Source organism: Zunongwangia profunda SM-A87 (assembly GCF_000023465.1).
Classification (GTDB): domain Bacteria; phylum Bacteroidota; class Bacteroidia; order Flavobacteriales; family Flavobacteriaceae; genus Zunongwangia; species Zunongwangia profunda.
The window spans coordinates 173,015-403,700 of record NC_014041.1; the positions used below are offsets into that span (position 1 = coordinate 173,015).

General features: G+C 36.6%; 195 protein-coding genes, 2 tRNA genes and 2 pseudogenes (2 of these 199 cut by a window edge). 97 read left to right on the forward strand and 102 right to left on the reverse strand.

The annotated features are described in order from the left end of the window. Both ZPR_RS00870 and ZPR_RS00875 read left to right on the forward strand, forming a co-directional pair. A protein-coding gene (locus ZPR_RS00870) for a DUF4097 family beta strand repeat-containing protein (RefSeq protein ID WP_013069691.1) crosses the window boundary here: on the forward strand, nt 1-14 show its 3' portion. The gene continues 619 nt to the left of window position 1, outside the view; 14 of the gene's 633 nt are visible here — the last part of the coding sequence; its start codon lies beyond the left edge, outside the window; the stop codon is at nt 12-14. 37 nt (nt 15-51) lie between these two features. Continuing rightward, nucleotides 52-660, forward strand: coding sequence for a lipoprotein signal peptidase (locus ZPR_RS00875; protein ID WP_013069692.1), 609 nt, complete (start codon nt 52-54; stop codon nt 658-660). Between the two features lie 1,432 nt (nt 661-2,092). On the opposite strand, the gene ZPR_RS00880 is transcribed toward ZPR_RS00875, so the two are convergent. Genes ZPR_RS00880 through ZPR_RS00895 form a run of 4 tightly spaced genes read right to left on the reverse strand, consistent with a single transcriptional unit; the run spans nt 2,093 to nt 4,952 of the window. Beyond that, complete coding sequence (locus ZPR_RS00880) at nt 2,093-2,656, reverse strand: 5-formyltetrahydrofolate cyclo-ligase (RefSeq protein ID WP_013069694.1); 564 nt, start codon at nt 2,654-2,656, stop codon at nt 2,093-2,095. Beyond that, complete coding sequence (locus ZPR_RS00885) at nt 2,649-3,635, reverse strand: succinylglutamate desuccinylase/aspartoacylase family protein (protein ID WP_013069695.1); 987 nt, start codon at nt 3,633-3,635, stop codon at nt 2,649-2,651. Before ZPR_RS00885 ends, ZPR_RS00880 begins: the two co-directional genes overlap by 8 nt. A gap of 8 nt (nt 3,636-3,643) precedes the next feature. Next, the gene (rimK, locus tag ZPR_RS00890) at nt 3,644-4,516 is read right to left on the reverse strand and encodes a 30S ribosomal protein S6--L-glutamate ligase (RefSeq protein WP_013069696.1); all 873 of its coding nucleotides are present in this window, start codon (nt 4,514-4,516) and stop codon (nt 3,644-3,646) included. Next, nucleotides 4,506-4,952, reverse strand: coding sequence for an ATP-dependent zinc protease family protein (locus ZPR_RS00895; protein WP_013069697.1), 447 nt, complete (start codon nt 4,950-4,952; stop codon nt 4,506-4,508). Before ZPR_RS00895 ends, rimK begins: the two co-directional genes overlap by 11 nt. Nucleotides 4,953-5,138: 186 nt before the next feature. On the opposite strand from ZPR_RS00895, the gene uvrC reads away from it, so the two are divergent. From uvrC to ZPR_RS00910, 3 genes are all read left to right on the forward strand, one after another. Continuing rightward, nucleotides 5,139-6,941 (forward strand): excinuclease ABC subunit UvrC, encoded by a 1,803-nt coding sequence (gene uvrC, locus ZPR_RS00900; protein WP_013069698.1) that lies wholly within the window; start codon nt 5,139-5,141, stop codon nt 6,939-6,941. Next, nucleotides 6,942-9,164, forward strand: a complete 2,223-nt coding sequence (locus tag ZPR_RS00905) for a patatin-like phospholipase family protein (protein ID WP_013069699.1) — start codon at nt 6,942-6,944, stop codon at nt 9,162-9,164. 75 nt (nt 9,165-9,239) lie between these two features. Then, nucleotides 9,240-9,527: a ribosomal maturation YjgA family protein gene (locus ZPR_RS00910; protein WP_049771401.1), complete on the forward strand. Its 288-nt coding sequence runs from the start codon at nt 9,240-9,242 to the stop codon at nt 9,525-9,527. Nucleotides 9,528-9,867: 340 nt separating this feature from the next. On the opposite strand, the gene ZPR_RS00915 is transcribed toward ZPR_RS00910, so the two are convergent. Continuing rightward, nucleotides 9,868-10,878, reverse strand: a complete 1,011-nt coding sequence (locus ZPR_RS00915; RefSeq protein WP_013069702.1) for an LLM class flavin-dependent oxidoreductase — start codon at nt 10,876-10,878, stop codon at nt 9,868-9,870. A 201-nt stretch (nt 10,879-11,079) separates the two neighbouring features. On the opposite strand from ZPR_RS00915, the gene ZPR_RS00920 reads away from it, so the two are divergent. From ZPR_RS00920 to ZPR_RS00965, 10 genes are all read left to right on the forward strand, one after another. After that, the gene (locus ZPR_RS00920; protein WP_013069703.1) at nt 11,080-12,249 is read left to right on the forward strand and encodes a homogentisate 1,2-dioxygenase; all 1,170 of its coding nucleotides are present in this window, start codon (nt 11,080-11,082) and stop codon (nt 12,247-12,249) included. A 29-nt stretch (nt 12,250-12,278) separates the two neighbouring features. Beyond that, a complete protein-coding gene (gene hppD / locus ZPR_RS00925) occupies nt 12,279-13,421 on the forward strand; it encodes a 4-hydroxyphenylpyruvate dioxygenase (RefSeq protein ID WP_013069704.1) in 1,143 nt (380 codons plus the stop codon). A 296-nt stretch (nt 13,422-13,717) separates the two neighbouring features. Next, nucleotides 13,718-14,494, forward strand: a complete 777-nt coding sequence (locus ZPR_RS00930; protein WP_013069705.1) for a DUF3108 domain-containing protein — start codon at nt 13,718-13,720, stop codon at nt 14,492-14,494. Between the two features lies 1 nt (nt 14,495). Then, a complete protein-coding gene (locus ZPR_RS00935; RefSeq protein WP_013069706.1) occupies nt 14,496-15,461 on the forward strand; it encodes a tryptophan 2,3-dioxygenase family protein in 966 nt (321 codons plus the stop codon). Nucleotides 15,462-15,464: 3 nt separating this feature from the next. Continuing rightward, nucleotides 15,465-16,697, forward strand: coding sequence for a M23 family metallopeptidase (locus ZPR_RS00940; RefSeq protein ID WP_013069707.1), 1,233 nt, complete (start codon nt 15,465-15,467; stop codon nt 16,695-16,697). Between the two features lie 71 nt (nt 16,698-16,768). Further along, complete coding sequence (gene pgi / locus ZPR_RS00945) at nt 16,769-18,400, forward strand: glucose-6-phosphate isomerase (protein WP_013069708.1); 1,632 nt, start codon at nt 16,769-16,771, stop codon at nt 18,398-18,400. Nucleotides 18,401-18,770: 370 nt separating this feature from the next. Continuing rightward, nucleotides 18,771-21,323 (forward strand): TonB-dependent receptor, encoded by a 2,553-nt coding sequence (locus ZPR_RS00950; RefSeq protein ID WP_013069709.1) that lies wholly within the window; start codon nt 18,771-18,773, stop codon nt 21,321-21,323. Nucleotides 21,324-21,333: 10 nt separating this feature from the next. Further along, entirely contained in the window at nt 21,334-23,049 is a 1,716-nt protein-coding gene (locus ZPR_RS00955) for a hypothetical protein (RefSeq protein ID WP_148211639.1), read from the forward strand. A gap of 121 nt (nt 23,050-23,170) precedes the next feature. Continuing rightward, complete coding sequence (locus tag ZPR_RS00960; RefSeq protein ID WP_013069711.1) at nt 23,171-24,823, forward strand: Ig-like domain-containing protein; 1,653 nt, start codon at nt 23,171-23,173, stop codon at nt 24,821-24,823. Between the two features lie 24 nt (nt 24,824-24,847). Then, on the forward strand, nt 24,848-25,285 hold the full coding sequence (locus ZPR_RS00965) for a hypothetical protein (RefSeq protein ID WP_041578476.1): 438 nt from the start codon (nt 24,848-24,850) through the stop codon (nt 25,283-25,285). A 35-nt stretch (nt 25,286-25,320) separates the two neighbouring features. On the opposite strand, the gene ZPR_RS00970 is transcribed toward ZPR_RS00965, so the two are convergent. Then, nucleotides 25,321-26,361 carry an endonuclease/exonuclease/phosphatase family protein gene (locus ZPR_RS00970; RefSeq protein ID WP_013069713.1) on the reverse strand — a complete coding sequence of 347 codons (1,041 nt, stop codon included), beginning with the start codon at nt 26,359-26,361 and terminating at the stop codon, nt 25,321-25,323. A gap of 141 nt (nt 26,362-26,502) precedes the next feature. Between ZPR_RS00970 and ZPR_RS00975 the strand changes: the two genes are divergently transcribed. The 3 genes from ZPR_RS00975 to ZPR_RS00985 are packed head-to-tail and all read left to right on the forward strand — an operon-like array spanning nt 26,503 to nt 31,092. Further along, nucleotides 26,503-29,289, forward strand: coding sequence for a TonB-dependent receptor (locus ZPR_RS00975; RefSeq protein WP_233421335.1), 2,787 nt, complete (start codon nt 26,503-26,505; stop codon nt 29,287-29,289). Nucleotide 29,290: 1 nt separating this feature from the next. Then, nucleotides 29,291-30,658, forward strand: coding sequence for a DUF5689 domain-containing protein (locus ZPR_RS00980; RefSeq protein WP_086026159.1), 1,368 nt, complete (start codon nt 29,291-29,293; stop codon nt 30,656-30,658). A 38-nt stretch (nt 30,659-30,696) separates the two neighbouring features. Then, nucleotides 30,697-31,092, forward strand: a complete 396-nt coding sequence (locus ZPR_RS00985; RefSeq protein WP_013069716.1) for a hypothetical protein — start codon at nt 30,697-30,699, stop codon at nt 31,090-31,092. Here the strand turns inward: ZPR_RS00985 and ZPR_RS00990 are convergent, their stop codons facing one another. Further along, nucleotides 31,093-31,818, reverse strand: a complete 726-nt coding sequence (locus tag ZPR_RS00990; RefSeq protein ID WP_013069717.1) for a hypothetical protein — start codon at nt 31,816-31,818, stop codon at nt 31,093-31,095. Between the two features lie 73 nt (nt 31,819-31,891). Here ZPR_RS00990 and ZPR_RS00995 point away from each other — a divergent pair, with 73 nt between their 5' ends. Further along, complete coding sequence (locus ZPR_RS00995) at nt 31,892-32,092, forward strand: ClbS/DfsB family four-helix bundle protein (RefSeq protein ID WP_013069718.1); 201 nt, start codon at nt 31,892-31,894, stop codon at nt 32,090-32,092. Nucleotides 32,093-32,217: 125 nt separating this feature from the next. Here ZPR_RS00995 and hflX read toward each other — a convergent pair whose 3' ends face one another. The 13 genes from hflX to ZPR_RS01060 all read right to left on the reverse strand — a co-directional run bounded on the left by hflX (nt 32,218) and on the right by ZPR_RS01060 (nt 42,320). Next, nucleotides 32,218-33,438, reverse strand: coding sequence for a GTPase HflX (gene hflX / locus ZPR_RS01000; RefSeq protein ID WP_013069719.1), 1,221 nt, complete (start codon nt 33,436-33,438; stop codon nt 32,218-32,220). A 120-nt stretch (nt 33,439-33,558) separates the two neighbouring features. Next, the gene (locus tag ZPR_RS01005; protein ID WP_013069720.1) at nt 33,559-34,455 is read right to left on the reverse strand and encodes a DUF3078 domain-containing protein; all 897 of its coding nucleotides are present in this window, start codon (nt 34,453-34,455) and stop codon (nt 33,559-33,561) included. Nucleotides 34,456-34,475: 20 nt separating this feature from the next. Continuing rightward, nucleotides 34,476-34,991 (reverse strand): DUF2480 family protein, encoded by a 516-nt coding sequence (locus tag ZPR_RS01010; protein ID WP_013069721.1) that lies wholly within the window; start codon nt 34,989-34,991, stop codon nt 34,476-34,478. Nucleotides 34,992-35,000: 9 nt separating this feature from the next. Next, complete coding sequence (locus ZPR_RS01015) at nt 35,001-35,324, reverse strand: DUF59 domain-containing protein (RefSeq protein ID WP_013069722.1); 324 nt, start codon at nt 35,322-35,324, stop codon at nt 35,001-35,003. A 1-nt stretch (nt 35,325) separates the two neighbouring features. After that, nucleotides 35,326-35,703 carry a SufE family protein gene (locus ZPR_RS01020; RefSeq protein ID WP_049771508.1) on the reverse strand — a complete coding sequence of 126 codons (378 nt, stop codon included), beginning with the start codon at nt 35,701-35,703 and terminating at the stop codon, nt 35,326-35,328. Nucleotides 35,704-35,746: 43 nt separating this feature from the next. Then, nucleotides 35,747-36,247 (reverse strand): META domain-containing protein, encoded by a 501-nt coding sequence (locus ZPR_RS01025; protein WP_083759708.1) that lies wholly within the window; start codon nt 36,245-36,247, stop codon nt 35,747-35,749. Beyond that, entirely contained in the window at nt 36,201-37,439 is a 1,239-nt protein-coding gene (locus ZPR_RS01030; RefSeq protein ID WP_013069725.1) for an aminotransferase class V-fold PLP-dependent enzyme, read from the reverse strand. The genes ZPR_RS01025 and ZPR_RS01030 overlap by 47 nt, the downstream gene beginning before the upstream one ends. Nucleotides 37,440-37,487: 48 nt before the next feature. Next, a complete protein-coding gene (gene sufD / locus ZPR_RS01035; RefSeq protein ID WP_013069726.1) occupies nt 37,488-38,801 on the reverse strand; it encodes a Fe-S cluster assembly protein SufD in 1,314 nt (437 codons plus the stop codon). Between the two features lie 76 nt (nt 38,802-38,877). Next, complete coding sequence (gene sufC, locus ZPR_RS01040) at nt 38,878-39,630, reverse strand: Fe-S cluster assembly ATPase SufC (protein ID WP_013069727.1); 753 nt, start codon at nt 39,628-39,630, stop codon at nt 38,878-38,880. A gap of 42 nt (nt 39,631-39,672) precedes the next feature. Then, nucleotides 39,673-40,062 carry a hypothetical protein gene (locus tag ZPR_RS01045; RefSeq protein WP_013069728.1) on the reverse strand — a complete coding sequence of 130 codons (390 nt, stop codon included), beginning with the start codon at nt 40,060-40,062 and terminating at the stop codon, nt 39,673-39,675. 19 nt (nt 40,063-40,081) lie between these two features. After that, nucleotides 40,082-41,527: a Fe-S cluster assembly protein SufB gene (sufB, locus tag ZPR_RS01050; protein WP_013069729.1), complete on the reverse strand. Its 1,446-nt coding sequence runs from the start codon at nt 41,525-41,527 to the stop codon at nt 40,082-40,084. A gap of 36 nt (nt 41,528-41,563) precedes the next feature. Next, nucleotides 41,564-41,953, reverse strand: a complete 390-nt coding sequence (locus tag ZPR_RS01055; protein WP_013069730.1) for a four helix bundle protein — start codon at nt 41,951-41,953, stop codon at nt 41,564-41,566. A gap of 37 nt (nt 41,954-41,990) precedes the next feature. After that, nucleotides 41,991-42,320, reverse strand: a complete 330-nt coding sequence (locus ZPR_RS01060) for a HesB/IscA family protein (protein WP_013069731.1) — start codon at nt 42,318-42,320, stop codon at nt 41,991-41,993. Between the two features lie 305 nt (nt 42,321-42,625). On the opposite strand from ZPR_RS01060, the gene thiL reads away from it, so the two are divergent. After that, nucleotides 42,626-43,678 carry a thiamine-phosphate kinase gene (gene thiL, locus ZPR_RS01065; RefSeq protein ID WP_013069732.1) on the forward strand — a complete coding sequence of 351 codons (1,053 nt, stop codon included), beginning with the start codon at nt 42,626-42,628 and terminating at the stop codon, nt 43,676-43,678. 4 nt (nt 43,679-43,682) lie between these two features. Here thiL and ZPR_RS01070 read toward each other — a convergent pair whose 3' ends face one another. From ZPR_RS01070 to ZPR_RS01095, 6 genes are all read right to left on the reverse strand, one after another. Then, the gene (locus ZPR_RS01070; protein ID WP_041578479.1) at nt 43,683-43,940 is read right to left on the reverse strand and encodes a hypothetical protein; all 258 of its coding nucleotides are present in this window, start codon (nt 43,938-43,940) and stop codon (nt 43,683-43,685) included. Nucleotides 43,941-44,443: 503 nt separating this feature from the next. Further along, nucleotides 44,444-45,886: an IPT/TIG domain-containing protein gene (locus ZPR_RS01075; protein WP_049771402.1), complete on the reverse strand. Its 1,443-nt coding sequence runs from the start codon at nt 45,884-45,886 to the stop codon at nt 44,444-44,446. A 107-nt stretch (nt 45,887-45,993) separates the two neighbouring features. After that, a complete protein-coding gene (locus tag ZPR_RS01080) occupies nt 45,994-46,968 on the reverse strand; it encodes a DUF4973 domain-containing protein (protein WP_013069735.1) in 975 nt (324 codons plus the stop codon). An 11-nt stretch (nt 46,969-46,979) separates the two neighbouring features. Beyond that, complete coding sequence (locus ZPR_RS01085) at nt 46,980-49,037, reverse strand: RagB/SusD family nutrient uptake outer membrane protein (protein ID WP_013069736.1); 2,058 nt, start codon at nt 49,035-49,037, stop codon at nt 46,980-46,982. A 12-nt stretch (nt 49,038-49,049) separates the two neighbouring features. Next, the gene (locus tag ZPR_RS01090) at nt 49,050-52,427 is read right to left on the reverse strand and encodes a SusC/RagA family TonB-linked outer membrane protein (protein ID WP_013069737.1); all 3,378 of its coding nucleotides are present in this window, start codon (nt 52,425-52,427) and stop codon (nt 49,050-49,052) included. A 160-nt stretch (nt 52,428-52,587) separates the two neighbouring features. After that, nucleotides 52,588-53,751 (reverse strand): FecR family protein, encoded by a 1,164-nt coding sequence (locus ZPR_RS01095; RefSeq protein ID WP_013069738.1) that lies wholly within the window; start codon nt 53,749-53,751, stop codon nt 52,588-52,590. Between the two features lie 96 nt (nt 53,752-53,847). On the opposite strand from ZPR_RS01095, the gene ZPR_RS01100 reads away from it, so the two are divergent. Next, nucleotides 53,848-54,432 carry an RNA polymerase sigma factor gene (locus tag ZPR_RS01100; RefSeq protein WP_148211640.1) on the forward strand — a complete coding sequence of 195 codons (585 nt, stop codon included), beginning with the start codon at nt 53,848-53,850 and terminating at the stop codon, nt 54,430-54,432. A 52-nt stretch (nt 54,433-54,484) separates the two neighbouring features. Here ZPR_RS01100 and ZPR_RS01105 read toward each other — a convergent pair whose 3' ends face one another. From ZPR_RS01105 to ZPR_RS01115, 3 genes are all read right to left on the reverse strand, one after another. After that, nucleotides 54,485-55,255: an alpha/beta fold hydrolase gene (locus ZPR_RS01105; protein WP_041578483.1), complete on the reverse strand. Its 771-nt coding sequence runs from the start codon at nt 55,253-55,255 to the stop codon at nt 54,485-54,487. A 67-nt stretch (nt 55,256-55,322) separates the two neighbouring features. Further along, a complete protein-coding gene (locus ZPR_RS01110; RefSeq protein WP_041579433.1) occupies nt 55,323-56,621 on the reverse strand; it encodes an aminopeptidase P family protein in 1,299 nt (432 codons plus the stop codon). A 238-nt stretch (nt 56,622-56,859) separates the two neighbouring features. Next, the gene (locus ZPR_RS01115; RefSeq protein ID WP_013069742.1) at nt 56,860-57,624 is read right to left on the reverse strand and encodes an SDR family NAD(P)-dependent oxidoreductase; all 765 of its coding nucleotides are present in this window, start codon (nt 57,622-57,624) and stop codon (nt 56,860-56,862) included. A gap of 288 nt (nt 57,625-57,912) precedes the next feature. Between ZPR_RS01115 and asnB the strand changes: the two genes are divergently transcribed. From asnB to ZPR_RS01165, 9 genes are all read left to right on the forward strand, one after another. Next, nucleotides 57,913-59,571: an asparagine synthase B gene (gene asnB / locus ZPR_RS01120; protein WP_013069743.1), complete on the forward strand. Its 1,659-nt coding sequence runs from the start codon at nt 57,913-57,915 to the stop codon at nt 59,569-59,571. 354 nt (nt 59,572-59,925) lie between these two features. Further along, nucleotides 59,926-60,588: a succinate dehydrogenase cytochrome b subunit gene (locus tag ZPR_RS01125; RefSeq protein ID WP_013069744.1), complete on the forward strand. Its 663-nt coding sequence runs from the start codon at nt 59,926-59,928 to the stop codon at nt 60,586-60,588. A gap of 12 nt (nt 60,589-60,600) precedes the next feature. Further along, nucleotides 60,601-62,604 (forward strand): fumarate reductase/succinate dehydrogenase flavoprotein subunit, encoded by a 2,004-nt coding sequence (locus tag ZPR_RS01130; RefSeq protein ID WP_013069745.1) that lies wholly within the window; start codon nt 60,601-60,603, stop codon nt 62,602-62,604. 75 nt (nt 62,605-62,679) lie between these two features. Further along, a complete protein-coding gene (locus tag ZPR_RS01135; RefSeq protein ID WP_041578485.1) occupies nt 62,680-63,426 on the forward strand; it encodes a succinate dehydrogenase/fumarate reductase iron-sulfur subunit in 747 nt (248 codons plus the stop codon). A 190-nt stretch (nt 63,427-63,616) separates the two neighbouring features. After that, nucleotides 63,617-64,072, forward strand: coding sequence for a protease complex subunit PrcB family protein (locus ZPR_RS01140; RefSeq protein WP_083759709.1), 456 nt, complete (start codon nt 63,617-63,619; stop codon nt 64,070-64,072). 4 nt (nt 64,073-64,076) lie between these two features. Further along, a complete protein-coding gene (gene pdeM, locus ZPR_RS01145) occupies nt 64,077-64,706 on the forward strand; it encodes a ligase-associated DNA damage response endonuclease PdeM (RefSeq protein ID WP_013069748.1) in 630 nt (209 codons plus the stop codon). 230 nt (nt 64,707-64,936) lie between these two features. After that, nucleotides 64,937-65,284 (forward strand): HopJ type III effector protein, encoded by a 348-nt coding sequence (locus ZPR_RS01150; protein ID WP_013069749.1) that lies wholly within the window; start codon nt 64,937-64,939, stop codon nt 65,282-65,284. A gap of 166 nt (nt 65,285-65,450) precedes the next feature. Then, nucleotides 65,451-67,154 carry a single-stranded-DNA-specific exonuclease RecJ gene (gene recJ, locus ZPR_RS01155; protein ID WP_013069750.1) on the forward strand — a complete coding sequence of 568 codons (1,704 nt, stop codon included), beginning with the start codon at nt 65,451-65,453 and terminating at the stop codon, nt 67,152-67,154. A 497-nt stretch (nt 67,155-67,651) separates the two neighbouring features. Further along, nucleotides 67,652-68,014, forward strand: coding sequence for a hypothetical protein (locus ZPR_RS01165; protein WP_013069752.1), 363 nt, complete (start codon nt 67,652-67,654; stop codon nt 68,012-68,014). 114 nt (nt 68,015-68,128) lie between these two features. On the opposite strand, the gene ZPR_RS01170 is transcribed toward ZPR_RS01165, so the two are convergent. Further along, the gene (locus tag ZPR_RS01170; protein ID WP_013069753.1) at nt 68,129-68,587 is read right to left on the reverse strand and encodes a hypothetical protein; all 459 of its coding nucleotides are present in this window, start codon (nt 68,585-68,587) and stop codon (nt 68,129-68,131) included. Between the two features lie 460 nt (nt 68,588-69,047). Between ZPR_RS01170 and ZPR_RS01175 the strand changes: the two genes are divergently transcribed. From ZPR_RS01175 to ZPR_RS01190, 4 genes are read left to right on the forward strand one after another with little or no spacing between them, the layout of a single operon-like run. After that, nucleotides 69,048-69,710 (forward strand): metal-dependent transcriptional regulator, encoded by a 663-nt coding sequence (locus ZPR_RS01175; protein ID WP_013069754.1) that lies wholly within the window; start codon nt 69,048-69,050, stop codon nt 69,708-69,710. Continuing rightward, nucleotides 69,703-71,595, forward strand: coding sequence for an Nramp family divalent metal transporter (locus tag ZPR_RS01180; RefSeq protein WP_041578488.1), 1,893 nt, complete (start codon nt 69,703-69,705; stop codon nt 71,593-71,595). Before ZPR_RS01175 ends, ZPR_RS01180 begins: the two co-directional genes overlap by 8 nt. A gap of 14 nt (nt 71,596-71,609) precedes the next feature. Beyond that, nucleotides 71,610-72,431, forward strand: a complete 822-nt coding sequence (locus ZPR_RS01185) for a ZIP family metal transporter (protein WP_041578490.1) — start codon at nt 71,610-71,612, stop codon at nt 72,429-72,431. Between the two features lie 51 nt (nt 72,432-72,482). Then, nucleotides 72,483-72,890 (forward strand): hypothetical protein, encoded by a 408-nt coding sequence (locus tag ZPR_RS01190; protein ID WP_041578493.1) that lies wholly within the window; start codon nt 72,483-72,485, stop codon nt 72,888-72,890. Here the strand turns inward: ZPR_RS01190 and ZPR_RS23315 are convergent. From ZPR_RS23315 to ZPR_RS01205, 4 genes are all read right to left on the reverse strand, one after another. Beyond that, nucleotides 72,887-73,039, reverse strand: coding sequence for a hypothetical protein (locus ZPR_RS23315; protein ID WP_013069758.1), 153 nt, complete (start codon nt 73,037-73,039; stop codon nt 72,887-72,889). The genes ZPR_RS01190 and ZPR_RS23315 overlap by 4 nt on opposite strands. Nucleotides 73,040-73,075: 36 nt before the next feature. Continuing rightward, nucleotides 73,076-75,178: a ferrous iron transport protein B gene (feoB, locus tag ZPR_RS01195; protein ID WP_013069759.1), complete on the reverse strand. Its 2,103-nt coding sequence runs from the start codon at nt 75,176-75,178 to the stop codon at nt 73,076-73,078. Continuing rightward, nucleotides 75,175-75,405 carry a FeoA family protein gene (locus tag ZPR_RS01200; RefSeq protein WP_013069760.1) on the reverse strand — a complete coding sequence of 77 codons (231 nt, stop codon included), beginning with the start codon at nt 75,403-75,405 and terminating at the stop codon, nt 75,175-75,177. Before ZPR_RS01200 ends, feoB begins: the two co-directional genes overlap by 4 nt. Before the next feature lie 181 nt (nt 75,406-75,586). Next, nucleotides 75,587-76,261 (reverse strand): SCO family protein, encoded by a 675-nt coding sequence (locus ZPR_RS01205; protein WP_041578495.1) that lies wholly within the window; start codon nt 76,259-76,261, stop codon nt 75,587-75,589. Nucleotides 76,262-76,413: 152 nt separating this feature from the next. Here ZPR_RS01205 and rseP point away from each other — a divergent pair, with 152 nt between their 5' ends. Next, nucleotides 76,414-77,733, forward strand: a complete 1,320-nt coding sequence (gene rseP / locus ZPR_RS01210; protein ID WP_013069763.1) for an RIP metalloprotease RseP — start codon at nt 76,414-76,416, stop codon at nt 77,731-77,733. 110 nt (nt 77,734-77,843) lie between these two features. Here rseP and ZPR_RS01215 read toward each other — a convergent pair whose 3' ends face one another. The 6 genes from ZPR_RS01215 to ZPR_RS01240 form a co-directional block, all read right to left on the reverse strand. After that, on the reverse strand, nt 77,844-78,761 hold the full coding sequence (locus tag ZPR_RS01215) for a glycerophosphodiester phosphodiesterase family protein (RefSeq protein WP_013069764.1): 918 nt from the start codon (nt 78,759-78,761) through the stop codon (nt 77,844-77,846). Nucleotides 78,762-79,005: 244 nt separating this feature from the next. Further along, complete coding sequence (locus tag ZPR_RS01220) at nt 79,006-80,580, reverse strand: calcineurin-like phosphoesterase C-terminal domain-containing protein (RefSeq protein WP_013069765.1); 1,575 nt, start codon at nt 80,578-80,580, stop codon at nt 79,006-79,008. Between the two features lie 27 nt (nt 80,581-80,607). Beyond that, nucleotides 80,608-82,056 carry a SusD/RagB family nutrient-binding outer membrane lipoprotein gene (locus ZPR_RS01225; protein WP_041578497.1) on the reverse strand — a complete coding sequence of 483 codons (1,449 nt, stop codon included), beginning with the start codon at nt 82,054-82,056 and terminating at the stop codon, nt 80,608-80,610. A 13-nt stretch (nt 82,057-82,069) separates the two neighbouring features. Next, on the reverse strand, nt 82,070-85,513 hold the full coding sequence (locus ZPR_RS01230) for a SusC/RagA family TonB-linked outer membrane protein (protein ID WP_013069767.1): 3,444 nt from the start codon (nt 85,511-85,513) through the stop codon (nt 82,070-82,072). A gap of 84 nt (nt 85,514-85,597) precedes the next feature. Beyond that, the gene (locus ZPR_RS01235) at nt 85,598-86,530 is read right to left on the reverse strand and encodes a FecR family protein (RefSeq protein ID WP_013069768.1); all 933 of its coding nucleotides are present in this window, start codon (nt 86,528-86,530) and stop codon (nt 85,598-85,600) included. A 166-nt stretch (nt 86,531-86,696) separates the two neighbouring features. Continuing rightward, nucleotides 86,697-87,281 carry an RNA polymerase sigma-70 factor gene (locus ZPR_RS01240; protein WP_013069769.1) on the reverse strand — a complete coding sequence of 195 codons (585 nt, stop codon included), beginning with the start codon at nt 87,279-87,281 and terminating at the stop codon, nt 86,697-86,699. A gap of 304 nt (nt 87,282-87,585) precedes the next feature. Here ZPR_RS01240 and ZPR_RS01245 point away from each other — a divergent pair, with 304 nt between their 5' ends. Beyond that, the gene (locus ZPR_RS01245) at nt 87,586-88,224 is read left to right on the forward strand and encodes a 2OG-Fe(II) oxygenase (protein WP_013069770.1); all 639 of its coding nucleotides are present in this window, start codon (nt 87,586-87,588) and stop codon (nt 88,222-88,224) included. Between the two features lie 182 nt (nt 88,225-88,406). Here ZPR_RS01245 and ZPR_RS23825 read toward each other — a convergent pair whose 3' ends face one another. The 4 genes from ZPR_RS23825 to ZPR_RS01255 all read right to left on the reverse strand — a co-directional run bounded on the left by ZPR_RS23825 (nt 88,407) and on the right by ZPR_RS01255 (nt 90,365). Next, entirely contained in the window at nt 88,407-88,535 is a 129-nt protein-coding gene (locus ZPR_RS23825) for a hypothetical protein (protein WP_013069771.1), read from the reverse strand. A gap of 331 nt (nt 88,536-88,866) precedes the next feature. Further along, nucleotides 88,867-89,316: a GNAT family N-acetyltransferase gene (locus ZPR_RS01250; RefSeq protein ID WP_041579450.1), complete on the reverse strand. Its 450-nt coding sequence runs from the start codon at nt 89,314-89,316 to the stop codon at nt 88,867-88,869. Between the two features lie 113 nt (nt 89,317-89,429). After that, nucleotides 89,430-89,594: a FeoB-associated Cys-rich membrane protein gene (locus ZPR_RS23320; protein ID WP_013069774.1), complete on the reverse strand. Its 165-nt coding sequence runs from the start codon at nt 89,592-89,594 to the stop codon at nt 89,430-89,432. Between the two features lie 3 nt (nt 89,595-89,597). Then, a complete protein-coding gene (locus ZPR_RS01255) occupies nt 89,598-90,365 on the reverse strand; it encodes an enoyl-CoA hydratase/isomerase family protein (protein ID WP_013069775.1) in 768 nt (255 codons plus the stop codon). 123 nt (nt 90,366-90,488) lie between these two features. Here ZPR_RS01255 and ZPR_RS01260 point away from each other — a divergent pair, with 123 nt between their 5' ends. Then, nucleotides 90,489-91,712 carry a GAF domain-containing sensor histidine kinase gene (locus ZPR_RS01260; RefSeq protein WP_013069776.1) on the forward strand — a complete coding sequence of 408 codons (1,224 nt, stop codon included), beginning with the start codon at nt 90,489-90,491 and terminating at the stop codon, nt 91,710-91,712. Here ZPR_RS01260 and ZPR_RS01265 read toward each other — a convergent pair. Continuing rightward, nucleotides 91,709-93,049 carry an MATE family efflux transporter gene (locus tag ZPR_RS01265; protein ID WP_013069777.1) on the reverse strand — a complete coding sequence of 447 codons (1,341 nt, stop codon included), beginning with the start codon at nt 93,047-93,049 and terminating at the stop codon, nt 91,709-91,711. The two genes, ZPR_RS01260 and ZPR_RS01265, sit on opposite strands and share 4 nt — an antisense overlap. A 24-nt stretch (nt 93,050-93,073) precedes the next feature. Next, nucleotides 93,074-93,577: a GNAT family N-acetyltransferase gene (locus tag ZPR_RS01270; RefSeq protein ID WP_041578502.1), complete on the reverse strand. Its 504-nt coding sequence runs from the start codon at nt 93,575-93,577 to the stop codon at nt 93,074-93,076. 57 nt (nt 93,578-93,634) lie between these two features. On the opposite strand from ZPR_RS01270, the gene ZPR_RS01275 reads away from it, so the two are divergent. After that, nucleotides 93,635-93,708, forward strand: a tRNA-Ala gene (locus ZPR_RS01275). 28 nt (nt 93,709-93,736) lie between these two features. Here ZPR_RS01275 and ZPR_RS01280 read toward each other — a convergent pair. The 6 genes from ZPR_RS01280 to ZPR_RS01305 form a co-directional block, all read right to left on the reverse strand. Next, nucleotides 93,737-94,312 (reverse strand): DUF4468 domain-containing protein, encoded by a 576-nt coding sequence (locus ZPR_RS01280; RefSeq protein WP_013069780.1) that lies wholly within the window; start codon nt 94,310-94,312, stop codon nt 93,737-93,739. A 166-nt stretch (nt 94,313-94,478) separates the two neighbouring features. Then, the gene (locus ZPR_RS01285) at nt 94,479-95,378 is read right to left on the reverse strand and encodes an alpha/beta hydrolase family protein (RefSeq protein ID WP_013069781.1); all 900 of its coding nucleotides are present in this window, start codon (nt 95,376-95,378) and stop codon (nt 94,479-94,481) included. A 6-nt stretch (nt 95,379-95,384) separates the two neighbouring features. Continuing rightward, on the reverse strand, nt 95,385-98,126 hold the full coding sequence (locus ZPR_RS01290) for a PD-(D/E)XK nuclease family protein (RefSeq protein ID WP_013069782.1): 2,742 nt from the start codon (nt 98,124-98,126) through the stop codon (nt 95,385-95,387). 65 nt (nt 98,127-98,191) lie between these two features. Continuing rightward, nucleotides 98,192-99,604, reverse strand: coding sequence for an OmpA family protein (locus tag ZPR_RS01295; protein ID WP_013069783.1), 1,413 nt, complete (start codon nt 99,602-99,604; stop codon nt 98,192-98,194). Nucleotides 99,605-99,782: 178 nt separating this feature from the next. Then, on the reverse strand, nt 99,783-100,979 hold the full coding sequence (kbl, locus tag ZPR_RS01300; protein ID WP_013069784.1) for a glycine C-acetyltransferase: 1,197 nt from the start codon (nt 100,977-100,979) through the stop codon (nt 99,783-99,785). 43 nt (nt 100,980-101,022) lie between these two features. Continuing rightward, nucleotides 101,023-104,145, reverse strand: a complete 3,123-nt coding sequence (locus ZPR_RS01305; protein WP_013069785.1) for a UvrD-helicase domain-containing protein — start codon at nt 104,143-104,145, stop codon at nt 101,023-101,025. Nucleotides 104,146-104,397: 252 nt separating this feature from the next. Between ZPR_RS01305 and ZPR_RS01310 the strand changes: the two genes are divergently transcribed. Next, entirely contained in the window at nt 104,398-105,006 is a 609-nt protein-coding gene (locus ZPR_RS01310; protein WP_013069786.1) for a superoxide dismutase, read from the forward strand. 263 nt (nt 105,007-105,269) lie between these two features. On the opposite strand, the gene ZPR_RS01315 is transcribed toward ZPR_RS01310, so the two are convergent. From ZPR_RS01315 to purN, 4 genes are all read right to left on the reverse strand, one after another. After that, complete coding sequence (locus ZPR_RS01315) at nt 105,270-107,168, reverse strand: amidophosphoribosyltransferase (RefSeq protein WP_013069787.1); 1,899 nt, start codon at nt 107,166-107,168, stop codon at nt 105,270-105,272. A gap of 129 nt (nt 107,169-107,297) precedes the next feature. Next, nucleotides 107,298-108,221: a PfkB family carbohydrate kinase gene (locus tag ZPR_RS01320; RefSeq protein ID WP_041578504.1), complete on the reverse strand. Its 924-nt coding sequence runs from the start codon at nt 108,219-108,221 to the stop codon at nt 107,298-107,300. Nucleotides 108,222-108,304: 83 nt separating this feature from the next. Then, entirely contained in the window at nt 108,305-108,766 is a 462-nt protein-coding gene (rnhA, locus tag ZPR_RS01325; protein ID WP_013069789.1) for a ribonuclease HI, read from the reverse strand. A gap of 3 nt (nt 108,767-108,769) precedes the next feature. Beyond that, entirely contained in the window at nt 108,770-109,369 is a 600-nt protein-coding gene (purN, locus tag ZPR_RS01330) for a phosphoribosylglycinamide formyltransferase (protein ID WP_013069790.1), read from the reverse strand. A gap of 147 nt (nt 109,370-109,516) precedes the next feature. Here purN and ZPR_RS01335 point away from each other — a divergent pair, with 147 nt between their 5' ends. The 5 genes from ZPR_RS01335 (at nt 109,517) to pyk (ending at nt 113,797) form a co-directional block, all read left to right on the forward strand. Beyond that, complete coding sequence (locus ZPR_RS01335) at nt 109,517-109,753, forward strand: acyl carrier protein (protein ID WP_013069791.1); 237 nt, start codon at nt 109,517-109,519, stop codon at nt 109,751-109,753. Between the two features lie 16 nt (nt 109,754-109,769). Next, on the forward strand, nt 109,770-111,023 hold the full coding sequence (fabF, locus tag ZPR_RS01340; protein ID WP_041578505.1) for a beta-ketoacyl-ACP synthase II: 1,254 nt from the start codon (nt 109,770-109,772) through the stop codon (nt 111,021-111,023). 6 nt (nt 111,024-111,029) lie between these two features. Continuing rightward, entirely contained in the window at nt 111,030-111,761 is a 732-nt protein-coding gene (gene rnc / locus ZPR_RS01345) for a ribonuclease III (RefSeq protein WP_041578507.1), read from the forward strand. Nucleotides 111,762-111,878: 117 nt separating this feature from the next. Further along, complete coding sequence (locus ZPR_RS01350; protein WP_013069794.1) at nt 111,879-112,367, forward strand: IPExxxVDY family protein; 489 nt, start codon at nt 111,879-111,881, stop codon at nt 112,365-112,367. Beyond that, complete coding sequence (gene pyk / locus ZPR_RS01355) at nt 112,367-113,797, forward strand: pyruvate kinase (RefSeq protein WP_013069795.1); 1,431 nt, start codon at nt 112,367-112,369, stop codon at nt 113,795-113,797. Before ZPR_RS01350 ends, pyk begins: the two co-directional genes overlap by 1 nt. A gap of 95 nt (nt 113,798-113,892) precedes the next feature. Here pyk and dinB read toward each other — a convergent pair whose 3' ends face one another. Beyond that, nucleotides 113,893-114,981, reverse strand: coding sequence for a DNA polymerase IV (gene dinB / locus ZPR_RS01360; RefSeq protein WP_041578508.1), 1,089 nt, complete (start codon nt 114,979-114,981; stop codon nt 113,893-113,895). A gap of 96 nt (nt 114,982-115,077) precedes the next feature. Between dinB and ZPR_RS01365 the strand changes: the two genes are divergently transcribed. From ZPR_RS01365 to ZPR_RS01375, 3 genes are read left to right on the forward strand one after another with little or no spacing between them, the layout of a single operon-like run. Then, nucleotides 115,078-115,752 (forward strand): NAD(P)H-binding protein, encoded by a 675-nt coding sequence (locus ZPR_RS01365; protein ID WP_013069797.1) that lies wholly within the window; start codon nt 115,078-115,080, stop codon nt 115,750-115,752. Further along, entirely contained in the window at nt 115,739-116,206 is a 468-nt protein-coding gene (locus ZPR_RS01370; protein WP_013069798.1) for a CYTH domain-containing protein, read from the forward strand. The genes ZPR_RS01365 and ZPR_RS01370 overlap by 14 nt, the downstream gene beginning before the upstream one ends. 17 nt (nt 116,207-116,223) lie before the next feature. Further along, nucleotides 116,224-116,691, forward strand: coding sequence for a YciI family protein (locus ZPR_RS01375; RefSeq protein WP_013069799.1), 468 nt, complete (start codon nt 116,224-116,226; stop codon nt 116,689-116,691). Here ZPR_RS01375 and trxA read toward each other — a convergent pair. Both trxA and ZPR_RS01385 read right to left on the reverse strand, forming a co-directional pair. Then, nucleotides 116,688-116,984 carry a thioredoxin gene (gene trxA, locus ZPR_RS01380; protein ID WP_013069800.1) on the reverse strand — a complete coding sequence of 99 codons (297 nt, stop codon included), beginning with the start codon at nt 116,982-116,984 and terminating at the stop codon, nt 116,688-116,690. The two genes, ZPR_RS01375 and trxA, sit on opposite strands and share 4 nt — an antisense overlap. Nucleotides 116,985-117,127: 143 nt before the next feature. Continuing rightward, on the reverse strand, nt 117,128-118,240 hold the full coding sequence (locus ZPR_RS01385) for an adenylate/guanylate cyclase domain-containing protein (protein WP_013069802.1): 1,113 nt from the start codon (nt 118,238-118,240) through the stop codon (nt 117,128-117,130). Between the two features lie 196 nt (nt 118,241-118,436). Between ZPR_RS01385 and ZPR_RS01390 the strand changes: the two genes are divergently transcribed. Next, on the forward strand, nt 118,437-119,633 hold the full coding sequence (locus ZPR_RS01390) for an IS256 family transposase (RefSeq protein ID WP_013069803.1): 1,197 nt from the start codon (nt 118,437-118,439) through the stop codon (nt 119,631-119,633). A 129-nt stretch (nt 119,634-119,762) separates the two neighbouring features. On the opposite strand, the gene ZPR_RS01395 is transcribed toward ZPR_RS01390, so the two are convergent. From ZPR_RS01395 to ZPR_RS01420, 6 genes are all read right to left on the reverse strand, one after another. Beyond that, nucleotides 119,763-121,160 (reverse strand): efflux transporter outer membrane subunit, encoded by a 1,398-nt coding sequence (locus ZPR_RS01395; protein WP_013069804.1) that lies wholly within the window; start codon nt 121,158-121,160, stop codon nt 119,763-119,765. A gap of 7 nt (nt 121,161-121,167) precedes the next feature. Continuing rightward, nucleotides 121,168-124,308, reverse strand: a complete 3,141-nt coding sequence (locus ZPR_RS01400; RefSeq protein ID WP_013069805.1) for an efflux RND transporter permease subunit — start codon at nt 124,306-124,308, stop codon at nt 121,168-121,170. Nucleotides 124,309-124,327: 19 nt separating this feature from the next. Next, nucleotides 124,328-125,464, reverse strand: a complete 1,137-nt coding sequence (locus ZPR_RS01405; RefSeq protein ID WP_013069806.1) for an efflux RND transporter periplasmic adaptor subunit — start codon at nt 125,462-125,464, stop codon at nt 124,328-124,330. Between the two features lie 19 nt (nt 125,465-125,483). Continuing rightward, nucleotides 125,484-125,966 carry a GbsR/MarR family transcriptional regulator gene (locus ZPR_RS01410; RefSeq protein ID WP_013069807.1) on the reverse strand — a complete coding sequence of 161 codons (483 nt, stop codon included), beginning with the start codon at nt 125,964-125,966 and terminating at the stop codon, nt 125,484-125,486. 81 nt (nt 125,967-126,047) lie between these two features. Next, on the reverse strand, nt 126,048-126,875 hold the full coding sequence (locus ZPR_RS01415) for a phospholipase A (protein ID WP_013069808.1): 828 nt from the start codon (nt 126,873-126,875) through the stop codon (nt 126,048-126,050). A 174-nt stretch (nt 126,876-127,049) separates the two neighbouring features. Continuing rightward, nucleotides 127,050-128,114 (reverse strand): isoaspartyl peptidase/L-asparaginase family protein, encoded by a 1,065-nt coding sequence (locus tag ZPR_RS01420; RefSeq protein WP_013069809.1) that lies wholly within the window; start codon nt 128,112-128,114, stop codon nt 127,050-127,052. Between the two features lie 249 nt (nt 128,115-128,363). Here ZPR_RS01420 and ZPR_RS01425 point away from each other — a divergent pair, with 249 nt between their 5' ends. Both ZPR_RS01425 and amaB read left to right on the forward strand, forming a co-directional pair. Next, nucleotides 128,364-128,906, forward strand: coding sequence for a 3-hydroxyanthranilate 3,4-dioxygenase (locus ZPR_RS01425; RefSeq protein WP_041578510.1), 543 nt, complete (start codon nt 128,364-128,366; stop codon nt 128,904-128,906). A 33-nt stretch (nt 128,907-128,939) separates the two neighbouring features. After that, nucleotides 128,940-130,493, forward strand: coding sequence for an L-piperidine-6-carboxylate dehydrogenase (gene amaB / locus ZPR_RS01430; protein ID WP_013069811.1), 1,554 nt, complete (start codon nt 128,940-128,942; stop codon nt 130,491-130,493). A 119-nt stretch (nt 130,494-130,612) separates the two neighbouring features. Here amaB and ZPR_RS23910 read toward each other — a convergent pair whose 3' ends face one another. Next, nucleotides 130,613-132,301, reverse strand: coding sequence for a DUF1186 domain-containing protein (locus tag ZPR_RS23910; protein WP_013069812.1), 1,689 nt, complete (start codon nt 132,299-132,301; stop codon nt 130,613-130,615). 126 nt (nt 132,302-132,427) lie between these two features. On the opposite strand from ZPR_RS23910, the gene ZPR_RS01440 reads away from it, so the two are divergent. Together ZPR_RS01440 and ZPR_RS01445 are read left to right on the forward strand one after the other, a co-directional pair. After that, nucleotides 132,428-133,282, forward strand: coding sequence for a helix-turn-helix domain-containing protein (locus ZPR_RS01440; protein WP_013069813.1), 855 nt, complete (start codon nt 132,428-132,430; stop codon nt 133,280-133,282). 333 nt (nt 133,283-133,615) lie between these two features. After that, on the forward strand, nt 133,616-134,491 hold the full coding sequence (locus ZPR_RS01445; RefSeq protein ID WP_013069814.1) for a tetratricopeptide repeat protein: 876 nt from the start codon (nt 133,616-133,618) through the stop codon (nt 134,489-134,491). 11 nt (nt 134,492-134,502) lie between these two features. On the opposite strand, the gene ZPR_RS01450 is transcribed toward ZPR_RS01445, so the two are convergent. Together ZPR_RS01450 and ZPR_RS01455 are read right to left on the reverse strand one after the other, a co-directional pair. Then, a complete protein-coding gene (locus ZPR_RS01450; protein WP_013069815.1) occupies nt 134,503-135,228 on the reverse strand; it encodes a LytR/AlgR family response regulator transcription factor in 726 nt (241 codons plus the stop codon). A gap of 8 nt (nt 135,229-135,236) precedes the next feature. Then, nucleotides 135,237-136,268, reverse strand: a complete 1,032-nt coding sequence (locus ZPR_RS01455) for a sensor histidine kinase (protein ID WP_013069816.1) — start codon at nt 136,266-136,268, stop codon at nt 135,237-135,239. Between the two features lie 273 nt (nt 136,269-136,541). Between ZPR_RS01455 and ZPR_RS01460 the strand changes: the two genes are divergently transcribed. Then, on the forward strand, nt 136,542-138,932 hold the full coding sequence (locus ZPR_RS01460) for a TonB-dependent receptor (RefSeq protein WP_041578512.1): 2,391 nt from the start codon (nt 136,542-136,544) through the stop codon (nt 138,930-138,932). Nucleotides 138,933-139,046: 114 nt separating this feature from the next. Here ZPR_RS01460 and ZPR_RS01465 read toward each other — a convergent pair whose 3' ends face one another. Both ZPR_RS01465 and ZPR_RS01470 read right to left on the reverse strand, forming a co-directional pair. Beyond that, on the reverse strand, nt 139,047-139,631 hold the full coding sequence (locus ZPR_RS01465) for a PhnA domain-containing protein (protein WP_013069819.1): 585 nt from the start codon (nt 139,629-139,631) through the stop codon (nt 139,047-139,049). 127 nt (nt 139,632-139,758) lie between these two features. Next, nucleotides 139,759-140,982 (reverse strand): S41 family peptidase, encoded by a 1,224-nt coding sequence (locus tag ZPR_RS01470; protein WP_013069820.1) that lies wholly within the window; start codon nt 140,980-140,982, stop codon nt 139,759-139,761. Between the two features lie 331 nt (nt 140,983-141,313). On the opposite strand from ZPR_RS01470, the gene ZPR_RS23980 reads away from it, so the two are divergent. Beyond that, entirely contained in the window at nt 141,314-141,706 is a 393-nt protein-coding gene (locus ZPR_RS23980) for a YkvA family protein (RefSeq protein ID WP_013069821.1), read from the forward strand. Nucleotides 141,707-141,780: 74 nt separating this feature from the next. On the opposite strand, the gene ZPR_RS01480 is transcribed toward ZPR_RS23980, so the two are convergent. The 4 genes from ZPR_RS01480 to ZPR_RS01495 form a co-directional block, all read right to left on the reverse strand. Beyond that, complete coding sequence (locus tag ZPR_RS01480) at nt 141,781-142,785, reverse strand: acyl-ACP desaturase (RefSeq protein WP_013069822.1); 1,005 nt, start codon at nt 142,783-142,785, stop codon at nt 141,781-141,783. Between the two features lie 165 nt (nt 142,786-142,950). After that, a complete protein-coding gene (locus tag ZPR_RS01485) occupies nt 142,951-143,682 on the reverse strand; it encodes a metallophosphoesterase (RefSeq protein WP_013069823.1) in 732 nt (243 codons plus the stop codon). Between the two features lies 1 nt (nt 143,683). Further along, the gene (locus ZPR_RS01490; RefSeq protein WP_013069824.1) at nt 143,684-144,820 is read right to left on the reverse strand and encodes an ATP-binding protein; all 1,137 of its coding nucleotides are present in this window, start codon (nt 144,818-144,820) and stop codon (nt 143,684-143,686) included. Next, nucleotides 144,817-145,572: an SDR family NAD(P)-dependent oxidoreductase gene (locus ZPR_RS01495; protein ID WP_013069825.1), complete on the reverse strand. Its 756-nt coding sequence runs from the start codon at nt 145,570-145,572 to the stop codon at nt 144,817-144,819. Before ZPR_RS01495 ends, ZPR_RS01490 begins: the two co-directional genes overlap by 4 nt. A gap of 165 nt (nt 145,573-145,737) precedes the next feature. Between ZPR_RS01495 and ZPR_RS01500 the strand changes: the two genes are divergently transcribed. From ZPR_RS01500 to can, 10 genes are all read left to right on the forward strand, one after another. Further along, nucleotides 145,738-146,544 (forward strand): DUF4382 domain-containing protein, encoded by an 807-nt coding sequence (locus ZPR_RS01500; protein WP_013069826.1) that lies wholly within the window; start codon nt 145,738-145,740, stop codon nt 146,542-146,544. 447 nt (nt 146,545-146,991) lie between these two features. After that, nucleotides 146,992-147,996, forward strand: a complete 1,005-nt coding sequence (locus ZPR_RS01505) for an AAA family ATPase (RefSeq protein ID WP_013069828.1) — start codon at nt 146,992-146,994, stop codon at nt 147,994-147,996. A gap of 75 nt (nt 147,997-148,071) precedes the next feature. Then, nucleotides 148,072-148,938 (forward strand): DUF58 domain-containing protein, encoded by an 867-nt coding sequence (locus ZPR_RS01510; protein ID WP_013069829.1) that lies wholly within the window; start codon nt 148,072-148,074, stop codon nt 148,936-148,938. 10 nt (nt 148,939-148,948) lie between these two features. Beyond that, on the forward strand, nt 148,949-150,607 hold the full coding sequence (locus tag ZPR_RS01515) for a DUF4381 family protein (RefSeq protein ID WP_013069830.1): 1,659 nt from the start codon (nt 148,949-148,951) through the stop codon (nt 150,605-150,607). Further along, a complete protein-coding gene (locus tag ZPR_RS01520; RefSeq protein ID WP_013069831.1) occupies nt 150,607-151,611 on the forward strand; it encodes a vWA domain-containing protein in 1,005 nt (334 codons plus the stop codon). The genes ZPR_RS01515 and ZPR_RS01520 overlap by 1 nt, the downstream gene beginning before the upstream one ends. An 8-nt stretch (nt 151,612-151,619) precedes the next feature. Continuing rightward, nucleotides 151,620-152,663 (forward strand): vWA domain-containing protein, encoded by a 1,044-nt coding sequence (locus ZPR_RS01525; RefSeq protein WP_013069832.1) that lies wholly within the window; start codon nt 151,620-151,622, stop codon nt 152,661-152,663. A 1-nt stretch (nt 152,664) separates the two neighbouring features. Further along, the gene (locus ZPR_RS01530; RefSeq protein ID WP_013069833.1) at nt 152,665-153,579 is read left to right on the forward strand and encodes a tetratricopeptide repeat protein; all 915 of its coding nucleotides are present in this window, start codon (nt 152,665-152,667) and stop codon (nt 153,577-153,579) included. A 168-nt stretch (nt 153,580-153,747) separates the two neighbouring features. Beyond that, on the forward strand, nt 153,748-155,523 hold the full coding sequence (locus tag ZPR_RS01535) for a BatD family protein (protein ID WP_013069834.1): 1,776 nt from the start codon (nt 153,748-153,750) through the stop codon (nt 155,521-155,523). Between the two features lie 2 nt (nt 155,524-155,525). Continuing rightward, nucleotides 155,526-156,275, forward strand: coding sequence for an SH3 domain-containing protein (locus ZPR_RS01540; protein ID WP_013069835.1), 750 nt, complete (start codon nt 155,526-155,528; stop codon nt 156,273-156,275). A gap of 271 nt (nt 156,276-156,546) precedes the next feature. Beyond that, on the forward strand, nt 156,547-157,179 hold the full coding sequence (gene can / locus ZPR_RS01545; protein WP_013069836.1) for a carbonate dehydratase: 633 nt from the start codon (nt 156,547-156,549) through the stop codon (nt 157,177-157,179). Nucleotides 157,180-157,237: 58 nt separating this feature from the next. On the opposite strand, the gene ZPR_RS01550 is transcribed toward can, so the two are convergent. After that, entirely contained in the window at nt 157,238-157,786 is a 549-nt protein-coding gene (locus ZPR_RS01550) for a CvpA family protein (protein WP_013069837.1), read from the reverse strand. Nucleotides 157,787-157,817: 31 nt separating this feature from the next. Then, nucleotides 157,818-158,255: an RDD family protein gene (locus ZPR_RS01555; protein ID WP_013069838.1), complete on the reverse strand. Its 438-nt coding sequence runs from the start codon at nt 158,253-158,255 to the stop codon at nt 157,818-157,820. Nucleotides 158,256-158,311: 56 nt separating this feature from the next. Between ZPR_RS01555 and ZPR_RS01560 the strand changes: the two genes are divergently transcribed. The 5 genes from ZPR_RS01560 to ZPR_RS01580 all read left to right on the forward strand — a co-directional run bounded on the left by ZPR_RS01560 (nt 158,312) and on the right by ZPR_RS01580 (nt 161,140). After that, nucleotides 158,312-158,668, forward strand: coding sequence for a hypothetical protein (locus ZPR_RS01560; RefSeq protein ID WP_013069839.1), 357 nt, complete (start codon nt 158,312-158,314; stop codon nt 158,666-158,668). Beyond that, nucleotides 158,669-159,358, forward strand: a complete 690-nt coding sequence (locus tag ZPR_RS01565; protein WP_013069840.1) for a membrane protein — start codon at nt 158,669-158,671, stop codon at nt 159,356-159,358. It begins immediately after the preceding gene. A 92-nt stretch (nt 159,359-159,450) separates the two neighbouring features. Next, the gene (gene pheS, locus ZPR_RS01570) at nt 159,451-160,470 is read left to right on the forward strand and encodes a phenylalanine--tRNA ligase subunit alpha (protein ID WP_013069841.1); all 1,020 of its coding nucleotides are present in this window, start codon (nt 159,451-159,453) and stop codon (nt 160,468-160,470) included. A 19-nt stretch (nt 160,471-160,489) separates the two neighbouring features. Then, a complete protein-coding gene (locus ZPR_RS01575) occupies nt 160,490-160,732 on the forward strand; it encodes a hypothetical protein (RefSeq protein WP_013069842.1) in 243 nt (80 codons plus the stop codon). A 12-nt stretch (nt 160,733-160,744) separates the two neighbouring features. Next, nucleotides 160,745-161,140, forward strand: coding sequence for a hypothetical protein (locus ZPR_RS01580; RefSeq protein WP_013069843.1), 396 nt, complete (start codon nt 160,745-160,747; stop codon nt 161,138-161,140). Nucleotides 161,141-161,199: 59 nt separating this feature from the next. On the opposite strand, the gene ZPR_RS01585 is transcribed toward ZPR_RS01580, so the two are convergent. The 6 genes from ZPR_RS01585 to ZPR_RS01610 all read right to left on the reverse strand — a co-directional run bounded on the left by ZPR_RS01585 (nt 161,200) and on the right by ZPR_RS01610 (nt 167,448). Continuing rightward, a complete protein-coding gene (locus ZPR_RS01585) occupies nt 161,200-162,864 on the reverse strand; it encodes an LVIVD repeat-containing protein (RefSeq protein ID WP_013069844.1) in 1,665 nt (554 codons plus the stop codon). Nucleotides 162,865-162,985: 121 nt separating this feature from the next. Then, nucleotides 162,986-163,981, reverse strand: coding sequence for an NAD(P)H-dependent glycerol-3-phosphate dehydrogenase (locus ZPR_RS01590; protein WP_013069845.1), 996 nt, complete (start codon nt 163,979-163,981; stop codon nt 162,986-162,988). Between the two features lie 349 nt (nt 163,982-164,330). After that, the gene (gene nadD, locus ZPR_RS01595; protein WP_013069846.1) at nt 164,331-164,915 is read right to left on the reverse strand and encodes a nicotinate (nicotinamide) nucleotide adenylyltransferase; all 585 of its coding nucleotides are present in this window, start codon (nt 164,913-164,915) and stop codon (nt 164,331-164,333) included. A 1-nt stretch (nt 164,916) separates the two neighbouring features. After that, nucleotides 164,917-165,489 carry a guanylate kinase gene (gene gmk, locus ZPR_RS01600; protein WP_013069847.1) on the reverse strand — a complete coding sequence of 191 codons (573 nt, stop codon included), beginning with the start codon at nt 165,487-165,489 and terminating at the stop codon, nt 164,917-164,919. Nucleotides 165,490-165,520: 31 nt separating this feature from the next. Continuing rightward, complete coding sequence (locus tag ZPR_RS01605; protein ID WP_041578514.1) at nt 165,521-166,393, reverse strand: YicC/YloC family endoribonuclease; 873 nt, start codon at nt 166,391-166,393, stop codon at nt 165,521-165,523. Between the two features lie 92 nt (nt 166,394-166,485). After that, on the reverse strand, nt 166,486-167,448 hold the full coding sequence (locus ZPR_RS01610) for a YheT family hydrolase (protein ID WP_013069849.1): 963 nt from the start codon (nt 167,446-167,448) through the stop codon (nt 166,486-166,488). Between the two features lie 108 nt (nt 167,449-167,556). On the opposite strand from ZPR_RS01610, the gene ZPR_RS01615 reads away from it, so the two are divergent. Beyond that, a complete protein-coding gene (locus tag ZPR_RS01615; protein WP_013069850.1) occupies nt 167,557-168,048 on the forward strand; it encodes an acyl-CoA thioesterase in 492 nt (163 codons plus the stop codon). A 46-nt stretch (nt 168,049-168,094) separates the two neighbouring features. On the opposite strand, the gene ZPR_RS01620 is transcribed toward ZPR_RS01615, so the two are convergent. From ZPR_RS01620 to ZPR_RS01630, 3 genes are all read right to left on the reverse strand, one after another. Continuing rightward, nucleotides 168,095-168,991 carry a DMT family transporter gene (locus ZPR_RS01620; protein WP_013069851.1) on the reverse strand — a complete coding sequence of 299 codons (897 nt, stop codon included), beginning with the start codon at nt 168,989-168,991 and terminating at the stop codon, nt 168,095-168,097. Further along, nucleotides 168,984-169,337, reverse strand: a complete 354-nt coding sequence (locus ZPR_RS01625) for an arsenate reductase family protein (RefSeq protein WP_013069852.1) — start codon at nt 169,335-169,337, stop codon at nt 168,984-168,986. Before ZPR_RS01625 ends, ZPR_RS01620 begins: the two co-directional genes overlap by 8 nt. 159 nt (nt 169,338-169,496) lie before the next feature. Continuing rightward, the gene (locus tag ZPR_RS01630; protein ID WP_013069853.1) at nt 169,497-170,267 is read right to left on the reverse strand and encodes a DUF3298 and DUF4163 domain-containing protein; all 771 of its coding nucleotides are present in this window, start codon (nt 170,265-170,267) and stop codon (nt 169,497-169,499) included. A gap of 156 nt (nt 170,268-170,423) precedes the next feature. On the opposite strand from ZPR_RS01630, the gene ZPR_RS01635 reads away from it, so the two are divergent. Beyond that, entirely contained in the window at nt 170,424-171,566 is a 1,143-nt protein-coding gene (locus ZPR_RS01635) for a cystathionine gamma-synthase (RefSeq protein ID WP_013069854.1), read from the forward strand. 111 nt (nt 171,567-171,677) lie between these two features. Here ZPR_RS01635 and ZPR_RS01640 read toward each other — a convergent pair. From ZPR_RS01640 to ZPR_RS01655, 4 genes and pseudogenes are all read right to left on the reverse strand, one after another. After that, nucleotides 171,678-172,163 (reverse strand): annotated as a pseudogene (locus ZPR_RS01640) (RES family NAD+ phosphorylase). Then, the gene (gene parS, locus ZPR_RS01645) at nt 172,163-172,669 is read right to left on the reverse strand and encodes a type II RES/Xre toxin-antitoxin system antitoxin (RefSeq protein WP_041578515.1); all 507 of its coding nucleotides are present in this window, start codon (nt 172,667-172,669) and stop codon (nt 172,163-172,165) included. Before parS ends, ZPR_RS01640 begins: the two are co-directional and overlap by 1 nt. Before the next feature lie 185 nt (nt 172,670-172,854). Beyond that, nucleotides 172,855-174,078 (reverse strand): cysteine desulfurase-like protein, encoded by a 1,224-nt coding sequence (locus ZPR_RS01650; RefSeq protein WP_013069857.1) that lies wholly within the window; start codon nt 174,076-174,078, stop codon nt 172,855-172,857. A 5-nt stretch (nt 174,079-174,083) separates the two neighbouring features. Then, nucleotides 174,084-176,465, reverse strand: a complete 2,382-nt coding sequence (locus tag ZPR_RS01655) for a S9 family peptidase (RefSeq protein WP_013069858.1) — start codon at nt 176,463-176,465, stop codon at nt 174,084-174,086. A gap of 240 nt (nt 176,466-176,705) precedes the next feature. On the opposite strand from ZPR_RS01655, the gene ZPR_RS01660 reads away from it, so the two are divergent. Next, nucleotides 176,706-178,259, forward strand: coding sequence for a M20/M25/M40 family metallo-hydrolase (locus ZPR_RS01660; protein ID WP_013069859.1), 1,554 nt, complete (start codon nt 176,706-176,708; stop codon nt 178,257-178,259). A 126-nt stretch (nt 178,260-178,385) separates the two neighbouring features. On the opposite strand, the gene ZPR_RS01665 is transcribed toward ZPR_RS01660, so the two are convergent. Both ZPR_RS01665 and ZPR_RS01670 read right to left on the reverse strand, forming a co-directional pair. Next, entirely contained in the window at nt 178,386-179,534 is a 1,149-nt protein-coding gene (locus ZPR_RS01665) for a DUF3095 family protein (protein WP_013069860.1), read from the reverse strand. Between the two features lie 14 nt (nt 179,535-179,548). Then, a complete protein-coding gene (locus tag ZPR_RS01670) occupies nt 179,549-180,499 on the reverse strand; it encodes a DUF1028 domain-containing protein (protein WP_233421337.1) in 951 nt (316 codons plus the stop codon). 315 nt (nt 180,500-180,814) lie between these two features. On the opposite strand from ZPR_RS01670, the gene ZPR_RS01675 reads away from it, so the two are divergent. The 3 genes from ZPR_RS01675 to ZPR_RS23990 all read left to right on the forward strand — a co-directional run bounded on the left by ZPR_RS01675 (nt 180,815) and on the right by ZPR_RS23990 (nt 181,710). Continuing rightward, nucleotides 180,815-180,886: transfer RNA gene (locus ZPR_RS01675), tRNA-Arg, on the forward strand. A gap of 242 nt (nt 180,887-181,128) precedes the next feature. Continuing rightward, nucleotides 181,129-181,347, forward strand: coding sequence for an Arm DNA-binding domain-containing protein (locus tag ZPR_RS23985; RefSeq protein WP_083759710.1), 219 nt, complete (start codon nt 181,129-181,131; stop codon nt 181,345-181,347). Between the two features lie 90 nt (nt 181,348-181,437). Further along, a complete protein-coding gene (locus ZPR_RS23990) occupies nt 181,438-181,710 on the forward strand; it encodes a phage integrase SAM-like domain-containing protein (RefSeq protein ID WP_394329741.1) in 273 nt (90 codons plus the stop codon). Between the two features lie 111 nt (nt 181,711-181,821). Here the strand turns inward: ZPR_RS23990 and ZPR_RS01685 are convergent, their stop codons facing one another. After that, nucleotides 181,822-182,691: an AraC family transcriptional regulator gene (locus ZPR_RS01685; RefSeq protein WP_013069862.1), complete on the reverse strand. Its 870-nt coding sequence runs from the start codon at nt 182,689-182,691 to the stop codon at nt 181,822-181,824. A gap of 246 nt (nt 182,692-182,937) precedes the next feature. Here ZPR_RS01685 and ZPR_RS01690 point away from each other — a divergent pair, with 246 nt between their 5' ends. The 11 genes from ZPR_RS01690 to ZPR_RS01740 all read left to right on the forward strand — a co-directional run bounded on the left by ZPR_RS01690 (nt 182,938) and on the right by ZPR_RS01740 (nt 200,098). Beyond that, the gene (locus tag ZPR_RS01690; protein ID WP_013069863.1) at nt 182,938-186,096 is read left to right on the forward strand and encodes a SusC/RagA family TonB-linked outer membrane protein; all 3,159 of its coding nucleotides are present in this window, start codon (nt 182,938-182,940) and stop codon (nt 186,094-186,096) included. 9 nt (nt 186,097-186,105) lie between these two features. Next, nucleotides 186,106-187,599: a RagB/SusD family nutrient uptake outer membrane protein gene (locus ZPR_RS01695; RefSeq protein WP_013069864.1), complete on the forward strand. Its 1,494-nt coding sequence runs from the start codon at nt 186,106-186,108 to the stop codon at nt 187,597-187,599. 32 nt (nt 187,600-187,631) lie between these two features. After that, the gene (locus tag ZPR_RS01700; protein ID WP_013069865.1) at nt 187,632-188,570 is read left to right on the forward strand and encodes a hypothetical protein; all 939 of its coding nucleotides are present in this window, start codon (nt 187,632-187,634) and stop codon (nt 188,568-188,570) included. 107 nt (nt 188,571-188,677) lie between these two features. Next, nucleotides 188,678-189,874, forward strand: a complete 1,197-nt coding sequence (locus tag ZPR_RS01705; protein ID WP_041578519.1) for a glycoside hydrolase family 26 protein — start codon at nt 188,678-188,680, stop codon at nt 189,872-189,874. 149 nt (nt 189,875-190,023) lie between these two features. Next, entirely contained in the window at nt 190,024-190,992 is a 969-nt protein-coding gene (locus tag ZPR_RS01710; protein WP_083759711.1) for a glycosyl hydrolase, read from the forward strand. Nucleotides 190,993-191,132: 140 nt separating this feature from the next. Beyond that, nucleotides 191,133-192,968, forward strand: a complete 1,836-nt coding sequence (locus ZPR_RS01715) for a sodium:solute symporter family protein (RefSeq protein ID WP_013069868.1) — start codon at nt 191,133-191,135, stop codon at nt 192,966-192,968. A 17-nt stretch (nt 192,969-192,985) separates the two neighbouring features. After that, entirely contained in the window at nt 192,986-194,176 is a 1,191-nt protein-coding gene (locus ZPR_RS01720; protein WP_049771404.1) for a glycoside hydrolase family 130 protein, read from the forward strand. 2 nt (nt 194,177-194,178) lie between these two features. Beyond that, a complete protein-coding gene (locus ZPR_RS01725) occupies nt 194,179-195,372 on the forward strand; it encodes an AGE family epimerase/isomerase (RefSeq protein ID WP_013069870.1) in 1,194 nt (397 codons plus the stop codon). 403 nt (nt 195,373-195,775) lie between these two features. After that, a complete protein-coding gene (locus tag ZPR_RS01730; RefSeq protein ID WP_013069871.1) occupies nt 195,776-197,434 on the forward strand; it encodes a carboxylesterase/lipase family protein in 1,659 nt (552 codons plus the stop codon). Between the two features lie 11 nt (nt 197,435-197,445). Next, nucleotides 197,446-198,930, forward strand: a complete 1,485-nt coding sequence (locus tag ZPR_RS01735; RefSeq protein WP_013069872.1) for a glycoside hydrolase family 30 protein — start codon at nt 197,446-197,448, stop codon at nt 198,928-198,930. A gap of 10 nt (nt 198,931-198,940) precedes the next feature. Next, nucleotides 198,941-200,098 carry an esterase gene (locus ZPR_RS01740; protein ID WP_013069873.1) on the forward strand — a complete coding sequence of 386 codons (1,158 nt, stop codon included), beginning with the start codon at nt 198,941-198,943 and terminating at the stop codon, nt 200,096-200,098. Nucleotides 200,099-200,913: 815 nt separating this feature from the next. On the opposite strand, the gene pckA is transcribed toward ZPR_RS01740, so the two are convergent. Beyond that, nucleotides 200,914-202,494, reverse strand: coding sequence for a phosphoenolpyruvate carboxykinase (ATP) (gene pckA / locus ZPR_RS01750; RefSeq protein ID WP_013069874.1), 1,581 nt, complete (start codon nt 202,492-202,494; stop codon nt 200,914-200,916). 276 nt (nt 202,495-202,770) lie between these two features. After that, nucleotides 202,771-203,910, reverse strand: a complete 1,140-nt coding sequence (locus ZPR_RS01755) for a hypothetical protein (protein WP_013069875.1) — start codon at nt 203,908-203,910, stop codon at nt 202,771-202,773. A gap of 609 nt (nt 203,911-204,519) precedes the next feature. Between ZPR_RS01755 and ZPR_RS01760 the strand changes: the two genes are divergently transcribed. The 3 genes and pseudogenes from ZPR_RS01760 (at nt 204,520) to ZPR_RS01775 (ending at nt 208,688) form a co-directional block, all read left to right on the forward strand. After that, complete coding sequence (locus tag ZPR_RS01760) at nt 204,520-206,055, forward strand: SLC13 family permease (protein WP_013069876.1); 1,536 nt, start codon at nt 204,520-204,522, stop codon at nt 206,053-206,055. A gap of 34 nt (nt 206,056-206,089) precedes the next feature. Further along, nucleotides 206,090-207,382: a porin gene (locus tag ZPR_RS01765; RefSeq protein WP_013069877.1), complete on the forward strand. Its 1,293-nt coding sequence runs from the start codon at nt 206,090-206,092 to the stop codon at nt 207,380-207,382. 61 nt (nt 207,383-207,443) lie between these two features. Further along, nucleotides 207,444-208,688: pseudogene (locus ZPR_RS01775) on the forward strand (IS3 family transposase). Between the two features lie 69 nt (nt 208,689-208,757). Here the strand turns inward: ZPR_RS01775 and ZPR_RS01780 are convergent. The 4 genes from ZPR_RS01780 to ZPR_RS22370 form a co-directional block, all read right to left on the reverse strand. Next, on the reverse strand, nt 208,758-209,339 hold the full coding sequence (locus tag ZPR_RS01780) for an O-methyltransferase (RefSeq protein ID WP_041579481.1): 582 nt from the start codon (nt 209,337-209,339) through the stop codon (nt 208,758-208,760). 132 nt (nt 209,340-209,471) lie between these two features. Next, nucleotides 209,472-210,020, reverse strand: coding sequence for a GNAT family N-acetyltransferase (locus tag ZPR_RS01785; protein ID WP_013069881.1), 549 nt, complete (start codon nt 210,018-210,020; stop codon nt 209,472-209,474). A 327-nt stretch (nt 210,021-210,347) separates the two neighbouring features. Further along, nucleotides 210,348-211,070: a YqjF family protein gene (locus tag ZPR_RS01790; protein WP_041578524.1), complete on the reverse strand. Its 723-nt coding sequence runs from the start codon at nt 211,068-211,070 to the stop codon at nt 210,348-210,350. A 143-nt stretch (nt 211,071-211,213) separates the two neighbouring features. After that, on the reverse strand, nt 211,214-212,233 hold the full coding sequence (locus tag ZPR_RS22370; RefSeq protein ID WP_148211643.1) for a hypothetical protein: 1,020 nt from the start codon (nt 212,231-212,233) through the stop codon (nt 211,214-211,216). 632 nt (nt 212,234-212,865) lie between these two features. Between ZPR_RS22370 and ZPR_RS01800 the strand changes: the two genes are divergently transcribed. Both ZPR_RS01800 and ZPR_RS01805 read left to right on the forward strand, forming a co-directional pair. After that, a complete protein-coding gene (locus tag ZPR_RS01800; protein WP_013069885.1) occupies nt 212,866-214,299 on the forward strand; it encodes a phytoene desaturase family protein in 1,434 nt (477 codons plus the stop codon). Nucleotides 214,300-214,466: 167 nt separating this feature from the next. After that, nucleotides 214,467-216,593 carry a catalase gene (locus ZPR_RS01805; RefSeq protein WP_013069886.1) on the forward strand — a complete coding sequence of 709 codons (2,127 nt, stop codon included), beginning with the start codon at nt 214,467-214,469 and terminating at the stop codon, nt 216,591-216,593. A gap of 180 nt (nt 216,594-216,773) precedes the next feature. Here the strand turns inward: ZPR_RS01805 and ZPR_RS01810 are convergent, their stop codons facing one another. From ZPR_RS01810 to gntA, 3 genes are all read right to left on the reverse strand, one after another. Further along, nucleotides 216,774-217,490, reverse strand: a complete 717-nt coding sequence (locus ZPR_RS01810; RefSeq protein ID WP_013069887.1) for a hypothetical protein — start codon at nt 217,488-217,490, stop codon at nt 216,774-216,776. Between the two features lie 477 nt (nt 217,491-217,967). After that, nucleotides 217,968-218,558: a DUF1989 domain-containing protein gene (locus tag ZPR_RS01815; protein ID WP_013069889.1), complete on the reverse strand. Its 591-nt coding sequence runs from the start codon at nt 218,556-218,558 to the stop codon at nt 217,968-217,970. Nucleotides 218,559-218,647: 89 nt separating this feature from the next. Next, nucleotides 218,648-219,361 carry a guanitoxin biosynthesis heme-dependent pre-guanitoxin N-hydroxylase GntA gene (gene gntA / locus ZPR_RS01820; protein WP_233421338.1) on the reverse strand — a complete coding sequence of 238 codons (714 nt, stop codon included), beginning with the start codon at nt 219,359-219,361 and terminating at the stop codon, nt 218,648-218,650. Between the two features lie 290 nt (nt 219,362-219,651). Here gntA and ZPR_RS01825 point away from each other — a divergent pair, with 290 nt between their 5' ends. After that, nucleotides 219,652-220,521: a glucose 1-dehydrogenase gene (locus ZPR_RS01825; RefSeq protein ID WP_013069891.1), complete on the forward strand. Its 870-nt coding sequence runs from the start codon at nt 219,652-219,654 to the stop codon at nt 220,519-220,521. 157 nt (nt 220,522-220,678) lie between these two features. Here the strand turns inward: ZPR_RS01825 and ZPR_RS01830 are convergent, their stop codons facing one another. Continuing rightward, a complete protein-coding gene (locus ZPR_RS01830; protein ID WP_013069892.1) occupies nt 220,679-221,257 on the reverse strand; it encodes an RNA polymerase sigma factor in 579 nt (192 codons plus the stop codon). A 99-nt stretch (nt 221,258-221,356) separates the two neighbouring features. Here ZPR_RS01830 and ZPR_RS22375 point away from each other — a divergent pair, with 99 nt between their 5' ends. The 5 genes from ZPR_RS22375 to ZPR_RS01855 all read left to right on the forward strand — a co-directional run. Continuing rightward, nucleotides 221,357-222,478 carry a FecR family protein gene (locus tag ZPR_RS22375; protein WP_049771405.1) on the forward strand — a complete coding sequence of 374 codons (1,122 nt, stop codon included), beginning with the start codon at nt 221,357-221,359 and terminating at the stop codon, nt 222,476-222,478. A gap of 106 nt (nt 222,479-222,584) precedes the next feature. Further along, nucleotides 222,585-226,145: a SusC/RagA family TonB-linked outer membrane protein gene (locus tag ZPR_RS01840; RefSeq protein ID WP_049771406.1), complete on the forward strand. Its 3,561-nt coding sequence runs from the start codon at nt 222,585-222,587 to the stop codon at nt 226,143-226,145. Between the two features lie 4 nt (nt 226,146-226,149). Continuing rightward, nucleotides 226,150-227,571, forward strand: a complete 1,422-nt coding sequence (locus ZPR_RS01845) for a RagB/SusD family nutrient uptake outer membrane protein (RefSeq protein WP_013069895.1) — start codon at nt 226,150-226,152, stop codon at nt 227,569-227,571. 9 nt (nt 227,572-227,580) lie between these two features. Then, nucleotides 227,581-229,590, forward strand: a complete 2,010-nt coding sequence (locus tag ZPR_RS01850; RefSeq protein ID WP_013069896.1) for a TlpA family protein disulfide reductase — start codon at nt 227,581-227,583, stop codon at nt 229,588-229,590. Beyond that, nucleotides 229,590-230,686: the 5' portion of an alpha/beta hydrolase family protein gene (locus ZPR_RS01855; RefSeq protein WP_041578530.1), read on the forward strand. It continues 307 nt past the right edge of the window; only the first 1,097 of its 1,404 coding nucleotides appear in the window; its start codon is at nt 229,590-229,592; the stop codon falls past the right edge of the window. Before ZPR_RS01850 ends, ZPR_RS01855 begins: the two co-directional genes overlap by 1 nt.

Sequence of the window (230,686 nt, forward strand, 5' to 3'; positions counted from 1 at the left end):
GAAAAACTAAATAATATTAGTATTTTTGGTGCGTTTTTAACAAAAAAAGAAATGTCTTTAAAGAAAGCAGGCCTAATAATATTTATTGTTCTTTTAATCGATCAGGTATCTAAAATTTATATCAAAACACATTTTGAACTTGGCGACGAGTATAAGGTTCTTGATTGGTTTAGAATTCTTTTTGTTGAAAATGAAGGGATGGCCTGGGGTACTAAAATTCCGGGACAGTATGGGAAACTAGCACTTACGCTTTTCCGTTTAGTAGCGATTTTTGGAATAGGTTACTGGCTGGTAGATTCTGTAAAGAAAAATGGAAGTCGAATTTTGATTACCTCAATCTCGTTGATCTTTGCCGGTGCTTTTGGAAATATAATTGATTCGGTTTTCTACGGAATCACGTTTAACGACAGTTATAATAAAGTAGCGACTTTTTTACCTGAAGGTGGAGGCTACGGAACACTTTTCCATGGAAAGGTGGTAGATATGCTTTATTTTCCTTTATATGAGGGATATCTACCGGAGTGGATTCCGTTTTGGGGAGGTAAGTTCTTTACCTTTTTTGAACCTGTATTTAATATTGCCGATTCTTCGATAAGTATTGGCGTGGTTTTATTGCTGTTATTCAACAAAAGAGCTTTCCCAAAAGAAGAGAAAGAGTAGTAAAGTTTATAGCCGTTAGCCTATAGCTTTCAGCTCTTAGCTTTAAAATAGTCGTCTAATGTTTTTTAATGGGCAGATTTCAATAGAAGAAGGGAAAGCAAAAAAACGTGCTTCGTCATCTCGACCGAAGCGGAGGGATCTTTTTCTGATAGAAGTTAGAATATATAGAAGAGACGCAAGAATCAGGAAGCAGGCCTATTAATTTTGAATAACTTTATTATTTAGTCTAATAGAGAAAATTTGTAAATGATTCTGCAAAAACTTCTCGATACCACAACTTTTGAACCTTGAATTTTTGAACTTTGAACGTCTATCTTGATTAAGATTTCTTCATTCCGCTGCGCTGCACCTGCCTGCCAGCGAGGCAGGGTCGAAATGACAACGAAGTTCATTCAAAGCTTAGCATCAAGAATTCAATATAAAATAGTCGTCTTATGTTTTTAATGGGCAGATTTCAATAGAAGAAGGAAAAGCAAAAAAACGTGCTTCGTCATCTCGACCGAAGCGTAGAGATCTTTTTCTGATAAGTTAGTATATAGAGAAGAGACGCAAGAATCAGGAAGCAGGCCTATTAATTTTGAATAAGTTTATAATTTAGTCTAATAGAGAAAATTTGTAAATGATTACTGTAAAGGCTTCTCGATACCACAACTTTTGAACCTTGAATTTTTGAACTTTGAACGTCTATCTTGATTGAGATTTCTTCATTTCGCTACGCTGCACCTGCCTGCCAGCGAGGCAGGGTCGAAATGACAACGAAGTTCATTCAAAGCTTAGCATCAAGAATTCAATATTAAATACTCATCCTATGTTTTTAATGGGCAGGTTTCAATAGAAGAAGGGAAAAAAAACGTGCTTTGTCATCTCGACCGGAGCGGAGAGATCTTTTTCTGATAGAAGTTAGAATATAGAGAAGAGACGCAAGAATCAGGAAGCAGGCCTATTAATTTTGAATAACTTTATTATTTAGTCTAATAGAGAAAATTTGTAAATGATTCTGCAAAGACTTCTCGATACCACAACTTTTGAACCTTGAATTTTTGAACTTTGAACGTCTATCTTTATTGAGATTTCTCCATTTCGCTACGCTACAGTCGAAATGACAACGAATTTTGTTCAAAATTTAAAATTCAGAATAATAAACCTCTATTTTATAAACACGATGTTCTTTTTTCTAAAAGAAATTGCTTCTATACTATACCAAAAATTAGCAAATCAACACATCATCACATTTTCAAATCGAAAAGTATGGTCTTTCTCTTGCTTCTTGTCTCCTGGTTCCCGATTTTCATTTCAGCATTCAGCACTCCAAATTCAGCATAAAAAAGGTAGCGTCTATATTCTAATTTTCTCATCTCTAAACTGGAAATAGTATTTCAATTACCAAATTAGCACGTCATCAAATTTTCAAATTAAAAAAGCGATCTAAATTCTAAAATCTATAAACTTTCTTCGGAGTCACACAATAATCAAGCGGAATATCACTGGGGTATACATCTTGAAAAGCTTCTTCAGCTTCGTAAAAAGAAAGTCCTATTTTAATAATGTTGGGTTTACAGTTGCTTAAAAATTTATCGTAGTAGCCTTTACCATAACCAATGCGGTGACCGTTTTTATCGAAAGCAAGTAAAGGCACAAAGACCACATCTATTTTTGCTGAGGGAATTTCTATCCCATCTACGGGCTCTGGAATATTCCACCTGTTTTTTTTGATCTTGGTGGTTTCTGTAAGTAAATAATTGATCAGATTGTTATGCTCGATATCGGTTCTGGGAATGACCACATTTTTATCTTTACCCTGAAGAATGTGTAAAATAAATTCGGTATCCACCTCTTTCTGCTCTGCAATACTAAGGAACAGGTGATAAAAATCACCTTCCCAGACATCAAGTTGAAGTAAGTTATTGGCAATCTTTAAACTATATTCTTCAATAACTTCAGGAGAAAGATCGATACGTAAAGCTTTGTATTTTTTACGGAGGTCGGTCTTATTCATCGATCACTTTTGAGGCGGTTGATATATGAAAAATAGCATCACCCTGATATACGATAGGTGATTCATTCACATTTATGATATATCCCTGATTTCTTGATTTTATCTTATGCCTAAATTTCCCGTAAGGATCGGTAATCGTGCCAATATATTCCCCTTTTTCAACAAACTTTCCGCAAGGAATTTTAAGATGTAAAAGTCCGCTGTATTTCGCACGCATCCAGGTGGTATTTTCAATCAAAATAGGTTCGGCATGGGCATCAGGTAATTCAAATTTAGATTTAAGCATATTTAGATGATCCAGGATACGCATGGTGCCTTCAACTCCTTGTTTTGCAATTTCTTTATTGCTATCCTGGGATTTTCCACCTTCAAAAAGTAAAATTGGGATCCCCATTTTAGAGCAGGTTTCACGATACGATTTGGTAATTGTCGTAGAAACGATAGTAAACGGAGCTTTAAAAATATTCGCTAATTCTATACTATGCTTATCGCCTTTTTTAACGCGTATTTGCGCTACGTTAAATCTACTTGCGCCACCGGTATGAAAATCCAGGCAGAAATCGGCAATTGGTAAAATTTCCTGCACAAACTGAAAAGCAAACCTGCTGGCCAGCGAGCCGTTTTTAGTACCCGGGAACATTCGGTTTAAATCACGGCCATCGGGAAATTCACGAGCCATATTTAAAAAACCAAACACATTAACTACCGGTATACAAATAGTAGTGCCGCATTTAGGTTTGTTAATTTCTTTACTGATGAGTTGTCTTACGATTTCTACCCCATTCAATTCATCACCATGGATACCGGCGGTAATTAATACTACCGGTCCTGGGTTCTTAGAACGCTCTATAATCACTGGCACTTCAACAGAAGTTGTGGTGTAAAGTTTCGCCATGTTAAGATTAATAGTGGCGCTTTTACCGGGTAAAATCTTTTTGCCCAGAATTTCCAGAACGTTTTCTTTGGTGATTTGAGGCATAAATTAAATTAGGCGTGTTTTTCGATATATCGAATAATGGTTTTGGCAATATCTTTTCCGGTAGCTTTTTCGATACCTTCTAATCCCGGTGAAGAATTTACTTCAAGAATTAATGGTCCGCGTGAACTTTGGATCATATCCACACCCGCAACGCCAAGCCCCATGGCTTTGGTCGCTTTTACCGCTGCAATTTCTTCTTCATCACTAAGTTCAATGGCCTCAGCACTACCACCGCGATGCAGGTTAGAACGGAACTCGCCTTCTTTTCCCTGTCTTTTCATAGCACCAACTACGTGACCATCTACGACAAAAGCTCTAATATCTGCACCTTTGGCTTCTTTTATAAATTCCTGCACGATCACTCGGGCCTGTAAACCGTTAAACGCTTCAATTACAGACTCGGCTGCATTTTTGGTTTCAGCAAGAACAACACCAACACCCTGTGTTCCTTCTAAAAGCTTAATGACCAATGGTGGTCCGCCAACCTGACTAATAACTCCAGAAACATCTCTGGAATAATTAGTGAATACTGTTTTTGGAAGTCCGATTTTAGCGCGAGAAAGCACCTGAAGACTTCTTAATTTATCGCGGCTTCTTACCAAAGCTTCACTTTCTGTCGTGGTAAAGGCCCCCATCATCTCGAACTGGCGAACAACTGCGGTACCATAAAAGGTTACCGAAGAACCAATTCTAGGGATAATGGCATCTACATCTTTTATATAGTCTCCCTTAAAATAAATGTTAGGGTTTCTCCTTTCTATGACAATATCACATTTTAAGGGGTCTACAACCTCTACGGTGTGTTTGCGTTTCATTGCCGCTTCAACAAGGCGTTTTGTTGAATATAGTTGCGTATTTCTGGAAAGGATTTTAATGTTCATTCGTTTGGTGTTGATTGTTAAATGATAAATCAATTAGTTGTGGATCCACAATAAATTTGTTGCTTAAAAATTTTCGTCCTAAAAGAACAGGGAAACGCATTTCCTGGCGTGAAGACAAAGAAAGCGAAATTTTATAAATTTTATTAAAAAGCTTTATTTTTGATTCGATCTGATAACGCTTTTGTATCATTCCATTACTACTACGAACGTAAATAATATCATAGTCTTTAAAAATGAATTCTTTACCGTTGTATAGCGCATGCTCTTCATCAAGAAATTTGCAGTATAATACATCGTCTTTTTCAATAATTTCGTCACAGTGAATGGAAGAGGTGTAAGCTCCGGTATCTATTTTTACCGAAATTCCTTCAAGATCCAGCACCGGGAAATCTGCCTTGTCAAAACGTCCAATAATTCTTTTTTTGCTTTCGCTCATATATCCAAGATAGCCAAAATAAATGTTTTATGGTTTTAAGGAATTATAAAATACCTTTAAAACTGCTAATTTCAGCAATACATTCGAGATTCAGAAATAAAAAATGAAAGAAGAATTGGTGAAAAATTGCTTCAAATTTCCCTGAATTTCTTCAAAATGGCCTAAAGATATTTTAAATTTGAAGTGATGGAAATACCTGCTTTGGATGTACAGTTAAAGACCTTACCCGATAGTCCCGGTGTTTATCAATATTTTGATAAAAATGGGAAGATTCTCTATGTGGGTAAAGCTAAAAATCTTAAAAAACGTGTAACCTCTTATTTTACCAAACGCCACGATAGTCATCGTATAGGGGTAATGGTGAAAAAAATTCACGAGATAAGACATATCGTGGTTTCTTCGGAAACCGATGCGCTGCTGCTGGAAAATAATCTAATCAAAAAATTACAGCCGCGTTTTAACGTAATGCTTAAGGATGATAAAACTTATCCCTGGATTTGTATAAAAAACGAACGTTTCCCAAGAGTCTTCCCAACCCGAAGATTGATTAAAGACGGGAGTGAGTATTATGGGCCGTTTACTAGTTTTAAAACGGTAAATACCTTACTTGATTTAATTAAGGGACTATATAAACTGCGTACTTGTAATTATGACCTTGTTGAAGATAAAATTAGGGATAATAAGTATAAAGTGTGCCTGGAATATCATTTAGGGAATTGTAAGGGGCCCTGTGAAGGCTACCAGGGAGAAGCAGAGTATAACAGAAATATCGAACATATTCGCCAAATCGTAAAAGGAAATTTTAAAGACTCGCTTAGTCAGTTTAGAGAGCAAATGCAGGAGCATGCTGAAAATATGGAGTTTGAAGATGCACAGCGAATAAAAAATAAGATCGAAGTTTTAGAAAATTACCAATCCCGGTCTACAGTTGTTAATCCTAAAATCAATAATGTAGATGTATTTTCTGTAATTAGCGACGAGGGGTATGGATACGTGAATTTTCTTCAGTTAATGCATGGTTCCATTATCAGGTCTCATACCATAGAAATGAAGAAAAAACTGGATGAAACCGACGAAGAATTACTGGAACTGGGGATTACTGAAATTAGGCAGCGATTTAATTCAAAATCACCAGAGATTTATGTGCCTTTTAAGGTAGATGCCGGTGATGATATAAAAGTAACAGTGCCTAAATTGGGGGATAAGCGTAAAATTGTAGAATTGTCTGAGCGGAATGCAAAATATTACCGACAGGAACGATTTAAGCAAATGAAAATTGTAGATCCAGATCGGCATGTAAATCGGGTAATGGCACAAATGAAAGAAGATTTGCGTTTAAGCGTTGAGCCGCGGCATATTGAATGTTTCGATAATTCTAATATTCAGGGAACAAATCCAGTGGCGGCCTGTGTGGTTTTTAAAAATGGCAAACCAAGTAAAAAAGATTATCGTAAATTTAATATCAAAACTGTTGAAGGACCTAACGATTTTGCTTCGATGGAAGAAGTGGTGTACAGAAGGTACAAGCGTCTTTTAAACGAAGGTGAAGAATTACCGCAGCTTATTATTGTAGACGGTGGTAAAGGTCAGTTAAGAAGTGGTTTAAAAGCTTTGGAGACTTTAGGCTTAAGAGGGGAGGTAGCCATAATTGGGATAGCTAAAAGATTAGAAGAGTTGTTTTATCCGGGTGATCCGGTACCCTTGTATTTAGATAAGAAGTCTGAAACCTTAAAGATTATTCAGCAGTTAAGAAATGAAGCACATAGGTTTGGTATCACTTTCCATCGAAATAAACGTAGTAAATCTGCGTTAAATACAGAGCTGGACTCGATTAAAGGAATTGGAGAGAAAACAGTGGTAGAATTACTAAAAAGCTTTAGATCTCTTAAACGGGTAAAAGAAGCTTCAGAGAAATCACTGGCAGATGTTGTGGGAAGTGCTAAAGCTAGAATTGTTTACGATTATTATCATCCGGAATCTTCAGAATAAATGAAAAAAGTCATTTGCATCCTATTCTTCTGTAGTTCACTTTTAAGTTTTTCCCAGGAAGAAAAATTAAAAGTAGGGCTTGTTTTAAGTGGAGGTGGAGCAAAGGGACTGGCACATATTGGTGCTTTAAAGGCAATTGAGGAAGCGGGTGTACACATCGATTATATTGGTGGAACCAGTATGGGTGCAATTATTGGAGGTTTGTATGCTTCGGGATATTCGGCATCCGAATTAGATTCTATCGTAAAAAACACCAATTTCAATATTCTTATTCAGGATGAAATTCCACGAAAATCGATGACATTTTATGAAAAGAGAAATACAGAGCGTTATGCTCTTACACTTCCTTTTGATCATTTTAAACTAGGCTTTCCTTCGGGCTTAAGTAAAGGGCAAAATATTTACAATTTAATGTCGGGTTTAACGGTGCATCTGGACGATGAAACTGATTTTTCAAAATTACCAATTCCGTTTTTTTGTGTCGCAGCAGATGTAGAAACCGGTGCCGAAATTATTTTGGATAAAGGTTCTCTTGCCAAATCTGTAGCGGCTAGCGGAGCTATTCCTTCCCTTTTTTCTCCTGTAAAAATTGATGGTAGGCTGCTCATTGACGGTGGTGTGGTTAATAATTATCCGGTAGAAGAATTACGACGTCGCGGTGCCGATATTATTATTGGGGTAGATGTCCAGGATTCGTTACTTAACCGAAAAGACTTAAAAGGGGTATTCGATATTTTTACTCAGGTGAGTAATTTCAGGACGATTAATGATATGAAGCATAAAATTCCGCTTACAGATATTTATATTCGACCCGATATTGCTCGTTTTTCGATTATGTCTTTTGAAGAAGGTTCAGCCATTATCGATTCCGGAAAGGTAGCGGGAGACAAGCGAATTTCGGCATTAAAACAATTGGCACAAAAGCAAAAATCCCATCCGGAACCTTATCACAGAAAAATTGTAGATACACTTCATTTAAGCCAAATTGAACTCGCAGGAAATACAAATTATCCACGATCTTTTATTATGGGGAGGCTTAGACTGCAAACTCCTGGTAAGTTTAGTCTTTCTCAGATAAACGAAAGCATAGATTTTTTATCGGCCACTGGAAATTTTGATAAGATTAACTACTTTCTAACTCAGGATAATGGCGAAGATACTTATACGTTAAACCTTAATTTGGATGAAAGTGAGAATAAAACTTTTCTAAAATTAGCCTTGCATTACGACGAGTTGTATCGCAGTGCGGCGCTGGTAAATTTAACACGAAAAAGTTCAATTTTTACGAACGATGTTACTTCTTTAGATTTAATCGTGGGAGAAAATGTTCGGTATAACTTTCAGTATTATATCGATAAAGGATATTATTGGAGTATAGGTATGAAATCACGTTTTAATTCTTTTGATACTCCGGTAGATTATGCGCTTATACAGGACGCAATTAACGGAGGTGATTTGAATGTTAATAAGATTGATGTCGATTTTAAAGATTTTACCAATCAATTTTATGTAGAGACTTTGTTTAAGCAGGTGGCTTCGCTGGGGATGGGGGCAGAGCATAAATATTTAAAGATCTCTTCAGAAACTATTAATAGCGAGGGAGAGGATGTAGACGTTCCCGGAACTGAATTTGAGAATAATCATTATTACAGTGCTTTTGGATATTTAAAATATGATTCTTTTGATAATAAATATTATCCAAAAAAGGGATTCTATTTTCATGGTGATTTTCATATTTATCCTTTTTCTTCTATTGACGATTTTAACGAATTTTCTATCGCTAAAGGAAAAATTGGCTATGTTTTTACTCCGATAAAGAATCTTAGTGTCCGCATCTTTTCTGAAACAGGATTTAAAATTGGCGATAGCGAACAGCAAAGTTTAGACTTTTTTTTAGGCGGCTACGGGAATAACCTAATAAATAATATGGTGCCATTTTATGGGTATGATTTTCTTAGCTTAGGAGCCGATAGTTACATAAAAAGTCTGGCTGAAGTGGATGTTGAAATATTCAAAAATAATCACATCACCTTAAGTGGTAATTTTGCTAATGTAGAGAACAAATTGTATTCCTCTGGAAACTGGTTGTCCATGCCAGATTATTCTGGCTACGCCTTAGGTTATGGGGTGGAAACCTTTTTAGGCCCAATGGAAGTAAAATACTCTTATTCGCCAGAAGTAAAGGAAAGTCAGTGGTTTTTTAGTTTAGGATTCTGGTTTTAATGCGTTTCAAATTAAAATACTTTTTAATTTCCTTATCGATTTTTATTATCGAATTTTTAATAGCTCGATTTATAAATGGTGGTTTTATACGTAATGTGCTTGGAGATTATCTGGTGGTATTATTTTCTGCTTACATTTTTTAAGTGGCAACAATTTAAAGTGGCCATTTTTGTGTTGCTTTTGGCTTATTTTATCGAGTTTTTACAATACCTAAAGATTCTAAAAATACTGGGGATCCCAAGATCTACATTTACAACTATGGTTTTGGGTTCTTCTTTCGACTGGGGTGATATAGTTGCTTATACTTTGGCATTTTTAAGCATTATTGGCATCGCCAAAGTATTTAATAACAAAGCTTGCTAATGATCCAGAGGATTCACTTTTGAATTCAATATTTAAAAAGAAGTTGATGGTTTAGGGTGATTAGTGAATAGAAAAGGCCATCAGCTTAAAAAGATTTAAATTTCAGTATTTCAAATTTTAGATTCCTGGTTCTTGACTCTCTCGTCTATTTTCTATTCTCTCTTTTCTATATTCTAAGTGCTCATAGCGAAGCGATCTAAGTTCTAGCATAAAACAGATTTCTGTATAATTCCGGAAAGATAGGCCTAAAAGGACTCGAAATTATAAAGAGTCTTTTCGGTTCATATCTCGCGGTTAGTATGTATTTCCCGACTTTTATAAATTTACGCTAAAAATCACCTCAGGAGGTGCTACTTATTGAAAATGCTTCAGCAACCAACTCAAAACTTTTTAAACGCAGTTCTTTATTAAAACTCATGGTAGAAATAATCACTTCATCTACCTCAAAATCCTTTGCCAAATTGGTGATTTTCTCTTTTACACGATCTGGTGTGCCAGAGATTATTCGGCCTGCATTATAGTGCAATCGCTGTTTTTCAAAAGAAGTGAACTGATGATTTCTAATGTCTTCAAATTCCGGTAGGCTTTGGTAGTTTCCTTTGTCGAATTGCAATAAAATATAATCGATATACTTACGCATTTGGTTAGCTTCCTCTTCGGTTTCCCCACACATAACAAAAGATGCGATTAAAGCTTTAGGTTCCTGTTGATCTTCGGTAGGTTTAAAATGTTTACGATAACGATCCACCACGCTGGGGGGTACACTGCCATTAATAAATTTGGCCACAGCAAGGTTTAATCCAAGATCGGCGGCAATCCTCGCACTGCCACCGCTACTACTTAAAATCCATTGCTGCGGAATTGTTTTTATCTGCGGAATAGCATATACGGGAGAATTGTTTACAAGTGCATGATCCCTAAAAAAATGATTTAGCTGCTGAAGCTGCTGAATATAATCGTCTTCCTGAAATGTGCTTGAAGGGTTTAAAAGTTTTGCGCTAACCCCATCCCCGCCGGGAGCACGGCCAATGCCAAGATCGATACGACCGGGATATAAAGCTTCCAGCATTCGAAAATTTTCAGCTACTTTAAAAGCACTGTGATTGGGTAGCATAACTCCGCCGCTACCTAATCTAATTTGTGAAGTTTCAGCTCCTAATCTTGCCATTAATACTTCTGGAGCAGAGCCGGCAATAAATGTAGAATTATGATGTTCGGAAATCCAAAAACGATGATAGCCTAAATTTTCGGCGAGGATAGCAGTTTCTATAGTTTCCTTAACCGCTTCCCCGGCTGTAGAACTGGTGCGAACGATAGATTGGTCTAAAATTCCTAGTTTAATATCACTCATTCAATGTGCTTTTATAAGTTATTCGATATTGGGGGTAATTGCTTACAAACTAATTTAGCGTATTAAAACCTAGTTTTACATTTCATTTAAGAAAGAATATAATTATTTTCTATAAATTTATTATTAGTTAATTTTATATGCTTTTTGTTGATAATTTTATAATTTTAGCTATCGGAAAGTAGTCTAATTAAATATTTAATTATGCCTTTTTATCATAAATTAGGTAAGATTCCACATAAACGACATACGATTTTTAAAAAACCGGATGGGAGTCTTTATTACGAACAGGTTTTTGGAACCATTGGTTTTGACGGGATGTCCTCGATCTCTTACCACGAGCAGCGGCCTACACAGGTTAAAGAAGTTAGAAAAAGTTATAGTGTAAAACCTGTAATTTCAAAAGTAAATAATTTAAAGTCTTACCGTTTAAAAGGTTTTCAGGTACAACCAACACGTGATTATTTAGGAAGTAGGAAGGTTATTTTAACCAATAGTGATGTCGATATTATTCTGGCAGCACCACAGAAATCAACTGATAATTATTTCTATAAAAATGCCGATAGTGACGAGCTTTTATTTATTCATAGGGGTAGCGGGAAATTAAGGACGCATTTAGGAAATCTCGATTTTAAATACGGTGATTATCTCCTGATTCCTCGAGGGACCATTTACAAAATCGATTTTGATACAGAAGATAACCGACTCTTTATTGTAGAATCCAGACGACCAATATATACACCGAAACGATATCGAAACTGGTTTGGGCAATTATTAGAGCATTCGCCTTTTTGTGAACGTGATCTAAGACAACCTTATGAATTGGAAACGAATAATGAAAAAGGTGATTTTTTAATCAAAATAAAAAAACAAGGAGAAATTTTTGATACGGTCTATGCCACGCATCCATTTGATGTTGTGGGCTACGACGGTTATAACTATCCCTATGCTTTTTCTATCCACGATTTTGAACCTATTACAGGTAGAATTCACCAACCCCCACCGGTACACCAAACTTTTGAAACCGATGCTTTTGTAGTTTGTAGTTTTTGTCCGCGTAAATACGATTATCATCCAGAAAGTATTCCAGCACCCTATAGTCACAGTAATATAGATAGTGATGAGGTATTGTATTATGTAGACGGTGATTTTATGAGCAGGAATGATATTGAATCCGGGCATATTTCGCTGCACCCGGCTGGAATTCCGCACGGGCCGCACCCGGGAGCCGTAGAACGAAGTATTGGTAAAACCGAAACTGAAGAATTAGCAGTAATGGTAGATACCTTTAAGCCTTTACAGCTTACCGAAGATGCTATGGCCATTGCTGATGAAACCTATTACAGATCCTGGTTGGAAGACGAGGATAAATAAAAAGATTAAAAAAAACGAATATTTAAGTTATGTCTAAAGATAATTCATCCTTACAATTAGAAAAAGTAATTCCTGAAGCAGAAGACTTTCTTCCCATCTTGGGGACAGACTTTGTAGAGCTTTATGTAGGGAATGCAAAGCAGGCAGCATATTATTATCAGCATGCCTGGGGATTTCAGCCGGTGGCTTATTCTGGTTTAGAAACCGGAAGAAAGGATAGCGTATCCTATGTGTTGCAGCAGGGAAAAATCAGGATCGTACTTACTTCTCCATTAGAGCCTTCCGGAGAAATAAACGCGCATATCGATAAACATGGCGACGGTGTGAAATTTGTTGCACTTTGGGTAGATGATGCTAAAAAAAGTTATGAAGAAACCACCAAAAGAGGTGCTAAAAGTTATGTAGAGCCTTACGAATTAGAAGATGAATATGGTAAAGTAGTGATCTCTGGAATTCATACTTACGGAGAAACGGTTCATCTTTTTATAGAAAGAGGTGATTATAAAGGTCCTTTTATTCCTGGTTATAGAACCTATGCTCCGCTTGCTAAATCTGAAGAGACTGGATTGAAGTATATCGACCATATGGTCGGAAATGTGGGGTGGAACGAGATGAATAAGTGGTGCGAGTTTTATGCAAAAGTGATGGGGTTTGCGCAAATGGTTTCCTTCGATGATAATGATATTTCGACAGATTATACCGCATTAATGAGTAAAGTAATGAGTAACGGAAATGGGCGAATTAAATTCCCTATTAATGAACCTGCGGAAGGAAAAAAGAAATCACAAATTGAAGAATATATTGATTTTTATAATGGTGCCGGAGTTCAGCATATCGCTTTAGCTACCGATAATATTATTGAAACCGTGACCGCATTGCGTAATCGTGGAGTAGAATTTTTATATGTTCCTGAAACGTATTATGATGATTTATTAGATCGGGTAGGAGATATCGATGAGGAATTAGCGCCACTAAAAGAGCTGGGAGTACTGGTCGATAGAGACGATGAAGGCTATTTATTACAGATTTTTACCAAGCCGGTTTTAGATAGGCCAACCATGTTTTTTGAAATCATCCAGAGAAAAGGGGCGCAATCTTTTGGAAAAGGAAACTTTAAAGCCCTTTTTGAAGCTATCGAAAGAGAGCAGGATTTGCGAGGAACGCTAAAATAATCGAAAATTGTTGATTTAAAGTAAGTTAAAACATTTTTTCGTTGTCTAAAAATCAATGTTTTAGTTAAAGTTTGTTTTTGGCTTTTTTTAACAGGATAAAATACGGAATTTTGCGCTCGCATTTTTGGAGTGGTTACCAAATTTGTTTTTTCATAATTTAAGTTTTAGTTGGTTAATAAGACAAAAAACCTCGTCATTAATTTGATGGGGTTTTTTGTTTTGATACATTTGGAATAGTAATTGTAAATCTGCTTAAGGATAGATGTTTAAAATATAAATATTTCAAATTTAAACCCATGACCCACAGACTTACGATTACGATACTGCTTGTATTCTTCGCACTTACCTCTCATCAAGCTCAAAATGCCTATGATACTGGGGAGTGGTTTAAATTCAGGATACATTATGGACCTTTTAATGCGAGTTATGCTACCCTCGAGGTTACCGATGATTATTTAAATGGCACACCGGTTTATCATATAGTAGGAGAAGGTAAATCTACTGGCATGCTTCACTGGTTTTTTAAAGTTAATGATAATTACGAAACTTTCATAGATCGTAAAAACGGGAAACCTTATAAATTCATACGGCAAATTGACGAAGGAGGGCATACCAAAGATTTAGAGATCGATTTCGATCATAGGTCCAATACCGCTTATGTTCATGATAAAAAGCATGATAAGAAAAAGACCTATTCTACAAAGGAAAATATCCATGATATGTTGTCTGCATTTTACTATCTTCGCAGCAATATAAACGAAGATGCGCTGCAACCCGGCCACGAGATATACCTTAATCTTTTTATCGATGATGAAAATATGGATTTTAAGGTAAAGTTTTTGGGAAGGGAAGTTATAAAAACCAAGTTTGGAAAAGTAAATGCGCTAAAGTTTAGGCCTTATGTAATGGCAGGCAGAGTTTTTAAAGAGCAGGAGAGTCTTACCTTTTGGGTAAGCGACGATAAAAATAAAGTGCCTTTAAAAATTGAAGCAGATCTTGCGGTAGGATCCCTAGATGCAGATCTTGATGCTTATAAAGGTCTAAAATATCCCTTCAGGATTATTATAGATTAGCATGGAAATTAAACCCGAAATAGCCGAAAGAATAGAATTGCTGGAAGAGAAATTCAGAAATTCGGGTCAGGATATGGGGTCTTACCTTGATGGTCTCTTATACGACCGCTATTTAACCTACTGGGATTATATAAGTTTAGATACGTTGTTAAGTCTGCAAAAGCCGGAAACTCATTTCCCAGACGAAGAGATTTTCCTAACCTATCATCAGATAACCGAGTTATACTTTAAGCTGATTATCCACGAGCAAAAGCAGGTGATCGAAAATCCTAATTTAACCGCACCTTATTTTATTGAAAAGCTGAATAGGATCATCCGTTATTTTAGGGTGCTTATCAATTCTTTTGATATAATGATTAAAGGAATGGAGCGAGAGCAGTTTTTAAAGTTCCGAATGGCTTTATTACCGGCAAGCGGTTTCCAGTCGGCGCAGTTTAGAATGATCGAGTTTTATTCTACTCCGGTTGAAAATCTTGTAGACCATAAGATCAGAAAGAACTTCAGTTTAAATAACTCAATCGAAGAATTATTCGAAAATATTTACTGGAAGAAAGGTGGTATAGACCTTAAAACCGGTGAGAAAACCTTAACCCTTAAACAGTTCGAAAAAAGATATACGCCCCGCTTTTTAAGGATTGCGAACGAGGTTAAGGGTAAAACCCTGTATGGCCGTTATCAGGCCCTGGCAGCTTCAGAAAAAAACAATCCAAAATTAATCGAAGCACTACGTACTTTTGATAGTAGTGTAAACGTTAACTGGTTGTTGATGCATATAGGTGCCGCATATAGACATCTGGATCATGGAAAGAAAACGGTAAAAGCCACTGGTGGCACAAACTGGAAAGAATTTTTACCACCGGGATTTCAAAAAATATCTTTTTTTCCTGAATTGTGGAATGAAGAAGAACACGAAGAATGGGGCAAAGAATGGGTAAACCACATGTTTAATATTGAAAATAAGAATTAGAAATTGAAGAAATTTAGTTTTTTATTCCTGCTGTTATTAGTTTTTGCGGGATGCAAGGAAGAAACAAAAGATAAAGCCGTAGCAGAAACTAAAAAGCCAGCACCCAAACCTATTGTAAAGGAATTTGGGTTTGTTCTGGACGATTTTGATGTAGTAATAGATACCATAGAGCGAGGGGATAATTTTGGATATATTCTGGATAATCACGGTGTAGATCGTGGTAAAGTTTTCGAAATTTCAGAAAAAGTAAAAGATACCTTTAACCCGGCAAGGATTACGGCGGGGAAAAAATATATAATTTTAAAAGCCAAAGATTCGGCTCATACACCGCTTCATTTTATTTATCAGAATAATAAAATCGATTACACGGTTTTAAACATAGGCGATAGTGTTTCTGCCTATACCTCAAAAAAGCCGGTTTCTGTAAAAAGAAGGGAAGTTTCTGGAGTGATTACATCCTCTCTTTCTGAAGCCATGCAGGCACAGGGCTTAAGCAATCTGCTTGTTTATCAATTATCGGATATTTACCAGTGGAGTATCGACTTTTTTAAACTTCAAAAAGGAGATCAGTTTAAAATGATCTATCATGAAAAGTATATCGATGATACGATTTTTGCGGGAATAGAAAGTGTGGAAGCAGCAGTTTTTAAACATTCAGATCGCCCTTTTTATGCTTTCAACTATGAAACAGATTCAGTGACAGGGCAGGCTAGTTTTTATGATGAAGAAGCAAAAGCCTTGCAAAGTTTTTTCTTAAAAGCCCCGCTTAATTATAGTAGGATTTCGTCTAGATATCAAAGAAGAAGATTTCACCCGGTGCAAAAAAGATGGAAAGCACATTTGGGAACAGATTATGCCGCACCAACGGGAACACCCATAAAAACTACGGCAGACGGAGTGGTAATCGCTTCCAGCTATACCTCTGGTAACGGTAATTATGTAAAAGTAAGACATAATCAAAAATATACCACGCAATATCTTCACATGAGTAAAAGAAATGTAAGGAACGGGCAGGCGGTAAAGCAGGGAGATGTGATAGGTTTTGTTGGCAGTACCGGGCTGGCTACGGGGCCACATGTGTGTTATAGATTTTGGGTAAATGGTAAACAGGTAGATCCTTATCGCCAAAATTTACCTACAGCCAAGCAAATTGAAGATGGTAAAAAAGACGAATATTTTGCGTTTATCGAGCCGTTAAAGACAGCGCTGGATAAAATACCTTACAAGAATATCTAAAAACAAGATTTTTGTGTAAAATTAGGTGGGTTTCTCTACTAAATTTTCGCAACGCAATAAAAAATTGAAAAATGAAGAATATAAATCCAACCAAAACCGAAGCCTGGAAAAAATTAGAAGCTCATTATAATGAGACGAAAGACCAGTCTTTAAAATCGTTATTTGAAAACGATAGTGAGCGCGCTGCAAAATTCACCACCAAGTGGGAAGATTTTTATGTAGACTTCAGTAAAAATAAAATTACCGAAGAAACAAAATCACTTCTTATCGATCTTGCTAATGAATGTGGGTTAAAAGAAGCTATGGATGCTTATTTTGGAGGCGAGGCTATTAATAAGACTGAAGGCCGACCTGTTTTACATACTGCTTTACGCGCTTCTAAAAATGCCGATATTAAAGTAGACGGTGAAAATGTAATGAATGAGGTTGAAGAGGTTAAGGCAAAAATAAAAGCTTTTTCTTCTGAAGTTATTCAGGGTATTACAAAAGGATATACCGGAAGAAATTTTACTGATATTGTAAATATTGGTATTGGAGGTTCAGATCTTGGGCCGGTAATGGTAACTGAAGCTTTGGAGTTTTACAAAAACCATCTAAATGTTCATTTTGTTTCGAATGTTGATGGTGATCACGTACATGAAACTATAAAGGATCTTAATCCAGAAACTACGTTGTTTGTTATTGTTTCTAAATCATTTACCACTCAGGAAACCTTAACCAATGCAACTACGATTAGAAACTGGTTTATGAAAACAGCTCCAGAAGATGAGGTTTCTAAACATTTTATTGCGGTTTCCAGTAACGTGGCCAAAGTAAAAGAATTTGGAATCGACGAGAATAATATTTTCCCAATGTGGGATTGGGTTGGTGGTCGCTTCTCACTTTGGAGTGCGGTAGGACTTTCTATAAGTTTAGCGATTGGTTATCCAAATTTTGACGCTTTATTAAGTGGAGCGCAAAAAATGGATGAGCATTTTAAAGAAACAGCATTCGAAAATAATATTCCTGTATTAGCCGGGTTGTTAAGCGTATGGTATAATAATTTTTATAAGGCAGAAAGCGAAGCAGTAATTCCTTATTCTCAATACCTGCATAGATTGCCGGCTTATTTGCAGCAGGCAGTTATGGAGAGTAACGGTAAAAGTACCGACCGTAATGGAGATAAAGTAGATTATCAAACCGGGGCGATTATTTGGGGAGAACCAGGAACAAATTCGCAACATGCATTTTTCCAGTTAATACATCAGGGCACCAAATTGATTCCGGCAGATTTTATAGGATATAAAGTGTCTTTATTTGACGATAAAGATCATCATTATAAACTAATGGCCAATTTCTTTGCACAAACAGAAGCTTTGCTTCAGGGAAAAACCGAAGATGAGGTTCGAGAAGAATTATCTTCTAAAGGAATGAGTGAAGATGAAATAAAAGAATTGCTACCTTTTAAATTATTTGATGGAGATAAGCCAACGACATCTTTTCTTATCGATAAACTAACACCTGAAAGTTTAGGGAAGTTAGTAGCGATGTACGAACATAAGATTTTTGTGCAGGGTGTTATCTGGAATATCTTTAGTTACGACCAATGGGGAGTTGAATTAGGAAAGCAATTAGCAAGTACTATTTTAAATGATATGGATAGTAAAGCGATAGAAAACCATGATTCTTCAACAAGTAGTTTACTAAAGGTTTTCTTAGGATAGTAATTTAACATTTTTTAAGATAATTTAAAAAGCACCTCGTTTTGAGGTGCTTTTTTGTTTTAATATTGGATTGCTGAGTAGGTCATTATTATAAATCACAGAAGTCTTATGAATACCTTAAAAACATCATTGTTTAATCACTAAATTCTCATTAAAGTTTAGTTAAAATTTATATTAAAATAAAAATAAGATAAAACTAAATATGAGTTAAAAACTTTTAGTCTCTCAATTTCAGAGGTTTGAAAAAAGTTTTAGTTTTGGCGAGCAAATTGGTGTTAAATATTGAATCCTTAACATTACGTTAAAGTTGGATTTTGGAATAATAACTTCATTTGCGTCGAACTAAAATCAAATCAAACAAATTTTACACATGAGGAAATTATTAGCTTTAGCGTTGTTTTTTGCAACGGCTACAATTTTTGCTCAGGGGACTATTACCGGTACGGTAATAGATTCTGAAATGGATGGCCCGCTACCGGGGGCAAACGTAATGGTAGTAGGTTCTAAGACTGGTACTACAACCGACTTTGATGGAAATTTTTCATTAGAGGTAAAAAGCTCTACAGGAACTTTAGAAGTGAGTTTTGTTGGGTTTAAAACTAAACAAGTGCAGTTTAGCCTTTCAGGAGGATCCCAGGATTTAGGCGAAATTGTTTTAGAGGCAGATGACAATGCTTTAGATGAAATTGTGATTACCAGCTTCTCTTTAGCAATTGACAGAAAAACACCTGTTGCAGTTTCTACAGTAAAAGCTGAAACAATCGAAACTAAATTAGGAAACCAGGAATTTCCTGAAATTCTGAAAACTACACCAGGTGTATATGTGACTAAACAAGGTGGTGGCTTTGGAGATGCCGACATAAGAATGCGTGGGTTTAATTCAGAAAACATTGCAGTAATGATTAACGGTGTACCGGTAAATGACATGGAAAATGGTCGTGTTTACTGGAGTAACTGGGCAGGACTTTCTGATGTTACCAGAACAATGCAAACTCAGAGAGGTTTGGGAGCAGCTAAAGTTGCAGTGCCTTCTATTGGAGGAACTATCAATATTGTAACCAAGTCTACAGATGCGAAAAAGGGAGGGAGTGTTATAGCTTCTACTGGTAATGATGGTTTACAAAAATTTGGTGCTACTGTGTCTACAGGTAAAACTGAAAATGGATGGGCAGCTACTATTTCCGCTTCAAAAATTAGTGGTAGAAGATTTGCAGATGGTCTTGAATTCGAAGGGTATAATTACTTTGTGAATATTGCAAAAGAGATTAATGAAAATCATGAACTTTCATTGACTGCTTTTGGAGCGCCTCAGCGTCACGGGCAAAGAGAAACTTTACATCCTATAGAGGATTATCAAAGAAGTAGTAGAGGTATAAAATTTAATAGTGACTGGGGCTATAGAAATGGTCAGGTAGTTAATGTACAGGATAATTTTTATCACAAGCCACAAATTTCTTTAAATCACTATTGGACGATAAGTGATAAAACAGAATTATCTACAGCTGCTTATGTTTCCTTTGGAACTGGTGGTGGCGGTGGTTATACTGGTAATGCTGATCTTCGTAGTGTAGATTCAGATTATAGACCAGCTCCATATCTGCCCTTAAATTTAGATCGTGTAGTAAGTGAAAATGCTGCTAATGGAGCAGACGGGTCAGAAACTATTTTATATGATTCAAGAAACGATCATTTTTGGACAGGCTTGCTTTCTACAGTTTCCACTGAAGTTGGAGAAGGATGGGATTTAGTAGGAGGTATAGATTTAAGATATTATAAAGGAAGACACTTCCAGGAAGTAAAGGATCTTTTAGGAGGCCAATACTGGGCTGATGACTCTAATGTAAATGATCCTAATAGGTCTACAAAAGAAGGAGATAAAATTAATTATTATAATGATGGTCTAGTACTTTGGGAAGGTGGATTTGCACAAGCAGAGTATTCTAACGATCTTGTTTCTGCTTTTGTGTCATTAAATGCTTCTAATACTTCTTATAAAAGAATAGATTATTTTAGATATGCAGATGATGGTCCTGATAAGGAAACAGATTGGATAAATTTTTTCTCTTACGGAGCTAAAGGAGGTGCGAATTTTAATTTAGACGACAACCACAAAGTTTTTGGGAATGTAGGTTATTTTGAAAGAGCACCATTTTTTAATACGGTTTTCTTAAATAATAGGAATATTGCAAATGACGATGCAGAAAACCAAAAGATTTTCAGTGCTGAATTAGGTTATGGGTTTAGAAATCAGAATCTTCGAGTTGACTTTAACCTTTATAGAACAGCTTGGAAAGATAAAACTTTAGCGAGATCTTTTGTTCAGGGCAATCAACAAATTTTTGCTAATATTTTAGGAGTTGATGCGTTGCATCAGGGTATTGAGCTAGAGTTTGAATATAAGGCCACAGATAGGCTTAACATAACAGGTATGATGTCTTTAGGTGACTGGAAATGGGACAATAATATTGACAATGTTGATATTTTAGCTGAAGATGGAACTACGGTCTTAGGAACAATTAATGTTGCTATAGATGGGGTAGAAGTTGGTAATTCGGCTCAAACTACAGCAGCATTAGGTCTTAATTATGAGGTGTTTCCTAGTACATTTTTAAGAGGTGATTTCACTTATTATGATCGTTATTTTGCAGATTTCGACCCTACTGTTAGAGATTCTGTTGATTTGCAAGGACCATTTGAATTGCCTGATGTAGGATTGTTAGATTTAGGTTTAACACATAAATTCGAGTTTGGATCTTTTGATGCTACTATCAATGCGAATGTATTTAACGTATTAGATACTGAATATATTTCTGATGCAAGAGAAGGAAATGTAAAAGACCCTGATTATAGAGGGCTTGTTGATTCTAATGTATGGTATGGTTTTGGACGTACCTATAGTGTAGGTGCTAAAATTAACTTCTAAAAATTTGACAATGAAAAAAATATATATATTACTACTACTTTTTATTGGAGCAACTTTAATTGGTTGTGATCCAATGGATGATATACATGAGCAGGTCAACGACCAAATTGATTCTGAAGGTGCTTTGGCAGATAAATCAATTGTATTAACTGAAGATGATTATGGTTTTTTAGGTCTTAGTTTTCCAAATTTTAACAGTGAGGATGATGCCAGATTACTCATTCCAGACTTACTTTCTGAGCGATATCCTTACTATGGTAAAAATTCATCTATAAATGTCATTTACGATATTTATGATCCTATTCGGGTGAAGCTTTATGAAGTTACCTCTCAGGATTATAGTGCAATAGGTTTAGAAGAAGGTTATTTTACTAGCTCTTCGCAGGTTTATGAAGCTTTAGGTGAGATTTTTCCTCAAGCTGAAAGTGGCGATTATGTAGATTTACAATATAGAACTGTGGCCGAGGAAATTCCTTATGAAATTAATGCTGAAGATTTTGATTTAATAGGAGAGAAGTTAGGAAGTGATTATCCAGATGCGGCACCAAGTGCTGCTCAGTACAGTAATTTCGATAGGCGTGAAGGGCGCGATGCCTACTGGGATAATGATATGATTCTTGAAGCAATAAATGTGGTACTAGAAGACAATTTTGAAGATGTTACTAATCAAATTTATAACGTTTCATATGCGATTTATGATGGAAGTGCTGGAACAGAAAGTATGACCGTGCAATTTAATGGAAATGAGTATGTAGCTTTTGGAGGAACTTCATACCAAATTAGTGCTTCTGATTTTGATGAGATAGGAAGCGAATTTGCTGAAAAGTTTCCAGATCCCGCTTCTAATGCCGCTGATTACAGTAATTTCGATAGGAGAGATGGCAGGGATACTCAATGGACAGATGCAATGATCCTTGAAGCGGTTGATTTTCTTTTAAATCAACAGTTTCCTAATGCTACAGATGGCTCTAAGTTTGCTGTAACTTACGCTGTTTATACTGGTTCAGCTGGTACAGAAGTTATAAATGTTGTAAAAACAGATGGTGCTTACGTTATAGATTCAAATGCCTCTACTGCTACAATTACTACTAGAAATGTATATGCTTACACTAACGGTTCATGGGGTAGACCATTTACTTTAGATATGGAAGATTATGAAGCAATGGGACAAAGTTACCCTAACTTCTCTAACGAAGATCAAGCCTTATATAGAATAGGTATTTATCTGGGAATGCAATATCCGTATGCAGAAGAAGGAGATGTAACTGCCGTTGCTTATGATTTATATAGTTCAGGTGAAACTTCAACAGAGTATGTAAATTATATTTTCGAAGATGGAGAATTTAACGTGGTACCTTCCACAAGGACAGCTTCTTTACAATTTGGATTAAATGATGAAGGAGTATGGGTTCCAGATAATACCATACGTTATACGCTTACCGGAAACGATTTTGCAACTATAGCTAGTGCTTTACAGGATAAATATCCTGATCCTGTGAGCAGCATGTTGCGTTATAACAACTTCGACACTAGATCTGACAATGGGGCGTATTGGAGTCCAGATATGATTTTAGAAGCTACACGTATTGTACTTAATAACATGGCTCCTAATGCTGAGGTTGGTCAGAAGTACGTTGTAACTTATGCCGTTTATGATGGTTCAAATACTACAAATAGTATTAGCTTGATTAAAAATGAAGCTGGAGAATGGGTTATTAATGAATAATCTGAATTCTTAGAATTTTTTAAAACCTTCTGTATTAATACAGAAGGTTTTATTTTTTAAAGCTCTTTTATTTAAGATATTTGTAATACTAGAATCAAATTAGAATATAAATCAAGAATTAATGAAAAAGAATTTCTTTTTTGCATTCCTTTTAGGAAGTTTCTTCCTTGGATGTAGCAGTAGTGATGAGGGAACGCCAAATGAACCTGGTAATCCTCAGGAAGAAAATCCAGTAGCGGTAGATGATAATTTTAGCACAATAGAAAATGTTGAAGTTACTTTTAGCGGAAATGATATCCTTCAGAATGATGAAATTGTAGACAAGGCACGTCTTTTTTCTATTGATATTGAAAGTAGTGAAGGGGGGACAATTTCAGATAATCGAGATGGAACCTATACTTATGTACCACCTGCAGATTTTCATGGAGAAGACACTTTTATGTATTCGCTTTGCGTTCCTGGGGATTCAGATAGATGTTCAGAAGCCACAGTAACTATTCAGGTAGATAAGCCTGGACCACCAACGGCTAATGACGATACTTATGAAGTGGCTGAGGATGGAACGCTAACAATTCGTAATTATGGTGATAATGATGACCTGGTTGGAGATGCAATGATAACAGAGGTTGAATCCTCTAGTGGAAATGCAACAGTTTCTATCGACGGTGAAAACAATATTATATATGAACCTAATGAAGGCTTTGCAGGATCAGATACCTTTACCTATACCATCTGTAATGATGATGAGAATACTTCTTGTGATACTGCTACGGTTACTATTGAAGTAATAGATGAAGGTAATCCGTATGCCGAAGATGATACGGTAATTGTAAATACTAATGATGCTGAGACGATTTTTGCAGAGCTGTTAGCTAACGATAATTTAATCGATGGAGCTACGCTTACTAGTATAGATGGTTCTTCAAGTGAGGGAACAGTAACCTTAAATAATGATGGTAGCGTAACTTATGTGCCCTCAGCTGGTTTTACCGGTGAAGATACTTTCGAATATTCTATTTGTGATGATGATCAGCCAGAAGCTTCCTGTAGTACCGCTACGGTAACTGTTCAAGTAGTAGCCCCTATAGCATTTAATATTCCGGCAGATCTACAGGATTATTATGATGATGTAACCTTTACAGAAAATTCAGATTTTTTAAAGCTTGCTCTTTCTAATTTTACTGTTGCTGCACACGAAACGATTTTAGCATACACAGATCGCCATGATTATTTATATAGTGCGGATGCCGATCCTGATACCCCTGGAAATGTAATTTTGATGTACTCTGGAGAAAGCCGCTCAGATGATGAATATCAAACTCAGGAGCCACCGGGTGATGATGAAACCTTCAATACAGAGCATATTTATCCTCAATCAAGATTATCTGCAGCAGATGCGGTAACAGATTTGCACCATTTAAGATCTATCGATATTGATGTTAATAGTGAAAGATCTAACTATCCATTTGCCGATGGCAATGGGGAATACGGTCTTGTAGGGAATAACGAACAATGGTATCCCGGTGACGATTGGAAGGGTGATGTGGCTCGAATGGTTTTTTATCTAAATATTCGTTATGGTGAAAATATTGAAACTGTAGGAAACTTAGATCTTTTCCTCAAATGGAATAGAGAAGATCCTGTTTCAGAATTCGAAATGCAAAGAAATAACGTAATCGAAGCTGCACAAGGTAATAGAAATCCGTTTATCGATAATCCATATTTAGTGACCCTTATTTGGGGCGGAAGTGATGCTGAAAATCGATGGGAATAACCTATTTTTGTAAAAAAGAAAATTATGTACCAAACTGTTCAATTTATACATTCCTACTGGGCTTATTTAGTAGTTATAATGCTTACCATCGCTTCGATAAGTGCAATAATTGGTTGGGTTTCCGGTAAAGAATATAGTGCCGGTAATTTTAGGATATCCCTTTTTACGCTTATCGTTTCTCATATTCAATTACTTATTGGTATTGTTCTTTACTTTGTAGCACCTTATTTTAAAATGTGGGGCGAAGTTGGAATGGGCGGAGTTATGGGGGACAGTACCCTAAGATTGTATAATGTAGAGCACCCCCTGATGATGATTATCGCTATTGCTTTAATTACCATAGGATATTCAAAACACAAAAAGAAATTAACTTCTACGCCAAAATTTAAAACACTGGCGATATTTTATACTATTGCTTTGGTAGTGCTTCTTTCAAGAATTCCTTGGAACGCATGGTTATAAAAAATTAACCTTCAAAATATCGAAAATCCCTGTTTTTAACGGGGATTTTTCTTTTTTATAAGATAAAGATATACTGGGAAATGGTCGCTATAGCCACCCAGGTAGCCATTATATCCATAACTTCTGAAGGGGTATCCTTTATACTGCCCCGTAGAGGTCACCAAATAATCTTTTTTGAAAACTCCTGCTTTGTAATACTGAAAATGCTCATAATTTTTAGTCATCATTGCTCCAGAGATTAAGATCTGATCAAATAAATTCCAATTGTCGCGATACGCTAAACTGCCAACACCTTTTTTATATAACTTTAGCATCGGATTATAAAACTGAAATTGATTTGGACTTTCTGAAGTCTTCAGCACATTTTTTACATTCTTGTTTTTAGGATCGTCATTAAAATCCCCCATATTGATAATTTTTAAAGAAGGATCGATAGCCCAAAGTGAATCGCATATTTTTCGGTTGACCAGTGCAGCTGATTTTCGATAATTTCGGCTTGCCTTTTCACCACCACTTCTGGAGGGCCAGTGGTTGACTAAAAATGCGAAGTTTTCATTTTGAATCCGTCCCGTAGCAACCAAAATATCTCTAGTGTAGATTCTCTTACCTTCTTCATTTCGAATTAAAACTTCAATATTTCTAGATTGTGTAGGAGTAAATACTTTGGTGTTATAAAGGAGCGCGTTATCTATTCCGCGGCGATCTGGTGAATCAAAATGAATGATTTTGTAGTTCTTATTTTGTAATTTTTCAGTGTTTAATAAGTCTTCAAGTACCCTGATATTTTCTACTTCACATAATCCAATAATTTCAGGGCTATGGCCAGATAATTCTGTCCCAATTTCAGATACTACTTGCCCAATATGGTTTAATTTCAGTTCATACTTTTCTTTAGTCCAGGCATCTTTACCTTCAGGTGTACGGTCATCATCAAAAGTAAAATCATCATTCTGGGTATCAAAAAGATTCTCTGTATTATAAAAAGCAATGGTCAAAACATCGTAGGTATCCTGATCTTGGGAAAACCCAATTCCGCAGTATAAAAGAAAAAGGACTGGTAATAATTTAGTAGTCAAAATCTTACTATTTTGAGGGATTGCGTTAAAAATCTTAATTTTTATTGATAAAGTTATACGGTTTCGAATACTATTTGTTAACTTGAATATCTAATGTATTGATTTTCAGTGAAAGGATTGGTCTTTTTTTGGATGATTTCAATGTCTTTCGGCTTTTTACAGGCCCAGGAAAGGTTAATTTCTGGAAAAATACTTAACGCCAATTCTCAGGAGGTGATTGCTGGCGTTTCGGTGAGTATAGAAAATCATTTTCTAAAAGAAACCACAGATGGCAACGGGGGATTTACTTTAAAATTCGACGATTTAGAAATGGGAAATTATATATTGAACATTTCTAAACCTGGTTTTGAGTCGTTGCGCTTACCTGTACTTCTGGATCAGGCAAGTTTAAATTTAGGGGTTATTAGGCTAATTCCAGATGTCATCGAAGAGCAGTCACAATTGGGAACTATAAATTTAAGCGAAAATCAGCTGGACGATGATCAGATAGATGCTGGATTTTCATCGATTTTAACCGCTGGCAAGGACGCTTTTTTAAATGCAGCAGCTTACGATTTTAGTCAGACCTATTTTAAACCACGGGGTTACGATAGCCAGTACGGAAAAGTTATGATTAATAGTATTCCGCTTAATAAAATCCAAAATGGCAGGCCGCAATGGAGTAATTGGGGCGGATTAAACGATGTGCAGCGTAATCAGGATTTTAATTTCGGACTTACCGCAGTGGATAATAGCTTTGGAAGCCTTGCCGGTACTACCAATTTTGTAATGCGGGCATCAAAGTACTCAAAAGGAGGTCGTCTTACCTTATCCGCAGCCAATAGGAGCTATCGTTCCAGGATTATGGCCACCTATAGTTCTGGAGAATTAAAAAATAATTGGTTTTATACGCTATCCCTTTCGGGGCGATTTGCTGAAGAAGGTTATATTGAAGGAACTTCGTATAAGGCGAAGTCAGCTTTTCTTTCCGTAGAAAAAAAGATAAACAAAAATCACAGCCTGAATGTTGCGGCAATTTATACGCCTAATATTCGGGGAAAATCAGCGGCGATCACCAATGAAGTTTTTAATTTAAAAGGAAGAAAATATAATAGCTATTGGGGATTTCAGGGAGACGAAATCAGAAATTCCCGGCAACGCCGGGTAGAGGAGCCTATTTTGATGCTGAATCACTTTTGGGATCTTTCAGAAAATACGAAGATAAATACCAATGTTGCTTATCAGTTTGGACATATCGGGAATACCAGGATCGATTATGGAGGTACTAATTTAGTGCGATTTAACGATGAGGTTTCTTATGAGGGCGGAGGGCAAAATCCAGATCCCGCCTATTATCAAAATTTACCGAGTTATTTTTTAAGATCTGAAGGTAGAGAGAACTATGAAGCAGCATACAAAAGCGCGGCGGCATTTAGGGAAAATGGACAATTAAACTGGCAGGCGATTTATGACGCGAACATGGCTGAAACCAATAACGGGAATAATGCGGTGTATGCTTTAACTGCAGATCGCTATGATGATCATTCCATGTATCTGAATGCTATTGTTGATCATACCATAAATGCAATGTTTAAACTGAATGGCGGAATTAATTTTCGGCATTTGCAAAGTCATAATTATGCGAAAATCGACGATCTTTTTGGTGCAAATCATTTTCTGGATATCGATTTCTTTGCTGAACCCATAAATGATTATTCGTTAGAGCAGGTTGCTCAAAGCGATGTACAAAACCCCAATCGTTTAGTGTCCCAGGGTGATATTTATAAATATAATTATGATCTAAACGCCACGAGTCTTCAAGCATTTTCACAACTTCAATTCGCTACGAAGAATATTGAAACTTACTTTTCTGCAAATGTGAGTTCAACAAGTTATGAGCGTTTTGGTAATTACCAAAACGGATTATTCCCGGATAATTCACTTGGGAGAAGTAAGGAACTGAATTTTATCGATTTCGGATTAAAATCTGGGATAACGTATCATTTTACAGGTCGGCATTCCGTTTCTTCTAATCTGTTTTTTGCCAGTAATCCACCAACACTACAAAATAGTTTTGCGAATCCGCGGCAAAATAATACGGTGGTTCAGGATCTGGATAGCGAACAAATGTATAGTGTAGATGCCACATACCGTTATCGTTCGCCAAATTTCAATTTTAAAGTCAGCGGCTATTTTACACAATTTCGAAATGTGACCGATGTTTCTTTTTATTATGTTGATGGTCTTTCAGGTTTGGGGAGAAATACAACAACTGCTTTTGTCCAGGAGATTCTATACGATGCCGAAAAACAACATTTAGGAATCGAATTTGGTGCTGAAGCTCAGGTGACTTCAACCATAAAATTAAAATCGGCTGTAGCACTAGGGCAGTTTATCTATTCCAATAACCCTAATTTGTATTTAACCAGCAATAGTTTTGCTGGAAATGTGAATTATGGAGAAACTCGATTGAAAAATTATCGGCTCGCAAATGGGCCACAACAGGCTTTGCAGTTAGGTTTTGAATATCGTGATCCCAATTACTGGTGGTTTGGTTTTACGGCCAACTATTTTGCAAATGCGTTTATCAATGTGAGTCCGTTGCTTCGAACGGCAAATTTTGCTACCGATACCGATGGTTTGCCGTTAGAAAATTATGATGCGCAATTAGCCAGAAAATATCTTAAACAGGAAAATTTAGGGAATTATTTTCTGCTGAATGCGATTGGAGGAAAATCCTGGAAATTGGGCGATTATTATGTGGGCGTTTTTATAAGCCTGAATAATATCCTGGATCAGCTTTATAAAACGGGAGGTTACGAACAATCCAGAAATGCAAATTTTACCAGTTTGCAGGAAGATCGGCAACGCGAAACACCGGTTTTTGGGAATCGTTACTGGTACGGCTATGGTACCACTTATTTTGCTAATCTTTATGTTCGGTTTTAAAATGAAGAAATTTCTAAGCCTTTTTATACTCATTTTGATCAGTTGTGTGAAGACCGATGATTATGAAGTGCCACAAAGCCAACTTCCCGAGAATGTAAGCACAGAAGGCACCAAAATCAGTCTGCGTGCTGTAAAAAATAGTTATAATGAAGAAACAGGGGAGATCTATACATTTTCAGGAGATCAGTATTTTGAAGCTTATGTAATTTCGTCTGATCGTGCCGGTAATTTTTATAATGAACTCATTCTTCAGGATCATCCTGAAAATCCCGAAGCCGGAATACAAATTTTGATTGATGAAAATGCACTCTATCAACGTTATAATTTCGGAAGAAAAGTTTTTGTAAAATTAAACGGACTCAGTATTTCGAAAAATAACGGATTAATTCAGTTGGGGAAACAAAATAGGGGCGATCTTGACCCTATAGTATCTTCAGAAATCGATGAGCATCTAATCCGTTCAGAAATTGTGGAAGAAATCATTCCGCTGCAGATTAATATTGGTGATTTTTCCTCAGATTTACTAAGTACTTATGTGCAGTTGAATCATATTCAGTTTAACCGAAATTTATTTAGTCCCTCCAATAGCACTTTTGCGGCTGAAGTTTTTGATCAATACGATGGGTTGCGGCAAATAGAAGAATGTGGTAGTGATGATACGGCTTTGCTAAGCACAAGCACTTATGCCGATTTTAGATGGCTTAATTTACCGGAAAATTCAGGAAGCATATTGGGTGTTTTAGGACGTGATTTTTACGACGATTTTTATATTATTCAGGTGAATTCTTCGGAAGATCTCTTGTTTAAAGGTGAGCGCTGTGACCCCGAATTTTTTAGCTGCGGAACTAACACTACCGAAGGGGAAACGATTTTATTTGAAGAAAACTTTGCTGAAATCACCAACGAGAATAAATTAGATCCTTTAGGGTGGACTAACCTAAACGTAAACGGAGGAGAAGAGCGATTTGTGGATGCCACTGCTAACGGGAATAGAACGATCAGAATTTCGGCCTATAATACCGGGGAGAATCCATTGGAAGCCTGGCTTATTACTCCGTCCATAGATCTTTCGCAATCGCAAAATGAAGTTTTGTCTTTTGATATTAAAGCATCTTATGACAACGGAACTATTTTGCAGGTTTATCTAAGTGAAGATTTTGATGGCGATCCAAAGAATGCAAACTGGCATTTACTGGAAGCCAATATTCCTATGGGGCCTTCAAGCCAAAGTGGAGAAAGCTTTAAGAATTCTAAGATCGATCTTTCCTGTTTTACTGCTGAAGTTTATATAGGCTTTTGTTATCAGGGAAGGGATCCTTCACGTACCACAACTTATGATATTGATAACATAAAAGTAACTGGGGAATAATTATTTTCGTAAAGCCTGCTAACCAAATCTACTATAGAATGAAACTTAAACTATTCCTGATATTTGCTGTTTTTGGTATCTGTTTTATGAGTGCCCAGGATCTCGAAGGTTCCTGGAAATGGACTTCGCCAGACGGTTCCCAGCAATTTGATATCGAACTGGAAAAGATTAGCGACAAAGAATACCGTGGTAAGCATTGCGCCATCTTTGATAATGGCGAACGTATAGATTGCGCTAGTGATGACACCTTCTCTATTGTATTACTTAAAATCTCTGAAGGGAATTTTGCCGGCACCATAGAAAGTAGCTATGAGCAATCTCAGGGTAAAATAAGAATGCAATATCATACTCAGGAAGATGTATTGTATTTTAATCTTACTAAAAATCCACCGGGAATTTTTTATTTGCCTACAGAGGCTATTTTAACCCGTTGATTAATCCCTAATAATTTCTTCGGTTTTATAGGGTGACCAGATTTCGTAAATAGCATCACCGGCCGAGCTTTTACCGCGATGATGCCATTCGTTGTTTAGAATCTGATAGTCGAAAGTTAAGCTGGCACCTACACGAAAATCGTCTTTAGAGAAAAACTCGATATTCTCGATATATCTGCCATATTTTGGAAGATACGAGCCGCCGCCTGTGGCAAAAAATTCTCCGGTGGCCGAGTTGTAAGCAATCCATTGAAAACGTGTTCCGCTAAGTAGCTTTATAGTTTTGCGATCGCCAGTTTCCCTTCTTTGCATTTCACCATTTTTCTGCCGGCCGGTAATAATCCAAACCCCTGAAAGATCGTCCTGATAATCACCAATTTTAAGCCAGGTTTGTGAAAAATCCTGTCCTTTTAACCGTAGTGTGTCTTTAGATACTTCAATCGCAAGATTATTGATACTTCCCACTTTTTCTTTATCTGCAGAATTGAACTCGAATTTTTCGGTATAAGAAGATCCTTCGGTTTCATAAATTCCACCTTTTGCATTTTTAAATTCGTAATCGCCTTGCTTGGTGCCTTCAGCAAAAAATCCGTCCTGATAAATACGAACTGTAGTGAGTTCAGTCGGAATTTCATTTTCTAAAATAAGCTCCCAGGATCCCTCTACACTTTGTGCATTTGTAAGTTGAAAAATCCACAAAGCTATAAATGAAAAAATTATCCTCATCTTCTTAATTTTTAAATGGAAGATACTAATTTTAGTTTATAATCAAACTGGAATTTATTATAGTTGATTCCTTATGGCAGCCCGAAAAAATAAGAAAGAATTAATTGGCGATATTCACACGAGCTATTCTAAATTGAGAGAAGATTTTGAAGGTATTCCTTTAAAATTGACCAAAGCTAAAGAACTGGCAGGCCATGCAAAAGATACCAGAATGAGTGTTTGTAAACTGATTTCGATTAAAGAAAATCCCGGAGGCGGAGTGAAATCTTTATAAAAATTTTTACAGGGGTTTACATTTTTGCTTCAAAATGACTACAATAAAATTTAAATTTAGATAAATAGAAAAGCGGGGTAAAAATGATTTACCCGCTGCTATATCTTGATTGAAAAATTTTATATTTACTTTTCTTCTCCGTATTTATCGTATTCCGGATATAGAAAATTGTTATATGGAAAGCGAGTAATATGGATTTTACGCACCGCTTCGTAAACCTTCTTTCTAAAATGCTCCATATTTTCTTTTTCTAAAGCTGAAATAAATAATACATTATCACCAAGACGGTTCATCCAGGTTTGCTTCCATTCGGTTAGCGTGTAATGCGCGGTTGTTCTTTCGGTCATAAGATCGTCTTCAGCAATTTCTTCGGGTACATATTGATCGATCTTATTAAAAACCATAACGCTTGGTTTATCTGAACTTTTTATTTCGTCCAAAATTTGGTTTACCGAGTCGATATGCTCTTCAAAATTAGGATGTGAGATATCTACTACATGCAACAATAAATCGGCTTCTCTAACTTCATCTAAAGTCGATTTAAAAGACTCTACCAGCTGCGTAGGTAATTTTCTGATAAATCCTACCGTATCGGTTAAAAGGAACGGTAAATTGCGGATAACCACTTTTCTAACCGTTGTATCCAGTGTTGCGAAAAGTTTATTTTCGGCAAATACTTCACTTTTACTAATAGTATTCATTAAAGTAGATTTCCCCACGTTGGTATAGCCTACCAAAGCCACCCTAACAAGCTGACCGCGATTTCCACGCTGTACTTCCATTTGTTTGTCGATGGTAGCGAGTTTCTTTTTCAACAAAGAAATTTTATCCCTAACGATACGACGGTCGGTTTCGATTTCTGTTTCCCCGGGACCACGCATACCAATACCCCCACGCTGTCTTTCAAGGTGCGTCCACATTCCCGCAAGTCGAGGTAATAAATACTCATATTGAGCAAGTTCTACCTGGGTTCTTGCATAACTGGTTTGTGCGCGTTGTGCAAAAATATCAAGAATAAGATTGGTTCGATCCAGTACTTTACACTTTAGTATTTTCTCTATATTTTTTTGCTGCGCAGGGGATAGTTCGTCATCAAAAATGGCGGTACCAATTTCGTTTTCAGAAACGTAAATTCGTACTTCTTCCATCTTCCCAGACCCAATAAAGGTTTTTGGGTTAGGGAAATCCATTTTTTGCGAAAAACGTTTTGCAACCTCTCCGCCGGCAGTATAGGTAAGGAATTCTAGCTCGTCCAGATATTCCTCTAATTTATCTTCATTTTGGTCCTTAGTAATGATCCCAATAAGAACCGCTTTTTCGTAACTTAAATCTGTTTTTTCAATCATAACTACAAAGGTACACAATAGATTAGTATTGTGATTTAGCGTATAATTTTTTCAAAATAATTTAACCAAAAAAAGCCTGTAATTAACTTACAGGCTTTAAAATTTAGTATTTTATACCGTTTAGAAGCTGTAATTAAATCCTAAACCAAATACTTCTCTTACCTGAAATGCACCTACGGCATTATCGTCATAAATGGTCTGGAAAATAAAATTTGTTGAAAGTAGATCGTTGATTTTCATCTTTACATTCATCGTGTAATCGATATCCACATTTTGGGGGTCTTCCAGATAGTTGGAATACAGGTTAAGGATGTTTTCCATTTTTACATTCTCGATAATATCGAATTTTGCATAAGCTGAAACGGAAGCACCAAGTTCAAATCGTGAAGAACTTCCCTTATCTACACCAAAATAATCACCATCCTGATAACCTTCTACACTGGTAAAATCGGAATCTACGAATATAAATCTAGCTGTAGCCGGAGCGATGTTTACATAAAAGTTCTCACTTTTCTTCCAAAGCATACCGGGACCAAATTGAAGATAAGCAGGAGAAAAAAAGCTGGTACGCTCGGTACGAATAGTTTCCCCTGTTTCTGCATCTTTACTAAAGGTGTAGCCTTTGGTTACCTGAGTTCTGAAATTTGTAAAAAATGAGTAAAACCAATTAGAATCTTCTACCTGTTTACCGGCAACCGAATTAAACTCTAAGCGGTCACTGGTTTTTCTGGGAAACTCATCTCCTTTTTGTTTTGTAAGTCCGTAGTCTACCAAAATTTTAGAGTCCCAGGTAAAATCATCTTTTAGATAATTAAAATCATAATTAAAGATTAGGTTACCAGCGATGTTGGATGTCCCGCCACCGGTCCATTCGGCATTAAAGGCAGATTGATTAAAAAGTAGTTGGATGTTACCTTCGGTGGTCCAGCCTTCTTTTTGCTCATCACTATCACTATCCTGGGCCTGTGCATTTAGAACACCTCCAAAAATTAATAGACTAAGTAAAATTTTTTTCATAGGTTATAGTAGTATTTGGGTTAGTTTTTTGGCTTTTTATATAAGGGTACAGAGGAGCATGCTTCACCATACATAATACTTTTTACGATGGGTTGCAATTTGTTTATCAATAGCAAATAAGCATTTTTAGGGACAGGTTTGTTAGCACAACCTTTAATAATTACCGGTTTATCTGCTAGGGCTGAAAGATCCATTTGCTGAATAACCTCAGTATACAGAATGCTTTCCAAATCCTCTAAACTGCCATTTACCGTTTTTTTTGCATAAGGCTGAAGGTAGGTCGCAATAAGCATATATGCCCAGGCAGGGATTATAGCCTCTGTACTACAATATAACGCGACGTAACAGTCCTGATATTGACTCCAATCGTAATTTTTTGCTTCTTCTCTAAAAGCACTTTCGCGCAGTACAAAACCTTCTAGCAACCAGCTTGAAATATCAAAAGTCACTCTTTGACCTTTTGGATAATAATCCTCAAGATTAAAAGTGACTAGTTTACTGTTTGCTACCCGATTTATAATTTCTTCTGTAGCCATGCATGTGTTTTATAATAGTCCTAATTCTAATTTAGCGCCTTCACTCATTAAATCCTGGCTCCACGGCGGATCGAAAGTAATTTCAACTTCACAATCTTCAACTTCATCCAGTGATTTTACTTTTTCCTCAACCTCCCTTGGTAATGATTCGGCTACCGGGCAGTTTGGTGTGGTAAGGGTCATTAAGATTTTTACATCATAATCTGTACTTACCATAACATCGTAAATAAGCCCCAGTTCATATATATCTACAGGGATTTCGGGATCGTAAATAGTTTTTAAAACTTTTACGATTTTTTCTCCCAATTCCTGAGTGTCGATTTCCTGTTCCATTTTATTTTAATTGGGTTTGATATGCTATTGCATACATTTTTAGTTGTTTGATCATACTTACCAGCCCGTTGGCTCGGGTGGGGGATAAGTGTTCTTTTAATCCAATTTCATCGATAAACTGGGTATCTGCTTCCAGAATATCAGACGGATGATGCCCGGAAAAAGCTCTGATTAAAATCGCTACGATACCTTTGGTTATAATCGCATCACTATCTGCTGTGAATTCAAGCTTCTCCCCATTTAATTCGGCATGAACCCAAACTTTACTTTGGCATCCTTTAATTAGATTTTCTTCGATTTTATATTTTTCGTCGATCAACGGAAGGGATTTTCCAAGTTCGATCATATATTCATAACGCTGCATCCAATCCTCGAACATCGAAAATTCATCTATGATTTCTTCCTGTATTTCTCGTATAGACTTACTCACTTTTTTCGGTTTTTATAAGGCTAATTAAAACCTTGTTATCATTTGATAATAACTTAAGCTCTTTTTCAGAAAAACTGAACTTCTCTATTTTTGGTAACACTTTAGAGATTGTATTTTCATTATCCATTGCTCCCTGGCAAAACTTCCTGGTACTAATGGCATTAGAAAATTGAAGTTTGTTTTTGCCAATTTCGTATTCGGCAGTTATGTTATTACAATCCGTAGTAATAGCTAACCTTTTTTCTTCTGAATTAAAGTCAAATATAAGATTCCCGAGATTTTCAGTGTTATTATTCAGGGTTTTAACCGAATATTTACCTGAAATTTCAGAATTGTTTAACGTTTTTCGTTCGGTTTGGCTAATATTGGGCGTTTCTTTTGGTTGATGTTCCTGTTTACAAGCGCTTAAAAGAATGGAACTGAAAATCGCTAAAATCGCCAAAGATCTAAGTGAGCATGGTTTTAGCTTTGACAACGGCTTTGATAAATACATCTATTTCTTCTTTTGTATTATAAAACGAAAAAGAAGCGCGAACCGTACCTGGAATTTTATAAAAATCCATAATAGGTTGTGCACAATGGTGCCCGGTCCTCACTGCTATACCCAATTTGTCGAGAATAGTACCAATATCATACGGATGCATCCCGTTAATATTAAAAGAAATTACTGCTGTTTTTTCCTTTGAAACTCCGTAAATCTCCATTCCGTCGATTTCCAGAAGTTTTTTAGTAGCATAATGAAGCAATTCTTCTTCGTAAGCAGCAATTTTTTCGATACCTATGGTATTGATGTAATCTAGCGCTGCTCCAAAAGCGATACCTCCACAGATATTAGGGGTCCCGGCTTCAAATTTATGGGGAAGATCGGCATAAGTAGTTTTTTCAAAAGTTACCGTAGCGATCATTTCGCCACCGCCCTGATAGGGTGGTAATTTAGTAAGCCATTCTTCTTTTCCATAGAGCATGCCCACCCCTGTAGGACCACACATTTTATGTGCAGAAACCACGTAAAAATCGACATCTAAGGCCTGAACATCTGCTTTAATATGTGGCGCAGCCTGCGCACCATCAACTAAAACGGCAGCATCGTATTGGTGAGCTTTGTCGATTATTTTTTTAATAGGATTTACGGTACCTAAAGCATTAGAGACATGGTTCACAAATACAAGCTTTGTTTTTTCTGAAAGTAATTCTTCGAAAGCAGGATAGATTAATTCTCCTTCCTGATTCATGGGAATGACTTTTAAAACAGCTCCGGTTTTTTCAGCTAAAATTTGCCACGGTACAATATTAGAATGATGCTCCAAGGCAGAAACGATAATTTCGTCCCCTTTATGCAGTAAAGAAGCAAAACCGTTGGCTACAAGATTGATCCCATGGGTAGTCCCTGAGGTGAAAATGATTTCATGGGTCTTTTTAGCATTAAAATGCTCCTGGATTTTTTTACGTGCCTGTTCATATTTATCCGTAGCCTCCTGTGATAAAGCGTGTACACCACGATGAATATTCGCATTATAATTAGAATAATAATCTACGATAACATCGATTACCTGTTGTGGTGTTTGCGAAGTTGCAGCGTTATCAAAATAAACGAGAGGATACCCGTTTATTTCTCGTTTAAGAATAGGGAAATCCTTTCTGGTTTTTTCTACGTTATATGCTAATGCTTCAGTAGCTGTACTCATATCTTAAAGTTTTTGCTGAATAAAAAGGGCTACTTCAAAAATAGGTTTCTATAGGTTGAAACCCAGTTCAACCCCAAGTTTTTCAGCAATAAGATTATTGATTCTTTTCTTGATTTCTGGAATTTTTACACTTTCTAATACGTTGTTAGCGAAAGCATACATTAATAATCCACGAGCTTCTTTTCTGGGAATTCCTCTTGATTGTAGATAAAATAATGCTTCTTCATCTAACTGCCCGATCGTACAACCGTGACTGCAACGTACATCATCTGCAAAGATCTCTAGCTGGGGTTTGGAGTTGATAGTTGCCTTATCATCTACCAGGATGTTATTGTTAGCTTGATACGCGTTGGTTTTTTGAGCCTCTTTTTCTACAACCACTTTCCCGTTAAATACTCCAACAGATTTATCTGAGAAAATTCCTTTATAATCCTGATGGCTTTCACAGTTAGGATAGATATGGTGAACAAGTGTGTTATGATCTACATGCTGTTTCCCCTCAATAATGGTAACTCCTTTCATGGTCGAGTCGATACGCTCTCCCTTTTGATAGAAGTTAAGATTGTTTCTGGTAAGGTTCCCACCAAAAGAAAAGGTATGTACAGAACAGTTACTCTCGTCTTTTTGCTCGATAAATGTATTATCGATTAAAGAAGAAGTTTCTTTATCATTCTGGATTTTATAATAATCTACAATGGCCCGGCGATCTGCAAAAATTTCAGTAACCGAATTGGTTAACACCGGATGACTGGTTAAACTTTGGTGTTTTTCGATAATTTGAACATGAGAGTTCTCATCGACCACAATAAGGTTTCTTGGCTGAAGCAATAAAGATGATTCATTTCCTGTAGAGAAATTAATGATCTGAATAGGCTTATCTGCCATTATATTTTTATGAATATGTATATAAGCACCCTCTTTGGTAAATGCAGTATTTAGGGCATTAAGACCATTTTTTGGAGCAAGTTTGTTAAAGTAATTATCGATAACCGGTTTGAATTTGTCCTTATTTAATGCAGAAGACATTAAACAGACATCAATTTTATCGTGTGTGGTATTTGATAAATGAGATGAATAAATACCATCGATAAATACCAAATCATAGGTGTCTATATCATGAATAAGGTACTTTTTTATCTGGCTGTACTCTATCGCATTTTCTTCTTTTGGGAAAATGCTATAGTCATGTTTAAGAGTAGATTTTAGAGAAGTATATTTCCAGGCTTCCTCTTTTTTGCTAGGGAAACCAATGGTTTCAAAATCTTTTATTGCCTGACTTCTTATTTGATGAACATCATCACCTACCTGATATTGCTCGTCGAAAGCTAAAAATGATGATACTAATTTATCTTTTAATTCCATTTTCTTCTGTTTATCAGTTGTAATACAAATTCTTAGGGAGATCGAAAAACCGACCTGTTTTTATAGAATTTCGATATTAAACTGCTTTTTCTTGCTTAATCCAGTCGTAACCTCTTTCTTCTAATTCGTAAGCAAGTTCTTTTCCGCCTGTTTTAACGATTTTACCATCGATTAACACGTGTACAACATCTGGTACAATATAATTTAAAAGTCTTTGATAGTGTGTAATTACAAGAACGGCATTGTTTTCAGTTCTTAATTTATTCACCCCATTTGATACAATTCTTAGCGCATCGATATCCAAACCAGAGTCTGTTTCGTCCAAAATAGATAATTTTGGCTCTAGCATTGCCATTTGGAAAATCTCGTTTCTCTTTTTCTCTCCACCAGAAAATCCTTCGTTTAATGATCTGGATAAAAATTTACGATCGATTTCCAGTAACTCAGATTTTTCACGAATAAGCTTAAGCATTTCGTTAGCTGGCATATCGTCTAAACCATTAGCTTTACGATGTGCGTTGATTGCAGTCTTCATAAAGTTAGTTACCGATACTCCTGGAATTTCCACCGGGTATTGAAAAGAAAGAAAAATACCTTTATGAGCTCTTTCCTCTGGATCAAGTTCAGCAAGGTCTTCGTTTTCAAAAATGATTTCACCATCTGTCATTTCGTATTCTTCTCTACCTGCAATGACAGAAGATAAAGTACTTTTTCCAGATCCGTTAGGACCCATAATAGCGTGTACTTCACCCGGGTTAATCTCAAGATCGATTCCCTTTAGAATTTCTTTTCCTTCTATACTTGCGTGTAAATTCTTTATCTTAAGCATAATTATTTGGTATACATTTAGGCCAAGCCTAAACTATGTTTGTTATTCCTGTCTTTTATTTCTTATGCTATCGGTAAGGATAGCTACAATTTCTCGTAATTCTATATTTTTTTTGATACCGGTTTGTCTTGGACTTTGTTTTATTTTTCCTTTAACCTTTACCGGAACCATTTCGAAATCATCAGTTTTATAAGCTTCAACTTGTTTTCCTAAATTTCGGCTTAAGCTGTCTATTTCGACATTGTATATAAAGTCATCGCCTCTTAAAATGGCGTCTTTTTCAGTGAAAATGAATTTACCACTTACTGTGGGTACGGTATCCTGTTCAGTCTCTTCCTCTGCAGTATTATTTTCCTGCACCGCCTTTGCAGTATCATCTTTACAGGATGCAATTGTGAAAAGCACTAAAAATATAAACAGAACTTTCTTCATTTTCTACAACTTAGATCGCTTATCCTACAGAACCTTCTAATGAAATCTCTAATAGTTTTTGTGCTTCTACAGCGAACTCCATCGGCAGTTTATTTAATACTTCTTTACTAAAGCCATTAACGATTAGAGCAATTGCTTTTTCAGTGTCAATTCCTCGCTGATTACAGTAAAAAATCTGGTCTTCACCAATTTTACTGGTCGTGGCTTCGTGCTCTACCTTTGCGGTTTTGTTTTTTGCCTCGATATATGGGAAAGTGTGTGCACCGCAAGCGTTGCCCATTAAAAGGGAATCACATTGTGAAAAGTTTCTTGCATTGTCTGCACGCGGATTTATTTGTACCAAACCACGATACGAATTTTGCGATTTCCCTGCAGAGATTCCTTTAGAGATAATGGTGCTCCTGGTGTTTTTACCAAGATGAACCATTTTTGTTCCTGTATCAGCTTGCTGATAATTATTTGTTACCGCGATTGAATAAAATTCTCCAACTGAATTATCTCCTTTTAGGATACATGAAGGGTACTTCCAGGTAACTGCAGATCCTGTTTCGACCTGTGTCCAGGAGATTTTTGCATTTTTCTCGCAAAGACCTCTTTTGGTAACAAAGTTAAAAACTCCTCCTTTACCATCTTTTCCGCCTGGGAACCAGTTTTGTACGGTGCTGTATTTTATTTCAGCATCATCTAAAGCTACTAGTTCTACTACGGCAGCGTGCAACTGATTTTCGTCACGCATTGGAGCGGTACAACCTTCAAGGTAGCTCACATAGCTGCCTTCATCTGCAATGACTAAAGTTCTTTCAAATTGCCCGGTTCCTGCCTGATTAATTCTGAAATATGTAGAAAGTTCCATCGGGCAACGAACGCCTTTTGGAATATAACAGAAAGACCCATCACTAAAAACAGCCGAATTTAATGCTGCGTAGAAGTTATCCTTCTTAGGAACAACAGAGCCTATATATTTTTTAACTAATTCAGGATGTTCTTTAATAGCTTCTGAAATCGAACAGAAAATAATACCTTTTTCAGCCAGTGTCTTTTTAAAAGTAGTGGTTACAGAAACTGAATCCATGACCACATCTACGGCAACTCCAGCTAGTTTTTTCTGCTCGTCTATAGAGATGCCTAGCTTTTTAAAAGTATCCAGCAACTCGGGATCAACTTCATCTAAACTATCGTATTTAGGTTTTTTGTTAGGAGCCGAGTAGTAAGAAATATTTTGGAAATCTGGTTTTTTATAGTGCACGTTTGCCCATTCAGGCTCTTCCATTTGTTCCCATGCTCTAAAAGCTTCCAGTCTCCATTCTGTCATCCATTCCGGTTCTTCTTTCTTTTTAGAGATTGCTCTAACAATATCCTCGTTTAAACCAACAGGAAAGGTATCAGATTCTATATCTGTATAAAATCCGTACTCATATTCTTTGGTTTCGAGTTCTTTTTTTAAGTCGTCTTCAGTGTATGCCATTTCAGTATTTTATAATTCAAGGTTCAAAATTCAACGTTATTTAAATTTTGTTCCTTTAAAATCACTCTTTTGCAAATAATCTATAAAACCATTTATTTGCCTGCTCAATGAAATAACTTTGGTCTTAAAGTCTTCAAAATCATCATCATTTAAATATCCACGGTCAAATGCTCTATATAATTGTGATCTGGTTTCTCCACAAGATGCTTTTGCAATAGAAAGAAATTGAATAAATTCTCTATTTCCATTTCTTTCGAATCCTTCTGCTATATTATCCATTATGGAACCTGAGGATCCATTTAATTGATTATATAGTTTAAAATCATTTTTAAGGTTTGTATTCTTTTTCGTTTCGTAAACAATCCTACAGATTTCTCTGGCCTTTTGCCAAATTTCTAAATCTTCAAATTGTTTAATTGTTGCCAATTTTGAATATTAAACCTTTAATATTGAATTTTTAATTTTAAAGCGAAAAACTTTCACCGCATCCACAGGTTCTTTGAGCGTTTGGATTATTGAAAATAAAACCCTTGCCATTTAATCCACCAGAATATTCTAAAATAGTTCCTGCCAGATATAGAACGCTGCGTTTATCTACCACGATTTTAATATCGTTGTCTTCAAATAGTTTGTCATCATCGGCTTTGGATTTATCAAATTTTAGTTCATAAGATAAACCAGAACAGCCGCCGCTCTTCACACCAACGCGCACAAAATCCTGAAGGCTGTTAAAACCTTCTTCTTCCATTAGAGCAGAAATCTTTTTTCTTGCGTCTTCACTAACTTTTATCATAGCTTCAAAAGATCTTTTTAAATCGCGTACAAATATACATTAAAACAAGCGTTTTACCATAGCGGTAATATTTGTTTTAAAAATGTAGAAATAGACGTATTCAATTATTGTTAGATGCCTCCGTTTAACCGGATAAAAAAGGCTAAGTTGTTTTGTTTCAAAATCTTCCGGCAGACTTGTAATTTTTTGCATTTCCTCTAGTATTAGTGGGATTATATATAAAACCTTTCAGTTTATATGATAAAATTTGTTAACTGTATGTTGTTGCCATAATATTCATTTATTTTGCATAAAATTTATTTGTGATGTTTGATAATAGTGAGCCTACCAAAACAAGTTTATCTGAATTAGGAGAATTTGGGTTAATCGATCATTTAACCAAAAATTTTTCTCCTAAACATGCTTCTACCATTAAAGCTATTGGTGACGATGCTGCAGTTTTAGATTTTAAAGACAAGCAAACTCTGGTAAGTACAGATATGCTGGTAGAAGGTGTTCACTTTGATCTTGCATATATGCCACTAAAGCATTTGGGATATAAAGCGGTAATGGTTAATGCATCAGATATTTATGCGATGAATGGTAAAGCTACTCACATCACCGTTTCGATTGCTCCATCTAACCGTTTCCCGGTAGAAGCTTTAGAAGAACTATACGCCGGTATTCAATTAGCTGCTGATTTATACAATATCGACGTTGTTGGTGGGGATACTACTTCTTCAACCTCTGGCTTATTTATAAGTATTTCGGTTTTTGGTGAAGCCGAAAAAGAGGATGTTGTATATCGAAGCGGAGCGCAAGCCAATGATTTACTAGTTGTTACGGGCGATCTTGGTGCGGCATATATGGGATTGCAAGTTTTAGAACGTGAAAAACAGGTTTTTAAAGCCAACCCAAATGCACAACCAGATTTAGATCAATATACTTATTTAATCGAACGCCAGTTAAAACCTGAGGCCCGTAAAGATATCCCTCCTTTGCTAAAAGGACTGGGAGTAAAGCCAACTTCGATGATTGATATTAGCGATGGACTTTCTTCTGAAGTGATACATCTTTGTAAAAACTCGAAAACTGGAGTGAATTTATATGAAGAAAAAGTACCATTGGATCCTGCCGTCATATCGGTATGTGAAGAATTTGAACTGGACAGTACAATGATTGCTTTAAGCGGGGGTGAGGATTATGAATTACTTTTTACCATTGCACAGTCAGATTTTGATAAAATAAAAGGAAATCCAAACCTCACTGTTATTGGCCATATGACTGAAGAGAGCGCAGGTATGCATCTTATCACTCGTGCTAACCAGGCCATACCATTAGTTGCCCGTGGATGGAACTCTATGAAAAGCGAAGATTAAAAACTTAAGACGCTTTGGCGTAGTGGCGTAGACGACGATTTTTTCGTCTTCTGTGAATTTTAGCGATGTAGTTGTTCGTTTCTTTGAATTTCTTTGTTAAAGGAGCTAAAAATCCATTAGCAGTGTCTGTCATTTCCTGTCCGCAGTTGGCACATTTGTATTCGTGTACATGATCGGTAACGTTTTTGGTTACCTTTAACTTGTGGCCAAAAATACTACAGTAAACCTTAGCGAAAGAAAATTTATTGGGTGTGTCTTTCATAAAAGATTGATTTTTAAGTTTTTGACACCTTAAAATTAAAAAAGACTTGCTAAAATCCCAAAGAATAGCTAATTTTTTGTTAAAAATTATTTTTTAAGTTTTTAATTGCAAATACTGTAATATTCATGGGTTATTTTGAACAAATAGTAAGTTTGGATATAAAAAAGCCATAAGTTTTATAAGCGCGGAATCTATATTGTTGAACGATTTAGCGCTATTTTGCCCTAAATCCTTCATGATTGTACTGTTAAATTAGTCTTGACTATCCTTTTTATAGGCTTTAGTATTGATAACTTATTTTTATTTTTAGCTCTCGCAATCATATCTACATACATTTTTTGCTGTTATTAATATTTCGATTTCTAGTCGAAGAAAAAATATTTGAATGTTCGGTTAATGATTTAAATCAATATTCAGATAAAAGTCCTGAGCTTAATTTGGTTTTATAGGCTCAGGACTTCTGCTAACTAAAATTATCGTGAAATTAGTTTTGTTTTTTAGGATTATTCCTGAGCTTCTTCCAGTGCTATTTTACGAAAACGATGGTTCGATTTATCACCTATATAAAACGCCTTTTCTTCTTCGTTATAAGCAATGCCGGTAGGCTGGTCAAAACGAGCTTCCTCTCTAAGATCACCATTTACATAACCCCAGGGATCAGGGTTTATACTGGAACTCCCTCTTCCTGCAAATGTGGTCACACTACCTTCAGGAGTTAATTTTCGAATGTCATGATTGCCTTGCTCTGTAAAATAGAAATCGTATTCATCTGTTTTACCGGCTTCCACATAATCCTCATTTTTTACAAAAACCCCTTGATAAGGCTTATTAAGGCGAACACTGGATCCCACTCCATCTTGATAACCACCATCATTACTAAGTTTTCCACAGACCAGATAGGGTTGATTAAACCGTTCTTTTTCCCAATTATAATCTATACGCAGGATGTAGTGCTTATTAATAACTACGATATATGCATAGTTTCCGGTAGGATGTATAAAAATCTTATATTCCCAGCCGGGATCCTGTACTACGAACAATTGTTCATAGTCTTTATCGCCCAGGCCATCTTCAAAATATTTATTTAAATCGAACCGGAAAAATTGTCCTTTTTCATAACTATTAAAATATAATTCCCCGTTTACCGGATGCACTGAAGCACCATTACAGTTTTTATATCTGGTTAAAATTTCTCTATCCTGCCAATCTTTATCTCTGGATAACCGATACGTAGCGCGGTCATTTTCGCCTCCACGGTCTTCTGCGATAATCATATACTTCCCATCGTTGGTAAAATCAATACTCCTGGGGCGATCAAAATCAGAGCGTACTTTAACAACGGTACTATCGGCAAAATCTATTTTATAGAGACCATTATTAAAGTCAAATACCACCCATAGATGTTTGGGATTCATAGGGTCAAATTTCATAAAAGAAGGCTCCCAAAATCCACTGGCCATATCATTCTGGTTATCAGACTTGAATTTACCGTCTTTCCATGGTTCATCACCCCGATCATTTTTGTAACCAATAAGGGTAGATACGACCATCTTACGTTGATAATCAAAATTATTTGTAGCATAGGCTTTAACCTGTCTTTCCTCTTCGCCTACACGAACTTCAATGTCACCATCAAATGCTTGTTTGGGTACTAAGCAGTAAAGTGATTCGCCATTAACATTGATTACTTTGGCTTCTTTACCACCTATTAGAACAGTAACAATGCTGGGGTCTGTTCCAAAGTTTTTTCCATAAATAACGAGACGCTGTCCTGCGCCACCAGATTCAGGAGTAAATCCCAAAACTTCAACTGGTCTCGATGGATCAAATTCCTGAGATGTTATATCATCATTATCGTCGCCCTGACAACTATAAAAAACAATGGTTAAAGAGGCTAATATCAAATAGAATGGATATAACCTCGTTTTTAATATATTTAAAGACATAGTTTCTTAATTTTAAATTCAAAATTCATACTCAATAATAGAGATTAGATGCTCCATAATTTCCAGTAGCTTGTTCTTCAATTTCAATTTTTTAAAAAGATATTGACCTACCATTCTATTTGCTGATCTTCATCTGGAATCTGTGTGTTTAGCTGGCGTTCTAAAATTAGAGAGCCTGAGACTTTGTAATTGATATCTACATTAGGGACCATTGTATAATCAGAAAATGTGTAGTCGATATTATTAATTGTTAAATATCGATGTAGCAAATACGGTCGGATTTCATCCATTTGTTCTGTGATGGTATAACTTGCTGTTTTATTTACCTGAAAATTCATATCGGGATTATCAACATCAAATGTTACCCCTCCATTACCATCAAAAGTGGCAAAGATCTTATAACTACGTCGGTCCTGGCGATCTTCATCGATATTCCCTGCATAGAAAAAGATCGTGTTTTCATCTACTACGTAAGATTTTATCTCTGATTTTACAATAGGTGTTTCATTTTCGTAGCCTTCCATCACAGTTTTTAAAGCGGTACCGCTATAGGTCCCTGAGTAGTCATTAAAGGGATTGATACGTAGAAGTGCTTTCCTATAATTTTTTCTTGGATTTGGCGTGTAGGATGGGTCGTCTTCGATCGTTAAAGGCAAGACCCATTTTTCAGCCATATCGATATCCTTTAAGGCAAAATCGATATTCATTAAGGAAGTGTTTTCGCCCGCTTTGATCTCTACTTCCGAAGGAAAAGAATAATATTTACTTTTTAATTCCCGATAATAGAAGTCTTCGCGTGTTTGAAACCTTTCGTAATTGAGTGTCTCTAGTGTGTCGGGATCCAAAGCTACATGCACTGTCTTGTTCTGTGTATTTGTTTTCGATCCGCTAACAATTAAAGGTAGTTGATAGGTGGTTTTTTCCTCAGCCTTATAGCGAATATAGATATCGGTAACTCCTTCACTATTGGTTATAGGTGCTTTAAAAGATATATAGTTTTCAAATTGCTCGTCTGTCCATTCATCATTGCATGAGGAGAAAATGATAAGCAGTATAATTGGTATCAATAGTTTTGTATTCATGATCATCCTTGTTAGTCGTTATAATTCCATCCCGGGTTTTGTGTAAGACGCTTATTGCGTTTAAGTTCAGTAAGACCGATTGGCCAAAACCACATCTTATCAGAAAATGTGGTCTCTAGTGCCCATACCGCCACGGGTTGATGGAAAAGTTCCCTTTCTTCTCTATTCATAAGTATATTACACCCGTAAATTGGTAATGATTCTTCTTCGGCTGCATCCATCCATCGGCGTAAGTCGTAGTAGCGTTGGCCCTCTGCTAAAAGTTCGATGAAACGTTCTCGCTTTAACTTTTTTCTAAGTGCGTCCTTGTCGTTATAAACGCTAGTAGAGTAGTCCGGTACGCCGGCACGTATACGAATGGGGTGAATACCTTTTTGCATCTCTGAGATGCTTCGAGAAATATTATGATTTCCTCCGTTCCACGCCTCAATACTATATGATCCATCCAATTCGTTAAGTGCCTCAGCGTACATAAGTAATATATCGGCATAGCGAATCGCAGGTTCTGGCTTAAAAACAATTTTATCTTCGTTCCCTCCTTCATAAGTATCATTAGGGTGAACATACTTTTTCATTCCTATTCCTGTTCGTAACCAATAAGCATTAGAAGAATTAAATCCGTTTCCATTAGGGTTATCACGATAATAAAATACCTGTTGATTGCGATTGCGCTCCTGGGACTCATTTAATAATGGCCAGAAACTACCGTTAAAAGCTACAGAAGCATAGAAGCGAGGTTCTCTGTTTGCATATTGCAAAGAAACACCCGGCAGCAAAGGTCGAAAAAGTCCGGCTTCATAATCTTCCTGTGTGACGAAACCATCTACCCGTTGAGAGCCATTTCCGCGGCCAATTTCTAAATCTTTACCGGGCACATCGGCTCCATCATCCATATAATAGGCATCCACGAGTTTTTGAGTTAATCCGTGGGTATTCCATCCTGTAGCAGATCTTGGTAATTGATGGGCAACCATCTGCCTAATATTTTCACCTCCCTGGTTATTTCCGCGAGTAAAAATTAATTCTGGATTGCCTGAGGCCGGTAGTGTTCCGTCAAATACCTGGGCGTACGATTTTTCGGGATCTATATCTGCCCATCCCTCAGGCCATGATTTTTCTGAAAAATTATTATCGGCAGGCGGAACTATTGTCGCGTTATCACCCGTTTCCTGAACAGGTACGGTGTATAATTGGTATACACCAAGATCCATAACGTCTTTGGCCGCCGCTGCCGCTTTAGCCCATTTTTCTTCTTGATAATCTGAAGAAAGTAGCTGCCTTCCCTGATCGTCCACTAATTGTGTCGCATAGCTGGAGGTATTCCCATTAGCCAGAGGGCTGGCGGCATAAATAAGTACTTTGGCACGAGCAGCTAAGGCAGCTCCAACAGTTGGCCTGGCTGAGCCATCCTGCCCACGCACCATTCCCAGCGCTTCCATTTCCTGAGCGGCAAGTAATAATTCATTACTTATAAATTCTGCACAATCTTCGTAGGGGCTCCTTGGAATGGCCAAATCATCATAACTATCCGTATAATCCAGGCCTTCATCAGGCAAAAGTGGAATCGGACCGTATTTACGTAAAAGAAGCCAGTACAGGTAAGCTCTGGCAAACCTGGCCTGCCCTCTATAATCCTTGATTTCCTGCTCAGACATTTCTGTATTCATATAAATATTATGAATAAAAGTGGAGGCATTTCGAATTCCACGATAGGATTGAGTCCAGGTCCCCTGCTTATCATTTTCATTATATCGGCCCATTTTGAACATGTTATAAGACAGTTCGTTTTTGGAAGGGTCGTACTCACTGTCCCTATCACCATAATACATATCATCGGCAAAGTTATGGGGGGTAACTGCCTTACTGGCAACATCGGCATTTATGCCTTTTAATTCTTCATATATGTTAGCTAGCCATTCTTCGGAATAGACTTTGCTCTGAAATACTTTTTCTTCGGTTAACCGATCTTTAAAATATCTACTGGAATCTAAATAGTCATCACTGCAAGAGAGGATGAACCCTGAGATAAATAGAATTAAGAGTGTTTTATAGAATATATTTTTATTCATTTCTTTTTTAGTTTATAGGTTAAGACTAATTCCGAAGGTGAGTGATTTAGCAGGAGGGTAATCCTCGCCTCTGGGGGTCGCTAATTCCGGATCCCATAATTTAAATTTTGACCAGGTCACTAAATTGGTTCCTACTACATATAATCGGATATTTTGAACACGTACCCTGCTGGTTATACTTTTAGGTAGGTTATAGCCAACATCCAGAGTTTTAAGGCGTAGGTATCTTCCATCCCTTAGCCAAAAGGTGGATTCCCTAAAGTTATTTGGATTTTCACCATAGCTTAAACGGGGATAAGAGGCATTTGGATCTTCTGTAGCGGGATCTCCAGAAATATCGGCATCTATCCATCGGTTATTCCCCATAACCCCTTTCATGACCTGTCCCCATTCTCCTTCGCTAAATGCATATACGGTTTTTCCGTAGGTAGAAAAGGTTGATTTTCCGGCACCCTGAAAATGAACCCCCAGGCCAAATCCCCGCCAATTAACAGATGCTCCTAAACCATAGATTAAGTTAGGCCGTCTGGTGGCGCCTATAGCCACACGATCGCCATCATCAATAATCCCATCGCCATTAACATCTTTATATTTAATATCTCCGGGTTGATAGGTGCCAAAAGTTTGCGTAGGACTATTTCGTATATCATCATAATCCTCAAAAAGGCCAAGGGCAATTAATCCTCTGGACTGGCCTACGCGAAACCCTTCCTGATTTTGATAGGGATAAACATTATTTTCTTCATCTCTTTCTACAATTTCGTTTTTACTGTAGGTGATATTGCTTCTGGCACTAAGTGTTACTTCGCCAATTTGTCTTGTATATTGAAAACGACCGTCAAAGCCGCGTGATCTAACGATACCTACATTCGCCCTTGGGATACTTTCCAATCCAACCATGGCAGGTAAATAATTTCTTTCCATATAAATACCCGTACGTTTTTCGTTGAAGAAATCTAGATTTGCTGTGATGGCTTTGGTCTCTATATCAAAACCCAAATTTTGTTTTGTTGCGACTTCCCAGGTAACATTAGATGAAGCCACCTGAGAGTAGATTATCCCGCCAAAATACCTGTCAGATCCATAATCTGACCAGCGATAACCGCCAGTAGCTTCGCCATCATCAGTAAAGAGTTCTGAAATGGTATATAAATAGGGAAAGCGTTCTCCGTTCATTAATTGATCGTTTCCTGCTTTCCCATAAGAATACCTGATTTTAAATAGTTTCAGCCAGCTTAGGTGCTCTTTAAAGAACTGCTCTCCGGCGATATTCCAGGCCCCTGAAATCGCGGGAAAGAAACCATATTGTTTGCCTGGGGCAAAGTTTTCTGAACCGGTATATCCAAAATTGAAATTAATGAAATACTTACTTTTCCAGTTATAAAGTACTCGCCCTGCCAGAGCTTGATTTCTTCTGGAGATACCATTTTTTATATCACCACCTAAGTCAACCGTTTGTACAAAGGCATCCCGGGTTAGTCGTATGGCGCCGCCTATATCATGATTTCCGAAACTTCGGTCATAATTGATCATAAGATCATAAAATTCTAAACGGTTTCCTGATGAGGTACTGGATTGAAATAACTCGCTTGGATCTGATATATGCGTAAAAACCAGGTCTCCATTTGCATCACGTGCACGATCAGCTCTCCACTGCTCAGGCCATTTACGGCGTTGAATGTTATTTGAGTTTTCGATGTCATATCCCACGATACCCCTCATACGAAGACCTTCGGTAATAAAACCAAAGTCCTGCTCTATGGTTACGTTAGTTTGTACTTTATTGACCCAATTTTCGTTAAATCCGGTTTGGGTTGCCATTACCCAGGGATTGGTTTGATTTCCAGTCCCAATAGCAGGAACATAACCATTGGAATAAATTATTGGTGTGCGGATTGGTGAGTAGCCAAAGAGGGAACCCCAAAAGTCAACATCACCCAGACCGGGGCTGTTTCTTTTGCTAAGAGAACCAGCAACCCCTACTTTGGCAATAGTGGTCTTACTGATGTCAAAGTCTGCATTTAGACGATAGTTCCAACGTTTGTAATTAGCATTGGTATTATAATCATCTTTTAAGGATTCATCAATTTCATACATGCCACCTTCATTTATATAACTGCCTGAAACATAATACCTGGAGGTTTCCCCGCCACCACTCATGTTTAAATTGGCGCGGTACGTCATGGCTCCATCTCTTAGTAGCTCATCTTTCCAGTCTACGTTGGGATATAAATCAGGATCTAATCCCAATCGTAAAATTTCTAATTCTTCCGGTTGATAAATTGGGCCTTCGTTACGGGTGATACGTGCCTCATTCAAGAGATTGGCATAAGAGACCCCATCTTCAAAATCTGGTGTAATCGTTCGGGTATTGTATATAAATTCATCTTTGAAGTTAATATTTATTTTGCCGGCGCTCCCACGTTTTGTGGTAATCAATATTACTCCGTTGGCACCTCTGGAACCATACATGGCAGTTTCGGCGGCATCCTTTAAAACAGAAATGGATTTAATATCTTCTATATTTAGTTCGTTTAAATCCCGTTCTATATTATCTACCAAAACAAGAGGATTGGTGCCGCCGCCAAAAGTAGATATCCCTCGAATCCAGAATTCAGATATATTTCTACCGGGTTGTCCAGATTGCATCATTCCCATAATACCCGCTACATTTCCTGCCAGTGCGTTAGAGATGCTTGAGGTAGGGTTTTGCTTCATGTCTTCTACATCTACTGTAGATACCGCACCGGTAAGGGATATCTTTTTTTGCTTACCAAAACCTACGATAACTACTTCGTCTAAACTATCAGTATCCTCTTCCAGTACAATTTCGAAGTTTGTTTGATCATTAACCGGAATCTCTTTCGTTGCATAGCCTACATACGAAATCACCAGTATCGCATTTTTATTGGTTATGCTAATGGAGAAATCACCATTAAAATCGGTTACAACACCATTCATGGTCCCCTTTTCTATAATACTGGCCCCTGGTAATGGAAGCTTATCATTGGCCGTAATAACACGACCTTTTATTTCTAATTGTTGGGAGACTGTTTGTGAATCACTCCTGCTCCTGGAGTTTCTGTCACTCTTTTTAATGGTGATTGTATGGTCAGGGTTTTTTCTTATAAAAACATCAGCATTTTTACTAATACGATTTAGCAATGAGTCAATATTAATATCTCCTTTTTTTAGTTGAATTTCAGGCGTATTTTCGAAAAGACTTTTAGCGTAAATGAACGTATAATCTGTTTGTGCTCTAATAATATGAAAAACATCATCTATGCTGGCCTTCTGATCTTTTGAAATGACGATATTTTCCTGAGAGAAAGATGTCTTTGGTGAAAACCCGAATACTGTGGTACAGAGTAATAATAGGAATGTTTTCATAAGTAAGAGCAGCAGTTTCCGGTATCGGAAATGCGAGTTGAGTAATTTAATTTTCATAAATTTGTTAGGTATTTGTTAGTTATAATTATCTAATATTTATGTATGGGAGAGACGAAGTTGAGTGCATCGCCAAATGTTTGACTTCGTTCTCTTTCTTCTATTATTCTATTTCTATTTCACTGTTTTTGATTTTATAGTTTTTTATTATTCCTGAATTTTTTAACTGTAGCAGAATGCTTTCTATTTCCTGATCTTTACTTAGGATGCCTATAAATTGTTCGTTTTTTGTTTGCTCATTAGAAAAAATAAATTTCACATCATACCATCTTGATAATACTTTCATGATGTCGCCAAGCGGTTTGTTGTCGAAACTAAAAATTCCATCTTTCCACGAGATTTCATTGTAAATATCAATCGTTTTCGTAAGGATAACTTTGTTTTTCAAATTATATATGGCCTGCTGTCCAGGAGACAGGATCTTCTCGTGATCTTCGTATTTGAATGATATTTTTCCTTCTACCAGGGTGGTAAATATTTGTTGTTCTTCGTTATATGCTTTGATATTAAACTGGGTACCTAATACCTGAATTTCCTTTCCTTTATTGTAGACCCTAAAATCGGCTCCATTGTTTTTAGAAGATGACGAAACATCAAAATAAGCTTCTCCATACACGAGTTCAACCTTTCGTGATTCTCCTTTTTTAAATTTCTCTGGATATTTTAAACGGCTATCTGAATTAAGCCAAACTTTAGTTCCGTCTGATAGTTTGATCATAAATTTCCCTCCTCTGGGAACAGTTAAATAATGATAATTTGTGGTATTAGAGCTATGTTTATCATGGTCAAAATATTCAAGTGTACTTCCGTTACTACCAAACTTTTCAGATGTATATACTTCTTGCTCTCCTAATTGTATTTTAGATCCGTCACCAAGGGTTAAAATGGCTTTGTCTGTGCCTGCTTTTATCTCTTCTTTAGCAGATTGGGATAGCTCGTTTGTAAATAAATTTTCTTTAAATGTATATCCTCCAATCAGGCTTAGTATGGTGACTATAGCCGCCGCATACTTTATAAAATAGTGGCGCTTTTTTTTGTAGTCTAAGGTTTTACGCTTTTTGATGGACGATAATAACCGGTGTACCGCACGATCTGTATTTGGTTCGTAAATGTTATACTGGATAGCATAATAATCCTCGATAAAAGTTTGTAACTGTTTTTGATTTGAAGGTTTTTCTACCCATTTAGACAGCATCGTTAGCTCATCGGCAGAAGCGGTGCCGGTGATATATCTAATTATGGCTTTTTCAATAGTTTTGGTCATCATCTAAAAGGGTATTTGTAATAAATACAATTGAATTTTATAAAACCCTTGTTTAATTTTAAAATTTATTTAGCATTTATTAAATTTAAGTCAGTTTTTTTGACTATTATAGAATTTATGTATAAGGATAATCATGATCTTATAGAACGCCTGAAAAACGGTGAAGATTCGGCATATTCGTATTTATTACAATTATACCATAGGCAATTATTTGTGTACGTGGTGACATTAACAAGGGATCGTGATTTGGCGGAAGATATCATTCAGAATGTATTTCTGAAACTCTGGGAGTATAGAAGTCGGCTTAACCCAGATTATTCAATTAAAAATTTTCTGTATAGAAGCAGTTATAATGAGTTTGTCAATAATTATAATAAAAATAAAGGAATTACTTACTTTGATAAAGTGTTTTTAGAGAACGCAGAGCAGGTTGCAATGAATAGTGATTTCGAGCTTCTTGAAAGAAAAATGGAAATTGTTTTTGAAGGAGTTTCATTATTACCGGATAAATGCGCAGAAGTTTTTATACTAAGTAAAAGGGAAGGGCTCACTAATATTGAAATTGCTGATTATCTCAATATTTCTTTAAAAACAGTAGAAGGACATTTAACCAAGGCCTATTCAATTTTAAGAGAACGATTAGGTACTAAAATAGAAAGTTTTCTACTCTTGTTATTCCGATGATAGTTAGGTAATGATCTACTTTAGACAAGGATTACCTTATAATTCCCCGTTGTTATGCCTTTGATTTAAGGAAATGCATTAGCTGATCCCTATTTTCGATAAAAGACAAGTGTCCATCGGGAAATTCTATGATTTCAGCATTCGTTTTTTTGGCGATTTGTAAAGTATCTGCTACATCCAGTACCGGGTCCTGCATGCCAACAACAATAAATTTTTCTCCTTTAAATTCTTTAAATATTTCAGTGCTATCCATTCTGTTTTTCATACCTAATGTGGCAGCAATAATACCTTCTAACGACATTTTTTGTGCTTCATTTTTAAGAATCTCGATTTCAGACTTAAATTTTTTGTTGTTTTCAGAAGTTAAGAGATTGGAAATGGCCATACTCACAAAAGCCGATTTATTTTTTGATACTAAACCGGCAACACGTTCCCTGTTTTCTTTTTTCTCTGGAGTATCTTCAGCCGGAGTAGAATTGATAAGACTAATTTTGGGTATTTTTTCAGGGTATTTTTTTAAAAGAGCCATGATGACATAACCGCCCATAGAATGACCGGCAAAATTCGCTTTTTCGATTTCCAAATAATTAAGAACCTCAATTACGCTATCAGCCATATCTTCCATAGAATGAATAGGTGCAATATTTCCTGTTTCTCCATGTCCCAAAAGATCGATTGTAATTACCTGGCGTTCTTTCGAAAGTAATTCCAAATAGTCTCTCCAAATTTCCTTGCTTTCTAAAAATCCATGTAAAAGCACTAATGGTTCATTTTTTCCCTTTGTTATAAACTTTATTTGTGTATTTTTATACGGTATTTTCATAAGCATTACATTATAAAAGGCCGCAAAATTGAATTAATTTTCAAATTCTGTGGCCTTTTTGTAATTTTTAAGAGTTCATAATCTCCTCAATCTCATCTGCTTCAATAGGAATATTACGCATTAGATTAAAAGGTTCCCCTTTTTCCTGAATTACCACATCATCTTCTAATCGAATCCCAAATCCTTCGTCTGGTAGATAAATTCCCGGTTCAACTGTAAAAACCTGATTGGCTTTCATCGGTTCAGTAAGGATACCGTAATCATGCGTGTCTAGACCAATATTATGAGCGGTGCCGTGCATAAAGTATTTCTTATAGGCCGGCCAGTCGGGATTTTCATTTTGTACATCGGCTTTATCTAGCAAACCAAGATTCAGTAGTTCTGAAGTCATTAGTTTCCCAACTTCCTTATGAAATTCATCCCACATCGTACCAGGGATCAACCATTTTGTAGCTTCGGTTTTAACTTTATTAACAGCGTTATAAATTTGCTTCTGTCTATCGGTAAATCTTCCTGAAACCGGGATCGATCTGGTCATGTCGCTAGAATAGTTGGCATACTCGGCACCCGTATCTAATAGAATAAGGTCGCCAGCTTTACATTGCTGATTATTTTCAGTGTAATGTAGAACGTTGGCATTATTTCCGCTCGCGATAATTGGAGTGTATGCAAAACCTTTAGAGCGGTTTCTTATCATTTCGTGCCAGTATTCTGCTTCAATTTCGTATTCCCATACGCCAGGTTTCGTGAATTTAAGCGCTCTTCTAAAAGCTTTCTCGGTAATATCGCAGGCTTGCTGCATTAAATCCAGCTCTATGGGATCTTTAACAGCACGTAACCTTTGTAAGATAGGATTGCTTTTGGCAACCTGATGCGCCGGGTATTTTTCTTTACACCACTTTATAAAGCGATCGTCACGGGTTTCTGTCTGGATGCTTCCCTGAACACGATAATGCTCATTTTTATTAAAATAAATAGTCTCAGACTGTGCCATAACTTCAAAAAAGATTTTCTCGAAATCCTGTAGCCAGTAGACCGTTTTGATACCGCTTACTTCAAAAGCTTTTTCTTTGGTAAGTTTTTCGCCTTCCCAAACAGCTATATGCGGATTGGTTTCGGTTAAGAAAAGTATTTCCCGGTGTTCTGGTTTTGGAGCATCCGGGAATAAAACTAAAATTGCTTCCTCCTGATCCACTCCGCTTAGATAGAATAAATCTCGATTTTGCTGAAAAGGCATGGTGCTATCGGCCCCAATCGGGAACACGTCATTAGCATTAAAAACAGCTAATCCCCCGGGAACCATGCGTTCCATAAAGTTTTTTCGGTTTTTAATAAAAAGTTTGCGGTCTATTTGATCGTATTTCATAACTGTAATTTCAAAATTATCCCCCAAAGCTAAAAAACAGCGATTAGAATGCCTGTTAATCCAAGGCTAATATTTCTTTTTTTCAAGTGCCTAAAGCAGTTTCTGTTCCTGTTTTCGAGTTCATTAAAATTTGTATTTATGATGTGGATAATATTCTTCTTCGATTTATGTAAACTGGATAAAATATAAAAGGAATCCGTTTTATGGATTCCTTTTATATAAAAACATTTAAAAATGCTTAAGCTTTCATTCCGCCATCGATTACAAATGTTTGGCCGTTGGCATAAGAGGCTTTATCAGAAAATAGGAAGCAAACCATATGCGATATATCTTCAGGTGTGGCGTATCTTCCTAGCGGAATGGTAGCTTCGTAAGCTTTTTTTACATCGTCTCCATGTCCTGGATTTACGCCATCTTCGAGAGAACGCATCATACGATTATCTACAGAGCCGGGATTTACGCAGTTTACACGCACATTTCTTTTTCCCAATTCTAAAGCGGCAGTTCGCATGATTCCTATAACCGCATGTTTAGATGTGATGTAGGAAACCATTTTAGGAGAGCCTTGTAAACCAGCTACTGAAGATGTAATTACGATACTACCGCCATCTTCAATTTTCGGGATTACATGCTTCATTCCTAAGTAAGTGCCTTTTACATTAACCTCCATCACTTTATCAAAAATGTCATCTGGGTACTCCTCTAAAGGTGCCACTTTACCTTCTATACCGGCGTTATTAAAGAAATAATCAATTTTACCATAACGCTCAATACAAGTTTCTACATAATTTTTTACATCCTCTGGTTTACTTACATCGGCGACAACGTAAGAAATATTTAAATTCTCTTTTTTTGCGGCCGATTCTTTTTCTTTTAAAGATTCTTCATCGATATCAACTAATAATACATTCGCACCTTTTTTTGCTAATTCTAATGCGGTAGTATAACCAATGCTTCCGGAACCGCCCGTGATTATTGCAGTTTTATCTTTGAAATTACTCATAATATTGAATTTTACCCTAAAATTACGATTATTGCTTCATTTTGAATCTTAAATAAATATTATAAATGTGTTATTAATTCTTGCACTTTTAGAATAAGCTTGAGATGCGGGATATAAGGAATTTTACTGCTGAAAAAAAATCACTATATTTATACTTCGGAATTTTTATTATTTAATCATATTTCAATTAATTAGTTGATAATTGTAATCGAAATAGGTATTGTGACTTTTTTAATGAAATGATTAATCGATATTTGTTTCAACTTTAATACTTAAAATTTTAAAACTGTGTGTGGAATTGTTTGTGCGTTCGATTTAAAAGAGAAGTCTGATGATTTAAGACCTCAATTATTAGAAATGGCCAGATGTTTAAGACATCGTGGTCCGGACTGGAGTGGGATTTACAGTAATGATAATGCGATTTTGGCGCATGAGCGTCTAGCTATTGTCGACCCAATTTCAGGAGGACAGCCTTTATTATCTAAAGATGGTAATTTAGTACTTGCCGCTAATGGCGAAATATATAATCATAAGAAATTAAGAGAGCAGTGCCAAGATTACGAATTTCAAACAGCATCAGACTGTGAAGTTATCCTGGCTTTGTATAAGCAAAAGGGAGCAAGATTCCTTGACGATCTAAACGGAATTTTTGGTTTTGCTATTTATGATGTAGAAAACGATGAATATCTAATTGCCCGGGACCATATGGGTATTATACCGCTATATATTGGTTGGGATCAAAACGGTACTTTTTACGTGGCATCAGAGCTTAAGGCCCTGGAAGGAAAATGTACAAAAATTGAATTGTTTCCTCCGGGTCACTACCTATCCAGTAAGGAAGAAGGCTTCCAGAAATGGTACGAGCGTGACTGGATGGAATATGATGCGGTTAAGGATAATCATACCAGTATTGAAGAGCTAAGAGAGGCTTTAGAGAAAGCGGTTCACCGTCAGTTAATGAGTGATGTTCCTTATGGGGTATTACTTTCTGGAGGCCTGGATTCTTCAATAACTTCAGCAGTAGCTAAAAAGTATTCAGAAAAAAGAATTGAAAGTGACGATAAAGACGCCGCATGGTGGCCAAGATTGCATTCTTTTGCCATTGGTTTAGAAGGTTCTCCAGATCTTGCAGCAGCGCAAAAAGTAGCTGATCATTTGGATACCGTGCATCACGAAATTAAATTTACCATTCAGGAAGGTTTAGATGCTATAAAAGACGTGATCTATCATTTAGAGACGTATGATGTGACCACGATCAGAGCTTCAACTCCTATGTACTTAATGGCAAGGACTATCAAATCTTTAGGAATTAAAATGGTACTTTCTGGAGAAGGATCTGATGAGCTTTTTGGAGGATATCTTTATTTTCATAAAGCACCTAATGCAAAAGAGTTTCATGAAGAAACCGTACGTAAATTGGATAAATTACATCAGTACGATTGTTTAAGAGCGAACAAATCACTTTGTGCCTGGGGAATAGAAGGTCGGGTGCCATTCTTAGATAAAGAATTTATGGATGTGGCCATGCGAATTAATCCACAGGATAAAATGATCAATGGAGAACGTATCGAGAAATGGGTGCTTAGAAAGGCTTTTGAAGATTATTTGCCAGAGAGCGTGACCTGGAGACAAAAAGAACAGTTTTCTGATGGTGTTGGGTATAGTTGGATTGATACCTTGAAAGAACTGGTAAACGCTGAAGTTACAGACGAACAACTTAAAAACTCTCATTTTAAGTTCCCAATTCAGCCACCATCAAGTAAAGAAGAATACTATTACAGAACGATATTTTCACAGCATTTCCCAAGTGATGCTGCCGCATTATCTGTTCCTTCAGTACCTTCAGTGGCATGTAGTACTCCAACCGCTTTAGAATGGGACGAATCATTTAAGAACATGAACGATCCATCTGGTAGAGCAGTAGCAAATGTACATTCAGATGCTTAATAAAAAAGATTTAATCGAAGGCTAATCCTAAATTAAATTAAAAAGAAAAAAGCTATCTAAAATACGCAATTTTAGATAGCTTTTTTTATGTGATCTATAATCTATAAAGTTTTATAAATTGTACAATTTCAATCGTTTGAAATATTCTTTTGATATTATGGTTTTTATCTTCTAGCTATTGTGAAAACTGATGGTGTTGCTATTTTGATCTAAAATTCAGCAACTTTTAGGATTAAACAAAATTATGGCTTACTTAAACTTGTTCTAAATAGCCCTATAAAGAAGCACTAAAGTTTGTCCGTAAATGAATTGGAGTGTATTTTTGCTCTTAAAATTCTATAAATAATCAAACCAATGGGTGGATTTTTAAAATCATCTATCGCAAAGAAAGTTGCGATGGCCTTGTCGGGACTGTTCCTGGTCTTATTTTTACTTCAGCACTTTACAATAAATTTCACTTCTGTTTTTAGTGAGGACTTATTTAATGAACTTTCCCATTTTATGGGAACAAATTTCTTGGTACAGTCCATTCTTCAACCAGTATTGATATTTGGGGTGATATTTCATTTTGTAATGGGGTTTGTTCTTGAAGCTAAGAACCGCGGCGCTAGAAATGTAAAATATGTTAAGTACAATGGTGGTGCGAACTCTAGCTGGATGTCCAGAAATATGATTTATTCTGGATTAGTAGTATTGGCCTTTTTAGTGCTTCATTTTTATGATTTTTGGGTGCCAGAACTCGTGCATAAATATGTAGAATCTCACCCAGAGGATGCATCAAGATATTATGGGGAGTTGGTGGCTAAATTTCAGGATCCAATACGAGTGGCGGCCTATTGCCTGTCTTTTGTTTTCCTTAGTTTGCACTTACTTCATGGGTTTTCTTCGTCTTTCCAGTCTATGGGTTGGAATAATAAGTATGCTAAAGGAGTAAGAGGCCTTACAGTGGCTTATGCTATAATTATTCCGCTTGGATTTATTTTTATAGCATTGTTTCACTATATCAATAACCTTTAATTCGCAAGATTTATGTCAGTTTTAGAATCAAAGATACCAGAAGGGCCGCTTAAAGATAAGTGGACTAAACATAAAAATGATATTAACCTGGTAAACCCTGCCAACAAGCGTAATATCGATATTATCGTTGTAGGTACAGGTCTTGCAGGTGGAGCAGCAGCTGCAACCCTTGCCGAATTGGGTTATAATGTAAAGACGTTTTGCTATCAGGATTCTCCAAGACGTGCACACTCTATTGCTGCACAGGGAGGTATAAATGCATCAAAAAATTATCAGGGAGATGGTGACTCAGATTACCGTCTTTTTTATGATACCGTAAAAGGTGGGGATTACCGCTCTAGAGAAGCGAATGTTTACCGTCTTGCAGAGGTATCAGGAAATATTATCGACCAGTGTGTTGCACAAGGTGTTCCTTTTGCACGTGAATATGGTGGTTATTTAGATAACCGTTCTTTTGGTGGAGTTTTGGTTTCCAGAACTTTTTACGCAAAAGGGCAAACTGGTCAGCAATTATTATTAGGAGCATATTCTGCAATGAACCGCCAGATAAATCGTGGTAAGATTCAGTCTTTTAACCGCCACGAAATGATGGATCTTGTTTTAGTAGATGGTAAAGCAAGAGGAATTATTGCCAGAGATATGGTTACGGGTGAGTTAGAGAGACACTCTGGTCACGCTGTAGTTTTAGCTTCTGGAGGTTACGGTAACGTATTTTTCCTTTCAACAAATGCAATGGGAAGTAACGTGATGGCAGCATGGAGAGCACACCGTAGAGGAGCTTACTTTGCTAACCCTTGTTATACGCAAATTCACCCAACGTGTATTCCTGTTACGGGAGATCATCAGTCTAAATTAACTTTGATGTCTGAATCTTTACGTAACGATGGTCGTATTTGGGTTCCGAAGAAAAAAGAAGATGCAATTGCGATTAGAGAAGGGAAGAAAAAGCCTACCGAACTTTCTGAAGAAGAAAGAGATTATTACTTAGAAAGAAGATATCCTTCATTTGGTAATCTTGTACCTCGTGATGTAGCCTCCAGAGCCGCAAAAGAACGTTGTGATGCAGGGTTTGGAGTAAACAAAACCGGGCAGGCAGTATACCTTGACTTTGCGAGTGCAATTAAGCGCTACGGAAAAGAAGCTGCTTTCACATCGGGACATAAGAATCCATCTGAGGCTGAAATTATAAAATTAGGTAAAGAAGTTGTAGAATCTAAATACGGTAACCTTTTCCAGATGTACGAAAAGATCACCGATCAAAATCCTTACGAAACTCCAATGATGATCTATCCTGCGGTTCACTATACTATGGGAGGTCTTTGGGTAGATTATAATTTACAGACAACTATTCCTGGGTGTTATGCTGCCGGAGAAGCCAACTTCTCTGATCACGGTGCTAACAGGTTAGGAGCTTCTGCTTTAATGCAGGGACTTGCAGATGGTTATTTTGTATTACCATATACAATTGGAGATTATCTTTCTAAAGATATTAGAACAGGAAAGATCCCAACAGATTCTCCAGAGTTCGAAGCAACCGAGAAAGAAGTGAAAGACAAGATCGATCGCTTGATGAACGCTGGCGGAAAACACTCTGTAGATACTTATCATAAGAAATTAGGTAAGATCATGTGGGAGAAGTGTGGTATGGCTCGTAACGAGCAGGGTCTTAAAGAAGCTATCGAAGAAATTAAAGCATTAAGGGAAGATTTCTGGCAGAATGTTAAAGTTACCGGTACAGCAGAGAGCAAGAATGCGGAATTGGAAAAAGCAGGCCGTGTGGCAGATTTTCTGGAATTAGGAGAGCTTTTTGCAAAAGATGCATTACATAGAAATGAGTCCTGTGGAGGTCACTTTAGAGAGGAATATCAAACTGAAGATGGGGAAGCTTTAAGGGATGATGAAAACTTTAAATATGTAGCTGCCTGGGAGTATAAAGGACAACCTAGTGATGCAGTCCTTCATAAAGAAGAGCTGATCTTTAAAAATATAGAATTAAAAACAAGAAGTTATAAATAGATGCAAGTGTTGAGATATGAGCTGTTACAAATTAGCGACTCAAGACTCAATACTCAATACTAAAATCTAAAGAATATGAAACTTACATTAAAAATATGGCGACAAGAAAACGCTAAGTCTAAGGGGAAGATGGTATCTTATCCTATTGACGGTATTGAAGGAGATATGTCTTTTCTGGAAATGCTGGACGTTTTAAATGAAGAACTTGTTGCTAAAGGGGAAGATCCGGTAGAATTTGATCACGATTGTCGTGAGGGCATCTGCGGTGCTTGTTCTTTACAAATTAACGGAGAGCCTCACGGTCCAGATAAGTTAATTACAACCTGCCAGTTACACATGCGTTCTTTTAAAGATGGTGATACCATCGTTATTGAACCATTTAGAGCTAATGCCTTTCCTGTAGTAAAGGATTTAATCGTTGATAGAAGTTCTTTTGATCGTATTCAGCAGGCTGGGGGTTATGTTTCTATAAATACTTCAGGAAATACTATTGATGCTAACAGTATTCCGGTAAATAAACATGATGCTGATGATTCATTCGCAGCAGCAACCTGTATTGGTTGTGGAGCCTGTGTTGCAGCTTGTAAAAATGCAAGTGCGATGTTATTCACTTCAGCAAAAGTATCTCAGTATGCCTTACTTCCACAAGGACAGGTAGAAGCTACAGACCGTGTAATGAACATGGTTCGCCAGATGGATGCAGAAGGTTTTGGAAACTGTACTAATACTGGTGCTTGTGAGATCGAATGTCCTAAAGGAATCTCTTTAGAAAACATAGCTCGTATGAACCGAGAATATTTATCTGCAAGTACAAAAGGATAAGAAAACTCAATTTTATAAATTAAAATCCCAAATTCATCAAATTGAGTTTGGGATTTTTTCGTTACAATGAGCGGTGTAAAATAATTACTATAAAACGAAGACCTGTTTTAATCTCTAACGTAAAAAGCGTGTTAACGCAATTACTATTAACTACCCAAATTTCTATCTTCGCCTATTAAAACAAATTCCTATGAAGAACTTAGTTTATTGCTGTATGGTCATGTTGATGTTCAGTTGTAATTCAGCTCAAAATTCAGAAAATATGAATCCCACTCTAATTGCCGAGGGTAATCTGTATGGAAATGGTAATGATGGCTTAGTGGAAAATAATATGGTACTTAAAAACCAAACAGAATGGAAAGAAGTAGCTGCTAAACTGAATAAGCTTAATGCTAATATCAAAGAAGATCAGATAAAGGCTGTTGATTTCAAAAAGCAAATGGTCATCGTCTTAATCGATCAACAACGCACAAAAGGAGGATATGCTATTAAAATTTCAGGTGTCAAAAATAAAGAAGAATCGGTAGTAATAAACCTACGGAAATCACAAACGGAAGGCATGGCCACAATGGTAATGACACAGCCCTATTATGTGGGAACCATCCCAAAAACCGATAAAGAAATCGAATTTGAAGAAGTAAAATAGTTCATTGAAAATTAATATTCAACATAATCATTTTCAGTTAGCATGTAGTGGTGTTTCCTATTGGGAAGAGCAAAAGACGCTACTAGTGGCCGATGTGCATTTAGGAAAGATTTCACATTTTCGAAAGTATGGCAGTGCGGTACCGCAAACGGCGGTTCAGACCAACTTTGATCGTCTAGATCAAGCAGTAGTACAATTTCAACCATTAAAAATCATCTTTTTAGGCGACTTGTTTCATAGCGCTTTAAATGCAGAATGGAATTTGTTTGAAAACTGGTTTCAAAATCAAAAAGCTGAGGTTATTTTGATTGCGGGAAATCACGATATTATTGCTCCGTGGCATTACGAAAAATTAGGTGTGAAAGTCTTTCAGGAGTTACACATTGATGATTTCCGTTTAACGCATCACCCCGAAGAAAAACAGGGTAGCTTTAATATTTGTGGACATATTCATCCGGGATATCGATTGGTGGGTTTGGCCAAACAGCATCTAAAACTGAAATGCTTTTTTAGAAGTAGAAACCAACTTATTTTACCTGCTTTTGGTGAGTTTACGGGTGCTTTTTTAATGAAACCTGAAGCAGAAGACCAGGTTTTTGTATGTGCAAAAGCTGAAGTGATTCGGGTGAATTAAGCCCATGTATTTTATCACGAATAAACTTTAGCCCGAACTAATGTAAGCTTATGTGTTTCTTGCTAGAATCTGGCTGGCTTACTGCCATTAGGTAAACTCTATTAGATAAGCTTGTTAAATAGGTACGACTTAAACTTTAAATGCTAAGCTATGAGGATCGATGTGTATTCTCCAGATTGGATTGATTATAGAACGGTATAAATGAGCTTATCAAACTTAAAAGTATAACAATGGATTTATTAAAATATTTAGAACAGGTGGCGTCCGATCCAAAATCCGCTGATTTTAAACAAACAATAAATTTAATTGATGAATACTATCAATTTTCACCAGCCTCTTTTAAAAACGGACAGATTTATAATGAAGCCGGCAACAACAACGGTAGCTGTAAAATATTTGCTCTCGGCTTACTTAAAGGACTAAGTAAAGAAACAACATTGGCACTTTTTGGGGAGCATTATTTTGATGGAGTTTTAAAGGATCCTGAAGGCAATAGTCATCAGAACATTCGTAATTTTATGGACACCGGATGGAGCGGTATCGCTTTTGATACCGAAGCTTTACAACCTGTAAAGTAATTTCTTTTTGTATTTTTATGCCTTTATTAAAGCACTATCCTTCAATCGGTGTAGCGATTGGATATACCCGAAAGATGTTGGGAAAAGATGAGATAATTGAAGTATAAATTTTATTTCCTGAATAATCCTTTTCAGGAAACTTTTTTTGAACAGAAGATACATGCCGATGAACAGCCGCTGGACTATAAAACCTAACCCTAACCCAGACATTGTAAATTCTTTAATGCAATCTCTTGGAGTAGGCAAGCCTATTGCCCGGCTTTTAGCCCAACGTGGTATCAATAGCTTCGAGGAAGCAAAGAAATTCTTTAGACCAAATCTCAAAGACCTTCATGATCCATACTTAATGCGGGATATGGATAAAGCGGTAGCCAGAATTGAAAAGGCACTCGCTGAAGAAGAGAATATCATGGTGTACGGTGATTATGATGTAGACGGAACCACCAGCGTAGCACTAATGTCTTCGTACTTAAAAACGCGATATCCAAATGTAGCTACCTATATTCCAGATCGCTATAACGAGGGCTACGGGGTTTCCTACCAGGGAATCGATTTTGCTGCCGATAACGATATTAGTCTAATTATAGCGTTAGATTGCGGAATTAAAGCCATCGATAAAGTCGCCTATGCCAGGGAAAAAGGTATTGATTTTGTGATTTGTGATCACCACCGTCCGGGTGAGAAAATTCCTGAAGCGGCTGCAGTACTAGATCCTAAACGGGAAGATTGTGAATACCCTTATAAAGAATTGTGTGGATGCGGAGTTGGTTTTAAACTCATACAGGCTTTGGCAGAAAAACGTGGGGATAGTATACAGGTATTATTACCTTATTTGGATTTGGTGGCTACTGCAATTGGTGCTGATATTGTACCCATTACTGGAGAAAACCGCATTTTAGCCTATCATGGTTTGCACGTGATTAATGTGGCGCCAAGACAAGGCTTTAAAGCGATATTGAGTCAGCTTAAAAAGGAAACTATCACCATTACAGATGTGGTTTTTGTGATCGCCCCGCGAATAAATGCTGCCGGAAGGATGAAACATGGTTTGCATGCGGTCGAGCTACTTACTGAAGAAAAAGAAGAACAAGCACAGCAATTTGCTTCTGAAATAGAATATCATAATTCCCATAGAAAAGATACGGATAAATCAATTACCGCTGAGGCTTTAGTGCAAATTGAAGAGTTAGAGGAGCAGGAGCGTTTAAGTACCGTTGTTTATGCCGATCACTGGCATAAAGGAGTTATTGGGATTGTGGCAAGTAGACTTACAGAAACCTATTATCGCCCAACATTGGTTTTTACCAAAAGTGGAGATAAGCTGGCAGCATCGGCAAGATCGGTAAAAGGTTTTGACGTCTATAATGCGCTAGAGGCTTGCCAGGAGCATATCGAGCAGTTTGGAGGCCATATGTATGCAGCGGGACTAACCATTAAGGAAGAAGAATATGATAATTTTAAAAGAAAGTTTGAAGAAGTGGTTGCTGAGACCATCGATAGAAAACTACTGACTCCTGAAATTAGTATCGATGCCGAAATTGAATTAGATGAAATTACTCCTAAATTTTGGCGAATCTTAAAGCAATTTGCGCCGTTTGGCCCGGGCAATATGTCTCCTCTTTTTATGTCTCGAAATTTAACCGATTCTGGATTCGGGAAATGCGTAGGTAATGAACATACTCATTTAAAATGTAAGGTTAGCCAGCTTAACAATACAGCTTCTTTTGATGTAATTGGTTTTAATCTGGGAGAAAAACTGGAACTTATCCAAAATAAAAAATCCTTTAGCGCTGTATATGCTGTAGATGAAAACGAATGGAACGGGAATGTTTCTTTGCAGTTAAAACTTAAGGATCTCAAGGAAGTTTAAATTAGACGGCTGTGCCTTTATAGCCTTTATAGATTGGAAAAGAAAGAGAGAAGAGCATTTAGTTTTATTTTGAATGCTGAATGTTGATGAGGAAACCGGAGTATAATTTTCAATTTTGAAATGTGATTATGTATTGATTTGATAATTGAAAAGGCTCTTCGAGTTCTGGAGTAATCTATTTTAATTCTTTTCCAGGTCATTTTAATTGAAAATCAGTGAAATAGATGAATATTTTTATTATGCAAATGGGATGTATCCACTTGGCCTGCCGGTGAGAAAATCACTGTCTAAATTAATTTCGTTGTTTAGATTTGCTAGTTTTTGGTATAATTGATTTCTTCAGTAAGGCAGTGGCCGATTACCTTTAAATTTCAAAATCTTAAATACAGTAATTTCGATTTTAAATGCTGGAAGGCGCAACTACTAAAACCTCATCTATTTAGACTGGTTTTAAATAATATTCTTATCTTTGGTGTAAACCTACTTAAAAGAGAAGTATGGAAGATGTAGATGTTATTTATCACAACGATACCGGGATTTCTTTTAAATGGAAAAATGGGATCGGCAATACAGATGAAAATCGGGTGCAACTGGTGTTTAAAGATATGGGGTTCTATTTGTTACCTGAGGAAGTAATGTTGTTTTCAGAAAACATTCGAGTAGCAAGACGTCGTAACCCCCAGTGTTTTCGTTGTTTAAGTTCAGATGTGTGTGAGCGTAATATTTTGTTGAAATCACCACTTCAAAAAATGGATTTTGCAGTTAATGCTTTCGAATTAAATGAAATCTGTGATCTTGTTGAAGGCACAATCTTTAAATTGCAGCTTAATTATTATCTGGAGTACGTCGCTAAGAATTAGAATTTAGTAATTAGTGTCGATCGCTGCAATTTTAAATGGTAGAGATGAGAGCATTTGTTTCTTCTAAATATTATAATGATATCTCAAGTTTTGCGGGCTGTAATGTAAGATAGTCTACTGGTGTTGTCTACTCCTAGAGGTTTTTAAGACTAAATAAGTCTGACTTAAAGCACCAGCCATTCCTGGCTCACTTTCTTCGAAGTTTATAATAATTTTGTTATTTCTTTTAAAGATCTGGTTAATGGTAATTTGGGAACAGCAGGAATTAAAGAATTCGCCAATTACAATGATTAAATTATTATTATTAAAATCGAACGATATGTTTCTTAATGTCTTCGCGTGATCAGGATTTACTCTTTCGATAGTTGGAATAAAGGCTAACCAATCTTCCTGACTTGTAAAAACCTGATATTGCTTAGGTATTTTTTCTTCTTCGTAATAACTTAGTTGGCTTTCCAGTAATACTTCATATGAGAGTTTTTCGATTACTACCTCAGCATCATCAGTAGAGCAACTCATAAATAAACTCATAGAAAATAATAATATAGTAGTGGTTAATTTGTAAACAGGCATACTATTCTTTTTATGAAGATACCAAAATCAACTTCAGGTTGCTTTCTAGGTTGTTAAACTTTAAATACATGGAATTTTTTTAAGACATTTTTTATGATGGATGTATTTCTTAAATATGATTACGCTGTAAGGCCTATTGCAGTGGAGCTAAAATAAGATACCCAAACTCTTATCGCTCTCTATGAGTTTTTAATCTTTTTTTAATGCACTACAAACTGCTTGTAAAAACCTTCATGAATACAATCGTTGTACTACCAAAACTTATCACTACAGGTAAAGAACATTTTATAGAGATATGTATAGATTAATCCCACCTTTTTGAAGCTCAAGTAAAGAACAAGAATGATAATTAAATGGCTTTATTTTAGTTATATTTAATTGATTATTAATAATTTTAGATAAGGCTAAAAATTTGTTTTAAAAATAAAAAATGTATTTTTGTGTGTAATAAAATAGGGAAATGACGCTTTCAGAAGAGAATTATCTAAAATCAATATATCATTTAGAGAAGAAATATACCCGGGGTGTAAGTACAAATGCACTGGCAGAGGAAATGGAAACCAAGGCATCCTCGGTTACTGATATGATCAAGAAACTTTCAGAAAAAGAACTGGTGAACTACAAGAAGTATCAGGGAGTAAAACTGAGTGAGAAAGGTAATGCGATTGCTGTACAAATTATTAGGAAGCATCGTTTATGGGAGTATTTTTTGGTAGAAAAGCTTGATTTTAATTGGGATGAGGTACATGATATTGCTGAGCAGTTGGAACATATAAAATCTGATGAATTAATCGCTAAACTTGATAAATTCCTGGATTATCCTAAACGTGATCCTCATGGTGACCCTATTCCCGATGCCGAAGGTAATTTTGCAAATTTAGAGAAAAAAATTCTGGCAGAATTTGACAAAGGAGAGCATGGAGTTTGTGTAGGTGTTAAGGATTCTTCAGCAGCATTTCTGCAATATTTAGATCGAAATAAAATCAAATTGGGAAAATCGATTAGCATTTTAGAGAAGGAACAATTTGATGGTTCGATGATCCTGAAAATGAATAATAAAGAACTTACAATTTCTAAAGTCGCTGCTAATAATATTTATTTAAAACCGGTAGAAGTTGAGTGATAGAAATGAACATAAATCACTTGAAGAGGTTCATGGTTCAGTAAATACTTCGGGAAAAAAATCCCTTTGGAAGCGTATATTGGCGTTTTTAGGTCCAGCTTATTTAATTAGTGTCGGCTATATGGATCCCGGTAACTGGGCTACAGATCTTGCCGGTGGTAGCCAGTTTGGCTATTCTTTGCTTTGGGTACTTTTAATGTCTAATATTATGGCTTTACTCTTACAAAGTTTAAGTACCCGGCTTGGTGTTGTTCGTGGGATGGATTTGGCACAAGCTTCACGGGAAGAATACCCCCCTTTTGTGAATTTTATGCTTTATATTTTTGCTGAAATTGCCATTGCAGCCTGTGACCTTGCTGAGGTGGTTGGGATGGCGATTGGGTTACAGTTATTGTTTGGGCTTCCGTTACTTTGGGGAGTATCCATTACCGTTTTTGATAGCTTTTTACTCTTATTCTTACTAAATAAGGGAATGCGAAAAATGGAAGCCTTTATCGTAGCACTTATCGCGATAATAGGGGGATCTTTTTTACTCGAATTATTTTTGGCAAAGCCTGATATACCTGAGGTTTTAGGAGGCTTTGTACCATCGATTCCCAATAACGACGGACTTTATATCGCGATAGGGATTATTGGAGCTACGGTGATGCCACATAACCTTTATCTACATTCTTCCCTGGTGCAAACGCGTAAGATTGAAAAGACAAAAAAAGGTATTCTACAGGCACTTCTTTTTAATTTTATCGATTCTTTCATTGCCTTAAATCTGGCTTTTTTCGTAAACGCTGCAATTTTGATCCTCGCCGCTTCGGTTTTTTTTAAAAACGGAATGTTTGAAGTTGCAGAAATTCAGGATGCGCATAAATTACTGGAACCGCTTTTAGGTTCTTCTTTAGCCCCTATTCTGTTTGCGCTGGCTTTAATCGCAGCAGGGCAAAGTAGTACGCTTACCGGTACTTTAGCCGGACAAATTGTAATGGAAGGTTATCTAAATCTAAGGATACAGCCCTGGGTGCGCCGCTTAATCACAAGATTGTTAGCTATAGTTCCTGCATTTTTTACTATAATTTATTTTGGGGAGCGCGCTACAGGAGAACTTTTAATTCTTAGCCAGGTGGTATTAAGCTTGCAGCTTGGTTTCGCAATCATCCCACTTATTCATTTTGTAAGCGATAAAAAGACCATGAATGGCTTTCATATAAAATGGCCGCTTATTATCGCTTCCTGGATAATTAGTCTTGTGATAGTATTATTAAATGCGAAGCTTGTTTTTGATGAATTGAAAAGTTGGATAACTTCGGTTGAAGATGCCACTTATATCTGGGTTTTTATAGTGCCTATAACCATAGCCGTCATATTACTATTGGTTTTTATTTCATTATGGCCATTATTTAAAGAAAAGCTGGGTCGTGGCTGGATCACTAATCATGCGCCACATAAAAATCCACAAACTATTGAAGTGATTGCAGAGAAGAACTTTAAGCATATTGCGATCGCTATCGATTTTTCAGGATCTGATAAAAAAAGTATTTCAGCGGCTCTTCAAATTGGAGGGAAAAATGCAAAATATACTCTTTTGCACACCGTAGAAACTCCTGGAGCTTTTATTTATGGAACACAAATAAAAGACTATGAAACCGATAAAGATCGGGAGTTTCTAAAAAATTATAAGAGCCAGTTAGAGGCTTTGGGATATCATACAGATATAAACCTTAGTTTTGGAACCCCCAAAAAAGCCATTCCTAAATTATTGAATTCTGCAGAAGCGAATTTCGATTTACTGGTGATGGGGCGGCACGGGCACAAAATGATTAAAGATATCCTATTGGGGACAACGGTAGATGTAGTGAGGCATCGGGTAGAGATTCCTATTTTTATTACTTAACTTACTAAATAATGATGAACCAAATAATAGCTTATTTTGAAACTTTAGACCCTGTTTTAGCCGCTTTTTATGCCACGCTTTTTACCTGGGGATTAACCGCTCTTGGAGCTAGTCTGGTGTTTTTCTTTAAGAAAATGAACCGAATGCTTTTTGATGGGATGCTGGGGTTTACAGGTGGAGTTATGGTTGCGGCCAGTTTTTGGAGTTTGCTGGCGCCCGGTATCGAAATGAGCCCGGGTGAAGGGTTTGAAAAAACCATCCCTGCGGTAGTAGGTTTTGGTTTAGGGGCACTTTTTATCTTTGGCCTGGACAAAATATTGCCACATTTACATGTGAATTTTAACACTACTGAAAAAGAAGGGATAAAAACCCCGTGGCACAAATCCATATTACTGGTTTTAGCAATTACTTTACATAATATCCCTGAAGGGCTGGCGGTAGGAGTATTATTTGGCGGTGCAGCAGCCGGATTTGAAGGCGCCAGTATAGCCGGTGCTGTGGCTTTAGCCATTGGAATTGGTCTACAAAACTTTCCTGAAGGATTTGCAGTGGCGATGCCTTTAAGAGGGCAGGGGTTTAGCCGACGAAAAAGTTTTAATTACGGGCAGCTTTCTGCAATTGTAGAACCCGTTGCAGCTGTACTTGGTGCTTGGGCGGTAATGACATTTCAGCCTATTTTACCCTATGCACTGTCTTTCGCAGCAGGTGCAATGATTTTTGTAGTAGTTGAAGAAGTGGTACCCGAATCCCAGCAAAGTAAATATACCGATGTAAGTACTTTAGGCTTTATTGGCGGTTTTATGGTAATGATGACCTTAGATGTTGGTCTTGGGTAAAAACGAATGCAACATTGCTTCAAAAATATCGTCTTTTAGAAAAAGGTGACGATGAAGAAGATTATACTTATTTTAATTTTGTTAGTTAATGGAGTAAGCCTGTCTGCACAAAGCGAGGTGGCCAGGCTTCAATCTTTTTTAAAAGTAGGTGAACAGTTAGATTGCGGAAATTATAGCATTGTGTTTAAAAAAGTCATTTCAGATTCCAGATGTCCCAAAAGTGTAACCTGTGTATGGGCAGGAACTGCTGAAGTTTTACTTGAAATTAGAAAAGCAGATGAAGTGTATGAGGAATATCGTATAGAAATTGGGAGCTTCATAGATGTTTATTTTCAATTGCCACAATTAGCCAATATCCATTTAAAATTACTTGGGTTGGCTCCATATCCTGAAACTCCCCAAAAAATCAAACAATCTGAATATAAGGTTACGATTCAGTTAGAAGAATTGCTTGATTAATGACTGCAACCACAGTCACTCATTCCGCAGGCTTTCTCTTTTTGTGCTTTCTTTTTAAGAAATGCCGGTTTCCACACAAATTTGGTGATGAGGTATCCTACCGCAGTTAGAAAAGTGATAAAAACTAAAATATGCTGTATAAGTTCCATAATATTTAAGTCGAAATTCTATAAAATTCTTACGTATTAATTTAAGACCTGAAATGCAATTAAAGCTACCACATAGGCAAAAACACTCATAATCACTAATTGCAATACTGGCCATTTCCAGCTATTGGTTTCTTTTTTTACAATTGCCAGGGTACTCATGCACTGCATAGCAAAGGCATAGAAAAGCAACAAACTTACACCGCTGGCCAGAGTAAATAGCGGGCCGCCAAGTACAGGGTTGGTTTCTGCCGCCATTCTGTTTTTAATGGTTTCTTCTTCATCGCTACCCACGCTATAAATCGTTGCCAACGTACCCACAAAAACCTCACGAGCCGCAAAAGAGCTAATGATTGCGATACCAATCTTCCAGTCATAGCCCAAAGGGGCTACGACCGGTTCGATACCACGTCCCATAATCCCAATGTATGAATGTTTCAGTTTATAACTGGCGATTTCCTGTTCTATTTCTTCAGTAGGGATGTTTTGTTCGGTGTAATTGCTACGAATTATTTCTTCGGCATTATTAAAATCATTTCCGGGACCGTAACTTGCCAGAACCCAAAGGATAATAGAAATAGCAAGGATAATCTTCCCGGCACCAAATACAAAAGATTTTGTTTTTTCAACCACGTTAATTCCAATGTTTTTAAGCAGTGGAACTTTATAGTTGGGCATTTCAATCACAAAATAGCTTTTGCTCTTAATCTTTAAGATTCCGTTTAAAATCCAGGCCGAAAAAATAGCAGTTCCAAAACCAAGCAGATAAAGAAACATGAGCATTAATCCCTGTAGGTTGAATCCTAAAAATGTTTCATCTGGGATTACTAAGGCAATGATAATAAGATAAACCGGTAATCTGGCCGAACAGGTTGTAAAGGGCACTACTAAAATGGTGATTAAGCGCTCTTTCCAGTTTTCGATATTTCTAGTTGCCATTACCGCAGGGATCGCACAGGCAGTTCCTGAAACCAAAGGTACTACACTTTTTCCGCTAAGTCCAAAGCGACGCATAATTCGATCCATTAAAAAAACAACCCTGCTCATATAACCGGTTTCTTCCAGAATGGAAATAAACAGGAATAAAAATGCGATCTGCGGAATAAAAATTACGATGCCCCCCAAGCCTGGTATAATTCCTTCGGCAATTAAACTGGTAAAGACCCCCTCGGGTAAATTTGCTTTGGTAAACTCGCTTAAAGAGGCAAAGGTGCTATCAATTAGGTCCATAGGGTAGCTGGACCAATCATAAATCGCCTGAAAAATTAATAATAAGATGGCAAAGAAAATGACATAACCCCAAACTTTATGCGTTAAAACCCTGTCTAATCTTGATCTTAAATCTTTGGCGGCATTGCTGTCTACACGAAGCGTTTCTTTTAAAACCCCGTTGATAAACTGGTAGCGATGAATGGTTTCTTTTTGCTGAAGTCTTTTAAGCTCTGATGATGATTTGGTATTGAAACCAGAAGTTTTATCAATTTCATTCCGGTTTATATTACCAAAGTTTACATCCTGAGTAATAACCAGCCAAAGTTTATAAATAGACTGTTTTGGAAAAGCTTTTCTTAAATTCCCAAAATAATCGGGGTCAATAACCGAAGCATTTACGCAGGGCTCTGTAGAGATATTTCGGGAATTAATTATTAATTCTTTTAGCTTATCGATCCCTGTACGCTTTCTTGCGCTAACCAGGGCAATCTTTGTTTTTAAACGTTCTTCCAGAATATCGATATCCAAAGAAATACCTTTGCGCTCCATACGATCGGCCATGTTGATAACCAGTATTGTAGGGATTCCAAGATCTTTTATTTGGGTAAAAAGTAAAAGGTTTCTTTTAAGGTTTTCAACATCGCTTACTACAACGGCAACATCGGGAAAATCTTTATCATTTTTGTTCAATAATAACTCAATAACCACATTTTCATCCAGAGAAGAAGCGTTTAGGCTATAAGTGCCGGGAAGGTCGATAATATGAGCTTTTAATCCACGAGGAAGCTTACAAATACCTTCTTTTTTTTCTACCGTGATTCCTGGATAGTTCCCTACTTTTTGGTTTAATCCTGTAAGTTGATTAAATACTGAAGTTTTACCGGTATTGGGATTCCCAATTAGCGCTACGTTGATCTGTTTGCCCGTCATTTGATAAGCTCTATTTCGATTTGTAAAGCAGTTTCTTTCCTGATGGCTAAATGGCTTCCGTTGATGTTAAGGTACATAGGATCTTTAAAAGGAGCGGTTTGTACCAATTCTACTTCGTTACCAGGTAAACACCCCATCTCTAATAGTTTTAGTGGTACATTATCTGCGGAAAATTCTTTGATAATCCCGCGTTCGCCTCGCTTTAAATGAGCAACTGTAACCTTCACGTTTATTTAGATTGATTTTAAACAACGCAAAAATAGTGGAATTTAACCAAGTACAAAAGTTTAGGCGTTAAAATATAGGCTTTTACTGGATAATCGAGATTATATGCTTTTGTTTCGCTTGGATAGCTATCAGATTCAGGAAGTAAAAAATAATTCTCTAATAAAAGGCTTAATGCGCTATTTACTCCTGATATTCTTTTTTAAGGATTTTAAGATCCTCCATAAGCTCTTCGATAGCTTCAGGATTGGTGCCGTCATAAAAACCCCGTATCTGTCTGTTTTTATCTATCAGTACAAAATTTTCAGTATGTACCATATCGTATTTTCCGCCGTCACCTTCGCTTTTTGCCGCCAGATAGGATTTTCTTGCCAGATCGTAGATTTGCTTTTTGTCCCCGGTAACAAGATTCCATTTGCTATCGATAACCCCTTTTTCTTCGGCGTAACGTTTCAATTGCGCTACGGTATCAATTCTTGGCATCACCGTGTGAGACAGTAATAGCACCTCTGGATCGTCTTTTATTCTTTCCTGAATTTTCACCATGTGATCGGTCATAATGGGACAAATCGTCATGCAGGTGGTAAAGAAGAAATCGGCAATATAAATTTTATCCTTATAATCAGCATTGGTAATGGTATCCCCGTTTTGGTTTACCAGTTTAAAATCTTTAATCCGGTGATATTTTCTTACATATTGCATTGTAGTATCTACCAGCTCACTGTTGACCATATCGGGCTGGTAGATCGTAAGTTTTTCTTCAGGCTTTAGAAGGCTGTAGATGGACCACATAATCATCATACAAAGAATCCCAAAGGTGATTATGAAAATTTTATATCTGGAAAGAAATTTACGCATAGCAAATTTTTATGCAAAATTACGGTCTGGCGGTTAATTAGCCACATGAAAGTGCTAAAATTTTGGCAGGATAAATGCTAGATAACTTTCAAACTTTTCTAGGTCTTATTAAAAGACTACTTTTGTGCGATTTAAAAATTGAATATTAGCGAATGGATCCATTTATAGTAAAAGCAATTCAGCTACTTCTTAGTTTGTCATTGCTTATTGTGTTGCATGAGTTTGGACATTTTATACCTGCAAAATTATTTAAAACCCGAGTTGAAAAATTTTTCCTCTTCTTCGATGTAAAGTTTGCGCTTTTTAAGAAGAAAATAGGAGATACCGTGTATGGCATTGGCTGGCTTCCTTTAGGAGGTTACGTAAAGATCTCTGGAATGATCGATGAGAGCATGGATAAAGAGCAAATGGCGCAACCACCACAAGAATGGGAATTTAGAAGCAAGCCGGCATGGCAGCGTTTAATTATCATGTTAGGTGGGGTAACGGTAAACCTGGTATTGGGATTCTTGCTTTTTATGATGATCTTATTTGTTTGGGGAACCAATTATGTTGGACCAGATGAAATGCCGGAAGGCTTTGCTGTAGTCGATGAGTTTAAAGAATTTGGTTTTGAGGATGGAGACCGTGTATTAAAAGTAAATGGGGAAGAGCTTCAAAATAGTTTAGATATTAACCGCAAGTTATTTATGCGCGATGTAAATACGGTAACAGTATTGCATCAAAACGGAGCTGAGGAAACCATCAATATTCCTGAAAATATTGGCGAGCAAATGTTCGAAGACGGAATAATGCAGCCATTTATTCCTATCCAGCGACCAATTTTAGATAGTGTAGCGGCTAAAACTGCCGCTGATGTTGCCGGGCTTCAAAAAGGGGATAGTATCATTTCGATCAACGATCAGGAAATTGGTTACTGGCACGAAATGACAAAAAATACCAGAGCAAACAAAAACAAGGAAATGGAAATTGTTTTTAAGCGCGATGGTGAAATTAAAAGTGTAATGGCAACTCCAGATGAAGATGGTATTTTAGGAGTAACGCCAAGGAGAGATTTTGAGGTGAAAACCCAGCAATATAGTTTTGCAGAAAGCATCTCTGAAGGTTTTAAAGATGGCTACTGGACGCTTAGAGATTATGTATATCAATTCAAATATGTGTTCACTAAAAAAGGCGCTACGCAGGTTGGTGGTTTTGGTGCTATAGGTGGAATGTTTCCAGATGCATGGAACTGGCAGGCCTTTTGGCATACCACCGCTTTAATTTCTATCATATTAGCATTTATGAATATTTTGCCCATTCCTGCTTTGGACGGTGGGCATGTGATGTTTTTACTTTACGAAATGATTACCGGTAGAAAGCCAAACGAGAAATTTATGGAATATGCCCAGATGGTAGGGTTCTTTATCCTGATCGCTCTGGTGCTTTATGCAAACGGAAACGATATTTATCGGGCGATATTCGATAAATAAGAGCTAGCATATTTTGAAAAAAGCAAAACCCGAAATTTTATAATTTCGGGTTTTGCTTTTTCGGTTATTAGCGAATTACTAAATCTGATAACTGTGAGCTATAAGTTTTTCTACTCTATTGCTCTTTCAGGATAGTCAGTAATAATACCATCGACCTTCATCGTTTTTACCCTGTCAATATCAGCTTGTTCATTAACGGTCCACGGAATTACTTTCATGCCGCTTTGCTTAATTTCAGTCACTTTTTCCTGATCTAATAGTTTATAATAGGGACTATAAATTTGTGGAGTAAAGCTGATTTTTTTCATATTCTCTTCAAATTCTCCACTTCCTACAAGATAAGCTAAAAGAACATCAGGATAAGCTTGGTGCATTTCTTCTAAAATAGCAACGTCAAAAGATTGAATATTGATTTTGGGAATAATCCCTTTTTCTTCTAAAACCTGCATCACGAACTGTACAAATTCAGCTGGTTTTGGTTGAGATTTTTCGTATTCGGTGGGATCAGATTTAATTTCAATGTTATAGTGTACAGGATCTAAATTGTTGGATACTATATAGTTTTCTATGCTATCGATCACCTCGCTAAGCAAAGGTTTATAGGTTTTAGATCTCTTTTGTTCGGGGAAAGCGGTATTGCCTTTACTTCCAATATCAAATTTTTTGATGCTATCGTAAGTCATCGTAAAAAGATTATAGTCTTTTTCCTGCTGTTTGGATATGGTATCGCCAGCCGGAGTTAAAACATAAGCTGAAGACATAAACGGCTCGTGGCTTACCACCACTTTTCCGTCTTTGGACATAACCACGTCCATTTCTACTACATCAACGCCTTTATCGATTGCCGCAATAAACCCGGGAATACTATTTTCAGGGGAATGTCCGCGTTCGCCACGATGCCCCTGTACTTCTATTTTTGATGTCTCCGTAGGGATTTTTTCTTCGGCAGCGTTTTTACCTTTGTTGTTCTCCTTACAACTTAGGATGGCCAGTGCCATCAAAAGAAGGCTAATTTTAACGATTTTCATGGTTTTATGATTTTGAAAAAAATTGAGCGAATGATCTCAAGACAAGCTCATCAGACATATATTCGAAAATTAATTTTTATTTCAGCCATTCTTATACCCATGGTTATGGGGATCCAGAACATTCAATCTCGGTTATCGACTAAGATTTTAAATATAAAGCTTTGATTTCTAGAAATAAATTTTTGTACCGATTAAAAAGTCCGCCGACGGGATGAAATGACGACGGACTTCAACAAACTAAAAATCAAATTGCTTCTTCTAACCGGTAGGAGGACTTAGACGTGTAGGTTTTTCCAAACATATCTATCGCTTTAACCTCTATGCTATGCTTTCCGGTGTCTAAATTAGTAGGGATATTTCCACGCCATAAATGCGTGCTTTTTATAGGATTAGAAGAACGCCTTCCCGGCATTAATTCTTCGGTAAGATCCCATTCGTTTACCAAAAATTCATAAGAAGGGTCTGTACGTTCAGTATATTGCATGGGGTGCCATTCGCCTCCGTCAATTCGGTATAAAACTTTATCTCCTTGGGTACCCATAAAGAAGTTTACAAAAATGCCGGCCTGTGTTCTTCGACCTTTGGCTACTACTTTTGGCGCGAAAACTTTCATTTGATAGTTCTCATTTTCACCGGCGACCTTATAATTGATTTTATACGAGTTTCCATCAAAATGGATAAACGCATAACCTTTTGGTGTACCATCTCTCATTACTGAAATAGGAATACCTTCTTTATTAAGCTTGCCTGAGTACCAGTCTCCAGATGTAGTACCTACATTGTATTCGTGATGAGGCTTGTCCCGATTAAAGCCTTCGTCTTTTCCAAAGAAATCCTGGCGTTGTATATGGGTATGGGCAGAAAGTGATAAGGTGTGCGGGAATTCGCTTAGAATTGAAAATAAACGTTCGCGATCTTCATCTCTAAAAGTATTATTGTCTTCTGGTTCAAAAAGCGGAATGTGCCAGGCTAAAACAACCAAATGATCTTTAGGAACATAGTTAAGGTCATTTGCTATAAAATCCAGCTGATCTTTTCTAAAACCACCAAGATAACCTTTCATATCCCGAGGATCTGGATATAAAATATCATCCATTACAATAAAATGAACTTTACCATAATTGAAGGCATAATTTGCCGGTCCAAAATGAGCCTCGTAAGTCTCGTCGGAAAGCTTATCTTCTGTCGCATCAAAATTCATGTCGTGATTGCCCATAAGGTTATACCACGGGATACCAACTTTTTTAACCGCTTTAATGTAAGGGCTAAAAAGATCGAGGTCGTTGCCCACCAAGTCCCCAAGGCTTAAACCAAAGGGCACGTCTTTGATTCCTTCGACTTCCGTGACAATCCCTTTGGTGAAATATTCAATTTCTTCTAAATTGTAAGGTTGCGGATCTCCAAAAATAAGTGCGGTAAATGTTTCTTTTTCTTCAGAGGGAATTAAACCAAAATCTATAGATTTTGGTAGTTTTCCGGTAGGTTTTACACCGGCAAATTCAGATTTAGGTGAGCCATTGGGTTTATGAATATAATAGAATTCTGGAAGGTTATTTTCGTTGATTTTTGGTACATAACCGGAAGGTTTGATCACAAAAATAATATTATCATCACCTACAGGAATTTCATATTTACCATTGGTATCGGTTACTACCACTTGCTGACTATTAGATACCGATACATTAGCAATTCCCGATTCGTTCCGATCTTTTTTGCCGTTTTCATTTTGATCTTCAAAAACATATCCTGTTGCCATTTGCTGGGCAAAACCAGATACACCCAGGAGGAAGATGGCTGTAGCTAAAATTGTTCTTTTCATAGTATAAATGTTTGGTATTTAACTTGTTTATTGATCCCACCACACTTTTGTATTTATATCATCGCTACCGCCAAGTAATTCTACTCCCTGTGCATAACCCTTAGGGTTTTCAATAGCAAGATCTGTAGGATAATAGAATCTTGAAGGCATTACCCCATCATTAAACATAGCTTCTGTTGTTGGTAGTTCTGGGAAACCTGTTCTTCGATATTCAAACCATTGCTGATAATCAGTAAAATAAAGAGCATAGTATTTTTGAAGCATAATACGTTCTAAAGTTCCGTTATATGCGGCTTCAGGATTTTCAAAATAATTTGTGGGAATTTCTTCTACTTCTAATTGTTCCATAGCGGCAATAACTCCGTTTTCATAGTGAGTTGCAGCATCTTCATTTATAAAGCCACGTTGCGCCAATTCAGCTTTAATAAATTCTACTTCAGCATATGAGAGAAAGAATATCTGCATGGGATTGGTGACCTGTTCAATATTAAAGGTGGAAGCGTTATAAGTAAATTGGGATTCTGGTCCATCGTAAGCACTTGGAATACCTTTGTAGCCAATATTGATAGTGTTTTGGTTTTCATCGGTCTGTGTTGCCGTGGTAGCGATAACAGGTCTTCTAGGATCTTCCCAAGTGTTCAGGTTATCGATAAAAAATGAAGCTATTTTTACACTTAGCCTAAAATCCTGTGGCCTGCCCCATGGGCTTACGTTAGGCTCTACGCCGGTCACTTGTAAAATAGCAGATTCTTCGGTGCTTTCAAAAACCGGATAGGTAGCAGGATTATTCACCATATCCGCTAATTGCTGAAAAGAATTTGGCTGGCGATTAGAAATTCTTAGTAATAATCGCATGTGTAAAGAATTAGTGAATTTTTGCCAGCGTTCTACATTATTCTGGAAAAGTATATCCTGCAGATATACCATATCTCTGGTGGTATCATAAAGGGCATTTGCCGTTTCAAGATCTGCTAAGATCTTTGTATAGATTTCTTCCTGAGTATCAAATTCGGGATAAAGAATCCCTTCTTCGGCCATTACGGCCTGGGTCATTGGTACCGGTCCAAATAGATCTGTAAGGTTGGCATACACCATAGCGTTTAATGTAAGGGCGATGGCCTCGTAGTTTACATCTTCATTAATAATGGCTGCAGCTTTCATCTCCTGGATGTTTTTTAACCATCTGTAATAATTACTCCAGGAAGAATTCCCTATTCCCATGCTCACATCATAACGGTGTAAGCCACCCGAAACGCTTGGATAAGGAAGGGAAACCTGCATAAGGTCGAAAGTTATGGCGTTGGCACGGCCGGCATTATGGCTTGCTAAACTGTAAATAATAGGGTTTAGTAAGGTCGCCGGACTAATTTCTTCAATCCTGTTAGGATCTGAGTTTGTTTCTTCGAAATCGCTGGTACAGGCTGTAAATGTTATTACAGCTAGTATAATTAGCAAATTTGATGTTATCTTGTTCATCATTTTTCTATGATTATAAGCTTAGTTTTAAATTAACTCCGTAGGTCGCTGGCGAAGGCATTTGTCCTATTTCTACACCGGGCATAATTCGGTTCCCGTTAAGAGCAGCGGTTTCAGGATCATAAATTGGGAAGTCGGTTAGCATAGCAACATTTCTTCCGAAAGCAGAAAGGGACAGTGATTGGATCCCGGTGTTATTTAACCATTTTGCCGGGAATCTATATTGAAGGTTTATTTCACGCAATTTTAAGTAAGAAGCTTCAAAAGAATTCGACTCCACATTTGCTCTACGGTAATATCTATTGTACCATTCCTGTACGGCAACTTCAGTAGTATTAGGAGAATAAGAACCATCTGCATTCAGTACCACTCCGTCGCCAACGATACTCATATTATCCCTGCCTTCATAAGTAAACTTAAGTTTTCCCTGTTGGGTAAGTTTATGATGTGTCTGGGAATAAATGATTCCGCCATACTGCCCATCTAATGTGAAGCTAAAATCAAAATTGCCCAGGGTAATCTGGTTGTATAAACCTGCTCTCCAATCGGGCATAGCGTCCCCCACGTATCGAATGTCGCCAGACTCCGGGTATGCAGGTAAACCTTTACTGTCGTATACGATTTGCCCCTCAGGAGATCGTACAAATTTATAACCGTAAATGGCGGTAGGAGAACCACCAACCTTAGCAATTAAAGAAGCTTGGCCTCCCTGATCGATTATATATTGATTTTCAATATTATCTGGAAGGTTAAAAACTTCGCCTTCGTTTTTAGACCAGGTAAGGGTAGAGGACCATTTAAGTTTATCGTTATTTATAATTTTTCCTGTTAAGGTGAGTTCAATACCTCGGTTTCTTACTTTTCCCGCATTTAGAATAGCTGAACTGTAACCTGTATCCCAATTTAGCGGGACAGCGATAATTTGATTTTCGGTAGAAATCTGGTAAACCGTAGCATCAAGACTAATACGATTGTTTAAGAATCTGGCTTCAAAACCAGTTTCATAACTCGTAGAAATTTCAGGTTTAAAATCGCGATTATATAGGGTTGTTGGGACGGTTGCCGAACTGGGGAAATTATTTTGACTATAATATTTTCTGGTTTGGTATGGACTGGTATCATTACCTACCTGAGCATATGAGAATCGATATTTTAAATATTCAATTCCTTTTCCAGAGAAATTAAAAATGTCTGATAAAATAAAACTTGTATTTGCTGAAGGATAAAAGAACGACCAGTTTTCTTTTGGTAAGGTGCTGGACCAATCGTTCCTTCCCGTAATATCAAGAAAAATCTGATCTTTATAGGACCATGTCATTAAACCATATAAACTGTTAACTTCTTTGTTTTGATCTGAAGTGTATAGTGAAGGTGCATTTTTACCATTTGAAAGTTTATAAACATCTGGCACAACCAGGCCCGTAACCGATGCGTTATTTAATCTTCTTTTTTCAATTCTGTTGTTTCCTCCAATACTGGCAGACAGGCTAAAGTCTTTAAATTTGTTTTCATAACTAAGCAGAAAGTCATTATTGATTTCCTGTTTAAAAACATCCTGAGTTTGGTAATATCCTTCGGCGTACCTGTTAATACTATACGGTCTTTTTTGTTCTCTTTCCTGGTTGTAAGTATTTATAGCTGTTCTAAGCATTAAGTTGAAATGCGGAGCAAGCTTTATATTGGCATTTAAATTTCCAACAATTTGATGACTGTTAAGGGTATTCAGTGATTTGTAAGCTATTAGGTAAGGGTTATCGATATACGAGCTAAATGGTTGTATTTGCTGTATGTTTTCCTGCCCCTCCTGCCATATTGGTCGATACCAATCCAGATCTACATTTGGATTCTGGAAAATCATAAAGTAAGCGATAGAACCATTGTTGTATCCCGTGCTGGGTAAATTATCACTCCATTGATTGTTGTAGTTTACCACGGCGCCCAAACTAATTTTTTCTGAAATGTTATATTTAGAGTTTAGGGAAGCGGTTACTCTTTCGTATCCGGTATTAGGCATTATCCACTCATTTTTTGTGTGGGCTAAAGAGGCCCTCATCGAACCATCTTTACCACCGCCCTGGATAGCAATATTATTTTGAGTGGTGACCCCGGTTTGCCAAAAGTCTTTTCTATTGTCTTTATAAGGTCGCCATTCTTGTCTTTCTAAAGATTGTCCTTGTACCGAGGGATCGTATTGGAAAAATTCCTGATCATTAAATTCAGGACCCCAGGCACTGCTGGTACCTCCCGTGCTACCGCCATCTTCAGAGCTTCCGTAAGAATAATAAAGTTCCCCATCGGCATTGGTGTAATTGTTTCCCTGGCCGTAACGATATTGGTAATCCGGCCATCTTTGAATACGATCAAAAGAAGTAATTGAATTAATGGTGATCCCTAATCCCTTACTTTTTTTACCGGATTTGGTGGTAATCATTAGAACCCCATTTGCCGCACGACTACCATATAAGGCGGCGGCACCAGGTCCTTTTAAAACAGAAACACTTTCGATATCATCAAAATTGAGGTTTGAGATTCCGTTACCGTAATCAATAGGTGAATCTTCCCCCATATAAGCACTGCCGGATCCTGAAGTGGTCATTTCGGTATTTATGGGAACACCATCTACTACGATAAGTGCGTAATTTCCGTTGAGATCAAAAGAACTATTTCCTCTTAATGTGATTTGTTGAGAGTTAATGGGGCCAGATCCTGAAGAGCTAATGTTCATCCCCGCAACTTTTCCTTTTAAACCAGAGCTCCAGTTGGTAGGGGCGGTTTGGGATAAACTTTCACCATCTACAGTAGCTTGAGAGAAGCCTAATTGTTTTTCTTCCCTTTTAATTCCCAGGGCGGTTACGACCACCTCATTTAACGCATTGGCATTTTCCTGGAGTATAATTTCTAATGGCTCATCAGTGCTTGTTGCTGTGATTTCCTGAGTTTTAAATCCCATAAAAGAAACTTCCAATATAGTTGGATAACTAGAAATACTGATGCTGAAATTACCATCAAAATCTGTCGTAACGCCATTAGAAGTCCCTTTTTCGATAATCGTTGCTCCCGGCAATGGAAGCTTTTCGTCATCTAAAACCTTACCCCATATTTTTTGCTGAGGTATCGCTTTTAGTACACTGATTGTTTTATTGATTTGCTGGAATTTTAATCCAGTTCGCGAACTAATCAATCCCAGGATAGTGGAAAGCCGTTGTTTTTTCCCCATGAAATTGAATTTTTCCTTTGATTTTGTTACAGTTTCATCAAAAACAAAGGTGAATTCGGTTTTAGATTCGATTTCAGAAAAAACATCAGCTAAATTGGCATTCCTAACTGATAGCTTAATTAAGATTTCGTTGAAATTTTTATTGTTTGTAGAAGCAATAGCGCTTCCCGTAAGTAGCAGAAAACTTAATAATAGATAATAAGCGCAAAGTTTTCTGAAAAATTGTAGTTTCGTATTCATTACAATTGGCTATAGATTATTTATTTGTAGTCGGTAACTTTTAGACCCACTACTGTGGCAGCAGGAGTGGGTTTTGTTTTTAGTTTATATAGGGTTCTTTCTTATAATTATTTGTTTTTTGTTGGTAGAATCGATTTTAAGATTCTTAATAAGTGCCAGACTTTTAAGAACATTAGAGAGTTTTTCGTCGTTAAATTTCCCAGTGATTTTCAATTGTTTTAAACTGTCGTCAGCAAATTGAATATTCACATCATACCAGTTTTCAATAATTTTAGCGGTATGTTCTAAACTGATATTTTTTAGGATAATCATCTTCCTTGTCCAGGCATTAAAATCCCTGCTGTCTCCTTTACTTATTTTAGGTTTTCGATTTTCTTTAAAAGATGCCTGCTGATCTTTGGTAAGAATTACTTTGTACTCTGGGTTTTTTAAAGGTATGACCTCTACTTTTCCGGTGTTTACACTTACCATGGGCACTTGATCTTTATAGCTTTTTATGTTAAAAGACGTTCCTAAAACCCGGGTTTCTAAATCTTTGCTCTTTATGGTAAAAGGATGTGCTGTATCCCTGGCGACTTTAAAGAAAGCTTCTCCCTGCAGCTTGACAGTGCGCTCTTCAGTGAAATTATTTTCATAGGTGATGCTACTATTGCCGTTTAGAAAAATTACAGAGCCATCGTCCATTTTTATCTCCTTCTTTTCTCCTTTTTCAGCAATAATGGTGGTGTAATTATTGCTAAACATGCCTGTGAAAAATCCTAGCATCAATAGGGTAGTAAATCCAGCAGCAGCCATTGCCAGATATTTCTTTAGTGGAGTTCTTTTTCGTTTTATAGTTAGGTTTTGCTGAATATTATAAAATAACTTTTCTCTTTTTTCAGAAGAAATCGGCACCAATACATTTTTATTAGCTTCCTGCATTTTCGAAAAGAAAATATCCATAGCCAAACGTTCCTGGCTATTCACCTTTTTGTGTGTGTATTTTTCTGCTAACTTTTTAAATTCTTCTACTTTCAAGACTTAATTTTTATGTGATAGACTGGGTTATCATTTTTATTTATGTAATGTTTAAGGGTGAAAACGATCGTTTAGAATGCGTTTCTAAAAGGGAGTCACAAAAAATAAGGAGCACACGTAAGGAAAAAAGTAGTCTTAAACTTTTGTTAACGATAAAGGTGTTAGGTTAACCTTTAATAAACATTGTAGTAATAAGGAGGGAAATTTGGTAAGGATCGATATTGTTTTTTAGAAACTTCAGGGCATTGCTAATATGCGTTTCCACCGTTCTTGTAGAGAGATTTAATTTTGAAGCAATTTCAGTATTAGAAAGTTGTTCGTATCTACTTAATTTGAAAACTTCCCGACATTTGGGAGGTAGTTTTTCAATAAGTGTCTTTATTTGCTGTTCAAATTCTTCAAATTCGATGTTTTTAGAAGCCGTGGTTGGATATGGAATTTGTAGTAAGATACTTTCATGAAGTTCTGTGAATTTTAGATCCCGGATATGATTGGCAATACGATATTTTACCGCCCTAAAAAGGTAGCCTTCTAAATGAACAATTTCTGTGTCTGCTAATTTTTCCCAAAGACTTATAAAAACTTCCTGTACGATATCTTCACAAATAAGCTCATCCTGATAAATTTTATAGGCATAAGAGTAAAGACGTTTCCAGTATTTGTCGAAAATAGCCTGGAAAGCATCCGGGTCTTTATCCTTAAATAAGCGATAAAGTGTAGCATCGGTTAGTTTAGAAATTTCCTTTTCCATTGGTTTGTAGGGTATAACAAATGAAAAACATTTCTGACTTTTAAGGGATCGTATCTGGTTTAAGATTAGGTTAATTATTACGAGTTAAAAGTTTGAAAGTTTAAAGTGAAAAGTTTACAAGGGTTCGTATTTGGGGAATTACGTTATGCTTTTCTATTTCTTCGGCATACAAAATAGTATCACTTATTTTAGATGCTTGTCTATTCTCTAATTTCCAACACTTAAGGGTGTTATTTTCTGCCAGCTTTCAGCTTTTGTATTTAAAAATAGACTAATTTTGCGCGATTTTTATAAAATATAGGCATTGAAAGAAGAACTTTTTGAGCAGCTGGATTTTACTGTAAATCAGCAGTACGAGCAAATTATAGACGATTTGTTGGAGAAGCAATATAGTATTGTCGACGATTTTTTTGATCCTCTAGAAATTCTGAAACTTAGAAGTTCGTTACTGCATAAATACGAAGAAGACAAGTTTAAAAAGTCGGCTATTGGTAACCGCACTAACGAACTTATCGAAAAAGCGATTCGCGGTGATTTTATTTTATGGATGAACGAAGCTGAAGCCGGAGAAACCGAAAAAATTTTCTTCCACAAAATCAACAATCTTATCGAATATCTAAACAGAACCTGTTTTATGGGTATTCTGCATAAAGAATTTCACTATGCCGTATATCCAAAGGGTACATTTTACAAGCGGCATTTAGATACTTTTCAAAATGATTCTCGTCGTAAACTTTCTATTGTAAGTTATTTAAACGATGAAAACTGGTTGAAAACAAATGGAGGAGAACTGGTGATTTATAAGGAAGATGGAAGCGAGGAGGTGATTTATCCATTACCTGGAAGGGTTGTGATTTTCGAAAGTCAGATTTTAGAGCACGAGGTAAAAGAAGTAAAAAATTCTGAGCGTTTAAGTATTACCGGTTGGTTGAAAACCCGGTAAGTTTAATCCCCTGAGACTTACCTCGAAATCAGAAAAAAGTTTTTTGGATTCATACCTGGAGGGTTTGCCCTAAGATTCTTGATTAGCAATTTTGTTAGTGGTGGCTTTTGCTACCCTCTTTTGCCAGGAACGAGCAAAAGGATTTCTAATGCATATCACTAACGCAAAAAGAATTAGGAGGGCTATTTTCTAAACTTTTTATACAAAACCAGGATAACTAGGATGATGGCTAGAATCATCCAAAAGCCATAGCCACTAAGAAAACTTAAAATTTCAAAAGTTTCTTCATTTTCAGGTAAGGTACTTTGCATTACTGTCTTTCTTTTTTACGGCGGTAATAATCAAATATCACTAATGCGGTTATGACAACAAAAATGAGCAGAAACCAAAAGTTGTCACTTAAAAAGTCGGAGAGCTCAAAACCATATTGCTGGGATTGAGTCGCAGGTTGATCTTTTGGTAGTTCAGGTTGTTGAAAAAAAGGCATGCTTTTTAATTTATCTAAAATTAGCAAATGCTGCGATTAATAAAGCCAAAGAAATTGTAAAGTTAGGTGTTAGTCTGTAGAAGTTTTATTTCTATGGGATTATTGCGCTTGATGAGCTAATTTATTTAGAGTTTTGACTTTTATTTTTTTAAATATTATAGGTGCTTCTTAAAACAAATACTATCTTCTATACCATTATATTGACCATAGTTAGGAACTACTTTGTAATTACTTTTTTCGTATAATCTAATAGCTTCGAGCATTTTGTTGCCTGTTTCTAATATGCACTTGCTATAATTCATTTCTTTTGCCCACTTTTCAAGGTTTTTTAAAATGTGAACCGCTATTCCTTTACCGCGCATTTCAATAGGAACAAACATCCTTTTGATCTCCATGGTATCACTATCATAAGCTTTCATAGCTCCACATCCAACAGGTTTATCGTCAATAGTTGCGATGATTACATGTTTAATCTGGTCTATTTTATTATACTGGGCAAAGAATTCGTTTGTTTCCCCATTTCTTTTAGACAGCTCCCCATCTAATTCTGAAACTAAATGTTGAAAATCTGTTTCGCTAGAACTAGTTCGTTTTATTTCAATCATTTTATTTTTTTCTCTTGAATTCGCGATAGGCAATGAGAACTACGAAGCAGAGAATGAGGAAAGGCAGAAGTACTATTAAAAAGTCATTGAACTGGACTCCCAGATCCATTTCATCAGCGTGCGTCACGGTGTAGTTTTTTCTTTTTAAAAATTCGGTAAACTAAAAAGGCAACGATAACAAAAAATGCAAATGGCATCATCATCGCAGCGATTTCTCCTGTAAATGCTCCCAGCATTTCTGCCTTATCACCCAAAGTGTCTAATGGTAAAACTTTCATATATTATTTTTTAAATTTAGCAAGTGCATTCCGGGTAAAGTCTGATAATACCAGTTCTCCGCTAATGGCAGCATTTTCCATGAGGATAGTCGACCAGTTTTCGGTGCCTTGCCATAACACACGTTTCATTTCGAGTAGGGCTTCAGGATTGTAAGATGCTAATTTTTCAGCAAAAATTCCAATTTCTTTATCTAAATCTTTAGTACTTTCAAAAACCCGGGCAAAAATTCCTTTGTCTTTTGCCCAATATGCGGTTTTCCATTCGTGTGCGGCTAATGTAAGCTCGCCAAGGGCAGCAATCCCAATTTTACGTTCTATGGCTGGTGCGATCACAAAAGGCCCGATTCCAATACTTAGTTCTGAGAGTTTGATAGCAGCAGCTTCCGTAGCCATGGCATAATCGCAAGCAGCGATTAATCCAACGCCTCCTCCAACGGTTTTTCCCTGAATACGACCAATAATTAACTTCTTACAGGTTCGCATGGCGTTTAAAACTTTAGCAAAGCCAGAGAAAAAGACTTTACCCTGTTGCATGTTTTCAACAGCCATTAATTCGTCAAAAGAAGCACCGGCACAAAATGCTTTTTCTCCTTCAGATTTCAGGAGGATTACTTTTACTTCTGGCTGATCGGAATATTCGCAAATAGCTTTTTCCAGTCGGTCTAAAAGTACACCGGGAAAACTATTACTGGCAGGATGCCCAAATTCAATAATCCCAATGTTATTTTCTATTGAGGTATATAAGCTTCCGTTCTCGCGTGTGGTGGTCATAATTCAAGTTTTATCAAATGTAAATAATCTTAAGAAAATGATAAGCGAAGACTTCGTTAATAAAAGAGTGCCTATATTGCTAATCAAGGTAATCAATTTTGTACCTTTCAGCGTTTTCAGAATATGGCAATAGATAAAAGTTTAGCTCTTAGAAAAGACATCGAAGATGTAAATGAAATTCCCGGAATTCATAAGTTACTTAATGTAATTAGCTGTTCCTCTAATATGCGGTTTGTTGCGATAGCAAGAGTTACCGAAGAGCGTTGGATTACTGCGGTTTCTAAGGATGATATTGAGTTTGGTTTAAGACCTGGAGATGAGTTAGCAGTAGAATCTACAATTTGTAACGAAATTAGGCAACATCACATTCCTGTGGTTATAGAGGATGTAGATCATAACACTATATTTTGTAATCATCATACTCCAAAACAGTATGGTTTTAAAAGTTATATTTCTTATCCTATTTTTCTGAAAGATGGTTCTTTCTTTGGGACCTTATGCGCGATCGATCCAAAACCTGCTAAAATAAATAACGACGGGGTTAGAGATATGTTTAAGTTGTATACAGATTTAATCTCTTATCATTTAGAATCTATTCATAAACTTAGGCAAGCTAATAGAAAGATTAAGAAACAGGATGAGATAGCTGAACTTAGAGAAACTTTTGTTGCTATTTTAGGTCATGATCTTAGAAATCCCGTTGGCACTACCAGAATTTGTGCAGATATGCTTCTGAGTTCAAAGATACCCGAGGCTGCCAAAAAGCAGGCAGAGATCATCAAATCTACTTCTTACAGGATGCAGAGTTTAATCGATAATCTTTTAGATTTTGCCAAGGGAAATATAGGAGAGGGGATTAGTTTGAACCTAAGCGAAGATAACAATAAGCTGGAAAAAGAGTTAGGAGAAGTGATTACGGAGTGTAAAATTATTAATGAGGATAGATTGATTGAAAGTGAAATAAGTTTACATCAAAAAGTAGATTGTGATACCACCAGAATGGCACAATTACTTTCCAATTTGTTAAATAATGCCATAAAACACAGCATATCTAAAAAGCCTGTGCTGGTTAAAATATCAAGTAGTTCCTCGCAATTTTCGCTTTCGGTTATTAATCATGGGGAGACAATTCCTAAAAAGAATCAGCGTGAATTGTTTAAACCTTATTTTAAAAGTAAAGCCAAAAATAATGAAAATGGATTAGGTTTAGGACTTTATATCGCTTCAGAGATTGCTAAGGCGCATCATGGTAATTTAGGTGTTACATCTGAAGATGGCGTGACCAGCTTCAATTTTAGCATGCCAGTTGAGTCTAGCTTGGAATCAACAGGAACACTTTTAGGTTAAACTTCTTTATTTAAATATTTTCTTCGGAATTTAATAACGAGTCCGCTTGCCCTAATGAGCATCCAGACCAAAAAGGCCATCCAAATCGCGTACAATTTCAGGCCAAAATAATCTGAAATTAACAATGCCGGGGTAAAACCCAGAAAGGTAGCGACAAGTAATAAATTGCGTAGGTAAGCTGCTTCTCCCAGGCCTTTAAATATGCCGTCGAACATAAAAGCGATCGCATTAATGGGTTGCATTAAAAGTACGATCCAAAAAGCCGAGGCAAAAAGCGCTAAAACCACTTCATCTTTATTAAATAAAATCCCGATTTGATTGTAGAAAATTCCGCAGATGGCCATTAATATCAAAGCGATCAATACTGCGTATTTGGAGATTTTTTTGCTTAATTCCCACAGGTTTTTGTAATCTTTGGCACCTAATAATTTTCCTCCAATGGCATTGCCGGCATTAGCATAACCATCTATAAAAAAGCTAAAAAACAACCATATATTCATCAAAATACTTTGCGCGGCAATATAGTTTTCTCCATAGTCTGTTGCGTAGGCATTGGCCAGCATAATAGCGATATTTAGGGAAAGTGTCCTTAAAAAAAGATTCGCCGCCATGACCAAAAGGGGTTTAAATTCTGGATTAAGTTTTAAGCTTGGTTTAAGATGAAATGGTGTTTTTTTAAAGAAAAACCATAAGGCCATTATCAACATAGTAGTCTGGGCAGCAAGACTGGCATAGGCAGCACCCTCCAAATGCATCGCCGGGATATAGCCTTCTATACCATATACCAGCAGGTAATCGAGTAAAATATTTACTACCGCTCCGCTTAAGCTGCACTTCATGGCCCAGGAGGTGTTTTGTAAGCCTCTAAATACTCCAAAAATGGTGAAGGTAAGTAGCGTTAAGGGGAAACCAATAGCCCTAATTTGATAATAACTTACGGAATACTCCAAAATCAAACCTTTAGCATTGTAAGCACTAAATATAAATGTTGCCAATGGTGCGGTAATCCCGTAAATAAAGAGGCTAAGTAAAAGATTAAAAACGATGGTTTGCGGCACCAGGGTTTTTACAGCATGAAGACGGTTAGCTCCTAAATGTTGGGATACTTTTGCCGAAATAGCGGTTTTTGTCTGCGCTAAAATCCAGATTACGGCAGAAAGAAAAGAACCTACAATACCGGCAGCAGCTAGTGCTTCAACCGAGTTACTTTCTACATTGCCAATAACAGCAATATCGGTAAGTGAAATTAAAGGTTCTGCAATACCTGCGATTATCGCAGGTATTGCAATCCTATTAATGTTTTTGAAACTTACTGCAGAGGTATCCAATTTGGCCATATTGGTAAATATAGACAGGTTTTTTTAAAGAACTAGCTCGTAACAATGAAACGGATGTTCGCTTTTTACCGGGAAGAAAATATCCCCTAACCTTTGATAGCCTCTGGATTCGTAGAAGCGATGGTTTCTTTTGTTCTGGCTAAAGGTATCCAACCTTATAGATGTGTAATGGTGTTTTCTGGCAAACTCTTCAGCAAAGTCCATTAATTTTTTTCCATTTCCAAGCCCCCAAAAGCTTGGGTCTGTAGCCAGGCGATGGACATATAGATTGTTTTTATTTTCAGTGATCCAAGGTATAGGAAGGTACTCTTCATCCATTTCAGGTGTTAAAACGATGATACCCATAATCTCATTTTCGGTATTAACAAGCTTAAATAGTTCGTTTTTATCGATATCTGTAGCTAGTTTTTCTTTAGAAGGATAGTTCTCGTTCCACTGGTTAATCCCTTTATCTATCATGGCTTCGGCACAACGTTCGGTAAGACGTTTTATCTCGGAGAGGTCTTTTGGAAGGGCAGGTTTAATCATTCGGTTTAAAAAACTTTTTTATTTCAATAAAATTTATAAATTTGCTTCGGTCAAAATGGGGGATTAGCTCAGCTGGCTAGAGCGTTTGGCTGGCAGCCAAAAGGTCATCGGTTCGACTCCGATATTCTCCACAAAACCTCGCAATTTTTGCGAGGTTTTTTATTTCATATAGACTTTTAATCTTTCGACTAATCCGCGAATGTAGCTTTTTACAGCAGTTAGCATTTGATCATGATTTTGTAAGCCACGCTCGTAAATGCTTTTCATTTTCTTTTCATCATCCAGAATGGCCTGATTTTTAGCTTTTGCCTCACCACTTAGTCGGTCTACCGTTTCCTGCATTTCGCTTTTGAAAGCCTCAAAATCCGGAAAATTAATTTTAACCGGCGTCTGGGTTGGGCCGATATCGATATGACTTAACTGAATGCTAAGTTCGTTATCTTTAAAATTGCTTAAAATTCCGAAGTAAATATCCATGGGAATGCTGGCGCTTCCTTGTTTGATGTCAACTCCAGAAGTAATATCAACAATCATCTCGTTTTCGGTATTTTTAGACGCCTTAATATTAGATTGCTCAAATTCTGATAAGAGCCATTCATGGAGTTTTTCCTTAATTTCTTGAGTAGATTTACCATGAAGTTTAATGGTTTCTTCGTAATATAAATTGCCTTTCTCGTTAAACTGAGCTGATGTCTTTAAGCCCAGCAAAAGAAAGAATATTAAAAATCGATTCATTTTTTATAAGATTTGAGATCAAAGATAATTCCTATGCTAAAAGAAAAAAAGAAACCTCCTACATTCATTCAAGAATAAGGAGGTTCGATAAGTTGTTAAGAGGTTTAAAACTCTTTATGACTTTGGTAATTGGACATAGTAGCCCAATATTCATATATCTTTGATTTTAATTGTCATCATCATTATCACCATACTCATCAATCAGATCCTGAACTTCTGCAGCGATGAATGGGAACGTCCTGTCTAATAAATATTGAAATTTTTCTGGAAGGTCTTCTTTTTCCCAGGGATGAGAAGCTTCAAAAACATGATTGGCATTTTCTACCAATAGTAATTTTGAAATTGGGCTCCACTCAAACAATTCTCCAGAGCAGGAAATTGAAACGGTCGTATCATTACTGCCGTGTGCAATTAAATGAGGGATTTCCAGTTTTTTAGTGGCATTTTTGACATTTAGGCGCTCTTTGTTTTCCTTATAGTTTTTATAAAACTGGTAATGGTGAGGCAATTGTTGTTTTGTGCGTGTATTTACGATGTATTGCACACCTTTCTTTTCCCATTTTTCAAGGTCTTTCCCGGTGGGGAATTTCGCGCCAAGGTCTGTAGGTGCTGCAAAAGTAACCAATCGGGTGATACGCTTTTCATTGGCTGCTTTAATAATGGCTATAGCGCCGCCGCGAGAATGCCCAATAAGGTTAATATGGCTAACATCTATTTGTATAGCATCTGGAAAATCTGGAACTAAAAGCCAATCGATTACTGATTGTAGATCGTCTAGTTCTATGCTATAATTGTTATCGCCAAAAGCTTCGATGTCTAAAAATTCTGTAGGATTTTCTGGGGTGGTACCATTATGTGAAAAATTAAATTTCACAAAAAAATAGCCTTTTTCAGCAAAAGTTTCGGCCATTTTATCCCAGGCTCCCCAGTCTTTAAAACCTTTATAACCATGACAAAAAATAACTACGGGTTTTGGTTTTTGATCGTCCTGGAAAAACAAATCGCAAAGTATTGGTTTATTATGTTTTCCTTCAATTTGAATGTTCTTCTTTCTAGTAATCTCCATAAGCTTTTAAATCTCTTTTTCGGTGAATGGAATCGCCGGATTGCAAATTTCAGTAATTAATTTTTCTAATTGGTCTTCGTAAGCTAAAAAAGTGTCTTCGTTTATTGAGAAATCTTTGGAGCCACCTCGCGGTTTCTCTCGCTTGGCAAATTTTAGGAGACCGGCTTTCAGGTTTTTAAAAGATATTATTCCTCCTTCTAGAGGTAACGGAATATTTTCTTCGTTTTTCATCATGGTAGCATAGGCAAGTACCTGAAAACTCTTGCTATACTTATCGTAATCTGTAGTAATGTTTTCCCAATCTACAATTTCTATTTTACTTTGTTCTACCTTTCCCGTTTTATAGTCAATAATTCTGGTGATACCGTTACAATTTTCTACACGATCTACTTTCCCTCTTATATATACAGGAAAATCCAGTGAAGAAATATTGATTTTCGATTTTAAATTTTTTTCAATTTTTTCAATTCTTATCGCTTCCCCTTTTTTTAAACGATCGTTTTCCAGGTCCAAGAAATTGGAGAGATAACGTTTAGCGATTTCAAAAATCAGGTAGTTTTTTCCCTGTAAGATGGGTGATTTTGTGTAAGATTTATAAAACTGTGTGCTCACCTCCTGGTCGATACGTTTTCTGAAATCCAGAATATGGATTTCTTTTAGTAACTCTCCTTCCAGTGGTTTATAAAATACTTCCAAGCTATCATGTATCACTGTTCCCAGGGTATTATAAGCTACAGTTTCTTCAACTTCTTCTTCCTCTTTTACGCCAAGTACATATTGATAGTAAAAATCAAGCGGGTTCCTGATATAACTGGTTAATGCTGAGGGTGAAAACCCATAATTTGCCAGATCTTTTAATTTCTCAATCATGGCCGGAGTTTTCCCAATTACTTTTAATTCGTTATTCACCTTGGGTACTTTTGGTGAAACGGTATTGATTTTTAAAAGGTGGTTAGGTTGTTTTTCAATTTCCAGTTGGGTTAAAAACCTGCTTTTTTCTCCGGAATTTAGTCCGCCACTCTCGGTATTATACAGTAAGGTCACCTTTGTGGCGCGCTGCAAAAGTCGGTAAAAGTGATAGGTATAAACCGCATCCTTTTCCCGATAAGTCGGGAGGTTATAGGACTTTTTAAGATCGTAAGGAATAAACGAGTTATTGGATTTTCCCGAAGGTAAGGTGCCTTCATTTACTGATGTAATGATGACGTTTTCAAAGTCCAGCGCTCTGGATTCTAACATACCCATAAGTTGTAGACCTTTAAATGGGCGTCCCTGAAAATCCAGACTTTGCGTGCTCATAATCTCATTATAAAAATTGCGGAGTGCAGTTAAGCTATTTATATGAGGATAGGTCGTATTTAAAGTTTGAAGCTGATTAAAGAGTTTATGAAAATGATATAAAAATTCCAGTTGTAGTTTGCCTGCCTTTTCTTGCGTTAAGCTATCTTTTATGCTGAAAACGATATTCTGGAAATGCAGGATAGCTTTTTTGGCAGAATTCTCCCAGCTTTTAAAACACCAACTGATAAACTCCTGTAGCGTTGCCGGAAAGTTAGCTTCGATTTCTTCATACTTCAGATATACGGTATTCTCTTTATTTATTTTCTGAATAAATTTTGAAGCATAGGGTTTTAATATTTGATGCAGTGAGGGATGATTTATAATGGCAATAACATTTTTATAGTAATAGCTGGAACCCGATTTGGTGTGTAAATCGAATAAGGAATTAAATAATGAGGTTACCGGAGCATTTTTTAGCGGAAATCCCATCGTAATGTTTAAATCTTTTACATTAGGAGGTAAACTATTTAAAATAGGGAGCAGCAAACTTTCGTCGCCTAAAACAATAGCAGTTTTCTCTAATTCGGCTTCACTTTTATTGGCTAATAGTTCTGCCAGATATTTGGCCTGCCCTATATTTTTAGGGATTCCGGTAATCGAAATGTCTTTTGCTTCACGGTATTCTTCAATTTCGGGATGAAAAGGGTTTTCTTTATAAAATGGCCAGTCTTTTAAATATTCTCTTATAAATAACGAAGCTTCGTGATGATAATCCTTTAGGAAGACATTGTCGATATCCCAAAAAACCTTTGCTAAATTTTGCTGTAATAATTCCTGAAAAATAACCTGCTCTGCTGAATTTAAAGCGTTAAAACCTAAGAATACATATTCTTGATTTGAATTTTTCGAAGCGTATACTGCTACTTTCGAAGCAGCCGAACGATAAATGAGACCTTGATATCCCTGCTCTTTTTCAAAAAGATTTTCTTTTAAGACAGAATAATATTGCGGTAACTGATCCCAGAACTTCAGGTAATTTTCGATAAGTTCGGTGCGATGCTGCTTAGACCAGTGGTTGATATCCTGAATATCGGCCAGATAGTTAAAAAACTTTTCAGCATCGATTAAATAACGGTCAATTTCATTAAAATCATGAATCAAACTTTGCGCCCAGGCTAAAAAAGTTTCAAAACTTTCTAATTCTTCCTTTGGAGTAAGTTTTTGATAAACCTCGTAGAATTCGAAAAGAGTGGTCGTATTATCAATAGATTTTAAACCAGAGACCTCTTCTGTAAACTCTTCTATACTATAAATTTTAGGGGCAAAAATAGTGGAAGAAGTAAGTTGGCTAAGTTCATTCAGTAAAAAAGCACCTGCTCTTTTACTAGGTAAAATAAAGACCAAATCTGAGATTGGAGTATCTTCTTTTTGCAGTTGCTCCAGTACCTGGCGAATAAATGATTTCATAGTATAAAAATAAAAAACGCGCTGAGCATTCAGCGCGTTTTTAAAAGATATTATGATTCTTAAGATTACATGTTTGAATCTTTCATTTCTTTATCTTTATCCAAAGAGATTTCAACTCTTCTGTTTTCTTGTCTACCAGCTTCAGTACTGTTTGTTGCGATAGGTCTAGATTCTCCGTAACCTTCAGATGTTAATCTGTTAGCGGGAATTCCTCCATCTACAAGAAATTGTCTTACCGATGCAGCTCTTTCCTTAGATAATTTAAGGTTGTACTCATCACTACCAACGCTATCTGTGTGTCCACCAATATGGAATACAGTGTTTGGATATTCTTCCATAATCTCAATGATAGAATTTAAAGCTTTTTCAGACTCAGATCTAATTGTAGCTTTATTGAAATCGAAAAGTACGGTATTCGAGTATTCGTTTAGTTCATTAATAACCTCTACAGTAGGCTCTGGACAACCGTTATTTGCCACAGTACCGGCAACCTCAGGACAATCATCTTCAGGATCTATTACGCCGTCACCATCTGTATCTTCGTAAGGACATCCGTTATTTTCTTCAGGACCTGCTTCTTCAGGACATTCGTCTTCGTTATCAGGGATTCCATCACCATCGGCATCAGGACATCCGTTTAGTTCAGCTAAACCTGGAGTTTCAGGACAGTCATCTTCAGGGTCTGGAACACCATCACCATCAGTATCAGGACATCCGTTAAATTCAGCTAAACCTGCTTCATTAGGACAATCGTCCATAGAATCCTGGATTCCATCACCATCTGAGTCAGGACATCCATTAAATTCTGGAAGACCTGGCGTTTCAGGACATTCATCGTTTTTATCGTAGATTCCATCACCATCAGTATCAGTTCCACCAAACATAAATTTAAGACCTGCACTATGTTGGAAATGTTGTCCCATTTCAGGTTCAAAAGCATGCTTATATTTAGACTCTACAAAAATTGCTAAATTATCTGTAAACCAGAAATTGATCCCTAAGCTACCATTTAAGGTAGGAGCGTCTAAGTTTTCAAGGTCATCAGCATCCTGATTACCAATCCAGGTGTAACCACCACCAATACCCACAACAGGATCAAACCATCCATCGTTAAGCATTGCTCTTAAAGAGTAGTTAATCGAACCATCTACGGAATAGTAAGAAAGATCATCTACAGCTCTGTCCCCAAAATCACTAATTTGGTTAATAGAACCGTCGATTTCTGCAACTAACCCGGCACCAATATATCTACCAACAGTAAGTTGAGAAACAGAAGGTAATATGTTCCAGTGGTCACCCGCATTAAAATATTCATCAAAAAAACCATTACTTAATGGAGCACCATTATTAGTAGGATAAAAATCCACGGCATTTGTACCGATGCTTAGCGCCCATGGGTTGTTTTCGTCCTGCGCACTAGCAGAACTTATACCCAACACGATCATCGATAATACAATTAATCTAGAAAGATGTTTCATATCAATAGTTTAATTTTAAGTGTTAATTGGTACAAAATTAGTCGGTGTTCCCACAGTTCCAAAGTTTGCGATAATAAAGTTTTCTTAATAATGTTCGAATTATGACAAGTTCATTTTGAAAATTTGTTATAGTTTTACAGGTTTATTAAGAATTTGTTTTATAATTCATAAAGATAAGTTAATCAATAACCCCCAATTCCTTTCCGATTTTGGTAAAAGCCTTAATAGCTTGATCCAGGTGTTCCTTTTTATGCGCAGCAGATAACTGCACTCTAATTCGTGCTTTTTCCTTGGGAACTACGGGATAAAAGAAACCTATTACATAAATACCTTCTTCCAAAAGTTTGTCGGCCATATCCTGTGATAGTTTTGCATCATAGAGCATTACCGGAACAATAGCAGCATCACCGTCAATAATATCAAAACCGGCATCTTTAATACCTTGTTTAAAATATTTAGTGTTTTCTTTAAGTTTATTTCTCAGACTGTCATCTTTTTCTAACATTTCAAAAACTTTTAAAGAAGCTCCAACGATAGATGGTGCCAAAGAGTTTGAAAATAGATAAGGGCGAGAGCGTTGTCTTAATAGTTCTATAATCTCTTTTTTTGCTGTAGTATAACCGCCCATAGCACCGCCAAGTGCTTTACCTAATGTTCCTGTAATGATGTCTACGCGGCTTAGTACATCTTTTTCTTCTAAGGTACCTATTCCTTTTTCTCCGATAAATCCTGTAGCATGGCATTCGTCGATCATTACTAGGGCATCATATTTATCGGCCAGATCACAAATTTCATCTAAAGGAGCTACAAGTCCATCCATAGAGAACACACCATCAGTTACGATCAGTTTAAAACGGGCACCGTTTTCATTGGCAGCTTTAAGTTGCGCTTCAAGATCTGCCATGTCTCCGTTTTGATAACGATAACGTGCAGCTTTGCAGAGGCGAACTCCGTCTATAATCGAAGCGTGATTTAAGGAATCAGAGATAATAGCATCTTCCTTAGTTAGCAAGGGCTCGAAAATTCCACCATTTGCGTCAAAACAAGCGGCGTAAAGAATAGTATCTTCAGTTCCATAGAAATCGGCAATTTTTTGTTCTAATTCTTTATGGATATCCTGCGTGCCACAAATAAAACGGACGCTGGACATTCCAAACCCATGCGTATCCATCGTGTCTTTAGCGGCCTGGATAACCTCGGGATGAGAAGAAAGTCCCAGGTAATTATTGGCGCAAAAGTTAATCACTTCCTGCCCGGTATTGATTTTAATGACAGCGTCTTGCGGGCTCGTGATAATACGTTCTCTTTTAAACAATCCGTTGTCTTTTATTTCTTCTATTTCTTTTTGAAGGTGTTCTTTAATAGATCCGTACATAATAGTTAGGTGATTTTTGTTTTTTCAAAATTAAGTATCTCTTTTATACAAACCGAAGGGAAATCGCTTTGTTTGTATAAACGAGGATTTTTTTATCGATTTGGTATCCCATATTGGAAAGCGTTTCGCCATAGTTATTGATCTGGCGTTCATGTTTTGTATCAAACGCCCCAGTTTTATAATCGATGATGCTTACCAAATGCTCTTTAAAGTTTAATCGGTCTGGGCGTAATCGTTCGCCACTTTTAGTAATAATCTCTCTTTCGTTATCATTTTTTACGGTTTCAGAAAAATAAACTTCCAGCTCTGGATGGGTAATGATACTATTCAGTATATTTTCAATGGTCTCAGAAACTTCTTCAGCAATAATTCCGTTAGCGATCGCATTTTTTAATACCGGTTTTAGATCTTTTTCGGTATTAATTTCTGCCAATAGATCATGGATGATTTCCCCTTTTTCGATAGCTTCCTGTTGTTTGGTATCCCATAAGCTACCTGATCGCGTGACGATATTTACAGCATGGTTTTGTGTGGCTGAAGAATAAAAATGTTGCAGGGTGATCCCCAGGTTTTCTATCTCTTTGGAAGTTGGCGGTTCCATTTCTCCAAATTCGTAACTTTTTTGCTCATCTTTCCAAAGCTTATTCTGTTTTAGATAACCGATGAGTAGGCCTGAAGTTTTTGATGCACTTTCGTTGCCATTTCTATCCAGATCGAGTTTCGATAAGATATAGAGCTGTTTTACCGGACGTGTACAGGCTACATATAACACGTTAAGTGTATCCAATTCATTTTGAAAAAGTAATTGTGTGTACAAAGCATCGGGAATTTCGCCCCAATTTTCCATTTTAGAGGAAGCGTTAATATAGCTTACGGGAATATCGTTTAGATGTTCATCGTTGGGTACCCAAAGCGAGTCTTTACGGGTGTCTTTAAAGTCGGAATTCGCAAAAGGATAGATCACGATAGGGAATTCCAGACCCTTTGCTTTATGGATGGTCATGATGGTCACCGCGTTTTCCTGTTGTGGAGCTATAATACTGAGCTTATCGTTTTCCTGCTCCCAGATTTCTAAAAATCCCTGAATCCCTTCGGTATCTTTTTGTGTGGTTTCGTAAACGAAATCCAGGAAAAACTGAATGTAGGCGTTAGAATCTTTTACCAGACCAAAACTTCTAATTATGTATTCGCAGCTTTCGTAAACCGAATATTCATTTAAAAAATCCAGATTAAAATCGAATTCAAATTCCTGTAACCAAGTAAAAAAGTTGTTACCGTTCTCTTTTATTTTTTCTGAAATTACCGCATGTGGATCTTTAAGTGATAATAAATATTCCTGAATAAAAGCGAAAATGGATAATTTAAGCTCGTTATTTTCAGGAGTGATCGAGAACTTTAAAAGGTTGCATATAAAGTGAACTTCAGGTGATCTTGAAATCAATAAGGTTTCAGATGAAACCACATCGATTTCCTTTTCATTTAAGGTGGATGCAATAGCCACGCCTTCAGATTTTCTTCTGGTAAGAATACAAATGTCGGCTCGTTTAAAACCTTTAGTATCGAGATTGTTTATGATTTCGATTACTTTTTCAGGATAAACCTCCTGTTCTTCCTCACGATTTTCAGCTTCAATAAAACTGATATTTACATAGCCCGAACCAGATTTTTTAGGATTTTGGGCACTTTGTTTAAATAAATTGCTGTATTGAGGATGACCAAGAAAGTCGGCCGCATACCCAAAAAAGCGGTTATTGAAATTTACAATTTCAGCAGCACTTCTATAATTATCGGGCAAATTATAGACCTGTTTCTGGATCTGAAAAGGATTGCCCTCGTTACTTAAATCAATAAACTGTTCAGCTTTACCGCCACGCCATCGATAAATCGATTGTTTGGCGTCACCTACCAGCATCAAACTGGAGGTTTCGTTAGGTAAAGATTCCATAGAGAGTTTATTGTCGATAAGTGGGATTAAGTTTTCCCATTGCATTTGCGAGGTATCCTGAAATTCGTCTATAAAATAATTCTGATAGCGCTCGCCCAACCGCTCGTAAATAAAAGGTGCCGGTTGGTCTTTAACCTGCGCGCTAATCATGGGGTTAAATTCTGAAATCAGTAAAATTTGACGTTCTTCTTTTATTTGCTGAATTTCCCGATTTAAGGCGTTTAATAAAGAAAGTTGCGTGAGGCGTTTACCAATTTCAGTATAAAATTCTAAGCTAAAAAATAGTTTTTTTGTGTGAATGAATAAATCCAGAATTTGAGGCTGAATAGCCTCGCCAAGTGCCATTTTACCTTTTTTGAGGGGTAAAATGCCTTCATTTTCCATTTTTTCTACCCACTTAGAGCTGAAGTTTGGAGATTCGTTGGCTCTAAGCTTTAAAAAATGCTTAGGTAGATATTGTCCGCTAAAATCTGTAGCATCAATGCCGCTATTAGTAATCAACTCAAAAAATTGATCTGCTTTTTGTGCAATTTCTGCCTGATTATTTGTGATTTGTTGTTTTAGTTTTTTTCTGAAGGTTTCAAAATCTTGCAGGGTTTTTGGCTGCAATTGTTGTAGATAAAATTGATTGTTTTCATTTACGAGAAGCTTGGCAATTTCCAGCAGATCTCTACCAATATCCCAACTTTTATCATCGTCGGCTTTGCTTAGGGAAAAATCGACCAGCACTTTGGTGAGTTTTTCGTCTTTTCCAGTACGGTTTATTAATCGGTCTACTGCTTCATTCAGGATCTTATCGGTATCCAGCTCAACTTCAAAATTTACGGGTAATCCAAGGTCTTTAGCAAAAGTGCGCAATACACGATGTGTGAAGCCATCGATCGTAGAAACTTCGAAAGCTGCATAATTATGGATAATATTCTTTAAAATCGCTACTGATTTTTCCTGAATTTCTTCCTTGGAATGAGCTGTTTCTTTAGCTACAGCCTCTAAGAGCGCTTTAGAACTTTCTGGAACGGGCTTTTTTGTAAATGCATAAAGACTTTCTACAATACGCGTTTTCATCTCGTGAACCGCCTTATTTGTAAAGGTAATCGCTAGGATATTTTTATAAGTATCGGTTTTCCCCGATTTAAAAAGTAAGCTTAAATAAGATTTTACCAGGGTAAAGGTTTTCCCTGATCCTGCCGAAGCGTTGTATATAGTGAAGTTATTAGCCAAAATTGTGAGTAAATTACCTTAGAGCAAGCCCATGAGGTATGTATTAGAAAAATATCTTTTTATTTTGAGGCAAGCCTCTGGGCATTTAATCTCTATTATTGAGTAAAAAAATGCGATTTAAAGGTAAGGTAAAATTGATTTTATAAAAGCATAAGCTTTTAAGTATATTATAACATTTAAATGTTTCCATTGCACGGGTTAATACTTAAATTTGAGTGAATTTATTACTAATCGCTAAAAAAATATAAGACTATGGCATTTGCGTTACCAGAGCTTAAATACGCATTCGATGCGTTAGAGCCACATATAGATGCAAAAACAATGGAAATTCACCATGATAAACATCATGCTGGATATACTACAAAATTGAATAATGCAATCGAAGGGACTGATCTTGAAGGTAAAACTATCGAGAATATCCTTAAAAATCTAGACTTATCTAATAGCGCTGTTCGAAATAACGGTGGTGGTTTTTATAATCACTCCTTATTTTGGGAAGTGATGTCTCCAGACGGAGGAGGGAAGCCAGAAGGTGAATTAGCAGAGGCTATTGATACTGCTTTTGGTTCTTTTGATGCTTTTAAAGAAGAATTTTCTAATGCTGCAGCCGGCCAGTTTGGATCGGGTTGGGCATGGTTATGTGTTCACGATGGTGGAAAATTAGAAATCTGCTCTACGCCAAATCAGGATAATCCATTGATGCCTGAAGTAGGGTGTGGCGGGACTCCGATATTAGGATTAGATGTTTGGGAGCATGCTTACTACCTAAACTATCAGAATAAGCGTCCGGCTTACATCGATGCATTCTTTAATGTGATTGATTGGAAAGAAGTAGCAAGTCGCTATGCAAAAGAAAAATAGTTAAGTAATTAATTGTTAAAGTTCGAAAGGGGCTGTTCGTAAGAACGGCCTTTTTTGATTTTTATAGTTTTGAAGGAATAATTTCGAAATTTAAGAAAGTATAGAAAAATAAAAAAGGTGGATTGTTATCCACCTTTTTTGCCCCAAATCTACCATGAACTTAACCTACTTAAATTTTATGGCAAGACTAATATAGATATAATGTCTGTTCGTTTAAAAACTTTTAGATGAAAGACTTATAAAAATAGTTGAAATACACACTTTTAATATGCTCTGTCTTTATTTCCTTCAAAAAAGTTAATATATGCCCTGTTTACAACTCGGTTACCACCAGGGGTTGGATAGTCTCCGGTAAAATACCAGTCCCCAAGGTTTTTAGGGCAGGCTTTATGCAAATTATCTACCGATTGATAAATCACTTTTACACTGGCCTCTACAGTTGGCTCACTTAAAAGCTCTGATATCTTTGCTGAAATCTGCTCGTCTGTAAATGGTTCGTAAATCTCTTTTACAAAATTTTGTACGTCTTTATCTTTTAGGTTTACCTGTTGTTTACATTTTTCATAAACCTCTTCAACCAGTTTGTAATTGTTGTCGTCTTTTAGTAATTCTAAAGCTGCCCTAAAAGCAACAAGATCTTCCAGGCGTGCCATATCAATTCCGTAGCAATCGGGATAGCGAATTTGCGGAGCCGAAGAAACCACCACAATTTGTTTTGGATTAAGACGATCCATCATTTTGATGATACTTTTCTTGAGGGTTGTACCTCTTACAATACTATCATCTATAATTACCAGGTTATCTTCTTTTTTGATCACACCATAAGTCACGTCATATACATGGGCTACAAGATCATCACGGCTGCTGTCCTCTGTAATAAAAGTTCGTAGTTTTACGTCTTTTATTGCAATCTTTTCTGTTCTTAGACGGTGAGCCAGGATTTCCTGTAAACGTTCATCAGTTAAGGTGTCTTTTTCCGCTAAAATCGCTTCGTTCTTTTGCCGGCTTAATTCGTCCTGGGCGGCTTCTACCATTCCGTAGAAAGAAGTTTCGGCGGTGTTCGGTATAAAAGAAAATACCGTATTTATGGTGTCATAGTTAATGGCCTTAAGAACCTCAGGCATTAATAATCTCCCTAACATTTTTCGTTCTTTGTAAATTTCAGCATCACTTCCCCTAGAGAAATAAATACGCTCAAAAGAGCATGCTTTTCGCTCTAAAGGTTCAATGATTTTGGTGATCGAAACATTACCGTTCTTTTTGGTAATAATGGCATGGCCAGGATCTAATTCTTTAATGTCTTCAAAATTTAAATTGAAGACAGTTTGTATTACGGGGCGTTCTGAAGCTACGACAACTACCTCGTCATCTTTGTAATAATAGCAGGGGCGAATTCCTGAAGGATCGCGAAGTACGAAAGAATCGCCATGTCCCATAAGTCCGGCCATCGCATAACCGCCGTCCCAGTCCTTAGAAGACTTTTTAAGGATTTTGGCAACGTTAAGCTGTTCTGCAATATGGGGAGAGGCCTGTTGTTTGGTATAGCCTTCTTTCTTTAGTTTTTTGTATAACTTTCTAACTTCAGAATCTAAGAAATGACCAATTTTTTCCATTATGGTCACCGTATCTGCCTTTTCTTTTGGATGTTGCCCAAGTTCTACCAGGTTGTTAAAAAGCTGGTTTACATTGGTCATATTAAAGTTTCCCGCAACAATAAGGTTACGGTGCATCCAGTTGTTTTGCCTTAAGAAAGGATGAACACTTTCAATACTGTTTTTCCCAAAAGTACCATAACGAACGTGCCCCAGAAAAAGTTCTCCTAAATAAGGGATCTTTCTTTTTTGAAGCGCAACATCATCGGCATATTCAGGATGCTCTTTCATCTCGTCATTAATACGCTGATTTATCTGCTCAAAAATATCCTGAATTGGCTGCGATTGGTTAGAACGAATCCTGCTTATATAACGCTCGCCAGGTTGTACATTAAGTTTTATACTTGCAAAACCAGCACCATCCTGCCCGCGGTTGTGCTGTTTTTCCATTAGCAGGTACATTTTATTTACGCCGTAAAAAGCGGTACCGTATTTTTCTTTGTAATATTCAAGTGGTTTTAACAGTCTAACCTGTGCAATTCCACACTCGTGTTTAATGGCGTCACTCATAGTTGTATTGTTGCTCCTTGTGGGATTTGTTTACTCGATAACCGAGATTAAAATATTAATATATACTAAGCGATATCCTTACTTTTATCTTAGTAACAAAAAAGCCCTGAAATTACAGGGCGTGTTTCTTTATTTTAGTGCTATTTTGAACTGTGTGAGTTTTTTAAATTCTTCCAGCCGCATATTTATATCTTCCTTCGACAGGTTTTTCATGCGCTCGGTTCCAAATTTCTCTACGCAAAACGAAGCGAGATTTGAACCATAAATTATCGCATTTTTTAAATTTTCGAAAGAAATATCATCTGTGTGAGCTAAATAACCAATAAAACCACCAGCAAATGTATCTCCTGCTCCGGTTGGATCAAAAACTTCTTCTAAAGGTAAAGCAGGAGCAAAGAATACTTTTTCTTTATGGAAAAGTAAGGCACCGTGCTCTCCTTTCTTAATAACCACATATTCTGGTCCCATTTTTTCAATCTCACGGGCAGCTTTTACTAATGAATATTCTCCGGAAAGTTGTCTAGCTTCTTCATCATTAATAGTAATAACATCTACTTTAGCGATTACCTTTTTCAAATCTTCCAGGGTATTGTCCATCCAAAAGTTCATGGTGTCTAATACCACAAGTTTTGGATTTTTTACCTGATCCAGTACACTTAGTTGTACTAAAGGATGCAAGTTTCCAAGCATCACATATTCAGCGTCTTTATAGACTTCAGGAACTACCGGGTTAAAATCTGCAAGCACATTAAGTTGCGTGTCTAAGGTGTCTCTGGAATTTAAATCGTTATGATATCTGCCGCTCCAAAAAAATGTCTTTCCATTTTCAACAATTTCGATACCGTCTATATTGATGTTTTTTGAAGAAAGAAGATCCAGATATTTTTGAGGGAAGTCACCGCCAACTACAGAGACTATTGCACTATCTACATTAAAGTTTGCGGCCGAGAGGCCAATGTAAGTTCCTGCACCACCAAGAATTTTATCGGTTTTTCCAAAAGGAGTTTCGATAGCATCAAAGGCTACAGTTCCTACAATAACTAGTTTGCTCATAATTGCATTCAAAAATTATGCTGCAAATATACGGTTTGTTTTTCAAGCTGTAAACCAAAAGTTAAATTAGACGATGAGGACGGTTAATTTTTAAAGCCTGTATCTTCTAATAATTCTTTTTCTTTGGAGGCTTTAACGGCCAGCGCATCACATCTTTCGTTTTGAGGGTGGTTGTTATGTCCTTTAATCCAGGTAAATACAATTTGATGTTTCCTGTACTCTTTTAAGAAGTCTTTCCAGAGATCTGCATTCTTACGATCTTTGAAGTTTTTTTTCTCCCAGCCAAAAACCCATTTTTTTTCTACTGCATCTACAACGTATTTCGAGTCGGTAAACACTCTAATGTTAAGATTAGGCTTTTTAAGTTTTTTTAGCGCTTCGATCACCGCTAAAAGTTCCATGCGATTGTTAGTGGTGTGCTTAAAGCCCTGTGCAAATTCTTTTTTGTAGGATTTGCCAACCCATTCCATTACGATGCCATAACCACCTGGCCCTGGATTGCCACGGGCAGCGCCATCAGTATAAATTCGAACCTGTTCCTGCAATGCTTAGGAGTCTTTTTTTAATAATTGTTCGATCACCATAGGAAAATGATGATGCTCTAATTCATGAATTTTTGAAGCTAAACTTTCTGGAGAGTCATGTTCTTCTATGATAGTCTTAGCCTGGAAGATGTGCTCACCTTCATCATAATGTTCATTAACAAAATGAATCGTGATACCACTTTCTTTCTCTTTATTAGTAATGATGGCTTCGTGTACCCGCATACCATACATCCCTTTGCCACCATAATTAGGTAATAAAGCAGGATGCACATTAATAATACGGTTTGGGAAATTTTCAATTATATTTTTAGGAACCATCCATAAAAATCCAGCTAAAATAATAAGATCTGGATCGATATCTTTTAATACATGAAGTACATCATTAGAATGATAAAAGGAATCTCTATCAAAATGTAATGCCTGTACATCTAAATCGTAAGCGCGACGCAAAACTCTGGCGTTTCTTTTGTTCGAGAAGACCGCTACTACCTTAATATTTTCAGAATTTTCGAAATAGCGTATAATATTTTCAGTATTTGATCCTGATCCCGAAGCAAATATGACGATTTTTCTTACGTTATTATTTTTTGGTTGATCACTCAAAACAAGGCTGTTAACAATTATTAGGAGATAAAGTTAACCTCTTTCATCGAAAAATATGTAAATTACCTTCACATTTTTAAAGTAAAAATCGGTTTTAAAATAAAGTTTTTTATTTTTGCCACCTAATCAAAATTAAAATAAAATATTATGTCTGACATTGCATCAAGAGTAAAAGCGATTATCGTTGACAAATTAGGTGTTGATGAGAACGAAGTTGTTAATGAAGCAAGCTTCACCAACGACTTAGGTGCTGATTCATTAGATACTGTGGAATTAATCATGGAATTCGAAAAAGAATTCGATATTCAAATTCCAGACGACCAGGCTGAAAATATCGCAACAGTTGGTCAAGCAATTTCTTATATTGAAGACGCGAAAAAATAAAAATTAAAAGAACCATATGGAGTTAAAGCGAGTTGTAATAACGGGCTTGGGTGCCCTTACCCCAATCGGTAACAATATTAGCGAATATTGGGACGGCTTGGTAAATGGTAAAAGTGGTAGTGGCCCTATTACGCATTTCGACCCCGAAAAGTTCAAAACAAAATTCGCTTGTGAACTCAAAGATTTTAATCCGTTAGATCACTTCGATCGTAAAGAAGCGAGAAAACTGGATAAATTTACCCAATATGCCATGGTAGCTTCAGATGAAGCTATCGCAGATTCTGGAATAGACTTAGACGCGGTAGATAAATATCGCGTTGGTGTAATCTGGGGTGCTGGGATTGGTGGATTGGAAACCTTCCAAAACGAAGTGCTTAACTTTGCGGCGGGAGATGGTACTCCAAGATTTAATCCTTTCTTTATTCCTAAAATGATTGCTGATATTGCCCCAGGTAATATCTCTATTAAGCATGGTTTTATGGGAGCTAACTACACTACGGTGTCAGCTTGTGCTTCTTCAGCCAATGCAATGATAGACGCATTAAATAATATCCGTTTAGGATATAGCGATGTGATAGTTTCAGGAGGATCAGAAGCCGCTGTAACTATTGCAGGAATGGGAGGATTTAACGCTATGCATGCCCTTTCTACCAGAAATGAAAGTCCAGAGACTGCATCAAGACCTTTTGATGCTACTCGTGATGGCTTCGTACTAGGTGAAGGTGCCGGTGCGCTTATATTAGAAGAATATGAGCACGCTAAAGCAAGAGGCGCTAAAATTTATGCTGAAGTAATTGGTGGAGGTCTTTCTTCAGACGCTTATCACATGACGGCTCCGCATCCAGATGGAAACGGTGTTGTTAGAGTGATGGAAAACTGTCTAAGAAATGCCGGAATTAAGCCTGAAGATGTAGATGCGATAAACACGCATGGAACATCTACTCCTCTGGGAGATGTGGCCGAACTAAAGGCGATTACGAAAGTTTTTGGAGATCACGCGAAGAATATTAATATCAACTCAACAAAATCGATGACAGGTCACCTTCTTGGTGCTGCTGGTGCGATTGAAGGAATAGCGAGTGTAATGGCCATGCAACATGGTATTGTGCCGCCGACCATTAATCACGAAAATGTTGATGAAAATATTGATCCTTCGTTAAACTTAACCCTTAATAAAGCTCAGAAACGAGAAATGAATATCGTTATGAGTAATACTTTTGGGTTTGGCGGGCACAATGCCTGCGTAGCATTTAAAAAATTAACTGAGTAACTCTTAATGAGTGTTATTCGCAACATATTAAATTCCCGTTCTTCAAAAGGCGGGAATTTTTTTAATACACTGCACAAATTATTAGGTTTTCGACCTAAAGACCTTTCGGTTTACGAGAGGGCTTTTACCCATAGGTCATTAAATGTGAAGGATCCATCAGGGAATCCTATAAACTATGAACGTCTGGAATTTTTAGGGGATGCTATGTTGGGCTCTGTAATAGCCTCACATCTTTATCAGGAAGTACCAGAGGGTGACGAGGGATATCTTACCAAAATGCGTTCTAAAATTGTAAGTAGAAAGCATCTTAACGAATTGGGTAAAGATCTAAACCTTATTAGATTTGTGAAATCTAATATTCCCAACGACCAGTTTGGTGTAAATATTCACGGAAATATCTTTGAAGCACTTGTAGGGGCCATCTATCTTGATAGAGGATATAAGTACTGTAACCGGTTTATTTATAACCGGGTTATCGAACCTTATGTTGATATTGAGACCTTAGAAGGTCGTGTAATAAGCTACAAAAGTCTTTTAATAGAGTGGTGCCAAAAACAAAAAAAAGAATTTAATTATCAGGTTTACGAAGATACGGGTAGGGACGAGCTTAAGCATTTTGCTGTTAAATTGTGGATTGATAAAAAGGTGATTGCCAAAGCAAGGGCGACCTCTAAAAAGAAAGCCGAGGAGAAAGCTTCAAAAAGGGCGTATTATGCACTTCAAAATAAAATGAATTAATTTTTGCCATATTCTCTATAGCTATAACGATTTCGTGAAAAAACATGAAAAATTAATCAATTTAAATCTTTATTTTTGTCATCGATATTTTATCTTTATCGATAAAGTGGATTTAGCATGCAAGCACATAAAATGTTGCTGGATGAGGTTGAAGAAGTTGACTTTAAATTAATTGCGATTTACGCAAATTTAGAGCCTTATAAAATGGCTTTTCTGCTAAACCGTTTTTTGAATTTAAAATTGATGCGAAGTCGTTTTGATGTCGATTTTAATCATAAAGATGTCCAGGCAATGTATGCTTTATTTACGTACAAAGACCTTGCGAATTATAGAGATTATTATCTTGTTAGTAACAAATTTAAAGGTAAAGCCAGAAAAATATTAAATGCTGGATCTCTGTTTTTGGAAGAGGAGGTGAGGCCTTTAGAGGTTAATTTAATTCCTCAATATAAAAAAGTCGATTTTTTTTTGAAAATAGAAGAAAATATAGAAGATCAGCAGGTTCATCAGTTGGTGAATCTTATTGGTCGTATTCCCCAGGTACAGGCTGCGTACAAGATCCATGTAGATCAATTAAAATCCAAACAAAATCTAATATTTGAATAATGCCAACAAATAAGAAGACAAAAATAGTTGCCACTTTAGGACCGGCAACAAGTTCCAAAGACACCTTAAAAGAAATGCTCCAGGCAGGAGTAAATGTTTTCAGAATTAATTTTTCTCACGCTAATTATGAGGATGTTAGAGAGCGTGTACAGATGATAAGGGATCTTAATGAGGAAGAAGGTTTTACCGCCGCAATTTTAGCCGATTTACAAGGGCCTAAGTTGCGTGTAGGAACCATGAAGGAAGATGTGGTTGTTGCACAAGGTGACGAAATTGTTTTTGCAACAGGAGAGCGTTTTGAAGGTTCTAAAGAGCGAGTTTATATGAATTACGATGCTTTTCCCAGAGATGTAAATGAAGGGGAGCGAATTCTGTTAGACGACGGTAAATTGATTTTTGAGGTTGTTAGCACAAATAGAGAGAACGAAGTTGTAGCCAAAGTTATCCAGGGCGGGCCTTTAAAATCTAAAAAAGGGGTAAACCTTCCTAACACTAATATTTCTTTACCTGCACTTACAGAAAAAGATGTAAAGGATGCCGAATTTGCCTGTAAATTAGAGGTGGATTGGATTGCTTTATCTTTCGTGAGACATGAGAAAGATATTATAGAACTTCAGGATTTAATTAAGGAGCATACAGATTATAAAATTCCGATTATTGCTAAAATCGAGAAACCTGAAGGTGTAGAGAATATCGAAAAGATTGTAGCTTATTGTGATGGTTTAATGGTAGCTCGTGGAGATTTGGGAGTTGAAATTCCGGCTCAGGAAGTACCGTTAATTCAGAAAAAATTAGTTCTGGTTGCTAAGAAAGCCCGTATTCCGGTAATTATTGCTACCCAAATGATGGAAACAATGATTACCAGTTTAACCCCAACCAGAGCAGAAGTAAACGATGTTGCAAACTCGGTTATGGATGGTGCAGATGCGGTAATGCTTAGTGGGGAAACTTCAGTGGGGCAATATCCTGTACAGGTGATCCAAAAAATGGCTTCTATTTTAAGAAGTGTGGAGAATTCACCATTAATTAAAGTTCCACACGATCCGCCACATGTTCGCACTAAAAGATATATTACTAAATCTGTTTGTTTTCATGCCGCGCATATGGCCAATGAAATTAAAGCAAAAGCAATTTGTACTTTAACCAATAGTGGGTATACTGCTTTTCAGATTTCAGCATGGCGTCCAGAAAGTCATATTTTAGTATTTACTCATAATAAAAGAATCCTTAACCGTCTAAGTTTACTTTGGGGTGTGAAGGCTTTTTATTACGATAAGTATAGCACTACAGACGAAACTATTGATGATATTAATAATATTGCAAAATCTGGTGGTTTTGTAACGCAAGGCGATTTTACTATTAATCTTGCAGCCATGCCAATCTCTTCTAAAGGAATGGTAAACACGCTTAGAGTTTCTGAAATAGAGTAATGCCCAAACAATTTTTATAAAAGAACTAACCCCGGATTTTCGATTCGGGGTTTTTTTATGCGTGTATATCAAGAATGGCTATTGAAGATTAGGCTCTAAAAATCGAATTTAAGTTGTACGGCAACTTCTTTCTTTTCCTCCTTGGTTTTTACAGAAGGGCTATCGGTATTTAAATTGGATAGTGATATTCCCAGGAGGCGTACTGAGTCTTTCATTTTCTCTTGATAGAGTAATTCTTTAGCCATCTCCAGAATCAACTCTTTGCTGGAGATAAAATAAGAAATAGTTTTACTACGGGTTTGTAGCGTGAAATCACTATACTTTATTTTTAAGGTTACTGTTTTGCCGGCAACTTTGCTTTTTTGTAGACGACGCTCTATTTCTTCGGCAATATTGGTAAGTTTTTCAAGCATAAAAATTTCCGAAGAAATATTTTCACTAAAAGTGCGCTCGGCACCAAGGGATTTTCGCATTCGGTTTGGTTTTACTTCACTTTCATGTATTCCTCTAACGACATTATAATAATATGGTCCGTGTTTACCAAAGTGATCTGCAAGATATGCTTCAGATTTCGATTTCAGATCTTTCCCCGTAAAAATTCCCAGGCGGTACATTTTTTCAGCGGTAACTTTCCCAACACCATAAAATTTCCTGATTTCCAGCTGCTCTAGAAAATCCAGAACTTCTTCAGGGTTTACGGTTTTTTGTCCGTTAGGCTTATTTATATCACTGGCAACTTTTGCAATAAACTTATTTACAGAAATCCCTGCAGAAGCATTTAGACCTGTTTTTTGCTTTATTTTTTCACGAATTTCCCTGGCAATCATCGTAGCGCTGGGATTCCCTTTTTTATTTTCGGTAACATCCAGATACGCTTCGTCTAATGAAAGGGGCTCTACCAAATCTGTATACTCAAAAAAGATGCTTCTGATTTGTTGTGAAATTTCGCGATAGCGATCAAAACGTGCTTTCACAAAAATTATATCAGGACAATTTCTTTTAGCAATGACGCTGCTCATTGCGCTTCTAACTCCAAATTTTCTAGCTTCATAACTGGCAGCACTTACCACTCCGCGTTGGGAGCTGCCACCCACAGCAATAGGCTTACCGCGTAATTCGGGGTTATCCAGCTGTTCTACTGAAGCGTAAAACGCATCCATGTCGATATGAATTATCTTGCGCATTGTCACGATACTGCAAATTTAATGCTAAAAGCATGCAACCTGAAAGTACAGTCAGCTAATTTGATTATATTTAATAAGACGATCTAAACTTGCATTATGGAGAAGACGGCCATTGTTTTGGGAGCGACCGGACTAACAGGACGACATTTGGTAGAAGAACTTTTAAAAAATGAAAATTATACTAAAGTATCTTTATTTTCCAGAAGTAAATTAGGAAAAGTACATGCAAAGTTGGAAGAGCACCTTATCGATGTGTTGAAGTTAGAAAGTCATAAAGAAGCTTTTAAAGCTCATGATGTATTTTGTTGTATAGGCACTACAAAAGCTAAGACGCCCGATAAAGAGAAATATAAAAAGATCGATTATGGAATCCCGGTCACTGCTGCAAAGCTGGCAGCAAAAAATGGTGCAGAATGTTTCGTGGTGATCTCGGCTATGGGAGCCGATGCCAATAGTCGTATTTTTTACAATCGAATCAAAGGGGAAATGGAGCAGGATGTCATGGTTGCAAATATCCCGAATATTTATATTTTCAGGCCGGCATTAATAGTGGGAGATCGAGAAGAGAAACGTATTTTTGAGAAAGTCGCCACGCATGCTTTTAAATTATTTAATTTTATGCTTGTAGGGAATCTAAAAAAATATCGATCTGTTAGATGTGAGAATATTGCCAAAGCGATGATGCATGTCGCAAACTTTTGGTATTCAGATTCCATAATAAAATCAAATAAAATAAACGAACTCGCAGCAAAATACGATGGTAGAAATTGAAAGGAAGTTTTTAGTTAAAAATGAAGATTTTAAAGCAGAATTTTATCAAAAGAACCGCATTACACAAGGTTTTTTAAATACAGATCCACTGCGTACCGTTCGTATAAGAATTAAGGATGAAACTGCCTTCCTTACCGTAAAAGGAAAAAATAATGAAGCAGGATTAAGCCGTTTTGAATGGGAAAAAGAAATCGATAAAACGGAAGCTGAAGCACTTTTAAAACTTTGCGAGCCTGGAATGATCGATAAAGCCCGGTTTTTAGTGAAATCTGCCAGTCATATTTTTGAAGTAGATGAGTTTTATGGTGAAAACGAAGGCTTGATCGTTGCTGAAGTTGAGTTAGCATCTGAAACTGAAAATTTTGAAAAACCGAAATGGCTAGGGCAGGAAGTTACCGGAGATCCAAAATATTACAATTCCCAACTGAGTAAAAATCCGTATAAATCATGGTAAAATGTTTTCGATTTTTGATGATTTTGAGCCTCATTTTTATTTCATGTCATACAGATAAATCAACTTCTGCTGAAGAAGATAAAGAGGAAAAGGAAGATAAGATTTCTGCAGAAGAAATGTCAAAACATTTACAGGAAGATGGTTTTAAAAGCTTTACTTATAAAGAAGGCGACACCACTTACTTAATGCAACAATATTATATGGTTTTTTTGAAAACTGGGCCAAATCGGGATCAGGATTCGCTTAGTTTAGCAAAATTACAACAGCAGCATATGGCGCATTTAGAACGAATGGGTAATGAGGGTTATGCCAGTTTAATTGGCCCATTTGAAGATAGCAGCGATATAAAAGGAATTGCCGTTTATAATACCAGAACACTAAAAGAAGCCGACAGTTTAGCCAACTTGGATCCTATGGTAAAAGCGGGACGATTAACTATAGAAGTTCATCCCTGGTGGACGGCAAAAGGCAATAAATTAAATTAAGCCTTAGATTTAATAATATTGATAATATCCTGCTTTTGTATAACACCAGATTGGCGCCAAAGTTGAGCTCCATTTTTAAACAGCATCATGGTTGGGACACCCCTTACCTGGTATTTTGCCGCAAGTTGCTGATTTTTATCTACATCGATTTTAATGATCTTGATATTTTCACCAAGTTCGGTCTTTACTTCTTTTAGAATTGGCGCTAAAGTTTTGCATGGACCGCACCAATCGGCATAAAAATCGATTAAAACAGGATTTTCGTCTGCGATGATATCTCCAAAAGTGCTCATATTATTTGTTTTACGTGGTGGTTTATCATTGCTGAAATTTCATAAAATACCGCAATATTTTTTTACAATTTTAATGCTTCAGCTTTACGTAAATTTAGGAAATTCAGAAGAAAATTAAAATGCAATCCTGTTAAGTGTTCGGCTTATTTTTCAGCAACACAAAAAACATCTACACTCATTTCTCTTCCTTCCAGTTTTTGTGGCCCTAAAGGTTTAACAATGAAGTTTTCGCCAATTTTAGGATTCTCGTTTACCTTGCCAGAGATAAGGATCAATTTATCATAGGTTTTGCATAATCCCTCTATCCTTGAAGCCACATTTAAAGTATCTCCATGATAAGCAATTTCACGTTTAATATCACCAACTTCTACTGCAGTAACCAAGCCTTGATGGGCACCGGCTTTAAAAACAGGAACGTGATCGTAGGCCCTTAAATAATGCTCTTTTTTATGCTGAAATCGTTTATGTACGGCGTAGAAAAATTCGATCGCTAAAGAAGAATCAAAGCATCTAAGTGGCCAGCTTACTACAATTTCGTCACCTACGTATTGATAGATCTGGGCATTATATTTTTTTACCATTTGATTAATGTCCATAAAGCTTTCCTGGATAAAAGCACTATATCGCAAATGCCCAAGCTTTTCGGCTAGTTGTGTCGAATCCTTAAGATCCAAAAACATAAATAATCTATTCTCTTCAGCTGGATAACGGAACTTACCAAGTAAAAAAGGTAAGATAAGACCTGGCCCAAATTTATTGGTCATCTGATTAATAAAACTCAGCACCAAGGTCATAAATAGCGTATAACTTAAGATGATTACGTTATAATACTCCCAATTCATCCTAATGATATGCTCGGTATATTGATTTAAAAACGTACCGCTAATAAATTCTATAACAATATATCGTAATAGAAAAATTATCGACGTGAGCACCGTAAAATAGAGTACACCACCCACCAGAATATTAAAACCTAACGAGCGATTTCTAAACATATAATTTTTAAGAAAATGGTCGATGATCCCTAAAGCTAAACCCAACAATGCACCAAGGCTAAGAAACAGGGTAAGCACGCCAGAAATAGAAATATCTGTAGGTCTTCCCATGGCCTGTAACACAGACAATGCGGTGAAATGTATAATTAAAAACAATAATCCATAAGCAAAGATCCAGAAGATGATCTGTTTAATGATCTTGGTTACAAACGGATATTGGTTAGAAAAGCTATAGAAATTTACAGCGTAATATTTTCCCATAAGCTTTAGAGTTTTTGTTCGAAAAGTTTGTGATGATCGATGAAAAAAATTGGATAAACAAAAGTATAACTTTTAGACGCATTGATTTTAATTATAAGCGAAATAATAGGACTATCTCATAAACTGTGTAAATAGAAAAATAACAGGGGTCGCGACCCCTGTTATTTTTTTTGTCTAATTTTAAATTTTACACAGTATGAAAAAAGAAGATTTATTTAGCGATGAATTTTTAAAGCAGTTCAAAAGTGGAGATGAGCTCAATGGCTTTTTAAAACAACTGCAGAAACGTGGCATTGAGAAAATGCTGGAAGGCGAATTGGATGGCCATCTAGGCTATGATAAAAGCCAGAAATCCGACAATCCCAACACCCGAAATGGTTTTGGTCAAAAAAGGGTTTGCACCTCTTTTGGGGAATCCCAGATCCAGGTCCCCAGAGATCGGGATGCTTCTTTTAATCCGATGATTGTCCCCAAACGTGGCAATATGGTCGATGGGATTGAAAATGTTATTGTATCGCTGTATGCCAAAGGAATGAGCAATAGCGATATCGAAGAACAGATCAGGGAAGTTTATAATTTTGAGGTTTCCACATCCACCATCTCAAGGATTACCGAAAAGGTTACCGAAGATATTGTGGCCTGGCAGAACCGTCCTTTAGAACCCGTATATCTTATTGTTTGGATGGATGGGATCGTATTCAAAGTACGGGAGAACTCCAAGGTGATTAACAAGACCATATACATAGCAGTAGGACTTCGCAGAGATGGAAAGAAAGAAGTTTTGGGACTTTGGTTGGGCAAAAATGAATCTGCAGCCTTTTGGATGAGTGTCCTTACCGATATAAAATCCAGGGGAACTGAAGATATCCTTATCACGGCTACCGACAATCTAAACGGGTTTACCGATACTATCAGGAACGTATTCCCTGAGTCCAAAACCCAAATCTGTGTGGTGCATCAAATACGTAACGCTTGCAGGTATGTGGTATGGAAGGACAAAAAAGCCTTTACAGCAGATATGAAGCATATCTACAATGCACCTAACCAGCAAGCTGCTAAAGCTGCCCTGGATGATTTTGCAAAGCTATGGGAAAGTAAATATTCTTATGCTATTAAAAGTTGGAGGGACAACTGGGAAGACCTCACGATATTCTTTGAGTTTCCCCTGGAAATAAGAAAAATCATTTATACCACGAACCTTATCGAGAACCTCAATGGGAAAATCAGGAAGTATACTAAAAACAAACTGTCTTTCCCGACAGATGAGGCAGTGATGAAATCAGTATATTTGGCTACAAGGGAAGCCACTAAGAAGTGGTCAATGCCTATCAGGAACTGGGGCATTATCTTAAATCAGTTCCTTACGATCTATGAAAAAAGGGTCAGACTTTAAAAAGTCCAACCCCTGTTATTTTAACTTTACACACTTTGCGGGATAGTGTCGAAATAATGCGATAAAACAGCCCCGAATTTTTTTAAATCCGGGGCTATTTCCAACAATTAACAAATAACAAGATTCAAACTATTGCCATCCTCCCCCAAGTGCCTGGTATAAATTCACCATCGAATTTAATTGTGAATACTTAGCGTTGATCAAGTCTAATCTAGAGTTTAACGCATTTTCTCTTGCCGTTAAAACTTCTAAATAATTGGCTAAACCATTATCTAACAATTCTTGCGAATAATTAGTTGCGGTTTCATAAGCACTATATTCTTTTTCTTTTATTTCAATTTTATCGCTTGCCGCTTCATAATTATATAAAGCATCGGCCACTTCTTTTGTAGCCGTTAAGAAAGCTTGTCTAAACTGAAGTCTAGCTTGTTCTTGTTGCGCTTGTGAAGCTTCGTATTGCGTTTTTATTTGTCTACGCTGAAAAATGGGTTGCGTAATACCTCCTACAATCGTGGCAAATAATGAATTGGTATCTATAAGCTCTCCCAAATCTAAAGATTGAAAACCTCCTGTTGCTGTTAATGTTAATGAAGGATAGAAATTAGCTCGGGCAACATTGGTCATTTCAAAAGCATTTACCAAGCCATATTCTGCCTGAATTACATCGGGTCTGTTTCTCAATAATTGTGCAGGAACTCCGGTTTTTAATTCGGTTTCAATTGTTTGATCGGCTAAAACACTTCGGTTAATGTCTTGTGGTTCTTTACCTAATAAAATAGACATCGTGTTTTCTAATAATCGAATTTGATTATTAATATCTACCAATAAAGCTTGGGCTGTATAAAGCTGCGCTTCGGTTTGTTTTACACCAACTTCAGTAATGTTTCCGGCTTCTTTTAAAGCTTTGTTGGTTTCTAAACTTTTTTCTCGGTTTTCAATTGTTCTCTCGGTGACTTTACGTTGCTCGTCTAACGAAAGCAATTGATAATACGTAGAAGCAATGTTAGAAATAAGCGTAGTTTTTACCGCTTGGTGTGCGGCCACGCTTTGTAAATAAGAAGCTTCGTAAGCTCTTTTTTGACTTCTAATTTTTCCCCAAATATCGGCTTCCCAAGAAAGATCTGCACTAATTTCATATTGATCTAACGAAGAGAAGAAACCTCCAAACTGGCTATTTGATGAAAGCTCTTGGCGAGTTACCGACGCATTTCCTGTAATTGAAGGAAAATAACCGGCTTTTCCTTGCTTCAAGTAAGCTTCAGCATATAGTATTTGCTGAAGCGCTACTCGAATATCAATATTGTTTTGAAGGCCTTCTTCAATATGATTTTGCAAAATAGGATCGGTAAACATATCTCGCCAAGAAACATTGGCCATTGTTAGGCTGTCTTGCGGAATACTGTCGGTTCTAAAGTTTTCTTCTTCTATAATATCAGGCTGTTCATAATCTTTAGCTACAAAACAAGATTGTAAGCTTAAGACGACTAGCGATAGCCCGATAAATTTAAATTTTATTAAAAATTTCATAGCAATTTTATTCTTGGTTATTAGTGTTAACAGCCTCTGGCTTTTTACCAATTTTTTCCTGTAACCATTGGAAAAGGATAAACAACATTGGGATTACAAATACTCCTGTAATTGTACCAATTAATAAACCTCCGGCTGCTCCGGTACCAATAGCACGGTTACCTTCGGCACCTACACCACTTGCTAATACCAATGGCATTAATCCTAGAATAAAAGCAAAAGAGGTCATTAAAATTGGTCGTAACCTGGCTTTGGCGCCATCTATAGCAGCATCTACAATGCTTTCTCCACGTTTTCGTCGTTGGATGGCAAACTCTACAATTAAAATCGCGTTTTTAGCAAGCAGACCAATTAACATAATTAATGCAATTTGGAAATAGATGTCATTCTGAAGTCCTGCAAGTTTAGTCGTTAAATAAGCACCAAATACTCCTAATGGTAAGGAAAGCAATACCGAAAGCGGTAATAAATAACTTTCGTATTGTGCTGCCAATAAGAAATAAACAAACACTATAGAAAGTAAAAATATAGTCGTGGTTTGGTTACCGGCATTTACTTCCTCTCTTGTTAATCCTGAATAAGCAGTCCCGTAGTTACCTGGTAATGTAGAAGCTACTTCTTCTATCGCAGTAATCGCATCACCAGAACTGAATCCGGGATTGGTGGCTCCTGTTAGCTTAGTAGAATTAAACAGGTTGAACCTGGTTACCGATTGCGGCCCATAAACCCTTTTAAGAGTTACAAACTGCGTAATAGGAGACATTTCGCCACTTTCAGTACGAACATACAATCTATTTAAATCACTTTTAGTGGCCCTGTCTTGCGGAAGTGCCTGTACATATACACGGTATTGTTTACCAAATCTTGAAAAATCGGCAGCATAAATTCCTCCAATATAGCCTTGTAAGGTCGAGAAAATCTCACTTACCGAAACTCCTTTATCTTTGGCTAAAGGTACATTCAGATTAATTTCGTACTGTGGATATTTTGTATTGAACGATGACTGCGCATATTGAATTTCGGGGCGCTGCATCAGCTTTCCTATAAATTCCTGGTTGGCCGCATCTAATTCTTCAAAACTTGAACCTGAGCGATCCAATAGATTCACTTCAAACCCGGCAGAGTTCCCAAAACCTGGAATACTTGGTGGGGCAAAGAAAATAATATTCGCCTCTGGAATGGTGGCTGCAATACCAAATAATTTTCCGGTAATTGCTTTTAGCGAAAGTTCATCGGTATCACGTTCTTCCCAATCTTGTAGTTTTACAAAGCCTAGACCATAGTTACTACCGGCACCACTAATTAAACTTCGTCCATTAATTACAGATACGCCTTCAACACCAGGTATATCTTTTATTTTTTGATAAAGCTCATTATTCACTTGAGACGTTCTATCAATAGAAGCCCCGGCGGGTAATTCAACATTTACAAATAACAAACCTCTATCCTCATCAGGAACAAAGCCGGTAGGAGTGGTGGAAGAAGTCCACCAAATACCTGCTACTGCCAGGATAAGGATGAGCGCACTAATCCATTTATTTTTGTATAAAAACTGAAGTGATTTACCATAGCGATTAATAGTCGCATTAAAACCACGGTTAAACGCTGCATAAAATTTTTGCAGGAAGTTTTTCTTTTTATCTTCTTTTTCGTTGTGGGTTTTTAAAAATAATGCACACAATGCGGGACTTAAAGTCAATGCGTTAACTGCCGAAATAAAGATGGCAACAATCAACGTAATCCCAAATTGTTCGTAGAAAACACCTGTGGGTCCTGTGATAAATGTTACCGGAATAAATACCGCTGCCATCACTAAAGTAATGGAAACAATTGCTCCAGAAATTTCGTGCATCGCATCTAGAGTGGCATTTTTCGCATTATCGGCGCCTTCATCTATTTTTGCGTGCACTGCTTCTACCACTACAATGGCATCATCTACCACAATACCAATAGCCAGTACCAGGGCAAATAGGGTAAGCAGGTTAATGGAATAACCAAACAGGTTTAAGAAAAAGAAAGTACCAATAATAGAAACGGGAACCGCAATTGCCGGAATTAAAGTAGATCTAAAATCCTGAAGGAAAATAAACACCACAATAAAAACCAGTATAAATGCTTCAACCAGCGTATGTACTACTTTATCTATAGAAGCATTTAAGAAATTATTGGTATCGTAAGGAATATAAATTTCTATCCCTTCGGGAAGATTGGCTTCAATGTCCTCTAATTTTACTTTGATAGTTTGAATAATATCACGTGCATTAGATCCTTTGGTCTGAAAAATAGCCATATTCACCGCAGGATTTCCTTTAGTCATAGAACCGCCGTTATAGGATTGTGCATCCAATTCTATTTCGGCAACATCCTTTAACCGTAAATATTCACTATCTCCTAAAGCCTTGATGATAATGTTTTTGTATTCCTTTTCTGTTTTAAAACGTCCGCTGTACTTAATAGTGTAAGAAAAAGCTTCCCCGTTATTTTCACCAAGCGCACCGGCAGCTGCCTCTAAACTTTGTTCATTAAGCGCTGCAATTACATCTGAAGGGACTAAATTATAGGCGGTTAATTTTTCGGGTTGCAACCAGATTCGCATAGCGTAATCCTTTTGCCCAAATACGTTTACGTTACCAACGCCATTTACCCTTTGGATTTCAGGAATAACATTTATTTTTAAGTAATTCTGAATAAATGTATCATCGTAATCTTTATTAGTACTATAAAAAGACAAGAACATTAAGGCACTGGTCTGTTGCTTTTGAGTAGTAACCCCGGTTTGTTTAACTTCGGCAGGGAGTAAAGGGTTGGCCCTGGCCACCCGGTTTTGTACGTTTACCGCTGCGATATCCGGATCTATTTCCTGATCGAAAAAAACGGTGATTTCAGCCGTACCGTTATTGGTAGCGGTAGAGGTAAGATAAGTCATTCCCTCTACACCATTTATCTGTTCTTCAATAGGAACGATTACACTTTCCAAAATCGTTTCAGCATTGGCCCCCGGATAACTTGTAGAAACCGTAATGGTTGGGGGCGCAATATCGGGATACTGGGTAATTGGTAAAGCTGTTAAGCCCAATACACCAAGTATAACTAATAAGATAGAAACTACCGTAGATAATACGGGTCTCTCTATAAATGTTTTAAGCATAATTTATTTCTTCAGCAATTTATTTAAATATTTTTTCGATAGGTTCTGCTATGCTGTCAAAAGGCAAAGGCTGTGGTTTAATTTCAGAGCCGGGTCTAATTTTAGAGACTCCTTTTGCAACAATTTTATCGCCTTGTTTTATTCCGCTTTCAACGATGTACAAACTGCCAATTTCATCTTTAGTTTTAATGGCAGAAGAAGTTACTTTGTTATCTTCCCCTACTTTCATCACCATAATGCTTCCCTGCTGTTCAAACGTGGCAGACTGTGGTACTACAACGGCATCTTTATAAACTTCGGGAATAAGAATGCTTCCGCTATTTCCATTGGTTAAAATTCTGGAAGAATTGTCAAATACCGCTCTAAAAGAAACAGTACCTGTGTTAGCGTTTACCTGAGAATTTATGGTTTCTATTCTTCCTTCTTCAGAATACATCGTGCCATTAGCTAATCTTAATTTTACGTTGGGAAGGTTTTTAATTATCTCGTCAAAAGATTCTCCTCTTTTATTCTGAAGAAAATTAAGATAGTCGGTTTCATTCATAGAGAAGTAGGCATACACTTTACTAATATCAGCTACGGTAGTTAAAGGTTGTTGGCTGGTAGGGCTAACTAAAGCACCTTCCCTTAACCTAATGGAGCCTACATAACCATCTACGGGGCTTTTAATATTCGCATAGCCTATATTGGCCGCAATACTATTATAACTGCTTTTTGCTTGTTGTAATTTTGCTTTTGCCGTTTCTAACTGCACCTCACTAATAATATCTTTTTCTACCAGCGGTTTAAGTTTGTCTACTTCAACCTGAGCTGCATTTACATTGGCCTGAGCGGCTTGGGCGTCTTGATTTAAGGATTGGGTTTCCAGTTTAAAAAGGATTTGCCCTTTTTTTACTTTTTCACCTTCATCAACCATCACTTTGTTAATGTAGCCCGATACTTTAGCACGTATTTCACTGTTTACAATACCTTCTATATTTACCGGGTAAGAGGTGTTCCCTTCTACAGTTTTAGTGATTATTTCTATTACAGGATAGGGTTTGGCCTGTTGAGCCTGGGCACCAGCTGCCTGTTGTGATTTTTCACTATCATTACCACAAGATATAAGAAGCAGGATGCCAGCTAATAAACTTATATTTAATATTGATTTTCTCATTTTTATACGTAGGTTATATTTATTGATTTTTAAATTTTGACATTTTCTCTATAGTATCTTTCATATTTCCTTGCTGTTTAATTAAATAAGCCCGAAAAAGTACAGAAATAACTCCGTGCTCTTCATACTTATGTTGGTTATAAAGTGAATTGAATTCTGTAATTTTATTTATCAAAGCAATCTCTTCCTTCACTCGTTCCAAATCTTCTTTTAATGTATTTATCAGGTAGCTTTTGCTCGCTCTAAAATATCTTTTACGGTCGCCAGATTTAGTAAAATATTCTACCTTTTTGAGTTGAAGCAGAAGATTAAGTTGAGTAGAAACAGAGCTTTTACTGGCACAAGTCATTTCTAATATTTCGTCAAACGTATGTCCGTCATAGGGCGATAATATCATAATAGCATATATTCTTGCAGCTAGAGGAGACATTTGCTTGGCTTTTTCAAAATGAAGCCCAACTTCTTCTATCAATTTTTTCTTCTCTTCAGAACAACATTCCATACCTTGAATTTTATTATTCGGTTTGCAAAAATACGATTGGTTCGGAATTAACCGAACTAACTAAACTTAAAAAAAAGTTAATTATTTTCTAGCGCGTAGAAAATCGAATTCGTTGCTCTTTAAAAGAAAACCAATACGTATCACACTGCGGTACCTATCGTATTCAATAAGGTTTTCGTCATAACCGGTGAACCATTCTAATACGAGAAACTGGTTAACGCTATTAAAAGGATTGTAAAGAATTCTAGGTCTTGCCGCTCCTTTCCAGTCTAGAGAAAGTCCTTTTTGAAGCATTAGTTGCGCATAAAGTCTATTTGGGATAAACTCATAATCAAAATTTAACTGACCGTATCCAGAGTAATCCATAAGGTCTGGATTACTCTCTTTGTAGTAAAAAGGCAGCCAGGCTTTCACTCCTGCCACAAGTTTTTTAGAAATTGCCCAGTGATATTCTAAAGAAACAAAATTCCAGCTACGAGAATAGATACTGTCTCGACCATTCGATTCGTGCTCTAAAGCTAGCGTAGCCAATGAATTCACTTTATTCGATTTATCGTAGAAATATTTAGAATACGCAATCCCAGGATTGAAATTAATTTCTTTAAAAGGGCTGGAAAATTCGTAGATGTTCCAGAAAGCCTTTTGTGTGTATTTCAAAAATAAATAAGAATCCTGGGGCACTTTTTTTCTAAAAAGTAATTGCTTAAAACTTACCTGGTATTTAGCATCTGCAGTTTTTTTGCTAATTCCGGTATGCGTAGGAACTCCGGTAATAAAATAATTGTCTTTATGAATGGTAAAAGATGGAATCGTCTTTACACTATCCTGTAATTCTTCTTTTGTAAGTCGTTGTGCATAAACAGGTTTAAGTAGAAAACAGAAAGTAAATAAAGCAAAGAGGATTTTCATCAAAATAGAATTCAATTGTTGAGGTTGACTTTAAAAATAACAGTAAAAACCGATTTTTGAAAGTTTTAGAACCAGTTTTGCAAATTTAGGGCTTCGATTTTATTTATAGATTGGTTTAACAAATAAAAAAGCCCTGAAAAAAACAGGGCTTAAATCTATATTTTTAAGCTGAAATTATTCGCCGTAAATACCAATTTTTAATTCACCTTTCTTATTCATTGTCGCTCGGTACATCCCGGCGGTATTAAATTCCATCGCTACATTACCATCGTGATCTATGGCAATGATTCCGCCATCGCCACCCATCTCTGGTACTTTTTTCTGAATAACCTCAGCTGCCGCTTCCTGTAAGCTCAATCCTTTATATTCCATTAATGCTGAAATATCGTAAGCTACAACGCCACGTATGAAGAATTCTCCCCAACCGGTAGATGATACCGCACAAGTTGCGTTGTTAGCGTAAGTCCCGGCACCGATAATGGGAGAATCGCCAATTCTATTCCATTTTTTATTGGTCATCCCGCCGGTAGAAGTTCCCGCTGCAAGATTTCCGTTTTTATCCAAAGCAGCGCAGCCTACGGTTCCAAATTTCGAATCTTTTATAAAACTGTCGTAATTGGCAGCCGTTTTATTTCCTGATTTTTCCCTTTCACGTTCTTTTACTTTTTGTAAACTTTTAAAACGATTTTCGGTATAAAAATAACTCGGATCTACAATTTCCAATCCGCGTTGTGTGGCAAATTCTTCAGCACCTTTTCCTGCAAGTAGCACATGCTCTGAATTTTCCATCACCTCATAAGCTAGATTGATAGGATTTTTTATATTAGTGACTCCGGCCACTGCCCCTGCATTTAAGGTTTTACCGTCCATAATCGAGGCATCCAGTTGATTGGTTTCGTCGTTGGCAAAAACCGCTCCTTTGGCCGAATTAAATAGTGGAGAGTCTTCCATCACATTTATAGTTCGTTGTACTGCTTCGATCGCTGTCCCGCCATTTGCTAAAATTTCGTGACCTGTTCTTATGGCTTCTTCCAGTTTGGTTTTATAGGCCTTTTCCAGAGAATCACTCATATTTTCTTTTAATATCGTTCCGGCGCCCCCGTGGATTACAATCCCAAAATTAGGAATATCGTCCTGTGGTTTCGCTTCTGAAGTAAAAGCAGGAGTGGTTTCTTTTTCTGAAGTGTTACCGCAGGCTATAAAAACAAAAATGCTAAGTAGAAGAAGTAGATTTTTCATCAAAAATTAATTTAGAAGGTCTGAATTTATATAAATTAATTGAATTGCTTAATAAATCAGGATAGGAATAATAGTAAAAAAGCGTACAGATTACGGAGAATGTAAAGGGAAGTGATTTTGGTCGTATATAAAAATTTACAAAAAGACGTAAAATGAAAGATAGTTTAGTACACAGGAATGCCCAGATATTTATCGATTTTTGGGGTTCTTTTGTTCATATTGTGTAATTTTAGGTTCAAAAATTATATTATGGCTGTAGCTAAACCTTTTAATCTTACCAAGTGGATCGAAGAGAACCGCGATACGTTAAAACCACCAGTTGGAAACCGAAATTTATACAGAGAAGCAGATGATTATATCGTGATGATCGTTGCCGGGCCAAATGCCAGAAAGGATTATCACTATAACGAAACTGAAGAATTATTTTACCAGCTGGAAGGGAATATCGAAGTTCATATTCAGGATGAAGGTGTGAAAAAAACCATGAAATTAGGGCCTGGAGATATGTATTTAAATCCGGCTAAAGTACCACATTCACCAGTTCGTCACGAAAATTCTTTAGGATTGGTGGTAGAGCGTAAACGAGTGGATTTGCCGGGCGAAGATGGCTTGTTATGGTTTTGTGATCATTGTAATCATAAATTGCACGAGGTTTATTTTCCGCTAGAAGATATCGAAAAAGACTTTTTAAAACACTTTAAAGACTTTTATGCTAGTGAAGACTTAAGAACCTGCGATAATTGTGGTGAGGTAATGCCAACCGATCCTCGCTTTGTGGCAGACGAAGATTAAGCATTTGAGCAAACAAACCACACGCACATAAAAATGAGTCAAATCGCAAAAGATTTTGGAATTGATAAAGCCTTAGAAGAATTAGGGCTTCAAGATATAAACAACGGAACTTCGACCGGGAAAGATTTCTTTTCTGGCGGAGAAATTATCGAATCTTACTCTCCGGTTGATGGAGCTTTGATAGGAAAAGTAAAAGCTACCACGCCTGAAGATTACGAAAAAGTGATCACTACGGCTGAAAAAGCTTTTAAGGAATGGCGAACAATGCCTGCTCCGCAACGAGGTGAAATTGTTAGAAAATTTAATGACGAATTACGCCGACTTAAAGAACCACTGGGAAAATTGGTTTCTTACGAAATGGGAAAATCCTATCAGGAAGGTTTAGGTGAGGTACAGGAGATGATCGATATCTGTGATTTTGCGGTAGGATTATCAAGACAATTACACGGTTTAACGATGCATTCTGAACGTCCTGGACACAGAATGTACGAGCAATACCATCCATTAGGAGTTGTTGGAATTATTTCAGCGTTTAACTTTCCGGTCGCAGTTTGGTCTTGGAATACGGCTTTAGCCTGGGTTTGTGGTGATGCCTGTATCTGGAAAGGTTCAGAGAAAACTCCGCTTACCTCGGTAGCTTGCCAGAATATCGCTGCTCGTGTTTTTTCTGAAAACGGAGTGCCAGAAGGTATTTCCTGTTTGATCACCGGTGATTATAAAGTAGGTGAGTTGATGACCAAGGATGAGCGAATTCCGCTAATATCTGCAACGGGTTCTACCAGAATGGGAAAAACCGTAGCGAAAGAAGTGGCCGGGCGTTTAGGGAAATCGCTTTTAGAATTAGGCGGAAATAACGCCATTATCGTCACTCCAGATGCGAATATTAAAAACACCGTGATCGGTGCGGTTTTTGGAGCGGTAGGAACTTGCGGACAGCGTTGTACTTCTACGCGAAGATTAGTTGTACACGAAGATGTTTACGATAAAGTGAAAAATGCGATTGTAGATGCTTACCAGCAAATTAAGATCGGGAATCCGTTAGATGAAAATAATCACGTTGGGCCGCTAATCGATAAAGATGCGGTAAAAAATTATCAGGCTGCTTTAGAGAAAGTGGTTGAAGAAGGCGGAAAAGTTTTAGTTGAAGGTGGCGTTTTAGAGGGCGAAGGTTACGAAAGCGGTTGCTATGTAAAACCCGCGATTGCTGAAGCTGAAAATCATTTTGAGATCGTACAACACGAAACTTTTGCACCCGTGCTTTATATTATGAAATATAAAGGCGATGTGAGTAACGCGCTAGAATTACAAAACGGCGTTCGTCAAGGACTTTCTTCAGCGATTATGACGAATAATTTACGGGAAGCCGAACGTTTCTTATCGGTTGAAGGTTCAGATTGTGGAATTGCCAATGTAAATATTGGAACTTCTGGAGCTGAAATTGGTGGCGCTTTTGGTGGTGAGAAAGAAACCGGTGGTGGTCGTGAAAGTGGTTCTGATGCTTGGAAAGTGTATATGCGCAGACAAACCAACACGATTAATTACACTACTGAATTACCATTAGCGCAAGGAATTAAGTTTGATCTGTAAATCCTTTACTAAGGGATTTTAAATATAAAATATCTACAAGCTGTTAGAGAACTTGTAGCAAATCATCTAAACCTCACAGGTTTCTAAAACCTGTGAGGTTTTTTTAATAAAAAGAAATGCTATTTTTTATTCAAGCAGCACTTTTTGTATTTCTTTCCACTTCCACAGGGACAAGGATCATTTCTTCCTGGTTCTTTTTGTTTTATAATCGGTTGTTGATCTTCGTTATTCATTATTAGATGCTGAAATGCTTCTTCATCAAAAGGAACATCGTCCATATCAAAGTCATCTTCCGGTTCTTCATCCTCGAAAAAACGATCATACAAGCTAAAGTCATCATCCTCTAGTTCTTCATCAAAGTCATTAAACTCTTTTTCTAAATAAGCTTCATAGTCTGCCTTCCAGATTTCATATTTCTTAAACAGATCAGCTTTTGGCAGCTTTGCCTGTTCACTGATAAATTCGGGTTTTTTAAAAGCTTCTTCAATACTGTCAAATTCACCATTTATGCTTTTGGCAACTAAATTTAACTGGTAAAGTTCCTTGATCTGCGGGAGTAATTCTTCCATCCGCAAATCTATGATATCAGCAATGATAAGTCCGTAGGCTTCGTGATCAATTAAGTTTTCATTCTGCTTTTCTGCAATAAAATAGAGCAGCAGGTCTTTATAATGGGATTGGATACTTTCCCTTAATGCTGATTTTTCGTTTGCTAAAAACGCAATTCCTTCAGAGACGTATGATTTGGAAAGCCCATAAAGATTAGGGGTTTTTAGAAAGTCGAAAAATTGTTGCAGGTTATTTTCTCCAAATGTAAAAAGGATCGAAGCAACAACATTGTTTGCAAAATCCCCAAAATATATTTCATAAAAATCTTCATCCTGTTTTAGGATCTCAAAAATTTCTGGTAATGCCTGTTCAGCATTTAATTCTTCCAGTATGAATAAAGTATGTATGGGAAAGAGGAGAAGGTCCATTTCATCATCTTCCATAAAGTAGTCATAACGTGCAATGCTATCGTTTAGTAATTTTTTTAAATCTTCTATAAGGGGTTCGCGCTCCAGTTTAAGGATGGTTTCTAATTTGTTTTTAGGAAAATCGTAATCTTCCTCATATAGCCACTGCATTTGTATAGGGAAATTAAAAACAGGAGCCTTATCGGTTTGCAGGTGCGAACGCCTATCAGTTACTGCTGGGGAGTGGTATTCTTCGTTTTCTCGTTGTTTTCTTTCTGCCGCTTTTATAAGCATAAATTGTTTTATTCGGTCTTGTGCATATTCCGTTTTAGGATGATCTGGGGCAACTTTTACCATCATATCTACCCTCATTTCAGCTTGTTCGATCTCGTCTTGTGCCAAAAAATATAAAACCGATATTTGATTAAAAGCGATAAACTCTTCAATATGAAATTCTTCACGATTGGGATAAAGTGATTTTAGCTCCATCATTTCGCCCAAAACCTCCGGGATTTTCTCTAATTGATCGTTTTCTAAATATTCCGCAGCCAAATTAAGACGCCCAAACAAATAATTGGGATGCTCTTTTACCAACCAGCGGTTGGCTTTAAACGCCTGTTCCATTTCTCCCCGTTCTTTATGTAGCGTGGCCAAAAAGTTTTTTAAAGCGGGCACCCGTGGATATTGCTTAATAAGTCGGGGCAATTTTTTTAGCAGGTATCCTTTGCCTTTAAGAACATCGGGGTGTATGCTTTCAAGAATTTCACGTATTTTTGAAGTAATATGGTTTTCATTGTCCAATAATTCGTGATCTGAACTTATAGTATAAGATTGGAGCTGGTATTGAAGCATTTTTTATCTCTTTTTGGTTATTCAAATTTAAATATAATATTATCGAGATTTACGCCAAATTGAAAACAATTGAATAGGTTTTAAAAATCGTAGAGGTTTTTTAATTTGGCTATATTTGTACTTCTTATGTTTGTTGGAGTTATGGCTACAGCTACTTTTTTCACTTGTAAACCTTCAACAAAACTTCAACCATACATTGCCTATTATTATTTTCATGAATCTGATGATGAAGATTTTCAGCAATCGTTCACCTATTATCCGCATTATAAAAATGCACTTACCATATATAAAAATGTGGATTATAATATTTTGCCAGATTTTTCTGTTGAGGTTTCTTCAGCTAAGAAAGATTCTTTGAAGGTTGTTTATTCTAAGCTGTACCAAAATCTAGGACGAGTGAGAATAAATGGGAAATTCGTGAAAATCGGAGTAGTTTTTCAGCCTTTGGGAATTCAGCATTTTATAAAAGAAGTTTATAGTGAGGTTTTTTCTAAGCCCATAAATTTCACTAATCCTTTTGGTTTGAAATTCAATGAAGTTTTGGATCAAGTATTTTTAACTTCAATTATTTCAGAAAAAGCGAATTTGTTAGATAAATTTTTTCAACAACAATGCCTGGGATTTGAAGAAGAAAGAATTATTGGAGCTGTGAATAAAATTATAGAAAGTAAAGGTATGATTTCAGTTTCAGCCTTGGCCAGAGATTTAGATATTCATCGTAAAACTTTACTTCGGTTGTTTCAAAAGCATCTCGATTGCTCGGTTGAAGAATATCGGAAATTAGTCCGCTTCCGCTTTGCTTTAGAGAAAATTCAGCAACAAAATAATATCAATCTTACTACGGTTTCTGCAGAACATTACTACGACCAGTCAGACTTTATTAAGCAGTTTAAAAAGCTTACCCAATTATCCACAAAAAAGTTTATGGTAGCAGTCAGTAAATTGGGGGATGAGGATACCTTTTGGAACTTTAATGGCTAGTTGTGTCCCAATAGTACAATTTTTTAAATAGTGTGGCTTCTATTTTTGCTGAAAAGTAATCGATGAAGCCTTTCTTTTTATTCTGGTTTTCACTTTAAGTGGTTTAGTCGCTGCGCAAGACTATGAGGAAAAGCTCCATTTACCGGATAGTTTGGTGTATGATCAAAAAAGTAATTATGATCGAAAGTTGATAATAACTAATCTCCAGCAACATTACAATAGTAAAGCACTTTGGGTTGCGGAAATTTAAATAGAATGATAAGTATTTAAGCAGAATTTGTAACAAAATCTTTTATCAATCGTGTAAATAGAAGGAGCATAAAACATAATAAAATGAATAACATTTATTTCAGTTTAATTTTACTAGTAGTAATTAGTAGTGGTTTTGCCCAAACCAATCCAGAATTACAAAAAATGGCAGATGCCGATCAATCAGAAAGAATGTCGGGAAATATCAATTGGGTCGAGCTTAATAAAAAAGATAGTATTCGATTGGCTAAAGCCACGCAGCTTTTTAACGATGGTGAATTAGAAACAGCGAAAGATTATTATAATGCCGGGATTATTTTTCAGCACGGTAAAGACACCATCGCATCAAAAATGGCAGTAGAAAGTTTTAAAAAAGCAATTGAAATGGATTCTACTTTAAACCGTTGGTGGTACGCTGCTGCGGTAGATCGAGATTTGATGCGCCGAGAAGAGCCACAAATTTATGGAACTCAATATGTGAGTAACTCTTCTACTAACGGAAAACTTAAAAGATATAAAATAGATACCACTAAAATTACCGATAAAGAACGTATCTATTATCGGGTAGAAACTCTTGAAGAGCAAAAACAAAAAGAGCGTATAATGAATTTGAAAAGTATATTCTCTTTTTATGTTGAAAATAGTTCAATCGAAAAAACTATTGCTTTAATTAAGAATGAAAAGGCGAAAGGAAAAACAAGTGTTTATAATGTTTCTGAAAGTGCGATCAATAGTTTTGGTTATCAATTAATGGGACAAAATAAGTTAGATGAGTCTTTAAAAGTATTAAAGTTGAATACAGCATTATATCCTAAAGCAGCAAATACTTGGGATAGTTATGGTGAAATATTACTGAAGTTAGGCAAAGAAAAAGAAGGCATAAAAGCCTATAAAAAATCTTTAGCATTAGACCCAAATAACGAAAATGCGAAAAATATAATTCGTAAAAGTGAAGATTAATATCGTTGTTTTTATAGTTTTCGTTGATGGATAGCTTCAAAAAAACCATGTTTATAAGTATCGCCTAATGGAAGGTCTTTGCCATCGATCCATACCTCATAGTTATCTGTTTTTTCAATTTTATCTAAAGCCACGATATACGATTTATGTACTTGAATAAAACTAAGTTCGGGAAGGCTTTCCTGTATACTTTTTAAGGTACTATAGGTTACTATTTGTTCGTTTTTAGTATGGATGACAACATAATTTTTTATACTTTCTAAATAAAGAATATCGGGAAGAGCCACTTTTTGAAAACGGTTTTTACCATCGGTTTTTACAAAAAAATAATCCTGAGTGGGAGCTATTAAACCATCCAAAGGGGTGGTTTGCTGGCGTTCCTTTATCTTTTCAATAGCTTCGATAAATCTTGGAAAAGCAATGGGTTTTAATAAATAATCTATTGCGTTTACCTGAAATCCTTCAACGGCAAATTGAGCGTAAGCGGTGGTGAAAATAATATAGGGAGAATAGTTGATAAGCTTAGAAAGCTGTATTCCAGTTAAATCGGGCATTTGAATATCCAAAAAAAGAATATCCGGCTTTTTTAGTTGTATTTCGTTTAACGCCTCCAGGGATTTATTGCTGCTTCCCAAAAGGCTAAGCACCTCCAGCTGTTGGATGAATTTTTCCAGTATGCGCACTGCAGGTGGTTCATCATCAATAATATAGCAGGTAAAACTTTTATTTCTCATCATTTAAATTATCAACGGGTCAATGGAAATTGAAGAAATACTTTAAAATAATTTTTCTCTTCGTCAATGTTTAAGGCATAGGTCTTTCCAAAAATTAAATCAAGGCGTTGTCGTATATTTTTATATCCAATCCCTTTTTCATCATAATTATCCCCGGCCTTTACCGCATTGTTTACTTCCATTTTTAAATACATATTATCAATACTTATGTCTAGCCATACCGGCTGTAGAGGGTCATCTAGAATACCATGCTTAAACGTGTTTTCTATAAAATGGATGAGTAGTAAAGATGGTATTTGATATTCTTCTGGATTTTCAGGAAAACGGCTTTCTATGTATAGTTTATTATCAAAACGACGTTCAAAAAGGGCGATATAATGCTGTAAGAATGTGAGCTCGCCTTTTAATGGAACTATTTCAGTATCATTTTCGTAGGTGATGTAGCGTAGCATTTCAGAAAGCTTAAGAATGTCGTTACTTAAATTTAAATCTACTTCCAAAGCATCGGCATAAAAACTGTTTAGAGTGTTGAATAAAAAATGCGGACTCAATTGCGATTTCAGTACTCTAAGTTCAGCTTGCTTTTTATCTAATTGAAGCTGATGGAGTTCCTGATTCACAGTTAATAAATATTTTACGCCATAAAACACTAAACTAAGGAGGATAATCCTAAAGGCATAATATGAATTATCGTAAATGTAGAATAACCATCGGCGGGAGTAATCACTATAATTGTGGGCACCGGTGATCTGGTAAATAATGACTTCTTCTATAACATATCGAATTCCCGCAAACAAAAAAATAGAAATAACTATCCCTCCAATTAATTTTAACCATCTTTTTTGTGGGATAGTATAGGGAGCAACTCCTAAATACACCCAATAAAAAATGAGCGCCTGTAAAAAAAAGAAACCTATTTTGTGAAGTAGTAACCACAGGCTAAAGGTCTCATATTTTCCCAAGAGAAATTCAAAGTACAAATCCATTCCCACAAAAAGTCCCCAAAAGAGAAGATTATAACGTATTTCCTGTTTTTCGTTCATAAATATGGAGGTGTTTCTTAACTCGATGATCCAGATTAAATGCTCCCAGGCTTGCCTAGAGGTAATTTACGAACATAAAGATAATATAGCTTCCCGATTAAGGATCCTGTATAAACGTTTTCCTTTAAAATAAAGGATGAATCTGTAATATTATACAACAAAACTTTTTAATAAGATTTTTAATGGGATGGTGTTGTGATAAAGGCGTTTGGTCATTTCCTGAGTTTTGATTGCTAAGCTTGGATTACTCTTGTACTCATAAAACCGAAAATTATGAGAACTATTCTACATGTGTTATGTTTTTGTTTCGCTTGTATTCAACTACACGCTCAACATCAGATAAATGGAAAAATTATAGATAAAAAAACCGGAGAAGCTTTAGCCTATGCTAATGTTTTGATAAAAGACCCAGATAACAAGAGTATTATAACTTATGCCTATTCTAATGAAAAGGGAGTTTTTATACTGGAAGATATCGAATTGGATGTAATATTGTTAGAAGTAGACATGATGGGATACCAGTCTTACCATACAATTTTAGAAGGTGATGCCTTACATAGTGAACTTGAGATTAGATTAGCGGAAGATGCCAGCCAGTTGGAAGAAGTAAATATAATTGCTAAAAAGAAGGCGATACGAATTAGTGGAGATAAAATGATTTTTAATTTAGAAAAATTGGGGATTATTACCAGTAGTAATGGCCTGGAAGCCTTAAGGCAGCTCCCCGGCGTGAGTTTAGATAAAGATGAAAATGTTCAGTTTCGTGGAAATGCAGATGTGCAGCTAATGATAAACGGTAAACCTACTTTATTAAAAGGCGATGCTTTACGAGAGTATATTAGGTCTTTAAGCGGACAAAATATTGAGAATGTTGAAATTATTGCTCAGCCTTCTGCCCGTTATGACGCTTCTGGAACAGCAGGGATTATCAATATTAATCTGAAACAACCCAAAGCAGCTTCTTTTAGTGGAAATGTATATTCCTCTGTGGGGTATGCAGAATATTTTAAAAACAGAAATGGATTGAATCTTTACTATAATGATTCCAAATGGAATATCAACCTGGGTGCTAATTATAATAGGAATAATAGTGTTAATCACCGGAATATTACACAAACCATTCAGTTAGAAGATTCTATAAAAGTACTGGATCAGCAAAACGAATGGTTACCCAAAACCATATCAAAAAACTTTACAGCAGGTATAGAACGCAATTTTTCGAAAAATCATAAAATAAGCACTGCTTTTAATTATGCTAATTCACATTCCGGTGAACTTACTCTTGGAACTACTAATGAATATGGGAACGATAATTTGTACCGACAGGTAAAGCTTCGAAAAGAGATCGAAGAACCAACCAAAAATACGAGCGGGAATTTGTTTTATAATTATATCTCTGATAGTTTGGACACGCAGTTGGATGTCCAGTTAAATTATGCTGATTACGAAAAAAGCCAAGAAGGACTTTTGCAAAATACGTATCCTATAAATCCCACTCCTCAAAATGAATTTTTATTGGATATTTTTGAAGAAATCCATTATAAATTATTTACAGCCCAGGCAGATGGTCAACATCGCTTTTCGAAACAATTAAAATTGGAAAGTGGTGCGAAACTCTCTAGAATCAAGATGAATTATAGCAGTGATTATGCCGCAAACGATAGCTCTCAATTATTTATACCAGAGGATTTGCTTACCAATAACTTTACCTATAAAGAACAGCTGTTTTCTGCTTATATACAGGGAAGTTATCAATTGGGGAAATGGAATGTGCTGACAGGAATCCGTGCAGAATACATAGATTATTCTGGTTTTTCTGAACAATTAAATCAAACAAATAGCAATAATTATATTGCCTGGTTTCCTTCGATGTCTATTAATTATGAAAAAGAAAACCATCAATACAGGTTAAGCTATAGCCGGCGAATAGGGAGACCAAATTATTTAGATTTAAACCCCTATTATCAATATCTGGATCCTTACACCTTAGAAATCGGAAACCCCGCATTGCAACCACAGTTTTATCATAGCTTTGAATTTAATTATATTTATAAAAATGCAATGAGTGCCAGCTTATATGGTAATTTCTATAATGATCAACTCACGTCAGTAATCGATTATCGGGATAACGAAAATTATAACCTGTTATTTACGGCTAATGGGGCAACAGGTAACCGCCTGGGTATTTCTTTAAACCTCCCTTTTGAACCTGTGGATTGGTGGAATTTTCAGTTTAGCTTTGATGGCTATCATACAAGGGAAGAGTCCAAAATTGTCAATTTTAGTTACGATCGTTCTGGTTTTGGATATAGTATGGAAATGTACCATAACCTTACCTTAAAAGATAATTGGACGCTTAATGCATCTGGTTTTTATAGCGGAAGGTCTCAAAGTGGGAATAGTGTAATGAATCCTCTCTATGATATTAGTGTTAACGTGAAAAAAATGTTATTAGATGATAAGTTGAAGTTAGAATTAGGCTGTCAGAATATCTTAAAAAAATCAATGTGGAATTCTGTTATCCAACAAGATAACGTGACAACACATTGGATAAATCGTTGGGAAACCCGTAAGTTTGTATTTGGTGCTACTTACAATTTTGGAAAAGGAACATCTAAAAAAGTGAAACCTACCTCACTTCAGGAAGAAAGCAGTAGGATGTAAATTTTTGTTACAGCGATTTCAATCCATTTCAGGTTTCTATAAAATCGAGGATAAGGAGGTTAATAATGCAAATGCTAAAAATCAATACGTAAAGAAAACAAAGTAGCCTTAAGACTACTTTGTTTTCTTTACGTATTGGGTGAGAATTACAATTTGTTGGCCTTCTACACGGCCTTCAATTTGTTCCGCATTATCCCAAACCACAGAAATGCGATGTACGGGCGTTCCTCTTTTTGCGGTGAAATTAGCCCCTTTTACATCTAAATCTTTAATAAGTACTACAGAATCACCATCTGCAAGAATATTGCCGTTACTGTCTTTGTGAATGATTTTTTCTGATTCATCCTGAGTATCTTCCGTAGCTTTTGCCCATGCTAAAGCATCTTCATCCAGGTACATCATTTCCAGTAAATCCTGCGGCCAGCCTACAGCCCGTAATCTGTTTAGCATTCTCCAGGCTACAATTTGCACCGGTAAATGTTCATTCCACATACTGTCATTTAAACAACGCCAGTGGTTAGGTTCTACTTTTTCAGGATCTTCGATTTGCGCTACACAGGTTTCGCATGCTAAAATAGAATCTTCTAAGGTGCCTTCTGAAGTTGGCGGTACCTGATAAATTTGCAAGTCGTGCTCGTAACCACATAATTCACATTTGTGACCACTACGGTCTACTAATTTTTTTTCAAGTACGCTCATTTTCTAAAAATTTTTGCAAAAATACATTTTATTTCCGCTTGTAAGCTAGAATACTAAATTTTTGACATTTTGAATAAATTTAGATATTGAAAACATATTTAAAATTAGAGGGGAATACCATCAATTTTTAAAGCTGATTCTTTTCGTTAAACTCAAGGATTTGATTGATCCAGTTTGAGGTGTTTTGTAGGTATAGCTCTGGTGTGATGCCTTTCTTTTCGTATTGGTTTAATTTACCATTTTTATGTTTGGTTGAAAAATTAACGCTGAATTCTGGGCATTTTGTTTTTGCTGAAAAAGACTGGTTTCCGTAGCCATATGCTAACATTCCACGTGAATTTTCACCGGCAATAATAGTCCGGCGATCTTTTTTTAGTTGAAGAGCCGTGAGTTCAGCAGCACTTGCTGTTTGAAAATTAATGAGTACAAAAACCTGTTTAATATGCTTGTTTTTCTTAAGCCATTTAAAAAGGGGGGCGGCTTGTTTAGTTGCGCCGCCGCCGTTATTTCTTAAATCTACAATCAGATTTTCTTTACGGAGGTTTTTAAGGTTTTTTTCATAAAAGGCTTCGGCTTCTTTCATCAAATTTCGGGTTCTGCTCAATGTTTTGATACCGATGTAATCAAAGTTCTTATTCACAGATTTATAATTGAAATTTTGCTCGTGATTGATTTGGAAAAAGTATCGGTTCGCTTTATTCCAAAATGTTCTCTGGATTCTCCCATCATTGATTGTGATATTGTTTTGGTAAGAAAGAACGCCGTTAGGGTAAAACTCAAATAATTCTAAATGCCCCTCTTTAGTTTTTTGAATTTTCAGCCTTATTTTTCCTTTTTCCCAACCCTCTGAGGCTGATTTTAGCGTGATCCCATACCATAAACTGTCCGTTTCTTTTTTTACGAATATCTGGTCTCTTCCTGCATAGTAAATGCCAGAGATTTTATCTTTCACTTTTGTAGTATCTATAGGTTTTTGGTAGGTAGGAATATGCTCTGCAACGGTTTCAGGAATTTTATAAATCTGATTATGGCGATCGTTAATAAACGTGATATATTTTTGCAGATAACCTGCGCAAAAAAAGCTGCGTAAGTTGTCTTTTTTGATTTGGAGAACAATTTTATCTTTCCATTGTTGAAATTCTTGTTCCCGATCTTCTTTTTTAATCTGAACTTTATAGCTTTTTGAATGCTGGATTAGTGACGAAGCATCATCTAAAACTGTAAGGCAGTCACAAGCTGAAGTTTGCCCTAAAGCGGAATAAGTTCCGAAGAAAATAAATGTAAAAATCAGTAATTTTTGGTATGTTTTTTTTGAATTGAGCTTCTTTAAGGAGGTCTGAGAAATAGTCATAATTTGCGTACTAAAAAGTATTTTTAAAATTAGCTATTATTAAGTTTTATTTTGCTTGAATAAATTGAAGTCTTGATTTTGCATGATAAAACATGGCTTTTAGCAAATAAATCTTAAAAAGGCTTGAGCACAAATACGCTGCAATAAAGAATTTTGTGGTAAGCTCGGGAGATCTTAGTCAATTATAGTTTATAGGCATTTTGATAATTATAGCGATCTGGGTATTATTTTATGGTCCTGGGAATATATTTTAGTTTAGTCTTAAAACAATGATAACTTCAATAGTGGTCTGCCATAATTTTTTTAATTTGGAGCTTTAAAAAAATCAGTAATGAGCATTTTCAGTAAAGATACCATCGAAGAAGAGCATAAAAAGAAACAGGCAGATTTTCAGGAAGAAGATGTAGAAACGGTTCTGGACGAAGAGGAAAAAATAAAGTCAAAATTTGAGAGTAAAAATGCTTTAAGACGATATTTTGACGATGCCCAGTTGTTATTTAATTTGGTAAGGGATTATGCGAGCGGGGAGTATCGTGACATTCCGTTTAATATTGTCGCTGCAGTAGGTGCAGCATTATTGTATGTGCTGTCACCAATCGATTTAATCCCAGATTTTATTCCGGTGATAGGCTATTTGGATGATGCAGCGGTAATCGCCTTCTGTTTAAGTTTGATTGAAAGAGATCTTGCCGCTTATAAAGTCTGGAAAAATTCAAAATCTTAGTATAGACCACAATGATCAAAAAATGAAAGTCCGCTATTATAGCGGACTTTATTATGTTTTGCTTTCTTCGCGAATTAAATGATTCCGTTTGGTTCTACCCATTTAAATTGATATTGATCTTGCGGGATAGCAATACGGTCTGCAATTCTTGTCATTCTATCCGGTAATTTCATAAGATAATCACGAGCTTTTTCAGCCTCATCGGTAAGAGCTCTCATCTTATCGATCTCCCAGTATTCGTTTAATTTCTTAAGAATTTCGATATAATCGTAAGTAGTATAAACACCTAGGCGCTGTGCTGCATTCGAGAAGTTCTCGAAAGCCTGTGCAATACCTTCGCCACTTTCCCTTAAAAACTGCGCCGGCATAACAATCTTCTTTTTCATCATATCGTGAAATGCCAACATCATTTCGCTAGGATCGTGCTCAAAAATTGTTTTTACGAATTCGCGATACGCCATATAGTGACGCATCTCATCTCCTGCGATGATATTACACATTTTACCCAGCATCTTATTTCCTTTTTTCTTGGCCAATTGTCCCACTCTTTTATGAGAAATATTGGTAGCAAGTTCTTGGAAGCTGGTATACACAAAGTTTTTATAAGGATCTCTTCCGGTACCAATATCAAAACCATCATTAATTAGGTGCTGCGTGGTTTTTTCAATTTCGCGCATATTTACACGACCCGACAGATAAAGATATTTGTTTAAAGTATCACCGTGACGGTTTTCTTCCCCCGTCCAATGTCTTACCCATTTAGACCATGGGTTTTGTTCACCATCAGCACGGCGTTGCTGGTCTACACCTTCTACATCCATAAGCCAGCTTTCGTAAGTTGGTAGGGCTTCTTCAGTAACCATGTCTGCAACCAGAACCACCCAAAAATCATAACCTAATTCTTTCGCTTCTTCACGAATTTGTTTTACGTGCTCCATTCCTTCTTCTCCCTGAAGATTCGGCAAAAGATCTGTAGGTTGCCAAATATTATCAACCGGAATTAGATATTTGTCAATAAAACCATCTACTTTACTTTCGATAGTTTTCATCACTTCAAGTCTTATGTTTTCTAGGGCCATTATTTTTGTATGTTACTGTAAATTAAGAAAATTATTTCTCTTTACAGAGTTGTTAGCAATATAAAATGCAATAACCATGCAAGTAATTTAATTACAAACACGGGGTTTGCAAATTAAAGGGAAATACATTGAATTACAAAGTTCTAAATGTTTTAGGCTAATAGTTTAATTTCTACCGTCCTCATTAGGGTATAAGGTATACACGGGGTCACTTTGCCAAACTTCTTTTGTATTGATATCGAGGGCAGAAATACTTCCTTTAAACGCTGCGCCGGTATCTATGTTCCAGATGCTTGCTTTGTTCACGGGTAAAGATTCACCAATTCTTGTTACCGGAGTATGACCAATAAAGATTTCATCAAAAATTTGAAGTCGTTTTGGATAAAATTCGCTGGTTTTTTCAATGTTAGGATCTAAAGAGATTGCCATTTCCCATAACGTACGATCCCAGTAAAATCCAGTGTCGTAATATTCATTTTCCGGTCCATGTAAGTTGGTAAATCCGGCATGAACAAATAATCGATTTTGGTCGTCTATATAATAATTCTGCATTGCTGAAAAAAATAGCAGGTGCTGTTGAATTTCTTTAGAAGATAATTTTGCGTAGCCATCAATACTACTTTGTCCGCCATGGATAACCCATCGATCAGTAATAGCACCACTTTTTAAATATTGATGAGTAAGATCATCATGATTTCCTCTTATAAAAATGCAATCAAAATCTTTAGCTAATTCGATAAGATAAGATACCACGTTGGCAGAATCACTCCAGCCATCAACATAATCACCTAGGAAAATAATTGTGTCTTCTGTAGTAACTTTAACTTTATCGTGTAATAGTTGTTTTAATGCTTTTAATCCTCCGTGTATATCGCCAATGCTTAGCGTTCTACCCATATTAACTATATTTTACTTTTCTTAAAATTCGTGTACTTTCTTTATAATAATGGTAGGCCTGGCTACTGTATTTTTTTAGGAAAGGTTTAGCCTCCTCCAGTTTTTCCATCGCTTCTCCAAAGCCGTTAAGATAACAAAGCAAATAAGTAGATGGTAGGTTTTTAACATCCTTTCGCTGATTTTTAGTAAGTGGCAATAATTTTTTTAATCGTTCTACCAGCATATTATTGCTATTGTAAATATGATAAAGTGTATTTTTATCGAATAATGGAGGTTGAAAGACCAGCTCACTTTGGATTTCGTAAGTGGCATTATCTTTAAAATGAATCGTAACCTCTTCTAATGGATAGTATTTATAGCTGTTAGGCAATCCAAGATGCACATATTCCAGAATTTTGAAGCTATTCGCATCAGAAGAAATACTTACTTCATCTAAATCTGAATAGAATAATTTTACCTGTTCATTAATTAATGCAATGTCTACACGACTAAAATAAATTTCACCTTTGGCATATTTTTTTTTACCTGCCCAACATACCACAAAATATTCCTTAAAAACCTGGTAAGTAGGGTTTAACTTTTTGTGATGCTTTATAAAATCAAAAACACCATTTAAAGTTAATTCTATATTATTCTGTGCATGTTTTTCGATCGAGGCGACAACCTCAGAATTCTCATCTTCAATTTTAATGTCAAAATCCTTTGGCATGCTTATGCTACCATCTCTAAGAAAAATAGAACCGCCATAATATTTCCAGATATTTTTCCTTAGTGAACATATTCTACCATTATTTGGTCGAATGGTTACCAGACCAACAACCAAATTATCGGGAAGATGCGGAAAAGGAATATTTTCGTATATCACTTTTGGCGGATTGCTTAAATATGCGTTAATAAGATTTTGGATTTTACTATCGTCAAAGAAATCGATACCCACAATGTCATTATCTTCGTCTTTAACCCCAATAACAATATAAGAGTTGTTTTTAGGATTAGAATTTGCCAGCGCACAAATGTGTTTTAGAAACTTAGCTTTTCCTTCTTTTTCGCCTATATTCAGTTGTAACTTTTTATCATAAAAGCTATTCTCGTCGTTATGCGCTAAAAGGTTTTTGATAAGAAGCCGTTTGTTAATCATAGTAATTTCCTGTCTACGATAGTGCTGGTAGCCTGTGCGGTACACATCACGATTAAATCGGCAATATTTACATGATAAGGTCTTGTAACCACAAATCTAATAATGTCTGCAATGTCTTCTGGCCGTAAAGCTTCAAAACCCTGGTAAACCTTTTCGGCTTTTTCGGCATCACCCTTAAAACGAACTTCACTAAATTCGGTTTTCACAAGCCCCGGATTGATAGCACCAACCCTAATCCCTTTACCGTTAAGGTCTATTCGCATTCCTTGATTAAGAGCATCAACGGCATGTTTGCTGGCGCAATAGACATTTCCGTTGGGGTAAACCTCTTTACCGGCGGTAGAACCAATGTTAATAATATGTCCTGATTTTCTGTCGATCATTCCCGGAATTACTGCTTTGCTAACATAAAGTAAACCTTTTAGGTTTATATCTATCATAGCCTCCCAATCGTCTATAGATCCGTCTTGTATGGGATCCAGACCATGCGCATTCCCGGCATTATTAATTAGAATATCGATATTTGAGAAATCTGGAGGTAAATTTTCAATCTTTTTAAAAACTTCCTCTTTATCACGAACATCGAAACTTAAACTTAAAACTTCAGTAATTTTGCGTAATTCTTCTTTAAGTTCGTTTAATCTTCCTTCTCTTCTTCCGCATATAATTAAATTAAATCCTTCTTCCGCAAAAATTCTAGCGGTTGCTTTTCCTATTCCACTTGTTGCGCCGGTAATTAGTGCAGTTTTCATTGTTAATGTTTTTTTAAGACTAAAGTACTAAAGTATTTGCAAGTAAAGGGCTTAGATGAATTAATAAGCATTTAAATCTTGTTAAAAAGCGTTAATGTGTATAAAGGTTGAAAATGATTTTAATTTCACGCCGTTATCTAGGCTGAATAAACCAAATCTATTTTTATGAGAAAGCAATTTTTAAATTTTAAAACTTTATTTCTATTAGTATTTACAGGACTTGCCTTAGCCTCTTGTAGCGATGACGATGATTCTGCCGGAGCAGAAGGGAATGCCCGAATTTCTGTAAGAATGGTAGATGCACCAGGAGATTATGATGCTGTAAATATCGATGTGGAAGCAGTTAGAGTACAAACCGGAGTCGAAGAAGACGAAAATGAAGGTTGGGTAACTTTAGATACTGAAGCCGGAATTTATAATCTATTGGAGCTTACCGGTGGAGTTTCGCAATTATTGGCTGATGAAGAAATTGCCCCTGGGTATGCCGGGCAGATTCGTTTGGTATTAGGAAACGATAATACCATAGTTGTAAACGGAGAAGAATTCCCATTAGCAACACCAAGTGCACAGCAATCAGGTTTAAAATTAAATATTAACGAGGAGCTTGAACCTGGCGAAGAGTACCTTTATATATTAGATTTTGATGTAGATGAATCTATTGTTACTCAGGGTAACGGAGGCTATACATTAAAACCTGTAATTCGTTTATCTGTAGAGGATGATGCCGGGAAGATCGTGGGGAAAGTTCATCCTTCAGAATTTAGAAGTTTAGTGACTGCTACAAATGCTTCAAATCGTATTTCTGCTTATACCAATGCCAGTGGAGAATTTGCATTGTACGGTGTACCAGAAGGAACCTATCAAATTAAGGTTGAGCCCGATCCAATCTCTGGTTTAGACCCTATTACTAGAGATAATGTAGAGGTGGATGATGATGGTACTACAGATGTAGAGACTTTGTTTCTGGAATAAAGAAAGAAACTTAGTTAATAATACTTATGTAAAAGGTGCTTAAAAAGCACCTTTTTTTATTTTAAGCAATAGAGATTAAATACTTTGTTCCTTCCCGGTCCGGTAGTTATTGGGGTGGAGATGTCTTGAAATGAAAATATTTTTCTGATAAATGCCAATGTCTTGAGGTGGTTTACTAAAGCTGTTTTTAGAGTATACTTTGAATACATTTTACTCAATTTATCCAATTTTGTTAAGAACTTTGACCAGAAAATAAAAAATAAAGCGGAGTTTTTATATTTTTAAAAAATATTAATCACTGATACACAATAGAATTTAGAGCATTCCGTTAAATTTATGCTCAAAACAAATAATATAGATTATTGAATACCCGAAAGTTTAATAATATTGAATTTGCTACGACCGCAGTATGGTTGTATATTCACGTTTTAAAATCTAATTAGAATAATGACAGATAATCAATCTTCTTTAGATATCGCCAGTCTAAATGAAAAAATTGAAAGGGAGAGTGCTTTTGTAGATGTGCTAACCAAAGAGATGAATAAAGTGATCGTGGGGCAAAAGCACATGGTAGAGCGTTTACTTATAGGCTTACTGGGTCAGGGACATATCCTTTTAGAAGGTGTTCCTGGACTTGCAAAGACCCTGGCGATTAACACATTATCTCAAGCTGTTCATGGATCCTTCAGTCGTGTTCAGTTTACACCAGATTTACTTCCTGCGGATGTTGTAGGTACGCTTATTTATAATATGAAGATTAATGACTTCAGTATAAAAAAGGGGCCTATTTTCGCAAATTTCGTGCTTGCAGATGAGATTAACCGTGCACCGGCAAAAGTACAATCGGCTTTACTGGAAGCAATGCAGGAAAAGCAGGTGACTATTGGTGACGAAACCTTTAAATTAGATAAGCCGTTTTTAGTAATGGCAACGCAAAACCCGGTAGAACAGGAAGGAACTTATCCCTTACCTGAAGCACAGGTAGACCGTTTTATGCTAAAAACCGTCATTAAATATCCGCAATTAGAGGAAGAGCAATTAATTATTCGAGCCAACCTAAAAGGAAGTTTTGAGAAGGTAAATCAGGTGGTAAGTATCGAGCAGATATTAAGAGCACAGCAAACGGTACGTGAGGTATATATGGACGAGAAGATCGAGAAATATATTCTGGATATTATTTTTGCTACCCGTACGCCAGAGAAATACCGTTTAGAAGATCTAAAACCCTTAATTAGCTTTGGTGCTTCCCCACGTGGTAGTATTAACCTGGCAACTGCGGCAAAATGTTACGCATTTATAAAACGTAGGGGATACGTTATTCCTGAAGATGTTAGGGCAGTTGTTTATGATGTTTTACGACATAGAATAGGAATTACCTACGAAGCCGAAGCTGAAAATATAACTTCTGAAGATATTATTGGTAAGATCGTGAACGAGATCGAAGTGCCGTAGGTATACACAATTATCAATTGGCAATTATCAAAAACACTTTGGTAATTGATTATTGTTATTTGTTTATTGAAAAATATGGATACCAAAGAGTTACTTAAGAAAGTTCGTAAGATCGAAATAAAAACCCGTCGCCTTAGTGATCATATCTTTGGCGGTGAATATCATTCTACCTTTAAAGGAAGAGGGATGACTTTTAGCGAAGTGCGACAATATCAATTTGGTGATGATGTTCGTAATATCGACTGGAATGTTACGGCACGTTATAATGAGCCTTTCGTTAAAGTTTTTGAAGAAGAGCGGGAGCTCACCATGATGTTGGTGGTCGATGTTTCAGGATCTGAATTTTTCGGGACGCAAAGTCAGTTTAAAAAAGAAGTGATTACCGAAATTGCGGCAACTTTAGCATTTTCTGCAACCCAGAATAACGACAAGATTGGTTTGTTGATGTTTTCAGACCAAATAGAAAATTATATACCTCCCAAAAAAGGAAAATCTCACGTCTTAAGGATTATAAGGGAATTATTAGAATTTCAGCCAAAAAGTAAGAAGACCGATATTGGTTTAGGGCTGAAATATCTATCGAATGTGATGAAGAAGAAAGCCATCGTTTTTGTGCTATCCGATTTTATGGGGGATGATTATCAGCAAACGCTTAAGATTACCGGAAATCGTCACGATGTTACAGGTATTAGGGTATACGACCAGCGAGAAAAGGAAATTCCTAATATTGGTTTGGTACAAATGTTGGATGAAGAGACCAACGAATATATCACTGTGAATACCGGGAGCAAGGCAGTAAGGCGCAGCTATACCGAGTATTATTTGGGGCGGGTAGGATATTTCGAAGAAAGCTTTGCCCTAAGTGGAGCAGGAGTAATTAATACCAGGGTAGATGAAAGTTATGTGAAAAAACTTTTAGGGTATTTTAAAAGGAGAGGCTAAGCGTATAAAGATGAAAAAAAATAAATTGTTAGATTTTATTTATAAAAAACATTCTTTTAAAAAGCAGTTTCAGGCCATATTAATTATTGCCGTTGCTTTTTTTGCTTTACCTGCAATGGCGCAGGAAGCTCAGGTTTCAGCAAGTATTGATACGGCTCAGATTAAAATTGGGGAGCAGATTTTATACCAAATCAATGTGGAAACCGATTCTACAAACCTGGTGGTTTTTCCCGAAGGGAATACTTTCTCCCCTTTAGAAGTGGTGGAATCCTTGGGCGCCGATACGACCAGGGTACAAAATAAATTTCAGCTTCTTAAAGAATACAGCCTTACACAATTCGACTCAGGTTCTTATACCATTCCGCAGCAAAGAATTATCATAAATAATAAGCCATTTTTAACTGATTCAATGCGTGTTGAGGTGGCCGATGTTGCTGTAGATACTACGCAACAGCAAATGTACCCTATAAAGCCTTCGGTAGAAGTTCCAAAAAGTTTTAGTATCCCAGTTTGGGTTTGGTGGCTATTATTAATTCTAGTGATATTGGGCGTTTCAGTATTCTTTTTTATAAAACGCAGAAGAGAAAAAGCGCTGGAAAATAAATTACCGCCATACGAGCAGGCGATGAAAGACCTAGATGAGCTAGATAAAAGTACGCTTATAGAAAATAGAGAGGTTAAAGAGTATTATTCGAGATTAACCTATGCCGTTAGACGTTATTTAGATGAAAAGGTATATGATCGTGCGATGGAGAGTACTTCGACCGAGTTAATAGATTTTCTGGAAGCGCAACAAAAATCGGGTGTACTTCATTTACATGGAAAAACACTGCAGAATTTAAAACAGATTCTACAAAGGGCCGATTTGGCGAAATTTGCAGGATCCCGACCTGATGTAATTACAGCAAAAGAGGATCGTAACAAAACGCGGATGATTATTAATGATGTTAAATCGTCGATGCCAGAGCCAAGTGAAGAAGAGCTTATGCAGGACGAAGAATATCGCCAGAATAAACTGTCGAAAAAGCGTAAGAAACGATTGATTTTTGGTATTTCTGGCGGTGTTTTGGTGATATTTATTGCTTTGGCCGTTTTGATTAGCTCCAAAGGACTGGATTATGTGATCGATACCTACTGGGGGCATCCTACCAAAGAATTACTGGAAGGGGAGTGGATTAGAAGTGAATATGGTACGCCGCCCGTAGTCATAACTACTCCAGAGGTCTTGGTGAGAAAGGAAATGGAATTAAGCAAAGATGCTACCCAAACTTATGCCGATGCACAAATGTTTGCTTTTGGTAGTTTGGTGAGTAATTTTTATACCAGTTTAAGTACCCGCATCTTCACCAAAAAAGACCAGTTTGATCTTAAAACGGGAGTAGATGGTGTTTATAAGGAATTAGAAAATCAGGGAGCCCAAAATATTGTAATGAAACAGGAAGAATTTACCACGGTAAATGGGGCTAAGGGTGTAAAAGTATTTGGTACCCTGGAAATAAAGAATCCTGTGAACGACGAAATTAAACCTAAAAAATATAGTATTTTGAATTTTGCTGAAAATGGTGGCTTCCAGCAAATCACTGTAATTTACGATGAAGACGACAGTTATGCTGACGAAATCTCTGGAAGGATCATTAATTCAGTAGAACTTATAAAATTGAATAATTAATGTTTGCGAATTTCACTTTCGAAAATCCTGAGTTTTTCTGGTTGTTTATTTTACTTCCGGTGGCGATCGCATGGTATTTCTGGAAAAGAAATCTGCAAACACCGGCACTAAGGATGTCAAGTATTCAGGGGTTTAAAGCTAAATCCAGTATTTTGGCAAAATTAAGACCCGTTCTTTTCATTTTAAGGATATTGGCGCTGGCTTTATTAATCGTTGCTTTGGCAAGGCCAAGAACAGTAGATGTTTCTACCCGAACCAACAGTACCCAGGGGATTGATATCGTAATGGCAATAGATGTTTCGGCCAGTATGCTGGCAAGAGACCTACAGCCAAATCGTTTAGAAGCTACAAAAGCGGTAGGTGAAGAATTTATAAAAGGCCGGCCTTCAGATCGTATAGGATTAGTGCTTTATTCCGGAGAAAGTTTTACCAAAACACCAATTACCAGTGATAAATCGGTTGTGTTACGCGCATTGGAAGATGTTGAGTTTAATAATATTTTAGAAAGTGGTACAGCAATAGGTTCAGGTTTGGCTACTTCGGTGAATCGACTAAAAGATAGTAAAGCCGAAAGTAAAGTGATTATTTTACTTACCGATGGGGTAAATAATTCAGGTTTTATCGATCCAAAAGTGGCTAGTGAATTAGCAAAGGAGTTTGGTATTAAAGTGTATACGATTGGGGTTGGTACAAATGGTATGGCGTTAACTCCCGTAGGTATTGCAGCTAATGGTCGTTTTCAATTTGGTAATCGCCAGGTAGAGATCGATGAAGATCTATTAAAACAAATTGCTGATGAGACGGGAGGAAAATATTTTAGAGCCACCAATAACGAGAAGTTGGAGGATATCTATGATGAAATCGATCAATTAGAAAAAACAGAAATCGAAGAATTTAAGTATACCAATTACGACGAGAAATTTCGCCCTTTTGCATTACTTGCCGGCGCACTATTACTATTCGAATTGTTGTTGAGGTATACCCTATTTAGAAGTTTTATATAAGGCTTGTGATGTTAGTATTTGAAGAAGAAATATATTTTTGGCTGTTTCTGGTTATCCCGGTGATACTGGTACTTTTTATTTTCCTGTTAATCTGGAAAAGAAAAGCCCGTAAAAGCTTTGCCAGTGATGAGCTTTTACAAAAACTGGCGCCCAATAAATCGAATTTTAAGCCTATGCTTAAATTGATTTTAGTTTGTTTGGCGCTGGCCTGTTTGGTCGTTGCTCTGGTAAACCCTAAAATGGGAACCACTATGGAAACGGTTAAACGCGAAGGAGTAGATATTGTTTTTGCGATCGATGTTTCTAAAAGTATGGATGCCGAAGATATCGCTCCCAGCCGTCTGGAAAAGTCGAAGCAAATTGTAAGGCAAATTTTAGGAGGTTTAGGCAGTGATCGTGTAGGGATTATAGCCTATGCAGGAAGTGCATTTCCGCAGTTACCTATTACTACAGATTATGCAGCTGCAAAAATGTTCCTCCAGGCCTTAAATACCGATATGATAAGCTCTCAGGGAACCGCTATTGGTGATGCAATCGATCTGGCTACAACCTATTATGATGATGATAACCAAACAAATCGAGTACTCTTCATTATCAGTGATGGTGAAGATCATGAAGGTAATGTAGAATCTATTGCTGATGAAGCTGCTGAGAAAGGGATTAGAATTTATACCATTGGCGTGGGAACCGAAAAAGGAGGCCCAATTCCTATTAAAAGAAATGGGGTGGTTCAGAATTATAAAAAAGATCAAAACGGGGAAACCGTCATTACAAAACTTGATCCTAATACCCTGCAGCAAATCGCATCTGAAGCGAATGGAGAATATATCGAAGGGAATGTAACTGCCAAGGTTGCAGAAACGGTACAGGATTTGTTAAAGAACATAGAGAAAACAGAATTTGAAGCGAAACAATTTGCCGATTATCAATCGCATTTTCAGTGGTTTTTAGGGCTTTGCTTTATATTTCTGTTTTTAGACTTATTTCTCTTGGAGAGAAGTACGGCGTGGATTAAAAAGCTTAATTTGTTTAATGAAACAAAAAAGGATTAATATGAGAACTGCTAAAATGACATTTGCGCAACACTCTTTTTTCCTGATTTTAATATTGCTTTTTTCTAGGGTCGGGATTGCCCAGCAAAATGACGAGACGGAAAAACTTATTAAGGAAGCAAATGCTTATATGAACCAAGCTGAAGAAGCGTTAAGTGAAAATGATTTTGCCGGAGCTGAAGCTGCTTACCGAAAGGCCATAGCCAAAGATCCATCAAATACCACAGCAAAATATAATATGGGAAACCTGTATTATAATCGTGAGAAGTCTGGAGAGTCTCAATCCAGGTTTGTGGAAGCCAATAAAGTTTCTGAAAATAAAGAAGACCGCCATAAGATAAATCATAATCTTGGTAATTCTTTTATGAAGCAGAAAAAATATAAGGAAGCTGTTGAAGCTTATAAGAATGCGTTGCGAAATGATCCTACGGACGATGAAACCCGTTATAACCTTGCTTTAGCGAAAAAGAAACTTGAAGAAGAGCAACAGCAAAACAAGGATAATAACGATAATCAGGACAACCAGGATAATAAAGACCAAAACGAAGATCAGAAAGATCAGGACCAGGACAATCAGGGAGACAAAGGAGAAGATAAGGATCAGGACGGTAAACCTAAAGACGAAGGTGATAACGAAAAACAGGATCCAAAAGATGGAGAAGGAGATCAGGAAAATGAAAAGCCCCAGGATCAGGATCCTAACGAACAAAATAAAGGAGATCAAGATCAAAAAGATCAAAAGGGAAAACCCGATCAGCAAAAACAGCAGCAACCTCAACCTGCACAAGGACAGCTTTCGCCACAACAGATTAAAAATCTGCTTGAAGCTATGAATAACCAGGAAGAGAAAACTCAGGATAAGATGAATGCCGAAAAAGCTAAAGCTGTTAAAACACGGTCAGATAAAGACTGGTAACATTCTAAATTTTGCTCGATAATCGAGATTAGATGTTCAGGTTGTGATCCCGGTAGCTGCAGCGATTGGGATGCCGTGAAATAAAAAATAATTTTCTAATACATGCCTCATGTGCTTGTCCTGAGGTTAGTTTATTAACTAGATCTAGATTAGAATTAAGGTTTACAAATGAAATTAAAGTTAATAATATTAAGTCTGTTTCTATTTACGACCTCACTTCTTTCTGCACAGGTAAAGTTTACAGCAGAAGTTAGCCGGGAGCAGATTGGTATCAACGAGCGTTTACGTGTTGATTTCAATATGAATAAAGACGGGGATAACTTTACTCCACCTTCCTTTACAGGTTTTAAAGTAGTGGGAGGACCAAACCAGCAGGTAAGCAACAGTTGGGTGAATGGGAAGAGTACCTTTTCTAAAACCTATAGCTATTATCTTGAGCCCAATTCGAAAGGGACTAAAACGATCGGGCAGGCACAGGTTACCGTCGCCGGGACAGTTTATAAAACTTCACCGGTAAATGTAGAGGTTGGGGATGCCGTAGAGCGACCTCAGGATGGTAATGATGCTGCCATTGTACCGGAAGATAACTTGCATTTTGTTGCCGAAGTATCGAAACCCAATCCTTATCTTAATGAGGCAGTTACCGTGACTTATAAACTTTATGTGAGTGAAAGAATAGGGATAAGTAATTTTAGGATGTTAGATAATCCTAGCTTTCCCGATTTTTGGAGTCAGACCTTAAATATGAATGGGTACAGATTTGAGCAAGGCACTTATAGAGGCGAACCCTATCGCTATGCGGTAGTTTATAAAACACTTTTATATCCCCAAAAAACCGGAAAATTAGAGATCGATCCAGTTGCCATTTCAGTTTCTGTAGATGTTCCTAGTCAGCGTAGAAGTATTTTTGGAGGCGTCATTTATCAAACAGTCGAGAAACGAGTAACTTCAGCAAGCCGTGAAATCGATGTGAAGCCATTACCCACTCAGGGCAAACCTGCAAATTTCACCGGTGCAGTAGGAAGTTTCGAGTTTAGTGTAGATCCAAGTAAAACCACCTTAGATGCCGGGGAATCACTAACCGCTTCAGTAAAAGTTAGAGGTCGTGGTAACTTAATGCTTTTTGAGTTACCAGACCTTACGGTTCCTAGTTCATTAGAGATATATGAGCCGGAAAGAAAAGAGAACTTTAGCTCCACATTAAATGGGACTCAGGGAAGTCTTACAGAAGATTATACCATTGTGCCCACTCGTAAAGGTAAATATCCAATTCCTGGACTAAATTTTTCTTATTTTGATCCGCGATCTGAGACTTATAAAAGCATAAGTACAGATGATATCGTTATTGATGTTGAAAATGGTCCTGTTGGGGCGCCAACTAATTCGGCTACTAAGGATAACAATACGGTAGCTTCGAATAAACAGCCGGTAAATCTTAGTGGTGACCAGTTTAGATATATAAAACTTAATGCCAATCTAAAGCCTTTAAATGCACCAGCATTTTTTAGATCCTGGTTATTTTGGGCGCTTTTAATAATTCCTTTGCTCATACTTCCACTGATTATTATGTTTGGTAAGAAGCGTGAAGCAAGAGCAAATGATATCACCGGAAACCGAATCCGGAAAGCAGATAAATTGGCAAGAAAATATCTTTCTGAAGCTCGAAAAAATCTTGGACAGCAACAGGAATTCTATATTGCTTTGGAAAGAGCAATGCATAATTATCTAAAAGCAAAATTGCATATCCAGACCGGTGAAATGAGCAAAGAGAGAATTAATGAAATTCTTACAGAAAGGGGGGTAGATCAAGCTACAACCACTCAATTTATCGAGATTTTAAAAAGTTGCGAATTTGCAAGGTATACGCCGGCATCTATGGATACCATGAAACAGGATTATGATAAGGCGGCCAATGTAATATCAACTTTAGATAAACAATTGTAATTATGAAAAAGATCTTTTTTATCCTGCTGGTTTTTTGCACTACAATTGGTTTTGGGCAAAATGAGGCACTTTTTGAGCAGGCAAATAAAGCCTATGCCGATGGTAATTACGAAGATGCGATTAAAAAATATGAAAGTATTTTGGATAAAGGCGAAACTGCTGTATCCTTATATTACAATCTTGCAAATGCCCATTACAAATTAAATCATATCGCTCCAAGCATATACTATTATGAGAAAGCACTGCAATTAGCACCCAACGATGCCGATGTAAAAAATAACATTCAGTTTGCCAGAAATATGGCAATGGACGATATCGAAAATGTACAACGTACAGGTATTGCTAAGACTATAGATGATCTAATCGCTACATTTAGTTTTAATACCTGGGCCATGCTGGCTATTGTGTTTATGGTGCTTTTCGTTATTTTATTTTTGTTTTATTATTACGGAAGGACTACGCTCTCAAAACGTATTTTTTTTATTACCTCAATGGTTTCTATACTTCTTTGTATCGTTTCCGTATACTTTGCTTTTAGCCAGCAAAATATTCAACTAAATAATAATTACGCCATTGTTTTTGCTGAAGAAGCCGGGGTTAGAAGTGAACCCAACCTAAGAGGGGAACCTGCTTTTTTATTACATGAAGGCACTAAAGCCAAGTTGTTGGAAAAATATCAGGAGTGGTATAAAATTGAAATAGCCGACGGTAAACAAGGCTGGATGCTAAAAGAAAATCTAAAAGAACTGTAAGATTACTTTTTACCGAAGCTCTTGGTATAGGTTCCTTTTCTTTTTGATAAGGGTAAAATATTGAATGGTTATACCGAATCATAAGCAGATACCGTTAACCTGAACTTATCCTCGATAGTTGTCATATCTTTGAAAATATCAATAAGTTTTCGATACTTAAAGTCAAGAATTCAAGATTCTGCTGATAACTAAATTAGAAAAGTAGTACAGCCCAAAAGTTATTCGGTATTTTTGCAATTAATGTCAAGACTTACTTGTAGACAAAAGTAAAATGGATTTTTATAAGCAGATTTTAGAAAATAACAAGCAATGGGTGAGCAGTAAGCTGGACTCAGATCCCGAATTTTTTAAGCGGTTAGAGAATGGTCAACAACCTCCTTTACTATGGATAGGTTGTGCGGATAGTCGCGTCCCTGCGAACGAAATTATCGGTACGCAGCCTGGCGAAGTCTTTGTACACCGTAATATTGCCAATATGGTCATTCATACCGATATGAACATGTTAAGCGTGCTAGACTACTCAGTAAACGCTTTAAAAGTGCAGCATATAATTGTATGCGGTCATTATGGCTGTGGTGGGGTAAAAGCTGCTATGGATAATCAATCTATAGGTTTAATCGATAACTGGATTCGTCATATAAAGGACATTTATAAAATGCATGTTCGCGAACTGGAGACGATAAAAGATGAAAAAGCGCGTTGGGATCGCTTTGTAGAATTGAATGTAATCGAGCAGGTGTATGATCTTGCTGAAACCTCAATTATACAAAATGCTTGGAAAAATAAACAAAAAGTGGTGATTCATGGTTGGGTTTATGGAGTTGGTACTGGTATCGTAAAAGATCTTAATGTTCACTTAACCGGGAATGAAAATTTAGATGAAGTTTATAATTTAAAATTCTAGGTTTTATATCGTTATGGGAAGAAAAGATATATTTTGAATTTCTGCTTTATCTTAGATTTCATTCACCTTGCTGGTCTTCTTTAGCTTCAGAATTGTCCAGGGGATTCCAGATATCACGTTCTCTGGCTTCTTTTAAAATAGTGGGCAATAGTACAGGAGCGAGCATTGCTATAGGTTGGTAAAGTACAGATTCTTCAATAGTTTTATCTTCAACCAGATCAATTTGTTCTTCTGTAGCCCTAAAAAACATAATCACGACACTGGCTAAAAATGCTAGTTTTAAAAGCCCAAAAACTGCTCCTAAAATTTTATTTATCATTCCTAATGCAGCTAGATTGGCCACTTTTGTTAAAAATTTTCCTGCCAGGGTCACCAAAAAAAGAATAAGAATAAAAGTGATGGCAAAAGCGAACAGGTTAATCGCACCTTCGTCCCAGTTTACATGTCTGGCCAAAAAATCACTTAAAATATAACTAAAATAAATCGCTCCGTAAATCCCGGCAATCAACCCTACAAGGGCGGCAACTTCAGCAAAAAGTCCACGAAAGAACCCCCGAATAAGTCCGTATAACAAAACAATTCCCAGGATAATATCTATGGTGTTCATAGGCTTTTCTTTTCGCTATTGGTAAATTTATTTAATATTTTGTTACAGTAGTCTTTGCCCAAATATCACCTAATCTTTGATTTTTATCTGAACTTTGAATAACCAGGATCCCCACAACTCCAAAGAAAAACATGTCAATAGGATCTAAAAGATGCCTTTGTAAAGACTGGGTAAAACTTATGTTTGTAGCATATCCGGAAAGTGTTACAGGTTTTAATCGTACCATCGAATTTCCTACGGTTGCACCAAACCAGGTCTCGGTACAGACGATCAAAAATAACCAAAATAATATAGGGATTAGTGAAGGTAAACCTTCTAGATGATAAACTCCTTCGTTGTCTGGTGTCCCTACGGTAAAAATGAACATAAAAGCAATCGTATTTACAATAGTATAATCAATACAGCCAGCTAGGAATCTTCTGCTAATATATTTAGGTTTTGGTTCTTTCTGAGGTTCAAAATTATCCATGTTAATGATATCTAATCAAATATAAATAATTTGATCGCAAAACTTATATTTGCAGCATGGCAAGAGACGAGAAATTAAAAGAGCGGTGGGAAAACCTTCAGCAAAAATTAGCAAATCAATTTGCTGATGGGGAGGTTATGGAGTTAGATGCTGTAATTTATATTATAGGGGTACAGGAACTTGGGCAATTGCACCGTCGTTTTAAAAAAGATCAAAAAGTCGATTTAATGCATATTGCAATTTGTAGGTTATTGGAGCCTTACGGATATTATGAGTTTGATTATTTTGATGATGATGGTTGGCCACATTATAAGGTGTTAGAGCAGCTTCCCAATTTAAAAGCTGGAGAGCAAAGTGTTTTGATGAAAGAAGCTATTGTGCAATATTTTCTTGAAAAAGAATATATATCTTAAATGAACGCGTTGCTTTTTTTCACCGATTTCCCCAACGATTCTGGGCCTATCTATACTGAAACTGTAGCGGGAAGATTTCCTGTAGAACCCTTTAACACTTTCAGCAATATTTTCTTTTTAGCGATCGTAATTTATTTTTCGTACCGTGTCTACAAAAATTTCAGGGCTCAGTTATTTCTAAGTTTTGCTTTACCTGTTTTGTTTATAGGATGGATTGGAGGTACGATATATCATGCAACAAGAAGTCATGAAATCTGGCTTTTAATGGATTGGGTGCCCATCGATATTCTATGTTTATCGGCATCACTTTATTTTGCTTCTAAAGCCAGTTCTAAAAAAAGGCAGGTACTGGGGTTGATGTTGTTGGTGCTTTTATTGGTTTTAGGAGTACGTTTTATTCCGTTTAGATCACATGGCCAAACCTACTCGTATATCGCTACGGCCATTGGACTATTATTGCCTATTGGCATTCATGTTTATCAAACAAGGTTTAAGCATTTTAGGTTTATGGCTTTTGCAGTAATTAGCTTTATAATGGCCATAAGCTTTCGGGTATTAGATCGTTATATTCATTTCTCTATGGGAACGCACTGGTTGTGGCATAGCTTTGGCGCTTTTTCGGTCTTCTTCTTAATGAAGTATGTTTTTCACGATGCCGAAACTTCAAAAGTTATAAATCAGTTCGATTAATTTTCTCTTTCCGGGCTTTTGTTTTATCGGTTTTTAATAAGGGCTATAGGCGTAAATTTTTATAAATTTGCCATCTTATAAGAATGGTATCTATGATTGATAAGATTAAGGAACATATTACTGATGTTAAAGCCTTTAATGCTACGACAAAAGAGGAGATTGAAAATTTCAGAATAAAATATCTTGGTAAAAAAGGTATTCTTAACGGCTTCTTTGCTGAATTTAAGAACGTTCCTAACGAACAAAAGAAAGATTTTGGACAAACGGTTAACGAACTTAAAACGGCTGCACAGGAAAAAGTAGACGAGCTAAAAGAGCGTTTGGACAGCCTGGAAGAAGAAAAAGGCGTTTATGGTGATCTTTCCAGACCATCAGAACCTTTAGAGATTGGTTCCCGTCATCCTATTTCAATAGTGAAAAATCAAATCATAGAGATTTTTTCTAATATAGGTTTTAATGTTTCTGAAGGATCAGAGATCGAAGACGACTGGCATAACTTTACCGCATTAAACTTACCGGAGTATCATCCGGCAAGAGATATGCAGGATACATTTTTTATCCAAACCGATCCAGATATTCTACTAAGAACACATACTTCTTCGGTACAGGTAAGATATATGGAAGATAATAAGCCACCAATCAGAACAATTTCTCCCGGGCGTGTTTTTAGGAACGAAGCTATTTCTGCTCGTTCTCATTGTATTTTCCATCAGGTAGAAGGACTTTATATTGATAAAAATGTTTCGTTTGCCGATTTAAAGCAAACACTTTTATATTTCACCAAGCAGCTTTTTGGAAAATCTAAGATTAGGCTAAGACCTTCTTATTTTCCATTTACAGAGCCTAGTGCCGAGTTGGATATTTACTGGGGGCTTGAAACAGAAACCGATTATAGAATAACAAAAGGAACTGGCTGGTTAGAGATATTAGGTTGCGGTATGGTAGATCCTAACGTCCTAAAGAACTGTAATATCGACCCTAAAGAATATTCTGGTTTTGCATTTGGAATGGGGATAGAACGTATCGCGATGTTGCTTTATCAAATTGGCGATATTCGTATGTTCTATGAGAACGATGTGCGATTCCTGGAACAGTTTAAATCGTCTATCTAAGTTCTGACAGAAAGATTTTATGAGTTTGTTGAGAGAACAACAGCTTTTAAAATACGAACTTACCGCAAAAATGGAGCTTATGAAAAAGTCTGGTTTTATTATTCTTGCGGTAATAGTTTTAGGTGTTGCCGCCTATTTAGCCATAGCGGTTTTAAAAATTACCATAGGTTTAATTGTATTGGCGATTGCTGCAGTAGTATTGTTTGTGCTTTGGCATATGATTAAACATAAGTGGGAGGAAAAATTTGAAAGCGAATCTTAAAAAGATTGTATTTTGAAAAAGGATATAGAAATTCCTAAGGTTGAAAAAGTTCATGTTGCTGCGGTAAGGGAATTTAATGAAGAATTTCAGGCAGAGGAGTGGAATGCTTATATCATTAATAATAAGAATGTTTCTATTGAAATGATCCTGATCGTAGCTAAAGGTTATGATGGTACCAAAGAAACATCGGTGATGCGCCACAAACTTGAAAAATTACCACCACATTCTTTCGCGAAGATAGAATTTATTCAGGATGCAGTTTTAGAGCTTACTAACGAGTATCAGGTGACTTTTTTTGCTGAGCATAAGATGTTTGAAAAGACGTTTGTTTTTAAGAAAAATACCGTTAGCAAAGACAAACAAAAAGACTTGCCAATTATACCCAAGATGGGCATTTTAGCAGAATAAAACACATAAAAAAAGCCTCTGTTTTCAGAGGCTTTTTTTATGTGTTTTTCTAACTATGCTTACTTAAGTTTATTAGAAGTGTCGATGTAGTTTCCAATTACAGTACTACCACTATTTTGCCTTACGTTTCCAAATACATGGATCCTGGAGCCGTTTCCAACAAACTCTAAAGTCGATCCGCTATTTAGGTTTAAATTTCCGTATACCACAAGAGTTCCTTCTATTCTTAAAACAGAACCACTATTGATATTAAGATCATGATTTCTTCCAAAAATTCCTACGGCCATTGCGCCACGCATATTAAATGTTCCCTGGCTGTCAAGATTAGTACTGTTTTGAATGTTTATCGATCCGCAGAAAGTGAAATCTCCACCAACATTTAGGTTTTTTAGCGTTGCAGCACCACGATATGCCATAACCTGATTGCTATTTACATTTAAGTTGGAGTTTCCTCTATAAACATCATAAGATTCGCATGCTGCAAAATTATCAGTTGCTTCTGGTTGACTAACTTTGATGATTTTTAATCCGCCAGTTCCAGAGGCTACAAAAATATAATCGCCATCAGATTGGATGTAATTAGAAGAGCCTTCTAAATCAACAATACCTTCTTCTACAAGAGTATTGTTTTCATCCAGTTTGGCAATTCCAAATCCGGCACCGCCGTTGGCCATTAAAATAAAATCTCCGGCAATAGAAACTGCATTTGTAACCACATCCTCACTATCATATGCTGAATCAACAGGTAGGGGGATACTTAATTGTTGCAATGTATTTCCGGAATTACTATCGTATATGCCTACTCCATTACCACCTTCAGCAACTAAAATTGCCTGATCTTTAAATGCAATGGTTCGTTTAGATTCACTGGCTAGGTTTGGAGTGTTAATTCTATTCAAAACAGAAAGGTCTCCGGGATTATACATGGCTAGGCCTTCACTTCCACTTAACACGGCAATTTTGTTATTTCCGTAAGCTATCGATCTAAGGTCTGGTATAGGTTGTTCTGCTATAGTTTCCAAACTTACTGCATCATAGAGACCTAAAACACCAGTAGCACCACTAACACCAATAATTTTATCGTCAAAACCTGAAATATCAACCGCAACATTTCCTTCAATAGGTTTTAATTGAAAGTTTTGTAAAAAGTTCCCTGCCGAGACATTTACATATCCAAGATTCGCCCGGTATTCGAGATTTAAAAGTTCATCAGTATCTACTGCAGAAGCAAAGTATAATCTACCATTGCTGAAATAGGCAGAGGTAAAATCTACAATATCTGAAGTTACCCGGCTAGTCACAAAAGGATTGGTCTTGTCTTCAATATTAATAATATCTACACCCCCAAGATAGGCTTCGCCTTCCATCATATAGGTTACATAGGCGTAATTTCCATCGATCTTTACATGGCTTGCTCTAAGTGTTGTTCCGTCTACAATTGGTGGATCTACAGTAGCAATTTGCTCTAAAGCGATATTGCTTACCTGCGGATCTTCGTCTTCAACCGCTTGTTTTGAACGATTTGCTTTGATCGCAGTGATGGAAGAAATACTCAATACTCCCGCACCATTTCGGTTCAATACGTTTTCTAATGTTCCGGCATCATTGTTAATTTTGAAATTTTCCTGAGTGTATTCGTTCTCATCAAAATTGTTGTTGCTGTCACTACATGAAATAACCAGGATAGATAGGATAATCCATCCTGCTAGAAGTCTTTTACTCATTGTATTTTTTTATAAGGATTTTAAATTATGCATTAAATGTAATTAAGAAATAGACGCCCGTTAGTTCTTTTTCGTTTAATCGACGCCTGTAAGAGATAAGTGGTCATTATCTGGCTACCAGTTAATCCAGTTTGTCGGCAAGTTTTTTAAAGGTCTTTTTAGGGTTTTTTCCTTCATAAAGTATGGTGTAAACCGCATTGATAATTGGTGTTTTTGCTTTACGTTCTTCATTGATTTTATAAGCACTGGCAGTAGCGTAGTAGCCTTCGGCAACCATGCTCATTTCCATTTGTGCACTTTTAACGGTATAGCCTTTTCCGATCATATTCCCAAACATTCTATTTCTACTAAATACAGAATATCCGGTGACTAAAAGGTCACCCAAATAAGCAGAATCATTAATATTACGCTTCATTTTGTGTACTTTCTTGATGAATTTTTTCATCTCACGAATAGCATTACTCATTAGGACACTCTGGAAGTTATCACCATATCCAAGCCCATGAGCAATTCCTGCAGCAATTGCATAAATATTTTTTAAAACCGCAGCATATTCAGTTCCAACAATATCGTCGCTGGTTTTACACTTGATGTAATCACTCGATAAGAAGCCGGCCAGCATTTTTGCTTTATCCTCATCACTACAGGCAATTGTTAAATAGGATAAACGCTCTAAAGCTACTTCCTCAGCATGACATGGGCCGGTAATTACCCCGATGTTCTCAAAACCGATATTGTAAAATTTATTGAAGTGTTCTCCAACAATCAAGCTGCTTTCAGGTACAATCCCTTTTATTGCTGAAAATATCGTTTTCCCTTCTAAAGGAACAGTAAGTTTATCTAATTCAGATTTTAAAAATGCAGAAGGAATAGCAAAAATCAAGACATCGGCAGAATCAACTATTTCGTTAATATCATTGCTAAGTTGAAGCTGATTAATATTAAACTCTACATCGCTAAGATAATTAGGGTTGTGTTCGTGTCTTTTTAAATGTTCTACCGCATAAACGCTTCGCATGTACCAATGTACTTTTTCAAGATTTTCGGTTAGCATTTTTACGATCGCGGTTGCCCAGCTACCTCCGCCAATAACAGCTATATTAGAAGTTGTACTCATGTGTTTGGTTTGTTGTACGTACTGCAAAAATAAAGATTATAAAGGGCTTTAAAATTTCTGAAGTCGGTATGGGGCTAAGTATGGCAAAAATTTAACACAAAATAGCGGTCTTTAAAGACAATCTTAATAGAACGCCCTGCGTTATTAAATTGTTCTTCTCCTAAACCAGAGAAGATTTCTTAGTTTTTTTGGTTGGTTATTTAGTTTGAAAACCGCCTTGTATGAGAGATACAGGGCGGTTTTTTAATTGCTAGCCTTTCGCTATTTAGCCTATCTACTATTAGTTTTGACTGTCGTTATTTTAACTTTGGTAGTAAAGCGAATCTATAATCTAGATTCTTTTTTTCTGCTATTTATAAAAGTTGTTATGAATTACGTATTCCCAGACTTTCGCCGGTAACATAGGTTTTATAAACTTACCTTCTTTTATGGAATCCCGAATAAATGTTGCAGAAATTTCTATAACCGGAGCATCTACGCGGGTGATTTTTGGATGATCTTTAAATTGATTTTCGACCTTTCCACCGGATTTCCTTGGATATACATACAGCGAATGATTGTCTAAAATTACCTCATAATTTTTCCATTTATGGAAGGTCTTTAGATTGTCTTCCCCCATAATAAGGCAAAACTCATTTGTTGGATATTTTTCTTGAAGATGTGCCAGGGTTTTTACCGTATAATTAGGCTGCTCTAATCTAAACTCTACATCGCTGGGCTGTAAATGCTCAAATTCTTCACAGGCCATAAATACCATATCCAGGCGGTTATGATTATCTAAAAGCGTACTTTTCTTTTTATGGGGGTTATGCGGAGTCACTACCAGCCATACTTCATCAAGGTCTGAAAACTCGGCCATATGGTTTGCGATAATTACATGCCCAATATGGATGGGGTTAAATGTTCCAAAGAAAAGTCCGATTTTTTTATTCATCTTACTTTTTTATAAAATCTGCAACCAGGTCATGGGCTTCTTTTAAAGCGACTTCCAGATCATTATTTTCGATTATAAAATCAAATTGCGGTGCGGTGGCAAGCTCGATACTGGCTTTGGCCACACGCATATTGATTTTGTCCATCGATTCAGTTTTACGTTTTTTTAACCTGATTTTTAACTCTTCAATACTCGGTGGTTTTACAAAAACAGCCAGGGTTTTTTCAGGGTAGATCTTTTTTATATCTAAACCGCCCACTACATCAATATCAAAAATAACGTGTTTTCCTTTTTCCCAAATTCGCTCCACTTCAGCTTTTAGCGTTCCGTAAAAATTATCGCGATAAACTTCTTCCCATTCCAGGAATTCGTCGTTTTTAATCTTCTTTTTAAAATCTTCTAAAGATAGGAAATAGTAATCCTTACCATCAATTTCGTTAGGACGGGGGGCACGAGAGGTTGCCGAGATGGAAAAATCAAGCTTTAAATCATCCTGTTTTAAGAGATGTCTAACAATAGTGGTTTTGCCTGAACCAGACGGAGCTGAAAATACAATTAGCTTCCCTTCTTTCATGGTGCTTTACTTTAATTTGGTATAAATGCTATTATAGTACGTTTAAGACCTGTTCTTTAATTTTTTCCAACTCGTCCTTCATTTGTACTACCAGTTGCTGCATTGGAGCATAGTTACTTTTACTACCGATGGTATTAATTTCACGCCCCATTTCCTGGCCAATAAATCCTAATTTTCTACCGTTGCTGTCTTCTGTATCCAGTGTTTCGGTAAAATAAGAGAGGTGGTTTTTAAGTCGAACTTCTTCTTCTGTGATGTCGTATTTTTCGATGTAGTATACCAATTCCTGCTCAAAGCGATTTTCGTCTACATTTTCTTTTAAATCCTCAATTCCTTTACGAAGACGTTCCCGCACATTCTCTACACGTTCCGGGTTAATCTGCATAATTTCATTCAGCAAATCAGCAATATTGCTAACGCGAAGTTTGAGGTCCTTTTCTAAAGCCGCACCTTCGGCAGTTCTAAATTCATTAATTTCAGCAAGCGCTTCTTCTAAGGCTTTTTCTATTTCAGCAAATTCGGTTTCATCAATTTCCTCACGTTCCGTTTTTAAGGCATCAGGTAAGCGCATGGCAATTTCTAAAAGCTGGATATCATGCTTGCTGCCTATGTTTGGCAAGTTTAAATCCTGCATTTGCTTAATGTAATTTTTTACCGTTTCTGCATTTACAGAAGCCGATGTTTCATCACCAGATTGTTCTACATAAAGGGAGAAATCTACCTTGCCGCGTTTTAAAGCCGAAGAAATCGTGTTTCGCATTATCAACTCTTTTTCACGATATTGCGATGGGATTCTGGCATTTAAATCCAGATTTTTACTATTTAAAGATTTAATCTCTATGGTAATCTTTTTATTGGGAAGCTGGAGTACACTTTTCCCAAAACCTGTCATTGATTGAATCATGCTTCATTTTTACGGTTGTGCAAAGATAATCAATTCTTAAGCAGCGCAAAGACTATGGAATAATTTAGCTGAATAAAGGAAGCTATAAAAGACTATAGGTGATTTTGGGTAAATTGAAGCGCTCTTTCTTCCTGATAATATATTTTTTTATACTGAATAAAGCCTACGTGTCCCCCATGTTTTGGTGTTTCTAAATATAGAAATGTTGATTCTTGCGCTATTTTCTTTGGAAATGATGCGGAAGATAAAAAAGTATCATTTTCAGCATTTAAAAGAAGTGTAGGGATCTTGATATTGGGCAAAAACTGAAGACAACTACATTTTTTATAATATTCTGAAGCTGAAGTGTAACCATGCGCACGACTCGTATAAAGCTCATCGATTGCCAATAGCGAATTACAGGCAGATATTTGTTGTTTTTCGAGTTCTTTTGGGAAAGCCAGTTGCCGCTCAAAAAGCTGGTCTTTTAAATTCTTCTCAAAACGCTTACTGTATAATTTATTTTTAGGAAGATTTAGTGCTTCCAGGCTGGCGCCAAGATCACATGGCGTAGAAACCGCAACGGCTACTTTTATTGGCTGCGGTAGTTGATCACGCTCTCCTAAATATTTTAATAAAAGATTGCCGCCAAGACTAAAGCCTATTAGGGCAATTTGTTCGTAGTTATTTTTCCTTAAAACATAATTTAGCACATCCTCTAAGTCTTCGGTAGCACCGGCGTTGTAGCTTCGGTATAATCTATTGATCTCGCCGCTACAACTTCTAAAATTCATTGCGCAGTAATCCCAGCTATTGTTGGTAAAGATTTTACCCATTCCTAGCATATACGGGCGGTTGGCATTTCCAGCCAGCCCATGCATTGCGATCACTAATTTTTTGGTCTGTTTTTTAGAAAAGGCCCAATCCAGATCTAAAAAGTCACCATCGCTTAGTTCTAAACGCTCCCGTTTTTCAGTTGTAAAATTCACCTTTCTTAAGGTAGCCGCAAAAATGGTAGCGATATGCGGATTTTTAAATAGGTGAGGGGCTGTATAGGTACTTTCGATTACTGGCATGCTTCAAATTTCCGAAAAATTTTTTACTAAACATTCTAACATAAAATCTTTATGCATGCATAGTAAATATTTGTAATTTAGCTTTTCTATAAAATTGAAAGAAAAATTATGTATACCAAAGAATTTGAAATACGCTGGAGTGATATCGATGCTAACCGACATTTAGCCAATACGGCTTATATCAATTTTATGAGCCACACCCGAATGGGATTTTTAATGGAGAATGGCTTTGGACAGAAAGATCTGGCAAAGCATAATCTTGGTCCGGTAGTGTTTTATGAACACGTGTATTATTTTAAAGAAGTTTTTGCGGGAGAGCCGGTAAAAGTGAGCCTTCAGTTAAAAGGACTTTCTGAAGATGGTATGTATTTTGAATTTGTGCATAATTTTTATGATAGCAAAGGAAGAAATTTTGCCAGTTGTGAGATGATGGGTGGTTGGATAGACTTAAAGGAAAGAAAACTAACTGGCTTACCTCCAGAGATGGTTGAGAATCTGGATAGTCTAACGCATACCGATGATTTTAAAGTACTTACTAAAGAAGACACCAGAAAGCATGGTAGAAAACCACAGGATATCGATCCCGAGTTGCTAACATAAAGCAACGTAAAAATAGAATATACCGATTTAATATTTTGAAACCCGGCTATGCCCGGGTTTTTGTTTTTTTAAAACTTACCAGATAAACCCCAACAAAAACCAGTAGTCCGGCAGCAACTTTTATTGTTGTTAATTGATCAGCACCTACTAAAATGGCATAAATAATTGCGATTAAAGGTTGCAAATAAATAAACACACTTATTGTTGAAGCCGATAATTGCTTTAGTGCATAAATGTTTAGTAGGTAGGTAGAAAATGTGGTGCCGGCAACGACAAAAGCCATTCGCCAAATCGCATCGAAAGGTAAATGAAACCAGTCTACCGCAACAAATTCAGAATAGGTAACCGGCAAATTAAGAAAAACGCCCATCAAGAAAAGCCATTTCATAAGAGTGATGGCGTGGTATTTTTTGGTAAGTGGCTTTACGATTACCAGGTATAATCCGTATGAAAAAGCATTAACTATAAACATCAAATTGCCCAGCGGAATATTTGGCGCATTGGTCACACTATCGGTACTAAAAACAACCAGAGCTAAAGCTCCCGATAACCCAAAAGCAATCCCCACTCCTTTTAAAAGGGTGATTTTTTCTTTTAAGATGATCGATGCCAGAATAAGAACCATAACCGGCGAAACGGTAATGATTACCGAGCTGTTGATCGGGGTAGAAAGGCTTAAACCCTTAAAAAAGAATAGCATATTAATGCACATACCAAAAATGGCACAGCAAAGCATTCTTGGCCAGTCTTTTTTTTCGACTTTTTCTTTGGGAGCAAACGGACTTAATATCCAGAATAAAATAGCTGCGCCTAAAACGCGTAGCATAATGAATCCAAAAGCTTCGATATGCGAAGGCATTACGCCCTTGGCAATCGTATGATTTAAGCCATAAATTGCACTGGCTCCGGTAGCGGCAAAAATGGCCAGTAAGCGTTTATCCATGGATAGATTCTTTAGCAGCAGCTACGTTTTTTTTAGCATTGCCAATAAAAATCTCTTTACCGTTAATGATTACGGGACGTTTTAAAAAAGTATAATGTTCTAAGATTAAGGCTTTGTAATCTTCTTCGCTAAGATCCTTGTTTTTAAGATCACGTTCTTTGTAAAGTCTTGCTCTTTTGCTAAAAAGTGATTCATAACTTCCTACAAGCGCCTGCATTTCTTCAATTTGCTTTTTAGTTATTTCATCGGTTTTGATATCCTGAAGTTCAAAATCAGCCGGAGCTTCGATATCGTTAAGGATTCGTTTACAGGTATCACAGGTAGAAAGGTAATAGATCTTTTTCATTTCATTTTTTGTTTAGGAGTACAAAGAAAAAACTTTAAAAGAGCTCTTGCAATTTATTGGTATCCCAAACGGGAATAAAAATCCCGATGCTGATGATTACCGGGATAATTCGAAATTGTAAAAGTTTTTCAGATTCATCGCAGACGATCCATAAATACGCTATTCCTTTTCTGAAAAATCTATTTTTAAATAGTTAGAGACTTCATTCAAATTATACTCATAGGTTTTCTGGCCTTCAACATAAGCAGCGATCTCGTATGGATTGTAAGTGAGGATAAGTTTATCGTTCCTAAAACCAATATTTGCAGGAAGGTGAAATTCATCATTTTCAAAGAACATTCCCGTACTGTTGATATTCTCTCCTTCAGGAATGTTTTCTTTATTTCTAAAGTCTTTTTCTACAAAATCTTTAAAGGCTGGCGTAAAAAGATCCTTATGAGTATAGACTGCCCCGGTTTCAGGATTAAAATTCATATAGGTATTGCTTCCGTAGCCATGGGCACCACCGGTAAAGGTGTAAGAATTGAAATCGATACTCAGTAATTTTGGAGTTTCCGAGGTTATTTCAGCAAAAACAGTCGCTTCCCACGGGATATCGGTTTCGGGAAAATCTTCACGGTAAGAACCATAGTTTGCAATAAAACCATCAACCATTTCTTCCATGGTCTCTGGGTTATTATCCGGGTTAAAACCTGAAACGATCTCTATAATATGATGTTCTATAGAATCATTGATCTTTTTGGCAACCGTCTCCTTTCCTTTGGCAACAGGGAAATTCAGATTGATGAAAGTACAGTTCCCTTTTTCTGGATTACATTTTTTGTAAGCCTTTTCTATATTATAATTGGTGAAAATAAGGTTTTCTTTTTTCTCTTCTTCACAGGCATACAGCATCAGGCTGGCAAGCAGCACTAAAAGAAATTTTTTCAAAATAATTTTCGGATTTTAGGTTATTTTTTTGCTAAAGTACGTAGCAATTTTGGCATTGCCAATGCGAAGCTTATTTTTGCTTATAAGATTTTTAATTTAACGAAAATCAGTATTTAAGCTGTCTCTTCAGCTTAGTGCTTTACCAAATAACCTGTTATGAAATTTAATACCAAAACGATACACGGTGGCCAGAAAAATGTAGATCCTGCCTATAATGCAGTGATGCCACCCATCTATCAAACCAGTACATACGCGCAAAGCACCCCCGGAGGACATAAAGGCTTTGAATATTCCAGAAGTGGTAATCCAACCCGTGCCGCTTTAGAGCGTTCTCTGGCCAGTATCGAAAATGGTGATTATGGGATGGCTTTTGGTTCTGGACTTGCAGCAATCGATGCGGTGATAAAATTATTTAAACCGGGAGACGAGATAGTAAGTACTAATGATCTTTATGGCGGTTCTTATCGTTTGTTTACTTCGATATTTGAAAATCTGGGCATTAAATTTCATTTTATAGGTATGCAGGAAGCCGAGAATATCGAATCATATATCAATGAAAATACAAAGCTCATTTGGGTAGAAACACCAACTAACCCAATGATGAATATTATCGATATCGAAGCTACTGCTAAAATTGCGAAAAAACATCATATTTTATTAGCGGTAGACAATACTTTTGCAACACCTTATTTACAACAGCCCTTGGATTTGGGAGCCGATATTGTGATGCATAGTGCGACTAAATATTTGGGCGGCCATAGTGATGTAGTAATGGGTGGGCTTGTTGTAAAAGATAAAGCGCTTGCCGATAAATTGTATTTTATACAAAATGCTAGCGGCGGTGTTTGCGGTCCGCAGGATAGCTTTTTGGTACTACGCGGAATTAAAACTTTACATTTAAGAATGCAACGCCACTGCGAAAATGGAGAGAAAATAGCTCGGTTTTTAAAGGAGCATCCGGGAGTTGCACAGGTAAACTGGCCAGGTTTTGAAGATCATCCCAATCATGAAATTGCTAAAAAGCAAATGAAAGGTTTTGGCGGGATGATTTCTTTTTCGACTACGCAGGGAACCGCTGAAAGTGCCGTTAAAATACTTGAAAATCTGAAGGTGTTTACCTTGGCCGAATCTTTAGGTGGGGTGGAATCTTTAGCAGGGCATCCTGCGAGTATGACACATGCCTCCATCCCAAAAGAAGAGCGGGAAAAAACGGGAGTAGTGGATAGTTTAATCCGTTTAAGTGTGGGAATTGAAGATGGAGATGATTTAGTAGAAGATTTAAAACAGGCGTTGGGGTAAATTTTAGACCGCTGCACTGTAAGAGATTAGAATATAGACTAAAGAACCAAGATCAGGTTTATTCACTTTTAATTTTAAAATTTTCTGATGTGTTAATTTGATAGATAAGGATTATAATTCGTTTTTCTTTGTTTGATTGAAGCGTTCGTCAAACTTTAAGGGTTTTTTCGAAATAAGGGTTATCTTTTTAGCGTCTGGGTGGTTTGGATTAATCAAATAGTTAAACTCAGGCTTTACAATACTGCTTGGTACTTTTAAGACCGCTGCTTGGTTATCAGTTACAAAATCATCGCCAATAAATTGCGTTTCAAGAATTGGAGGTTAGGAATCCCATTTAGCAGGTAAATCTTTATGTTTTAATTCAAGTATTTCAATGTCATCAGGAATATTAATTTCTACGTAATAGCGATCTGTGGGTAAATCTTCGTTTCGATCTAAATGCACCGAAACTTCTAAAGTTGCTAAAGCTCTGGACTCTGAAGTGTAAACTAAAAATGTATTAGGGCTATTCCATCTATAACCCTCTGTAAGTGCTGCTCCTATTCCCTTTAAGGTGGTTTCAAGATGTTTTTTTCTTTCTCTCCTATATACTCTCATTAGGCTAGATTTCCATATTCAAGTCTATTTAAGCGATTCCTAACTTCCTGAATGCCGGTTAACGAATCAAATAGACTGATTGGTGCAGCTCCACCTAACGAAATATTAGTTTTTTGTAGCCAACGCTGAAATTTTTCTTTTTCTGAATTGAATACCTCTAATCCAAATTCTAATACTTCGGTTAATACTAAAACTAATTCACTGTCCCTACCGCTCAACAAGTCTTTGTCTTTCTTTTTTTTATTGTAGGTTGTTTGTGGCATTTGCAATAAATGAAGGATATGCTTGATGGGTAAATTCGATTTATTACTGATAAATTCTATGGATTCGTAGGGTAGCCCTTTTCTGATAATGGAAACCCTCTCCATCCTGCTACTCCAAACGTATGATCTATCAGAAGTCTCTATAGTCCAACTTTGGTTCTTTATTTTTCTAACCGCTCTGGCCCTTTTTACGCTTCTTTTTGTATCAAAAGATTTATTATCAGACTTTTTTTTAACCGGCATAACAATCAATTTGTTGTTAATTCACAACAATATTACTGCAATTAAATTTTTTATTTAAAATTCAGAACAAATTGCATTCGTGAAATTTTTGCTGTTTAAAAAACAAGGGGCTGAAATTATCGAATTTCAGCCCCTTGTTTTTTCTAGCATCTAGGTTCTAGAAGAAAAGCGATCTAACTCCTATATTAAATCACTTTACCCAACGCCCAGATGAGTCGTTTTACTTCTTCCTCCGTATTGTAATGCACTAAGCTGATACGAACCACACCGTTGTTCTTTGTTAAGTCAAAATCTTCCACCAGTTTTTTAGCGTAGAAATCACCAAACCTAATTCCGATTCTATAGTCATCAATTTGTTCTACGATTTCATTGCTTTTTAAATCCTCGTGTATAAATGAAATTGTTGGAACTCTTTTTAAAGCATCTGCTTCAGGAGTTCCTATAATTTTTACTTTTTGATGTTCATTTAAAAAATCAAGAAGTCTTTTTGTCAGTTTTTGTTCATGCGTAGCGATAACTTCATAAGATTTTTTTAGCATTAAAACCGCTGAATCTTTATCTTCTGGAAAGTGTTGTTTGTAAAATTCATGGAAATACTCTGTAATTCCTAAAAGACTATAGGTGAGCTCAAAATTGAAATTCCCCGGCTGAAATTTATAAGGGATATCGTCTTTTTTAAAGAAATAGTGGTTAATACCATCCATCTCTAAAAGCAAATCGTATTTACCATACATCAACGCTAAATGCGGGCCATAAGTTTTATACCAGCTAAAGGTGTAGAAATCGATGTCTAAATCCTGTACATCAATTTGCCGGTGCGGTGCATAAGCCACACCGTCTACACAAACAAGCGAACCATTTTGATGCACCATTTGGGTAATCTCTTTGATAGGATTTATAGTTCCTAAAATATTAGAACAATGTGTAACAGCAACTAGTTTTGTTTTTTTAGAAAGTAGCTTTTTAAGTTCCGAAAGTTCAAGTTCCATCGTTTCCGGATTGGCTTTCCAAATCTTTATTTTTATTCCTTTCTCCTTTAAATCGGTCCAGGGAGAAATGTTGGCTTCATGATCGGTATTGGTGACAATAACTTCGTCTCCTTCCTGCCATTTCCGGCTAATAGATAAGCTTAAGATTCTAAAAAGCATACTCGAAGATGGCCCAATAATCACCTCTTCGGTTCGGTTAGCATTTATAAATTTTGCTATTTGTTTGGTTGCCCAGGCCAGTTTTTCGCCGGCTTCCTTACTAACTTTATAAGATGCTCCCAGTTGTACGTTATGATGAATTAAATAGCCGTTAATTCGCTGAATAACTTTTCCCAATATCTGTGAACCACCCGCATTGTCCATAAAGATGAAGTCTTTATCGAGGGCAGGGAACTGTTTTCTAACAAATTCTATATCCATAAAATCTATTTGTTTAGAAGGCTTTCATTAAATAATTTGAGTATTCTGCTATACTCATCGGTCCAGCTGCTTGGTTCTACAAAACCATGATCTTCTACCGGGTAAATAGCCATCTCCCAGTTATCTTTTCCTAATTCGATTAAACGTTGGGAAAGCCGTACCACATCCTGAAAATGTACATTTACATCTACCATACCGTGGGCGATCAATAAATCTCCTTCTAAACCTTCCGCAAAATAAATCGGGGAAGATCTACGATAGGCGATAGGATCGTTTATTGGCTCATTAAGAATATTTGAAGTATATCCATGGTTATAATGTGCCCAGTCGGTTACCGATCTTAATGCTGCGCCGGCAGTAAAAGTATCGGGCTCGGTAAACATAGCCATTAAGGTAATAAATCCACCGTAACTTCCCCCATAAATTCCGATTTTATCAGGATTGATATCATGGTTTTTAATTAGGTATTTTGCACCGTCAACCTGGTCTGATAAATCTTTGCCACCCATGTGGCGGTAAATTCCGGTTCTCCAGTCGCGGCCGTAACCCGCACTTCCGCGATAATCAATATCTATAACGGTGTATCCTAAATCGGTTAATAGATTATGGAACATATATTCCCTAAAATAAGAAGACCACCACTGATGCACATTTTGCAAATAACCTGCGCCATGCACAAAAACAACAGCAGCGTTGTTTTTAGTTTCTTCGCTTGGAGTGTATAGCCTTGCGGGCACCATCGCGCCATCTTTAGCCTCAAACTCTATAAGTTTTGGTATTCTCCAGTCATAATTTGAAAATGCTTCAGATTGGCCGCTGGTTAACTGTTTTGCCTCTCCTTTCCCGGTTTTTTTAAGATAAAGTTCCCATGGTTTATTACTGTACGAATAGTAAATCGCCATATACTTTTCGTCTGGAGAAAGATATACCTGGTTGTTACCAGTCATATTGGTAAGCTTTTCCATTTTACCTCCCATTACCGGCATTTTATAAAAATGTCGAACATCAGGCCCTTCCTTTGAAGTGGTTAAATACCAGTACTTTTTATTATTCGATAATTCGGGATCAAAAACTTCATAATCACCAGGAGTGAGATCTTTTTTTTCTCCATTGTCTACATTCAATACGTAGAGATGAGAATATCCTGTAGCTTCAGATTGAAAATAAATATGCTTGTTATCGGGTAACCATCCAAGCGTACCACCGCCAAAAGACCAACCCAGTCCCGGTCCTGCGATCCAGGCTTCGTCACGTTGCCGATCCAGAACAGTAAGACTGCCGTCTTCAAGATGAAGTTGAGCGATCCAACGATCTTTATTATCTTTAGATCTGATGCTTACGATGGCTTTCTCACCATTTTCAGAAAAATAAGCTGGCGAGGTAATGACTTCGCGAACTTTTTCTTCCCATTCTTTGTCTGGATAATCTTTCACATAATCTGGTAAATCTTTAATCCCTTCAAGTTGGTCTGTACTTACCATAAAGACCGTATCTTTTTCGATATTATAAAGAGCTAGTTCCACTTCGGTTTTATCGTCACCCACTTTAGAACGTGCAGGTAGCTCCTTGGTATATCCAGACTGGTCTACATAATCAGGGACTTCAGTATTATCGCCGCGTTCTCTTTTAATTAAATTGAAGCTTACGTATTTTCCATTAGGAGAAATGCTGATGCCTGAAATTTGCTTATCTCCGGTATAAAAAGCATAAGAATCATCGCGAGCTTTACTTTTACGATAAACTTTAGAAGCCTCTGCTTTTTCTTTGCGTTGATTTACAACTTCTAAAAGTTCCAGATTTTCATCCTGTATCCATTCATTTTTATCTGAAAGTTTTTTTTCTTTTTCCTCTCGTTTTGTTCCTTTATTGATATTGGTTAATTTGGTAATACTTCCCTTATCCAGATCATAAATAAAGGCATTATCATTTAAAATGAATGAAATTTTGGAGTCATCTGCCATAAACTGAGGATCTATAATTCGCTCTCCCAGATCGATCAGTTCTTTTTTAGATGCTTTCCTGATATTGTATAAAAACAGCTTCCCATTTTCAGTAAATAGCATTTCGGTTCTTTTGTCGTTATAATCACCATATCGCGGAATCATATTTTCTTTTTCTTGCTGAGATACTTTTATGATTTTTGATTGGTTGGAAATGTTGATTTTGTATAACGAATCTTCCGGATCATTTTCCAGGTTATATTGAAAGTAAATATTCTCACTTTCTATTCCCCAATGTATGCCAGAAGGAAAAGTTCCCATCCATTTGGGATCCTGCATGATTTTTTCAACAGAAAGATCACTTTGCTGTGCCTGCAATAAAAAGCTGCTAAAAGCAATAAATGTCAGGATTGCGAAATTGCTAAAACGAAGCGTAAATTTTGTCATTTAGGTAAATATTGAATTTCAATTAGTGGTGAGATTTCTATAATCGAAAAATAAAGCTTTCGAAACTAAAATTCTCAAAAATATAATCTTCAGCTTTCCGTGAAAAAAGCCTTAAAATTTGCACACAATATACTTAAAAACACTGTCGGATTCAAGAATAATAGGTGCTAAGCTATGATTTCGGTAAAGAATATATTTATATTTGAGAGCTATATTTCACCAATAATTAATCAAAATCCAATGAAAACCAAATTACAACTAGCTTTTGTATCTATGGTATTGGCCGCGACAACTTCGTTTGCACAACAGCCGGATCCCATGGTACAGGAAATCGTTACAGAGGCTACCGAAAATTCTCAATTAAAAAAATTAGGCCATGAACTTTTAGACGTTATAGGACCAAGACTCGTAGGTTCACCACAAATGGAACAGGCACATGACTGGGCTGTTAAAACCTATGCCGACTGGGGGATCGCTGCTGAAAATCAGCAATGGGGTACCTGGAAAGGTTGGGAACGTGGGATTACCCATATCGATCTTGTAGCACCTCGTTTACGAACTTTAGAGGGAAGACAATTAGCATGGAGCCCATCGACATCGAAAAAAGGAGTTACCGCTGAGGCTATAATTTTACCAGAAGCGAAAGACTCGGCCGATTTTCAATCTAAATTAAACCAGGTAAAAGGAAAGTTTGTATTGTTGTCTTTTAACGAGCCAACCGGCCGTCCTGATTATAACTGGGAAGAATGGGCAACAGAACAGTCATTTGAAAAAATGAAAAAAGAACGATCTGAAGCTGAAAATGACTGGAGAGCGCGTATAAAAGCTACCGGATATTCTTCAAGAGAATTGCCTGAAATTTTAGAGAAAGCAGGAGCAGAGGGTATTATCACTCTAAACTGGTCTAGTGGTTTTGGTGTGAACAAAGTATTTTCTGCTTATACCAGGGACATTCCTACTGTAGATCTATCTTTGGAGGATTATGGTTTGGTGTTCAGAATGGCAGAAAACGGAGACAAACCAGAGCTTCATATCGTAGCTACTTCTAAAGATCTTGGTGAAGTACCAACATTTAATACAATCGCAAGCATTGAAGGTTCAGAAAAACCTGAAGAATATATTGTGCTTTCCGCGCATTTTGATAGTTGGGATGGAGGAACCGGGGCTACCGATAATGGTACAGGTACTCTAGTAATTATGGAAGCAATGCGTATTCTTAAAAAAGTATATCCAAATCCTAAACGTACCATTATTGCCGGTCACTGGGGAAGTGAAGAACAGGGATTGAATGGTTCTCGTGCCTTTGTAAAAGATCACCCTGAAATTGTAGAAAATATCCAGGCCGTTTTCAATCAGGATAATGGTACTGGGCGTGTAGTTAATCTTTCTGGAAATGGATTGGTAGACGCTTACGATTATTTAGGAGACTGGCTATCTGCAGTGCCGGATAGTATTTCTAACCAGATTGAAACCAATTTTCCGGGAATGCCTGGTAGAGGAGGATCAGATTATGCTTCTTTTCTTGCGGCAGGAGCACCGGCTTTTAATTTAAGTTCACTAAGCTGGTCGTATTGGAATTATACCTGGCATACTAACCGTGACACCTATGATAAAATTGTTTGGGACGATGTGCAAAGCAATGCCATCCTTGCTGCCATCTTAGCCTATAAAGCAAGTGAAGACGCTGATAAGACTTCCAGAAAGCAACGTGTTCTTCCTATAAATCAAAGAACAGGTGAGCAATCTACCTGGCCAGAACCCAGAGATGCGACCCGTAGAGGAGGTTTAGATTAATCCCGCTTAAGGTTTTAATTAAGAATTCCTAACGCTCAAAACCAAAGGGCTGATAAATGCCTATTGGCTTGGCTGGTTTACAGCGATTCGATAATTTCTAAGATTAATCATAAAGCAGTTAATAGTTTAGGGTTTACGCTTTAAACTTTTAGCTGCTTTTGTATATCCGCCATTACCGCCGTCTACAAAGTGAATATGTTCGTGGGTGTTAATATCCCGTACATAGCAAGACATAATGCTTTCTTCACTAACATGAATCCCATAAGCTATTTTTCCTGAATTTTCCAGATTGTCTAAATAGCCGGTAAGTGCATCTCTTTGCTGAGGTGTTCCTGAAATGACCGTATTAATTCGGCCATCGATCGTTAATGTGTCGGTTAAGGCAACTAGTTTTTTAAGGTAAATTTTTGAGTTGTCTTTTTTTAGCCAAATATGTTTTCCATATTGTCCAATCATCCAGCTTTTCAAAAGATAGGGAAGGTTAAATTTGCCTAATTTAGCCTTCATTTCAGCATTGATTTTATGAAGGTTTGCTTTCAGTTTTAATCGTCTTGCCGTTATAGGCTTTCTACGACTGGGTGAACCATAAATATCATCGATAGCTTTAAGTACTTCAGCAAAAATTTTAGAGGATTTAGTGTCGTCTTTAGAAATTACGATTAAGCTAACTACTTCCTGTCCGTTTTTATGGGGCTTTATTTTATCCCATTTACATTCCATGCCCTCCAGATCAAGTGGTTTATGATCTGGGATAATTTCCTGTTGGGGTAAGGTATTCTTAATAAGGTCTTCTGCATAATGCAAAGCATCCCCCAGTACAACAGGGATATTTAGATCGTCATTCACCTTAAGTTTGGCGATTTTAAGCTGAATCTTTTCCTGATAGATGGTTTTTACCGGAAGCGATCCGGTTTTAAGTTCTAATTTGAAGTTTTTAAGGGTATTTTTTTTATGTTTCTGAAGTGCATTAAGCGTTTCGTGTAGAATTTCCTGGGGTACCAGAGCAATTGCACCATCGCCGCCAAAAAAGAATGGAATATTAATTTTTGCCTTATAGGCAATATTAATGATGGCAATTACAGCACCTGTAGCGATCAGGTTAACCGAATTATGCTGACCTTTGGCAATAGCTTTGGTCGAATTTTTAATATCGGCAGCAACGATATGCCAGCTATCAGGAACACGATGAAAATGACCAATATCTCCCACAAGTGTACTTACCGGAATATTTAAAGCCGGCAGATTTTCATAAAAACGGGTGCTATTATTAGCCATTTTAAGTCATGATTTTACAGGTCGGTGATCTGATCTATTTCCTCCTCAGTAAGATTTAACAGTCCTGCTTTTGGAAGTCGGGTAATCATTTCCCGCCAGTTATCGTCCTCTTCAAATATAGTAGCAAAAACAGGCAATGCCTCTTTCAGGCGGTCACTATTAGCCATAGCTACTGCTTTCCAGAATTTCATTTCCAGATTATCAGGAAACATTTCTTCCGCAATACCATATTCTTCTAAAGCAATATCCACCTCTCCTTTTTCGACGGCTAGATCCCCTTTGTTCATATGTTCGTAAGCTCGCGCAGTCTTGAGTAATCGCTCTAATTCCAGAATTGGATTTTGATGATCGTCTACTCTTAGATCGATTTTCTTTTCTTCCCAGGAGTTTTCTACTTTTTTGGGACCTACAACGATAAGTGCAGCCGATTGTTTACCACGAATATCGCCACCGGCATTTTGCGCCGCTTTTAGAACTTCGATCATCTTTTCAGCTAAAGGAAGATTTTCATGGGCTTTAAAAGCTTCGGCCATAGCAGGAACTACCTTATTGTTCAGCATCATATTGGCTTGCACAGAAAAATTGTCACCTTCGATATGCGATGCAGCTTCCACACAAAGTTTTCCTGTATAGGCAGCAACATTGCCCTGAACATCTAAAAAGGCAACCTGTCTGTAATCGCGGCCTTCATCCTGTTTAACTAACTCCTCTAAAGCATCTTTAGCAGACATTCCGCCGCTCATTAATTTAAGTCCGTTTGGACCATACGCGGGGTTCACAAAAGATTGTGTTGCTACCACGCCCACCCCAGATTTACCCCAACTTACCAAGGAGCCTACAGAAAACCAATGGCTTTGGACTGCAATAGCCATTTCGCCGGTTCCTGGATCTTTAGCAACGATAGAGAAGGTGTGAGCAAAAGCTTCTTTATCGATATTGGCGTTTTGAGCATTTGCTGTTATCATAAAAAAACTAATTAAAATAAATAATGTAATCTTTTTCATGGGATCGTCTATAAATAAAAACTAATTTAAATATACAATCTTGGCAGAAGTTGTAGCGCGATTTTTTTAAATTTTACTAGATAATTAAGACGCGATGTCCCAGACCTGCTCGCTAGGTGTTGAGTAACAGAATATTTAGCCGATAATATTAGTCTTTAATCTAGAGCATCCTGTATTCACTTGGATGTGATCTTATTGATATTCTTAGGGAAGTTTTAACGAGTATAGCGTTTCCATAATAAAAACATTTTTATTTTTGTGTTGCCAAAGAAAAATGGCCTCGTAGTTCAACGGATAGAATAGAAGTTTCCTAAACTTTAGATCCAGGTTCGATTCCTGGCGAGGCTACAGAGTAGGTTTTAGACTATATCAAATAAGCGTTAATATTATGATATACAGTGTTTTAATGTTTTTTGACATTTTTTAATTTTAATTGAATTTGTGCTTTTCGTCGCGCAGATCGTCAACATTTTGTCAACAAAAATTATCGATTGATTTAGTCTTTTATCTACATATCACTGATTTGACTTTCGCAAACATGTTTCATTTAAACACTTCAAATCATGTGAACTACTTCAACATTTTCAGTCCTGTTTTGGGTCTATGAGCAAAGAGCCAAAAATGGAGAAGCACTGGTATACGTCCGTATATCTGTTGATAACAAGAAACTGAACATCAGTTTAAAGCGAAAGGTAAACCTCTCTTTGTGGGATTCTTGGGCTCAGCGATTAACGGGAACAGATGCTTTTTCGTTGGAATTCAATGAATTTTTACATCAGGAATATTCAAGGTTCTTTCAATGCTATTAGGAATTACGCATTGAAGGCAAGCTTAGAACAGTTGAGAATATCAAAAAGAAATACTTTGGAGAAGAAGGAAAACTCTATTCTCTGGAAGATATATTTGAATACCAAAACACCACCTGCTTTTCCAAATTAAGCCCTAATACTTCACGGCTCTATATAACCAGCCAGAATTATGTACGCAGGTTCATCAAAAAGGAATACAATAGAACAGATTATTACCTGCAGGAATTGGACTATAGCTTCGTTCTTAGATTCGACAATTTCCTAAGGTTGATTAAATCAAACACTCATAAAGGAAATTTACAGCATAACGCGGTGATGAAGCATATTGAAGTACCCCCATTTGTAAGACAGTTTTTAGCTTAAACCAAATTCTGATTATATTTATTAAGCTGGATCAGATGGTGATGGAAGTTGATTATAATATTATTACTTAAGAAAAGATTCAAGATATGACCCTTGAAATCATTATTAAATTTATAAAACTCTTTTTATACCCCTGAACTCTAGTCGATACTCACTAGGTGTGCAATTTTTGGCTTTTTTAAAAACTCTATTAAAATTAGCAATATTAAAGCCACATAAGTATGCAATTTCTGAAATACTTAATTCCTTTTCGATTAACCATCTTGAAGCATAACCGATTCGGGTGTCATTTACATATTCAATGAATGTTTTTCCGGTTCTCTTTTTTATAAACCTATTGAAGGAAATTGGAGTCATATTGACAAGATCAGAAGCCTCTGAGAGAGAAATCTTTTTCTGGTAGTTTTGCTGAACGTAATCATAAATAATTTTGATTTTATCACTGTTTTCAAAATCTTTGTTGCTAGAGATATATGATGATAATAATTTTTGGTTTCTTGAATTGGCAAGATCATGAAGAATAGATATCAGTTCAAGGAAGTAATCAATTCCGGCAATTTTTGACAAATTTAGCAACTTTGGTTTTATTTCTTCTGCTATTTTTTCTGAGAAGAGTATGCCGTGGGCTGATCGCTGAAAAAGATCTCTGATAGGTTTCATTATTTTTCTAGACAATAACTTACTGTCAAACAGATCATTGTGAAATTGAACGGTTATTTCTTGAATGTCCGTATTTATACATTTATGTTGTTCCCAACCATGTTGTAAATTAGGTCCAATTAGCACAAGCTCAATATTGCCTATTTCCTCCATACTGTCTCCTGCTATTCTTCTAACTCCTTTCCCGTTTAAAATAAAATTAAGCTCAAATTCTGGGTGAAAATGAATTGGAAAATCAAATTTCTCTTTAATACGATCGAACACTAAAAAACTATCTTGAGGTGATAATGGAGTGATTTCCCTGTGAATATTGGTTTGCATTAGTTGTATGGATTTTAATATAGGTATCTACTATTTATAATCGGAAGAAATAATTTTTGAGAAATGTAGAGCTTAAAAAAATTCTTTGCAATAACATCATCAAATACATTTCTCTAAAAATAATCAATAGAAAAAATATTAGTAGAAAATGATAAAATAGGATTAACAAAACTTTAAGTGTTCGGATATCTTTGCCTTGTAAACCTATTCAAACGTTTGCGTATTGTGTAATCTTTAAATTAATTTATGATTTCTGATAAAATGATAAAAAAATATGTTCAGGAGGGAAAAATTTATTTTCCTGCAATTGAGTTTATAGCAAAAGTGAAGCTTGCTTTTTTGTTTGTTTTCTTTTTAGGTCTTTTGAGTAAATCTTCAGAGATCTCGGCTTTAAACTTGCAGGAGAGCCGTATTGACATAACTGGAACGGTTGTAGATTCTGAATCGGTTCCATTGCCAGGAGTAAATATACTTGTAAAGGGAACAAGTAAGGGGGTAACCACAGATTTTGACGGAAATTTTTCTATTGAAGATGTGCCTGAAGATGCTGTTCTAGTATTTGGTTTCTTGGGATTTGATACGCAAGAGGTTCCTGTAAATTCTAGGACAATTATTAAGGTTGTTATGGAAGCAGCAATTGGAGCTTTGGATGAGGTGATGATTGTGGGGTATGGAGGTACTGTTAAGCGTAGTGATGTTACAGGTTCTGTTTCTCAGGTTGAGGTAGAGCAATTAAAAGACATACCTGGTGGATCGGTCGAATCTCTTCTTCAGGGGCGGGTAGCTGGACTTCAAATTACAACTTCATCTCAGGCTCCAGGTGCAGGGGCTTCTGTAAGGATCCGAGGTGGGAGTTCACTTCGCGGATCTAATTCTCCACTCTTGGTAGTTGATGGGTTTCCCATTGGAGATGCAGGTAACCTTCAACAAATAAATCCTGCAGATATTGAGTCTATCGAAATTTTAAAAGATGCTTCTGCATCTGCTATTTATGGTTCTCGAGGTGCCAACGGTGTAATTCTTGTTACTACTCGGAATCCAAAAAATGGTAAAACTGTTATAAATGTTCGTCAACAAACCACTGTTTCCCAATTTACATCTGAGCTGAACCTTTGGAGAAATCCTGTTTTATTAGCTCAGCTTAGCAATGAATCGAGAATAAATGGAGGTTTCCCTCCTTTATATATTGGAGAGGTCGCTTCAACGGGTCTTTATTATCCTTCAGTTCAGGAATTACAAAATGGTGATTGGCCGCATAACGTAAGATGGGATGACATAGTTTTTAGAGATACTCCTATTAACAATAGCACCACAATTGACGTTTCAAGTTCAAATGAGAAAACGAATTTTAGCTTTAGCGGTAATTATTTTACAGAGCAGGGGGTATATATAGAAGATGATTATTCAAAATTTAATTATAACCTGAATGTAGATCATAAATTGTACGATAATTTCAGGATTACCTTTTCAAGTATTGGTTCTAAAGGTAAACGAAACAACAATGGCGGATTAGCTTATTGGAGAAGTCCTATTATACCAGTTTATGATGAAAATGGAGATTATTATCTTACTAATAACAATGATTTTAATCATCCAATAGCATTAACAGAAAATAGGGTGAATAAAAATAAAACCATTGATTTTCTAAGCTTTTTGGGACTAGAATGGGACATTATTCCTTCTCTTAAACTCACTTCAAGATTGAATTATAAATTCGGAAACTCAATTTCAGATCAGTATTTTCCTAAGACATATACCGAGGCAGGTGAATTTAATAACGGTGTTGCATCTATCGGAAACTATCAGGCAGAGACTATTATTTCAGAAACATTCGCCAACTACAACAAAACATTCGGAGTACACAAATTAGGCGTCACAGCAGGATTTTCGTATCAAAATGATGTTATCCGAACTTCCAATTTAGGAGCCAGCGATTTTGTTAATGAAGTTCTTCAAAATGAAAATTTAGGTGCAGGAAACCCTGAAAGAAATACTGTTGGAAATAACCTTATAGAGACAGAACTGGTCTCTGGTATTTTTAGAGTGAATTATGAATTCAGGGAGAAATACCTTTTCACATTTACCTCCAGAGCTGACGGCTCTTCTAAATTCGGAGAAAATAATAAATGGGCTATTTTCCCATCAGGAGCAATTGGCTGGAAAGCTGGTGAAGAGAATTTTATTAAGGAATTAGAGATTTTTGACCTACTAAAGTTCAGAGCTAGTTATGGAATTTCCGGAAATCAAGGAATTTCTCCATATCAAACCTTAAGTCGCTATGGGGTGAGCGAATATTACAACAATGGAAACTGGGTTACCGTAATAGGGCCAGGTTATGAGGTTGGAAGAACAGGACAAGGAGGAATAGAAGTATTATGGGGAGGAATTCCAAATCCTGATCTAAAATGGGAAACCACTGCACAAGTTGATTTTGGTGTTGACATGGGCTTTTTTAACGATCGGCTACAGGTAATTTTTGACTACTATGAAAAACATACTGATGATCTCCTTCAGGAAAGAATTTTACCTATCTCGTCGGGGTTTGATAGAATGTGGGTGAATGAAGGTTCAATAGCAAACAAAGGAATAGAATTGACACTTGACGGAACTTTAATACAAAGCAATGATTTTACTCTAGGTGCCACCGCTATTTTTTACAGAAACCGTAATGAAGTTACCGGTTTGGGTAGCACCACAGAATCCGGAAATTTAATTGATCCTAATACAGGAATGGAATTTAGATTTTCAGGGAATAGCTTAGCGATGTTTAGAGCCTTTCCGAATCTTTTAGCAGTCGGCCAGCCGGTAAATGTATTCTATGGCTATAAAACCGATGGAATTGTTCAGAATTTAGAAGAAGGGGTTTCAGCCGGGTTGGAAGGAGATTTGGCACAACCAGGAGAGTTTAAATATGTAGATGTTAATGGTGATGGTGTGATTTCGGTTGATGATCGAACAATCATTGGAGATCCCAACCCGGATTTTACGGCTAGTTTTAATTTAAGTCTAAATTATAAAAAGTTTGATGCAAGCATTTTCTTTAATGGAGTTTTTGGAAATGACGTCCTGAATACGCAGTCTTTTAATCAACCTAGTAACCAGCCATTACGTTGGACTCCAGATAATCCAACTAATAGTTTTCCAAGTTTAAGAGACGGGCGTCAAGTAGAATTTTCTGATTGGTGGATAGAAGATGGCTCTTTTGTTCGCATCCAAAACTTAAACCTAGGATATTCTTTTGAGATTGATTCTTTGGTATCAGCACGTGTATTCGTGAACGCAACTAACCTTTACACCTTTACAAAATTTGATGGTTATGATCCTGAAGTTGGGGGTGATGGTATTTACTGGGGAGGTTATCCCAGGTTGAGACAAGGTACAATAGGTTTGACATTAACATTTTAAAATATAATTATGAATACGAAAAATATACTTTTGATTCTCTTATGCGCAGGACTTATAAGTTCATGTGATCTTAAGGAAGAGCCTTATGGTTTTTATTCTGAGGATAACTTTCTTAAATCAGCTGAGGATTTTGAAGCAGGGGTGGGATATGCTTATGACGCGCTTACCTTTTTAGAATATTCCAGAACAATCTTCTACCTGGGAGATTTACCTTCCGAAACTGTTGGTATAAAACCAGATGAAGGTGCAGGCTCTCAAGAGCTAGACAGCTGGCAAATTCAAAATTACCCTACGAATCCTAAATTGGTAAATTTCTTCAAATATGCTTACATAGCGATTAACAGAGCTAATATTATTATTGATCAGGCTCCAGGAGCTCAAATAGATATGGATATTAAAAATCGCTATCTTGGCGAGGCATACTTCTTAAGAGCCTGGAATTATTTCAATCTTGTACGATACTTTGGATTAGTTCCTATCCATACTACAAACGTTTCAACTCTTGACCAAACTGCAGCTCCCTTGGCAACAAATCTCGATGAAGTATATAATCTGATTCTCTCAGATGTTAGAAAAGCAGAAGAACTTTTAGGTATAGATCAGAGAACAGGAAGGGCAGACAAGGTTGCCGCTCAATCCCTAGCGGCTAAGGCTTATCTTTTTATTGCTTCAGCCAAAGAGAATAATGTGCCACTTTATAGTGAGATGGATAGAGATGTGAAGCAAATGTATGATAGCGTAGCTCATTTTTCGGGAAAGGTTTTATATGATCAGTCAGTTTATAGGTTTGACGATAATCTGTTAGATATTTTTGATGTAGAAAAACCTAAAGGACCGGAACACATTTTTCTTATGTCAATGGATCGGACTGGAATGATTGAAGGCGATTACTCCAAAATTTCAAAGCTCTTCATCCCATATATCGCTGGTGGGGATATTTATTTAGATGATAAGAACGGGAATTTTACCAAATCCCATGATGGTTTTGGAACTTTTCAAACAAAGGAGACCTTTTATGCTTCATTTCCTGAAAATGATTTAAGAGCTGAATTGATGATAATAGATTCAGTATATAACCAAAGCGGAGATTTAATAGCTAATTATCCAAATGATTTTCAATACCGTTTTTCAAGAAAATATGTAGATCCATTATTCATTGGAGACAAGACCAGCACTAAACCTTACTTGATCCGGTTTTCAGATGTTGCATTGGTTTATGCTGAAGCAGTCGGTCCTACACCAGAAGCTTATGAATTAGTCAATTACATTAGAGAAAGAGCGGGCGTAGAGCCTCTCAATCCAAATCTGGGATTGGAGGAATTTAGAGAAGCTATTCTTCAGGAGCGAGCTTGGGAGCTTGCCTTCGAAGGACATAGACTTCCGGATCTCAGAAGATTTAATAAAGTTACCACTTTAGTAGAGGAGGCTTCGGGATTGTCCCCAGAACAGGTAGCATTTTACCCTTTACCTCAAATTGAAATAGATCTAAATCAAGGTTTGTAATTATCTAAAAAATTCATTTAGAAACTTATACTATGAATAATTTAAAGAAAATATTAGCATTTATTCTTATTTCTATCGCACTTTCCTGTGTAAAGGATCCTTTAGAGGAAATAGAATCTGGTGAATGGAATAATGAAAGAAGTATTATAAATATAGCATTTCAGAACCAGGTTGGAAAAGCTGAAGTATTACGAAATGATGAAAATAGCGGAACAATAATTACTGCTATCAATGTAGATGCTGTGCCTGATTTGAGTGCCATTAGTCTTGAAACTATAGAGCTTTCTTATGGAGCTAAAGCCTCCTTAAAACCTGGAGAAACTTTAAATTTTGAAAATAACGATCAAAGTGCAACTATATCTGTTAGTTCACCAACTGGAAAGACTCGCGAGTATACAATTTATGTTACTTCCTTTCAAGAAACAATTTTAGGAACCTATGATATAACAAATCTTGTAGTCTATGGAGGTACAGGGCCTGAGTATGGAGGTGGTGCAGTTCTACCATTGACAAGTAAGCCTTGGGTGTGGCCGGAAACAGATGGTCCTCAAGCGGAATTGGATAATACAATTACATTTGAAATTGAGGGGATTACAGAAGAAGGAAATACTTACGGTAAAATTATTAATGATCCCGGGCCAGATGGACTTTATGCTGACTTTACTTTTGTAGCAGATCCAGTTACTGATGTTAACCATTATTATAGGAAAATTCCTAAAGGAGAAGGTACCTGGTTGCGTAACTATAATACCGGAAACCTAATTATTACATTTTCTGATGGAACCAGTGTTTCTGGGAATTTTGTTGGAGCAGGTACTGAAGATCTGGGTAATGGATTGAGTAAAACAATAACTCAAAATGCACTTGTATTCAATTTGAATGGAACCAATGACTGGGACAAAATTTACTCAGATTATGACAAATTTGTTAAGAATCCCAGAAAATTTTGGATTGACCTAACTAAGCTTTAGCCATTCCCTTAGCTGATTATAAAATAATCACGGTATTCTTTGTCAAAATTTAGGCAAAGAATATCATAAGGGGATACTGCATTAAATTCAACATAACAATTACAGTCATGAAAATAGTTAAAATAATATTACTAATAAACCTTTATCTTTTGGGCACTTCGTGCTCTTCAGATAATGTTGATTCACCTATAGTTGATGAGGGGGAAAAAACAACAGAAATTGCTTTAAAGCTTGTGGATAATAATGCTACTCTGGAAACAAAAGCGCTATATTCTAATCTCTGGCAAATTCAGTCAAAGGGATTCATGTTCGGCCACCATGACGCTTTACTATATGGACGGGATTGGATAACAGAACAAGGTAGGTCTGATGTAAAAGAGGTGTCAGGAGATTATCCTGCGGTTTACAGTATTGACTTTGCAGAAATCATGGATGGCAGGAGTGAAGGCAATACAATGAACGAGCACAGAAAGCGTACTATTCTTGAGGCTAGAGGACGAGGTGAGGTGATAATGGCCAATGCTCATTTAAATAATCCAGTAACAGGTGGAGATTCATGGGATAATTCTAATTCTACGGTAGCAAAGGAAATTTTGAGTAGCGGGAGTCAAGCAAATATTGTCTTTAAATCATGGCTCGATAAATTAGCGGTTTTCGTAAAGGATTTAAAGGATGATAAAGGAAATGCAATCCCAATTATTTTTCGGCCTTTTCATGAGCATACCCAGTCGTGGTCCTGGTGGGGAACCAGTAATACTACGCAGGAGGAATTTATTAATCTGTGGAAATTTACTGTTGATTATCTCAAAAATGAAAAAGGAGTTCACAATCTTATTTATGCCATATCTCCTCAATTAGATGGGGTTGGAACCAAAAGTAACCTTCTATATAGATGGCCAGGAGATAACTATGTAGATTTTATAGGTTTGGATAGTTATCACGGCACTAATAGTACTGCACTTACTATAAACACTCGAAATCTTGCAGAACTTTCTAAAGAAAAGCAAAAGCCAGTTGGTATTACTGAAACAGGAATAGAAGGTATTCGCCAAGGAAATGGGCAGGAATATCCAATGTATTGGACAGAAGAAATTTTAAATCCAATTATAGGAAAGGATATTAGTATGGTTATTATGTGGAGAAATAAATACGATCCTTCCCATTCTGGTCACCATTTTTATGGACCTTATATAGGACATAGTTCTGCTGATAATTTTGTGGAATTTTATGAAAGCTCATTTACTCTTTTCAGTGGTGACCTACCGGATATGTATAGAATGCCAGATGGCGTGACCGTAAATTGACAGTAGTTTGACAACATAAACATTTACTCAAAGACAATAGTAGTTTGTTTAAAACAAGTAGGTTATACCGTTTACCTTCAAATTTCTATTGGTGTATTCAATCTTAAAATGCACCAATAGAAATGGACAATAATAATTAAAATATAAAAATGAATACTCTTTCTGTAAAATTATTAATATACCTTTTTATTTCGTTTTCTATTACAGATACCTACAGCCAAGACTCCAAAGTATTGGAATATTTATATAAGATCTCTGGAGGAAAGATTATGGCCGGGCAACATAATAAGGAGCCAAATTCAGATCCAGATAAGTGGACGGAATATATAAAGGAAACCACGGATAAATATCCTGCTTTGTGGAGTGGAGATTTTCTTTTTCAAAAAGACGATATCGACAATAGATGGATTATGATTCATGAGGCCAGGGAACAATGGAATAATGGAGCTATTATTAATTTGATGTGGCACGGATGCCCTCCTGATATAGGAGAACCTTGCGAATGGGATACCGGTTTACTTAATGCGCAATTAACTGATGCGCAGTGGAATGAGCTTTTAACTCCTGATAGTGCATTATATAACAAATGGATTTCCAGAATGGATGATATTGCAGTATATCTTCAATTTTTAGAAGACGAGGGTGTAGAGGTTCTTTTCAGGCCATTCCACGAAATGAATCAAGGACTTTTTTGGTGGGCTGGTCGTCCTGGTCCTAATGGAACAGCGGCTTTATATAGGCTTACTCACGATTATTTGACCAAGACTAAGGGATTATCCAACCTTATTTGGGTTTGGGATATGCAGGATCTTAGTAGAGATTTTGAAGATTATAATCCAGGTGATGAATATTGGGATGTGTTTGCTTTTGACATTTATGATAACGGTTATGATATATCTTGGTACAATTATATTTTACCAATAGTAGGTGATAAACCAATGGCCATAGGTGAATGTTCCAAGGTTCCTAGTGCTTCAGTTCTAGAAAATCAAAAAAGGTGGGTGTTCTTTATGCCTTGGGCCGAATTAGTGAAAGAGAGTAACACCGAAGAGCAAATAAAGGAAATTTATAAGCATAAGAGCGTAATTACCCGTGACGAGATGCCTGGCTGGAACTAAACGGTATTTTAAAGTGCTTCATTCTTTGCAAAATTAGTATTTAGACGATTTAATTATTTCGCTACCAGATAATGTGCAAAGTCAAATTATTTAAATGGTTTTAGAAACGTAATTACAATTTTTAGTTTAACAATTATTTTATGTTACAAGGTTTAGATATTGCAATTATTATAGCCTACTTGATTGCAACTATATTAATAGGTTTAGCTTTAAGAAAAAAGGCTCAAAAAAGTAAAGATGATTATCTCTTAGGGGGCAAAGATTTACCTTGGTACATGCTGGGATTGTCTAACGCGTCAGGTATGTTCGATATTTCGGGCACAATGTGGCTTGTTACACTCACTTTTGTATATGGCTTAAAAAGCATATGGATTCCTTGGTTATGGCCTGTTTTTAATCAGGTTTTTCTAATGATTTTTCTTGCAACCTGGTTGCGGCGCTCGCAGGTAACAACAGGCGCGGAGTGGATACATTTTAGATTTGGAAAGGGTAAAGGAGGAAATAGATCCCATAGCATTATTGTCGTATTTGCTATTTTAAGTTGTCTGGGGTTTTTAGCGTATGGATTTATAGGACTTGGAAAATTTGTTGAAATCTTTATTCCTTGGGATGTAGTATCTGCATACATTCCTTTCAATGTTCCTGCCGAGTACATACCTCATTTTTACGGTATTATTTTCACATTATTTGCGGTTTTTTATTCTATTCTTGGAGGAATGTCAGGTATTGTATGGACAGATGTTTTACAATATTCTATTATGACCATTTCATCAATTGCCATTGCTGTTATTGCATGGCATGCAATGGGAGATAATACACTTAACGTTCCAGAAGGCTGGTCAAACCCATTATTTGGTTGGGAGCTGGATATCGACTGGACCGGAATTATTGATGAAGTAAATGCTAAAATAGCTTCTGATCAATATTCGCTATTCGGTTTGTTTTTTATGTTGATGGTTTTTAAAGGAATTCTTTCCAGTATTGCAGGTCCGGCACCTAATTACGATATGCAGAAAATCCTTTCTACCAAATCTCCCCTAGAAGCGGCAAAAATGTCTGCTTTTTCACTAGCAGCTTTAATTCCAACAAGATATTTAATGGTAGGAGGTTTTTCAATCTTAGCTATTCTATTTTATGATGAATTGAGACTTGAAACAGCTGGTATTCTAGATTTTGAGAAAATATTGCCTGCAGCAATTGAACAATTTGTACCGGTCGGATTACTAGGCCTTTTACTGGCAGGATTACTGGCGGCTTTCATGTCAACATTTGCTGGAACCCTCAATGCCGCTCAAGCCTATCTAGTCAATGATATTTATCTGAAATATAATCCTGAAGCTTCTTCTAAAGGAGTGAAAAATATGAATTATGGAAGTGGAATCATTGTAGTTTTGATAAGCATTGTACTGGGCTTCTTTGTTCTTGATGTGAATTCAATTTTACAATGGATCGTTTCTGCACTTTATGGAAGTTATGTGATTTCTAACACTTTGAAATGGTACTGGTGGAGGTTTAACGGAGAAGGATATTTTTGGGGTATGGTTTCGGGAATAATTCCGGCAATGATAATTCCATTACTAACTGATACCCTTGATCTTTACTATTTCCCCGTTATATTAGTTATATCTCTTGCAGGAAGCATTATCGGCGCTTATTCTTTCGCTCCTACTAGTGAAAAAGTACTAATAGATTTTTATAAAAAAACTAAACCTTGGGGTTTTTGGAAACCTATTCTTGAAAAGGTTAAAAAAGAAGATCCGCAATTTGAGAAGAACACTAATTTTTCAAGGGATATGTTCAACGTATTAGTAGGAGTGATAGCTCAAACTTTACTGGTACTAATTCCTCTTTATCTCATTTTACACGAAAATATTCCTTTTCTAGTTGCCATTGCTGTTCTTGTTATATGTGTAATTATTTTAAAGAAAAATTGGTGGGATCATATTAAAAATGAAGAAAATATAAACTTAAAATAAAACTTAAGAAACGAACAATGAGTATAACTAAACAAGCTACTAAAGTCAAAAAAATTTGTCAGTACGAAGCCCTTATGAATAATCATCAGGAATTTCTTCAGAAACCTAATAAGCCACAACCCGAATCTAACGGCATAGTTCAGAGATATCAAAACCCAGTTGTGACCGCGGCTCATGCACCCTTGCATTGGCGTTATGATTTCAATTCAGAAACAAATCCATTGGGTCTTGAAAGAATAGGGATCAATGCTACCTTCAATCCAGGTGCCCTAAAATGGAAAGGAAAATATATCCTAGCTTTAAGGGTTGAGGGTGCAGATCGAAAATCGTTTTTTGCCATAGCAGAAAGCCCTAATGGTGTAGATAATTTTCAATTTTGGGATAAGCCGGTTGTTTTGCCTCAGACAGGTGAACCTGATACAAATGTTTATGATATGAGGCTGACCCTTCACGAAGATGGGTGGATTTATGGGATATTTTGTACAGAGAGAAAAGATAAGTCTAATCCAGATACATCTGCTGCAGTAGCAAATGCAGGTATAGCCAGAACTAAAGATTTAGTAAACTGGGAGCGCCTTCCAGATCTTATTTCCAACTCTGGACAACAACGAAACGTAGTTTTGCATCCGGAATTTGTTAATGGAAAATATGCCCTATATACTCGTCCACAAGATGGCTTTATAGAAGTTGGAAAGGGTGGAGGTATAGGCTTGGGATATGTAGAAGATTTAACTAACCCTGTCCTGGAAGATGAAAAGATCGTAAACCATAAAGTATACCATACTATTTATGAATTAAAAAACGGTTTGGGCCCAGCTCCCATAAAAACTGAGGAAGGTTGGTTGCATTTGGCTCACGGGGTAAGAAATACTGCGGGAGGATTGAGATATACTTTGTATCTATTTATGACAGATCTTAATGATATCTCAAAAGTCACTTATCAACCCGCAGGTTATTTTATGGCTCCAGATTATCAAGAAACCGTGGGCGATGTACCTAATGTGCTGTTCGCTAATGGATGGATTGCAGACGATGATGGCAAGGTATATATTTATTACGCTTCCTCTGATACAAGGAGCCACGTGGCAGTTTCCTCAGTAGAAAAATTGTTGGATTATGTGAAAAATACCCCTCAAGATGGCTTTACTTCAGCATCTTCAGTAAATACGATTATTGAATTGATTGATAGAAATAAATCATTATTATAACAATGACAAAAATCTCTCAACAATTTAAAGATGAAATTTCCTCTGAATTAAATGAAATCCAAAAATATTGGGAACAGTACGGAATTGATAATAAGAATGGAGGATTTGTCGGTCGAAGAGATTATAGCAATAAGCAAATTTTTGGTGCTCCAAAGGGAGTTATTCTAAATACAAGAATTCTCTGGACCTTTTCAGCTATTGGAAATTTCAAAAAAGATGACGATCTCAGGTTCTATGCAAATAGAGCCTATGAATACTTGAATAAAAATTTTCGGGATAGAGAATTTGAAGGTGTGTTTTGGGAACTAGATGCCCTGGGCAAACCTGTCAACAAAAGAAAGCAAATCTACGCCCAGGCATTTGCAATCTATGCACTCTCTGAGTATTTTATTTTTTCAGGCAAAGAAGAAGCTAAGGATTGGGCATTATCCATTTTTGAGCTTATTGAGAAATATGCAAGAGATGAAAACCTCAATGGTTATATTGAGGCATTTCAGGTTGACTGGTCTCCAATTGAAGATATGAGATTAAGCTCAAAAGATAAGAATTCGACTAAAACAATGAATACTCATCTTCACATACTTGAGGCTTACACTACCTTATTCCAAATAAGCAAGTCACAAACTGTGAAAGAAGCATTGGGGAACCTGATTCAATTATTTATCAAGAAGTTTTATGACAGTAAAAATCATCATTTCCAATTATTTTTTGACAATAATTGGGGCATAGAAGGAAATATAGTTTCTTTTGGGCACGACATAGAAGCTGTTTGGCTACTTATAGAGGCAGCAAAAGCAGTTGATAATCAAAAGTTTTTATCAGAAATAGAGATAATGACAATTGACGTTGCTGAGACTTTTCTAAAAGAGGCATATGTTGAAAATTCAGGAGTAATTAATGAAAAGAATTTAGATACAGGGCAGTTAGATGAAGATCGGCATTGGTGGCCACAAATTGAAGCTATGGTTGGTCTTAACTATGCATATTTAATCTCTGGAAAAGAATATTTTATAAAAGCTCAAAAAGATATCTGGCAATTTGTAAAAGATCATATTGTTGACAAGGAGAACGGCGAGTGGTTTTTTAGAATAGATAAATATAATATTCCATATAAAGAAGAAGATAAAATTGGAATGTGGAAATGTCCATACCACAACTCAAGGGGTTGTATTTATCTACTTAAAATGGATAATTGATGGTTATTAAACCTTTTGAACAAGTTGTTAGAATGTCATAAATGTCGAATTCACATATATAGCAGTATTTCAGGAAAATATAGGGTGCTTACCATCAGTTAAGAGGGTGGGGTTTGAGACTTATATTGTTTCAGGAATAAGATAAGGTAATTAGGTTTGTGTAATTATAAGTCCTACTTACTTGACCAGATCAAGTGAAGAACGAGGAAATACATTTACCTTACTAGGTAACCGGGAATTTATAAAGAATTCTCTGATAGCAAGAAGTAATGGTGAATACTTTCAAATCTCTGTGTTTTTCTCTCTTAAAAATTTAGATACTCAAGGCATTCAAAATAGAAAACACTAATAACATTCAAGGTTCTTGAATAATTATCGAATATTTTAAGATTAAATAAGAAGTATGAATCGAAGAGTTTTTTTTGGAAAAACAGGAATAAGTATAGCGGCCTGTGGTATAAGTTTTTTTAGTCCTTTGGCATCTAGAAAGTGGGATAGGGAATCAGAGGATCTAATTTCTGAGGATGATCAGCAATTATTTATCGGAGAGGATATAGCAGTCGCACAAACTAAATATGGAAAGGTAAAAGGATTTTTGCAGAGGGGTATAATGGTATTTAGAGGCATACCATATGGATTGGATACTTCAGGCAAGAATAGATTTATGCCTCCCCAACCACCAAAACCCTGGAAAGGAACATTGCCAGTAGTATTTTACGGCAATACAGCTCCTCAAAATATTTACAATAGAAGTCCTAAGTCTTATTCTGCTTTTGTGGATCACTGGAATTATGATGAAGTAAGTGAAGATTGTTTACGTTTAAATATTTGGAGTCCAGGTATAGATGGTTTTAAACGACCGGTTTTAGTATGGCTTCATGGAGGTGGTTTTTCAAATGGAAACGGAATTGAACAAGATGGATACAATGGCGAAAATTTTTCTCGCGATGGCAATATTGTATTCTGTTCTATTAATCATCGCCTAGGGCCATTTGGTTTTGCTGATTTTTCTGGCATATCAGAAAAATATAAGTATTCTGGAAATGTAGGAATGCTTGATATAGTTGCTGCACTTAAATGGATAAACGAAAACATCCAGAATTTTGGTGGAGATCCGAATAATGTAACAATTATGGGACAATCAGGAGGTGGCGATAAAGTATGCACTTTAGCTAATATGTCTGAAACAAAAGGTTTGGTGCATAAGGCTGTAGCTCTTAGTGGATCAAATACACGTGCTTTAGACAACTCTTATACTCGTCAGTTAGGTCGATTCATTTTAAAAGAAGCTAATCTAAAAGACGATGAAATAGACAGACTTCAGGAAATACCTTGGCCTGAATATCAACGATTAGCATATAAGGCGGCTGAAAAACTTCAGGAGCAAACAGGAAAGACTTTTATTCGCGGAAGTTTCGCGCCTAATGCGGATGGGGATGTTATTCCCGCGGGAGAATATTTTGAAAACAAAGAAAATCGACCAGATATTCCTCTATTGTTGTGTTCAACTTTTCATGAATGGAATCCAAATCGCGATAGTCCTGAATTGGAGAACATTTCTTTAAACGAAGTTATTGATAAATTAGAAAATAAGTTTGGGGATCGATCGAAAGAAATCGTAGGTGCTTATTCGATCAATTTTCCAAATGCGCGTCCCATAGAGATTTGGGCCTTAATTTTATCAAATCGTCAAACGATTATTGAAACTGCAAATGCGAAACTAAAACAAAATTCATCGGTTTATCTTGCGTGGTTTGGTTGGGAATCTCCATTATTTGATGGAAGACATCGTTCTTTTCATTGTCTTGATATAAGTTTCTGGTTTTTAAATACAGATAGAATGATTACTCATACTGGCGGTGGTATAAGCCCAAGGAAACTATCAAAAAAAATGTCCGAATCCTTAATTGCATTTATGAAGACAGGTGATCCAAATTGTAACTCTTTACCTAGCTGGCCTAAATATACTAAAGAAAATGTCGAGACAATGATCTTGGATAATCAGTGTAGTGTTCAGTATAATCCCGATAAAAGAGGAAGATTATCAATAATAAACTCATAAAAACTAAAGAAATGAGGAAATTAAGACTTTTACTTTTTTGTTTTCAAATAACGATATCTTCATGGGCGCAGAAATCACCTGAAAGTATAGAATCTTGGGTAACAACAAACGACCGCAATAGTCTCCTAGAAAAGCAAAATAATCGAATTTTTTTTAAAAAGGAAAATTCATCAAGACATCCTTCAATAATCATAGATCCCCAACGGTCTATGCAAACTATCGATGGCTTTGGTTTTGCATTAACAGGTGGTAGTGCAGAGCATTTAATGAAAATGTCAGCTTTGAAACGAACTGAACTTTTAAATGAATTATTTGGTAGTGGAGAGGAGGATATAGGAATAAGCTATATTAGACTAAGTATTGGGTCTTCAGATTTAAATAGTTTCACTTTTTCATATAATGATCTGAAAGACGGAGAAACCGATTACGATTTAAAAAAGTTTTCTCTAGCTCAGGACTTAAAAGATGTAATACCGGTAATGAAAGAAATCCTTGAGATTTATCCGGAAATTAAAATTATGGCCTCTCCTTGGTCGGCTCCAATTTGGATGAAAACAAACAATAATATAAGAGGAGGTAAGTTAAAAAAAGATTGCTACGAAGTATACGCTCAGTACTTTACAAAGTATATTCAGGAAATGAGAAAATTGGGGATTTTCATAGATGCAGTTACGGTGCAAAATGAGCCCATGAATTCAAGAAATACTCCAAGTATGTCATGGTTCTGGTTTGAACAGGCAAATTTTATTAAAAACTATCTGGGGCCTAATCTTGAAAAAAATAACCTTAAAACCAAAATTTTAATTTTCGATCATAATACTGATAGACCTGACTACCCTTTAAGTATTCTTCAAGATACTTTAGCTAGCAAGTATATTGATGGAAGTGGCTTTCACAATTACAGAGGTGATATGGAGGCAATGTCTTGGGTGCATACAGCAAGGCCGGATAAAAATATATACTTCACGGAACAAATGCTAACTGAAAAGCCTGAGAGCTCTACGATAAATATAGTAGATCCTGTTAATCGTCTGATTATTGGGGCATTATCTAATTGGAGTAGAAACGTAATTTTATGGAATCTTGCTGCCGATCCTAATAATGATCCACATACAGGTAACGGAGGGTGTACTATGTGTCAGGGGGCAATCACAATTGATGGTAATAGCGTTTCGCGTAATGTAGCATATTACACTATTGGTCATATTTCAAAGTTTGTGAAGCCAGGTTCAACACGAATATTTTCCACTCAGGGAGATGAACCAAGCATTTTTCTTTACCAGGATGAGCAGCGACCAAATGTTTATAGAACAGGTATAAGAAATAATAGTCAGGTACTTCCAAATATTGCTTTTAGAACAACTGAAAACAAAATTGTTCTAATTGTTGGAAATGATACTCTTGAAACACAAACTGTCAAGATTCAATATAATGGAAATTATGCTTCAGTTAAATTGAAAGGGGGATCAGTAGGGACTTATATATGGCATTATTAAAATCAAAACTATGAAAATGAGGTACTTTTTAATTGGTTTACAATTTTTATTATCTGGAATTAATTTTCTGAATGCACAGGAGAAAGCTTTTAGTACAGAAGGATGGTGGGAACCTGAAGGTGAAAAATTTTCTCCTGTAGTGCACGAAGACAGGAGTATAACATTTCGATTGAATGCTCCGCAAGCAGATAACGTTACCTTACTTTTTGGGGAGTGGGATATAGTCGAAAAAAAAATGAAGAAGGATGATTTAGGTAATTGGAGTATTAATCTTAAGAATGTTGAATCAGGAATTTATCAATATAACTTTCTTATTAACAACTCGTTCAAAAAACTTGATCCTGTTAATCCAAATATAAAAGTCGGCACAAATATTTACGGAAGCATCGTTGAGGTTCCAGATACTCCTGCAAGATTTGATCAGTTACAAGAGGTTCCTCATGGGGAGGTACATATCATAACCTACAGATCTATTGTATTAGACAAGACCAGAAAAATGTATGTTTATGTTCCTAAAATTTATCAAGAGTTAAAAGATGTAAAGTTTCCAGTTTTGTATTTGCGTCATGGGGGAGGAGATAACGAAGGAAGTTGGATTAACGATGGTCGTGCAAATATTATCTTAGATAATTTAATTTCTCAGGGTAAGTCAAAACCAATGCTCATCGTTATGTCAAATGGTTTGATTGATGGAAGTTGGTCTAGTGGAAGTACAATCGAGGGAATGAATACTTTAGAAGAAGAATTGATTAATGATATAATACCTTTAATTGAGAACAGGTATCATGTAAGTAAAAACAAAAAAGACAGAGCTATTGCTGGTCTCTCTATGGGTGGTGGTCAGTCTGTAGTGATTGGTTTAAGAAACCCAAACTTGTTTTCATTTGTAGGCGATTTCAGTGCAGGTCTTTTGAGCGACCCAGATATAGATTTGAGTACTTATATACCTGATTTATTTAAAATGGCTGATTCAATAAACCAAAACATAGATTTACTTTGGATTTCTTGTGGAAGCAAAGATCCAAGATTTCTAGGACATAAGAAATTTCATTCTATATTAAATAAGCACGGAATTAAAAATGAATTTCATCAGGGTTCATATGGACATGAGTGGCAGTTTTGGAGGAGTCAATTAAAGGATTTCTCTAAGCAGATTTTTATAAAATAATATAGTAATGTGTTTTTCTACTAAATGCTGTCTAAGTTTTTCTTGTCATTAGGGTTAGGGCCAAAAAAAATTAGCAAGATTAAACAGGGATATTTCTTCTAATTGATACTTATTGTACGGCAAGGGTCGAATTTTGAATTCCGCGTAGGTTGTTAAAAACCCTGAAATTTCGAAAATCACCGGAGCAGTAACTGGAGGTTAAGTAATTAAGTTATGCTTTATTTTATAAAATGACTAAATTTACCTTAAAATTTGGTTATCAGGTGGTTACAAATTCACAGATCGTCAACAGAAAATTGACGAAAGTGACAATCCCTTGTGAATACGGAGGTCTAGCCCTAGGGTTCGATTCCTGGCGAGGCTACTGGAGTAATAATAGATATTTTCTGTTATTTTTAAATTAGAGATACCTCTGTCTATAAATGCAAATTCCTCCGGGAATAGCCCCAGAGGAATTGAAAGGTCAAAAAGGGTTTAGTATATGGATCGGAGCATTTGATTTATATTTATTCTCTTTAAAGCGCAAATGGCTTAGCGAAAAAATAATATCTAGATCATTTAGACTGCACCCCGAAAAAAGAATTCTGGCAGGTTTATGGGCATCATTATTTTTACAGAGGCTGTTTAAACTATTTCATGGTTAATTCAATAAACCTAGTTTATAAACTATTTTGCCCTCAAAGATTATAATTCTTTAAAATAAAGATCCAAAGTTTTAGCTACATCAAACATTAATCACTGCTAAATAAAACTTTATTTAAAAAAAGTATAGTAACAACTAATACTTATAAGATTGCGATAAACTTTGCATTCCATTAAAAATCAAAACGCTGAGGGCCTCCTCTTCGAATGTCTTCATTAGCGTAAGATTCAAATTTTTCAAAGTTTTCACGAAAAGCATTAGAAAGTTTAAATGCAGCCTTGTAGTAAGCGGAATCATTATCCCAGGTTTTACGAGGACTTAATACAGCATCCGGAACTCCGGGGCATGTTCTTGGTTGTGCGACACCAAATACCGAATGAATATGATAATCTTTGTAGGTATAATCAGGATTTATGCTACCGTCAAGAATTGCATTTACCATGGCTCTAGTATATTTTAGTTTTATACGTGTACCTACCCCATAAGCACCACCGGTCCATCCGGTATTGATTAACCATACATTGGCTCCACTTTCTTTGATTTTTTTGTTTAACATTTCTGCATATTTAGTGGGGTGTAATGGCATAAAAGGCGCTCCAAAACACGCAGAAAATGAAGGCAAAGGTTCTACAATACCTGCTTCAGTACCAGCTATTTTTGAAGTATACCCTGAAATAAAATGATAGGCAGCCTGGCTTGCGGTCAATTTTGAAACCGGGGGTAATACACCAAAAGCATCAGCGGTGAGGAAAAAAATATTTTTTGGCGTGCTCCCTACAGAGGGAATCTGTATATTCTCAATATAGTGTATTGGATAGCTTACCCGTGTATTTTGAGTTATAGAGGAGTCGTTAAAATCTATTTCAGAGTTTTTTACGACCGTGTTTTCAACAAGCGCACCCGCTTTAATTGCATTGAAAATGTCGGGTTCTGATTTTTCATTCAGGTTGATCACTTTTGCATAGCAGCCTCCTTCAAAATTAAAAATAGTGTTATTAGGATCCCATCCGTGTTCATCATCTCCTATAAGTTCGCGTTCAGGGTCTGCAGAAAGCGTGGTCTTTCCTGTGCCTGATAACCCAAAGAATAGTGCGGTATCCTTATCTTTTCCAACATTGGCAGAACAATGCATAGGCAATACATCATGATAAACCGGGAATAAAAAATTTAAAGCAGAGAATATTCCTTTTTTTATTTCTCCCGTGTAGCCTGTGCCACCTATTAATACCGTTTTTTCTTTAAAGCTGATTACCGTAAAGTTTGAGTTGTGGGTACCGTGTATTTCTGGATGCGCCTTAAAACCCGGAGCATTGATAACTGTCCATTCTTTGGTGAAGTTTTTAAGTTCAGATTCTTTCAAACGTAAAAACATATTGTGTATGAATAAATCTGACCATGCATATTCAGATATGAATTCTATATTTAGTCGGTATTTATCAAGTGCACAAGCATAAGCAAAGCGTTTATAAATCTTTTTTCCTTCTAAATAATCGAGGATGTCTTTTTTAATGCGGGCAAAATTTTGAGGATTTATGGGTTGGTTGATAGATCCCCAATCTACAGGTTCTTTAGTAATCTCATCTTTTACAATAAAGCGATCTTTCGGGGACCTTCCCGTAAAAGTTCCTGTTTGTATAGCAATACTGCCTGAGGAAGTTTTGACTCCCTCATTATTTTCAATAATAAGTTGACTTAGTTTTTCTGGATCCAACTGAAATGCTACTTGAGCATCATCTAAAACGTTATCGTTCATAATGAGTGTTTTAAATATTTCATGGCAATTTGCTTAAAATATAAATGATAAGTTGTGTTTTAATGAATTTTATTAATTTTTATTAAATTTTAAGCGCGTATTTCATAAATGCATCGAAAAATGATGTGAAGTATAATTCATTATTAAAAGTAATGCCATTTGCGTAAGACTATATAATTTGATGCTGTTTACGGTCTTTTAAGGCGCGCCAAATTTTATATGGGTGATATATAAGACTCAGCTTTTAGTTAAGGCATTTTTAGAAGAGGGCAGTAGTTATTCATCATCTAATGATTGTCTACAGGTACTTTTGATAAACTGCCGGGTTAATTTAAAGGCTTTGGTATAAACTGAGGGAACTCTATTTGTGGTTAACTTGCAAGTAAACTTCATTAAATCTCCTTCCTTAACATCATGAAAATCAATACCTGGTAGTGGACTTTCTGCGCAGTTTATAGGTCGGGAAAAATCTTCTAAACCATTTCTGGCGATTAGATTCAGTTTTTTATTAATAAAAATTACTTTTTCCTCACTTAGTTTATCTTTTAATATATCCTGTGGCACAGGCACTAAATCCCTACCAATAACCTGGCCATCTCTGGAAATGGAATCACCAATGGTGAACCTATTTCTAAATAGTGTATGAACTGTCGCAACTTTTACAAACCGACTGTCCTTATTAAAGTCAAGTGTCTCATAATAGGAACCTTCGCCATTCCTCACATCATTATTGTTCATAAATGTTGATATATTCGATTCGGTCATGTCATACCAGATTTCATGCTTTTGGTATTCATAACCTTCAAGCAAACTACCATCGGGTTCTATATTGATAGCACATCGTGTGTACATTTTTACAGAGGTTGCTTGATAATGAAAGCCATCTGTCTCTATATAGAGTGGGATTTTGTATTTTTTATTTAGTTCCCATTGTCCCTGTAACTTATAACACGGAAAATTACAATCTGCCGGAAGCTCCTCCAATTTAGTGTATGGATTTACGAATTCGGTTTCAAAAGCCCATCTTAACGTGTAATCTCTTGGGTAATCTTCAACATTTGTTTTGGTGGCTTGAAGATCTAAAATTAGTAACGTTAAGGAAATCAATAGTAAAGCGGCCAATATGCCTATTAGCCAGTTCTTTTTTCTTGAAGTCTCAGGTTTGGGTAAATTACTTGTGGTAGCATTTTTCTCCAGTTCTTTAATTTTAAGTACGCGATCTACATTCTGCAAGGTTCTCTCATACTCCCCAGGAGTTGCCGTCCCATTTATTAAACGTGAAAACTGGGCATCACTATAACCAAGGTCACGTGCAATTTTAGAATTACTGGAGTTTTTAAATCTTTTCTTATCAGATTCAAATGTGCCGTAAAGCTTCTCAAGTTTTTCTGTAATTCGTGCGTACAGTTCTTCCATTTTCTGAAACCAATATTAAATTGAGTATCGTTAATATTATTGTACTAATATATGTAAATACCTTATTTTTTGAAGGATATCATTTCTCATTTTTTAAGAAAATGTTAAAGTCTGGATCGCTTTACGATGTCTTTTAGAAAAAATATGGAAGCATATTTACATATTATGATATCTACCAAAGGACTAAGAATTGATACTATTACATCGTAGTACAAATTAAGAGTTACTTTATTTAGATGGAAAATTAATAGATCGCACTTCTCAAATTCCATATAATTTTTCTTTTAACTGAATGAATGGTTAGATGATAACATTTCTTTTCAAAATATGCGCGGCTAATTAAAACTGACGGAGACTGATTATAGGCCAATATGAAAATTGTAGTAAAATTTACATGTGATGATCAATTATAAATTTTACTAAATAATCAACAAATCATCAATAAAATTCATTAAAAATCAATAAAATTTACTGAAATAACATAATACCTAAAAATTATCTATAAAATTGTAGACTCTATAAAAAATTTGCGCTCTTATTGCTTGATCAATAAAGCCGGTTTTTTAGCCTATAGAAAGAGAATGTTCAACAATTTTAAAGATCAAACCTATGATTAATGATGTACAGAATATTTCGGGCAATAGAAATCCTGACAGAAAAGAACCGAAAAAGTGGAAAAATTTTGCGCTATTGTTGGGGCCTATAATGTTTTGTGTACTACAATTTGTAGAACCTCCGAAAACGTTATCGCCAGAAGCCTTCGAAATTTTGTCTGTTGCAATTTGGATGGCAATTTGGTGGGTTTCTGAAGCCGTTCCTATTGCTGTTACAGCCCTTCTCCCTATCGTGCTGTTTCCATTGACCGGAGCATTAACTTTAGAATCCACAACCCCATCCTATGGTCACAAATATGTATTTCTTTATATAGGAGGTTTCATTTTAGCCTTGGCGATAGAACGGTGGCAGCTTCATAGGCGTATAGCATTAAACATCCTGAATATTGTTGGTTCAAAAGTGAAATATATCATACTGGGCTTTATGGTATCCACTGCATTTTTATCAATGTGGATTTCCAATACGGCAACAGCAGTAATGATGCTTCCCATAGGCGTCGCCATAATTAAACAGTTTGGAGCAAAGACAAGTAAAAAGCGTGAGAAGAAGTTAGGTCGTGCACTCATGTTATCTATCGCTTACAGTGCATCTATTGGTGGATTTGCTTCTTTAATAGGAACACCGCCAAATCTGGTTTTAGCAGGAGTAATAGAAGAGCTTTATGGTGTTAAGATCAGTTTTATGCAATGGATGCAATTTGCATTACCTGTCTCAATTTTACTGCTTTTTCTATGCTGGATCTATTTAACAAAGTTTGCCTTTAAGATTAGTGACGAAGTCTTTCCTGGAGGTCATAAAGAAATCAAAAGCATGCTTAAAGATCTGGGTAAGATTTCCTATGAAGAGAAAGCGGTATTAATTGTATTTATTTTGACTGCACTGGCCTGGGTCTTCCGGTCATTTATTCAAATTTTTATCCCCATTATTGATGATACGATCATAGCGACTATTGCTGCGATAACCTTATTTATGATATCGGCCAAATCATCAAATAGGAGGCTATTACTTTGGTCAGAAGCTGTTAAACTACCCTGGGGAATCATTCTACTTTTTGGTGGAGGTATGGCCTTGGCAAAAGGATTTACAGATACAGGTCTTGCGGATTGGATTGCTGCGCAATTTTCCTATTTAAAAGGAATGGAACTTTTCTTTCTTATGCTCATCCTGGTGGCAGCGGTTAATTTTCTTACCGAAATCACCTCTAATCTTGCGACTACTGCCATGTTACTTCCAGTATTAGCTCCTATTGCATTTTCTATGGGGATACATCCCTATATGATTATGGTAGCAGCCACTCTTGCGGCGTCATGCGCGTTTATGTTACCGGTAGCAACGCCACCTAATGCTGTGGTTTTTGGTTCTGGATATCTTAAAATATCTTCAATGGTAAAAGTTGGAGTAGTGATGAATATAGTTTCCATTCTAATCGTAACCCTAATAACCTATTTCCTTCTGCCTTATTTATGGGATATAGATAAGTTTCATTTCCCCCAGGTTTTTAGACAATTTATGGACACCCCGAATCTATAGACTTTCAATTTTAATTTCTTAAAACTGTAAACTTATGATTTTTAAAATTTCTAAAGATTTTAGGCAAGGATATGTCATAGCCAGTATAATTTACATTTTTGGCATCCATAATTTGGTTGCACAACCAAAAACTCTTAATAAAGGAGAGAAAATACTTTCAAGCCTTTCCATAAATGGTTCTGGGCAGCTTTGGTTGCGTTACAGTGATTTAAATCCGGGCACCCAAATTAATAACAACGAAGTACAGGATTTCTGGGATATATCGGTTAGAAGATACCGATTAGGATTCAAAGGAGAGGTTTCAGATAAAATAGATTTTGCTTTATTACTTGGAAACAATAATATAAATATAAAATCTCCTAATACGTCTCCAATATTATTGGAGCTTTATATGAGCTATAAGCTGAGTGATCATATTATAATCACCGCCGGGAAGAATCCCTGGACTGGCTTATCAAGGTATGCGGCACCTTCTTCATCTAATTCTTTGGGACTCGATGTAAATTTTGCTTCTGGACCGTTCCTCAATTTCCAAGATGACCTGTACCGTAAATTCTCAATAGCTGCACATGGTATTGCTGGAAAATTTGATTACCGTGCGGTATTATCAAAACCTATGAACAGGGTTAGTAGCTCATCATTATCAGAAGATGCTAAACTAACCTATAATCCAAATGCAGTGTATACCTCTGCTTATGTGAAGTACCAGTTTAGAGAGCTTGAACCTAGTACTCCATTTAGTGGCGGCACTTATCACGGGACAAAAAATATTCTCAACATAGGTGCGGGGTTTACAAGTCAAACCAAGTCGTCTCAAAGCCTTACCTCACAAAATGATACTCTAACCCATGGGGCTAGATCATTTGCAATAGATGCCTATTATGAGCAGGCGCTTACCAATAATCATTCCTGGACTCTTTATGCAGCATATATAAATCACGATATTGGTCCCAACTATGTACGTAACCTGGCGGCTAATAATATAGCAGATGCAGGTACAGGTATTTCTTTTAATGGTGTTGGGAATGCGATTCCTGTAAACGGTACCGGAGACATTTTGGTTTTTCAGGCTGGATATTTACAAAAGTTTCAAAAAGATATGTTTATAGAAGGAGTACAACCTTATTTTTTGACCCAATATTCAGATTTAGAGAAGCTTGAAGACCCGATTATGCTTTATGAAGGAGGGGTTAGTTTCTTAATGAATGGTCATAATTCAAAATTTGTTCTGGGGTATCAAAACTGGCCTGTAGTTATGAAAGACTCTTCAATAAAAAACTCAAGGAATTCCCTCGTGGTATTGATGTATCAATTTAAGTTCAAATAACAAATTATCTCTTATTGTGGAATTACTACATTAGATTGGACATAGAGTTGAATGAATATTATTGCAAGTTGTTAACTTAGCAATTATGAGACGTAAAGCCAAACACTACACTTTAGAGTTTAAACAGAAAGCAGTAGAATTAAGTTATGCCAAAGGCAGTGTAGTACAGGTTTGTGAGGACTTGGATATATTACCTTCTGTTCTTTACCGTTGGCGTAAAGAGCAAAAGAATTATGGCAAGAATAGTTTTCCTGGTCGGGGCAATCCTAAAACAAAAAGAGATAGCTCGTTTAAAGAAACAGCTTAAAGAAGCCGAATTAGAACGTGATATCTTAAAAAAGGCGATTGGCATCTTTTAGCTCATTGTTTATTATTTTAGATTATGGTATTCGTGAATGCTTCGCATTTCCGCGAGCGACAAGAAAAATACAGGTTCATAAAACAGCATCGTATGAAATTTCCTGTTGAGAAGATGTGCATTATGTTAGCAGTAAGTAAAAGTGGTTATTACCACTGGTTAAAATCTGGTCCCAGCACCCTCTGGAAAGATAATCAGAAGCTCTCTTCATTAATCAAAGATATATTTGAAGATAGTCACCAAAGTTATGGAGCTCCTAGAATAAAAGCTGAATTGAAAGCTTTAGGCTTTAAGGTATCAAAGCCACGGGTAGCTCGTATAATGAAGGCAAACTATTTATACGCCAAGAGGAAGCGCAAGTTTAGAACCACCACCGATAGTAACCATAAATATCCCACAGCACCAAACTTGTTGAATCAATGCTTCAGTGTGGCCAGAGCTAATCAAGTATGGGTAAGCGATATTACCTATGTTGAGACCAATCAGGGTTGGAGTTACCTAACGGTGATCATTGATCTATTTAATAGAAAAGTTATAGGATGGGCTTTAAGTGATACCCTAAATACCAAAGATACTATTATAAAAGCTTGGCAGATGGCTATTACAAATACCACACTCACGCAACCTTTAATATTCCATTCAGACCAAGGTATTCAGTATGCCTACCAAAGATTTACTAATCTACTTAAAAGTTATAATGGCTTGGTAAAACAATCTATGAGTAGAAAAGGAAATTGCTGGGACAATGCCGTAGCGGAATCCTTTTTTAAATCTCTGAAAGTAGAATGGGTATATTGGCATAAATATAAGCTTAGATCACAGGCAGAGTTATCTATCTTTCAGTGGATAGAAACCTGGTACAATAACAGAAGAAGACATTCTTATTTAGGAAACAGAACCATTAAAGAATTTGAAATAGAGATGTATAACCAAAAACTAGCAGCATAATCACTCAACTTAAAGTCCAGTTTTTTATTGCAAGTCCACTTGTCGGTTTAACCATTCTTCATCCAGTAGTTAGCATTTTTTAGTTGCGATTATAATTCCGGTGGACCAGTTCATTTTAGTGAGGTTAAAATCTTTTCGGTTTTCTAAATATCCAATTAATTGGTCCACAATCTCCTGATGTCCATCTGGCCAGTTTGGTTGCACCGACATATCATCAATAATATAAATTCCACCAGGCTTTATCAAATCAAGAGTTTCCTCAATTTCACTATATTTCCCAGGCCAGGCATCAGCAAAGATTAAGTCGAATGCTTTTCCAGAATAGTTTTTTATCCACTCAGTCCCATCCATGCCTATTATTTTCACTCTTTTATCCTGTTCAAAATAGCTTTTAGCGATGGCCACTAGTTTTGGATCATTATCAATACTTGTAATTTTGGATTCAGCATCCATTCCATCGACCATCCAGGAAAGCGATAGCCCAATACCAGTACCTAATTCCAGAAAATGACCTTTCGGTTTTGACGAAACCAGGGTTTTTAAGAGCGTTCCAACATAAATGTCGGATGGCATTGTAAACCCTATTTCATTACTTTTTCTTTCAATTTCAGAATAGGTTTTTGGAATGCCAGTAATTTTTGAATCTTTCATTTTTAAGTAGCATAATGCTTTCAGCATCCCCAGATTATTGGGCAGAGACACTAAATTCACAAGTGCCTAAAAGACTTATTTAGATCTTGTTTCTTTGAAAGCATTTTTTAGGTTAATGTTAATATTGTTATTTTAATTCCAATCCCACAACAAAATATTCCAGGTATCAGTCTGGTCGGTAAATGTATATATGGTTTTAAATCCTAATTTTTCGTGGGCAAGCATGGAAGGGAGGTTACTTGAGGAAACCTCGGTTACACAATAGTCATAAAGTTTGGAATATTCTTCCTTATGTTTTTCATAGAGTTTTTTGAAAATTCCTTTTCTTTTAAAATGATCCTGTACACAGATTTGACCCATTACATAATAGTTGAGTTGATCAAGTTTTTGGCCATTATACTCGATTTTTTTAAATGTTTCAAACATTGGGATAAGCACAGGGATTAAATCTTCGAATTCTTTTAACATGACCAGGGCATATCCAATGACCTGATCGTCCATTTTAGCAATGACCTGTTTTGCCCTGGAATTCATTTTTTCAATCATTTCATAACTATGCGTTACGGTTACAAACCCATTTGTGTTTGCGGAGTCTATGGATAAATTGCTTGATTGATTTTCTTTTTGAATTCGGAGGATTTCGAGCAATTCAGATTTTTTATCAGCAAGTTTAAGTTCCATATTTCAAAATTTTAGAAGATTTTATTTCGCCAGTTGGATTAGATACGCCGTCCCATCCAGAACATATTTGGAAATTAAATTAGCCAATTTTTTGTAGATTTCTAAAATTAGAATTTTACTGATGAAGAATAAATTGTAATGAATTGCTGTAGTGTACTTGCTTTTTGTCTGGTATTATTTACAAGAATTAAAATTAATTTTCTTAACATTTTTACGCAATGATTCATAATAGGTTTATTAAAGGATTAAGTTATTGTTTTCATTATTCATATTCACAAATTAGACCTGCCTGAAACAAAAAGGGGGCTGTATTCACAATTAAGCTTTCTAGCGATCATTTTTTATTTTTTCCCAGGCCAATACTTTTACTCCTTTCGAGTAATGAATTTTGCTTGGTTGTTCGCTAATTAACTTTTTGAATCTTGGATAATTCAATTCCAATTTACTTAAGTTAATTTCGTTAATAGGCCATTCTAAATGATGGATTTCAAATTCATTTATTGATTTGTCAGTATCTTGGAAAAGAGCATATCTTTCTGTTAGCCAGTTGATCAATTTAGTCTTTTTTGTTATTTTATTCCCAATGGTGAATTGAATATCAAGCTTATCGTTAAAATATGAATTTTCAGATTGATATTTTTGATTAGCCCTCTTAATTTTAGAAAATCTATATGGAAGCTCTGAAATACCTCTTGCGATTTTACAGGATAGCATTTTTCCACCTTCGATACTTAAAAAGTAAACTCCGGTTTTATTATTTGACTTCACATAAGTACGGATATTGATCTCATCAAAGTTTGATATTGGAGGAAAATAGGGAAGGTTTTTAGGTCTAATCTTTTCCATTGTAAACGCAACAACCGAAATCCAAGGTTTACCATCAAATAAGTCGATCTCTAATTCTTTAGGAACAAATTTTTCCAATTCGTTTAAGTCAACTTGATAATGTAGAAATAGTGCATTATTCCATTCTTGATAAAATTTCCAATTGTTATTCGGAATTTTCCAAGGTCTGTGTGCTGTGGTTGTTAATAGTTCTTGGATTGTCATTTTTGAAATTGGCTAAGGCCAGGGGAATAGACCTTGGCATGGTTTTGTAATAAATTTAGAGAAAATGAACCGAAGTCTATAAATATCCGGTTGGATTTTCCGAGGGGGCATCGCAAGGTTTCCCCAGCTATGCCAGCATAGCGTTAGTTATGGGCGGTATCACCGTTTCTATTCAACTTTTCAATTATCCAATCCATTAATTCATTAGGTTCAGCAAGTGACCAGGAGTGTGGATGTCGCATTCCATTCAATCGATATCCTTTGCCTAAAGCATTAATAAATTCTGCATCTTTATTACCAGATATTCTCAACTCATTAATCATTGCAGTTTGGTCCAAGGCGTTAATATCATACAAGTCGGTATGTCTCTCCTTTAAGTGCCAATCAATATCTGGATCAGAGTAGATTCTGATTGGAGTATCCATTAGGAATTTAGCATTGCCTCCACCTTTTTTCTTCTTTGAATACATCGAATTTTTAGAGTAAATATTTGGTACTTCTTTAGGTGAACCACCAAATTGTTTATTAAGTTTTGCTAAATAATCTTTTGCCTCATTCACGGCTACTTCCGAAAAGTTCAGTTCTTTAATTCGCTTAAATGAATAGTAAATTCTTGCCAAATCCAGTGGAGGATCTATTCCATAAACAGCAACAGGGTTGATTGATGTTGAATTGGGATTTTCTTTCGAAAGTTCTACATATCTAATCGCATTCATCCCTCCCAAAGAAAAACCTCCGATTATGATTTTGTTTTTTGGTGCTTGATATTTCAAAATGGCATCTTTAAAAGCAGTATTCAAAAAATTTAGTGTGATGCTATCAAGGTAAAGGTTGTAGTTGATTGAAGGTATTATTAATAGAATGCCGTTCTTAAATGTTAGCTCTGATAATTCAATATTATTATTTATTACATTTTCAACTTTTTGTGCAGTAGGAGGTAATAATATAAGAGTACCTTTAATTTTCTCCTTAGGTTTTAGTGCATAGTAGAAAAGTTCATTTGAAGTTCCATCATTTATATACAAACGAGTTTCGTCAGCAATTTCAATTTCGTTTTTCTCAAGGTTTTCTGAAAGAGTTTTATTGAGGTTTATTTTGGATGTTATTTGTCCAAAAAAAGAGTAGGAAATTAACAATATCAATATGTTCGTTAGTGTTTTCATAGCTCTTCTAAAATGAGAGATAACGATATGTGTATAACGTTGGTTACGAATTGATTAAAAGTAATATAACTAAATTTACCAAGCTTTATCTTTGCTGGTTTTCCGCGTAGAAATCAGAACATAAAACCACAATTGCTTGATTACAGTGTTTTACCCAATTAATTTTACGAATATCAACATTTTAAAGTTATACAAATAGTATTGGTCGCTAAGGGTTAGGAAGAATAAAGTTGAAAGATTTTTAAATTTCTATGAAAATTGCAGATACTGCCCCGGAATTTAAAATACTCTGAACACCTATTTTAATGGAATAAAAAATCTAATACGGCTTATACTGTTAGATTGCTAATTGCTTTTATTCTGGTCTAAATGATTTAATTATAATCGCTTGGATGATTCAAAAAGAAATAGAGGGATAATTACAGAATTTCTAAAAGTAAGCGGATTTAGGATTTCAGCTTTCTAATTGAGTGAAAAGAAAGTAGGGCATAGGCTAAATATTTCTCTTATATTATGAGTCATGATGTGATAGCATGAAAAATAGGGAAACTCATTCTTGAAGGATAATTAGATCAAATAGATTTTGAGAAAATAGAGTTACGGAAACAGAATGCTAAACTAAAATTATTGCAATGGGGAAATATGATTATGACGTGGTAATTGTGGGCAGTGGGAGTAACGGACTTGCAGCGGCAATCTATTTACAATCCAAAGGATTGAAAACAATTGTTGTAGAAAAAGAAAGTATGCTTGGCGGAGCCACAAAAACAACCGAGTTAACATTACCGGGTTATAAGCATGATGTAGGAGCTGCGGTTCTTCCAATGGCTTACAGTTCTCCTTTTTTTCAGCAGTTACCACTTGAAGATTTTGGATTAGAATGGATTTATCCTGAAATTCCCTTTGCACAAACATTAGGCAACTCAAATAATTTTGGGGCTGTGGCCTGTTATCAGGATATTGATAAGACGGCTGCCCAGCTGGGAGCCGATGAAAGTACTTATCGAAAATTTATGCGTACCCGAATAGAGGATTGGCCTTTGGTTTCAAATGATATACTTGCTCCTATAAAAATACCGGAAAATCCTTTACAGTTTTTGGATTTTGGTCGCAGTGCCATATTATCTGCCCGTACTTTTACCAGGCTTAAATTCAAAACAGAAGAAAGTAAAGTTTTGTTTTACGGTGCTGCCGCACATTCTACATTACCCCTAAATAGTACCGCTTCTGCATCATTCGGACTTGTATTAATGATAATGGCGCATCTAAATGGATGGCCTTTTCCAAAATCGGGAGCAGGACAGATTATTGAAGCACTCGCTAAATACTATATCCACGTTGGTGGTGAAGTTAAAGTAAACTCTGCTATTGAAGATTTTAATCAAATTCCAAATTCAAAAGTGCAGGTGTTTGATCTTACGCCAAAGCAATTATTAACTATTAAAAGTTTACCCTTAAGTGCACTATACCAAAAGCGCCTTTCAAATTTCAAGTATGGGGCCGGAATATTTAAAATGGATTGGGCACTAAGAGCTCCTGTGCCATTTAAAAATAAAATATTAAGAAAAGCAGGTACGGTACATATAGGTTTTAGTTCCTCTGAAATTGAAAATTCTGAGAAAATCGTGAATCAGGGTAAACTTCCCGGGACCCCTTATGTATTGCTGGTACAACCAAGTGTGTTTGATCATTCCCGTACCCCCGATTCAGGTCATACTGTTTGGGCGTATTGCCATGTACCTAATGGTAATACGCAAGATTGTACAAAAATTATAGAAAGTCAAATCGAGAGAGCCGCTCCGGGTTTTGGTAAATTGATTTTAAAAAGACATCTCATGAACACCCGGCAATTAGAGGAATTTGATGCGAATTTAGTAGGTGGTGATATCAATGGAGGGAAACAAGATATAACACAATTATTTACAAGGCCCGTAGCAAAGCTATCCCCTTATAAAACTTCCAATAACAATATTTATATATGCTCATCGTCTACTCCTCCTGGCGGTGGAGTCCATGGAATGGCGGGTTTTAATGCAGCCAAACAGGTTCTTAAGGATCACTTTTAGTATGCCGGTGATGGTAGAGCTGTCTTAATATTCTCCCAATATTTTGTTAGCCTAATGCTATTGTTTTGTTAAACGTTGGATGTAGCACTTATCATTCGAATAGAGCACTCTAGAGGGGGGTATATCCTTTATCTTGTTAAGACCTAAACCAATAACCAAAAAATATCATGAGTACTAGTGAAGAGAATAAAAAAAGTAAGGATTTAGCCTCTAATACCAAAGATGGGAAGGGAAAAACAATGACGACCAATCAAGGGGTTAAAGTTAATGATACTAATAATTCGCTAAAATCAGGAGAGCGAGGTGCCAGTTTACTGGAAGACTTTATTCTTAGGGAGAAAATAACACATTTTGATCATGAGCGAATTCCAGAACGAATAGTACATGCCCGCGGTAGTGGTGCTCATGGTGTGTTTGAATTATATGAAAGTCTGGAAGAATATACCAAAGCAGGAATTTTTACGGATATTAAACGTAAAACACCTGTTTTTGTAAGATTTTCTACCGTAGCCGGAAATAAAGGCTCTGCAGATCTTGCCAGGGATGTGAGAGGCTTTGCTACGAAGTTTTATACGGAAGAAGGTATTTTTGATCTGGTTGGGAATAATATGCCTGTCTTTTTTATTCAGGATGCCATGAAATTTCCGGACCTGATCCATGCTGTAAAGCCGGAACCAGACAGGGATATTCCTCAAGCTGCATCTGCACACGATACGTTTTACGATTTTGTTTCACATACTACTGAAACCCTACATAATCATATTTGGGTAATGAGTGATCGGGCGATTCCCAGAAGTTTCAGAATGATGGAAGGATTTGGGATCCATACTTTCCGCCTGATTAATGCTGAGGGGAAATCTCATTTTGTAAAATTCCATTGGAAACCGCTTTTAGGAACGCATTCCATTACCTGGGATGAAGCCGTTAAAATTCATGGGGCAGACAGCGATTTTCACCGTCGGGACCTTTGGGAAGCCATAGATTCAGGTCAATTCCCCGAATGGGAACTGGGATTGCAGATTATTCCTGAAGAAGATGAGCATAAATTTGATTTTGATATTCTGGATCCTACTAAATTGATACCAGAAGAAATGGTGCCGGTTCAACGAATAGGAAAAATGACTTTAAACCGTAATCCTGATAATTTCTTTGCAGAAACAGAGCAGGTGGCATTTCATCCTGGGCATGTGGTACCGGGTATAGATTTTACCAATGATCCGTTATTACAGGGACGGTTATTTAGTTATACAGATACCCAATTATCCAGGTTAGGAAGTCCTAACTTTCATGAAATTCCTATTAACAGGCCTATAAACGAAACCCATAATAATCAACGTGATGCCCAGATGCGTATGACGGTTGATAAAGGGAAATCAGCCTATTTCCCAAACTCTATAGGTGGAGGATGTCCTCATTTAGCTAAAATGGCCCAAGGAGGTTTTACCTCTTACGAAGAACGAATAGATGCGAAAAAAATAAGATCACGAAGTAGTAGTTTCAGTGATCATTATTCTCAGCCTGCACTTTTTTATCGCAGTCTTACTGATTGGGAACAGGAACATGTTGCTGATGCGTATACTTTTGAATTGGGAAAATGTACCTATGATCATATTAAGGAACGTATGCTATATGTTATTAAACAGATAGATAAAGACCTTGCACTAAAAGTGGCTGATGGTTTAGGGATGAAAATTCCGAGTAAAATTGATCAGCCTGTTAATCAGGCTATAGGAGCAGATGCGAATGTTGAAGAACATCAACCTACACCTAAAAAGAAATACTTGAAGAAGTCGGCTGCACTAAGCCTTACACATTTAAACTCCGATAGTATTGCCACCAGAAAGATTGCTTTTTTAGTGGGTGATGGTTTTAATGGTGCACAGGTAAAGAAAATTAAAGAAGCACTCGTATCCAAAAATGCGGTGGTACATCTTGTCGCTCCTCACGGAGGAACGGTAAAATGTGATCTGGGTAAGGAACATCCGGTAGATGTGGCCTTATTAACTACAGAAAGTGTTTTATACGATGCGCTTTATATTCCGGGCGGTGCCAAGAGTATAGAAGCCTTAGTGAAAGCGCCGAAATCTGTTAAGTTTGTCAATGAAACTTTGAAGCATTGTAAGGCTCTTGCTGCCGAAGAGGATACTTTTAAATTACTTGATAAGACTGCAATAAGCATGTTTGATAAAGATGCTGCTATATTAATTGGTAAAACTCCTAAAGATTTTATCAAACAAATCGCTGCCCACCGTAACTGGGATCGGCAGCCCACAGCAATGAACATCCCGGTATGATATAGTTTAGTTTCAATGGATGTTTAAGGAAAGGCCGTTCTCGAAAGAGACGGCCTTTTTTATACTTGGAATTTAGAGGGCAAATTCGCACGGAATGAATCAGGTAATTTTTTTGATAAGCGCGGAAAATCTGGATACAGGGTGAGTTGTGGTTTCACCAATAATCAGATTGATGTACTATTAATGCAGCAATACGGAGTTATGAATACTTTTTAATTCCTGCAAATGCTGAATTAGATTAGATTTAAATTTCAATAAAGTTTGTCTTTTATCATTTTTATTTACAGATTCCAGCATCTTTTCTATCTGTTCCAGTAATTTTTCTTCGAGTCGAATTGCTTTTTCCATTACATAAAATCTTCCTTTTTTTTGAAGTACAAAAATGGTATTGGATAAAGCAACTTCATCAGTATCACGGTGATGATGCGATTTCTCAAATACAGAATTAAGATCTTTGATATAGCTTAAGCATAATATTTTATGGCGATTAAATAATCTTTGAAAGAAAAGGCGCTTAGAGGCTCGCTGTGCTTTTTCAAAGAAACCTATACTTTTTTCAATGAGCTCGTAAAGTGTACTTGAAGCTTCTGGCATGCCTTCATTAGTTGGTATTTTTTGAAGAGTCAAATATAAAGACTTGGCCTGATCGTTAAAGTATTGTATACATACCTTACCGTTACCTGGAATATTTTTGGAGGTATATTTTCCTGTTTTAGTATCAAATGAACCTTCTTCGGTCATAAATACCCTGGTAATATTAAACTGATCCAATTGATAAATTTTCCTTATTTCTTCGGGCTTCAGCTTAAACTTAGAGCTGATTCGGTGAATACAATCAGCGGTTGTAATGCCTGTGCTTTTATCGTTTTTTCTATCGTTCATGTGTCCTGCTTTCATCTTCTTTCTGATTTATGGCTTAAATTAAAAAGTAATTATCTTTTTCATTGCCAGAGCTTTGTGAAATTATAGCTAAAAATTATATAAACCTGAATCTAAATTTAATAAGTGTTATAGCCTTAGCGAAAACGATTGAACAAAATGATGGTTTTATTACATATCAAATGAACATTAACTTATTTCAAATAATCTGATATACAGCTTTGTAGGTTTTGTAACTAATCCTTAAATTGTAATCGCCAACCCTTAAATCTACCAGCCATGAGACTAATTAACAGTTTTCGGCCAAAAATACTAATCGTTTTGATTATAGTATGTTGTGCTCTGGCCCTGCTATCTCAACTTTATATACTCCCCGAATGGATGGGGTTGCCTTTTCTGATCTTAGGATGCGTTTTCATATGCTTATTGTTTATCAGTTTTTTAAAGCCATTTTATAAAAGCTCATAGACTGTTTTATAGCTCATTAATTTTTAGTTACTCATTTTTTTGAGCAATAATTTCGTAAGCAATTTCCTTAAAGCTGCCACCATTACTATCTTCTGCAGAACATGCGGTTAGGCCGACTATCAGGTCTTTTTGAGCTTCAAAAAGAATATAATCCTGAGGGGTGTTAGTGGGGGGATCTACGCTTAATTTACCATCGGTATCAAATTGTACATTCATAAAGATATTAAAAGCTGTAGGAATGTCATCAGGAAAAATATCATAGGCTTCTAAATTGCGATACAGGTTTTCGAAGCAACTGGGATGATAACCTTTATGATGATACATAATTTCGAAAGTTTCCGGGCTGCATGGGGCTAGTAAAAAATCATTTCTTCCGTTTGTATCTTCAAGAATCATCATCATTTTTTCACTACGGTTGCTCCAAAGATAGTTTCCGCGTGAAATCAGGATAGATTCTTCGAAGTCGAGGGTTTTTCCACTCGAAATCTTTTCGCGGGTATCATTTAAATTAAATAATACCATATCACTAACCTGGTTTCCCTGGGGAGATTGTATTTTTAACTGTTCCCCTTTTTTTAAAATAAAAGCAGCTCCCGATTGTCTCGAAATTATATTCATTGCTATACTTATTTTTTAATCTCCCAATGATGGGAGTATCTTAAAATTATAAAAAGATTGTCCTATCTCTAGGTTTTGCTCCAGTTTCTTTATTTTTTGAAGGGACATTCCCACAGTTCTCCTACTTTTCGCCCACTGTACTGCCTGGCTTCGCTTTGCGATCCAAAATCTTTAAGCATAGGATTCGTACTTCCCGAAAATTGTTCATCACGCTCCCGTATGCTGGTTTTTACTCGATCGTAGGTTCCCATTTTCCGTAATTTCTCAAACTGCCAGTGCAGGTTAAAAGCGATCGCTGGGTAAGGACTACGACGTGCTTTTCTTGAACTATTAGGATGTAATCCTACAATATAAAAGGATTTTCCGGCAATACTGAAACTAAAATTATCATCATTTGGATTATTACTCACACTGGGATCCCAATCATATTCGTCTACAGCATTTAATTGATTCAGCTGAATCCATAGTTGCTCTTCAAACTGGATTTCGGTGAACTCCGGGCTGTTTGGGAATACCGCAATAAAAGTTTCGAACTGGTTAGATTCAAAATCATAATTTTTTATATAGGCTTTTAAATCCTTATATAATTCTTTAGTCTGATTTAAGTTTCCAAGGTTATTGTAGGTTCGTAAATTAACCAAATTCATGCTGAATACGGTTTTAGCCATAATGCAGGGATGATCATTGGTGATTATAAAATCCTGAAAGGAATTATAGACTTTTGTAGCCTTCTTGTCTGAAGTCATTGAGCGTGAAAAAATCGCTGGCCTTTCAGGTTTCTGTCTTAGGTTGGTAGATATCATTTTTCTTTTTCTTAAACCTCTAAATTATGGCGGGATGCGGTTTCAGAATAATCGTTTAAGAAGAGTTTAGTTTGTTATTGTATGCTGTTTAACACAACTGTTTCAATTACGTCCAATTACATTCTAATAGCATCAAAATTCGTTTATTTTTTAAAGAAAATCAGAAGGTGATCAAAAGTCCTTTAATGAAATTTTGCAAATCACGACTTAGATTTTAAATAAATCTCAATTCAGAGTTTTTTAACCCTTATTAAAGTATTGCTGTTCTACCTTAGAATAAAAATTTAATTATGAAGGACCCAAGAACAAAATATCCGCAACCTCCATTTGACACTCCGCTTCAGAAAGAACCGGGGGATGAATATGAAATGAACCCATTGCCAGATTATGGAGAAGATTCATATAAAGGGAATAATAAACTTAAAGATAAAGTAGCCATAATTACCGGAGGGGACTCAGGTATTGGCAGGGCGGTTGCCTATGCTTTTGCCCTTGAAGGTGCAAGGGTAGTTATCTCTTATCTTAATGAACATAAGGATGCTGAAAAAACCGCTGAGGTTATTAGGAATAAAAATGGAGAAGTGCTTTTGATTGATGGCGACATACAACAAGAAAAGCATTGTAAGCATATTATAGATAAAACTTTGGAGCATTTTGGGCAAATTGATATTATTGTGAATAATGCTGCTTTTCAGATGTCCAGAACGAGTCTTCAAGAAATTTCTGCTGAAGAATGGGATAAGACTTTCCGAACAAATATCCATGCCCCATTTTATCTTTGTAAGGCTGCAGAACCTCATCTTAAGCCGGGGAGTAGTATCGTTAATACTACTTCTGTAAATGCTTATAGCCCTAGTGATAATCTGGTTCCTTATGCGGCGACTAAAGGTGCAATTAGAAACTTTACAGCAAGTATGGCTCAACTTTGGGCAGATAAAGGAATACGAGTAAATGCAGTGGCGCCTGGGCCGATATGGACACCATTGATTCCTGCTACCATGCCAAAGGAAAAAGTAGAGAACTTCGGAAAGCAAACTCCGCTGGGAAGACCCGGTCAACCTGCTGAATTAGCACCAGCTTATGTGATGTTGGCATCTGAAGACGGAAGTTATACCTCGGGAGCAACAATCGAAATTACCGGTGGACGCTATACGCTATAAACATTGATCAATAAATATCTTAAAAAAAAGAAAAAGCGAATTCTCAATTTCGCTTTTTCTTTTTTAAAAATGATTCGGCACATAAGAGGTGTGGACTCATAAAAATATCTAAGTCGGTTATTTTCTTACTTTTTGAAGTATATAATAGTACCACGTCTTATTTAAAGATAGGAGATTTTGCAGTGACTACCATCAAGTATAAGTCAGGTCTGTTTTTAAGTTCTTCCCGTAGGCGTGTATAGGCAATACGCAACTGGGCCTCTACAGTTTTGGTAGATATTCGCAGCTGGTGAGCAATTTCCTTATGGGAATGCCCTTGCTTTTTATGCATGATGAAAATAAGTCGGCACCGTTCTGGCAGTGCTTCAACTGCTTTGGCAACCAGCTTCAGCTTATGTTCCAAAAGCTCATCTGGCTCTTCTGTAAGGCTTACAAGGGTTTCACTTTTAAGTTGGTCGAGATAGGTTTGCTGCTTTTTCTTTTTTCGATAGGTATCTATAAACATATTATAAGCCGTACTGTACATATAACTTTTGACCGATATATTGAGATCTAGATGGTCTTTTCTCTCCCAAAGTTTAATGAATGTATTCTGCGCAATATCCTCGGCGTCTGCGGCTTTATCAACATATTGCATCATGTAAGCTACCAGGGGTTGGTATAATGCTTCAAAAATGAGGGTAAACGAATGCTCATCACCTTTTTTAAGCAATTCATTTAGGACCTTGTGATTCATAGGGATTACACATTATAAAGTAAAGGTTAAAAAAAATTAAATTTTTTTAAGGGATATGTGTTTTTTTTTCGTCACTAGGGTGATTTATGATTTGAAACCATGGAAAACGTTGACGATTTAATACAAAAATTTCAAAATCATTGCATAAGTGATGAGGAGTTAATGCAGCTTGAGCAATGGGTAAAAAGCAGCAAACGAAATACGTATTATTTTAAAAATGCAGTCGAGCAGGATTATCTGCTAACTGTTTATAGCCGTAAAGATGAAAAAAATCCAGGGTTTGACGATATTTTTCAGCAGCGAAAATCTTCGTCTCGAAGAATTATGCCAGTTACCCTCCTTAAGTATGCCGCTATTTTAGTATTAGGTCTTTTTGCGGCAGGGGTAGGTTATTTCTATTTAAATAATCAGGTAGAGGAGGAATACAATCCGGGGCAGATTACCTTTACCTATGCTAATGGAGAAACCATTAGTCTTGATGAGAACGGAGAAGGCACATTAACCGATAAATCTGGGAATGCGCTGGGAGTCCAGAAGCAGGGAGAGTTAGATTTCAGAACTTCAGGTACCCAGTCTACTACCTATAATATCATAAAGGTACCCCGTGGAAAGCGATTTAACCTTTTGCTTTCAGACGGTAGCCGGGTTTATCTCAATTCAGAAAGTACGTTGCGTTTTCCGGCAAATTTCCCAAATACCGGCAATAGAGAAGTTCACCTTACCGGAGAAGGCTTTTTTGAAGTTTCTAAAGATACCGAACATCCTTTTCGTGTAAATGCTGAAAAACTGCAGGTTGAAGTATTAGGGACACGTTTTAATGTTAATGCTTATAAAGGATCGCAACAAATTACAACTACTCTTGCCGAAGGATCGGTGAGACTACAGCAGGGGCAAAAACAAGCTACACTAGTGCCGGGGGAAGCCGGAACCTGGAGCGGCGTTAAAGAGCCTATAAGGGTAGCTAAAGTAAAGGTAGCTAATAATATTGCCTGGATAGAAAACCGCCTGTTATTTATTGATGAGCCTTTTGTGACGATCCTTGAAAAAATAGAACGTAGTTATGGCGTAAAGATTATCAATAACAATCCATCTTTAGCAGCAACACGTTTTAATGGAGATTTTGATCTGAATACAGAAAGCGTAGAAGATGTTATGAATGCCTTTACCACAATAGACTTTTTTGAATATTCCTACAAAAACAACATAATAACAATTAAATAAGTACTTATGAATTAAAACTCTAACTCACAAAAAAAAGAGGATGCGCCAACATCCTCTCTAACTCACAATTAATTATTTCCTACAACAATTAATAGTTTTCAAAATTATGAAAATAAAACATTTAAAGATGAAGGTTTCTGTCATTTTAACCTTGTTTTGTGCCTTACAGATGTTTGCGACGAAGGGTAGTGCCCAGAAATTCAATATTGATCTGGAAAGCGTTAAAGTCGCTACGGTAATTGAGCAAATTAAAAAGCAAAGCGATTATAAATTCTTCTATCGGGAAGATTTACTTCAGGATGATTGGAAAGTAAATATACAAACCAACAGTGCCTCTATTAAAGAAGTGCTACAACAGCTTTTTGATGATTTACCGGTTGATTATATCATCAAGAAGAAACAGGTAATCCTTAAATCCAAAACCATTAGTAATACAAATGGTCAATCGGTGGATAATAAAGGTACCATAGATCAACAAGAAATTTACGGTAATGTTAGGGATCCAAATGCTTATCCATTAATGGGGGTGACCGTGTGGCGTAAAGGTTCGCGTACGGGTGCAGTAACTAACGAAAAAGGTAATTATCGCATCCAGGCGGCAACAGGGGATACTTTGGTATTTAGCTTTTTAGGATTTAAAAAGCAGGAGAAGCTGGTAGGAGATGAGAAGACTCTAAACGTAATATTACAAGAAGAGGTGAATAGTTTAGGAGAGGTAACATTATTGTCTACCGGTTACCAGAATATTCAAAAAGAACGCGCTACCGGTTCCTTTTCTGTAATTGAATCTGAAGAATTAGAAAAAGTGCCCGTAAATAATGTGATAAATCAGTTAGAGGGAAGAGTTGCAGGTTTACAGATAGACCTTCTTGCATCTGATAATACGTTTGTATACGGTAACCAATTTGGTGAAACGGAAGGAAATACTAGTTACAAATATAGAATTCGCGGGCAGTCAACATATCAGGCCAATGATAAACCGCTTTTAGTTATTGACGGCGTTCCTTCAGAACTGGATATCAAAAACCTAAACTCTAATGATATTGAGAAAATTACTTTCTTAAAAGACGCAGCTTCGGCTTCTATTTATGGTGCGAGAGCTGCTAACGGGGTAATTGTTATAGATACTAAAAAAGGAAAAAAAGGAGCAACCCGTATCAACTTGTCTCAAAACTATACCTTTTCCAGTAAACCTTCGCTCTCCAGTTTGCCTCTAATGAATTCAGATCAGGTGCTGGATCTGGAGCAGGAGCTTTTGGAGAAGGGTGTTATTTATGACCCAATGGGTGCCGGTATATACAGTTCAGTGCCGGTAAGTTCCGGGGTAGAACTTATGCTGCAAAACCAGCGTGGTACACTAAGCGATGCCGAGCTTGCAGATAAACTCTCAGTATTACGCGGTCGCAATAACTACAACCAGATTGAAGATTATCTGCTTCAGGCTGCTTCTTCAACAAATTATAACCTTTCCATAAGTGGAGGACAGGAGAACTATTCGTATTTCACTTCGGCTTCTTATGCCAAAGAAGAAACGCAAAGTAAAGGCGTAGATGGTAAACGTCTTACTTTAACCGCTAATCAGAATTTTGAGTTATTTGATTTTGCTAAAGTATCAACCAGTCTTAAAGGCTCGTTTTTTAACTTTAAACAAAACGGCTTAGGTGTAAGTCCTTTATCAGCATCTCGAACTACGTTTTTACCTTATGATCAGATAGTAGATGAAGCCGGAAATTCGGTAGATTATTACCGGGCATTTTACAGTGCAGATATACAAAATTTTGAAGAGGCCGGTTATTTGCCCTGGAGCTACAACTACCTGGATGAATTGGCTAATTCTAATAATGGTATTAAGGAGCAGAATTATTCGGCTAACATTAGTGTAACCCTGCCTCTTTTTGATGGTTTATCAGCCATGGGAACTTATTTTATTGAGCGTTCCAATACCAAACAAGATAATATTTATGGTGAAAACACGTATTACACCAGAGACCGAATCAATCAGGCTATGTATCTTAATCCTACTACTCAGCAATTAACACGAGGCATTCCTTTGGGGGCTATCTATCAGAGAAACGATTATACTGAAAGTAGTCAAACCATGCGCGGCCAGCTTAATTACAACAACACATTTGGCAAGCATGCGATAGATGCCATAGCAGGTATAGAATTACGTCAAATACGCACAGAAGTATCCGGTGGAAATCTTTATGGATATAATGAGCAAACTCAGCGCTCTATAGATTTACCATCTGCGACCTATACCACTATTTACGGGTACAACGATAACATCAGTTACAATCAGGTAGCCACCAATCAACGCCGTCGCTTTTTATCCTATTACGCCAATGCAGCATATACCTTTGATACCAAATATGTGGTATCAGGTAGTGTACGCCTGGATGATTACAATAATTTTGGGGTAGACAAAAGCTATAGACGTACCCCTTTATGGTCTACCGGTTTAAAATGGAATATGAGCCGAGAGGACTTCTTAAAAGACGTGGAGACGATTAATAACCTAAGCTTTAGAGCTACGTATGGTTTTAATGGAAACATCAGCCTTACTACGTTCCCCTTTACAAACATTTCTATTGCCGGTACAGATTATAATTTATCCAGGCTACCCTATGCGTTTATTGCAGCACCTGCAAACCCTGCTTTACGTTGGGAAAAAACAGGTGTGCTCAACTTTGGTCTTGATTTCAATCTGTTTGACAAAAGACTTGGGGGAAGTGTGGAATATTATATAAAAAATAGTGATGACCTGATTCAGGATTTTCCGGTCTCTGAATTTTATGGACTACCTAATAATAATACCCTAACCAGGAATACGGCAACCTTACGCGGAGAAGGGGTAGATATTAACCTAAACGGTGAGTGGTTAAGAACTCCCGAGTTTAGTATTAATTCAACCTTTGTTTTATCGTATAATAAAAATGAGGTGACTGATTCGCGTTACGAGAATTATTCCACTTTCCTAAATGGTACCGCGAGTGCACCCCCAATTGTGGACTATCCGCTTAACAGCATTTTTGCTTTTAGATCAGCAGGCCTGGATGAGAACGGCTCTACCATTGTATACGACCGTAATGGAGACATCGTTGATGCCTTCACCCCTTTAACTGAAATTGAGGATATGCAATATATGGGTACGCAAACGCCCAAATACTATGGCAGCTTTGCCACGACATTCACCTATAAGAAATTGTCACTTTATGCTTTGGCGACCTATAAACTGGATTATGTTTTATTTAACCCCAGTTTTGGTAATTACGTGTCACGATACGGATCTTTTGAGGCATACGATTTGAACAGCGATATTGCAGATCGCTGGAGAGCCCCTGGGGATGAGGTCAATACCAATGTTCCCGGAGCTCAGGGACTTGGGGGGTATAGTTTAGGTCGGTATCTGTATAGCACTGATAGGGTTATCGATGGAGATCATATACGACTGCGTGAGATTTCACTGAGTTATGATTTTTCTGATTTAGTCGCCAACAGCTTTTTACGCAATGCCTCGTTATCGCTTACGGCTCGTAATTTAGGTTTAATCTGGAGAGCCAATGATGATGATATAGATCCGGATTTCTTGCCGTATACCAGTGGTAGTCTTATACGTATACCACCTACTGCGATGTATTCAGTGGGCGTAAACCTTAATTTTTAATTTAATGATGATGAAAAAACATTCTTTATATATCCTGTTTCTCTTAATGAGTGTAGCTTTTGTAAGCTGCGATGATTATGTAGACATCAAGACCGAAGGCCGTCTCTATCCTGAGGAGACTGAGAATTACCGGTATCTTTTAAATCAGACTTCAATCTTTGATGCCTCGTACAGTTTAGTAGATGTAGCCTCTGACGATATCGAGATGAGAAAAAACTACGCGACCTATTTTGAGAACAACTACGGTACATCAGATTATTACCGTCCTTTTAAGGAAACTTATAAATGGGCAGATTCCGTTTATTATGCGGGCGATACAGATAATGATCTTGGCGTAATGTATCAAGGGCTTTATACCGCTAATGTAGTAATTACAGAAGTGATGACCAGCAATAATGGCACCGAAGCAGAAAAGGCCTCCCTACAGGCTGAAGCTTTGGTACACAGGGCTTATATCTTTTTGGATTTGGTGAATATTTTTGGAAAAGCCTATGATGCCGAAACCTCGGAAACAGATTTGGGAATCCCCATGTTTACGGAGCCTACGGTGACCGAAGAGGTAACCCGCGCCAGCATTAAAGCAGTTTACGATCAGATTGTAAGTGACCTACAGCAGGCTATTAATGGCGGGCTGCCTGCTACGCGCAGAGGAACCGAAGTAGGTTTCCCTTCACTAGCCAGTGCACATGCCTTGCTTGCCCGTACCTATTTGTATATGGGGCGTTATGCCGAAGCTCAGGCCGAGGCAGAAAACGCTTTGAGTTTGCAAAACAGCCTGCTGAATATGGAGGACTATATCGATACTCCAGATTCAGGATGGCCAAGACGTATTGAAAATCCGGAATTGATTTTATCTAAAATGAGCATCAGTTCCTATAAAGATGCCCCCGCTTTACTTACGTTAAATGATGAATTGCTAAACAGTTTTGAAGAAGAGGATTTACGCTATCAGTTATATACAAGACCTATAAGTGAAATGACTTATGATCAGGTTAGTGGAGGAAGAGCTTATTGCGAAGGGCTTCTTACTGGAGAGAAACGTAATGCAGGACCAACCGTACCAGAGATGTTACTCATTAAAGCAGAAGGAGAAGCCCGTGCCGGTGATACTGATGCGGCTATGACCTCGATAAATAAGCTTCGCATGGCACGATTTAAAGCTGAAGATTATGTACCGCTTACTGCGGCCGATGCCGAAGAGGCTTTGCTTAAAGTACTGGAAGAACGACGCAAGGAACTTATGGCAAAAGGCGGTTTCCGCTGGTTTGACCTTAAACGGCTTAATAAAGATCCGCGTTTTGCGAAAACCATTACCCATCAATATATCGATGAGGTATACACCCTTGAACCCGAAGGAGACCGCTATCAGTTTCCATTTGCTTCCAGTTTATTTCAATATGCACCTAACCTGGAACAAAACCCATAAGCTATAGCTATGAGATTATTTAATGTATTAAAAATAATACCTGTTTTTACCCTGCTCGCCATCAGCATTGTTTTTACAGGTAACCTCTGGGGACAAGATCAAGAGGAAGTATTTAGTGTAGCGCCCAGATACCCCAAGGCGGGAGATCAGGTTACACTGAGCTACGATGCCTCGCAAACGCCACTTAAAAATCGAGATAGTCTTACGGCTGTCGTTTATACCTATGCTGATTTTCAGTGGAATGTGAAAGACTTAAAGCTTGAGCGTACCGAAGAAAATAAATGGCAGGGGCAACTAAAATTAGAGCCGGGCATCGCCCTTATCAATTGTGTGTTCTACGCAAAAGATACGCTTGATCGTGGTGGTGCCAATACCTATTCCTGGATGATTAATAATGCCCCCGGTTCTTATTCGGGCTGGGGCATTATGCGTAATCCAAATATTAATGAAGATTTTCCGCAACAGCTGGATTCCCTGTCTTTTATTGAAGATTCGGTGACTTTAATGTGGCTTAATAATGAGATGCGGGATAATCCTTCCAGCAGATCGCATATTTTTTATTCGGGGTTACGTTTACTGCAACGTACTAATACCGAAGATCAAACTGGGCGGATCAAGGAAGAACTCAACTATATTTTGAGTTTTCCCGCGCTTGATTTAAAGCAACAGTATGATGTGCAACGTAGTCTTGAATTAATCACAGGAAATGAGACTTATGTAGATTCTGTAGAAAACGCATTGCTTTCTAAATATCCCAATGGTGTTCTGGCCAGGGATCGGGCAATAAAGCAACTATTCCGTGAAGCAGATCCTGATGAGCGTGTAAAGGCGTACAATGCTTTTGTAAATCAATTTCCAGAAGAAAAATTTGAAGGTATAACTACAACTACAGAGGAGCTCTACTACGATAAACTATTTCGGAGTATAGCCTACACCTATATTTTAGAAAATAAGGATTACGGTTTTGTCTTTGATAATTTAACAAATGCTTCATATACAAACCTGGTAGATTATGCCTGGCATTTAGTGAGTATCCCTTATACCAATGAGAGTATGTCGCTAGATAGCTTGCAGGTATTTGCAGATCGTATCTTCCCGGAGATTGAAAGTCGGGAACATGAAGTTCCTAAAGCCTATCGCGGAAAACTTTCACCCAATCAATGGAAAGCGATGGCTTTAAAAGCAGCAGCTTCAGAATACCTGACTTATGCTAAGATTTTAAACGAGCAGCAAGATTATAAGCGTGAGGCTTATTATTTAAACAAAATAGCAGCCTTGTTGAAGTATGAGAATACTGAATATAATGCGTTGTATACCCAGCAACTGGTGCGTCAGGACAAGATGGATGAAGCGGTAAGCTTTATTGCAGCTTGTTTGAGACACAACAATACATCTCCCGAAATGCTCCAGGTCTTAAAGGACGAATATTTAAAATCAGGAAAAGAGCTTTCTGATTTTAAAGATTATGTAGCGGGGCTTAAGACCGGTGCTGAAAATCAGAAAGAGAAAGAGGCGCTTTTAACAGAGTTGATCAAGAAACCAATCGAAGATTTTTCTTTGGAAAGTTCTTATGGAGGCATGGTTAATCTAAAAGATCAGCTGGGTAAAATCGTGGTTATCGATATGTGGGCAACATGGTGTGCACCTTGTAAAAAAGCAATGCCCGGTATGAAAATGGTCGTAGATCATTATGCAGATGACGCTAATGTGAAGTTTTATTTTCTGGATACGCAGGAATATGTAAAGGATTACAAAACCAAAACGGCTGCCTTTATCGAGGAAAAAGAATATCCCTTTGAGGTGCTGTACGATGCTGTTAATCCGGAAAATGGTAAGCCCGAAATGGTTTACACAAAGTATGCAAAAGCGTTTCAGTTTTCAGGAATTCCACAGAAAATGATCATAGATCAGAATGGTTATCTAAGATGGCGCTCTACCGGATATGAGGGTAGTCCCAGTGCTCTTGCAGATGAGATTAAAACCATAGTTGAATATTTAAAGGCTGAATCGAAATCCTAATGACTTTAAGAAGAATCTGCAGTATTCTGGTGCTATTTGCATTAAGTACAGGGCTTTCCCGGGGGCAAAGCTTATGGCAGGGGCAATACCATGCAAAACGTCTGCTCCTGGAGAAAACTCAGAATCAAAATGCTAAAGATTCATTCTTTTTAAGCAGTCCAGAATATTATTACAACCGCCTTCCGCTTCAGCGAAACTACCTTAGCGATAGTCTGATCTTAAAAAACGAGGAGTTTAATTTAGTATTGAAGCTTAAGCCTCAATTAGACAGCACGTTTACGCTAGTATTTGCCAATTATGAAGGAGAACATCCGATTCAATTTGATCAGGTAAATGCATTGCAACCGCACAGCTATCCCCAGCATCCTAAGGGAACCTTACCCTATACAAGTACCGAACTTGTATTTAGTGGGAAAAAAACCGGTATTGATTATGGAGGAACTTTGGTTATCCCAAATGATCATAAGCACTATCCATTGGCAATATTACTTAATGGTACCGGCCGGCAAGACCGCAATTATACGTATAGTGGGCACCAGTTTTTTACGGTTTTGGCAGATGCTTTAGCTCGTAACGGAATTGCCTCTTTTCGAATGGACGACCGCGGAACGGGTAGCACTACCGGAAATTTTGACAACGCCGGAATTAGTGATTTTACCGCTGATGCCCGGGAAGCACTCGAATATTTGAAAGCACGTGAGCATATCGATAGCCGGTTTATTGGATTAATTGGTCATAGCGAAGGGGGTGTAGTGGCTTCCCGACTCACGGCACAGGATCCCGATGTAAAATTTATGGTAAGCCTTTCGGGCGTAGGAGTTTCAGGACTACAAATCCTGGACTTGCAAAACACTGCTATTTTAAAAGCTTCTAAAATGCCTGACAGTCTGGTTAATCTGCAAATGGAAGTATACCGCGAGTTGTTTAAAACCGTTTATAATAATCAGGAGACTGATAGTCTTAAAACAGAGTTGGAAGACAGGCTAGGGAAGTGGATGAAAGGTAAAAGCCTTAAAACACTTGAAGCTTTGCAATTAGCGGATGATAGAGACAAGACCTTGATTTACCGCTTTTATAACAGTGCAAAAAGCAAGCT

Coding starts and splice junctions, on each gene's coding strand:
- pyk (WP_013069795.1), top strand. CDS start 112,367: ATGCCAACAAATAAGAAGACAAAAATAGTTGCCACTTTAGGACCGGCA.
- feoB (WP_013069759.1), bottom strand. CDS start 75,178: ATGACGGGCAAACAGATCAACGTAGCGCTAATTGGGAATCCCAATACC.
- ZPR_RS01505 (WP_013069828.1), top strand. CDS start 146,992: ATGACAGATAATCAATCTTCTTTAGATATCGCCAGTCTAAATGAAAAA.
- ZPR_RS01590 (WP_013069845.1), bottom strand. CDS start 163,981: ATGAGTACAACTTCTAATATAGCTGTTATTGGCGGAGGTAGCTGGGCA.
- ZPR_RS23910 (WP_013069812.1), bottom strand. CDS start 132,301: ATGCTTCAATACCAGCTCCAATCTTATACTATAAGTTCAGATCACGAA.
- ZPR_RS01655 (WP_013069858.1), bottom strand. CDS start 176,465: ATGACAAAATTTACGCTTCGTTTTAGCAATTTCGCAATCCTGACATTT.
- ZPR_RS00950 (WP_013069709.1), top strand. CDS start 18,771: ATGAGGAAATTATTAGCTTTAGCGTTGTTTTTTGCAACGGCTACAATT.
- ZPR_RS01510 (WP_013069829.1), top strand. CDS start 148,072: ATGGATACCAAAGAGTTACTTAAGAAAGTTCGTAAGATCGAAATAAAA.
- ZPR_RS01230 (WP_013069767.1), bottom strand. CDS start 85,513: ATGAATACGAAACTACAATTTTTCAGAAAACTTTGCGCTTATTATCTA.
- ZPR_RS01785 (WP_013069881.1), bottom strand. CDS start 210,020: ATGGAACTTAAACTTGCTGATAAAAAATCTGAATTGCTCGAAATCCTC.
- ZPR_RS01045 (WP_013069728.1), bottom strand. CDS start 40,062: ATGAAGAAAGTTCTGTTTATATTTTTAGTGCTTTTCACAATTGCATCC.
- ZPR_RS01025 (WP_083759708.1), bottom strand. CDS start 36,247: ATGTATTTATCAAAGCCGTTGTCAAAGCTAAAACCATGCTCACTTAGA.
- ZPR_RS01720 (WP_049771404.1), top strand. CDS start 192,986: ATGAGTATAACTAAACAAGCTACTAAAGTCAAAAAAATTTGTCAGTAC.
- ZPR_RS01765 (WP_013069877.1), top strand. CDS start 206,090: ATGATTTTTAAAATTTCTAAAGATTTTAGGCAAGGATATGTCATAGCC.
- ZPR_RS01445 (WP_013069814.1), top strand. CDS start 133,616: ATGAATAACATTTATTTCAGTTTAATTTTACTAGTAGTAATTAGTAGT.
- ZPR_RS01405 (WP_013069806.1), bottom strand. CDS start 125,464: ATGAGAAAATCAATATTAAATATAAGTTTATTAGCTGGCATCCTGCTT.
- ZPR_RS01020 (WP_049771508.1), bottom strand. CDS start 35,703: ATGTTCGAGGATTGGATGCAGCGTTATGAATATATGATCGAACTTGGA.
- sufC (WP_013069727.1), bottom strand. CDS start 39,630: ATGCTTAAGATAAAGAATTTACACGCAAGTATAGAAGGAAAAGAAATT.
- ZPR_RS00990 (WP_013069717.1), bottom strand. CDS start 31,818: ATGAGGATAATTTTTTCATTTATAGCTTTGTGGATTTTTCAACTTACA.
- ZPR_RS01390 (WP_013069803.1), top strand. CDS start 118,437: ATGAAAAAAGAAGATTTATTTAGCGATGAATTTTTAAAGCAGTTCAAA.
- ZPR_RS01265 (WP_013069777.1), bottom strand. CDS start 93,049: ATGGCCAAATTGGATACCTCTGCAGTAAGTTTCAAAAACATTAATAGG.
- ZPR_RS01130 (WP_013069745.1), top strand. CDS start 60,601: ATGTCAGTTTTAGAATCAAAGATACCAGAAGGGCCGCTTAAAGATAAG.
- ZPR_RS01440 (WP_013069813.1), top strand. CDS start 132,428: ATGTTTGTTGGAGTTATGGCTACAGCTACTTTTTTCACTTGTAAACCT.
- ZPR_RS00895 (WP_013069697.1), bottom strand. CDS start 4,952: ATGAGCGAAAGCAAAAAAAGAATTATTGGACGTTTTGACAAGGCAGAT.
- ZPR_RS01705 (WP_041578519.1), top strand. CDS start 188,678: ATGAAAATAGTTAAAATAATATTACTAATAAACCTTTATCTTTTGGGC.
- can (WP_013069836.1), top strand. CDS start 156,547: ATGGATTTTTATAAGCAGATTTTAGAAAATAACAAGCAATGGGTGAGC.
- parS (WP_041578515.1), bottom strand. CDS start 172,669: ATGCCGGTTAAAAAAAAGTCTGATAATAAATCTTTTGATACAAAAAGA.
- nadD (WP_013069846.1), bottom strand. CDS start 164,915: ATGAATAAAAAAATCGGACTTTTCTTTGGAACATTTAACCCCATCCAT.
- ZPR_RS01830 (WP_013069892.1), bottom strand. CDS start 221,257: ATGAATCACAAGGTCCTAAATGAATTGCTTAAAAAAGGTGATGAGCAT.
- ZPR_RS01080 (WP_013069735.1), bottom strand. CDS start 46,968: ATGAATACAAAACTATTGATACCAATTATACTGCTTATCATTTTCTCC.
- ZPR_RS01715 (WP_013069868.1), top strand. CDS start 191,133: ATGTTACAAGGTTTAGATATTGCAATTATTATAGCCTACTTGATTGCA.
- ZPR_RS01560 (WP_013069839.1), top strand. CDS start 158,312: ATGGCAAGAGACGAGAAATTAAAAGAGCGGTGGGAAAACCTTCAGCAA.
- ZPR_RS01845 (WP_013069895.1), top strand. CDS start 226,150: ATGATGATGAAAAAACATTCTTTATATATCCTGTTTCTCTTAATGAGT.
- ZPR_RS01240 (WP_013069769.1), bottom strand. CDS start 87,281: ATGGAAAAGGAAATTTCTAAACTAACCGATGCTACACTTTATCGCTTA.
- ZPR_RS01030 (WP_013069725.1), bottom strand. CDS start 37,439: ATGAGTACAGCTACTGAAGCATTAGCATATAACGTAGAAAAAACCAGA.
- ZPR_RS01575 (WP_013069842.1), top strand. CDS start 160,490: ATGAGTTTGTTGAGAGAACAACAGCTTTTAAAATACGAACTTACCGCA.
- ZPR_RS01320 (WP_041578504.1), bottom strand. CDS start 108,221: ATGAGCAAACTAGTTATTGTAGGAACTGTAGCCTTTGATGCTATCGAA.
- ZPR_RS01125 (WP_013069744.1), top strand. CDS start 59,926: ATGGGTGGATTTTTAAAATCATCTATCGCAAAGAAAGTTGCGATGGCC.
- ZPR_RS01650 (WP_013069857.1), bottom strand. CDS start 174,078: ATGGATATAGAATTTGTTAGAAAACAGTTCCCTGCCCTCGATAAAGAC.
- ZPR_RS01375 (WP_013069799.1), top strand. CDS start 116,224: ATGATTTTGAGCCTCATTTTTATTTCATGTCATACAGATAAATCAACT.
- amaB (WP_013069811.1), top strand. CDS start 128,940: ATGAGTCAAATCGCAAAAGATTTTGGAATTGATAAAGCCTTAGAAGAA.
- ZPR_RS01625 (WP_013069852.1), bottom strand. CDS start 169,337: ATGAAAAAGATCTATTACCTTTCTACCTGTGATACCTGTAAACGAATC.
- ZPR_RS00915 (WP_013069702.1), bottom strand. CDS start 10,878: ATGAGTGATATTAAACTAGGAATTTTAGACCAATCTATCGTTCGCACC.
- hppD (WP_013069704.1), top strand. CDS start 12,279: ATGTCTAAAGATAATTCATCCTTACAATTAGAAAAAGTAATTCCTGAA.
- ZPR_RS01495 (WP_013069825.1), bottom strand. CDS start 145,572: ATGAAAACTGCACTAATTACCGGCGCAACAAGTGGAATAGGAAAAGCA.
- ZPR_RS01005 (WP_013069720.1), bottom strand. CDS start 34,455: ATGAAAAAAATTTTACTTAGTCTATTAATTTTTGGAGGTGTTCTAAAT.
- thiL (WP_013069732.1), top strand. CDS start 42,626: ATGTTTGATAATAGTGAGCCTACCAAAACAAGTTTATCTGAATTAGGA.
- kbl (WP_013069784.1), bottom strand. CDS start 100,979: ATGTACGGATCTATTAAAGAACACCTTCAAAAAGAAATAGAAGAAATA.
- ZPR_RS22370 (WP_148211643.1), bottom strand. CDS start 212,233: ATGAAAACACTAACGAACATATTGATATTGTTAATTTCCTACTCTTTT.
- ZPR_RS01090 (WP_013069737.1), bottom strand. CDS start 52,427: ATGAAAACATTCCTATTATTACTCTGTACCACAGTATTCGGGTTTTCA.
- ZPR_RS01135 (WP_041578485.1), top strand. CDS start 62,680: ATGAAACTTACATTAAAAATATGGCGACAAGAAAACGCTAAGTCTAAG.
- ZPR_RS01520 (WP_013069831.1), top strand. CDS start 150,607: ATGTTTGCGAATTTCACTTTCGAAAATCCTGAGTTTTTCTGGTTGTTT.
- trxA (WP_013069800.1), bottom strand. CDS start 116,984: ATGAGCACTTTTGGAGATATCATCGCAGACGAAAATCCTGTTTTAATC.
- ZPR_RS00920 (WP_013069703.1), top strand. CDS start 11,080: ATGCCTTTTTATCATAAATTAGGTAAGATTCCACATAAACGACATACG.
- ZPR_RS01285 (WP_013069781.1), bottom strand. CDS start 95,378: ATGGAGATTACTAGAAAGAAGAACATTCAAATTGAAGGAAAACATAAT.
- ZPR_RS01115 (WP_013069742.1), bottom strand. CDS start 57,624: ATGAGTAATTTCAAAGATAAAACTGCAATAATCACGGGCGGTTCCGGA.
- ZPR_RS01060 (WP_013069731.1), bottom strand. CDS start 42,320: ATGATAAAAGTTAGTGAAGACGCAAGAAAAAAGATTTCTGCTCTAATG.
- ZPR_RS23315 (WP_013069758.1), bottom strand. CDS start 73,039: ATGGAACTTATACAGCATATTTTAGTTTTTATCACTTTTCTAACTGCG.
- ZPR_RS00975 (WP_233421335.1), top strand. CDS start 26,503: ATGTCTTTCGGCTTTTTACAGGCCCAGGAAAGGTTAATTTCTGGAAAA.
- ZPR_RS01290 (WP_013069782.1), bottom strand. CDS start 98,126: ATGAAATCATTTATTCGCCAGGTACTGGAGCAACTGCAAAAAGAAGAT.
- ZPR_RS01260 (WP_013069776.1), top strand. CDS start 90,489: ATGGCAATAGATAAAAGTTTAGCTCTTAGAAAAGACATCGAAGATGTA.
- ZPR_RS01335 (WP_013069791.1), top strand. CDS start 109,517: ATGTCTGACATTGCATCAAGAGTAAAAGCGATTATCGTTGACAAATTA.
- ZPR_RS01585 (WP_013069844.1), bottom strand. CDS start 162,864: ATGAGTAAAAGACTTCTAGCAGGATGGATTATCCTATCTATCCTGGTT.
- ZPR_RS01760 (WP_013069876.1), top strand. CDS start 204,520: ATGATTAATGATGTACAGAATATTTCGGGCAATAGAAATCCTGACAGA.
- ZPR_RS01515 (WP_013069830.1), top strand. CDS start 148,949: ATGAAAAAAAATAAATTGTTAGATTTTATTTATAAAAAACATTCTTTT.
- ZPR_RS01085 (WP_013069736.1), bottom strand. CDS start 49,037: ATGAATAAAAATATATTCTATAAAACACTCTTAATTCTATTTATCTCA.
- ZPR_RS01670 (WP_233421337.1), bottom strand. CDS start 180,499: ATGATAACAGCAAATGCTCAAAACGCCAATATCGATAAAGAAGCTTTT.
- ZPR_RS00910 (WP_049771401.1), top strand. CDS start 9,240: ATGGTGGTTTTATACGTAATGTGCTTGGAGATTATCTGGTGGTATTAT.
- ZPR_RS22375 (WP_049771405.1), top strand. CDS start 221,357: ATGGAAAACGTTGACGATTTAATACAAAAATTTCAAAATCATTGCATA.
- sufB (WP_013069729.1), bottom strand. CDS start 41,527: ATGGCATACACTGAAGACGACTTAAAAAAAGAACTCGAAACCAAAGAA.
- ZPR_RS00995 (WP_013069718.1), top strand. CDS start 31,892: ATGGCAGCCCGAAAAAATAAGAAAGAATTAATTGGCGATATTCACACG.
- ZPR_RS01250 (WP_041579450.1), bottom strand. CDS start 89,316: ATGATTGAAATAAAACGAACTAGTTCTAGCGAAACAGATTTTCAACAT.
- hflX (WP_013069719.1), bottom strand. CDS start 33,438: ATGATTGAAAAAACAGATTTAAGTTACGAAAAAGCGGTTCTTATTGGG.
- ZPR_RS01420 (WP_013069809.1), bottom strand. CDS start 128,114: ATGAAAAATCTACTTCTTCTACTTAGCATTTTTGTTTTTATAGCCTGC.
- ZPR_RS01075 (WP_049771402.1), bottom strand. CDS start 45,886: ATGTCTTTAAATATATTAAAAACGAGGTTATATCCATTCTATTTGATA.
- ZPR_RS01190 (WP_041578493.1), top strand. CDS start 72,483: ATGAAGAAGATTATACTTATTTTAATTTTGTTAGTTAATGGAGTAAGC.
- ZPR_RS01555 (WP_013069838.1), bottom strand. CDS start 158,255: ATGGATAATTTTGAACCTCAGAAAGAACCAAAACCTAAATATATTAGC.
- ZPR_RS00955 (WP_148211639.1), top strand. CDS start 21,334: ATGAAAAAAATATATATATTACTACTACTTTTTATTGGAGCAACTTTA.
- pheS (WP_013069841.1), top strand. CDS start 159,451: ATGATTGATAAGATTAAGGAACATATTACTGATGTTAAAGCCTTTAAT.
- ZPR_RS01395 (WP_013069804.1), bottom strand. CDS start 121,160: ATGAAATTTTTAATAAAATTTAAATTTATCGGGCTATCGCTAGTCGTC.
- ZPR_RS01710 (WP_083759711.1), top strand. CDS start 190,024: ATGAATACTCTTTCTGTAAAATTATTAATATACCTTTTTATTTCGTTT.
- ZPR_RS01455 (WP_013069816.1), bottom strand. CDS start 136,268: ATGAACGAAAAACAGGAAATACGTTATAATCTTCTCTTTTGGGGACTT.
- fabF (WP_041578505.1), top strand. CDS start 109,770: ATGGAGTTAAAGCGAGTTGTAATAACGGGCTTGGGTGCCCTTACCCCA.
- ZPR_RS01810 (WP_013069887.1), bottom strand. CDS start 217,490: ATGAAAGCAGGACACATGAACGATAGAAAAAACGATAAAAGCACAGGC.
- ZPR_RS01225 (WP_041578497.1), bottom strand. CDS start 82,056: ATGAACAAGATAACATCAAATTTGCTAATTATACTAGCTGTAATAACA.
- ZPR_RS01740 (WP_013069873.1), top strand. CDS start 198,941: ATGAAAATGAGGTACTTTTTAATTGGTTTACAATTTTTATTATCTGGA.
- ZPR_RS01410 (WP_013069807.1), bottom strand. CDS start 125,966: ATGGAATGTTGTTCTGAAGAGAAGAAAAAATTGATAGAAGAAGTTGGG.
- ZPR_RS00985 (WP_013069716.1), top strand. CDS start 30,697: ATGAAACTTAAACTATTCCTGATATTTGCTGTTTTTGGTATCTGTTTT.
- ZPR_RS01815 (WP_013069889.1), bottom strand. CDS start 218,558: ATGAATATAATTTCGAGACAATCGGGAGCTGCTTTTATTTTAAAAAAA.
- ZPR_RS01800 (WP_013069885.1), top strand. CDS start 212,866: ATGGGGAAATATGATTATGACGTGGTAATTGTGGGCAGTGGGAGTAAC.
- ZPR_RS00905 (WP_013069699.1), top strand. CDS start 6,942: ATGAAAAAAGTCATTTGCATCCTATTCTTCTGTAGTTCACTTTTAAGT.
- ZPR_RS01205 (WP_041578495.1), bottom strand. CDS start 76,261: ATGCGTAAATTTCTTTCCAGATATAAAATTTTCATAATCACCTTTGGG.
- ZPR_RS01400 (WP_013069805.1), bottom strand. CDS start 124,308: ATGCTTAAAACATTTATAGAGAGACCCGTATTATCTACGGTAGTTTCT.
- ZPR_RS01695 (WP_013069864.1), top strand. CDS start 186,106: ATGAATACGAAAAATATACTTTTGATTCTCTTATGCGCAGGACTTATA.
- ZPR_RS01010 (WP_013069721.1), bottom strand. CDS start 34,991: ATGGCTACAGAAGAAATTATAAATCGGGTAGCAAACAGTAAACTAGTC.
- ZPR_RS01700 (WP_013069865.1), top strand. CDS start 187,632: ATGAATAATTTAAAGAAAATATTAGCATTTATTCTTATTTCTATCGCA.
- ZPR_RS01735 (WP_013069872.1), top strand. CDS start 197,446: ATGAGGAAATTAAGACTTTTACTTTTTTGTTTTCAAATAACGATATCT.
- ZPR_RS00885 (WP_013069695.1), bottom strand. CDS start 3,635: ATGCCTCAAATCACCAAAGAAAACGTTCTGGAAATTCTGGGCAAAAAG.
- rnc (WP_041578507.1), top strand. CDS start 111,030: ATGAGTGTTATTCGCAACATATTAAATTCCCGTTCTTCAAAAGGCGGG.
- ZPR_RS01460 (WP_041578512.1), top strand. CDS start 136,542: ATGAGAACTATTCTACATGTGTTATGTTTTTGTTTCGCTTGTATTCAA.
- ZPR_RS00965 (WP_041578476.1), top strand. CDS start 24,848: ATGTACCAAACTGTTCAATTTATACATTCCTACTGGGCTTATTTAGTA.
- ZPR_RS01365 (WP_013069797.1), top strand. CDS start 115,078: ATGGAGAAGACGGCCATTGTTTTGGGAGCGACCGGACTAACAGGACGA.
- ZPR_RS01170 (WP_013069753.1), bottom strand. CDS start 68,587: ATGCCTGTTTACAAATTAACCACTACTATATTATTATTTTCTATGAGT.
- ZPR_RS01780 (WP_041579481.1), bottom strand. CDS start 209,339: ATGAAAGATTCAAAAATTACTGGCATTCCAAAAACCTATTCTGAAATT.
- ZPR_RS01805 (WP_013069886.1), top strand. CDS start 214,467: ATGAGTACTAGTGAAGAGAATAAAAAAAGTAAGGATTTAGCCTCTAAT.
- ZPR_RS01540 (WP_013069835.1), top strand. CDS start 155,526: ATGAAAAAGATCTTTTTTATCCTGCTGGTTTTTTGCACTACAATTGGT.
- ZPR_RS00930 (WP_013069705.1), top strand. CDS start 13,718: ATGACCCACAGACTTACGATTACGATACTGCTTGTATTCTTCGCACTT.
- ZPR_RS01730 (WP_013069871.1), top strand. CDS start 195,776: ATGAATCGAAGAGTTTTTTTTGGAAAAACAGGAATAAGTATAGCGGCC.
- ZPR_RS00960 (WP_013069711.1), top strand. CDS start 23,171: ATGAAAAAGAATTTCTTTTTTGCATTCCTTTTAGGAAGTTTCTTCCTT.
- ZPR_RS01280 (WP_013069780.1), bottom strand. CDS start 94,312: ATGAATCGATTTTTAATATTCTTTCTTTTGCTGGGCTTAAAGACATCA.
- ZPR_RS01480 (WP_013069822.1), bottom strand. CDS start 142,785: ATGGCCCTAGAAAACATAAGACTTGAAGTGATGAAAACTATCGAAAGT.
- ZPR_RS01620 (WP_013069851.1), bottom strand. CDS start 168,991: ATGGATAAACGCTTACTGGCCATTTTTGCCGCTACCGGAGCCAGTGCA.
- ZPR_RS01315 (WP_013069787.1), bottom strand. CDS start 107,168: ATGAGTGACGCCATTAAACACGAGTGTGGAATTGCACAGGTTAGACTG.
- ZPR_RS00980 (WP_086026159.1), top strand. CDS start 29,291: ATGAAGAAATTTCTAAGCCTTTTTATACTCATTTTGATCAGTTGTGTG.
- ZPR_RS01485 (WP_013069823.1), bottom strand. CDS start 143,682: ATGGGTAGAACGCTAAGCATTGGCGATATACACGGAGGATTAAAAGCA.
- ZPR_RS01165 (WP_013069752.1), top strand. CDS start 67,652: ATGGAAGATGTAGATGTTATTTATCACAACGATACCGGGATTTCTTTT.
- ZPR_RS01525 (WP_013069832.1), top strand. CDS start 151,620: ATGTTAGTATTTGAAGAAGAAATATATTTTTGGCTGTTTCTGGTTATC.
- rimK (WP_013069696.1), bottom strand. CDS start 4,516: ATGAACATTAAAATCCTTTCCAGAAATACGCAACTATATTCAACAAAA.
- ZPR_RS23980 (WP_013069821.1), top strand. CDS start 141,314: ATGAGCATTTTCAGTAAAGATACCATCGAAGAAGAGCATAAAAAGAAA.
- ZPR_RS01385 (WP_013069802.1), bottom strand. CDS start 118,240: ATGGGAAAATATTACGCTGTAAATTTCTATAGCTTTTCTAACCAATAT.
- ZPR_RS01185 (WP_041578490.1), top strand. CDS start 71,610: ATGAACCAAATAATAGCTTATTTTGAAACTTTAGACCCTGTTTTAGCC.
- ZPR_RS23320 (WP_013069774.1), bottom strand. CDS start 89,594: ATGAAAGTTTTACCATTAGACACTTTGGGTGATAAGGCAGAAATGCTG.
- ZPR_RS01660 (WP_013069859.1), top strand. CDS start 176,706: ATGAAAACCAAATTACAACTAGCTTTTGTATCTATGGTATTGGCCGCG.
- pckA (WP_013069874.1), bottom strand. CDS start 202,494: ATGAACGATAACGTTTTAGATGATGCTCAAGTAGCATTTCAGTTGGAT.
- gntA (WP_233421338.1), bottom strand. CDS start 219,361: ATGATATCTACCAACCTAAGACAGAAACCTGAAAGGCCAGCGATTTTT.
- ZPR_RS01790 (WP_041578524.1), bottom strand. CDS start 211,070: ATGACAATCCAAGAACTATTAACAACCACAGCACACAGACCTTGGAAA.
- ZPR_RS01535 (WP_013069834.1), top strand. CDS start 153,748: ATGAAATTAAAGTTAATAATATTAAGTCTGTTTCTATTTACGACCTCA.
- ZPR_RS01255 (WP_013069775.1), bottom strand. CDS start 90,365: ATGACCACCACACGCGAGAACGGAAGCTTATATACCTCAATAGAAAAT.
- rseP (WP_013069763.1), top strand. CDS start 76,414: ATGGATCCATTTATAGTAAAAGCAATTCAGCTACTTCTTAGTTTGTCA.
- gmk (WP_013069847.1), bottom strand. CDS start 165,489: ATGAAAGAAGGGAAGCTAATTGTATTTTCAGCTCCGTCTGGTTCAGGC.
- ZPR_RS01310 (WP_013069786.1), top strand. CDS start 104,398: ATGGCATTTGCGTTACCAGAGCTTAAATACGCATTCGATGCGTTAGAG.
- ZPR_RS01685 (WP_013069862.1), bottom strand. CDS start 182,691: ATGCAAACCAATATTCACAGGGAAATCACTCCATTATCACCTCAAGAT.
- ZPR_RS23825 (WP_013069771.1), bottom strand. CDS start 88,535: ATGCAAAGTACCTTACCTGAAAATGAAGAAACTTTTGAAATTTTAAGT.
- ZPR_RS01450 (WP_013069815.1), bottom strand. CDS start 135,228: ATGATGAGAAATAAAAGTTTTACCTGCTATATTATTGATGATGAACCA.
- ZPR_RS01550 (WP_013069837.1), bottom strand. CDS start 157,786: ATGAACACCATAGATATTATCCTGGGAATTGTTTTGTTATACGGACTT.
- ZPR_RS01565 (WP_013069840.1), top strand. CDS start 158,669: ATGAACGCGTTGCTTTTTTTCACCGATTTCCCCAACGATTCTGGGCCT.
- ZPR_RS01105 (WP_041578483.1), bottom strand. CDS start 55,255: ATGAAAATACCGTATAAAAATACACAAATAAAGTTTATAACAAAGGGA.
- ZPR_RS00875 (WP_013069692.1), top strand. CDS start 52: ATGTCTTTAAAGAAAGCAGGCCTAATAATATTTATTGTTCTTTTAATC.
- ZPR_RS00935 (WP_013069706.1), top strand. CDS start 14,496: ATGGAAATTAAACCCGAAATAGCCGAAAGAATAGAATTGCTGGAAGAG.
- uvrC (WP_013069698.1), top strand. CDS start 5,139: ATGGAAATACCTGCTTTGGATGTACAGTTAAAGACCTTACCCGATAGT.
- ZPR_RS01295 (WP_013069783.1), bottom strand. CDS start 99,604: ATGAAACATCTTTCTAGATTAATTGTATTATCGATGATCGTGTTGGGT.
- ZPR_RS01175 (WP_013069754.1), top strand. CDS start 69,048: ATGACGCTTTCAGAAGAGAATTATCTAAAATCAATATATCATTTAGAG.
- ZPR_RS01665 (WP_013069860.1), bottom strand. CDS start 179,534: ATGGCTAATAATAGCACCCGTTTTTATGAAAATCTGCCGGCTTTAAAT.
- recJ (WP_013069750.1), top strand. CDS start 65,451: ATGAACAGCCGCTGGACTATAAAACCTAACCCTAACCCAGACATTGTA.
- ZPR_RS01095 (WP_013069738.1), bottom strand. CDS start 53,751: ATGATGACCAAAACTATTGAAAAAGCCATAATTAGATATATCACCGGC.
- ZPR_RS01465 (WP_013069819.1), bottom strand. CDS start 139,631: ATGAGCGTACTTGAAAAAAAATTAGTAGACCGTAGTGGTCACAAATGT.
- ZPR_RS01350 (WP_013069794.1), top strand. CDS start 111,879: ATGCAAGCACATAAAATGTTGCTGGATGAGGTTGAAGAAGTTGACTTT.
- ZPR_RS01220 (WP_013069765.1), bottom strand. CDS start 80,580: ATGAAAAGAACAATTTTAGCTACAGCCATCTTCCTCCTGGGTGTATCT.
- ZPR_RS01500 (WP_013069826.1), top strand. CDS start 145,738: ATGAGAAAGCAATTTTTAAATTTTAAAACTTTATTTCTATTAGTATTT.
- ZPR_RS01755 (WP_013069875.1), bottom strand. CDS start 203,910: ATGGAAGAACTGTACGCACGAATTACAGAAAAACTTGAGAAGCTTTAC.
- ZPR_RS01110 (WP_041579433.1), bottom strand. CDS start 56,621: ATGAAATACGATCAAATAGACCGCAAACTTTTTATTAAAAACCGAAAA.
- ZPR_RS01370 (WP_013069798.1), top strand. CDS start 115,739: ATGGTAGAAATTGAAAGGAAGTTTTTAGTTAAAAATGAAGATTTTAAA.
- ZPR_RS01425 (WP_041578510.1), top strand. CDS start 128,364: ATGGCTGTAGCTAAACCTTTTAATCTTACCAAGTGGATCGAAGAGAAC.
- pgi (WP_013069708.1), top strand. CDS start 16,769: ATGAAGAATATAAATCCAACCAAAACCGAAGCCTGGAAAAAATTAGAA.
- ZPR_RS01015 (WP_013069722.1), bottom strand. CDS start 35,324: ATGGAACAGGAAATCGACACTCAGGAATTGGGAGAAAAAATCGTAAAA.
- ZPR_RS01825 (WP_013069891.1), top strand. CDS start 219,652: ATGAAGGACCCAAGAACAAAATATCCGCAACCTCCATTTGACACTCCG.
- ZPR_RS01605 (WP_041578514.1), bottom strand. CDS start 166,393: ATGATTCAATCAATGACAGGTTTTGGGAAAAGTGTACTCCAGCTTCCC.
- ZPR_RS01690 (WP_013069863.1), top strand. CDS start 182,938: ATGATTTCTGATAAAATGATAAAAAAATATGTTCAGGAGGGAAAAATT.
- ZPR_RS01850 (WP_013069896.1), top strand. CDS start 227,581: ATGAGATTATTTAATGTATTAAAAATAATACCTGTTTTTACCCTGCTC.
- ZPR_RS01615 (WP_013069850.1), top strand. CDS start 167,557: ATGTATACCAAAGAATTTGAAATACGCTGGAGTGATATCGATGCTAAC.
- ZPR_RS01270 (WP_041578502.1), bottom strand. CDS start 93,577: ATGATTAAACCTGCCCTTCCAAAAGACCTCTCCGAGATAAAACGTCTT.
- ZPR_RS01635 (WP_013069854.1), top strand. CDS start 170,424: ATGAAATTTAATACCAAAACGATACACGGTGGCCAGAAAAATGTAGAT.
- ZPR_RS01415 (WP_013069808.1), bottom strand. CDS start 126,875: ATGAAAATCCTCTTTGCTTTATTTACTTTCTGTTTTCTACTTAAACCT.
- ZPR_RS01470 (WP_013069820.1), bottom strand. CDS start 140,982: ATGACTATTTCTCAGACCTCCTTAAAGAAGCTCAATTCAAAAAAAACA.
- ZPR_RS01490 (WP_013069824.1), bottom strand. CDS start 144,820: ATGATTAACAAACGGCTTCTTATCAAAAACCTTTTAGCGCATAACGAC.
- dinB (WP_041578508.1), bottom strand. CDS start 114,981: ATGCGCAAGATAATTCATATCGACATGGATGCGTTTTACGCTTCAGTA.
- ZPR_RS01610 (WP_013069849.1), bottom strand. CDS start 167,448: ATGCCAGTAATCGAAAGTACCTATACAGCCCCTCACCTATTTAAAAAT.
- ZPR_RS01070 (WP_041578479.1), bottom strand. CDS start 43,940: ATGAAAGACACACCCAATAAATTTTCTTTCGCTAAGGTTTACTGTAGT.
- ZPR_RS01140 (WP_083759709.1), top strand. CDS start 63,617: ATGAAGAACTTAGTTTATTGCTGTATGGTCATGTTGATGTTCAGTTGT.
- ZPR_RS01215 (WP_013069764.1), bottom strand. CDS start 78,761: ATGAAAATCGTTAAAATTAGCCTTCTTTTGATGGCACTGGCCATCCTA.
- ZPR_RS00880 (WP_013069694.1), bottom strand. CDS start 2,656: ATGAATAAGACCGACCTCCGTAAAAAATACAAAGCTTTACGTATCGAT.
- ZPR_RS01530 (WP_013069833.1), top strand. CDS start 152,665: ATGAGAACTGCTAAAATGACATTTGCGCAACACTCTTTTTTCCTGATT.
- ZPR_RS01150 (WP_013069749.1), top strand. CDS start 64,937: ATGGATTTATTAAAATATTTAGAACAGGTGGCGTCCGATCCAAAATCC.
- ZPR_RS01725 (WP_013069870.1), top strand. CDS start 194,179: ATGACAAAAATCTCTCAACAATTTAAAGATGAAATTTCCTCTGAATTA.
- sufD (WP_013069726.1), bottom strand. CDS start 38,801: ATGGAATTAAAAGATAAATTAGTATCATCATTTTTAGCTTTCGACGAG.
- ZPR_RS01840 (WP_049771406.1), top strand. CDS start 222,585: ATGAAAATAAAACATTTAAAGATGAAGGTTTCTGTCATTTTAACCTTG.